The following is a 230686-nucleotide window of genomic DNA, read 5'->3' as shown; positions in this document are numbered from 1 at the left end:
ATCCTGAATCATCCGGGCAGTATCATTCAGCTCGGCCATAAATTCCTCTTTTGTTCCGCTCTCATTCATCAATATGGTTGCCTGCTGTTTATCAACTACCGCTGGTGCGAGGCGTTTTTCCGCGGGGATGTTTCGCTCAATGAGGCTGTTGACGGCAAACAACAGCAGATCCATATCTTTTTTCTCATACGGTGTTTGATTCAGCGTGTCAATTTGGAGCACCAGCAGGGCGAGATGCCGCCATTTTTGTTTTAAGCCGAGGCTTTCAAAGCGGTTATTGACCTCCTCATCCGTCAGCTTTCCAAGCATAAGCCTGACCATAAAATATTGCTGAAGATGAGTGGCCTGCTGCCTCATTGTTTCTTCAAGGTCGTCGTTTCTGTTTTTGAGCTGTTTGAAGCTTTGCTCAATTAATTCAAACTCGTTTTGATGAGGCTGTTTTTCTGGAAAGGCTCCGTGCCGCGCAAACGATTCATAAAGCAGCCGGATCGGCTTATAAAAATGACGGGAGCCCAGCCAAGAGAATAACAATGAAAGCGCTAACAAAATGAAACATACCGTAAAGGTGATCCAGCCGATCGACTTGGCTTCTTTTTTTAGTTCGGGCAGGGAAACGAGAGAAAAATAAGTCCACGTGTTATAGTCTGATTTTTGATAGGTCACTTTATAATGAATGCGGTCAATGACTGTTTCAAACTGGCCGCTTTTGGAGCTTTGCGCCAGCATTTTTTTGACAAAATCGTCGTTTTGAAGAGAATCGCCTATATCAGACATGTTGTTGTGAAGGATGATTCGGCCTTTTTCATCAATGATAAACACGCTGTTTGCGCTTGAATAATCAGGCATATTTTTAACGAGTGAACAGCTTGGGATGCTTGCGGCTGCCAGTCCCTTCGTGTTTGTGCTGTTCAGCGGGAGCTGCTTAATCAAATTGATATTATACCGGCAGCTTTCTGAAACGCCTTCCTTTGTGGAGATCAAACGGTTATTTTTTTCCAGCGTCCAATAGGACCGGCTCGCTTTGTTTTTCGAATACGCCTCGGCTGCTTCATGAAGGGAGTCCGTATTCATGCGGTACAAACCGGAATTGTTCATGTACCAGTTTTTCATATAGCTGACAAGCGTCATGTTGGACAAATCGGTATCAAAGCTTTGCAAATAGTTGAGCTCTTGGTTCACTTGGTCATAGATTTGAAATTGGTCAGAGTGCAAAGGCTCGGACAGTGTGCGGAGGAGAGGCGGCGAACTCACATAGTGGGTTAAAGAATGATCGACGGTTTTTAGGATGTGCTCGATGCTTAGCTGGGTCTGCTGGAGTGTGTCGAGTTTTTCCTCCGAAACGTTGGAGATGGCCGTTTTCTGAGAGTGCTCGTACGAAAACAAACCGACCAAAATGACGGGAATGGTGCTGAGTAAACAAAAAAACGTGATGAGTTTGTAATAAAACTTGTATTGGCTTCTTTTCATAAAACCCCCCATTTCATAACACCTTAATACAATTAATCCAAAGATTGATAGATATTGTCAATAATCATTTTCTAATATCGGTGTCTTTTTTTCAGATAGAGAGGCAAAACCCTTGATGACAAAGGGCTCAGGCAGAATGTGATCATATGATTGTAGACGGACTTTTGCACGCTGCGCTACAGTGAAAACAAGAACCCGTGAAAGGAGGCTTTGAAAAAGATGAAAACAGCAGAAGCGCAAGCGCCGGCTGTAGACGCAGTCATGTTTAAAAAAGAAAAAAGAAAGCGCTTACTAAATAAGCTGCTGCAGCAAAAGTTTTTGTACTTTATGATTTTGCCGGGATGTATTTATTTTTTGCTTTTTAAATATGTTCCAATGTGGGGAATCGTGATTGCGTTTCAGGATTATCAGCCGTTTCTCGGCATTTGGGGCAGCGAGTGGGTCGGGCTGAAGCATTTTATCAGGCTGTTTACAGAGCCTACATTTTTTGTCCTGTTAAAAAATACGCTCGTGCTCTTTGCCTTGAATCTGGCCATTTTTTTTCCGGTGCCGATTTTATTAGCGCTTCTTCTAAACGAAGTGCGGATCGCACTCTTTAAAAAATTCGTTCAGACGCTGATTTATATTCCGCACTTTATGTCCTGGGTCATTGTTGTATCGCTGTCATTTGTGCTTTTGACAGTAGACGGGGGCCTGATTAATGAACTGATTACGTTTTTTGGCGGTGAAAAAATCAATTTTCTGCTGAATGAAGAATGGTTCCGTCCGCTGTATATTCTGCAGGTCATCTGGAGAGAAGCGGGCTGGTCAACGATCATCTACCTGGCCGCAATGACGGCGGTTGATCCTCAGCTTTATGAAGCGGCGAAAATGGACGGAGCGGGACGGCTGCGGCAAATGTGGCATATTACGCTGCCGGCTATCAAAAGCGTCATCGTCGTTTTGCTGATTCTAAAAATTGGGGACACGCTGGAGCTTGGCTTTGAGCATGTATATTTGCTGTTAAACGCCACAAACAGGGAAGTCGCGGAAATTTTTGATACGTACGTTTATACTGCAGGGCTGAAACAGGGCCAATTCAGCTACAGTACAGCGGTCGGCGTATTTAAAGCGGCGGTCGGGCTGATTTTGGTCATGCTTGCGAATCGTTTGGCGAAGAAATTTGGCGAGGAAGGAATCTATTAAGAAAGGGATGGTATCAATGGATCAATCAATCGCTGTAAAGTCGCCTCTTACGTATGCGGAGGCATTGGCAGAAACGATTATGAACACGTATACAGTTGAAGAGCTGCCGCCTGCAAACCGCTGGCACTATCATCAGGGCGTTTTCTTATGCGGGGTTTTGCGTCTTTGGGAAGCAACCGGACAGAAACGGTACTTTGATTATGCGAAATCTTATGCGGATCTCCTAATTGATGATTACGGCAATCTATTATTTAAAAGAGACGAACTCGACGCGATTCAGGCGGGCCTTATTCTTTTTCCTTTATACGAAAAGACGAAGGATGAACGCTATGTAAAAGCGGCAACAAGGCTGCGGGGCTTATACGGAACGCTGAACCGAACGTCAGAGCAGGGGTTCTGGCATAAGGACGGCTATCCATATCAAATGTGGCTTGACGGTTTATATATGGGCGGGCCGTTTGCACTGAAATATGCCAATTTGAAGCACGAGCCGGAGCTGTTTGACATGGTTGTGCTTCAGGAAGGCCTGATGAGAAAGCATACGAAGGATCCAAAGACCGGACTCTTCTATCATGCGTGGGATGAAGCGAAAAAAATGCCTTGGGCCAGTCAAGAGACAGGCTGCTCTCCGGAGTTTTGGGCGCGTTCAATCGGCTGGTACGTCATGTCACTCGCAGACATGATTGAAGAGCTGCCTGAGAAGCACCCAACCCGTCATGTCTGGAAAAAAACACTGCAGGACATGCTCGAAAGCATCTGCCGCTGCCAAGACAAGGAAACAGGATTATGGTATCAGATCGTTGACAAGGGCGACAGATCTGACAACTGGCTGGAAAGCTCGGGATCGAGCCTGTATATGTATGCCATCGCTAAAGGAATCAATAAAGGATATCTCGACAGATCCTATAAAACGTCTTTGTTAAAAGCGTATCAAGGGCTGATTCAGCATAAAACTGAAACAACAAAAGACGGCGCGTTTCTCGTCAAAGACATATGTGTCGGAACGTCGGCAGGATTTTATGATTATTATGTCAGCCGGGAACGGAGCACAAACGACCTTCACGGGGCGGGAGCGTTTATTTTGGCGATGACAGAATTGGAAGCGCTTCTCGGGTCAGACGAAAAATGAAAAGATCTCTATGTGCGGCTGTATGTGTGATCGTCTCGTTGCTGTTTTTGGCTTCGTGCTCAAGCAGACCGGACGGCATTCATGTCATCCTGTTTTCAGATATGCAGGCAGGCGTACAGGATAACATAAAAGAGGCCGCTGAAAAGAAGGCAGGCAGGGCAGAAATTTTTCCCGCTTTGCCGGAAAAGCTGCTGACTGAAATTACGGCTCGCGAGGGTGACGTCTTTATCGTGCCTGAAGACTTGTTTGCAGCTTACGATGATCCGGAAAATTTTCAGCCGTTAGACGGATTGTCACTGAAACATTCATCGCCCTATACAGCCGTAAATCAAAAAACGGGAGAAAAAACAGTCTATGCCGTTCTGATTGAGAAAGGGGAAAAACAGCTGAACGGCTATTCTTTTCGGCTGAATCGAAATATGGCGGCGTTTATCCCTGTATACTCCGAAAAAACAGAGGAAGCGCTGCAGCTGATTTCCCAATTAACAGAAGTCCGATAGGGGTGGGGACCATTGAAAAGCATCGTCATTTGCGGATTAAGCAGCAGAGCCCTCAGCATGTTTATCAAACCGCTGCTCAAACTGTTTTCATCCACTTATGAAATTACGGGATTGCTGGATGCCGATCCGAAACGATTCGCCGTCTGCAAAGAGGCATTTCCGGAGCTTGCGCAAGTACCGGAGTATAAAGAAGAAGATTTTGACAATATGATGAGCGTTTCGAAGCCAGACATTGTGATTGTGACGGGAAGGGATGACACCCATGTTACCTATATATTGAGAAGCCTTCAGTGGGATACGGATGTCATAACGGAAAAACCGATGGTGACGACGGTGCAGGATGCAAAGCGGGTGCTTGAGGCAGAAGCGAAAAGCAAAGGGAAGGTTACTGTCGCGTTTAATTACCGCTACAGCCCGTATCATCGGAAAATCAAAGAAATGATTTTAGAAGGAAAAATAGGAAGGGTCACGTCTGTTGATTTGAATTGGTATATTGATACCTATCACGGCGCCAGCTATTTTAAACGCTGGAACCGATCCAGGCAATTTTCCGGCGGCCTTTCTGTCCATAAATCCACACATCATTTCGATCTGGTGAATTGGTGGCTCGGCCAAAACCCGGCGGAGGTATTTGCTTACGGCGAGTTGAATTACTACGGGCCGGACAGTGAGTGGAATCCGCTGCCGGAAGAAGACGGGCGTTTTTGCGGCACATGCCGGGTCAAAGAGAAATGCCATTACTATGCGAGATGGCACCCCCGTGCCTCTAAAGCTTCTGTAAAGGATGATCATCTCAAGGCGGATGCAGACCAGTCAAGCTTATATACCGCATATCGCCCTGACGCGTGCATTTTTGACGAGGAGATCGACATTGAGGATACGTATGTGGCGGCTGTCAAATATGACGGCGGTGCGCTTTTAAGCTACTCGATCACATTTTCCGCTCCGTACGAAGGCTACCGCCTTACGATAAACGGCACAAAAGGACGCATTGAATCAAATGAATTCCATGAGCCTTCCAGAATTCCGTTTGCTTTTCCCGAGCAGACGATTGAGTATTATCCGCTTTTTGAATCGAAGCAAACCATTCAAGTCGTCAAAAACGAGGGAGGACACGGCGGAGGTGATCCGCTTTTGCTTGCTGATCTATTTATAGGCAAAGATCCGCTGCGCCAGTATGACATTTTGGCCGGAGCCGAAGCCGGAGCCTATTCTATCGCGGTCGGTGAGGGAATATGGCGCTCCGTTGTTGAAAAAAAACCAATTGATATTAAACAGCTTTTTCATATGCAAAATGTATAAAAGCGAAGAGGAGGGGCTTTCGTGGAACATGACGGATCAATGGCACGGGTGCTGCGTTTTTGCGAGTGGATCATGAGGTTTGCATATACCAATTTGCTTTGGCTGCTTTTTACAATCCTCGGTCTCGGAGTGTTCGGTGTCATGCCCGCGACTGCCGCTTTATTCGCTGTTATGCGAAAATGGATTCAGGGTCAGGATCACGTTCCGGTGCTGCCGACATTTTGGCAGGAATACAAAGCTGAATTTCTCCGTTCCAATCTGATCGGTGCTGTACTGGTGTTAATCGGTTTGATCATTTATATCGATTTGGCCTTTATTTACCCAAGCCACTTTTTATTGCATATCCTGCGCTTTGCTATTATGATATTTGGCTTTCTGTTTGTATCAATGCTTTTTTATGTGTTTCCGCTGATCGTCCACTTTGATTGGAAAAAGCGCCTGTATTTTAAGTTTTCCCTCTTGCTGAGTGTGGCGTACTTACAATATACCCTCGTCATGCTTGCGCTGACGGTCGCGCTCTTTTTCCTGCTGGCTTATCTGCCGGGAATTGTCCCTTTTTTCAGCGTCAGTCTCATCAGCTACTGCCACATGAGGATCGCTTATGCCGTCCTGGTGAAGCTGGAGCAGCAGGACCATGAACCGGCAAAGAAACATCCTGCACCAGGAGCTATTTATCCGGAGACGAGGTAAACATTTTCTCTATCATATATTGATTCCAAACGGAATAGATTGATAGAGAAAGGAGAGCGGATAAATGCTGAAGGTGGCAGTGTTTGATGAAGAGCATGAAAAAGATTTGCAAACGGAGATCAATTCATTTTTAAAAGGAATATCGGAAGAGCAGCTGGTTGATATCAAATATACGGTTTCAGCGGCATGTGACCCTGAAGGCGAGCAGCTCTACTGTTTTTCCGCACTCATTTTATATCGAAAATAAAAAAAGATCTTTCCGCGGACTGCGGAAAGATCTTTTTTATGGTTAAGCCTTTTTCACTCTTGGGCTTCTTGGTTTCTGGAATTTCTCTGCTGCTCTAATTTCTTTTCGTTCTCTTGCCAATGCTTTATAAAGGGCAGCAATCATGAGCAGGATAACAATTGAAAATGGCAGTGCCGCCAGAATCGCTGTGTTTTGCAAAGCGGCAAGTCCGCCGGAATACAAGAGCGCAGCTGCCATAGCAGACTGAATGATGCCCCAGCTGAGTTTGACTGAGTTAGCCGGGTTTAATGAACCGTATGTCGTCTGCATACCAAGGACAAATGTCGCTGAATCAGCTGATGTAATAAAGAACACGGCGATCAGGATCAATGCCAGGATAGACGTGATCATTGTCAGCGGATAGTGATCCAGTGTTCCGAACAGCATCGTTTCGGAAGACTGCTTCGCCACATTAAAGATACCTTTTTGCTGAAGGTCCATCGCGGAAACACCGAAAATGGAGAACCATAGGAAAGCCAAAATACATGGTGCCACCAGGACGCCGATCAAAAATTCACGGATTGTCCGGCCTCGGGATACACGAGCGATGAAAATGCCGACAAATGGAGACCAGGAAATCCACCATGCCCAATAGAAAATCGTCCAGCCGTTGATCCATTCACGTTTGCCTGGATCGTTCGGCGCCAGTCTGAAGCTCATTTGAACAATGTTTTGAATATACTGCCCAATTGAATCTGTAAGTGAGTTCATGATCAAAACGGTAGGTCCGACAAACAGCATAAACAGCATCAGCAATCCGGCTAGCACCATATTTGTGTTGCTTAAATACTTAATGCCTTTTCCGAGTCCGCTCCAAGCCGATAGTAAAAAGAGCACTGTTACAATAACAATCAAAATCAATTGAACGATAAAATGATTCGGAATTCCGAATAGGTAATTCAATCCGCCGTTAATTTGAGTTGCGCCGATCCCCAGACTCGTTGCAACGCCGACAACTGTAGCGAAAACAGCAATACAGTCAATCAGTTTACCGATCGGGCCGTTTACTTTATCGCCGAGAATCGGAGTCAGTGTGCTGCTGATTAATCCAGGCGCGTCTTTGCGGAATTGAAAATATGCGATACATAATGCCACGACGGCATAAATGGCCCAAGCGTGCAGTCCCCAGTGGAAAAACGTGTACCGGAGCGCATCTCTGAAGGCTTGGGGGGTTTCTGTTTCACCTGATGGAGAGCTAATTGCGTAATGGCTGATCGGTTCAGCCGCACCATAGAATACTAAGCCGATTCCCATGCCTGCACTGAACAGCATGGCAAACCAAGATAATAACCCGAATTCCGGTTTTTCATCCGGTTTCCCCAGTTTAATTTTTCCAATCGGGCTGACAATTAAAAAGAGACAGAACCCGACAAACAAAGAGACAACTAATAGATAATACCAACCAAATGAATCTGTTATAAACGATTGTGCCGATTGAGACACGTTTTGCAGGCTGTCAGGAGAAATAACGCCCCACAAAACGGCTGCGGCTGTGATGACAATCACAATCCAAAATACACTAGATATATTCTTCAAACATTCTCACCCTCTGACTTTTTTGTGTACGCCTATATCTTCCTCGCAGGCTTAGTATGGTCGTACGATGGCAGATCATTCCTTCCTGTAAATTACCCCGCAATCAGGTGAAACAAAACAAATCTCACCCTAACATTTTTGCGGGAAATTTTCAAATGCCCGGCATGCTGTAAGAGTTTGAAAAGTCTAAGGTTTACGTACGGGAAAAGCGTCCGGCATTCAGTCCGGCGAGTCTGCCTGTGACGAGCGCAGATGTGATATTGTATCCGCCTGTATAACCGTGAATATCTAAGATTTCGCCGCAAAAATACAGGCCGTCCATTTTTTTAGACGCCATCTTTTTCGGGTCAATCTCCTTTACCGATACACCGCCTCCTGTGACAAACGCTTTGTCTAGAGACAGTGTGCCGTTTGCGAGAACGGTAAATTGCTTGCAGTCTTTGACAAATTGTCTGAAAGGCTCCTTCGGCAGCTCAGAAAATGATATGTTCGGTGAAATGCCGTTCTTTTCGAGCAGGAAAAGAAGGTAGCGCTCCTGCATCCAAGGCTTCAGCACATTTTTTAACGCTTTTTTCGGCGCGTCTTTCAGCTCCTTGTGCATCTTTTGGAATAGCGTTTCTTCATTGATATCCGGAAACAAATCAATTCTGACGGGCACTTCCGGCTGTTTTTTCAGCTCTTTCACGATAAACTGGCTGCACCTGAGTATGGCGGGGCCTGAGAGGCCGAAATGAGTAAACAGCATGTCCATCTTATGTGTGATAATGGCTTTGCCTTTTTTGTTTAATACACTGACGGCGACACCTCTGAGCGATAAACCCTGCAGTGTTTTTTTCTTAATAAACGGCTCGGCAGATGTGACGGGCACCTCTGTCGGGAACAGCTCTGTTATTGTGTGGCCTGCGGCTTCGGCCCATTCATAGCCATCACCCGTGCTGCCGGTATGGGGAACGCTTTTTCCGCCAACCGCGATAATGACTGCCTGACTATGAATCACTTCGCCATTATTCGTCACAATGCCTGCCGTATGTCCATCTTCATATGTAACAGATTTGATTTTTTCGTTCGTTCTGATCGTCACACACAGCTGTTTCAGCCTGTTTAACAGGGCGTCGACAACACTTTGCGCTTTGTCTGTCACTGGAAACATCCGGCCGTGATCCTCTTCCTTCAATTTGATCCCGAGATTTTCAAAAAACTTGATAATATCTTCATTATTAAATTCAGAAAACGCACTGTATAAAAAACGGCCGTTGCCGGGGATGTGCTTAATAATTTCTTCGACAGGAAGGCGGTTTGTCACATTGCAGCGGCCGCCTCCGGATATGGCAAGTTTACGGCCTAACTTATTTCCTTTATCTATTAACAAAACATCAGCACCCTGTTCTCCGGCTGCAATGGCAGCCATCAGACCTGAAGGGCCTCCGCCGATTACAATTACGTCATACTGCTTCATCTTTATCATCAACTTTCTTTTTACATTTCGTGTGCGGAACGCTGTCCGCAGTACTATTATAGCGAAAGACAGGTTCTGCTTAAACGTATTTTGCCGCAAACTTGCATTGTTCCTGAGATTGCTTTTGTATTTATTACCGTCTATATGCCCAGTTGTGTTAAAATAGAAAAGTTGAATCTTCGTAGAAAATGGTGATGAAGAAACATGTCAAGCAAACTGTTAAGAGGCACGTTTGTGTTAACGCTCGGTACATATATTTCACGGATACTGGGAATGGTTTATTTAATTCCTTTCAGCATCATGGTCGGAGCGACAGGCGGTGCGTTATTTCAATACGGATACAATCAATACACTTTATTTTTGAACATTGCCACAATGGGCTTTCCAGCCGCCGTTTCTAAATTTGTTTCCAAATATAATTCCAAAGGGGATTATGAAACAAGCAGAAAAATGCTGAAGGCGGGCATGTCGGTTATGCTTGTAACGGGAATGATTGCCTTTTTTATACTATATTTATCTGCTCCGTTTTTTGCGGAAATATCGCTTGGGGGCAAAGATAATAACGGTTTGACGATTGATCATGTCGTATATGTCATCCGCATGGTCAGCTTAGCGCTTTTAGTCGTGCCGATTATGAGTCTTGTGCGCGGATTTTTCCAAGGTCACCAAATGATGGGGCCGACGGCTGTCTCTCAAGTTGTTGAGCAGATTGTCCGCATCATCTTTTTATTGAGTGCGACCTTCTTGATTTTGAAAGTCTTAAACGGCGGCCTTGTGATCGCTGTCGGTTATGCAACCTTTGCAGCTCTGATCGGTGCCTTCGGCGGGCTGATCGTATTGTATATTTATTGGAACAAACGAAAAGGCAATCTGCTGGCGATGATGCCTAATACGGGGCCGACAGCAGATTTAAGCTACAAGAAAATGTTTTTCGAGCTCTTCAGCTATGCCGCTCCCTACGTGTTTGTCGGACTAGCTATCCCTTTGTATAACTATATTGATACAAATACGTTTAACAAAGCCATGATTGAAGCGGGGCATCAAGCTATCAGTCAGGATATGATGGCCATTCTGACACTTTACGTGCAGAAGCTCGTGATGATCCCGGTTTCTCTTGCGACGGCATTCGGACTGACCTTAATTCCGACGATCACAGAATCGTTTACAAGCAGAAACTACAAGCTGTTAAATCAGCAGATCAACCAGTCGATGCAGACGATCCTGTTTTTAATTATTCCGGCTGTTGTCGGTATATCGGTATTAGCAGGCCCTGTGTACACGTTCTTTTACGGATCAGAGAGCCTTCATCCTGAATTGGGGAAAGATATCCTGTTTTGGTATTCGCCAGTTGCGATCTTGTTCTCTTTGTTTACTGTCAACGCCGCCATATTGCAGGGCATCAATAAGCAAAAATTTGCGGTTGCCAGTCTGGTGATCGGTGTCGTGATCAAACTTGTGCTGAATGTCCCGCTGATTAAGCTGATGCAGGCTGACGGCGCTATTTTAGCTACGGCACTCGGGTATACTGCTTCACTTATATACGGATTTATCATGATCAAACGGCATGCCGGCTATTCGTATAAAATATTAGTGAAACGGGGCGTTCTAATGCTGCTCTTGTCAGCAGTGATGGCGATAGCCGTTAAAATCGTCCAGTGGGTGTTAAGCTTTTTCATCTCCTACGAGGATGGCCAGCTGCATGCTGCGATCGTCGTGCTGATTGCCGCTGTGGTCGGCGGAGCTGTCTACCTGTATTGCGCTTATCGTTTAGGGTTTTTACAGAAAATATTCGGCCGCCGTTTACCGGGGTTCTTAAAGAAAGGCAGACATGCCGCTGATTAACAGAATATGTTGAAACAGAGGGCTCGCTTGATGCGGGCTTTCTTTTATAGGAAGGAGAGATTGGCATGAGACTAGATAAGCTGCTTGCCAACAGCGGGTATGGTTCGAGAAAAGAGGTCAAATCGATTGTGAAAGCGGGAGCCGTCATGGTCGACGGAAAGCCGGCAAAAGATGTCAAGGCGCACGTGGACCCTGATGCGCAGGAGGTGACCGTTTATGGCGAGCCGATTGATTACCGCGAGTTTATTTATATCATGATGAATAAACCGCAGGGCGTGCTGTCAGCGACTGAGGACAGCCGGCAAAAGACAGTGGTCGATTTGCTGACGCCGGATGAACTTAGATTCGAGCCGTTTCCTGCCGGCCGGCTTGATAAGGATACAGAAGGATTTCTGCTGCTGACAAATGACGGTCAGCTCGCTCACCGGCTGCTATCGCCGAAAAAGCATGTTCCGAAAACGTATGAGGTCCACTTAAAGTCGCAAATTTCGCCAGAAGACATCAACAGCTTAGAGACTGGGGTATTTATTGAAGGCGGCTACAAAACAAAGCCGGCACAAGCAGAAATAAAGGCAAACGATAAAGGGCATACCGTGATATACCTGACGATAACAGAAGGGAAATATCATCAAGTCAAACAGATGGCAAATGCTGTCGGCAATGAAGTCATTTATCTGAAGCGGCTCTCAATGGGACGCGTATCCTTGGATCCTGCTTTGGAGCCGGGAGAATACCGTGAGCTTACAGAAGAAGAACTTGAATGGCTGAACGAGCCGCAAGCATGAAAAAATCCCGCATCACACATGCGGGATTTTTATTATATATATAAGCACACAAAAACAAGGCTAAGAACGCTCCTCGCCCTGTATCTATCAGGCCGCTCACAGGGCGGCCCTATGTAATTTTTAATGTTATGAGGTAATCTTTACTTTCTTTCTCGTTGTCTCCCATTTGCCACGGCTTGGACTATGAACAAGATCATTATATGCTAACACATTTAAGTCTCTTTGAATCGTTCTAGGTGTAATGCCGAATTCGTCAACCAGTTCCTGTGTTGTCACAAGGCCTTTCTCTTGAATAAACATGTAAACTGATTTGATTCGAGTTAGCATACGGTTTGTTGAAGGTTTCAAAAAACCACTCCCTATCATAAGATCGGATGGACTTGACTAACCACAACTCACGACTATCAACTGCGTACGAAATAGCAACTAAGGCAGACATCTGTAATATTTAAATAATTCGCCTTCATTATACACGATTTCGCAGCGGTGAATCTAGGAATAAGTATGATAAATTTTTTCCAATTTGAGTTTGGCCGCCATCCTTGTTGGATTACTATGTATTTCACCACAATATTATTATGGATAAAGAAACTTTTTTTATTCTGATTCGTATGTGATTTGGGGGGTGAGTGAGATTGAGAATGTTGTTGGAAGCATCGATAGAGCAAGCAGGGTATACAAGCCGAAAAAAAGTGCTCACCGATGTTTTATTGGAAGTCAGAGAAGGGGAGCTTGTCGGGTTGATTGGAGCGAACGGCGCTGGAAAAAGTACTGCCATCAAGGCGATACTCGGCCTCTCGCAAGACTTTAAAGGGACTATCGCTTGGAATGATTGCTCGTTTGCTTATATTCCGGAGCACCCGTCCTTTTATGAGGAATTAACGCTGTGGGAGCATCTCGACCTGATCAGCACTTTGCACGGCATTGGTCAGAGTGAATTCGAATACCGTGCCCAAAGTCTTCTTGAAACATTTTCGCTTGATCATGTCATGCATGAGCTGCCGGTGACGTTTTCGAAGGGCATGCAGCAAAAGCTGATGCTGATTCAGGCCTTTCTTTCTAAGCCTGATATGTATGTGATTGATGAACCGTTTATCGGCCTTGACCCGATATCGACAAAACGCTTTGTGGACATGCTGAAGGCTGAGAAAGATAGAGGAGCCGGCATTCTCATGTGCACACACGTACTTGATACCGCGGAAAAAATCTGCGACCGGTTTTACATGATTGATAAAGGTTCTTTGTTTCTTCAGGGAACGTTAAAAGATATTCAAGAGCAGACAGGGTTAGACGGGCAGTCATTGCTTGACTGTTTTTATACGGCGATTCAAGGAGGAAAGGCATGAACGGGCGCTCTCTCTTTTTTCGAAGGTGGCTGGATTTTTACCGATATCAGTTTAAGGTGCTGCATGCTGTCATTGATTGGACGGTTGCGCTCTACATTGTCCTGCCGGCGCTTGCTTTTGTGATTTATCAGTATGTGGAGTGGACGAATGGAAACGGCCTTCTTTACGAGTGGTCTGAGAGAGTCGAATGGAGATGGTTATACGCTGTCGGTATACTGATTGTTTGCACAGGCTCCATCCATACTTTTTTACTGGAAGCGGACCAGGTGTTTTTGCTGCAAAAGAAAGCGATCATTCGCCAGATGAAACAATACGCATTGGTGTATTCTTTATTGTTCACGTTCGCCAAATGGCTGTTGCTCTTTTTTCTTTTTCTTCCCTTTATCATTGATTCTGTTCGCGTCACTATTCCAGAAAGCGCTGCTCTATTGATCTATGCATTCGGTCTTCATACGCTCTTTTTATCCTTGAAGCAGGACAGGGTCAGAAAACCAAGATCTATTTGGAGACAGATTGCAGACTTTTTTCTCAAGGCTGTGCTTTTGGCGTGTTCTTTTCTCATGATTACCTTTACTGAGTGGCACTTGCTCTCGCTTGCCGGTGTTTTGTTTTTTATTTTTGCTTTCATACGCAGTTTGAAAAAGACGGCTTCATTTTCGGCTTTTGAGGCAGAGGTGCTTGAGGAGAAAAAAATCAGGCTCACTCTTGCAGGTCTTGTAATGATGACGAGCCAAGATGTGAGAATGCCGAGAGTAAAGGACAGGATGAGGAGAAAACCACTATTATTCCGGAATTCTAAAAGGATATTTAAGAAACGGACAATGTATACAATTTATAAAGAATTGTTTTTTAAAGTCATGCTGAGGAATGGGGAGTATGCGAGGCATCTGTATATGCTTTTGTCGGCTTTTACGGTTTTAACAGTCGTTTCCCCGATCGTTCTTAAGGTGATTGCGCTGCTGGTTTATACAGGTGTTTGCCGTTATGTGCTTTCGCTTATTTTTGACAAAGTGATGGATGCGCCGATCTTAATTGGGGCTGATAAGGAAAGTGATGAATATTACCGGGCCAGAAAAAGCTGTGTGAACACGCTGCACTATGCTTGTGTTGCCTGCTGCTTTTTGGCGGCTGCTATCTCTTTTTTGGTGAAATAAAAACCCAAACGGATGCCGTTTGGGTTTTCTGTATGTTATAGAATAAATAGCTGGATGAAAAACAGAACGGCAAATGCGAGGACGAGCGGATGAATGTCTCTCCATTTTCCCCGTGCTGCTTTCACAATCGGATACGAAATAAAGCCAAGCGCAATTCCTGTGGAAATGCTTGATGTAAGAGGCATGGTCAGAACAACGAGAAATGCCGGAAATGCCTCGTCCATCTCCTTCCAGTTAATATTCGACACCGAGCCCATCATCAGGCTGCCGACAATAATCAAAGCCGGTGAGGTGATGGCGGATATGCCGGATAAGGCGCTGACAAGCGGACTGAAAAACATCGAAGCTGCAAACAATACCGCGACAGTTAAAGACGTAAGACCTGTTCTTCCCCCGGCTGCGACGCCAGCTGAAGACTCGACAAACGCGGTTGTCGGACTTGTTCCGAAAACAGCACCGACTGTGGTCGCCGTTGAATCAGCAAGCAGCGCTTTTCGCGCGTTCGGGAGCTTGTTGTTTTTCATCAATCCGGCTTGCTCGGCCACACCGATCATCGTACCGGTCGTATCAAAAATCGTTACAAGCAGAAATGAAAAGACGACAGCGTACAGGCCGTGATGGATCACATCGCCAAAAGCGGAGAACGGATTTGAAATAATCAATCCCTCAGGCAAATGCGGAAAAGACATAAAGCCTTTAGGAAAATGCAGCTGGCCGGTAAAAAACGCGATCAAAGCGGTAGCTGCCATTCCGATAAATAACGCTCCGCTTACATTCAGCACCATCAGGATCACACTGATCAATAAGCCGATCAGCGTTAAGATAACCGCTGGCGAATGAAGGTTGCCGAGTGTGACCAGATTTGATTTATCAGCCGTAATAATTCCCGCCTGCCGTAAACCGATAAACGCAATAAAAAGCCCGATCCCTGTGGTGATCCCGTATTTTAAATTGTTTGGAATCGCTTCTATCAGTTGTTTTCTTAAAGGCGTTAACGATAGAATAATGAAGAGAACCCCTGCTGTGAATACTGCGCTGAAAGCTGTTGCGTACGTGATGCCGCCGCCGCTTGCGCCTACAACGTGATAGGCTAAGTAAGCGTTTAAGCCCATGCCGGGCGCAATGGCAATCGGATAATTTGCAGCCAGGGCCATCCACAGCGTTCCGACAATGGAGGCGATAATCGTTGCGGTAAAGACCTGGTCAAAAGGAACTCCGGCATTCGCTAAAATGACCGGATTCACCACTACAATATAGACCATTGTGAAAAAGGTCGTCAATCCAGCTATGATTTCTTGTTTAATCGATGTTTGCTGCTCTTTTAGATGAAACATAGTAACCTCCAATTACGAACGTTTTAACAAAACACCATTAATATTATTCGTTTTATTTAGTTTTTGCAAGTGATTTATTGCAGAAAGGGGATCATTATGAACTGGGAAGTCGAAGTGATCAGAAAAAAAGATGATTTGATTCGCGATACGCAGGAATTCTTGAGAATCAACAGTGTAATGGACGAAACAACAGCCGGGCCCGGCAAACCATTCGGAGAAGGGGTAAATGCCAGCTTGACCTCTTTGCTTGAGCTTGGAGAAAAAGAAGGATTTTCCGTAAAAAATCTTGACGGGTTCGCCGGTCATATCGAATGGGGCGAGGGTGAAGACATTGTCGGCGTTCTTTGCCATGTTGATGTTGTACCGCCCGGAGACGGCTGGACAAGTGATCCGTTTTCAGCGGACATCCGAAACGGACGGATTTATGCAAGGGGCGCCATTGACGACAAAGGTCCGACGATGGCGGCGTTCTACGCGCTGAAAATCGTCAAAGACATGAATCTGCCGCTTTCTAAACGTGTCAGAATCATTATCGGAACAGATGAAGAAAGTGATTGGAGATGTGTGGAGCATTATTTCAAGCACGAAGAAATGCCGACTCTCGGTTTTGCGCCAGATGCAGATTTCCCGATTATTAACGCGGAAAAAGGGATTATTGATGCTTCACTGCTCATCCCGCACCGCGCAAACGAAGCCGCTTCAGAAACAGTTCTTGCCTCGTTTACATCAGGTCTCCGTTTAAACATGGTGCCAGACGCTGCGGAAGCTGTTCTTGAAGGATCAAATATAGAAGAGGTTCTTGCCTCATTTAAAGACATGCTCCGCGCAACGGATCAAAAAGGTGAAGCTGAGATTGAGAATGGGCAGCTGATCTTGCGCATGCACGGACTTTCCTGCCATGCGATGGAACCGAACAATGGAGTGAATGCCGGCATCAAACTGGCAGAATTTTTGTGCCAGACTGAGCTGGATGAAGCCGGACAGCGTTTTGTTCAAGTCGTGACAGACAAATTTTCAGATGATACGAGAGGAAAGAAGCTGAATATTGACTGTGAGGATGACATTAGCGGAGAGCTGACATTAAATGTCGGAACACTGCGCTATACAGAAGGGCAAGGAGGCGAGCTCGGAATCAATATCCGCTATCCGGTAACGGCGGAAAGCAAAATGATTCGCGATGCGTTTGAAAGCGCCGCTGAATTTGAGCTTGAAGAATTTAAAGACAGCAAGCCGCATCACGTATCAGCAGACCATCCGCTAGTCAAAACACTGCAAAAGGTATATGAAGGCCAATTAGGCAAAAAAGCTGATTTAATTTCAATCGGCGGGGGAACTTACGCAAGATCTTTGAAAGCCGGCGTCGCATTCGGACCGCTGTTCCCCGGACGTCCCGATAGTGCGCACCAAAAGGATGAATATATTGAAATTGATGATCTCCTCAGAGCGACTGCTTTATATGCGCAGGCCATCTACGAACTTGCAAAATAAAAGGACCGGCTTCTTCTGAAGCCAGTCCTTTTTTTACACAAATGACCATAAATCAGTTGATAAATAACGTTCCCCGGTATCAGCTGTCATACAGACAACGACTTGATCAGGAGAGAGACGTTTGGCGGCTTCAATCGCCGCGAAGCAGGCAGCGCCTGAAGAAGGTCCGACGAGAATTCCTTCCTCCGCAGCAAGGCGTCTGGTTGTCGTATAAGCATCCTCATCAGTGATTTTGATAATTTCATCATATACATCTTGATTTAAAACTGGAGGAATGAAGCCTGGGCTTGTCCCAACCAGCTTATGCGCACCCGGTTTTCCGCCTGATAATACCGGAGACCCCGCAGGCTCGACAACATGAACCAAAATATCCGGGAAAAGTTCTTTTAGCGCTTCACCGGTGCCTGTAATGGTCCCGCCAGTACCGGAAGAAGCTACAAAAGCGCCTAGCGGTTTTCCGATTTCTTTTATTGCCCGGGCAATTTCCAGAGCAGTTGTTTTTCGATGCGCGTCAGGATTTGCGGTATTATCAAACTGCATCGGAATGAAGCTGTTCGGAATTTGTTCGGCGAGCTCTTTTGCTTTTTTAATGCTGCCGGGCATTCTTTCCGATCCGGGAGTTAACACAACCTCTGCACCATAGGCTTTGAGGAGGTTGATCCGCTCCTTCGTCATTGTATCCGGCATTACTAAAATCGCTTTATAGCCGCGGGCCGCCGCATTCATGGCGAGTCCGATTCCGGTATTTCCGCTGGTTGGCTCAATGATAACTGAGCCAGGCTTGAGTAAGCCGTTTTGTTCTGCTTCTATGATCATATTGTAAGCGGCTCTGTCTTTCACACTGCCGCTTGGATTGAAAAATTCAAGTTTTAAATAGACTTGTGCTGCGTTTTCCGGCTGAAGCCGATTCAATCTCACAAGCGGTGTATCTCCTATAAGATCAGAAGTGTTTTCAAAGATTTTCAACATTGTCATTCCTTTCTGAATAAAACAAGTGTCATATAATATCCTAACATAATAAACGGTTGCGCGAGAGTGTTTTCATATGCGGTTCCTCTATTCGCGCAGCCTCTTTATTGATAAAATAATAGCAGTCAAAGAAGGGAGTGTCAGACGGATGTCAGATATCCGGCCTCATTATTTCATCGGCGTGCCCATTCCGCCGGAAATTGCAAATCCGATTTACCAGGCTGCGAAAAGCGAGCCGGCGCTCACGTTTCAAAAATGGGTGCACCCGCTTGACTACCATATCACGTTAATTTTTCTCGGTGCGGCGGACGAAGCGCAAATCAAGCAGCTTGAAGGCTCGCTTGCCGAGATAGCTGTTGATGCCAATCCGTTTACAATTGAGTTTGACAAAATAGATGTGTTCGGAGACCGCAGGCAGCCGCGCGTGTTACATTTGGAGCCGAAGAAGAATACGGCGCTCGAAACACTGCGGGAGCATACAAAACAAGCTGTTCTTCAAGCAGGCTTTAAAGTGGAAAAGAGAGCGTATCATCCCCATATGACGCTGGCAAGAAAATGGACAGGCCAAAAGGGATTTCCGGCGCAGATCCCGTTTAAAAGCGGTGAGGTTTCAACGGCTATTGAACGATTTTCACTTTTTCAGACACACTTAAATCAATCACCAAAATATCAGGAAAAATACAAATTTTATTTAACTTAATTCATGCGGAGTGGAGAAACAAAATGGCACAAATCATCAAAATACATGATTATATATCGAGATATGAACTTGATCCGTACCATTATATGAATCAGTTTATACGGCTGAAAAAAGAGCGCTGGATTTCATTATTAGAAGCAGCGGAGCGCCAGCATGAAGAAAGACAAGCCAGTGCTGAACAGCCGGAACCGGTGCAGAAACGAAAAAAATTTTCATTGAAAAGAAGAAAAGAAGAGATAGAAGCCGATATACAAGAAGAGAGACACCAATGGTTTGAGGAAGAAGACGATCTGAACGTAAGGCTGCCGAAGAGCAGGATGGCGCTTGCTTCCTTTTATAAAAGACATTTATATGAATTTCAGCTCAAATGGGCAAGCTCTACTCTTTCCGAGATGTCAAATCTGTCAAACCAGGTGAAGCAGGACCGCATTTTGCATTTTCTGGCCCAGCAGCTTCCTGATTCTTATTTTATTATGTATAAGCCTGTGCTCAAAATTCAGCAGGCGGCAGTAGAATTAAGCATAGTGATCATTTCACCTCTTGACATTTTTTGCGTTTCTTTTATAGAGGCAGAGGAAGACAGTGTGTACATAGGATCTAAACATCGTTTTTGGGAGAAGAAAACAGGCTCTCAGACTGAATCGGTATTAAATCCGGCGTTGAGTCTGTTTCGGACGGGATCTGTTGTGTCGAAGATCGTAAAGGAAAAAGGCGCTGATATTCCAGTCTCGAAATTACTCCTGAGCAGAACGTCATACATTGATTACCCCGAACCGCCGTACGGTCTGGAAATAGTGGACAAACGGGGCTTGGCGGACTGGATGGAGAGGCAGAAGAAAAACACTGCTCCGATAAAACATCATCAATTAAAGGCTGCAAAAGCTTTGTTGTCTTATTGCCTGTCAGACTCCTATCGCAGACAAGAGTGGCTGGAGTAAAGCAGAACGATTTGAGCGGTTTTCTCATAACATAAGCAGGTGAGAAAGATGAGCCAATGGTTTTTTATTATTAATCCGGCAGCAGGGCATCGAAAAGGCCTGCGTGTTTGGAAGTCGATACAAAAGGAATTACTGAAACGAAAGATTGAGCACCGCTCATTTTTAACTGAACATCCGGGACACGCCGAGGTTCTCGCCCGGCAGATTTCAACGATTCAGGAACATAAGCTGAAACGCCTGATCGTTATCGGCGGAGACGGAACGATGCACGAAGTCGTCAACGGGCTGAAAGATGTTGACGATATCGAACTGAGTTTTGTGCCGGCTGGCGCGTACAATGATTTTTCCAGAGGATTCTCCATTAAGAAAATAGATCTGATTCAGGAAATCAGAAAGCTGAAGCGTCCGTTAACGCGAACGTTTCATTTAGGAAGCATTAATTTGCTTCAGGATAAATCGCAGGTTCTTTATTTTTTGAATCATATCGGAATCGGCTTTGACGCATACGTCAATAAGAAGGCGATGGAATTTCCATTAAAACGGGCGGTCCAGTTTCTGCGCCTCCGCTTTGTTGTCTATCCGCTTTCCCATTTGTACGCGTCGGCTACCTTTAAGCCGTTTTCGTTGGCTTGTACAATTGAAGGAGAGACACAGGAATTTCATCATGTCTGGTTTGCGGTCGTCTCCAATCATCCGTTTTACGGAGGCGGCATGAAGGCGGCCCCGCTTGCGAATCCGCGCGAACAGGCATTTGATATCATCATTGTTGAGAATCTGCCGTTTTTGAAAAAGTATTGGTTTTTATGCTTGATGACATTTGGAAAACACACCAAAATGGACGGCGTGACGATGTTTAAAGCGAAAGACCTTACGTTTTACACGAAGGACAAAATTCCGTTCCATGCTGACGGAGAAATCATGGGTACAACCCCATTCCGTCTGGCATCGAGTCCCTCACCCTTACGGATCAAAACATAAACGTTTTTGGAGGAGAGAGATTCTGATGGTCTGTATCCAACGCAGCTTTGAAGCGTATGCCGATGAAATGAATATCATTACGGTTCTGATTCCTGCTGATCAAAAAGATACCTTTACGCCGCCTTTTCAGCTTGAGACAGATACAGCGGAAATTCCTCTGACAGTCAGTCAGGAATGGCAAATAGAAGGGAAATACAAGTATGTATGTGTAGCTGAACAGCCGGTGGCTTTCGGAAAAACGCATCATGTCAAAGCATCTGGCGGCGGAAAAACGGATCTCCAAATCGGGGCGGTTGTCAGGACGGATGCGTTTGATGCTGCATTTTATTATGACGGAGAGCTCGGAGCTGTTTACGCTTCGGATTATACTGAATTTAAGGTATGGGCGCCTGCTGCGACGTCAGCTGCCGTCAAGCTGTCACATCCCGAAAAAAGCGGGCACACGCTTCAAATGACAAGAATGGAAAATGGAGTATACGCCGTTACAGCGGCTGGAGATCTGCACGGTTATGAGTATGTGTACCGGATTTGCAACAATTTAGAATGGACAGAAACGGTTGATCCGTATGCAAAAGCTGTGACGGTCAACGGAGAGAAGGGTGTCGTGCTGCGCCCTGATCAAGCAAATTCGGCTCCTTCGCTTACACCATTTTCAGACCCCGTTGAAGCCATTATTTATGAGATGCACATCCGAGACTTCTCCATTTATGAAAACAGCGGTATGAAGAACAAGGGGAAATATGCGGCGCTTGCTGAAACGGACACCAAAACGAAAAATGGCAGTTCTACAGGACTTTCTTATTTAAAAGAGCTTGGCGTTACGCATATAGAGCTTTTGCCGCTAAACGATTATGCCGGAGTTGATGAAGAAAACCCGCTTGCCGCCTACAATTGGGGCTATAATCCGCTTCATTTTTTCGCCCCGGAGGGAAGCTATTCCTCCAATCCTCACGACCCTCAGACAAGAAACACAGAAGTAAAACAAATGATTCACACCCTGCATCAGCATGGCCTGCGTGTCATTCTGGATGTTGTTTATAACCATGTATACCAAAGAGAGCACTCGCCCTTTGAAAAAACGGTGCCCGGTTATTTCTTCCGGCATGATCAATTCGGAATGCCTTCGAATGGCACCGGCGTAGGGAATGACATCGCCTCAGAAAGGCGGATGGCAAGGAAATTCATTACGGATTGCGTCATGTATTGGCTGAAGGAATACGATGTCGACGGCTTCCGCTTTGATCTGCTCGGCATTTTAGATATTGAAACGGTTCTTCATATGAAAGAAAAAGCATCTGAGGTAAAGTCCGGAATCCTTCTCTTTGGGGAAGGCTGGGATTTGGCAACACCGCTGCCGCCTGAACAGAAAGCGACATTGGCGAATGCATCGAAAATGCCGGGCGTCGGTTTTTTTAATGATTCGTTTCGTGACGCTGTTAAAGGGAATACCTTTCATATCGCGGCGGCGGGTTTTGCCCTTGGGAACGGCGAAAAAACGGAAACAGTCATGCACGGGATTGCCGGATCTTCCGGATGGAAAGAGACAGCCCCGCTTGTGTCTGCGCCGAGCCAGTCCATCAATTATGTCGAGTCGCATGACAACCACACATTTTGGGATAAAATGAGCCTCGCGCTTCCTCAAGAAAGTGAGAGCCGAAAAAGAAGCAGGCAAAAGCTGGCGTCTGCAATCATTCTGCTGGCCCAGGGAGTGCCGTTTATTCACAGCGGACAGGAATTTTTCCGGACGAAGCAGGGGGTGGAAAACAGCTATCAATCCAGTGACAGCATCAACCAGCTGGACTGGTCGCGGCGTGAAACATTCAAGCAGGATGTTGACTATGTCCGCAGGCTGATTTCGCTCAGAAAAGCGCATCCGGCATTCCGGCTTACGTCATCAGCCGATATTCAGCGCTGCCTTGAATGTCTGGCTCTCAAAGAGCACCTTATTGTATACCGGCTGTTTAACCTCGGCGCAATCGACGAATGGGAAGAAATCATTGTCATCCATCATGCCAGCCCCGATTCTGTTACATGGCAGCTGCCGAAAGATAAGGCTTACCGCCTTCTATGTGATACTGACGGGTTTCGTGCTGATCATGGAGAAATCAAGAAAGCGGTTGCTGTAAACGGCATCGGAACGGTTATCTTATATTTAGCACGAGATCTTACGAGTTTTGCTTGACGAAGTTTGTGCTATAGCGCTAAAATTTAAAAGACGGCTATTGATTAGCATATGAGACTCTCAATAGCTGTCTTTTTTATTTTTCATACGATTCGTACGAAAAAGGCATTCGCTGGATAGACTGAAGACGAATTGGCCTTTATTCTAAAATATTTTAAGAAATGATGGGTTGAACATTGATATGAACTGGTTGGGACAATTACTAGGTAGCGATTGGGAGATCTTCCCCGCCGGAGGAGCTACAGGAGATGCATATTATGCGAAACATAACGGGCAGCAGCTTTTTTTAAAACGTAATAGCTCACCTTTTTTAGCTGTTTTATCCGCCGAAGGCATTGTTCCTAAGCTGGTTTGGACAAAACGGATGGAGAATGGGGACGTCATAACGGCCCAGCACTGGATGACCGGCAGAGAGCTGAAGCCGAAAGACATGAGCGGACGGTCCGTTGCTGAATTGCTTCGTAAAATACACACATCAAAAGCCTTGCTGGACATGCTGAAGAGACTTGGAAAGGAACCGCTGAATCCAGGGACTCTGCTGTCTCAGCTTAAACAGGCTGTATTTGCTGTGCAGCAATCTTCGCCGCTGATTCAAGAAGGGATTAAGTATTTAGAAGATCATCTGCATGAAGTGCATTTCGGTGAGAAAGTCGTTTGCCATTGTGATGTCAATCATAATAACTGGTTATTGTCTGAAGACAACCAGCTGTATTTAATTGACTGGGACGGCGCCATGATCGCTGATCCGGCGATGGATCTGGGGCCATTGCTGTACCACTACGTCGAAAAGCCAGCTTGGGAGAGCTGGCTGGGCATGTACGGTATTGAGTTAACGGACGGCCTTCGGTTAAGAATGGCATGGTATGTGCTATCTGAAACAATCACTTTCATTGCCTGGCATAAATCCAAAGGAAACGATAAAGAATTCCATGATGCAATGGAAGAACTGCATATGCTGATGAAGCGAATTGTTTAATAATCAGGAATACGAATCCATTTCCTCTACCCATTGAGACAAGCTGCTCTGATGCTCTTGTATGTGTGAGTCGATAGATTTGGATGATATTCCTGATTGGCTGTATCGGTACACATCTTCCAGCACGTTTTTTAAGTGTGAATCGAGCTCGGTGTTTGCCATCAGCGATTTAATCACACGTTCAAGCTGTTCGTACTCTGCGACGGTTCCGCAGCAGTCTAATTGATGGTCAGTCAAAATGTCCTTCAATAGATCAACTTGATTCTCGTAATTTAAACCCATAAAACGGTACACATCCCTTCAGTATCTTACGGGTTAAATTGTTCAAAACAGTATGGTTTTATGCATGAGACACGAGTGTTCCGACAGATGGGAACCTCTTTTTTTATGTGATCTGCTCTAAAAAGGCACACCTTCAAAAACAAGCTTGCGGGTCTTTTTAATTCATGGTATGTTGTTAGTCGAAATAATAGATAGAGGTGTCAATCATATGAGAATGCGCCACAAGCCTTGGGCTGATGACTTTTTGGCTGAAAACGCAGATATTGCCATCAGCAATCCTGCTGATTATAAAGGAAAATGGAATACAGTGTTTGGCAACAGCAATCCGATCCATATCGAGGTCGGTACAGGAAAAGGGCAATTTATTTCCGGGATGGCCAAACAAAATCCTGACATTAATTATATTGGTATTGAGTTATTTAAAAGCGTAATTGTGACAGCTGTCCAGAAAGTAAAGGATAGCGAAGTGCCGAATGTAAAGCTTTTGAATATAGACGCGGACACGCTGACAGACGTGTTTGAGCCGGGTGAAGTCAAACGGGTGTACTTGAACTTTTCTGATCCTTGGCCGAAAAACCGCCACGAAAAACGCCGTCTGACGTATTCCCATTTTCTCAAGAAATATGAAGAAGTGATGGGGAAAGGCGGAGCAATTCATTTTAAAACAGACAACCGCGGCCTGTTTGAGTACTCGCTGAAAAGCTTCTCGGAATACGGTCTGCTGCTGACATATGTCAGTCTTGATCTGCATAACAGCGATATGGAAGATAACATCATGACAGAATATGAAGAAAAATTCTCAGCACTCGGCCAGCCGATCTATCGGGCTGAAGTTGAATGGAGAGCGTAAAACAGACTCTGACACAGGAGTCTGTTTTTTTTATGCGCTGTTTGCTACGATGATGACAGGGGGGATGAAAATGGAAACGATGAAAATTGGAAACACGACGTTAACTTGGCTTGACGGAGGGGTGACTCACATGGACGGAGGAGCCATGTTCGGTGTTGTTCCAAAGCCGTTATGGTCAAAAAAATACCCAGTCAATGAAAAAAACCAGATTGAACTAAGGACAGATCCAATTCTTATTCAAAAAGACGGGCTGAACGTGATCGTCGATGCCGGTATCGGGTCCGGAAAGCTGACTGAGAAACAAAAAAGAAACTACGGTGTGACCCAAGAATCCAATGTGAAAACATCATTAGCAGCGCTCGGGTTAACGGTTGAAGATATCCACGTGATCGCCATGACACACCTTCATTTTGACCATGCGTGCGGATTGACGGAATACGAAGGAGATAAACTGGTGCCAGTTTTTCCAAATGCCGTTATTTATACTTCATCTGTTGAATGGAATGAAATGCGCCATCCGAATATCAGATCGAAAAATACCTACTGGAAAGAAAACTGGGAGGCGGTTGCCGGCCAAGTGAAGACCTTTGAAGACACTTGCACGATAACAGGGGGGGTTACACTGCATCATACCGGGGGCCACAGTGCCGGCCACTGTGTTCTTGTATGTGAGGATGCGGGTGAAACCGCGGTACATATGGCGGATTTGATGCCGACACACGCCCACCGCAATCCATTATGGGTGCTGGCTTATGATGATTATCCGATGACCTCTATACCGCAAAAGCAAAAGTGGCAGGCGTATGCAGCGGAAAAAGACGCATGGTTTATTTTTTATCATGATGCCGTATATCGCGCACTAAAATGGGACGGGGACGAAAGAATGACAGAATCACTCAAACGAAAGAAACAATAGCATATTTTCATGTTTACCCTGCATGATTTCCGGCTAATAAAGCAAACCTAGTACTAATTATGCTCAGAAAGGAAGAGGCAGGGTGAAACAATTTGAAGTAACGAACGAAGGAGAAATTCAGACAACATTAAGAGGCCTTGAAGTACTCTCTGTTCCTTTTTTGAACAAAGGAGTAGCTTTTACAACAGAGGAAAGAAAAGCGCTCGGATTGAATGGCTTTTTGCCGCCGAAGGTATTGACCATTGATGAACAGGCAAAAAGAGCGTACGAACAGTTTTCCTCACAGCCTGACGATTTAAGTAAAAACGTTTATTTGACAGCGCTGCACGATCGAAATGAAACGCTGTTTTACCGTTTGTTAAATGACCACTTAGGGGAAATGCTCCCGATTGTATACACGCCGACAGTAGGTACGGCCATTCAGAGATACAGCCATGAATACAGGAAGCCGAGAGGGCTCTATCTGTCCATCGATGACCCGGAAGGCATGAGAGAGGCCTTTAAACAGTTTAAAGACAAAAGTGATGCCATCGATTTAATTGTCGCAACCGATGCTGAAGGGATTTTAGGAATCGGAGACTGGGGAGTCGGCGGTATCGCGATATCAATTGGCAAGCTTGCGGTATACACGGCCGCTGCCGGAATTGATCCGAGCAGAGTGCTGGCTGTCGTTTTGGATGCGGGCACAAATCAAGAGAGCCTCTTGAACGATCCGCTTTATGTCGGCAATCAGCATTCCAGAGTGCGCGGTGAACGCTATGACCAATTTATTGATGAATATGTCTCACTTGCAAGAGAGACATTCCCGAATGCATTGCTCCACTGGGAGGATTTCGGAGCGAAAAATGCACGCAGCATCTTGAAACGCTATAAAGATAAAATATGTACGTTTAATGATGATATACAAGGCACAGGCGCTGTTTCACTGGCGGCAGTTTTATCCTGTGCAAAAGCATCAAAAGTCCCGCTGAAGGATCACAGAGTCGTGATATTCGGAGCGGGGACGGCAGGAATCGGAATTGCTGAACAGCTGCGGGAAGCATTAGTGCGCGAGGGGCTGAGTGAGGAAGAATCATACCAGCGATTCTGGTGCATAGACCGAAACGGGCTGTTAACAGATGATATGGATCAGCTTCTCGATTTCCAAAAGCCTTATGCCCGTTCGGCTGATGAAGTGAAGGATTATCAGCGTAACGGAGAAGGAGGGGGCATTGATCTCCTTGAAGTGGTCCGGCAGGCGCAACCGACGATCCTGATCGGAACATCTACGGTTTCCGGTGCCTTTACTGAAGAAATTGTAAAAGAAATGGCGTCACACGTAAAACGTCCGGCGATTTTGCCGATGTCGAATCCGACGACTCTTTCCGAAGCAAAACCGCAAGATTTAATTGAATGGACGGAAGGCCGTGCGCTGATTACGACAGGAAGCCCGTTCCCGCCAGTGGAATATAACGGTGTAACGTACCATATTGGCCAAGCAAACAACGCGCTTGTTTTCCCTGGTCTCGGGCTTGGAACGATTGTCACCAAATCAAAATTAATAACCGATGGCATGTTTGAAGCATGTGCCCGCGCGATCGCAAGTATGGTCAATGTCGGAGTGCCTGGCGCGCCGATGCTTCCGAAGGTGGAGGATTTACGGACTGTATCGGCAACGGTTGCAGTTGAAGTCGCTAAAACCGCCATTAAGGAAGGCGTGGCCACTGAAGAGCCTGAGGATATCATTCAGGCTGTGCAGGACGCGATGTGGTATCCGGTATACAAACCAATTCGCGCGATATAATATAAAAAGAGCCGCTGCATGGGCAGCGGCTCCTATTTTACGCTTGTCCGGTGTTAAGACGCGATTGTATCGATGACATCTACAATTCTCCCCGTTTTCGCATCCACCATCACTTCATATTGCTCTAGTTCTCCGAAACCTGACCGTGTAACACCGGTCTTGTACACCTGCACGGTTTCTCCATTCACATTGTAGGGCTCCGGCTGGGTGTAGATCCATGATCCATCAATCGGCCCCCGCTGTTTAAAAGCGGATTTTACGATACGAAGCGCTCTTTCTGAAGAAATATAAGGCTTCATCACATATTGCTTCACAACAACAGCCGTACAAATTCCAAGTCCTGCTCCTAAAAGAAGATGACGCAATTTCAAAATAAAGCACCTCCTGATTGATCATACTTCCATTATACAGAAACCGCCAAATCTTGTTAAGCGATACGCGGCTCATTGAGCAGATTCAATCAGAGTGCTTGGAAAACAGAATTTTTTCTAATAAAATAAAAGAACTACATAGAAATGAGGGGAAAACATGAATCAAGAAACGAAAGCGCTTTTCCAAACACTGACGCAGCTTCCCGGAGCGCCGGGCAATGAGCATCAGGTCCGTGCGTTTATGAAGCAGGAGCTTGCCAAATATGCCGATGATATCGTTCAGGACAGACTGGGAAGTGTTTTCGGAGTCAGAAAAGGCGGAGAGGACGCGCCGAAAATCATGGTGGCTGGACATATGGATGAAGTCGGATTTATGGTGACATCCATTACAGATAACGGATTACTGAGGTTCCAAACGCTCGGCGGCTGGTGGAGTCAGGTGCTGCTGGCACAAAGAGTGGAAATTCAAACAGATAACGGCCCGGTTCCGGGAGTTATTTCAAGCATACCGCCGCATCTGTTAACAGATGCTCAGCGAAACCGTCCGATGGATATCAAAAACATGATGATTGATATCGGAGCGGATGATAAGGAAGACGCTATCAAAATCGGCATTAAACCGGGCCAGCAAATTGTCCCTGTATGCCCGTTTACCATTATGGCGAATGAAAAGAAAATATTATCAAAAGCGTGGGATAACCGGTACGGCTGCGGATTGAGCATTGAATTGCTGAAGGAATTGCAAGGTAAAGAACTGCCGAATACGCTTTACGCTGGCGCAACCGTTCAGGAAGAAGTCGGCTTAAGAGGCGCACAGACAGCGTCTCATATGATCAAACCGGATTTGTTCTTCGCGCTTGACGCCAGTCCGGCAAACGACATGAGCGGCGATAAACAGCAGTTTGGGCAGCTTGGAAAGGGCTTTTTGCTCCGCATTCTTGACAGAACAACAGTCATGCACCGCGGAATGAGAGAATTTGTTCTGGATATGGCTGAAACGCATCAGATTCCATATCAATACTTTGTTTCGGGCGGCGGAACAGATGCAGGCAGAGTGCATATTTCAAACAGCGGCGTTCCGTCAGCAGTTATCGGGATCTGCTCCCGCTACATTCATACAAATGCATCTATTATCCATATTGATGATTACGCTGCGGCTAAAGAAATGCTGATAAAGCTCGTAACTGCCTGTGACAAGCAGACAGTTGAAGCAATTAAAGAAAATATGTAAAACCTGGAGAAAAAGCTTGTTGAGCAAGGCTGTAAGCCATGTCGACAAGCTTTTTTCTTATTTTGTTTCAAATACATAGGAAAGTGCTTTAATGGCTTGGTTCACCGTTTCAACAGTCATATTCGCTTTGTTTGAAAGCTCTTTTAATGGGTGGTGGAGCGATTCAGGACGAATGATGATCAGGGGTTTGCCTTTTGCGATGGCATAGGAAGCATCCATTGCTGTGTTCCATTGTTTATACTTTTCGCCAAACAAGGCGATTACAAAGTCGGCTTTATTCATCAAGACGGCAGTTCTGAAGTTATTGATATCAGAAGCCTTGTCGTCCTTATAGACTGCGTTTGGCTGAGCGCCCATGATTTCTTCTCCGATATTGTCTGAACGGTCGTGATGCTCCATCGGGCCGACAAACGTAATCGGCAGCTTCAGTGACTTCGTTTTCTCCTTTATTTCCTCCCGCCAATTGCTGTGGATTTCTCCGGCTAAATAGACGATAAACTCCAAACTGGATCCCTCCTTATGTATGACCATTTGTCAATTTTACCCTCATGTAAAAGATGTTAAACGAAACGTGCTTGATAATGCAAATAAAATATGATAATGATAATGGGAAAGCTTATCTTACATATTCATTCGTTGCATATAAGTGGTTTTGCCGCAAGCAGTTTGGTATGATCCAAATGGACGAGTATCGATAAACTAACATGTAAGAACATAAACAACTGGAGGGATATTTGATGAAAAAAATCGAAACAACGCAAGAGCTGGAAAAAGCGGTAAAGGATGATTGGGCAGTATTTATGTTTTCTGCTGACTGGTGCCCGGACTGCCGTTTTGTAGAGCCTTTTCTTCCGGAATTGGAAGCAGACTTTCCTGAATTCACTTACTACTATGTAGACCGCGACAAATTTATTGATACATGCGCGGAGTGGGAGATTTACGGCATTCCAAGCTTTGTTGTGTTTAATGAAGGAAAAGAAGTGAATCGTTTTGTGAGCAAAGACCGCAAAACAAAAGAAGAAATTGAACAGTTTTTAACTGACTCTCTCGCAAAAGCGTAAAGGAGGATATCCGGTTTGAAATTGACCTCAAGGAAGCTGTCAGACATATTGAAACAGCGCCTTCAGCACGAGAATCGCTCCTTTTTATTTGACAGAGAAAAAGACACCCTCCGTGTTGAGGATGAAACAACTAAAAAAGGAATTACGCTCGACCTGCCGCCGATTATTGCAAAATGGGAACTGAAAAAAGACGAAGCCATTGACGAGATCGTTTACTATGTATCAGAAGCCATGACAGCTATGGAAGGGAAGTCGCAGGAAATAACCGGGAAGGAAAGCCGCATTTATCCGGTCATCCGCTCAACCTCTTTTCCGGACAAGTCCAGCGAAGAGATTCCGCTTATTTATGACGATCATACCGCAGAAACAAGAATTTACTACGCGCTTGATCTGGGCAAAACCTATCGTTTAATTGATCAGCGCATGCTGGAGAAAGAAAACTGGACAAGGGAGCGGATCAGAGAAACGGCTGCGTTTAACCTCCGCTCTCTGCCGACGGTTGTCAAAGAGGATACAGTTGCCGGTAATCTCTTTTACTTCTTCAGAGCAAACGACGGTTACGACGCCAGCCGGATTCTGAACGAAGCGATTTTAAATGAGTATAAACAAAATGCTAAAGGTGAGCTCGCGATCTCTGTTCCGCATCAGGACGTTCTGATACTTGCTGACATTCGGAATGAATCAGGGTATGATATTTTAGGACAAATGTCGATGAGCTTCTTTGCAGGCGGCACCGTTCCGGTTACGGCGCTTTCTTTCCTGTACAATGAAGGAAAGCTGGAGCCGGTGTTTATCTTGGCAAAAAGCCGTCCGAAAAAGGATTAGAAAGGATTTTTTACTTATGAACGCTTTTTATAATAAAGAAGGTGTGGGAGATACACTTCTGATCTCTCTAAAAGACGTAACGCGCGAGCAAGTAGGCTATGAAAAACACGGCGACGTCGTCAAAATTTTCAATGGCGAAACAAATGAAACGACGGGTTTTAACATCTTTAACGCGTCTTCATACTTAACCATTAATGAAAACGGCCCTGTTGCCCTTTCAGAAACATTCGTTCAAGATGTGAATGAAATGCTAAACAGAAACGGCATTGAAGAAACATTAGTCGTTGATTTATCGCCAAAGTTTGTTGTCGGATATGTTGAATCAAAAGAAAAACATCCAAATGCGGATAAATTAAGCGTATGTAAAGTCAACGTAGGAGATGAAACGCTTCAGATCGTTTGCGGCGCGCCTAATGTTGATCAAGGTCAAAAAGTTGTCGTTGCCAAAGTCGGCGCTGTGATGCCGAGCGGACTCGTCATTAAGGATGCTGAGCTTCGGGGCGTACCGTCGAGCGGAATGATCTGCTCCGCAAAAGAGCTTGCATTGCCTGACGCTCCGGCTGAAAAAGGAATCCTTGTATTAGAAGGAGACCATGAGGCTGGAGACGCATTTCAGTTTTAGACTCCCATAAACGCGCCGAAAAAATCGAATCATGTAAAAAAAGCCGCTAAGCCCTTGTTTAGCGGCTTTGTTTTGCTGAAAGCTTAATCTTTTCTGGGCCGACAAGCAGTGGTATACTAAAAATCGTCCCAGAAAACTATAAGGGAGTTAGAGATGAATTATGAGTTGGCTTCATAAATTTTTTGATTTGTTTTTAGGAGAGAGTGAAGAGGACGCTGAACGGGAGACAAAACCTGCTCAAATTCCGAAACAGCCAGAATCGCATCACTCCGAAGGACAATTAAAACGATTGGAAGATCCTAAAATATATTACGAATATCCTAAAGGCAAGTTCCGTTTTCCGGTTGTGCCTGACGGATACCAAAAAAATGATTTGAGAAGGCGCCGCCCGCCATCGGAGGAACCGCAAGCCGAGCCTCGTTCGAGCGCTGCTCAGCACAGAGACCGCACAAATAATGAAAAAGAGCATCATACATATGAAAAATCAGAGCCGGCCAAGAAACCTTTTAAACCGACAAATATACCTTCGCCTGTATATGGATTTAATCAAAAACCATCTGTGAAAAAGGACGTGCCGAAACAATCTGCGGAAAAAAAAGGTGTGCAAAAAAAGCCGGAACCTGTAGAAGAGAAGGTAACGCTGCTTTCAGAAGAAATCGAACGCGAACGCAGCTATCCAATGCCGGACCGGCCGCCGCAGCAACAGAAGAAGGAGCCTCTCTTTTCATATGACCGATTCGAAGAACAGCCTTCTGGCGTCCTAAAAAGTACGAATGAAACAATGGCAAAGCACTCAGCAGAGGAGCTGTCAGACAAAAAAGTAAACGCTGGAGACGAAATGGCTCCAAAAGCTGCTGAGATGCGGTCAGAAGAAACAGAACAAATGAAGCAGCAGGAAGAATCTTTCTTGCGCGAAGAAAAATCTTGGGAAGAGACTGTGACAGGTGCCGGAATGGAAGCAGAAAAGCTGTCAGGTAACGAAGGATATGCCCGCGAAGAAGCTGTTCCGGAAACTGCTGACACCGTCTCAACTCAAGCAGAACAAACGGAAAACCAAGAGCCTGAAAAGGAAGAGCATTTCTTACCCGATGAGCGATATGGGGAAGAGGCTGTGACAGGTGCTGAAACTGAGGCAGAAGAGCCGTCAGCCAACGAAGGAAACGTTCGTGAAAAAGCTGTTCCAGAAACTGCTGACACCTCAGCCCCAGCAGAAGAAATGGAATTCCATGAGCATGAAAAGCCTTTCTTGCATAATGAACGATACGAGGAAGAGACTGTGGCAGATGCCGGGCAAGAAGCAGAGGAACTGTCAGACAGCCATACAGCTGCTCACGAAGAAATCATTCCGGAAGCTGCATCAGCTCAAGTGATAGAGGAAAACAGCCAGCCTGAAGCAACCGCGGCCCAGATAAATGACTATCCAGAACCCGAACATAGCACAGAAGAGGATTCTCCATCCTATTCTGCGGCGGATGAAAGCCGGGAGGAAGAAGGTCCTGCGGGTGAAAGACGCACGGCCCCAGCAGAACAGCAGAACAGAACCGAGAAGTCGAGTAACAATCCTGAACGAAGTCCAGCACTTCAGAAGGGACCGTCTGTTCCTTTTAATGTTATGATGCTGAAAAGCGATACGCATAAACAGCAAAAAGCAGGGGAGCGCCGCGGAAGCTATGTGTTCCCAAATGTCTCACTGCTTGATGTGCCGCCAGCACAAGTTCAGGACGATACTGCGTGGATAGAAAACCAGCGTCAGCTGCTTGATTTAACTTTGAAAAACTTTAACGTTCGGGCCAATGTGGTTCATGTAACGCAAGGGCCGTCAGTCACAAGATTTGAAGTACACCCTGAACCGGGTGTAAAGGTGAATAAAATCACCAACCTGTCTGATGACATTAAACTCAGCCTGTCCGCCAGAGATATTCGAATAGAGGCGCCGATTCCGGGGAAAAACACGATCGGAATTGAAGTGCCGAACCGCACGAGCAAGGTGGTTGATTTGCGCCAAATGATTCGCAGCTCTGCTTTCAGGACGAGCACGTCACCGCTTACGGCAGCACTTGGATTGGATATTTCGGGGAATCCTGTTGTCATTGATCTGAAGAAAATGCCGCACGGTCTTATTGCCGGAGCTACAGGATCGGGAAAAAGCGTGTGCATCAATACGATTTTAGTGAGTCTGCTTTATAAAGCTGATCCGAGTGAAGTGAAGGTGCTGCTGATTGATCCGAAAATGGTAGAGCTTGCGCCTTACAACAAAATTCCTCATCTCGTCAGCCCTGTCATTACCGACGCCAAAGCGGCTACAGCTGCTTTAAAATGGGTCGTTGAGGAAATGGAGCGCCGCTATGAACTGTTTGCCCATTCCGGTGTTCGCGATATTGACCGTTTCAATCAATTAACTTCTGATCACCAAACGGGCGAAAAATTGCCGTATTTAGTTGTGGTCATTGACGAGCTTGCGGACTTGATGATGGTAGCTCCAAATGATGTAGAAGAAAGCATTGCCCGGATTGCTCAAAAAGCAAGAGCCTGCGGAATCCATTTGCTAGTCGCGACTCAGCGTCCGTCAGTCGATGTCATTACCGGTCTGATTAAAGCGAATATCCCGACTAGAATTGCGTTTTCTGTCTCCAGCCAGGTTGATTCCCGAACAATTATTGACATGGCTGGTGCGGAAAAACTTCTCGGCAAAGGAGATATGCTCTTTTTAGAGAACGGTTCTGGAAAACCGGTCCGTCTTCAAGGCAACTTTGTATCGGACCGAGAAATTGACCGTGTCGTTTCCCATGTCAGAAACCAGCTGCCGCCAGCTTATTTATTCGAACAGGAAGAATTGGTCAGACAAGGCTCTGCCTTAAAGGAAGAGGATGAGCTGTTTTATGAGGCGTGCGAATTTGTTGTTGAGCAAAACAGTGCAAGCACGTCAAGCCTGCAAAGAAGATTCAGAATCGGATATAATCGGGCTGCAAGGCTGATTGATATGATGGAAGCGGAAGGTATGATCTCTGAGGCGAAAGGAAGCAAGCCTCGAGAGGTGCTGATCACTGCAAGTGATTTAATAAACGAATAATATAGGTTCATTTTCACAGCAAACATGGTATGATAATGGATAGAGCATTTAACAGCTATGCCGCTTTACAGCAAATGGGCATAGAAATCGTGATATTCAGGTTTAATCGGAAAGAAATAACCGGATACTGAACATAACAAAAAATATAAGGATACGCCGTCAGGCGGCTTTTCAGCCGCCGCGGTCGCAAATTGAAATGAACGTCATATACTGGGGAACAGATAGACGTTTGTTGGAGGTACAATTATGACTGTTTATCATTTTGTTGGAATAAAAGGGACGGGTATGAGTCCGCTTGCCCAAATACTTCATGATAATGGATATACTGTCCAAGGATCGGATATCGAAAAATTCATTTTTACACAAACGGCGCTTGAAAAAAGAAACATCACTGTTCTTCCTTTTAGCGCGGATAACATCAAACCCGGCATGACAGTTATCGCTGGAAACGCATTCCCAGACACGCACCCTGAGATTGAAAAAGCGATGTCTGACGGAATTCCGGTGATTCGTTATCATAAGTTTTTAGGTGACTACATGAAAAAATTCACCAGTGTCGCGGTTACTGGTGCGCACGGTAAAACGTCGACTACGGGGCTGCTGGCTCACGTTATCCAAAACGCAAAACCGACGTCTTTCTTAATCGGGGACGGAACAGGCCAAGGAAATGAAAACAGCGAATACTTCGTATTTGAAGCGTGCGAATACCGCCGCCATTTCTTAAGCTATCAGCCTGACTACGCGATTATGACGAATATTGATTTTGATCACCCTGATTACTTCTCAAATATTGACGATGTGTTTGACGCTTTTCAGGAAATGGCTCTTCAAGTTAACAAAGGCATTATTGCCTGCGGTGATGATGAGTATCTGCCGAAAATCCATGCGAACGTGCCTGTCGTTTATTACGGCACAGGAGAAGAAAATGATTTTCAAGCGAGAAACATCGTAAAAAGCACAGAAGGGACAACTTTCGATGTCTTTGTCCGCAATACATTCTATGACACATTTTATATTCCTGCGTACGGCCATCATAATGTATTGAACTCATTGGCGGTCATCGCGTTGTGCCATTATGAAGAAATTGACGCCAGCGTTATTAAACATGGCCTCAAATCATTTGGCGGCGTCAAACGCAGATTCAATGAGAAACAGCTCGGAAACCAAGTGTTAATTGATGATTACGCTCATCATCCGACAGAAATAAAAGTGACGATTGAGGCGGCAAGACAGAAATATCCTGATCGTGAAATCGTTGCGGTATTCCAGCCTCATACATTTACGCGGACACAGCAATTCCTTGATGAATTTGCTGAAAGCCTGAGCGGGGCAGACTGTGTGTATTTATGCGACATCTTCGGGTCAGCCCGGGAAAACGCAGGAAAGCTGACGATCGGCGACCTGCAGGGAAAAATTAATAATGCCAAGCTGATTGCAGAAGATGATACATCTGTTTTAAAAGCTCATGATAAAGCCGTTCTCATCTTTATGGGAGCAGGAGATATCCAAAAATATATGAGAGCCTACGAAAACGTCATGGCATAATAAAAAGCAGTGATTTCACTGCTTTTTATTTATCTGAAGAGAAATCCTCTTAAAGGATTTTTCAAATGTAATGGAGAATAATATGTATACAGCCCAACAGATATGTTTATGATTTTACAAATCGGGTAAACAGCAGTATATCCTGCAGCAAGGAGGTTTAAGATGATTATCATTCTTTATTTAAGCGTTGCACTAATCGCAGTAGCATTTCTCGTCTTAGTGATCTATTTGTCTAAAACACTAAAGTCACTGCAGCTGACATTAAAACATGTTGCATCCACGCTCGAAGGGCTGGAGGGACAAATGAAAGGCATTACCACTGAAACTGCCGAGCTTTTACATAAGACCAACCGCTTGGCTGAAGATATTCAGGAAAAATCAGAAAAGCTGAACACGGTCGTTCATGCTGTTCAAGGGGTGGGAACCTCTGTGCAGCAGTTCAATACATCAATGAAGCAGGCGGCAGGGTCTGTATCGGCATCAGTGAGAGAAAACCAAGATAAAATCAATCAGGTTGTCACCTGGAGCCAAGCAGCAATGGAAATTTGGGAGAAGTGGAAGCGAAAGAAATCAGCTCTTTAAGAGAGAAAAACACTTTGAGGAGGAATAATGATGAGCAAAGATGGAATTAATAGTAAAGATTTTTTAATCGGTACTTTAATCGGAGGAATCATCGGAGCCACCACTGCGCTTTTCCTAGCACCTAAATCTGGGAAAGAACTACGCGACGATCTCGGAAATCAAGCTGTTGCTCTGCGGGATAAAACAGATAAAATGACGGCAGATGCAAAAGAAAAAGGCACACAATATGTCAGCATTGCAAAAGACAAAACATCTAACATCACACAGCTTGTCGCCGATCAGTCAGGACAGATCATGAACAAGGTCAAAGATTTAAGAGACCGTTCAAAATCTGCAAATACCGAGTCATCATCTGCTACGCAAGATATGAAAAATGAAGCAATGCAGGCGGCTGACGAAGCAAAAGATCAAGTCCTCCAAACGAAAGAAGACGTAAAAGACGAGCTGAAAGATGCACAAAAACAGGCCGAGCACATCAACCGCTGAGCCCGGAAGGAGCAGACTTGACTAATGGCAAAACAGCTAATTCAATCTGAGGAAGAGTTTAAGCGTATTGCAGAAAAGGAAGGCACTTTCTTGTTTTTTAAGCACAGCTTAACATGCCCGATCAGCCAAGCCGCATTTCAAGAATTTAATGCCTTTGCAAATCAGCATGAAGAAGTGCCGGCTTACTATCTGCAAGTACAAGAGGCACGGCCCCTGTCAAATTTCATCGCAGAAACATACGGAGTCAAGCACGAAAGCCCTCAAGTTTTCGTGATCCAAAACGGTGAAGTAAAGTGGCATACCTCACATTCACAAATTACAGAAGCGGCGATTGAGCAGCATCTGTCCTAGAAAAAAGCGTCCAGATATGATCTGGCGCTTTTTTTTTGAAAAAAACTATTGATCATTTTCTTCACATCATGTACGATAGCATCATACATTACTTTATCACTTAAAAGCGTTTGGGTAATAAAGTAGACTTTTTTAAAAATTTTGTATTTCAGTATTTCCATTTGGTTTTACTTATAGTAAGATGCATGTTAACTACAAAATAAAAATGAATGTGCAGGGAAAGGATGAAAAAAATGAGCAACACAGAATTAGAGCTTCTAAGGCAGCAGGCAGACGAATTAAACTTGCAAATTTTAAAATTAATCAACCAGCGCGGAAATGTTGTGAAAGAGATCGGTAAAGCGAAAGAAGCGCAAGGTGTCAATCGCTTTGATCCTGTCAGAGAACGCACAATGTTAAATAAAATCATTGAAAACAATGACGGACCATTCGAAAATTCTACTATCCAGCACATTTTTAAAGAAATCTTTAAAGCGGGTTTAGAGCTTCAGGAGGAAGATCACAGCAAAGCGCTGCTTGTTTCCCGTAAGAAAAAACCTGAAGATACAATCGTTGATATCAAAGGTGAAAAAGTCGGAGACGGCCAGCAAAGATTTATCGTCGGACCATGTGCGGTTGAGAGCTATGAGCAGGTGGCGGAAGTGGCTGCGGCTGCTAAAAAACAAGGGATTAAAATTCTCCGCGGAGGAGCCTTTAAGCCTCGTACGAGCCCATACGATTTCCAAGGCCTCGGTGTAGAAGGACTCCAAATCTTAAAACGTGTAGCGGATGAATTTGATCTGGCTGTTATCAGCGAAATCGTAACTCCGGCTCATATTGAAGAAGCGCTTGACTACATTGATGTAATTCAGATCGGTGCGCGTAATATGCAGAACTTTGAATTGCTGAAAGCTGCAGGTTCCGTGAAAAAGCCTGTGCTTCTGAAACGCGGACTTGCTGCAACGATCTCGGAATTCATCAATGCAGCTGAATACATTATGGCACAAGGCAATGATCAAATTATCCTTTGTGAGCGCGGTATCAGAACATACGAAACAGCAACAAGAAACACGCTCGATATTTCAGCTGTGCCAATTCTGAAACAGGAAACGCATTTGCCGGTCTTTGTTGATGTGACGCATTCAACAGGCCGCCGCGACCTCCTTCTTCCGACAGCTAAAGCCGCTTTAGCGATCGGTGCTGACGGCGTAATGGCAGAGGTTCATCCTGATCCATCAGTCGCACTTTCTGACTCTGCTCAGCAAATGGCGATCCCTGAATTCGAAAAATGGCTGAATGAACTGAAACCAATGGTGAAAGTCAACGCCTAATGGAATGAGATCAATACAAAAGGCCGCATATGCGGCCTTTTTTTGCGCTTTCTCGTTTATTTAATTATAAAACTCAAGTATACGTTTTCATCATCTATAAAAACGTGTATAATTTCATGAGAAGTATTTAAATTTGATGAATAATGAAAAATAATGTAGACTACTGACTTACGCTTACAAATCATAAACGACATAAATTCGGACATTATGACATTTCTCTACATAAAGTGTTTATGCTATAGATAAGGATAAGTGTATCCAGTAAAAGGAGTGGTTTTAGGATGAGCAATATTACGATCTACGACGTAGCGAGAGAAGCTAATGTAAGCATGGCAACCGTTTCCCGTGTCGTGAATGGAAACCCGAATGTAAAACCGACAACGAGAAAAAAGGTCTTGGAAGCCATTGACCGTCTCGGCTACCGTCCAAACGCGGTGGCAAGAGGGCTTGCAAGCAAAAAAACAACAACTGTAGGTGTCATCATTCCTGATATCTCAAGCATTTTCTATTCAGAGCTTGCGCGCGGAATTGAAGATATCGCGACAATGTATAAATATAACATCATTTTGAGCAACTCTGACCAAAACTTGGAGAAAGAGCTGCACTTATTAAACACAATGCTCGGCAAACAGGTCGACGGCATCGTATTTATGGGCGGAAACATTACGGACGAGCATGTAGCGGAATTTAAGCGTTCGCCAGTGCCGATCGTGCTTGCCGCTTCTGTTGAAGAGCAAGGTGAAACACCATCAGTCGCAATTGATTACGAGCAGGCGATTTATGACGCGGTGAAGCTTTTGGTTGATAAGGGGCACACTGATATCGCGTTTGTTTCCGGCCCGATGACAGAACCGATCAACCGCTCAAAGAAACTGCAAGGCTACAAACGGGCGCTTGAAGAGGCGAATCTTCCGTTTAATGAACAATTTGTCGCTGAAGGTGATTACACGTATGATTCCGGACTTGAGGCACTTCAGCATCTCATGAGCCTGGACAAAAAACCGACAGCGATTCTTTCCGCAACTGATGAAATGGCTCTCGGCATTATTCATGCCGCACAGGATCAAGGCCTTTCCATTCCTGAAGATCTCGACATTATCGGCTTTGATAATACGAGATTAAGCTTGATGGTTCGGCCGCAGCTTTCAACAGTAGTTCAGCCGACGTATGATATTGGCGCGGTTGCCATGAGACTGCTGACAAAGCTCATGAATAAAGAGCCGGTGGAAGAGCATATTGTCGAATTGCCGCATCGTATAGAGTTAAGACAGTCAACCAAGTCATAAGAAAAACAAGAAAGCAAGCTTCACCTCTAAGGTGGATTCTTGCTTTTTTCGTATGAGTGAGGAGAAATGATGAAACGTTTTGATTATCTTACACCTGTTGGTTTTGTGTTAGGAACGATTATTATTGTGATTGGAATTATTTCCGGATCGGGAGTAAGCGGTTTCCGCTCTTTTCTAGATCTGACTTCTTTCTTTATCGTAACAGGAGGGCTTTGCGCCGCTGTTTTTATCAGTTTTCCGCCGAGAGAGCTGAAAAAAACGCCCACTGTGTTAAAGCAGGCATTTATCCGCCAGGAAGACAATGTAAAAGATCTTGTGAAAACCTTCGTTTCCCTTTCCGATCATGCGCGCAAACATGGGCTTTTATCACTTGATGACCAGGCCAGAGAAATCAGAGATCCATTCTTGAAAAAGGGGCTGCTTCTGGCGGTTGACGGCTGGGATGAAGAAACGATTCGGCTTGTCATGGATTCAGAAATTGCAGCAATGGAGGAACGGCACCGCAAAGGCCGGCGTGTTTTGGAGAAGGCGGGGGAATTCGCTCCGGCATGGGGCATGATCGGGACACTGGTCGGGCTGGTGCTGATGCTCAAAAACTTAAATGACCCTGATATGCTCGGCCCGAATATGGCTGTTGCACTTTTGACGACTTTATACGGATCATTGCTGGCAAACATGGTATTTAACCCGATTGCGGCTAAGCTCGAAGAAAAAACAGAAAGTGAAATCTTCATCAAACAGGTAATGGTGGAAGGTATCATCGGGATACAATCCGGAAAAAATCCGCGCAATCTGGAAAGCCAGCTCGTCGTTTTCAGTTCTCGGGAAGAATGGCGGAAGCAGCATAATCAAGTAAAGACAAAAAAGGGATCTGTACATGAAGCTTAGAAGAGAGCGCTTTGAACGAAGGAATGGAAACGGGAAAAACAATCAATCATCCTCGGGCTGGATGGTCACCTTTACAGATCTGGTTACGCTGATCCTTGTGTTCTTTATTTTACTTTTTTCGATGTCGCAGATCGATCTGCAGAAATTTAAAGCAGCGGTGAACTCGATCCAAAAGGAAGGCAGCGGACTTCAGCCAGACCAAACAGCCATCGATCAAAAAGACACGCCGTCAGCCGATGCAAAGAAGCAAGAGAATCAGCAGGATCAACTGCTGCAAAAAGTGAATACATACATTCAAGAGCACCAGCTGAAGGCGAAAATGACAGCAAAGCGGGATGAACGCGGTGTCGTGCTCGTTCTTCAGGAAGCGGTGCTGTTTGATTCAGGCGAGGCTAAAGTGTTGGAAAATGCTGAAACGCTTCTTCACCAAATTGCAGTTCTTCTTCAGACTATTCCAAATGATATTCAGGTGGAGGGCCATACAGACAGCCGAAATATTTCAACGTACAGGTATCCGTCCAACTGGGAGCTATCCGCAGCACGGGCAAGCGGAGTGATTCAATATTTCACATCAAAAGAGAAACTCCCGTCGAAGCGATTTATCGCTGTTGGCTATGCGGATACAAAGCCTGTAAAGGATAACAAAACAAATGAACACATGAAGGAAAACAGACGTGTAGAAATCGTCATCAAAAAATCAAAAACGACCTCTTCGTGAAGGTCGTTTTTTTATTTTGTTTTTTCCTGACGCTCTGATCGTATCGCATATAACGCTTTACTGACGGTTTGGGCATTTTTTTCTGTAATTTCTGCCTTGCGTGGAATCGGCGGATATAAATCGGCGGGATCGCTCCAACTGGACGGAAGGGTGACTGGGCATTGCTTTTGCCATTTTGCGATCCATTCAGATGGAATGTCATGTCCCGGATCGATCCCTTTCATTTCAAGCCATACTCGGGCCCAGGCACGGGGCACCACACGCCAAATATCATATCCGCCTCCTCCGACGGCGATCCATCTTCCGCCGCAATATTGATGCGCTAAAGCGTGAGCAAGCCGCGGAATCTGTTCGTAAATGGCAATCGTTGCTGACAAATGCGTCAGCGGATCGTAGTAATGGGCATCAGCTCCATTTTGGCTGATAATCACATCTGGCTGAAAATAAGCGGCGATTTCTGAAGCTGCTGTCTGGTAAGCCTCAATAAATGAATCATCCTCCGTAAAAGCATCAAGCGGGATATTAAAGGAATATCCGTAGCCTTTTCCGCTGCCTTTTTCCTGAATCTGACCGGTTCCGGGGAATAAATATCGTCCCGTTTCATGAATGGACAGGGTGCATACGTTGGGATTATCATAAAACGCAAATTGCACACCGTCTCCGTGATGGGCGTCCGTATCAATATACAGCACCTTGGCTTGATATTTTTTCTGAATATACTGAATCGCTACAGCGCTGTCGTTGTATATGCAAAATCCAGAAGCCCTTCCGCGAAACCCGTGGTGCAGGCCTCCCCCAAGGTTGGCAGCATGCAGTGCTTGTCCAGACATGACATAATCCGCAGCTGTTAAGGTTCCGCCGACTAATAGTGAGGCAGCTTCATGCATGCCTGCAAAGACGGGTGTATCTTCAGTGCCGAGCCCGTAGCTTTCCCCTTCTTCGGGTGGAAGTTTTCCGGCGCCGGCAAGCTGTACTGCCTGAATATAATCGTCCGTATGCACAAGAGCCAGCTCATCTTCCGCCGCAAGCCGGGGACTGACGATATCCCCCTCGTCAAAGGCATCCATCGATTTGAGCAAATCATATGTCAGCAGAACACGCTGCTGATTAAAGGGGTGCTCCTGATGAAACATATAAGTCTGATAAGAGGGAGAATAAATAAATACACTGTCCCTCATAGCTGATCCCTGTGCTCTGACGGCCATACGATGAGATGCCCGTTTTTTTGCAATTCCTGCAAAAACGGCAGCGGATTCATCGTCTTGACACGGAATACAAGCACCTTTGCGCCGGAATCGTCATGGGGATAGACAAGAACGCTCAGTATTTTTACCTGAAGTCTTTGGCAGAGGCCGCTGATATCGGCGAGGCTTTTTGTGATGTCATTTACTTTTATCTCAACCTGCGATCCGGGCTGGTCAGCGCCTGTCAGCTTCACAAAAGTCCGCAGCAAATCGGTTTTTGTCAGAATGCCGATTAACTTGTGATGCTGCACGACTGGAAGGCAGCCGATGCCATGCTCGTAGAAAACTGCTGATATTTCTTCAACAAAATCAAGCGGATGGGCGCACACGACGTCTTTTTTCATAATGGATTCAACGCTTCGTGTGAGAAAACGGCTGCGTTTGCTTTCTTCAAAAATACTGGGGCTGGCCTGTTTCATATCTCTGTCTGTAATCATCCCAATCACATGGCGGTCTTCATTAATAACAGGCAAATGCCTGATATGAAATTCCTTCAGCTTGTGTATTGCCGTTTCAAGCGTATCCGTTTTCGTTAATGTGATGACATCCTTTTTCATGATTTGCTCAACAATCATTATCTTTTCCCCTTTGTCAGTGTCAGTTAATACATATAACGATGATAAAAACGGAGCCTGTCAAATCGTTCAATTGATTTCTGGCTGACGTTTTTTCCGATGCGCGCCATCAGGCAGTTCGCAGGATGGGAGCTGATCTCTGGCTCATCGGTGGCAAACCAGACCAATCCGCCTGCGTTCATCATTTTCTCCATGATCTTTCTGTACTCCCACACATCCTTTTTCATCCCTTTTAAATCCCAATGCCAGTAATATTCTGTCGTCATCACAATGTAGTTCTCCATTTGTTCGTCCATCATGCTGACGGTCAGAAGTGTTTTTCCGACAGAACATCCCCGGTATTCCGGCGCCACCTCAATGGCTCCGAGCTCAAGCAAATCCTCCATATTTCCTTCTGACCATCTTTCGAGCGGGTCAGGGTATAGATACGTCACATAGCCGACAATGGCCTGGCCGTCTCTGGCAATGATAATGCGTCCCTCAGGAAGGCCGGCGATATCGACTAATGCTTCATGCTGTTCCCGGGGCGGCCGAAATGCGGTCAAATCCTTATGAAACTCATAACCTGCCAAGTCTTCTGGAGAGACAGGCCCTTCTATCAGTAAGGAGCCGGTTGCTGTTTTGATGTTTGCAGAGTGATATGTTTTATGATGTTCCACTGATTCACCGTCCCATCAATTTCTATAAAAAATACATGCCTCCTTTAAGAATAACAAATTATAAAGCGTTTTCAACATGGTTTATATTTTAAAAATTGAGAAGAATATGAATATATACTATAATAAATGTGACAACTTCAGCAAAGGGGGATGTTTGGACATGAATTTGAAAGCGTTACCAGCTATAGAGGGGGATCATAACCTAGAAAACTACGATGAAACGTATCGGCAATTTGATTGGTCCGAAGCGGAGAAACATTTCTCTTGGCATAAGACAGGGAAATTGAACGCGGCTTATGAAACGATAGACCGCCACGCCGAATCTTTTCGGAAAAACAAAGTAGCGCTTTATTATAAGGACGCAAAACGGGATGAAAAATACACATTTAAAGAAATGAAAGAAGAAACAAACAGAGCCGGGAATGTACTGAGACGGTATGGAAATGTGGAAAAAGGGGACCGCGTTTTTATTTTTATGCCGAGATCACCCGAGCTTTATTTTATTATGCTAGGCGCTATCAAAATCGGCGCAATCGCCGGGCCGTTATTTGAAGCGTTTATGGAGGGGGCTGTTAAGGACCGGCTGCAAAACAGCGAGGCAAAGGTTGTCGTCACGACGCCTGAGCTTTTGGAAAGGATTCCTGTTGAAAAGCTGCCTGATTTACAGCATATATTCATAGTCGGCGGCCAGGCTGAAAAGAGAGGAACAAACATCATTCATTATGATGAAGTGGCTAAGCATGAGAGCACAAGACTGGACATTGAATGGATGGATAGGAAAGACGGCTATTTGCTTCACTATACATCAGGATCTACGGGTACGCCAAAGGGTGTGCTTCATGTCCATGAGGCGATGGTTCAGCAGTATCAGACAGGAAAATGGGTCCTTGATTTAAAGGAAGAGGACATTTATTGGTGCACGGCCGACCCAGGCTGGGTGACTGGAACGGTGTACGGGATTTTTGCGCCGTGGCTGAACGGAGCGACAAATGTTATTGTCGGCGGACGATTTAGCCCGGAAAGCTGGTATGGAACGATTGAGCAGCTTGGCGTAAACGTCTGGTACAGCGCGCCGACTGCCTTTCGAATGCTGATGGGAGCCGGAGATGAGATGGCTGCCAAATATGATCTGACTTCACTCCGCCATGTGCTGAGTGTCGGTGAACCTTTAAACCCGGAAGTGATCAGATGGGGGCATAAAGTTTTTAATAAACGGATTCATGATACATGGTGGATGACAGAGACGGGCGGACAGCTGATCTGCAACTATCCTTGCATGGATATTAAACCAGGCTCGATGGGAAAACCGATTCCCGGTGTAGAAGCAGCAATCGTTGACAATCAGGGGAACGAGCTTCCGCCGTATCGAATGGGGAACCTCGCCATTAAAAAGGGCTGGCCATCTATGATGCACACGATTTGGAACAACCCTGAAAAATACGAATCTTATTTTATGCCTGGCGGATGGTATGTGTCGGGTGATTCTGCCTACATGGATGATGAAGGGTATTTTTGGTTCCAAGGCAGAGTGGACGATGTCATCATGACCTCCGGTGAGCGTGTCGGACCTTTTGAAGTGGAAAGCAAGCTTGTCGAACATCCGGCAATTGCGGAGGCGGGGGTGATTGGAAAACCTGATCCGGTGCGCGGCGAAATCATCAAAGCCTTTATCGCTCTCAGAGAAGGGTTTGAGCCGTCTGATAAACTGAAGGAAGAAATCCGCCAATTTGTCAAACAAGGTCTTGCAGCCCATGCGGCTCCGCGTGAAATTGAATTTAAGGATAAGCTGCCAAAAACACGGAGCGGTAAAATCATGAGACGTGTGCTGAAGGCGTGGGAACTGAATCTTCCGGCCGGAGACCTGTCAACGATGGAGGATTAAAAGGCGCCGTTGACACGGGATTTTATTTATGTTAAAAATGATATAGCTTCATATGAAAAGGTAAAGATTGAGACAAGTAGAATATCCTTACGTTCCAGAGAGCTGATGGCCGGTGAAAATCAGCACAGACGGATATATCGAATACACTCATGAACCGCTTTTGCAAACAAAGTCGCTCAGGCTTTCAGTAGTGAAAGAACGGACCTGATCCGTTATCAGGCAAAGTGATAAGAGCGAAAAGCTGTATGTATGCTCTTATTAGTAGGGTGGTACCGCGATAATCAATCGTCCCTTCGTTTACACGAAGGGGCGTTTTTATTTTATTAAAAAAGGAGCTTTATCTCATGACAAACTTACTTGAAGACTTATCCTTCCGCGGATTGATTCAGCAAATGACGGATGAAGAAGGACTGAATAAACAGCTGAACGAAGAAAAAATCCGCCTGTACTCAGGCTTTGATCCGACAGCAGACAGCTTGCATATCGGGCACCTGCTGCCCATTTTAACACTCCGCCGTTTTCAGCTTGCGGGGCACCATCCGATTGCGCTTGTGGGCGGCGCGACGGGTTTAATCGGCGATCCGAGCGGAAAAAAAGCTGAGCGTACATTAAACACGGCTGATATCGTTGTCGAATGGTCGCAAAAAATCAAAAATCAGCTTTCAAGATTTCTTGATTTTGAATCAGCGGAAAACCCGGCTGTTATGGCAAATAACTACGACTGGATCGGAAACATGAATGTGATCGACTTCCTTCGTGACGTCGGCAAAAACTTCGGCATCAATTACATGCTGGCAAAAGATACAGTCAGCTCCAGAATCGAATCCGGCATCTCTTACACGGAATTCAGCTACATGATTCTTCAATCTTATGATTTCTTAAACCTGTACAGAGAGAAAAACTGTAAGCTGCAAATCGGCGGAAGCGATCAATGGGGCAACATTACAGCTGGCCTTGAGCTGATCAGAAAATCTGAAGAAGAAGGAGCAAAAGCATTCGGTCTTACCATTCCGCTTGTAACGAAAGCGGACGGCACAAAATTCGGAAAAACCGAAGGCGGCGCAATTTGGCTTGATAAAGAAAAAACGTCCCCATATGAGTTCTATCAATTCTGGATCAATACAGACGACCGTGATGTAGTGAAATATTTAAAATACTTCACGTTCCTTTCAAAGGAAGAAATCGAAGAATATGCTGAAAAAACTGAAACAGCACCTGAAAAGCGTGAAGCGCAAAAACGCCTGGCAGAAGAAGTGACAGCGCTCGTTCACGGACGCGAGGCACTGGAGCAAGCGATTAATATTTCCCAAGCATTGTTCAGCGGCAATATTAAAGAGCTTTCTGCCCAAGACGTAAAAATCGGTTTTAAAGATGTGCCTTCTCTAGAAAAAGACAGCGCTGAAGAACTGTCACTCGTAGGTGTGCTGGTTGAATCGAAACTGTCACCGTCTAAACGCCAAGCCCGTGAAGATATTAAAAACGGAGCCGTTTACATTAACGGTGAACGCCAGACAGAAATTGACTATATCTTATCTGCTGAAGACCGCATTGAAGATCAATTTACTGTTCTGCGCCGCGGGAAGAAAAAATACTTCCTTGTCACATATAAATAAGAAAAAACATCCTTTGCTTAATTGGCAAAGGATGTTTTGGTTTAGCGCATAGGAATTTGAGGGAAAGAGTATATTAGATAGGGCAAACACGACCATTCACCACCTTTTCAATAGGAGGGAGAGCTCACCGTGAATCTCATGTGTACGATCGCCAAAGAAAGATTACAGCGGGATTATTGGGAGCAGCAGACCAGAGAAAGTGTTGTCCAGCAGGAAACGGTAGAAGAATTAGACGAAAAAAAACCCCCGACCGCATAGCGGCAGGGGGTTTTTTAAACGATTAACGAGAGTAGAACTCAACGATAAGCGCTTCGTTAATTTCCGGAGCAAGTTCAGAACGCTCTGGAAGACGAGTGAATGTACCTTCAAGCTTTTCAGCGTCGAAAGTAAGGTATTCAGGAACGAAGTTGTTTACTTCAACAGATTCTTTGATGATAGAAAGGTTTCTTGATTTTTCGCGAACACCGATTGTTTGACCAGCTTTTACTTGGTAAGACGGGATGTCAACGCGGCTTCCGTCTACAGTAATGTGGCCGTGGTTAACCAATTGGCGAGCTTGACGGCGAGTACGCGCTAAACCTAGCTTGTACACAACGTTATCAAGACGAGAATCTAAAAGAATCATGAAGTTTTCGCCGTGTTTACCAGTCATTTTTGCAGCTTTGTCAAACAATGTACGGAATTGACGTTCGTTTACACCGTACATGTGACGAAGCTTTTGCTTTTCTTGCAATTGCAAACCGTATTCTGATAATTTTTTACGTTGTCCTGGGCCGTGTGGACCTGGAGCGTAAGGGCGTTTTTCTAATTCTTTTCCTGTTCCGCTAAGAGAGATTCCTAGACGGCGGGACAGTTTCCAAGATGGACCTGTATAGCGAGCCATAATGTGACTCCTCCTTTGGTTTTAATTTTGTGGAAAATAAAAACCGTCTGTTCTATTCGACCATGGACATTTTGTTTTCATGTATCCTCGCTCCAGCAGCAGAGAGTTACACGATACACCTTACTGATAAGGAACAAAATGAAAACATAGAAGCTGAACAAAAAGGCTGCAATATTTCACACAAAGGTCATTATATAATTTATTTGTTTTGAAGTCAACCATTCATCCATTATCGCTTTGCTGTTTATGATATAATAAACAAAAATTAGTGGTAAACTTTTTAGGTGATAAAACATGATAGAACAAACAAAAGATCAATTACCCGCCTTTCGTTATCATATGCTCGATTTTTTATTAACCAAATCTGTAAAGGTCTCATTCACCGACTCTCTTTTATGGCTGACATCGGCTATTCAAACATATTTTCCATCACTTTGCGTATCCCTTTTACCGTCTCCATCTTATCACATGGCACAAATGGCAGAGGATGAAGTGCATTTTTCTGCATCGAAAATAAATGCCTCATTTTATGTTATCGAGGATCATGTCTCCGGCAGGAGCTTTCATTTAACATGCAGGCAGGACGGAGTGTTTCCGGAAGAGCTTCCGGATTTGATTTCTTCTTTTTTGAATCAGTCAATGAAACAGGAAAGACTTTATATCAAAACAATCTATCAAAAAAAGATATACAAGATGACAGAACTGTTCCATTCGCTGCTCGACCAGACGGAAGTGTTGAAGAAGCTTCTTGAAAGCTTACACACCACGTTTCCCCTGTTTCAATTTTCTCTGTTTATTTCTCATGATCAGGACCAATGTATAGGTGTTCCTGCAAAGGAACTGTATATGGAAGGGGAAGATGCCGATTCCTTTGCGCTTAAAGTCTATCTATCCGGGAACATTTTGCGGAAAAATGAAACGGTCGCTTACATTCCAATTAAAGGGCAGCAGGGAACGTACGGCGTTCTGATGGCAGGTGGGGCGGGAGACAGTCCTCTTACCGACGTGTACCTTGATGAAATGTCACTGATAGCAAATGCGGCGGGAAAGGCGTTTGAAAATGCCCAGCTCTATGAACAATCCAAAACAAGTATTGCAAACTTGGAATTAATTAATGAAACATCGCGCCGTCTCAACCAGCGGCTGACGCTGACGGATACGATGAACGATCTTGCTGTGAGAATGGCTGAATCATTTCATGCTGAAGAAGTGGGTTTTTTCCATATTGACCATTTTGAACATCAGACACTGCTTCCCGGGAGCACAGCATTTTTTAAAGAAACGAAGTCGTCTGATATATATAATGAAATAAAAGAAAAACTGTACGAAGGAGAGAATGGCGTTTTTATCGGAAATGGACAGTCTGTGTTTGGAAAAGCCGGATACGGTTCACTTATGGCTGTTCCGATGATGGAGAATGACCAGCTCCTGGGATTTGCCGTTTTGCTGAAAAAGGAAATGTACGCTTTTACATTTGAAATGTACAAGCTGTTCCAAGCGCTGATTCATCACGCAACGTTGGCTGTGACCAATTCGATGCTTCGCGACCGCCTTGAGCATCTTGTGAAAACGGATCAGCTGACAGAGCTGTATTCAAGAGTCTATTTAGATGAAAAAATCCAATACAGCATGAAAATTCATCAAAAAGGCGTTTTTATTCTTGTTGATATTGATAATTTTAAAAATGTAAATGATACGTACGGACATCAGACAGGGGACGAGATTTTAATACAGGTCGCTTCCGTTATCAAAAGCAATATCCGAAAGCATGATGTCGGCGCCCGCTGGGGGGGCGAGGAGCTGGCGGTTTACCTTCCGAATGTGACGGTTGCTGTCGGGAAACGGATTACCGAAAGGCTTGTTTGTGCGGTGAGAAAAAGTACGAAGCCTGAGGTGACGATTTCATGCGGAATCTCCTGCTGGGACTCAGAATCGAAAAAATCCTTGAAGGAGCTTGTTCACGAGGCCGACGAAGCGCTTTACACCGCGAAACGCAGCGGGAAAAACCGTTTGATGATTCACGAGTCGATAAAATGAAAAAAGCCCAAAACGCTACATGTTTTGGGCTTTTGCTGTATGCTCTACACTAAAGCTTTTTCAAGGATTTCTGCAAATTGTGTAAGATACTTTTCATCGATCTCATCAAATCGGTTTTTGACAGGGCTGTCAATGTCCAAAACGCCGACTAGGTTTCCGTCTACATGAATCGGAAGCACAATTTCTGATTGAGATGCTGCATCACAGGCGATATGTCCCGGAAATGCGTTTACATCCGCAACTCGCTCTGCTTTTCCGTTTGCATATGCTGTTCCGCAAACGCCTTTGCCGAAAGGAATACGGACACATGCCGGCAGACCTTGAAATGGCCCTAACACAAGCTGTCCTTCCCCTTCTTTAGCAAAATAGAAACCGGCCCAGTTGACCTCAGGCAATGAATGATAAAGCAGTGCTGACGCATTTGCGTAGTTTGCAATTTGGTCTGTTTCGTCTTCTGTTATGGCTTCGAGCTGTTTGAGCAGAAGCTGATAGTCTTTTTCTTTATCTCCAGATTGTTGTTCGACATGAAACATGGAAAACCCTCACTTTTTCTATAATATAAAACAAAATCCCGGCTTTTCTGCCGGCATTTGTCGATAAGTTCTTACAGGAACAGCCGGTCTCCGCCTTGAATTTGTAACAAGAGGAAGGAGTGAGCCGGTATGAAAGTAAGCACCAAAGACAAAATTATTGAATCTGCTGTCATGCTCTTTAACCAAAAAGGATTTTCTGGCACATCTGTCCGTGAAATTGCAAAGTCAGCTGATGTAAATGTTGCGCACATCTCCTACTATTTTAAAGGCAAAGGAGGTTTGATGGAACACTTAGTTTCAGAGTTTTACGAAGGCTACAATAAAACACTTGAAACAGCGGCAGGCAACATCTCTTTTCAAAGCACGCAGGAACAGCTTCTCCAATTGGTTTTCGATATTTTATCCTATCAGCATAACAATCGTCAATTAACTCGGTTTGTCTACCGGGAAGTCACCATTGATTCGACTTTAATAAGGGAAATAATGTCGACGTACCTGATGAAGGAAAAGTATATCTTCCAGCTGATTATTGAGGAAGGAGAAAAACAGCGAGAACATTTAACGCTGCCGCTGCCTCATTTTATTCTTCAATTAAAATCTCTCTTGATGATGCCCTATCTCCAGCCTCAATATATTTCAGAAGTGCTCTATATGCAGCCGCACGAGCCGTACTTTTATAAAATGTATTTTGAAGAAATCAAGATTTGGATCAGAAGCGTATTCCGGACAGGAGACATGCGGTCACAAATTAGCGCAGTTCAGTAAATTTCTCATACGCGTATCCGACATCACCCGCTTGATGGGCATCAGACCCGAATACAAGCGGGATGTTTTTTTGCTTCGCCGCCTCAATCATCCAATCCTCCAGATAAATATCCCCCGCGTATGTTTTTCTCAGACCTGATGTATTAAAGTCGAGCTCCATTCCGTTTTCCTTGACAGCGTTCAGGCACTCAGAAGCAAGTCTGTGAATATGATCGGACATTTTATAAGGAAACAGCCTGATGAATTTTTTAACGAGTGTGATGTGACCGACTCTTTTTGGCTTATAGGCGCCGAGAGATGCTACAATAGAAGAATAAATGCTGCGGTAATACAGTTCATATACAGCTTCGATGCTTCCGCACTCTGAGATCAGCTTTTTAAATGTATGCTCATCATAGTCGAGGCACAGATAAGACGAGCCTGTGCGCAAAAAATGAACGGATAAGATGCTGTCATCTAAAAATGGGCCGTATGTATTCAGAAACGATTTGATTTCATCTTCGTATTCAGCAATATAATCGACCTCAAGCCCGGTCCGTATGTCAAGCTGTCCGCGATATTCTTTTTTTAATCCGGAAATTTCATTAATGTAGCGTTCCAAAGAGGCTTGCGCCATCGCGCTGTCTTTTTGCGGTGTCGGATCGGTAAAAGAGGGAGGCAAAGGAGCGTGCTCTGTAAACGTAATTGATTGAAAGCCTTTTTTTATCGCTTCCTCCGCATATTGTCTGAGTGTGTCTGTTGTGCCGTGAGGGCAAAATGGTGTGTGAATATGTCCGTCTCGCTTTAGCATTGGTGTCACCCCGTGAAAAAATAGTCAAATCCTGCCGATTTTGCACAAAAAGTTTTTGATTTCTGCTCAAAAAATGTTGGTTACATGGTATCATAATAACAATGAAAACGACAGTTTTTCTCAATACATATCCTGAAATCTTTCTGAATAAATAAAACACCCTGACAGATTAAGGTTAACAGCAAGGGGGCTCATTATGGAGTTTGTCATTGGATTATTAATTGTACTGCTCGCGCTGTTTGCGGCGGGCTACTTTTTCAGGAAAAAAATCTACACGGAAATTGATCGTTTGGAATCTTGGAAGATTGAAATTCTCAATCGATCGATAGTGGAAGAAATGTCCAAAATTAAACATTTGAAAATGACGGGGCAGACAGAAGAGTTCTTTGAGAAATGGCGTGAAGAATGGGATGAGATTGTCACTGCCCATATGCCGAAAGTTGAAGAGCTCCTTTATGATGCCGAAGAATGCGCGGACAAATACCGGTTTAAAAAAGCCAATCAAGTGCTCGTTCATATCGACGATCTCCTGACAGCGGCGGAATCGAACATTGAAAAGATACTCCGGGAAATCAGCAATCTCGTCACAAGTGAAGAAAAGAGCCGCGAAGAGATTGAACAGGTAAGAGAACGCTACTCAAAGTCCCGAAAAAACCTGCTGGCATACAGCCACCTTTACGGAGAGCTTTATGACAGCCTTGAAGCAGATCTTGACGAGATTTGGAGCGGGATCAAACAGTTTGAAGAAGAGACAGAGGGCGGGAACTATATTACTGCAAGAAAAGTTCTCCTTGAGCAGGACCGCAATCTAGAACGGCTTCAGTCGTACATAGATGATGTGCCGAAACTGTTAGCCGACTGCAAGCAGACGCTGCCGGGCCAGATTGCAAAGCTCAAAGACGGATATCGCGAAATGAAAGAGAAAGGGTATAAGCTTGAGCATATCCAGATTGATAAGGAGCTGGAAAATCTGTCAAATCAGCTGAAACGGGCAGAACATGTTTTGATGACTGAGCTGGATATTGATGAAGCATCTGCCATACTGCAGCTCATAGACGAAAATATTCAATCTGTTTACCAGCAGCTCGAGGGTGAAGTTGAAGCAGGCCAATCTGTGTTAAGCAAAATGCCTGAGCTGATCATTGCTTACGATAAGCTGAAAGAAGAGAAGGAGCAGACAAAGGCGGAAACTGAACTGGTGAAGGAAAGCTACAGACTGACAGCTGGTGAGCTAGGCAAACAGCAGGCCTTTGAAAAGCGCATTGATGAAGTCGGCAAGCTGCTTGCGTCAGTAAAAGATAAGCTGGATGCAGAGCATGTCGCCTACTCTCTTTTAGTTGAAGAGGTCGCATCAATTGAGAAGCAGATTGAAGAAGTGAAAAAAGACCATACGGATTACCGTGAAAAGCTGCAGGCTCTTAGAAAAGAAGAACTGCAGGCGAGAGAGACACTTGGCAATCTGAAAAAAACAATTTCTGAAACAGCAAGACTGCTGAAGACAAGCAACATCCCGGGCATCCCGAGTCATATTCAAGAGATGCTGGAAAACGCGCATCATCACATTCAAGAAACGGTCAATCAATTAAACGAAATTCCTTTAAATATGGAAGAGGCCGGAGCCCATCTGAAACAAGCGGAAGATATCGTGAACAGGGCAAGCCGGGAATCAGAGGAACTGGTAGAGCAGGTTATGCTGATTGAAAAAATCATTCAGTTCGGAAACCGATTCAGAAGCCAGAACCATATTTTATCTGAACAGCTGAAAGAAGCGGAAAGACGGTTTTACGCTTATGATTATGAAGAATCCTATGAAATTGCGGCTGCAGCTGTAGAGAAAGCTGCGCCAGGTGCTGTGAAAAAAATAAAAGCAGATTTATCCGCTTAAATTCAGATCGTAAAAAAGAGCCCGCAGTTTATGAGCGGGCTCTTTTTTATTAAAAAAACGCCTGCGCAGTAACGCAGGCGACCATAACATTAACTTATTTCTTTAAGCTGCTGTTTGGATGTACCGATGAAAAAGGTAAGAATATAGCCGATAATGGCGGCGATGATTCCAGGAATCACCCAGCCGATGCCAAGGCTGTATAGCGGCAGATTGTCATTTAAAAACGTATTTAGAGCTCCGAGCGAAAAGCCGGCTGCTTTTATTCCGTCTAAAATACTGAATAATCCTGTACCGATTAAGCATGCAATGTAAACTTCACGTCTTTCTTTAAAGAGCTTATCAATAAATGAAAGAACGATAATGACAATGGCAAGCGGATAAATAGCTGATAAAATAGGAACTGAAAAAGCGATAATTTGAGCAAGCCCGAAATTAGAAATCATCAGGCTGAATAAAGTGACGATGGTAACGACAACTTTATATGATAACGCAGGGATAAGCTTTGAAAAATATGTGCCGCAAGAAGTGACAAGCCCAACGCTTGTGGTTAAACACGCGACTGTGATAGCTGATCCAAGTACGATATTTCCTAATGAACCGAATAAATAATGGGACGATGCTGATAAAATTTTAGCTCCTTCACCAACAGGCCCGATTGCGTTTGTGCTTGTTGCACCTAGGTAGGCCAGAGAAACATAAATGAATGTGAGCCCTAATGCAGCAATTATTCCGGCTTTAATACAAGCTGCCGCAAGAGCTTTTGATTGTGTAACGCCTCTGCTTTTCACAGCATTTACAACGACAACACCAAATACGATTGAAGCAAGCGCGTCCATTGTTTTGTAGCCTTCCAAAAATCCTTTAAATACCGGTGTTCCTTTATATGCTTCCGTTACTGCACCTAAACCGCCCATTGGCGTGATAATCGCTTTGAGAACAATCACTAAAATAATTGTGAATTTAATTGGAGTGAGAATTTTTCCGATTCGATCCACGACTTTGGTTGGGTTTAGCGCTAAATAGTAAGTAATGCCGAAAAAGATGAGTGTAAAAATTAATAAAGACAGTCTTTCAGGAACGCCAGCCAGAAACGGAACTGCACCAATTTCATAAGAAACGGTTCCTGTTCTCGGGATGGCGAATAATGGTCCGATTGATAAATAAAGCACAACAGTAAATACTGTACCGAATGCAGGGTGAGCTTTATCAGCAAGTCCTTTAGCATCCTTGCCGGTTAATGCGATAGCGATAATTCCGAGAAGAGGCAGACCTACCCCGGTCAGTAAAAATCCGCCGATGGCTTTCCAGACATTGTGTCCGGCTGCTTGTCCAAGTTCCGGCGGATAAATCATATTTCCTGCTCCAAAGAATAGCGCAAATAGCATGAAACCAATAATAATGGTATCTTTGACAGGCAGTGAGTGTTTCATGAAAATCCTCCTAATAATTATGTTAAAATATTCTGTCAATTAATTGTCAGATAATATGACGAAACGAACAAATCTTATTATATGGTAAAAAATTTAGAAGTCAATACTAGCTTTTTGTAATTTTCTATTAAATTTTGTTATGGTAACATAAATATCATACCTTGTACCGCTTTCATAAAGGAGTAAAAAAAGATGATATATTTAGATAATAGTTCAACGACCAAACCTTATCATGAAGTCTTGAACGTTTATGAACAGACTAGCAGCCGATATTTTGGCAATCCTTCATCTTTGCACCGATATGGAGCCGAAACGGAACAGCTGCTTCAGGCAGCCAAAAATCAAATAAAAAGAGCCTTGGGCCTAAAGAATTATGATATTGTATTTACGTCAGGTGCTACAGAAGCTAATAATGTGGCTTTAAAAGGAGCCGCTTTGTCAAAGATAAAAACAGGCAAACATATCATTGCCACTTCTATCGAACATCCGTCCGTTACTGAATCTTTGGAGCAGCTGACAGAGCTATTCGGGTTTGAAGTAACTTATCTTTCAGTAAATGAAGATGGATTTGTGTCCATTAAGGAACTGAAAGATGCGATTCGGCCGGATACCGTGCTTGTCAGCATGATGCATGTGAACAATGAAGTTGGCTCCGTGCAGCCGATTGAAGAGGCTGGAGAAGTGCTGAAGCAGTATCCGAACATTCTGTTTCACGTCGATTATGTGCAAGGCATCTTTAAAGTTCCCTTGGCGATCGAGAATGCCGGCATTGATCTTTGTTCCATATCCGGCCATAAATTCCACGGACTGAAGGGGACAGGTGCACTTTTTGTAAAGGAAGGAACGCGTCTTATCCCGCTGATAACAGGCGGTACTCAGCAAAAAGGCATACGTGCAGGAACCGAGCATACAGCAGGTGCGGTTTCACTAGCCAAAGCCATCAATCTTGCGGCTGATGATTATCATCATCACCTTGAAAGAATGGTGGCCGCAAAGGAATTGTTTATGAAAAAGCTGAGTGATTCAGACGGTGTTGTCTTAAATACTCCTCAAAGCAATAGCGCCCCGCATATCATTAATTTTTCTGTGCCGGGCATAAAAGCGGAGGTGCTTTTGCACATGCTGGAGGAAAAGGATATATTCGTCTCAACGACATCAGCCTGCTCGGCAAAGGAACATAAACCGAGCAAAGTCCTGTTACAGATGGGCAAGGGAGAGCAGATCGCCGGAAGCAGCATCAGAATCAGCTTAAACTACAGCCAGACAAGCGATGTGACAGAGCCATTTATGAACGCGCTTGTGCCTGGCATCAAAAAACTAAAAAAAATGATGAGGTAGAACATGAATTACGATCATATATTAATTCGTTTTGGGGAGATATCAACCAAAGGAAAAAACAGAAAAAGCTTTATTGAACGTTTAAAGCAAAACGTCAGGCTTGTCCTGAAAGACTATCCGACATTAAAATACTTTTCTAATCGGGATCGTATGACAATAACATTAAATGGAGTGGATCCTGAGGCTCTTTTTCCTCACTTGAAACAGGTGTTTGGCATTCAAAGCTTCAGTCTGGCCATTAAGTGTGAGAGCCGCCTTGACGATATTAAGACAACTGCCCTGCAGGCGATCAAGGATCAATATCAGCCTGGTGATACGTTTAAAGTCGCGACAAAGAGAGCGTATAAACAGTTTGAATTAGATACGAATGAAATGAACGCTGAAATCGGCGGCCATATATTGCGAAATACAGAAGGGCTGACAGTTGATGTCCGCAATCCAGACATTCCGCTCAGAATTGAAATCAGGGAGGAAGCAACCTTTTTGACGATTCGCAATGAAAAAGGAGCCGGCGGACTTCCTGTCGGTTCAGCAGGGAAAGCGATGCTGATGCTTTCCGGCGGTTTTGACAGCCCGGTAGCCGGTTTTTACGCAATGAAAAGAGGACTGTCAGTAGAATCTGTCCATTTCTTCAGCCCGCCATACACAAGCGAACGTGCGAAACAAAAAGTGATGGACTTAGCGAAGTGTCTGTCTCGCTTCGGAGGAAGCATGACGCTTCATATCGTCCCGTTTACAAAGACGCAAGAGCTGATCCAAAAACAAATTCCTGAAAACTATACGATGACGGCAACCCGCCGCTTAATGCTTCAAATTGCCGACAGAATCAGAGAAAAAAGAAACGGGCTCGCGATTATTACGGGGGAAAGCCTCGGACAGGTAGCGAGCCAGACGCTTGAAAGCATGTACGCGATTAATGCGGTTACGTCTACACCGATTCTGCGTCCGTTAATCGCTATGGATAAAACAGAAATCATCGAAATATCACGGGAAATCGGCACATACGAAACAAGCATCCAGCCATTTGAAGATTGCTGCACGATCTTTACGCCGCCAAGCCCGAAAACACGCCCGAAAAAAGAAAAAATCGAACACTTTGAGAGCTTTGTGGATTTTGAACCGCTGATTCAAGAGGCGGTTGATCACATTGAAACAATGACATTATATAGCGAACAAGAAGCAAACGACAAATTCGCAGAACTCTTTTAACTAAGAGCCGGCTCCTGTATACAATTACCAAAGATTTTCTGTATGAAGCCATGTGTTTTAACACATTCTATACTCACAAGGAGGTGAGACACATGGCTAACAATAACTCAGGTAACAGCAACAACCTTTTAGTACCAGGAGCTGCTCAAGCTATCGACCAAATGAAATTGGAAATCGCTTCTGAATTCGGTGTAAACCTTGGAGCAGAAACAACTTCTCGCGCTAACGGTTCTGTTGGAGGAGAGATCACAAAACGTCTTGTATCTTTTGCTCAACAAAACATGGGCGGAGGACAATTCTAATTTACAATTTCACATAATGGCTTAGGAGTGGGGTTTTTCCCCACTCTTTTTCGTTTTTTTATAAAAAAGGACCAGCGGCCTATAAAAACCGATGTTTATGGAGCTTGTTTTTAGGCATATCCTTACGGAAACGGCATGTATTTATGTATAATGGGTGGAGAAAGTGAGGAGTTGTTCGTGTTGAAACGAGAAGATTTAATTGCCCCAATGGAATACAATTTAGTTAATGAAATCGAAAAGTTCAGTGCAACTGGACAAAAAACCGCCCTATTATGGGAGGATGAATCGGGCAAACAAAAATCATGGTCGTATGAAAAGCTTATGGAAGAAACAAATAAAATCGGTGCGGCTCTGGCTGATCTTGGATTTAAAAAGGGAGATAAACTGATTGTAATGGTGCCGCGTGTGCTCGAAGCCTATGCCGTTTATCTGGCTATCCTGAAATCGGGAATGGTCGTTATTCCTTGTTCTGAAATGCTTCGTGCGAAAGATCTTGAATACCGGATTGAACATGCCGAAGTGAAAGGCGCCATTGTTTATTCTGCTTTTATTGGCGCTTTCCGTGATGTCAGTACTGCAGACCGCCTGATTAAACTGTCGATTGGTGAAAATGATGCCGGATGGAAAAATCTATTAACGATTGATGCGGATGGAAGCCGTTTTCAAACTGCTGATACAACAAGAGAAGACATGGCGTTCTTGTCTTATACTTCCGGAACAACGGGACAGCCGAAAGGTGTTGTACATACACATGGATGGGCATTTGCTCATTTAAAAACATCTGCCGGTGCATGGCTTGATATTTCTGAACAGGATACCGTATGGGCGACTGCTGCGCCAGGCTGGCAAAAATGGGTGTGGAGTCCGCTATTGGCGGTACTCGGAAGCGGAGCAACAGGTTTTGTGTATCAAGGCAGATTCAAAGCTGAAAAATATTTAGAGCTTTTAAACCGCTACAAAATCAATGTTTTCTGCTGTACGCCGACGGAATACCGTTTAATGGCAAAGGTCGAAGGCTTAGATAGCTACGATCTTTCAGCCCTGCACAGCGCTGTTTCAGCCGGTGAGCCGCTCAACCGCGAAGTGATTGACGTGTTCCAAAAGCATTTCGGCGTCAAGGTCAGAGACGGATACGGCCAAACAGAAAGCACGCTTTTAGTCGGTGTCTTAAAGGATATGGACATTAAACCGGGAAGCATGGGAAAACCGACACCGGGAAATCAGGTGGAGATCATCAATGAAGACGGTGAAATCTGCAAAACTGGTGAGGTTGGTGATATCGCTGTTCACCTCAGCACCCCGGCGCTCTTTAAAGAATATTTTAAAGATCCGGACAGAATGAAAACACAAATTCGCGGCGATTATTTCCTAACAGGAGACAGAGCAAGAAAAGATGAGGATGGTTACTTCTGGTTTGAAAGCCGGAATGACGATATCATTATCAGCTCCGGCTACACGATCGGGCCATTCGAAGTGGAAGATGCGCTCGTGAAGCACCCTGAAGTCAAAGAATGTGCTGTTGTCGCAAGCCCTGATGAAATAAGAGGCTCCATCGTTAAAGCATACGTTGTCCTGCAAGATCACGAAAAACGCAGTGATGAGCTTGTCAAAGTTCTGCAAAATCATGTGAAGACCATTACGGCTCCATACAAATATCCAAGAGAGATTGAATTTGTCGAAAGCCTGCCGAAAACGGCTTCTGCAAAAATCAGACGAGTGGAATTAAGAAAACGTGAAGAACAGCTCAAAGCCAATAAAAAGGCGTAAAGAAAGAGAGTGAACGTGAATGAAGGCGATATGGCACGGCGGTTTCATTTATACGATGCTCGAAGAAGGCCACCAAACGGAGGCTGTTTATGTTGAGGATGGTGTCATAAAAGGCACCGGCAGCTATGAGAGTCTGAAGAAGAAATACAGTTCACCGGAAACAAAAGACATCAGTTTGAACGGAGCAGTCATGTTTCCAGGATTTGTGGACAGCCATTTGCATTTGATCGGGCACGGAGAAAAACAGCTCCAGCTTGATCTGTCTTCGTTTACATCTAAAGAAGCTGTGCTGCAGGCTGCGAAGGCAAGAGAAGAGAGCCTGTCTGAAGACGATTGGCTCATTGGAGAGGGCTGGAATGAAAATCAATTCCAGAAGCCGGCTTATTTGACGAAGCATGACCTTGATCCTTTATTCCCGGACAGGCCCGTCCTGCTCAAGCGGGTATGCAGGCATGCAATAGCGGTCAATTCTGCGGCGCTGCAAGCCGCGGGAATTTCAAAAGCCACTCCTGATCCCGATGGCGGAGTGATTGGCAGAGATGCAGATGGCGAGCCGACTGGGCTTCTGTTTGATAAGGCGCAGGATCTGGTCCTGCAAGCCGTTCCGCCTGTATCTCAGCACTATGTTGATCAGGCGCTTACAGCGGCCATTCAGGATTGCTGGACAAAAGGCCTGACAGGCGGCCATTCGGAAGATTTGTCTTATTATGGCGATGTGTCCGTTCCGATGAATGCTTATGAGACGGCTGCGGCAAGCGGAAAGTATCCGTTTCGCTGTCATTTGCTCGTTCATCATGAAGCGGTTGATCGGTGGGAGCAAATGAAGAAGCCGTCTGGCCCGTACGTTGAATTCGGTGCGATGAAACTATTTTCTGATGGAGCGCTTGGCGGGAGAACAGCTTTGTTAAAAGAACCGTATCATGACGATCCTTCCACAAACGGTGTTCAAGTCCATGATGATGAAACACTCAGCCGCCTCGTTCAAAAAGCGAGAGAGAAAGGAATGGAGGTTGCCGTTCATGCCATTGGCGACCTTGCCTTTGAAAAAGTGCTGCAGGCTGTCGAGCAGCATCCGCCAAAAAGCGGCCGGCATGATCGCTTGATCCATGCGCAGGTGCTGAATGATGAGCTGATTGAAAAAGCAGCACGCATGCCGATTGCTCTTGATCTTCAGCCTCATTTTGTCGCCAGTGATTTTCCATGGGTGATTGACCGTCTTGGAGAAGACCGTATGAAAACAGCTTTTGCTTGGAAAACACTGATCTCTAAAGGCATTTTATGTGCAGGGGGTTCTGATGCTCCGATTGAGCCTGTTGAGCCGCTTCTCGGCATCCAGTCTGCGGTGCTCCGGACAAGCATCCGCGAACAGAACGGTCCGAGCTATAACGAAAGCGAGTGTTTAACAGTATATGAAGCTATCAGGCTTTATACAGCAGGAAGTGCTGAGATCATTTACAAAGAGCAGACACGGGGGAAAATAGCCGAAGGGTATGACGCGGATTTTACCGTTCTCAGTGAAGATCCGTTTACAATTGACCCGAAACAGCTTCATCTTTTAAAGATAGAAAAAACCGTTATCAACGGTCAGATTGTATATGAGAATCAACAGTAAAAAGGACAGGCGAATAGCCTGTCCTTTTCTTTTTTCTATAAAAATGTCCGTTTTACTTTCTCCCAAAATGAATTGTCCTTTAGTTTCACGGTTTTTATTTTTTTATCAGACAGCTTGATTTCAATCGTTTTCACGTTTCTTGTGCTGAGTGCTTCATTGTCCAAACCGATAATCGGGTGTTCATTTCCGGCTTGCACCACACGAAGCGTCAGCTTTCGTTCAGAGCTGAGGACAAACGGAGAGCCTAGCGTGCGGTAGGTATTATTGTTAAGCGAAGCAAGCTCCGTCACCTGCATGCAGGGTAGCAGCGGATCAACGACAGCTCCGGCCACAGACTTATTATAAGCTGTGCTGCCTGTAGGCGTGGAAATAATCATCCCGTCTCCTCTGAACGTTTCGAAGTGCAGATCGTCAATCAGCACATCCATCACAAAGGTTTTAATTATGCTCGAACGAATGGAAACTTCGTTTAAACAATGAAAAGGACTGGTCTGATCCACTGTCACTTCAATCAGCGGATATTTTCTGACCTCAATTTGTTCAAACGTCATCGCATCCACCATTTTTTCATGCTCATCACTATTAAAATCACAGTATAAATGAGCTTTCCCCTTTTTGGTGATGCCGACGTATAAGCAGTCGTCACGGAAATTCGTCTTTCTGACCGCCTGCAAAAATGTACCGTCTCCGCCTACACTGGCAATAATATTGGCGTCAGAAGGCTGATTGACAACAGTAAATCCGTTCTCTTCAGCCAATTGTGTTAAGGAGCTGACTTGTTTGTTTGTTTCCTGGTCCTGTTTGTGAAAAAAATAAACATTACGGCGATGATCGGTCATATCCCATTTCCCCTTTGCTGTCATATTTAAGTTTTTCTGCCATCCAGTATTTGTGATAAAATACCTTTGGTCATAAGTGTACCACGTTTGCCGGCGGCCCGTTAAGCCGGAGCTTTCTCATCAATGAAACATTTTTTCATTTGAATCGTATAATGAGAGAGTTTGGGAAAAAGGAGGAGAAAAAATGAATGCAAAAAGATGGATCGCATTAGTGATCGCCCTTGGAATTTTTGGCGTGTCCATCATCGTCAGTATCTCAATGAGTTTCTTTGAAAGTGTCAAGGGTGCTCAAACAGACCTTACATCACTGACAGATGAATCCCAGGAAGTGACACTTGAAAACGGAAGCCTTTCCAGCAAAATCGCCGTTTTGGAGGTCAGCGGCACCATTCAGGATAATGGTGATTCAAGCAGTCTGCTCGGTTCAGACGGGTATAACCACCGAACATTCTTAAAAAATCTTGAGCAGGCAAAAGAGGATGATGCGGTTAAAGGGATCGTACTCAAGGTAAACTCTCCGGGAGGCGGAGTGTATGAAAGTGCCGAAATACATAAAAAACTGGAAGAAGTAAAAAAAGAATCAAAAAAACCAATCTATGTGTCAATGGGGTCGATGGCAGCTTCCGGAGGTTATTATATCTCAACAGCTGCCGATAAAATTTTTGCGACACCGGAAACCCTGACAGGATCTCTTGGGGTTATCATGGAGAGCGTGAATTACTCAAAGCTGGCTGATAAGCTCGGCATCTCTTTTGAGACCATTAAAAGCGGGGCTCACAAGGACATTATGTCTCCTTCCCGTGAGATGACAAAAGAAGAAAAAAATATCATGCAATCTATGGTTGATAACTCCTATGAAGGCTTTGTCGATGTCATTTCGGAAGGCCGCGGCATATCGAAAGCGGAAGTAAAGAAAATCGCGGACGGACGCGTGTATGACGGGCGGCAGGCGAAAAAACTGAATCTTGTGGATGAACTCGGATTTTATGATGATACAATTGCGGCCATGAAAAAGGATCATAAAAACTTGAAAAACGCTTCTGTCGTCTCTTACGAGGAAAGCTTCGGATTAGGCTCTCTGTTTACCATGGGAGCGAACAAAATGTTTAAAAGTGAAATTGATTTTCTGAATATGAGAGAAGTTCTTTCACAATCCGGTTCGCCGAGAATGATGTATCTCTATGCGAAGTAGGAGGGATCAATAATGGATGCGACATATGAAGAGTTAGAGCGCAGCGACATCGCAGGCCCGGATCAAGCGGAACAGCTCACACACGCATATGCGGGCTTTTGGGTCCGTTTTTGGGCTTTCCTGCTTGATTGGCTCGTTGTGTGGGGGTTAAACCATTTAATCGTTTCTCCCATCTTTACTTTACTGGATCTGCCGAAAACATCCGACATGTTCACCATCTCAGCGTACAGCATCACAACGCTTTTCGTTTATCTGGCATACTTTGCGCTGATGACCAAATACTTCAGACAAACGCTCGGAAAAATGGTGTTCGGCCTTAAAGTAATTTCTGTCAAGCAGGGCCATAAGCTGACATGGAGCACTGTGATTTTCCGTGAAGTGGTCGGGCGGTATATTGATAAAATTTGGATTTTATATATCATCGTCGCTTTTTCTCCTAAAAAACAGGGGATTCACGATTACATTGCTGATACAACTGTGGTGCACGAAAAATTATATCGTAAATAACAGCTAAACCCGGACCCTGTCCGGGTTTATTTTTTGCTGAATGGGCGATAATGCTTCCTAGAGGAAGTGAAAGAATATGGTATATGTGCTGTCAGCCATTCTTATTCTTATAGGTATCGTGCTGCTTCTCAGAATGAAAATTCATGTTGCCGCGGAGTATCTTCATGCTGAGGATAATGACAAAATAACTTTGAAAATTACAACGCTGTTTGGCCTGGTTCGGATTAAAAAAACAATTCCGGCGATTAAGGTGAACAAAGATGACGGAACAGTCGATATCAGACAGAACACAAAATCGAAAGTGAAAAAAAGCAGCAGCAAGAAAAAAATTACGTTTGATGATGTGCAGCAAAGCATCAATAAAATTGAAATGCTTCTGCATCATGTCACTAAGTTAAGGAAAATCAGCGCCTCTTTTATAGCGCATTTGCATATCACAAAACTCGAATGGATCACAGTTGTCGGGGTTCATGACGCAGCAGTGACAGGTGTGTTAACGGGTGCCGTATGGGGAGTCAAAGGCGGTATCGCAGCTATGCTTCATGACCATTTAGACTTTGTGAACAAGCCTGTTTATGAAGTGATTCCATCGTTTCAAGTCCCTGTTTCCAAGACCCATTTTCAGTGTATATTCTTTTTTCGCTTTGGACATGCTATGCTTGCAGCTTTCAAATTCGTCAAATACGGACGGGAGCTTTCTGTATTAAAGAAAAATCCGTCGGCTCGAATGACTTCAAAGAATGATTCATCAGTTTAAGGAGGAAGCGTATATGGCAGACCATCCCATCCAAGGTTTAATGAAAACCGCAATGGAAAACTTGAAGGAAATGATTGATGTTAACACAATCATCGGGGATCCGGTTGAAACACCGGATGGAAGCGTGATTTTAACCGTTTCTAAAGTCGGATTCGGATTCGCCGCAGGCGGCAGCGAGTTTGGCGGCAAGCCGGCTGAGAAAAAATCGGAAGACGATGAAACAAGAGAACAAAAACTGCCCTTCGGAGGCGGAAGCGGAGGCGGTGTGTCCATTACGCCGATCGCGTTTTTAATTGTCGGTTCGACTGGCATCAGAATGCTTCATTTAGATGAAAATACACATTTGATTGAGAAAATTCTAGACGCAGCCCCTCAAACACTGGAACGCATACAGCAAATGTTTAAGAAAAATAACAAGAATCAAAACCAAGGCCAAAATCAAAACCAAATGAACAATATGAATTATTAAAGAAGGGTTAACTGCGGCGGCCGCAGTTAACTTTTTTTGGCATAAACTTTGCAGTTTGCAAGAAACTTTACTATGATAGAAACATACATACGAAAGGGAGGAATTATAATGGCTGAAATTACATTTAAAGGCGGTCCGGTTACGCTTGTCGGACAAGAAGTGAAAGTAGGGGATCAAGCTCCTGATTTCACAGTGCTGACAAACAGCCTTGAAGAAAAATCGTTAGCTGACATGAAAGGAAAAGTAACGATTATTTCTGTTATCCCTTCAATTGACACAGGCGTTTGCGATGCACAAACCCGCCGCTTTAACGAAGAGGCTGCAAAGCTTGGAGATGTCAACATTTACACAATCAGTGCGGACCTTCCATTTGCACAGGCGCGCTGGTGCGGAGCAAACGGAATTGACAAAGTAGAAACTCTGTCAGACCACAAAGACATGTCATTTGGCGAAGCGTTCGGTGTATACATAAAAGAACTTCGTCTGCTTGCGCGTTCCGTATTTGTGCTTGATGAGAACGGAAAAGTTGTTTACGCTGAATATGTAAGCGAAGCAACGAACCACCCGAATTATGAAGAGCCGATTGAGGCTGCCAAGGCATTATTGAAGTAAGCAGGTGAAAAAAGCTCCAGGCTGCCGCCGGAGCTTTTTTCATGGCAAGGAGGAACACATTATGCAAAACGATCATGTAGGTGCGGTATACGGGCTGCTGGATGATGCCGCAATCATCATAAAAAATGAATTGCAGATTTCATATATAGAAGCGCTTGCCGAAGCGGGAGAAATGTATTTTCTTGAAAAAACGGATCAGCTGAAGCTGCCGAATGAGAAGGCTGAAAAGCTTCAAGCACTGCTTGAAAAAGCCGAATTTGACACATATGAGCACGAGTGGGTGCGCAAAGCATTCCAGCTTGCCGTCCTAAAGGGATTAAAGGATATATCCCATCCAAACAGACAAATGACACCAGACACAATCGGGCTTTTTATCAGTTATCTGGTAAATAAGTTTATGGCAGGAAAAAAGGAGTTAACGCTTCTTGATCCGGCTGTCGGAACGGGAAATCTTCTGTTCACCGTGTTAAACCAGCTGTCTGAAAATACGGCGAAAAGCTATGGCATAGAGATAGATGACGTGCTCTTGAAAATCGCCTATGACCAGGCGAACCTTCTGAAAAAAGAGCTGGAACTGTTCCACCAGGACAGCCTCGAGCCACTGTTTATCGATCCGGTTGACACAGTGATATGCGATCTGCCGGTTGGCTATTATCCGAATGACGAAGGGGCAAAAGCCTTTCAACTGAAAGCGGATGAAGGCCATTCCTTCGCCCATCATTTGTTTATTGAGCAAAGCGTCAAGCATACGAAACCGGGCGGCTACCTGTTCTTTATGATCCCGAATCATTTGTTTGAAAGCTCTCAAAGCGACAAGCTGAAGCAGTTTTTCAAGGACAAGGTTCATATCAATGCACTATTGCAGCTGCCGAAATCAATTTTTAAAGACGAAGCCCATGCCAAAAGTATCCTTGTGCTTCAGAAAACAGATGAAGAGACGAAAGCGCCGAACCAAATTCTGCTTGCGAATCTGCCGTCTTTCTCCAACCAGAAGGCGATGCTCGACATGATGGCGCAAATAGATGCGTGGTTTACTAAGGAAAAATAGAAAATGAAAAAACAGTTTGAGCGTCCGTCATATGAGGAAGCTTAAGCTGTTTTTTTGTATGAACATCTGGGGGCAGATAAACGAATTGAATAGGGTTTCAAAACACAAAATACGAAAGGAGAAACTGCAGAATGTAAGCGTTAATCAATGTTAAGCGCAAAGGTAATGTGTCTGAAAATAACGACTTCTTATTGTAAGCGTTATCAATACACAAGTTGACTTGAAAAGCCGACATGACAATGTTTAAATGGAAAAGTCAGATATTTTTCGGGAGAAAATGATGATTCACCCGGGAAAAAAGTACGAAAAACGAAGATGTTGATACAGAGTAAAAAGGAGCGTCAATCATGTCCAAAATTATTGCAATTAACGCAGGAAGCTCGTCTTTGAAATTTCAGCTTTTCGAAATGCCTTCAGAAACCGTTTTAACGAAGGGCTTAGTTGAACGAATCGGTATCGCCGACAGTGTGTTCACGATTTCTGTAAACGGCGAAAAAAATACAGAAGTAACTGATATACCTGATCATGCGGTAGCGGTTAAAATGCTGCTTAATAAGCTGACAGAATTCGGCATTATCAAAGATTTAAATGAAATTGACGGAATTGGACACCGCGTGGTACACGGCGGAGAAAAATTCAGCGATTCCGTTTTATTAACGGACGAAACAATTCAGGAGATTGAAGATATTTCTGAATTGGCGCCGCTGCACAACCCGGCAAATATCGTCGGAATTAAAGCCTTCAAAGAAGTGCTTCCAAATGTCCCTGCGGTTGCTGTTTTTGATACGGCATTCCATCAGACAATGCCTGAGCAGTCTTACCTGTACAGCCTGCCATACGAATACTATGAAAAATTCGGTATCCGTAAATACGGCTTCCACGGCACTTCTCATAAATATGTGACTGAGCGTGCGGCAGAGCTTCTCGGCCGTCCGTTGAAAGATTTACGCCTGATTTCCTGCCACCTTGGCAATGGCGCAAGTATTGCAGCTGTTGAAGGCGGAAAATCAATTGATACATCTATGGGCTTCACGCCGCTTGCCGGTGTTGCAATGGGTACACGCTCTGGAAACATCGACCCTGCCCTTATCCCATACATTATGGAGAAAACAGGCCAGACAGCTGACGAAGTACTGAATACATTAAACAAAAAAAGCGGACTGCTTGGCATCTCCGGTTTCTCAAGCGATCTTCGTGACATCGTTGAAGCAACGAAACAAGGAAATGAGCGCGCGGAAACTGCGCTTGAAGTCTTTGCGAGCCGCATCCACAAATACATCGGTTCTTACGCTGCCAGAATGAGCGGTGTGGATGCGATTATCTTTACTGCCGGTATCGGTGAAAACAGCGTAGAAGTCAGAGAACGCGTTCTTCGCGGCCTGGAATTTATGGGTGTATACTGGGATCCTGCGCTTAATAACGTACGCGGTGAGGAAGCGTTCATCAGCTACCCTCATTCTCCAGTAAAAGTTATGATCATTCCGACTGATGAGGAAGTCATGATTGCACGAGACGTTGTTCGTTTAGCTAAATAATGCAAAAAGCACATTCTCTTGAATGTGCTTTTTTGTTGAAGCATGATAAAGGTAGAAAAAAACAAAGAGGTGAGCCAATGAGCGTTCAAGAGCATAAACAAGAAGCACCCGATATTGTCCGGTGCAAAGTGATTACTGTCAGTGATACGAGAACGGAAGAAACGGATAAAAGCGGCAGGCTGATGATCTCATTTTTAGAAGAAGCAGGCCATCAGATCGCTGCATATGAAATTGTAAAAGACGAAAAGGATGCCCTGCAGCGGTCTGTCTTAGCGGGATGCATGGATGATCAGACGGACGCGGTCCTTTTAAACGGCGGGACGGGTATTGCAAAGAGGGACGTCACCATTGAAGCCATTACGCCGTTGTTTTCTAAAGAGCTGCCCGGCTTTGGAGAAATATTCAGGATGCTCAGTTATACAGAAGACATCGGCTCCAGTGCGATCATGTCGAGAGCCACAGCCGGCGTTATCCAACACACAGCCATTTTTTCAACGCCAGGCTCCAGCGGTGCGGTAAAGCTGGCGATGAATAAGCTGATTATTCCGGAGATCGCCCATGTGGTCAGAGAAATCAGAAAAGACAAGTAAATGAATAAATACTACGAAACTTCACCTGGAAAAATGGGTGAAGTTTTTTTAATAAAAGTCTTGAAAAAAAGGAACTTACTTGTTAAAGTGTATACATACAAAATGTATTTTTATTAAATATAATTTATTTTTATACAAAAGAAACAGGGTTGAGAGGAGATTTTTATCATGGCAGAACAGAAAAAAGTCGTATTAGCATACTCAGGGGGTCTCGATACTTCCGTCGCGATAAAATGGCTTCAAGAGCAAGGGTATAATGTCATCGCCTGCTGTCTGGATGTCGGCGAAGGCAAGGACCTGGCGTTTGTTCAGCAAAAAGCGCTTGAAGTCGGCGCAACAAATTCTTACGTGATCGATGCAAAAGAAGAATTCGCCCAGGATTACGCGCTGTTATCTTTGCAGGCTCACACGATGTATGAAGGGAAATATCCGCTCGTGTCCGCATTGTCTCGACCGCTTATTGCAAAAAAATTAGTCGAGATCGCAGAAAAAGAAGAGGCGCAGGCAATTGCGCACGGATGCACAGGGAAAGGAAATGACCAGGTGCGTTTTGAGGTATCAATTAAATCATTGAATCCTGACCTTGAAGTCATCGCTCCGGTTCGGGAATGGCAATGGTCTCGTGAAGAAGAAATTGAATATGCGGCAAGCCGCGGCATTCCGATTCCGATTAATCTTGACAGCCCATATTCCATTGATCAAAACCTTTGGGGACGCGCAAATGAGTGCGGCATTTTAGAAGATCCGTGGGCTGCTCCGCCAGAAGGAGCATACGACCTTACAGCGCCGCTGGAAAAAACACCGGATACACCGGAAGTGATAGAAATCGCATTTGAACAAGGCGTGCCTGTATCCATCGACGGCGTCTCTTACTCACTTTCTGAATTAATTTTAAAACTGAACGAAATTGCAGGCGCGCATGGTGTCGGACGTATCGACCACGTGGAAAACCGCCTTGTCGGCATTAAATCCCGTGAAGTATACGAATGTCCGGGTGCGATGACGCTTATCAAAGCACACAAAGAACTGGAAGATTTGACATTAGTGAAAGAGGTCGCGCACTTTAAACCGGCCATCGAACAAAAGCTGTCAGAAATCATTTACAACGGCTTATGGTTCTCACCTTTAAAAGACGCGCTGCACGCTTTCTTAAAAGAAACGCAAAAACACGTTACAGGCATCGTTCGCGTGAAGCTGTTTAAAGGCCATGCGATTGTAGAGGGGCGTAAATCAGAATACTCTCTATATGATGAAAAACTTGCAACATATACAAAAGACGATGCGTTTGATCACCATGCGGCAATCGGATTTATCGAGCTTTGGGGACTTCCGACAAAAGTGAACAGCATCGTGAAAAAGAAGGAGCAGATTAAAGCATGAAGAAGCTTTGGGGAGGCCGATTCCAAAAAACACCGGAAAAATGGGTCGACGAATTCGGCGCGTCCATATCATTTGACCAACATTTAGTGACCGAAGACATTACAGGGTCTCTCGCACATGCTGCCATGCTGAAAAAATGCGGTATCCTGACAGAAGAAGAAGAGCTGAAAATCCGTGAGGGACTGAATGCCCTTTTGCAAAAAGCAGAAGACGGGGCATTAGAGTTCTCAGTTGATTATGAAGATATTCATTTGAACATTGAGAAAATGCTGATTGACGAAATCGGCCCTGTCGGCGGCAAGCTGCATACCGGAAGAAGCCGGAATGACCAGGTGGCAACTGACATGCATTTATACCTGAAAAACCATGTCGCTCACATTATCGAGCTGCTAGAGGCATTCCAAGGCGCGCTTATTGATAAGGCAGAAGCAAATATTGAAACCATTCTGCCGGGCTACACTCATCTTCAGCGCGCCCAGCCGATTTCATTCGCTCACCATCTGCTTGCGTATTTCTGGATGCTGGAGCGCGACAAGGAACGTTTTCAGGATTCAATGAAGCGGATCAACAAATCTCCGCTCGGATGCGGAGCGCTCGCGGGTACCACCTTCCCGATCGATCGTGAGTATTCAGCAGAGCTGCTCGGCTTTGATTCCATTTATGAAAACAGCCTCGACGGCGTCAGCGACAGAGATTTCATTTTGGAATTTTTAAGCAACAGCAGCATGCTGATGATGCACCTTTCCCGTTTCTCTGAAGAAATCATTCTGTGGTGCTCGCAGGAGTTTAAATTCATTGAGCTAGACGATACGTACGCAACGGGAAGCAGCATGATGCCGCAGAAGAAAAATCCGGATATGGCTGAGCTGATCCGCGGCAAAACAGGGCGCGTGTACGGTGACATGATGGGGCTGTTTACGATCATGAAAGGCCTTCCGCTCGCTTATAACAAAGACCTGCAGGAAGACAAAGAAGGCATGTTTGACACGGTGAAAACGGTCGAAGGCAGCCTGCAAATCTTCACAGGCATGATTCAAACAATGACTGTTAACAAAGACGTCATGAAGCAAGCGACAAAACAAGATTTTTCAAATGCGACGGAACTGGCTGATTATTTAGCGAAGAAAGGAATGCCATTCAGAGAAGCGCACGAAGTGGTCGGAAAGCTTGTGTACACATGCATCGAAAAAGGAATCTATTTAAGCGACATGCCGTTTGACGATTTTCAGAAGGCGAGCGATCTCTTCGAAGAAGATATTTACACTGTTTTGGATCCTTATCATGCGGTCGAAAAAAGAATGAGCGCAGGAGGCACGGGCTTCAAACAGGTTGAGGAGGCGCTCGTAAAGGCGAAAGCTTGCGTGGCTGCCGGAGTTTGTTAAAATTTCCTTCATAAAATCCCGTCATTATAGCCAACCTACCCCTATAACGATGGGAGGCAGAAGGATGAAAAAAGAACCGGAACGCTATATTTATGATGAACAAGAAAGCCAGGAGACAACAAGGCTCATTTCCGAAGCATATCAAAGCGGTTATGTGGATATCCCGGATCAAGAGCCTTCATCTTCTGCGGAATAAGCTGTCTATTATAGGCAGCTTTTTTTGTATGGCAAAGTGTAAAAAGTGATATTGCCGGCCTTTTATAGTAAAGTAGAAGAAGAAACACTTTATTGAAAAGCGGCGACGTTGCTTTGGGAGGTATTCATGTGCGACATGCTTTAATTACTGCCGGTTCGAAGGGATTAGGCCGCAAAGTGACTGAAACATTGCTTGCAAAGGGGTATTCAGTAACAGTGAATTACAGGCAGGATGAAGAGGCAGTAAACCGCCTGAAGGAAGCCTGTCCTGATTACCTTGACCGGCTGCAATTTGTAAAAGGTGATGTCACCAAAAAAGAAGATTTGCTGCGCATCGCAGACGCTGCCTTGGACCGCTTCGGGAGAATCGACTTTTTGATTAACAACGCGGGGCCATACATATTTGAACGAAAAAAGTTAGCTGATTATACCGATGACGAATGGTACGGTATGCTGGAAGGGAATTTAAGCGCCGTCTTTCACTTATTCAAAGCAGTTATTCCGGTCATGAGAAAACAGCAATTCGGGCGTATCATCACGTACGGATTTCAAGGCGCGGCACACGCACCCGGCTGGCTTCACCGCTCCGCTTTCGGCGCCGCAAAAGTGGGATTGGCTTCTTTAACAAAAACAATTGCGATAGAAGAAGCTGAATCGGGCATAACCGCTAATATGGTTTGCCCGGGCGACATTGTCGGCGACATGAAGGAAGCGTCAATTGAGGAAGCCAGACAGCGTATCGGTAAAGAAAAAACGCCGATAGGAAGATCCGGCACCGGAGAAGATATCGCCAGAATCATTACCTTTTTGTGCGAAGAGAACTCAGACCTGGTGACAGGAACTGTAATTGAAGCAACCGGGGGCCTCAATGTGATTAACAAGAATCAATCCACATAAGTTTTTCAGCATCTTAAAAAGGGAAAATGAAAACATCAAAAACAAAGTGACGAGGTGAAGGAAATGAAAGTAACGTATCACGGACATTCTGTAGTTGCAGTAGAAACGAATGACCACCATATTTTATTTGACCCGTTTTTGACAGGAAATTCGTTAACCGACTTGAAGCCGGAGGATGCAAAAGCGGACGCTATCTTATTGACTCACGGCCACAATGACCACGTGGGCGACACTGAGCAAATCGCAAAGCAAAATAACGCGCTGGTTGTGGCACCGAATGAGCTGGCTGTATATTTGGGATGGAAAGGGTTAAATGTTCACCCTATGCACATCGGCGGCTCCCATCAGTTTGATTTTGGGAAAGTGAAGCTTACACAGGCCTTTCATGGATCTGCCATCACTGACGAAGAAAATAAAACGATCACCTACACAGGCATGCCATCCGGTATTCTGCTGACTGTTGAAGGCAAAACGATCTTCCACGCCGGCGATACGGCTCTTTTCTCTGACATGAAGCTGATCGGGGAGCTGAACCATATTGATCTTGCCTTCCTGCCGATCGGTGACAACTTTACGATGGGGCCTGAAGACGCCAAACTAGCTGCAGAATGGCTGCGGGCAAAACAAGTTGTACCGGTTCATTACAATACATTCCCGGTCATCGAGCAAGACCCGGAAGCATTTGCAGACAGCCTGCCGGGCGGAGTCGGAAAAGTCATGGCCGTCGGTGAATCGATTGAGCTTTAAACGCTGAAAGCATCTCCTGAAAATCAGGAGATGCTTTTTATTTTTCGTGCGGAATGACCGTTGTCATTTCTGCCATTTATAATTCGGAACTGACCGCAGCTTTCAGCTCTTGGCTGCGCTGATGGAAGCAGTTGTTAATTCGATCAATTAAGTCCTTTGTCGCGCTGTCAAAATGTTTTTCTTTTCTGTTTGTCAAAAGCCCTATAGGCGGTGATATGTCTAGATTGATAATGGGGATGACTTTTGTGCCTTTCAGCGGTTTAGAATGTGCCGTACTGGTGAAGATTGAAATACCAATGTTTTCTCGCACGTAATATTCATGTGCCATGCTACTTGTGAGCTCCATTTTCTTGTAATGATTACTAAATGCCTTATGCAAGTGCTGTTCAATTTGAATACGAATGGGGCAATTGGCAGGCGTAAATATAAAACATTCGCCTTCTAAATCAGATAAATGAACAGCTTTTTTCTCAGCGAGCCGATGACGATCAGATACAATTAAATTTAAAGTGTCATAAAAAAACGGTTTGTAATAATTTTCAAGAATCAGTTCCGGTTCGCCGCAGACTGCAAAGTCAATAGTGCCGTCTAAGAGCTTTTGGCTGCAGGTATTGGCGTCATCTACGTTTACATTAACCGTTATCTTTGGATAATCATTTAAGAAATCCCTCAGAATATCAGGAAATATGAAGCTTGCAGTCGGCTCTGAAATGCCTACATTGATAATGCCGGCATCCCCTTCCTTTAAGTCGGAAAGAGTGTGCGTAAGCGCCTCGTATTGAGTTAAAAGATCCCCTGTTTTTTCGAAAAAGAGTCTTCCGGCTTTTGTCAGCTGCAGGTGTTTTCCCCGTTCAAACAATTGCACGCCTAAATCCTGCTCTAATTGCTTCATGCGCATCGATATTGTCGGCTGTGAATAGTTTAATATTTCCGCAGCCTTATAGAAGCTTCCGAATGTAACAATCGTATGAAACGTTTTAATTGAGCGAAACTCCAATGTGCTTCTCCCCCTGTCTTTTCATCATTACATTTTCTGAACTCAAGGATTATTTTTTTTGATTAGTCAAACATGAAAGTATGCTTTATAGTATAAACAATAAAAGCTTAGTAAACAAATAGGAATTGTATATTTTGTGGAGGAGAGTGCTCAAAATGAGTGAGGATATTTTTCGATTGGCAACTGTTGAAGATGCACCGGAGTTTTTAAAACTGGTTAACAGCGCCTTTCAGCCAATTCGGCAGCTGGATATTGATTGGCCTTCCACAAGAGCTGACATACATATGGTGTCAGAAAATATCAAAAATCATTCAGCAGTTGTGCTGGAGCGGGACGGGAAGCTCATCTCAACAATTACCATCCGGTTTCCATGGGAGAATGAAGCGCCCCCTTCAAAATATCCATTTGTATGGTGGTTTGCAACGCTGCCGGAATATAAAGGGAAAGGCGTCGGCAGTAAGCTGCTGACGTATGTTGAGGAAAAAGTGCTGCGGGATATGCTGAAGGCACCGGCGCTGACGCTCGGCACCTCGGCGCGCAAGCATCCTTGGCTCGTCGATATGTACAGAAGGAGGGGGTATGAAGTGTATTTTGAGCAGGAGAAAGATGGGGATATAGGTGTCATGATGCATAAGGTTCTGATTCCGGAACGATTTGAGCCGTCGCTTTTAGGCACCCCCAGCTGGGCATAATGAGAGGCAGCCTATGAATAAGCGAATGAGAATAGCTTTTCTGCTGTCGGTGTTTGGATTACTGGCTGGATGCGGACAGGAAACAAACGGGAAAACGGATAGTCAGGCTCAAACGATTATTGTCGGCACTGGGACAGATTTTCCGAATATTGCATTTTTAAATGAAAAAGGCGATTTGACCGGGTACGACATTGAAGTGATGAAAGCCATCGATAAACAATTGCCTCAATATACCTTCGAATTTAAGACGATGGATTTCTCAAATCTTCTGACGAGTCTTGGAAATAAAAAAATTGATGTGATCGCCCACAATATGGCCAAAAACAAAGAGCGCGAAAAACGTTTTTTGTATCATAAAGTGCCGTATAACTATTCGCCGATGTATATCACCGTGAGAGAGGATAATAACAAGATTCATACATTAAAAGATTTACACGGAAAAACAGTCATTGTCGGTGCCACATCAAATGCAGCGGATTATATCACGTCGTACAATAAAGCTCACGGCAATCCGATTCATCTGAAATACGCGGGGCAGGGAAGCAATGACACGGCCAATCAAATTGAAACCGGCCGTGCCGACGCAACCATATCCACACCGTTTGCGGTCGACTTTCAAAATAAAACGCACGCTTTCCGTCAAAGGACAGTCGGTGATGTGTTATTGGATACTGAGGTATATTTCATGTTCAATAAAGGCAGTCAAACCTTAGCTGATGATACGGATCAAGCCATTAAAAAGCTGGAGAAAAACGGAACGTTAAAAAGGCTGAGTCAAAAATGGCTCGGCGCAGATTACTCAAAATCAAGTTTTAAAAATAAATGAAGCTGAAAATGAGGCGATAAGATGAGGACAACAGCAGCTGTCATGACAATATTGTTTGCCGTTACAACAGTCCTTTCGGCTTGCGGCGGCAGCCAAACAACGGGGGCTGGAGAAAAGAAGGTGCAGACGATTACGGTCGGAACCGGGACCCAATTTCCGAATATTTGCTTTATTAATGATGATGGCGATTTGACCGGTTATGATGTCGAGCTGGTCAAAGAGATTGATAAGCGTCTGCCGAATTATAAATTCACTTTCAAAACGATGGAATTTTCCAACCTGCTTGTCAGTCTCGGCCAGCATAAAGTCGATATCGTGGCACATCAAATGGAGAAAAGCGAAGAGCGTGAAAAAAAGTTTCTCTTTAACGAGGTCGCCTACAATCATTTCCCTTTAAAAATAACCGTCCTTCAAGATAACGATACCATTCACGGGATTGAAGATTTAAAAGGGAAACGGGTCATTACAAGCGCAACCTCAAACGGCGCGCTTGTGTTGAAAAAATGGAATGAGAAACATGGCGACCCATTCGAGATTGCCTATGCGGGCCAAGGTTCAAACGATGCCGCGAACCAGCTGCAGTCAGGCCGTGCCGACGCGACAATCTCAACGCCTTTTGCAGTGGATTTTCAAAACAAAACGAGCGCGATAAAAGAAAAAACGGTCGGTGATGCGCTCTCCAATGCCAAAGTGTATTTTATGTTTAACAAAAATGAACAAACGTTACGTAAAAACATTGACAAAGCATTACAGGAAATCATTGATGACGGAACACTGAAAGAGCTCAGTTTAAAATGGCTGAGCGACGATTATTCCAAGGAACAGTATTGAGTATAAAGAGAGGGAGCCGTGATGGAAAAAGCGTTTGATATCAGCATGATTGCAGATTTTGTACCGACCTTAATCGGCTATCTGCCGGTTACATTATACATTTTAACGCTGTCATTGCTATTCGGGTTTGTATTGGGGCTCTTTTTAGCGCTGCCCCGCATCTATAACTTTCCTATTGTAAATCAATTTGCAAGAGTGTATATCTCGTTTTTCAGAGGTACACCTGTTATGGTGCAGCTTTTTATCGTGTTTTATGGCATACCGGCGCTGACGGGGGTGATAGGGATTGATACATCAAAAATGGATCCGTTTTATGCCGCTGTTGCAACATACGCGTTAAGCAATGCCGCAGCAGCAGCTGAAATCATTCGAGCAGGGGCGGGCAGTGTTGATAAAGGCCAAACGGAAGCGGCGTACAGTATTGGTCTCAGCGGAAGGCAGGCTTTCAGGCGCATCGTTCTGCCTCAGGCCTTTGTGCAGGCTTTTCCGAATATGGGAAACATGGTGATCAGTTCTTTAAAAGATACGTCTCTTGCTTTTTCAATAGGTGTGATGGATATGTCGGGAAGGGGCCAAACACTGATTACCTCAAGCAATCATTCTCTTGAAGTGTACATTGCGCTATCCGTTGTTTATTATGCCGTAGCAGTTTTATTCGAAAGGTTCTTTACATTGGCCGAAAAACGAATCAAGAAGGATCAAAAACGACTTGTTACCGTTTTTGACATGAACATACATTGAAATATGTACGGGGACTAGGAGGGGAGAAGAGTGCAATTTGACTTTCCATTTATTGCTTCCGCCATGAAAGAAATGATAAAAACCATTCCGCTGACATTGATGATGGCTGTTTTGCCGATCATTCTCGGATTTCTTGCGGCACTTGGAAATATAATGGTCAGAATTTTTAGAATAAAGGGATTGGCGGCTTGTTCAAGGCTTTATGTGTCATTTTTTCGGAGTACACCTGCCATTCTCCATATTATGCTGATTTATTTAGGCGTGCCGCCGATTGTGGATCGTGTCAGCAGCTTTTTTCATCTCGGCTGGTCCGCCAATGAGATTCCGGTCGCCGTGTTTGTGGTCATGGCTTTGTCTTTAACTGCTGGTGCTTATTTAACAGAAATTATCCGGTCGGGCATCTTGGCAATGGATACCGGACAGGTCGAAGCGGCCTATTCAATCGGCCTGACGCACGGTCAAACCTTTCGTCGAGTGATATTGCCGCAGGCGCTGATGGTTTCAATCCCTAACTTCACAAATTTAGGCATCGGGTTTTTGCATACGACCTCTATTGCAGCTATAATGGCTGTTCCTGAAATAACAGGGACAGCGACTATCGTTGCTTCTGATAATTATGCATTTTTGGAAGCCTTTATCGGAGCGGCGATTATCTATTGGGTGCTGACTCTTATGATGGAAACCGTAAATGGAATATTTGAGAGGAAGGCATCCAGATTTCAAGGAGGCACTTTATGATTGAGATTAAAAATATTCATAAGCGTTTTGGCATGCACCAGGTATTAAGAGGAATAAATCTGACTGTGCACAAAGGAGAAGTTGTGACAATTATCGGTCCAAGCGGGTCAGGGAAAACCACCTTTTTACGCTGCCTTAATTTATTAGAAAGGCCGGACGAAGGGATCATCTCTTTACATGACAAAGTGATTAATTGCAGTTTTCCGACAAAAAAAGACACTCGCTGGCTCAGAAAACAGACAGCAATGGTATTTCAGCAATATCATTTGTTTACTCACAAAACGGTGATTGAAAATGTCATGGAGGGTTTGACGGTCGCCCGGAAAATGAGAAAACAAGACGCGTATGCCATAGCAGAGAACGAGCTGATAAAGGTTGGGCTTCAAGACAAATTGAACGCTTATCCGAGTCAATTATCGGGAGGGCAAAAACAAAGGGTTGGAATAGCGAGGGCGCTTGCCATTAATCCTGATGTGCTGCTGTTCGATGAGCCGACAGCTGCGCTTGACCCAGAGCTGGTCGGCGAAGTTCTTGAGGTCATGCTCGATATTGTGAGGACCGGAGCCACTATGATCATTGTTACACATGAAATGGAGTTTGCGAAAAGGGTTTCAGATCAAGTTGTTTTTATGGATGAGGGCGTCATTGTTGAACAAGGAACTCCGGATGAAGTCTTCCGCCATACGAAAAAAGAAAGAACAAAGCGGTTTCTCCGCCGTGTTTCGCCGGAGTATTTATATGAAATAAAAGAACACATAAAGGAGCCGGTGATATGATCCGCTTAAGTATATTAGACCAAAGTCTGGCAGGTGAAGGAGAAACCGCAGCCGATACATTACAGCATACGGTGAAGTTGGCGCAGATGGCTGAAGAGTATGGATATTACCGTTTTTGGGTCGCTGAACATCACAACAATAGTGATATTGCCGGCTCCGCTCCTGAAGTTCTTTTAGGGTATCTTGCCGCAAGCACAAAGACCATACGTTTAGCATCCGGCGGCGTGATGCTGCAGCATTATAGCCCATACAAAGTGGCGGAGCAGTTTCATCTATTGTCTGCATTAGCTCCCGGACGCATTGACCTTGGAGTAGGCAAAGCGCCCGGCGGTTTTCGGCTGTCGACAGACGCTCTGCAATATGAATATGTAAAACCGGCGCGCAAGTTTGAAGAAAAGCTGGAGGATCTCACTCATTTCATTCGGGATGATTTTCCAGATGCCCACTGTTTTGCGCAACTGCGGCCGGCACCGCAGGCTGAACACAGGCCGGGACTTTTTCTGCTGGGGGGAAGCACAGAGAGCGCAATTTCAGCTGCAAAACTGGGAATATCTTTTGTCTTTGCTTACTTTATTAACGGTGAAGAGAAAGTGCTAAAAGAAGCCCGCCGAGCCTTTGACACGCATCTGCCAGCAGGCTCTGAAGCGGAATTTCACCTTGCTCCCGCTGTTTTTGCGGCGCGTACAAAGGAAGAGGCACAAAAACATATTGAGTCGCGTGAATCGATAAAAGTGATTTTGCAAGATGGGAGGAGAGTGAATGTCGGTACCCGCGAACAAGCCGAAGCCTATCTTGAGAACGTCAGCCAGCCCTATGACATCATCGTCCAAAAAACCGGGGTGATTGCCGGAACGAAGGAAGAAGCGGCGGACGAATTAAAACGTTTATCAGACACATACAGAGTTAACGATTTTGTCATTTTTTCACCGATCAAAAATGCAGACGAAAAACGGCTGTCTTATCAGCTGCTGAGTGATGCAGTTCTAGCCGCAAAACAATAAGGGGGATAAAACATGAGCGATTTTGTCAACGTTGTGGTTTGGAGTAAGAAAGGCTGTACATATTGCGAAGAAGTCAAAAATTATTTACATGAAAAAGCAATAGCATTTCAAAATATCGATGTTTCGGAGAAGGAAGAGCTGAGAGACATTTTACAGGTGAAATACGGAGTACGCCACGTTCCTGTGGTAGAAGTTGGCGGCGGTAATCGTTATGAAGGGATTACTGAAATTGGTATTAAAAATCTTGAGCTTGCACTTGCCAATTACGCTCAGATAAAGGAGGAAAAAAGGTGACGCGAAGAAATGATATTCAGTTTGGAGCCATTATTCATGGGGTTGGGGGAACAACTGACGGCTGGCGTCACCCTGAAGTCGATCCTTCCGCAAGTACAAACGTGGAATTTTACAAGCAAAAGGCTCAAACAGCTGAAAAAGGCTTGTTCAGTTTCATTTTCATTGCAGACGGCTTATTTATTTCTGAAAAATCAATTCCCCATTTTTTAAATCGATTTGAACCCATCACCATATTATCGGCGCTTGCGTCCGTCACAAAAAACATTGGTTTAGTAGGTACGTTCTCTACTTCTTTTACTGAGCCATTTACGATTTCAAGGCAGTTAATGTCGCTGGACCACATCAGCGGGGGGAGGGCTGGCTGGAATCTGGTTACTTCTCCGCAGGAAGGAGCTGCACGCAATCATAGCAGAACCAGACTGCCAGAACACACCGAGCGTTACGTTATTGCTCAAGAGCATTTGGATGTTGTGCGTGGTTTGTGGAATTCCTGGGAGAAGGACGCATTTATACACAATAAAGAAACAGGGCAGTTTTTTGATCCGGCAAAGCTTCATCGTCTGAATCACAAAGGAGAATATTTTCAAGTAGAGGGGCCTTTAAATATCGGGCGCTCAAATCAGGGAGAGCCTGTCGTGTTTCAAGCGGGTTCTTCAGAAACAGGCCGTCAATTTGCGGCCAAAAATGCAGATGCGATTTTTACCCATTCCAATTCATTAGGCGAGACAATCGCATTTTATGCGGATATTAAAAAGCGGGCTGCCGCTCAAGGGCGCGACCCTTCCAGCGTGCTGATTTTTCCGGGAATCAGCCCGATTGTGGCAGATACGGAAGAAGAAGCAGAGAAGAAATACCGGGAATTTGCAAAATTGATTCCGATTGAGAATGCAGTTACTTATTTGGGGAGATTTTTTGATGATTACGATCTGAGTGTGTTCCCGCTTGATGAACCGTTTCCCGATATTGGCGAAGTTGGAAAGAATGCTTTTCAAAGCACAACAGATCGAATTAAGAGAGAAGCGAAAGCCAGAAACATGACACTACGGGAAGTGGCGCGGGAAATGGCTTTTCCAAGGACTCCATTCATCGGTACACCAGAGCAGGTCGCCTCCTTGCTTGAGACTTGGTTCAAAGCCGAAGCTGCTGACGGTTTTATCATCGGGTCGGATATCCCGGGAACACTTGATGCCTTTGTAGAAAAAGTGATTCCGATTCTTCAAGAAAGAGGGCTGTACCGCAGAGACTATAACGGCGGGACATTGCGGGAAAATCTTGGGCTTGATACTTCGGTTCATCATCCTTTTGTACATTCATCAAATCATTAATAGGAGAAGCGGGAGGAGGATGACTTTTTTGGCAATCATTGCAGGTACGGTTGTGAAAGGAAAACAGTTGGGCAGAAAATTAGGATTTCCCACAGCAAATATAGAAACCGAAATAAACGGGCTTCCTAACGGTGTTTACGGGGTTCTGGCGGCGATCAATCAGCAATTTTATTTAGGGGTTATGAATATCGGAGTGAAACCAACGATTGGTCCTAATCTGAAAAAAACCATTGAGATTTTTTTGATTCACTTTGATAGGGAGATCTACGGAGAACATATGGAATGCAGCATTCTCTTTAAAATAAGAGATGAAAGAAGGTTTTATTCTTTGGAGTCACTAAAAGAGCAAATCAAAAAGGATATTTCATACGCTTCCAAACGCTTTGAACGTATGGGAATTGCATCTCAAAATAAAGAAAGCCTGCTCTCACACCCTGAGTTAAATCTTCCGGACCTCAGCTTTTACAAGAAGTGTAACAGTTTATACGGGATCAACCGCGGTGTATACAATGTGATTGACAATTGGTTTTTTGAGTATGGTATTACACAAGTTGCATATCGGCGTATATATATTTTATCTTTTTTAAGCTTTTTGCAGGCAGAGAATGAGAACCCTCCCAGTAAGTGTGTAAAATTTGGGCCGGGCGGTCTTGCATTTAAATTGAGCCGTTTTATTACTGCTTATATTGAAGAGACTGGAGATCTTGTGATGTTAAAGGCAGATAGGTAAAGAGCTGAAAGGAGGAGAAAACATGCCTTTAGATTATTGGAGAAATATAGAAGGGGCATACCCATATCAGACAGCAAAAACAATTGAAGATGATAGCGAGCATAATCCATTGAATCTCTTATCGCTTGAAAAAGAGCTCATCGCAATACGCCGGCATCTGCACCAATACCCCGAGCTGTCAAAAGAAGAATTTGAAACAACCGATTTTATTGCAAAATGTCTTGGAGAAAAGGGCATACCAATTCGTCCTACATCATTAAAAACAGGTGTATTCGCAGATATAGCAGGGGAGTCAGAAGGTCCGGCCATTGCTTTGAGGGCTGATATTGACGCGCTGCCAATCGAAGAAAAAACAGGGTTGCCCTATGCATCTAAAAAGAAAGGAATCATGCACGCGTGCGGCCATGATTTTCACACGGCAGCGCTTCTTGGTGCGGCCTTTTTGCTAAAGGAAAATCAAGATAGCCTGAAAGGAAAGGTTCGTTTGTTATTCCAGCCGGCTGAGGAATCAGGCGCAGGCGCTGCAAAAGTGATAGCGGATGGCCAATTGGATGGCATTGAAGCAGTTATCGGTCTTCACAACAAACCCGATATACCGGTTGGCGCTGTAGGGTTAAAAACAGGCCCTCTTATGGCTGCTGTTGACCGATTTAAAGTAACGATACAAGGAAAAGGCGCTCATGCAGCATTGCCGCATAATGGTTTTGATCCTATTGTCGGCGCCTCTCAGATTATCGTCGCCCTGCAAACGATTGTAAGCAGAAATGTAAATCCGCTAAAAAGCGCGATTGTAACTGTAGCGAAAATCGAAGGCGGCAGCACATGGAACGTCATCCCCGATACAGCGGTGATCGAAGGTACTGTTCGAACATTTGATTCAGAGGTTCGGGAACAAGTGAAGCAGCGTTTTCTGTCTGTTGCAGAGCAGATTTCTTCTGCTTTTTCTTTGAAGGCGAATGTGAAGTGGATTTCCGGACCGCCGCCGCTTTGTAATGATACAGCAATAACTGAAATCGCAAAAGCTGCTGCTCATAAAGCACAGCTTCAGGTCATTTCACCCGACCCATCCACTGCCGGGGAGGATTTTGCTTACTATTTGGAGCATATTCCCGGATCCTTTGCTTTTTTTGGAACAGGCGGTGATCATGATTGGCATCACCCGGCATTTACAATTGATGAAACTGCCATTATAAAAGCCTCTTATTTTTTATATGAAAGCGCTAGAAGATTATTAGGATAATGAACGCAGGAATGAAGAGTCAGAGATGGTTTGCTTTGAGAAAATATTTGATTGATACAGACGAGGTGTGCTGATGAAGAAATTAATTGTTTTTGCATTTATAGGCTTGTTATCGCAGTTAATAGACGGTTCGTTAGGTATGGCTTATGGTGTTACCTCAACTTCGCTGTTATTAGCTTTCAGCATAACGCCTGCTGTTGCTTCGGCTTCTGTCCATTTAGCGGAAGTCGTCACGACTGCCGCATCAGGAGTGTCACATATTAAATTTGGAAATGTTGACAAACAAACTGTTTATCAGCTTGTCATTCCCGGTTCAATAGGGGCTTTTTTAGGCGCTGCATTTCTCAGCCATTTACCCGGAGATGTGGCGAAACCCTATATTTCTTTGTTTCTGCTCCTGCTGGGCGGATATGTATTGATAAGATTTTTATTTCAATACAAGCCTGCACTTGAGAAAAAACATGTGCCGTTAAGCAGAAAACAATCCATTCCCTTAGGGGTGATCGCCGGTTTTGCAGATGCCACAGGAGGAGGTGGCTGGGGCCCCGTCACCACGCCGATTTTATTATCCCGAAAAGGCCTGAGTCCGAGGAAAGTAGTAGGAACTGTAGATACTAGTGAGTTTGCCATCGCAGTATCTGCAACTGTCGGTTTTCTTGTTTCATTGGGATGGGAGGATGTCAATTGGTTATGGGTGTGTTCGTTAATGGCTGGCGGAATTATCGCGGCCCCTATCGCAGCATGGCTCGTACAGAAATTTCACCCGCAATTGATGGGTGTGCTTGTAGGAGGATTTATTATATTAGTAAATGCGAGAACATTGATAAATGAATGGATTGAAAACACAGCTGTTTATCCATTTATCTATACGGCGATAGGAGCAATATGGCTGTTTGCTGTTTTATTTGTTTTATCTAAAATAGGGAATAAAAAGATTGTAAAAGCAGCAGTTGACATCAATATAAAAGAAAAATAAAGACATTGTTTTTATAGATGTGAAAGGAATCACGAAGGCCAGGCGCTTGCGGGAAGTCTGAATGATGGATTCGTTCTTCAGCACCCAACAGAACACTGCGCTGTAAGAAGCCGGGCAGGCTTCCTTTTTATTTTCCTGCCTCATTGCGAATCAATCATCCGAGCCCTTATAATAAAAGCAGAAGACTGTCCCTTAGAGGTGAAAGGTTTGGCAACTAAGCATGAACAAATTTTAACATATATTGATTCGCTGCCTGTCGGTGAAAAAATTTCTGTGCGGAGAATCGCAAAGGAAATGAAAGTAAGTGAAGGCACGGCGTACAGAGCGATCAAGGAAGCAGAGAATAAAGGCTTTGTCAGTACGATTGAACGTGTCGGAACAATCAGAATTGAACAAAAGAAAAAAGAAAATATCGAAAAGCTTACATATGCAGAGGTTGTAAACGTCATAGACGGACAAGTGCTCGGAGGCCGGGCCGGACTCCATAAGACATTAAATAAATTTGTCATAGGCGCAATGGAGCTGGATGCGATGATGCGGTACACGGCAGCCGGAAATCTTTTGATTGTCGGAAATCGAATCAATGCACACAGACAGGCGCTTGAGGCAGGCGCCGCTGTACTTGTAACGGGCGGATTTAACACAGATGACAGCATCGTGCAGCTGGCAGACGAGCTTGAGCTGCCGATTTTATCCACGAGCTATGACACCTTTACAGTCGCCGCTATGATTAACCGGGCGATTTATGACCAGCTGATCAAAAAAGAAATCGTTCTGGTGGAGGACATTTTAACGCCCGCTGACCGTACGATATATCTTTCACCCAAGGATAAACTTGAAAAATGGTACGAGAAAAATTTTGAAACGGGCCATGGGCGCTTCCCGGTTGTCGACGAACAAATGAAAATCCACGGGATCTTGACTTCGAAAGATATCGCAGGTCACGACCGGAATGCACCCATTGAAAAAGTCATGACAAAAAATCCGGTTACGGTTATTGGAAAAACGTCTGTCGCCTCAGCGGCGCAAATGATGGTATGGGAAGGGATCGAAGTGCTTCCCGTCACTGACGGACACCAAAAACTGATTGGCATGATCAGCCGCCAAGACGTGCTGAAAGCTCTTCAAATGATTCAAAAGCAGCCTCAAGTCGGGGAAAAGCTTGATGATATCGTCTCAAGAGGATTTAAAGATGAGGATGAGGATAAACAGGATCAGACGGTTTATCAGTATGAAGTAACACCGCAAATGACAAATCAGCTGGGGACGATTTCTTATGGCGTGTTTACGACCATTTTGACGCAAGCAGCCAATCGGTTTTTGCGCTCGAAAAAACGCGGCGAACTAGTGATAGAAAGCATCACCATTTTCTTTTTGAAGCCTGTGCAGATGGAGTCGGTCATCGAAGTCAAGCCGCGCATTTTAGAGGCTGGAAGAAAGTTCGGAAAAATGGAAGTTGAAGTGCACAGCCAAGGCCATATCGTGTCTAAAGCAATGCTGATGGTTCAGCTGATGGAAAGAAGCTAAGGGACGTCTCAGGCGCCCCTTACGCGTGATCTCTTTCAGCTTCTTTGGCGTGAAGGGGATTGTAATGGCTGTAGGCTTTATAACCTGCCCATGCGCTTCCGGCTCCGATGACGATAAAGATGCCGCCGATTACTAACGTTAATACTGAATGGAATAATATCATTTGATTGAGTCCGTAAAACAGCACCAGCGATCCTAATGCCATGCTAGATTTTGCTGAAAAGATTTCTTTTTCCAAAGATTGCTTTGCCCGTACGCCTTTTACTTTATAGTACACATAAAAGCAGGCTGAAAGCCCAATCAAAAAAACAAGAACCAGCATAAATGAAATCCTCCATCGTAAAAGTTTACAAACCCATTCTATACAAAAACGGGCTTGGTTTTGACGTTATTTTTCTTTTCCGTCGGCAGAGAATGTGATTTAATGAAAAAAAAACAATAAAGGAGTATCAAATGAAAACTGAATTGATCAGAACCATATCATTATATGACACGATTATCTTACATAGACATGTGCGCCCTGACCCGGATGCCTACGGATCTCAGTGCGGACTTACGGAAATCCTGCGTGAAACGTATCCTGAAAAAAATATTTTTGCGGTCGGCACGCCAGAACCGTCCCTCTCTTTCTTATATACCCTCGATGAGGTGGACGATGAAACATATAAAGGCGCCCTTGTGATCGTCTGCGATACGGCAAATCAGGAAAGAATCGACGATCAGCGTTATTTATCAGGCGCCAAACTAATGAAAATCGACCACCATCCGAACGAAGATCCTTACGGCGATCTTCTGTGGGTCGATACGAATGCAAGCTCAGTAAGTGAAATGATTTACGAGCTGTATTTAGAAGGAAAAGAGCACGGCTGGAAGCTGAATACAAAAGCCGCAAAGCTGATCTATGCCGGCATTGTCAGTGATACCGGACGCTTCTTATTTCCCAATACAACGGAAAAAACATTAAAATATGCAGGCGAGCTTATTAAGTATCCGTTCTCTTCTTCAGAGCTGTTTAATCAATTGTATGAAACAAAACTGAATGTGGTGAAGCTTAACGGCTATATCTTTCAAAATGTGTCTTTGTCTGAAAATGGCGCTGCTTCTGTTTTCATCAAAAAGGATACTCTTGAAAGGTTCGGCACAACGGCTTCTGAAGCGTCGCAGCTTGTCGGGACGCTTGGAAATATCTCAGGTATTCGCGCATGGGTGTTTTTCATAGAAGAAGACGATCAAATCAGAGTCAGATTCCGTTCAAAGGGGCCTGTTATTAACGGACTCGCCCGGAAATATAACGGCGGAGGGCATCCTCTGGCTTCAGGCGCCTCCATTTACAGCTGGGATAAAGCGGAACAGATTTTAGCTGATCTGGAGACGTTATGTAAAGAACACAAGTAGAGGGGAGACCCTCTCTCTTAGTGTTCATCTGTGACGGGGATGAACCAGCAGCCGAACTCAGTAAGGTCCTCGTAGACTTGGAGATTGTGAGATTGAAGTTCTTTTTTGATGAGGGAAGCGAGTGAGTTTGTTTCGGCATATGCAGAAAAACCTTGTCTGAGTCGGGCTGCTTGATCTTTTGCTAACTGACGGTCACTGTAAACCTCCATTTCCCTTCCTCCTCCTTTCGCTATTAAGCCTCATTTATAGTTTATAAAAAAGAATGGGAAAAAGCGACAGGAGTTTGAAAAATTTAAAAAAATTCCATATTTACGTCGCGAATGATATTTCGATTTCTACCGAAAGCCTTGTGTAAATAATTAATTCCTTGACGGCTGCCTCATATTTTTTTTCATTGATCGTATAGACTTTATTTTCAATTGTCCGTTTTAAAAGCTCCTTCGTTTTATAGACGCTTTCTATATCCTTTGTAATGACCTCTGAAATATCATCCTTTACATGCTCCTCGAATTTTGTTTTATCAGGCTGCGAGATTTTATATTTTTCTCCATTCAGCAATTTGACATCGACGCTTTGAATAAGCAGTTTTCTTTTATTGTCTTCATTTAGTTTGTGGAGGTCTTCCTGATAGATGGAAATTTGGTCGTTCAAGTCTTTGACGTGCTCTTTTTGTTTTTCGATGAGGGAAACCTGCTCCTCCTGGAATGTTCCGTATGTAAACAGGAAAAAAAACCAGCTGATCACGGCTCCGCACATCATACCTGCAAAAAAACGCTGCCATCCCGGTTTCTTGTAATGCTGCGGCACTCTCATGAAGAAATATGCTCCTGCGTCAGCCATGAAATAATAAGCCAGCCGCTTTGCGCCCCGCCCATGGCCGAGATAATGAGAAGAATCTGCTTGAATAAATCTCTCGTATTGCCTTCAAGAATACCCCGTTCAAAGCTGTATACCGCATCGAATGTACCGCCGATAGCGGCGACCAGCGCCCATATTTTTAATCTGTTCGCAAGCTTTGTAATAACCGTAAGCGGGGCTTCGCCTGCCAAATATGCTCCAAGGCCTCCGATGAGTGCGCCTCCGATCAGCACCCCTAATGCTATAAAATAACTGTTGATAAAATTTACCATAAAACCAGCTTCCTGATCCATCTTGATCACCTCACCTTTTATATCATATTGAGCATTCGGGACAAGTATGATGACGACTCGAAAAAGAACGTTTGTTTCTTTTGAAAACCCGACTTATAATGAAGAAAGAAATGGATCGTAATGGAGAAAGAGGTGATAGCATGTCTTTTGTTCACCTGCAAGTGCATAGCGGGTACAGCCTGCTAAACAGCGCCGCGGCTGTGGAAGAGCTCGTCAGTGAAGCTGACAGGCTCGGATATGCGTCTTTGGCGCTGACAGATGATCATGTCATGTACGGAGCTATACAATTTTATAAAGCATGCAAGGCGAGGGGGATCAACCCGATTATCGGCTTGACGGCTTCTGTTTTCACAGATGATGACGAGCTCGAAGCCTACCCTCTCGTCCTGCTGGCAAAATCAAATACAGGCTATCAAAACCTGCTGAAAATCAGCAGCGTCCTGCAATCGAAATCAAAAAACGGCCTGAAGCCAAAATGGCTTAACAGCTATCGCGAAGGCATTATTGCGATCACCCCCGGCGAGAAGGGCTATATTGAAATGCTGCTTGAAGGAGGGCTGTTTGACCAGGCCGCTCAAGCCGCACTTCATTTTCAGTCTATATTCGGAAAAGGCGCTTTTTATTTATCCTTTCAGCTGTTTAAAGAAAATAAATTCTTATCTGAGCAAATCCTCCGGCTGTCTGAAGAAACGGGAATTCCGGTCACGGCGACAGGCGATGTTCATTATGTAAGGAAAGAAGATCAGGCTGCCTATCGCTGTTTGAAAGCGATAAAGTCAGGTGAAAAACTCACTGAGGCATCAAACGAAGAGATGCCGGATCTCGACTTGAAATCCATTGATGAAATGCGTGTTATATACCAAGAGTATCCTGAGGCATTGCAAGCATCTGTTGAGATTGCAGAACAATGCCGGGTTGACGTCAGTCTGGGACAGACCCGCCTGCCATCATTTCCGACTCCAGACGGTACATCCGCGGATGATTATTTGACGGATGTTTGTATGACAGGGCTTCGCAGCCGCTTCGATACACCAGATGAACAGTATATTCGACGTCTTCAATATGAACTTGATGTCATCAAGCGGATGAAGTTCAGCGATTATTTTCTGATCGTATGGGATTTTATGAAGCACGCCCATGAAAAAGGGATTGTGACAGGACCGGGAAGGGGTTCTGCGGCGGGATCGCTCGTGGCTTATGTCCTCTATATCACGGACGTTGATCCGATCAAGCATCACCTGCTGTTTGAAAGGTTTTTAAACCCTGAACGAATCAGTATGCCGGATATTGATATCGACTTTCCGGATACGAGAAGGGACGAGGTCATTCAATACGTTCAGCAGAAATACGGCGCAATGCACGTCGCCCAGATTATTACCTTCGGGACGCTGGCGGCAAAAGCGGCGCTTCGGGACGTCGGAAGGGTATTCGGTGTAAGCCCGAAGGAAGCGGATCAGCTTGCGAAGCTCATTCCTTCAAGGCCGGGCATGACCTTGGATGATGCGAGAAAGCAATCGCCGGAGCTGAATAAGCGACTCAGTGAGTCAAGTCTGCTTCAGCAAGTGTTTACGATTGCCAGAAAAATAGAAGGTCTTCCGAGACATACGTCAACCCACGCGGCCGGCGTTGTCTTAAGTGAGGAACCGTTAACTGATGTTGTCCCGCTTCAGGAAGGACATGAAGGGATCTATTTAACGCAATACGCGATGGATCACCTCGAAGATCTGGGCCTTTTGAAAATGGATTTCTTGGGCTTGCGCAACCTGACACTCATCGAGTCCATCACTTCAATGATTGAAAAAGAAAAAAATATTAAAATAGATCTTTCGAGTATTTCTTATCAAGACGAAAAAACATTCTCCCTGCTGTCAAAAGGGGATACGACAGGGATTTTTCAGCTTGAATCCTCAGGAATGAGAAGCGTTTTGAAAAGGCTTAAGCCTTCAGGATTAGAAGATATTGTCGCGGTAAACGCACTGTACCGGCCCGGCCCGATGGAAAATATTCCGTTATTTATCGACCGTAAACACGGGCGCGTGCCGGTTCATTATCCCCATGAAGATTTAAGAGGGATATTGGAAGACACGTATGGCGTCATCGTTTATCAGGAGCAAATTATGGTGATTGCTTCGCGTATGGCAGGATTTTCTTTAGGCGAGGCGGACCTGCTCAGACGTGCAGTCAGCAAAAAAAAGAAAGACATTCTTGACCGAGAGCGAAGCCATTTTGTTGAAGGGTGCTTAAAAAAGGAGTATTCTGTAGACACTGCAAATGAAGTCTACGATTTAATCGTCAAATTCGCAAACTATGGCTTCAACAGAAGCCATGCGGTGGCATACAGCATGATCGGCTGCCAGCTTGCGTATTTGAAGGCTCATTATCCTTTATATTTTATGTGCGGATTGCTTACAAGCGTCATTGGCAATGAGGATAAAATAGCTCAATATCTTTACGAAGCGAAGGGGAGCGGGATTCGTATCCTTCCTCCGTCAGTGAACAAAAGCAGCTATCCGTTTACAGTTGAAGACGGAGCTGTCAGGTACAGCCTCCGTGCGATAAAAAGTGTAGGCGTCTCAGCAGTCAAAGATATATATAAAGCAAGAAAAGAGAAACCATTTGAAGATCTTTTCGATTTCTGCTTTCGCGTGCCGTCAAAAAGCGTAAATCGCAAAACGCTTGAAGCACTCATATTTTCTGGTGCAATGGACGAATTCGATCAAAACCGGGCTACGCTGCTCGCATCGATTGACGTTGCGTTAGAGCATGCCGAGCTATTCGCCGCGGACGATGACCAAATGGGATTGTTTTTAGAAGAATCGTTTTCCATTAAACCGAAGTACGTGGAAACCGAGGAGCTTCCGCTTGTGGATATTCTTGCATTTGAAAAAGAAACGCTCGGTATTTATTTTTCAAATCATCCGCTCTCTGCCTTTCGAAACCAGCTGACAGCGCGAGGAGCGGTACCCATTCAGCAAGCTCAGCAGGCTGTTAAAAAGCAGGTTTCACTCGGTGTCCTGCTGTCGAAAATCAAAACGATTCGGACAAAAACAGGTCAAAACATGGCGTTTTTAACGTTAAGTGATGAGACCGGCGAAATGGAAGCCGTTGTGTTCCCTGAACAATTCAGACAGCTTTCTCCGGTTTTAAGAGAGGGCGCTCTATTGTTTACAGCAGGGAAATGTGAAATCAGGCAGGAAAAAGTCCAGTTTATTATGTCCAGAGCGGAATTGCTGGAAAATATGAATGCTGAAAAAGCGCCATCGGTTTATATGAAGATAGAAAGCAGTCAGCACAGTCAGGAGATCCTGACAAAGATCAAGCGCATTTTGCTGGAGCATAAGGGGGAAACCGGCGTTTATCTCTATTATGAAAGGCAAAAACAGACGATAAAGCTTCCTGAGGCGTTCCATATCGATGCGGATCACCAGGTGTTATACCGCTTAAAAGAGCTGTTAGGTCAAAAAAACGTCGTTTTAAAACAGTGGTAACCATTCGCTTTTTGTTATACAATTGGAGCAATTATGTTACTCTGTTTAAATATTCTGATAGATCAACTCCGCAGAATGCAGCAATCAATGCAGCAGCATACGAATCAAAAAATTCCATTAAGGAGTGTTTAGGAGAATGTCATTAAGAGAAGAAGCATTACATCTGCATAAAGTGAACCAGGGGAAGCTCGAATCCAAATCTAAAGTAGAGGTTAAAAATGCGAAAGATTTAAGCCTTGCTTATTCCCCGGGTGTAGCAGAACCATGTAAGGATATTCATGAAGACATTAATAAAGTATATGATTATACAATGAAGGGGAACATGGTAGCAGTTGTGACAGACGGTACAGCTGTGCTCGGCCTTGGAAATATCGGCCCTGAAGCCGCACTTCCTGTTATGGAAGGTAAAGCCGTTCTTTTCAAAAGCTTTGCCGGCGTAGACGCGTTCCCGATTGCTTTGGGCACAAATGATGTTGATAAAATCATTGAAACCGTTAAATTGCTTGAACCGACATTTGGCGGTGTCAACCTTGAAGATATCGCGGCGCCAAACTGCTTCATCATTGAAGAGCGTCTGAAAAAAGAAACGAACATCCCGGTTTTCCATGACGATCAGCACGGCACAGCGATTGTCACAGTAGCTGGTCTTGTAAACGCGCTGAAATTGTCTGGAAAATCCATGTCTTCCATTAAAGTTGTGGCTAACGGCGCCGGTGCTGCAGGTATTGCGATCATTAAGCTTCTTTACCATTTCGGCGTGCGCGACATCGTGATGTGCGATTCAAAAGGAGCCATTTATGAAGGGCGTCCGAACGGTATGAACGATGTTAAAAACGAAGTGGCGAAATTCACAAACCAAGACCGTAAAGACGGCTCTTTGGAGGATGTGATCGCTGGTGCTGACGTATTTATCGGTGTGTCTGTCGAAGGTGCGCTAACAAAAGAAATGGTACAAAGCATGGCGAAAGATCCGATCATTTTCGCAATGGCAAACCCGAATCCGGAAATTATGCCGGAAGATGCGCGTGAAGCTGGAGCAAGCGTTATCGGAACAGGCCGTTCAGATTTCCCGAACCAAGTAAACAATGTGCTTGCCTTCCCGGGAATTTTCCGTGGAGCGCTTGACGTGCGCGCTACTCACATTAACGAAGAAATGAAGATTGCAGCGGTTGAAGCCATTGCTTCACTAGTATCAGACGATGAGCTTAGCCCAGAGTACGTCATCCCTGCACCGTTTGATAAACGTGTTGCGCCTGCTGTGGCTAAGGCTGTGGCGAAAGCGGCGATGGAAACAGGTGTGGCAAGAATTACTGTAGATCCTGAAGAAGTTGCAGAAAAAACCAGAAAACTTACGATTATTGGCGAATAATTTTAATTCATTCCAAAAATGGCAGCGCGTTGGCGGAGACCGGCGCGCTGTTCTCAAGTTAAACTTGCGGCTGAAATTTTTTTGGGGTCAGGACTTAAAAAAATTTCAGCCGAGTTTAACATGAGTTTTGAATACGTTACCAACCTTGCTGGTTCAACGATTTATTAGGTTTATCATGAGTCTGTCCGCACGCGTCTGCGGATAAAAAGTTGTCGAATTGAGGATGACAGCGTTTGACAAAAAAAGTACAATAGTTTCGGTAAAGTTATTAGCAAGTCTATCTGTCTGGATGGCATGCGGTGAAGAGAACCCTTCACAAAAGGGAGGTAATCATTTGTTAAAGGATATATTCACTAAAAAGAAAAAGTATGCTTCCGTACCGTCAGATCAAGCGAAGCACGATGTTCCGGAAGGCATTATGACAAAATGTCCTAAGTGTAAAAAAATCATGCTCACTAAAGAGTTGGATAAAAATATGCGGGTATGCATGAACTGCGATTATCATTTCCCAATGAATGCAAAACAGCGTATCGAAAGCTTGATGGATGAACAGTCCTTTGAGGAATTCAATCAGGGGATGTTATCGGAAAACCCGCTCGGTTTCCCGGGATATCTGGAAAAGCTTGAAAAAGATCGCGAGAAAACATCCTTAAACGAGGCTGTTGTCACAGGCAAGGGCACCATCGGGGGATTTCCTGCTGTTGTCGCGGTAATGGATTCTTCATTCCGTATGGGCAGCATGGGCTCTGTCGTCGGCGAGAAAATCACGCTTGCGATTGAAAAAGCAAAAGCGGATAAAGTTCCGTTTATTATTTTTACTGCTTCCGGCGGTGCAAGGATGCAGGAAGGCATATTAAGCCTTATGCAAATGGCAAAGACAAGCTCTGCCTTAAAATTATTCAGTGAGGAACAGGGTCTCATTATCTCAGTCATGACGCATCCGACTACCGGCGGGGTATCGGCAAGCTTTGCTTCTCTTGGCGATTATAATTTTGCGGAGCCTGGCGCGCTGATCGGTTTTGCCGGAAGAAGGATTATCGAACAGACAATAGGCGAAAAACTGCCGGAGGATTTCCAAACGGCGGAATTCTTATTAAAACATGGACAGCTTGATGCGGTTATTCACCGCGACGACATGAAAAAAACGTTAGAGAATCTGCTGGATATGCATCAAACAGGAGGTGACATTGAGTGGCTGCAAGATTAGAATTTGAAAAACCGGTGATTGAACTGCAAACCAAAATCGCCGAATTGAAAAAATTCACCCAGGATTCGGAAATGGATCTGAGTGCAGAAATCGAACGGCTTGAAGACCGTCTAGCTAAGCTTCAGGATGATATTTATAAAAATCTGAAGCCTTGGGACCGTGTTCAAATCGCACGTCTGCCGGACCGTCCGACAACACTTGATTATATTCATTACCTGTTTACAGACTTTTTTGAATGTCACGGAGACAGAGCGTACGGAGACGATGAAGCCATTGTCGGCGGTATTGCCAAGTTCCACGGCCTGCCTGTGACAGTTATCGGACATCAGCGCGGAAAAGACACGAAGGAAAACCTGGTCCGCAACTTTGGAATGCCTCATCCTGAGGGCTATCGTAAAGCGCTTCGTCTGATGAAACAGGCTGATAAATTTAACAGACCGATTATCTGTTTTATTGACACGAAGGGGGCATACCCTGGACGAGCAGCTGAAGAAAGAGGACAAAGCGAAGCAATCGCCAAAAACCTGTTTGAAATGGCCGGCCTTAGAGTGCCTGTTGTTTGTATCGTCATCGGCGAAGGCGGAAGCGGCGGAGCTCTAGGTTTAGGTGTGGGCAACCACTTGCATATGCTGGAAAACTCTACTTATTCTGTTATTTCTCCGGAAGGTGCTGCGGCACTCTTATGGAAGGACTCCAGTCTTGCCAAAAAAGCGGCGGAAACAATGAAAATCACTGCGCCTGACTTAAAAGAATTAGGTATTATAGATCATATGATAAAAGAAGTAAAAGGCGGAGCGCACCACGATATTAAGCTGCAGGCAAGCTACATGGATGAAACCCTTAAACAATCGTTAAAGACTTTGCTGAAGCTGAATGAAGAAGAATTAATTCAGCAGCGCTATGAAAAATACAAAGCAATTGGGAAAGTATCGATTGAAGATCAATATATCGGGGTAAACTAAATAAACGTGAAGCCTTTGGCTCACGTTTATTTTTTGTGACATTCCTTAAATTTTATTTAAAAACAATTTATTTAATTGTATAATAGGTAAGGTTTCATAGGGAGGATGGAGATCCCTTTTCATTGTTTTTAGGGCAATGATCATGTTATGTTTTAATCATATATGTTTGCTGAGGTGAATGGAGAATGAAACGTATAGGGGTATTGACGAGCGGCGGGGATTCCCCGGGAATGAATGCAGCAGTTCGCGCAGTTGTCAGAAAAGCGATTTATCATGACGTTGAAGTTTACGGCATTTATAACGGATACTCAGGATTGATCAGCGGAAAGATTGAAAAGCTAGAGCTCGGTTCTGTAGGTGATATTATTCATCGCGGAGGAACAAAGCTTTATACAGCAAGATGTCCTGAATTCAAAACGGTTGAAGGCCGTGAAAAAGGGATCGAAAACTTGAAAAAGCTGGGTATCGAAGGGCTTGTCGTTATCGGCGGAGACGGCTCATACATGGGTGCGAAGAAATTAACGGAGCACGGGTTTCCATGTGTAGGTGTACCGGGTACAATTGATAATGACATTCCGGGTACTGATTTTACAATCGGTTTCGACACAGCTTTAAATACAGTAATTGACGCAATTGATAAGATTCGTGATACAGCGACTTCTCATGAACGTACATATGTAATCGAAGTGATGGGCCGCCACGCCGGCGATATTGCATTATGGGCCGGACTTGCAGGCGGTGCGGAATCAATCTTGATCCCTGAGGCTGATTACGACATGCACGAAATCATTGCCCGGCTAAAACGCGGTCATGAGCGCGGGAAGAAACACAGTATTATTATCGTTGCCGAAGGAGTAGGCAGCGGTGTTGAATTCGGGAAACGCATTGAAGAAGAAACAAATCTTGAAACTAGGGTATCTGTATTAGGCCATATCCAGCGCGGCGGTTCCCCAAGTGCTGCTGACCGTGTTCTGGCAAGCCGACTTGGCGCGTATGCGGTTGAACTGCTGCTTGAAGGAAAAGGCGGACGCTGTGTAGGTATACAAAACAATAAGCTTGTAGACCATGATATTATAGAAATACTGGATCAAAAACACACAGTTGAGCAAAACATGTATCAGCTTTCAAAAGAACTGTCTATTTAAGAATGCAGCAGAAGGCTGAAGATTTCAGAAGGAAGTGAACGAATTGAGAAAAACAAAAATTGTTTGTACCATCGGTCCGGCAAGTGAAAGTATTGAAATGCTTACGAAATTAATGGAGTCAGGAATGAATGTGGCTCGTTTAAATTTTTCTCACGGAGATTTTGAGGAGCACGGAGCACGTATTAAAAATATCCGCGAAGCGAGCAAAAAGCTCGGCAAAAACGTCGGAATCCTGCTTGATACAAAAGGCCCTGAAATCCGTACACATACTATGGAAAACGGTGCTATTGAGCTTGAAACAGGCAAAGAGCTTATCGTTTCAATGGACGAGGTAGTTGGAACAACTGATAAGATTTCAGTAACATATGAAGGTTTAGTAGAGGACGTTGAAAAAGGCTCAACGATTCTTTTAGATGACGGGCTTATCGGTCTTGAAGTCCTTGAAGTGAATGCCGCTAAACGCGAAATCAAAACGAAAGTACTAAACAACGGAACACTGAAAAACAAAAAAGGCGTTAACGTGCCGGGTGTCAGCGTCAACCTTCCTGGTATTACTGAGAAAGACGCGAGAGATATCGTTTTCGGTATTGAGCAAGGGGTAGATTTCATCGCTGCGTCTTTTGTACGCCGTTCTACTGACGTGCTTGAAATCCGTGAACTTCTTGAGGAGCATAATGCTCAGGATATTCAAATTATCCCTAAAATTGAAAACCAAGAAGGCGTAGACAACATTGATTCTATTCTCGAAGTGTCTGACGGCTTAATGGTTGCGCGCGGAGACTTAGGTGTGGAAATCCCGGCTGAAGAAGTGCCGCTCGTGCAAAAAGACCTGATTAAAAAATGCAACGCACTGGGCAAACCGGTTATTACAGCGACACAAATGCTTGACAGCATGCAGCGCAACCCGCGTCCGACTCGTGCGGAAGCGAGTGACGTCGCAAACGCAATTTTCGACGGCACAGATGCGATCATGCTTTCTGGTGAAACAGCTGCCGGAAACTACCCGGTTGAAGCGGTTCAAACGATGCACAACATCGCATCCCGTTCTGAAGAGGCGCTGAATTACAAAGAGATTCTTTCAAAGCGCAGAGACCAAGTAGGCATGACGATTACTGATGCAATCGGCCAATCTGTTGCACATACAGCCATTAACTTGAATGCTACTGCGATTGTAACGCCGACTGAAAGCGGCCATACAGCGCGTATGATTGCAAAATACCGCCCGCAGGCACCGATTGTCGCTGTGACTGTAAATGATTCTGTTTCCAGAAAACTTGCTCTTGTATCCGGCGTTTTCGCAGAAAGCGGTCAAAATGCAAGCTCAACTGATGAGATGCTGGAAGACGCTGTGCAAAAATCATTACACAGCGGAATTGTAAAAAATGGTGACCTGATCGTCATTACAGCAGGTACTGTCGGTGAGTCAGGAACAACGAATTTGATGAAAGTTCATACTGTCGGCAATATCATTGCTAAAGGCCAAGGTATCGGCCGCAAATCAGCTTACGGTCCGGTTGTCATTGCGCAAAACGCGAAAGAAGCCGAACAAAAAATGACTGACGGCGCGGTTTTGGTTACAACTAGCACTGACCGTGACATGATCGCGTCTCTTGAAAAAGCGTCTGCTCTTATTACAGAAGAGGGCGGCTTGACAAGCCATGCTGCAGTAGTCGGATTAAGCCTCGGCATTCCGGTTATTGTTGGTTTGGAAAATGCGACATCCATTTTGACAGAAGGCCAGGATATTACGGTTGACGCTTCTAGAGGGGCAGTCTACCAAGGCCGTGCAAGTGTACTTTAATCACATCTGAAAATGGGAAGGGAGCGTATTCCCTTCCTTTTCTCTATTTGTCACTATTTTTGAACGAAGGCGTTTTACACATGTGGGGGGCTGGAGATGAGGTTTTTATTTTTGCTTTTTATTGTGTTTCCGGCAATTGAAATCGGCATATTTCTATTTTCGGGCAAGCTGATCGGCATTCTTCCGACGGTCCTTTTGATGATTCTGACCGGAATCATTGGGGCAGCAGCTGCCAAAAAACAAGGAACTGAAGTTTACTTCAAGGTTCAGCGTGACCTTCAATACGGCAAGATGCCTGGTGAAGCGATTGCTGACGGCCTGTGCATCTTTATTGGCGGCCTTTTGCTGATGCTTCCAGGCTTTTTATCAGATCTGGCCGGCGCATGCCTGCTTATCCCATTCACCCGCAGCTGGTGTAAGCCGATCCTGTTCAAATGGCTGAGAGGCATGTCGAAGAACAAGCGGATCATTATAAAATAAAAACGGCAGCCTGCATTATGGGCTGCTGTTTTATTTTTGCTGGACAGTGATGTAGGACCATATTTCCTTTAAGGCACCTGTTGTAATAAAAGCCTGGATGACGACGAGAACGGCAGGACCGGCAATCAGTCCTAAAAAGCCGAACAATTTAAAGCCGGCAAAGAGGGCAATGAGTGTTGCCAGCGGATCGATTCCGATTGATTTACTTAATATTTTCGGCTCTGTCAGCTGCCGCTGAACGAGTACGACAAGGTACAGCACACCAATTCCAATTGCTTGAGGAAGCTGGCCTGTAATCGATAAATACAAAATCCACGGCACGAAGACGGATCCTGCTCCTAAATAAGGGAGAAGGTCGACTAGCCCGATTAAAAAAGCAATCGTTGCTGCATGCTCAACCTTTAAGAGAGAAAGACCGATGAATACAATGACCATCGTAAGGAATACAAGAACAGCCTGCGCTTTAATGAAACCGGTCATTGCTTTTTTTAACTCGCTGCTGATCGCCTTTCCGTTTGCTGTTATTCGATCCGGCAGCACTGAAACGAGCATCGCTTTCAGCTTGTGCCAATCCTTTGTCATGAAAAATGTAGCAAGAAGTGAAAATATCAAAACAGCCGCGGTATTCGGAAGCAGCGCGAAAAACTTCGGGATCATTTCAAGAATGTGAGACAGCAGCAGTCCTGCGTTTTTGGCAGCGGAATCTCCAAGTGTCTGAATGTGAGTGACGATGGAAGCCTGCTGGTTGGTCTCCAATTCATGAAATAAAACGGTCAGTTCGTGATAGAGCGGCTGGATATGAGTGGTAAACAGTTTTTCACAATAAGAGATAAATGTGCTGATATGCGGGGGAAGGGTTTTTGCAAGATATGCAGTCCCTGTTACGATTTCTGCTATCACAATGGTCAGCACACCGAACGCCGCGAGCAGAAAAAAGGCAAGCACGCCGATGACATTTAAAGTTCGCGGGAATCCGGTCACCTTGTCCAAGTAGTCTACAACAGGGTGAATCGCTGTTGAAAGAATAAGGGCAATGAGGAACGGATATGTTAACGGAAACGAATAATAAACAGCGGCTGCTGATCCGGCTGTAAGCGACACGACAAAGAGTGTTCGGAAAAAAATAGTGATATAGGATTGATTCACAAAAACGCTCCTCCTCTCGTCAGCATGTCCTATTGTTATGTTTATTCACGGTACGGCTGTATATGAATACATTCATCTTAAAGGAGGGATGACGCGTGTTTACACAAGCGAATTTATTTTTAATATTACTCTTGGCTATTGCACTTATCGCAAAAAATCAATCGCTGCTTTTTGCTGTATCCGTCCTTTTGATCATTAAAATCGTGGGACTTGACCAAAAATTTTTCCCGACTATCCAGTCAAAAGGCATCAACTGGGGCGTGACCGTCATCACAATTGCTGTTCTTGTTCCAATCGCCACAGGAGAGATTGGATTTAAACAGCTTGGTGAGGCAATGCGTTCTTCTTACGCATGGATTGCATTGGGGGCGGGAATTGCCGTTGCGCTGATTGCCAAAAATGGCCTGACCCTGTTGGAAAACGATCCTCACATCACCACTGCTCTTGTCATCGGTACCATTCTCGCTGTCGCGCTTTTCGGCGGAGTCGCAGTGGGTCCGCTGATCGGAGCGGGGATTGCTTATATTGCGATGCAGCTCGTAAAACTGTTCACTTCATGAAAAAAGCGGCTTGCTGCCGCTTTTTTTTAATGCCAAAAAACCGCAAATAAAGGCGTTTTTTCGGGAAAATCATAGAATGAAAAAAAAAATTATAGGTAAACATTTAACAAATGTCTGATTATTGTTTATAATAGGAATAGGCACAAACTTAAAAAAGCTTATAAGAATTTGTTATGTTCTTTCATAAGCAAAGGGTTTCAGCACCAGCAGGCAGTAAAATGTAAGCATTTTCTTTTGGGGGGAGAAATACTTACAACATGCTTTTTAAGTTAGCCTCATGTTTTTACAACACTCTTAAAGGGGAAATTTATTGAAAAGGAGATGTTATATATGACAGCGACACGCGGTCTTGAAGGGGTTGTAGCAACAACATCATCTGTTAGTTCGATTATTGATGATACCCTTACATATGTGGGGTATGATATCGATGATTTGACAGAGAATGCGAGCTTTGAAGAAATCATTTACTTGCTTTGGCACTTAAGGCTGCCAAACAAAAAAGAGCTTGATGAGTTAAAACAGCAGTTAGCAAAAGAAGCTGCCGTTCCGCAAGAAATTATTGAGCACTTCAAATCTTATTCCCTCGAAAATGTTCATCCCATGGCTGCTCTTCGGACAGCGATTTCTTTACTAGGCCTGCTTGACAGCGAGGCTGATACCATGAACCCGGAAGCCAACTACAGAAAGGCGATCCGCCTTCAGGCAAAGGTGCCTGGTCTGGTTGCAGCGTTTTCCAGAATCCGCAAAGGTCTTGAACCCGTTGAGCCAAGAGAAGACTACGGCATTGCCGAGAATTTTCTCTACACATTAAACGGTGAAGAGCCTTCGCCAATTGAGGTTGAGGCTTTCAACAAAGCGCTGATTTTACATGCTGACCATGAGCTGAACGCGTCAACGTTTACAGCAAGGGTCTGCGTCGCAACACTTTCTGATATCTATTCAGGCATTACTGCCGCAATCGGCGCACTGAAGGGCCCGCTTCACGGCGGTGCAAACGAAGGCGTCATGAAAATGCTGACAGAGATCGGCGAAGTGGAGAATGTCGAGCCTTTCGTTCGCGCCAAGATGGAAAAGAAAGAAAAAATAATGGGATTCGGCCATCGCGTTTATAAGCATGGCGATCCGCGCGCCAAACATTTAAAAGAAATGAGCAAACGTCTGACCAACCTGACCGGCGAAAGCAAATGGTATGACATGTCGATTCGCATCGAAGAAATCGTGACATCAGAAAAAAAGCTTCCGCCTAACGTTGATTTCTATTCCGCTTCTGTTTATCACAGCCTCGGAATAGACCATGACCTGTTCACACCGATTTTTGCTGTGAGCAGAATGTCCGGCTGGCTCGCTCATATCCTTGAGCAGTATGACAATAACCGCCTGATCCGCCCGCGTGCAGATTACACAGGCCCTGACAAACAAACTTTTGTTCCGATTGAAGAAAGAGCCTAAAGAACCATGGGAGGCTGGCTTATGTTAATGAAGTTAGCCTCTTGTTCAGAACATCAAAGATGGTTTACACTTTAGAATGTTAAGAAAAATCATTTTGTTTTCTATATAAGAAAAATAAAATGTTTTCTAAATATGAATTACATACTGGGAGGTTTTTATTGTGGCACAAGGTGAAAAAATTACAGTCTCTAACGGAGTATTAAACGTACCAAACAACCCGATTATCCCGTTTATTGAAGGAGACGGAACCGGTCCTGATATTTGGAATGCGGCTTCAAAAGTTTTGGAAGCCGCAGTAGAAAAAGCATATAAAGGTGAAAAGAAAATTACGTGGAAAGAAGTTTATGCCGGAGAAAAGGCTTATAATAAAACAGGTGAGTGGCTTCCTGCTGAAACATTAGATGTCATCCGCGAATATTTCATCGCGATTAAAGGCCCGTTAACGACACCTGTCGGCGGCGGTATCCGTTCTTTGAACGTAGCGCTCAGACAAGAGCTTGACCTATTCGTTTGCTTGAGACCGGTAAGATATTTTACTGGAGTGCCGTCACCGGTAAAACGCCCTGAGGATACTGACATGGTCATCTTCCGTGAAAATACAGAAGATATTTACGCAGGCATCGAGTACGCAAAAGGCTCTGAAGAAGTGCAAAAGCTTATCAGCTTCCTGCAAAATGAATTGAATGTCAACAAAATCCGTTTCCCTGAAACATCAGGTATCGGCATTAAGCCTGTTTCTGAAGAAGGAACAAGCCGTCTGGTCAGAGCGGCAATTGAATATGCGATTGAGCACGGCCGCAAGTCTGTAACGCTTGTACACAAAGGAAACATCATGAAGTTCACGGAAGGCGCCTTCAAAAATTGGGGCTATGAGCTTGCAGAGAGAGAATACGGCGAAAAAGTCTTCACATGGGCTGAATATGACCGCATTGCTGAAAAAGACGGAAAAGACGCCGCTAATAAAGCGCAAAGCGAAGCAGAAGCAGCAGGCAAAATCATTATCAAAGACAGCATTGCTGATATTTTCCTTCAGCAGATTCTGACACGTCCAAGCGAATTTGATGTTGTTGCAACAATGAACCTTAACGGAGACTATATTTCTGACGCTCTTGCGGCGCAAGTAGGCGGAATCGGTATTGCTCCTGGGGCGAACATCAACTACGAAACAGGACATGCGATTTTCGAGGCGACACACGGAACGGCTCCTAAATACGCCGGACTTGATAAAGTAAACCCATCTTCAGTTATTCTTTCAGGTGTGCTGCTGCTTGAGCATTTAGGATGGAATGAAGCGGCTGATTTAATCATTAAATCTATGGAAAAAACAATCGCTTCCAAAGTCGTAACTTACGATTTTGCCAGATTAATGGACGGCGCGACTGAAGTTAAATGTTCAGAGTTCGGAGAAGAACTGATTAAAAACATGGACTAAGCAAGGAAACAGCCTAAAATTAGCCATAAAGGAGAAGAGAGACATGGGAAATACTCGTAAAAAAGTTTCTGTTATCGGAGCAGGTTTTACCGGAGCGACAACAGCTTTCTTAACCGCTCAAAAAGAGCTGGCGGACGTTGTTCTCGTTGATATCCCGCAATTGGAGAACCCGACGAAAGGAAAAGCCCTTGATATGCTGGAAGCCAGCCCGGTTCAAGGCTTTGACGCGAAAATTACGGGTACATCTAATTATGAGGATACGGCTGGTTCTGACATTGTTGTCATTACAGCCGGTATTGCAAGAAAACCTGGTATGAGCAGGGATGATCTAGTCTCTACAAACGAAAAAATTATGAGAAGCGTCACACGAGAAATCGTGAAATATTCTCCTGACTCTATCATTGTGGTTTTGACAAACCCTGTTGATGCAATGACATACGCAGTATATAAAGAATCTGGCTTCCCGAAAGAGCGCGTGATCGGCCAATCAGGTGTGCTTGATACGGCAAGATTCAGAACGTTTGTGGCGGAGGAATTAAACTTGTCAGTGAAAGATGTGACTGGTTTTGTTCTCGGCGGACACGGTGACGATATGGTGCCGCTTGTACGTTATTCTTATGCTGGCGGTATCCCGCTTGAAACCCTCATTCCAAAAGACCGGATTGACGCGATTGTGGAGCGCACAAGAAAAGGCGGCGGCGAGATCGTGAATCTCTTAGGAAACGGAAGCGCGTATTATGCGCCTGCGGCTTCACTGACAGAAATGATCGAAGCAATCTTAAAAGATCAGCGCCGCGTCCTTCCTACAATTGCTTATCTTGAAGGAGAATACGGCTATGAAGGCATCTACCTTGGTGTTCCTACAATTGTCGGCGGAAACGGGCTTGAACAAATCATTGAGCTTGAATTGACAGAATACGAGAAAGAACAGCTGAATAAATCAGTTGAATCTGTCAAAAATGTGATGAAAGTATTATCCTAAAATAAAAAGAGAAAGGCTGGTTTAATCGAAGCCTTTCTCTTTTTATTACAAAATGAAAGCGCTTCCTCATATTCCTCAGCTGCCTCTTGTATTTTTCTTTTAAAATGATGTAAAAGGCGAATTGTCGGAATGTCTGGCTTTCGTTAAAATAAAATCATGAAACATGGTAAGATGACATAAAATAGAGAAATAGGATGTCGGGGAATTAAGATACTGGAGGCACAGCATGAACAAGAAAATTTTAGTTGTGGATGATGAAGAATCTATCGTTACACTTTTGCAGTACAATTTGGAGCGATCAGGCTATGAGGTTATTACTGCTTCGGATGGAGAAGAAGCACTCAAAAGGGCGGAAACAGAAAATCCTGATTTAATTGTGCTTGATGTGATGCTTCCAAAGCTGGATGGAATTGAAGTATGCAAGCAGCTGAGACAGCAAAAACTCATGTTTCCTATTTTGATGCTGACAGCGAAGGATGAAGAATTTGACAAAGTATTAGGGCTTGAGCTTGGTGCTGATGATTATATGACCAAGCCGTTCAGCCCTCGAGAAGTCAATGCAAGAGTAAAAGCTATTTTAAGGCGTTCTGAAATGGCTGCGCCCTCTAATGATATGAAAAACGAGGAAACAGAAGGACAAATTGTTATCGGCGATTTGAAGATTCTGCCCGATCATTATGAAGCTTATTTTAAAGAAAATCAGCTTGAGCTGACACCGAAAGAATTTGAGCTGCTTTTGTATTTAGGCAGACATAAAGGCAGAGTGCTGACGAGAGATTTGCTTTTAAGTGCTGTCTGGAACTACGATTTTGCCGGAGATACGAGAATTGTTGATGTGCATATCAGTCATCTTCGAGACAAAATTGAAACGAATACAAAAAAACCGATCTATATTAAAACCATTAGGGGATTGGGGTATAAATTGGAGGAGCCAAAAATGAATGATTAAATATCGTGTGCGCCTTTTTTCTGTGCTTGTTGTCTGTATGATTGTGGTGTTTAGTGTACTCGGGCTGTTTTTACAGCAGCTCTTTGAATCTTCTGATCAAAAAAAATCGGAGGAACACATTGAAAAGGAAGCCAAATACATGGCTTCGCTGCTTGATGCCGGCAATCTGAATGACCAGGCAAATGAGAAAGTCATTAAAGATGCAGGCAGTGCGCTTGATGTAGAAGCGTCCGTGATCGATACAGAAGGAAAGGTGCTGTACGGGTCTGACGGCAGCGCGGCGGATTCTTCACAGATTCAGGCGCTTGTCTCCGGTCATGAGGGAGTTCTCGCGAAAGAGGAGAACATGCTTTACTATGGGCTTTCGCTTAGGAGCAAAGGCGAAAAAACAGGGTATGTGCTGCTTACTTCCCGTGAAGAAAGCTCGGGTCTGAATGGCGAGATGTGGGGCATGCTGACGGCCAGTCTTTGTACCGCTTTTATTATTATTGTTTTCTTTTATTCTAATATGACCTCTCGCTACAAAAGATCTATTGAAGCAGCCACAAACATGGCAACAGAGCTGTCAAAGGGGAATTACGATGCCCGTACATACGGCGGTTATATCAGGCGTTCTGACAAGCTTGGCCGGGCCATGAACAGCCTTGCCGTTGATCTGATGGAAATGACGAGGACGCAGGAAATGCAGCGCGACCGCCTGCTGACTGTCATTGAAAACATCGGTTCCGGGCTGATTATGATTGATGGAAGAGGTTTTATCAATCTCGTCAACAGGTCTTACGCGAAGCAGTTTCATGTCAATCCGAATCAGATGCTGCGCCGTCTTTACCATGATGCATTTGAACATGAAGAAGTGATCCAGCTTGTCGAAGAGATTTTTATGACTGAGACGAAGAAATGCAAGCTATTAAGGCTTCCAATCAAAATTGAAAGGCGTTATTTTGAAGTGGACGGCGTTCCTATTATGGGGCCGGATGATGAATGGAAAGGGATTGTGCTCGTTTTTCATGACATGACAGAAACGAAAAAATTAGAGCAGATGAGAAAAGATTTTGTGGCCAATGTTTCCCACGAGCTGAAAACGCCGATTACATCGATCAAAGGGTTTACGGAAACGCTATTAGACGGGGCAATGGAGGACAAAGAGGCGCTTTCAGAATTTCTCTCGATTATTTTAAAGGAAAGCAAAAGGCTTCAGTCATTGGTGCAGGATTTGCTTGATCTTTCTAAGATTGAGCAGCAAAACTTTACGCTCAGCATCGAAACGTTCGATGCAGCGAAAATGCTGGCTGATATTGAAACGCTGCTTAAGCATAAAGCGACGGAGAGAGGTATCTCTTTACAGCTGAACGTTCCGAAAGACCCTCTCTATGTAGCGGGCGACCCGCACCGGCTGAAACAGGTGTTTTTGAATCTCGTAAACAATGCATTAACCTATACACCGGAGAAGGGTTCGGTAGCTATCAATGTCAAACCGGGAGAAACAGAGATTCAAATTGAAGTTTCCGATACCGGGATTGGCATCCAGAAAGAAGAAATTCCCCGCATCTTTGAACGGTTTTACCGCGTTGATAAAGACAGAAGCAGAAACTCAGGCGGGACCGGTCTCGGTCTTGCGATTGTAAAGCATTTAATAGAGGCTCATGAAGGCAAAATCGATGTGACAAGCGAGCCGGGCAGAGGCACTGTGTTTACAGTGACGCTGAAGCGGGCTGCTGAAAAGCCTGTTTAATGTTTACAAAGCTTTAACAATATCTTCATGCACTGTTAAACCTATGCTGGTAGGATGTAGTAGAACCCCTTCATCCAAGGAGCCAATTTTGACGGCGGGAACCTTTTTGTGTTCCCGTCCTTTTTTGTGTGTTCTCATCGGTTCGCGTATTTTCCTTTCAAATTGAACTTTGTTAAAATAAGAGAAGCTAAAGACTATTATTATGAGATGAATGGAAGCTGCTGCTTCTTAGGAGGATATTGAATGACGGAACGAAAAAAATTAGTGCTTGTAGACGGAAACAGTCTGGCTTACCGGGCGTTTTTCGCATTGCCGCTGTTAAGCAATGATAAAGGAATTCATACAAATGCGGTTTACGGTTTTGCGATGATTTTGATGAAAATGCTTGAGGATGAAAAGCCGACGCATATGCTGGTTGCGTTTGATGCCGGGAAAACGACGTTTCGTCACGGCACATTTAAAGAGTATAAAGGCGGAAGGCAGAAAACCCCGCCTGAGCTTTCAGAACAAATGCCGTTTATCCGCGAGCTGCTTGATGCCTATCAAATCAGCCGCTACGAACTGGAACAATACGAAGCTGACGACATTATCGGCACACTCGCCAAATCGGCTGAAAAAGACGGCTTTGAGGTAAAGGTTTTCTCGGGCGATAAGGATTTAACACAGCTTGCAACAGATCAGACGACGGTTGCCATTACGAGAAAAGGAATTACCGATGTTGAGTTTTACACACCAGAGCACGTCCAGGAGAAATACGGACTCACGCCCGACCAAATTATTGATATGAAGGGTTTAATGGGGGATTCTTCTGACAACATCCCGGGTGTGCCTGGTGTCGGGGAAAAAACCGCGATTAAGCTGTTAAAACAATTCCATTCTGTTGAAAAGCTGCTCGAATCAATTGATGAGGTAAGCGGAAAAAAACTCAAGGAAAAGCTGGAAGAATTTAAGGATCAGGCCTTGATGAGCAAGGAATTGGCGACGATTATGACCGATGCGCCGATTGATGTGTCCGTTTCGGGTCTGGAATATCAAGGCTTTAATCGTGAACAGGTCATTGCCATCTTTAAGGACCTTGGGTTCAATACGCTTCTTGAACGGCTCGGGGAAGACGGTGTAGAGGCGGAGCAGGATCAGTCGTTAGAAGAAATTGATGTCAAAACAGTCACCGACGTGACTAGCGATATATTGGTTTCTCCATCTGCATTTGTCGTTGAACAGATTGGCGATAATTATCATGAAGTGCCGGTTCTCGGTTTTTCGATAGTTAACGAAACGGGATCCTACTTTATTCCAAAAGACGCTGCTGTCGAGTCTGCTGTGTTTAAAGAATGGGTGGAAAATGACGATCAGAAAAAATGGGTCTTTGACAGCAAGCGGGCTGTCGTGGCTTTGCGCTGGCAGGGCATTGAGCTGAAAGGTGCGGAGTTTGATACGCTTCTTGCCGCTTATATCATTAATCCGGGCAATTCGTATGACGACGTTGCCAGTGTGGCTAAGGATTACGGCTTGCATATCGTTTCAAGCGATGAATCAGTTTACGGCAAGGGAGCAAAACGCGCAGTGCCGGCAGAAGGCGAACTGTCTGAGCATCTCGTCAGAAAGGCTTTAGCCATTCAAAGCCTCCGGGAAAAGCTCGTTCAGGAGCTGGAGAACAACGATCAGCTTGAATTGTTTGAGGAGCTGGAAATGCCGCTGGCGCTTATTCTCGGAGAAATGGAGTCAACAGGCGTAAAGGTTGATGTTGACCGCTTAAAACGAATGGGAGAAGAACTGAGCGCCAAGCTGAAGGAATATGAAGAAAAAATTCATGATATTGCGGGAGAGTCGTTTAATATCAATTCTCCTAAACAGCTCGGCGTCATCCTGTTTGAAAAGATCGGCCTGCCAGTTGTGAAGAAAACGAAAACAGGCTATTCAACGTCTGCTGATGTGCTTGAAAAGCTGGCTGACAAACATGATATTGTTGACTATATTTTGCAGTACAGACAAATCGGCAAGCTGCAATCGACATACATCGAAGGGCTTTTAAAGGTGACAAGAAAAGATACACACAAGGTGCATACGCGCTTTAACCAAGCCTTAACGCAAACAGGGCGCCTCAGCTCGACCGATCCGAACCTGCAAAACATACCGATCAGGCTTGAGGAAGGGCGCAAGATCCGCCAGGCCTTTGTTCCGTCTGAAAAAGACTGGCTCATTTTTGCGGCTGATTACTCGCAAATCGAGCTGCGGGTGCTTGCCCACATTTCAAAGGATGAAAATTTGATCGAAGCCTTTACAAACGACATGGATATTCATACAAAAACAGCAATGGATGTGTTCCATGTCGCTGAGGATGAAGTGACATCGGCGATGAGACGCCAGGCGAAAGCGGTCAACTTCGGAATCGTATACGGCATCAGTGATTACGGGCTTTCACAGAATCTCGGCATTACGCGGAAAGAAGCCGGGGCATTCATCGACCAATATTTGGAAAGTTTCCAGGGCGTCAAAGCGTATATGGAGGACTCGGTGCAGGACGCGAAGCAAAAAGGCTACGTAACCACGCTGCTGCATCGCCGCCGCTACATCCCTGAATTGACGAGCCGAAACTTTAATATCCGCAGCTTTGCGGAGCGGACGGCAATGAATACGCCGATTCAAGGAAGTGCCGCGGATATTATTAAAAAAGCCATGATTGATATGGCAGCCAAGCTGAAAGAAAAGCAGCTGAAGACTAGATTGCTGCTTCAAGTGCACGATGAATTGATTTTTGAAGCGCCGAAGGAAGAAATTGAAATACTTGAAAAGCTTGTTCCAGAAGTGATGGAGCATGCGCTTGCATTAGATGTGCCGTTAAAGGTGGACTTTGCTTCAGGCCCATCCTGGTACGATGCGAAATAAACAGAGATAAAGGAAGTGATAGATGTGCCGGAATTACCAGAGGTTGAAACCGTCCGGCGCACTCTGACCGGGCTTGTAAGAGGAAAAACAATCAAATCGGTAGAGATCAGATGGCCGAATATCATCAAACGGCCTGCCGAACCGGAGGAATTTGCGCGAAACTTAGCAGGAGAAACCATCCAGTCCATCGGAAGACGGGGAAAGTTTTTACTGTTTAACTTGGATCATTATGTCATGGTCTCCCACCTTCGTATGGAAGGAAAGTACGGGCTTCACCAAGAGGAGGAGCCGGACGATAAACACGTGCATGTCATATTTACGATGACGGACGGAACCCAGCTGCGTTACAGGGACGTTCGGAAATTCGGAACCATGCATTTATTTAAACCGGGAGAGGAAGCAGGAGAGCTGCCGCTTTCTCAGCTCGGACCCGAACCGGATGCAGAAGAATTTACGAGTGCGTATTTGAAAGCACGGCTCGCGAAAACAAACCGAGCTGTCAAAACCGCTCTTCTGGATCAGAAAACGGTCGTCGGACTTGGGAACATTTATGTGGACGAGGCTCTGTTCAGAGCGGGCGTCCATCCCGAGACAAAGGCAAACCAGCTGTCAGATAAAAAAATCAAAAAACTTCATGCTGAAATTAAAAATACCCTTCAGGAAGCGATTGATGCCGGTGGAAGCACTGTCCGGTCGTATATCAATTCCCAAGGAGAAATCGGAATGTTTCAGCTGCAGCATTTTGTGTACGGGAAAAAAGATGAGCCCTGCAAAAATTGCGGCACCATGATTACCAAAATTGTCGTCGGAGGCAGAGGCACACATTTTTGCGCCAAGTGCCAGAAAAAATAGAGGAATGCTTCATCGTCCAAGCTGTCGGTGCATATATCAGTAACTCTGTAATAGAGGAAGTGCCGTTTTTCGGAAACACGGATTTTTCACTTTTCCATATACATGATTGTGATGAATCTCCGGGCATTTAACATCTGATACAAGAGCACCAACAGAAAGGAAGAAACGGATATGCAAATGGTTTCTATACTGCTGCTGGCGTTAGCTGTCAGCTTGGACAGTTTTTCAGTCGGATTTACGTATGGATTGCGTAAAATGAAGATACCGCTAAAAGCCATAATTGTCATTGCCTTCTGTTCCGGCACTGTTATGTTTATATCCATGCTGATCGGAAGCTTTCTCACCAAGTTTTTTCCCGTGTATGTGACTGAGAAGCTCGGCGGGTTAATATTGGTTGGAATCGGCGTGTGGGTTTTATATCAATTTTTCAGGCCGGCAAAAGACAAAGACTACTTATTGCATGAAAAAACGCTGCTTAATTTAGAGGTTCGGTCATTGGGCATTGTGATCCACATTTTGAGAAAACCGATGAGTGCGGATATCGACAAATCTGGTGTGATTAATGGGATTGAAGCGGTGTTATTGGGATTTGCCCTGTCGATTGATGCCTTCGGAGCAGGTATGGGAGCAGCCATTCTCGGTTTTTCTCCCATTGCGATGAGCATAACCGTCGCGATTATGAGTTCGCTGTTTGTGTCAGTCGGCATCAATGCCGGCCATATTCTGTCTAAATGGAGATGGATCGATAAAATGGCGTTTTTGCCGGGGCTTCTGCTGATCACGATCGGGCTCTGGAAATTGTAAAAAGGAGTGGATCTCTTGACCTTAGTCATTGGTTTAACGGGAGGAATAGCAAGCGGCAAAAGTACGGTTGCCAATATGCTGATAGATAAAGGAATCACTGTCATAGATGCGGATATCATTGCAAAACAAGCGGTAGAAAAAGGGATGCCGGCCTACCGGCAGATCATTGACGAATTTGGTGAAGACATTCTGCTCGAAAATGGTGATATAGACAGAAGAAAGCTTGGGGCGCTGGTCTTTACAAATGAACAGAAGCGTCTTGCTTTGAATTCAATTGTTCATCCTGCGGTCAGAGAGGAAATGCTCAAGCGGCGTGATGAGTCCATTGCAAATCAGGAGACATTTGTAGTATTAGATATCCCGCTTTTGTTCGAAAGCAAATTGGAGTCTTTAGTGGATAAAATTATTGTGGTCAGTGTGACAAAAGAGCTTCAGCTTGAACGCCTGACCAAGCGCAACCAATTAACGGAGGAAGAAGCGCTTAGCCGGATCCGCTCCCAAATTCCATTAGAGGAAAAAGTGTCAAGAGCGGATAACGTAATAGACAATAGCGGCACACTCGAAGAGACAAAACAGCAGCTTGAGGAAATTCTCAGCTGCTGGGCATAACAAAACACCGTTCATTATGAACGGTGTTTTTGTGATTAAAAATCAAAATTGTCCGGATCAGGACCGACGCGCAGATTTTCATTTAACGCATCAATTCGGTTCATGTCATCCTGTGATAATTCAAAATTAAATATGTTCGCGTTCGCTTTAATTCGATGTTCCTTTGTTGATTTAGGAATGGTGATGACACCGTGCTGTAAATCCCAGCGTAAAATGATTTGCGCGACTGATTTGTTATATGATTTTGCAATGTCTGTCAGTTCGGGATGATCAAGCAATTGTCCCTGCATTAAAGGTGACCATGCTTCCATTTGAATGCCTTGCTTCTTGCAATAAGCCATCAGCTCTTTTTGCGTGAGGCGCGGGTGGAATTCCACTTGGTTGATCATAGGCTTCATTTCAGCACCCTTCAGCAGATCCTCCAGGTGGTGGATTTGGAAATTGCTCACACCGATCGCTTTGACACGGCCTTCTTTATACAATGTTTCAAGTGCTCTCCAAGCTTCTTTATATTTGCCTTCCACAGGCCAGTGAATGAGGTATAGATCTAAATATTCCAAACCGAGTTTTGACAGGCTTGTTTCAAATGCCGCCAATGTTTCCTCATACCCTAAATCCGCATTCCACACTTTTGATGTGACAAATAGATCCTCTCTGGAGATGCCGGCTTCTTCAATTCCTTGCCGCAAGCCTTCCCCGACTCCCGCTTCATTTCCGTAGATAGCGGCCGTATCAATACTGCGGTAACCGTGAACAATGGCGGTTTTCACAGCATTGACGAGTTCCGATCCTTCTTCCACTTGGAATACACCGAGGCCGAACCACGGCATTTTCACCCCGTTATGAAGTGTTGCTGCTGCTTGTAAATGTGTGGTCATATTTGTTTCCTCCTTATTGAAATGTTAGGCTGCCTGCCGATCCTGTTTTTCCAGAAGACGGCTCCAGCCTGTTAAGATGACGGCTCCTGCTACCATTAAAGCTCCAATCCACGCGGTATGAATCAGCCCGATGGAATCGGTAATCACGCCGCCCAAAAAAGATCCTAGGGCAATTCCTGCGTTAAATGCTGCAATATTAATCGCGGATGCTACATCTACTGCGCTCGGTACAAAACGTTCAGCCAGCATGACGACATATACTTGCAGGCCTGGCACATTCATAAAGGCCAGCAAGCCCATAAAGAGAATCGTAATGAGGCCAGCAATTTTATAAGGAGCCGTAAATGTTAACGTAAACAGGACGAGCGCCTGTACGATAAACATATAAAACAGCGCGGCGATCGGATTTCGATTGGACAGTTTTCCGCCAATCATATTTCCGATAGCAATGGCAATTCCGTATACGAGCAGGATAATGGCTACAGTGCCGGCCTTAAAGCCCGTCACTTCCTGAAGCAGGGGAGACAGGTAAGTGAACACAACAAATGTTCCTCCGTATCCTAAAGCTGTTATGACAAATAAAAGCAGTAAACGGCCGTTTGTCACAAGCTTCAATTGATCCCGCATCGTTGTTTTCGTCCCTTTTCGTAAATTGGAAGGGACAAGAATGCCATTTGCAATGACAGCGATAATGCCGACGGCGATAATAACCATAAAGGCAAACCGCCAGCCGAGCTGCTGGCCGATAAACGTGCCGAAAGGAACTCCGGTTACTGTTGCGACGGTGAGTCCTGTAAACATAATGGAAATCGCACTCGCCCTTTTATTTTCAGGGACAAGATCAGCTGCGATCGTCGAGCCGATCGACATAAACACACCGTGTGAAAAAGCGGATATCACACGTGCTGCTAAAAGAATCCCGATGCTTGAGGCTGACGCGGCCATCGTATTCCCGGCGATAAAAATGATCATGATCCAAAGCAATAGCGTCTTTCGTGACATGCTTGAGGTTAATGACGTTAAAATAGGCGCGCCGAACGTAACACCCAGTGCGTATAGCGAAACGGTCAATCCTGCTGTTGTTACAGGAATGTGTAAATCATCAGATATTAACGGCAAAAGGCCGACGCTGATAAATTCAGTTGTCCCTATCGCGAATGCACTAATGGCGAGAGCCAGAAGTGCAGGAATGCTGCTTTTATTGGCTGAAGTCATTCAAGTTCCTCCTTTTCTGTTATGTGTTGTATGATTGAAATTCTGCCGAACAAGCTATATAAATAAAAGAGCAGATTCAATTCAGCCGGCAAATGTGATTATGAAAGATATCATCAAAAAAGAAAAGTACGTACTTTTAAGTGCTATAGTCACTTTTTGGTGCCTGTAAGGAGAGTGAACCGCATGGAGAAGAAAAAATATAACATTTCAGTTGAAGCGACTCTTGAAGTAATAGGCGGGAAATGGAAATGCGTGATTTTATGCCACCTGACACACGGAAAAAAACGAACAAGTGAGTTAAAGCGTTTAATGCCGAATATCACTCAAAAAATGCTGACCCAGCAGCTGCGTGAGCTGGAAGCTGACGGTGTCATTAACCGTATCGTGTACAATCAGGTTCCTCCTAAAGTGGAATACGAACTGAGTGAATACGGCCGCAGCTTAGAAGGCATTTTAGATATGCTCTGCGATTGGGGAGCAAATCATATAAACAAGGTATACGGCGATACTTTCTCTGTATTAGAAGAAAGTGTGCTCAATGATAAATTGAAACAGGAATCATAAGAAAATAAAGCAGGCAGTGCGCAGCGCTGGCTGCTTTTTTGATTCTTTATCCTCATATTGTGTGCAAGAAAACGTATGATACATCATAAATTAGCGTTATAATCGTTGATTTTTATCAATATGTACTGACGAATTCTTTTTAATGTGTTATACTAATTTCAGATGACAACAATTTAGAATGACATAATTGATGAGGGGTGACCAACGTGAAGGTAAAAGTAGCGATAAACGGGTTTGGAAGAATCGGAAGAATGGTCTTTAGAAAAGCAATGTTAGACGATCAAATTCAAGTAGTGGCTATTAACGCCAGCTATTCGGCTGAAACGCTGGCTCATTTAATAAAGTATGACACAAATCACGGACGGTACGACAAAGAGGTTGAGGCTGGAGAAGACAGTCTGATTGTGAATGGAAAAAAAGTACTCTTGTTAAACAGCCGTGATCCGCAACAGCTGCCTTGGCGGGAATATGATATTGACATTGTCGTTGAAGCAACAGGGAAGTTTAATTCAAAAGAAAAAGCGATGGGACATATTGAAGCGGGCGCGAAAAAAGTCATTCTGACCGCTCCGGGGAAAAATGAAGACGTTACCATTGTGATGGGTGTTAATGAAGACCAATTTGATGCTGAACGCCACGTCATTATTTCAAATGCGTCATGCACGACAAATTGCCTTGCACCGGTTGTGAAAGTGCTAGATGATGAATTTGGCATTGAGAGCGGTCTAATGACGACAGTGCACGCTTATACGAATGATCAAAAAAATATTGATAATCCGCACAAAGATTTGCGCCGCGCCCGGGCATGCGGTGAATCCATCATTCCGACGACAACAGGAGCGGCAAAGGCGCTTTCGCTTGTTCTGCCTCACCTGAAAGGAAAGCTTCACGGTCTCGCATTGCGTGTGCCTGTACCGAACGTCTCATTAGTTGATCTTGTTGTCGACTTGAAAACGGATGTAACGGCAGAAGAGGTAAACGAAGCATTCAAACAGGCTGCCAAAACGTCAATGTACGGAGTGCTTGATTATTCGGATGAACCGCTCGTGTCGACAGATTATAATACGAATCCGAATTCAGCGGTTATTGACGGGCTTACGACAATGGTGATGGAAGACAGGAAAGTAAAGGTTCTCGCATGGTATGACAATGAATGGGGCTACTCATGCAGAGTAGTTGATCTCATCCGCCATGTGGCGGCACGAATGAAACATCCATCTGCTGTATAGAATAAGGTCATGGACACAATTTAAGAAAAAACCCTTAACAGCATATTTCTGAAAAAACGCTTCTTGCAAATTAGACTTAAACACAGTATACTATTTTTCGTGAACTTCTTGCTTGAGACTGTTTCGGGATTACTTAAAGGGTTAGGACCTCTCCGGACTAACTTTCCCCCGTGGTAAATAGCCGACCCAGTTGTTGGAACTTCACTTTTTAATTCTTGTTAAGGGGGGTCCATGACTATGGAAACAATGGGGCGTCACGTTATCTCCGAGCTATGGGGATGCGATTTTGATAAGCTGAATGACATGGATTTTATTGAAAAAACGTTTGTAAATGCTGCTTTAAAATCAGGAGCTGAGGTGCGCGAGGTTGCATTTCACAAATTTGCACCGCAAGGCGTAAGCGGAGTCGTTATTATTTCCGAATCACATTTAACGATTCACAGTTTTCCTGAGCACGGATATGCAAGCATTGATGTTTATACTTGTGGAGACTTAGATCCTAATGTCGCTGCTGACTACATTGCAGAGGCATTACATGCTGATACAAGAGAAAACATTGAAATACCAAGAGGAATGGGGCCTGTGCAGATTAAACAGGCGCAAGCGAAAGTACTATAGAGCAAACACGAACACAAAGGGAGCTGGAGCTAGAAAGCGTTACGCGCTTTTTAGCTTATGCTCCTTTTATTTTTATGAACAAACAGGGGCGGCTAGCTTTTTCTTTTTCCGTTTTTTTTGTAAAATAAGAAAGAGATATGTCATAAACCGCCTGATGCTGTTAGACACAGCCTAAACAACGGCTCTCCCGACAGATGCCTGTCACATCACTTATAGCCGGAGGCTGCCGAATATACATTGCAGGGAACGAAATAGTTGGGAGCTGATTTTATTGAAATGTCCTTCATGCCAGCATAACGGAACGCGAGTCCTCGATTCACGGCCTGTGGATGACGGAAAATCCATTCGCAGAAGACGGGAATGCGAAGCCTGCCATTACCGTTTTACTACCTTTGAGAAAGTGGAGGAAACCCCGCTCATCGTTGTCAAAAAAGAAGGCGTGCGAGAGGAATTCAGCAGGGAAAAAATGCTGCGCGGCCTTATTAAAGCATGTGAAAAAAGGCCTGTTTCACTCAAAACGCTGGAAGATATGTGTTTTGACATTGAAAAAGAACTGCGCAATCAAGGCTGTTCCGAAGTGAAAAGCGAGTTCGTCGGAGAAATGGTCATGGATCGCCTGGCTAAGGTTGATGAAGTCGCATACGTGCGGTTCGCGTCCGTCTATAGGCAGTTTAAAGATATTAATGTCTTTATCGATGAATTAAAAGATTTAATAAAGAAAGAGCGTTAAAGAGCTAAAAGGATTCTTCTAGCTCTTTTCTCATGTGCAAAATTGGCATTTGATAGATATTCGAAACGGTGTAAAATGAGAGGTAGAAACATAATCGGAAGGTTTGAGAATGTATGGCTGACTACTGGAAAGATGTACTGCCTGTAGACCCTTATGTGGTGAAAAGCAAATCAATGCTGCAGGATATTGACAGACAAATTATTACACAACTGTACCAGCCCTTAATCGGCCCTGTTGCATTCTCTCTTTATATGACATTGTGGGGAGAACTTGAACAAAACCGTCTGTGGGGCGGAGAATCCACACATAGACAGCTGATGGGAATGACCCAGTCCAATTTGAAAACGATCCATCAGGAACAGGGAAAGCTCGAGGGCATCGGATTGCTAAAAGTATATATGAAAGAATCCGAGCGGCAGGAGCGCCTCTTTATATATGAACTGCTGGCGCCGCTGCGGCCGAATGAATTTTTCGAAGACGGCATGCTGAACGTTTTTCTGTATAACAGAGTCGGAAAAACAAAATATCAGCAGTTAAAACAATTTTTTACGCATCCGGCGATTTCAGAAGACGCCAAAGAAATTACAAGGCCGTTTAATCATGCGTTTGAATCACTGCAGCCGAGTGAATGGAAGCTCACATCCGATATGGAGGAAACGGTGAGACTTGCGACGGGAAGGGAGTATACAACTGTCGGACAGGCTCCGTCCTATACCGTTACAGAGGATGTGTTCGATTTTGATTTGTTTTTAGCGGGGCTTTCGGAGACGATGATTCCAAGAAAAGCAATGACACAGCAGGTGCGGGAAACGATTAAAAAGCTTTCTTATTTGTACGGCATTGATCCTTTGCAGATGCAAAATGTCGTCATGAGCGCGATCGATGAGCATGAAGTGATTACCACCGAAGCTTTAAGAAAAGCAGCAAGTGACTGGTACCAAATCGAGAGGAACGGACAGCTGCCGAACTTAGTGGAGAAAACACAGCCGGTACATCTGCGTGAAGGCGGAAAAGCGGCAGAAGAGGATTCGCTGGATAGTGAGCTGATCGCATTGCTGGAGGTCATCTCACCGAAAAAGCTTCTTCAGGATATCGCGGACGGAACCGAACCGTCAAAAGCAGATCTAAAAATTATAGAAGAAATTATGTTTGAACAGAAGCTGGAGCCAGGCGTCACAAATGTATTGATTTATTACGTCATGCTGAAAACCGACATGAAGCTGTCGAAAAATTATATACAAAAAATTGCCTCCCATTGGGCGCGCAAAAAAGTCAAAACGGTCAGAGAAGCGATGAAGCTTGCCATAGAAGAAAACCGCCAGTATCTCGAATGGGCTGAAGGGAAAACGAGCCAATCTTCTAAACGAAATCAAAAAGTGATTCGCGAAGAAAAACTTCCTGACTGGATGAAAGAAAAGAAAACGGCTTCCGATTCTGAAACCGGACAGCAAATGCTGCATGAACAGGACTTGGAAGAACAGAAGAAAAAGATGATGGAAGAAATGAAAAAACTGAAAAAATACTCTGCCTATTAAGAGCAGAGATGCGGGGTGAAGTAATACATGGAACCAATCAGCCGTTCCCTGCAGGGCGTAACCGGCAGACCGGATTTCCAAAAGCGTCTTGAACAAATGAAGGAAAAAGTGATGAAGGATCAAGACGTTCAGGCATTTCTAAAGGAAAATGAAGACGTCATCGATCAAAAAATGATTGAAAGAAGCTTAAATAAGCTTTATGAATATATTGGACAGAGCAAGCACTGCTCTTATTGTTCAGAAGACGAAAACAGCAATAATCTGTTGGAGGGCTACCATCCGAAGCTTGTGATGACCGGCCGCTCTATTGATATCGAGTATTACGAATGTCCGGTCAAACGAAAGCTCGATCAGCAGAAAAAACAGAAGTCTCTCATGAAAAGCATGTATATTCAGCAGGATCTTCTCGGAGCGACGTTCCAGCAGGTTGATATTAATGATCCGAGCAGACTTGCAATGTTCCAGCATGTCACAGATTTTCTGAAAAGCTATAATGAGACGGGAAAAGGGAAAGGATTATATTTGTACGGCAAGTTCGGTGTAGGAAAAACCTTTATGCTCGCCGCTATTGCCAATGAGCTGGCGGAAAAAGAGTATTCCTCCATGATCGTCTATGTGCCCGAATTTGTCAGAGAGCTGAAAAATTCGCTTCAAGATCATTCGTTGGAAGAAAAGCTGAACATGGTAAAAACCACGCCTGTATTGATGCTCGACGACATCGGAGCAGAATCGATGACGAGCTGGGTCAGGGATGAAGTTATCGGGACAGTGCTTCAGCACAGAATGTCCCAGCAGCTGCCGACTTTCTTCTCTTCTAATTTCTCGCCTGATGAGCTGAAACATCATTTTACGTATTCTCAAAGGGGAGAAAAGGAAGAAGTGAAAGCGGCAAGATTAATGGAGCGGATTTTATATCTGGCTGCTCCTATCCGTCTTGACGGAGAAAACCGCCGCCATTAATAACCGCTGCGGTTCAAAGGGGAAGGAACTGAGGGTATGAAACTTAAAACGGCTGTTAAATGGCTGGCAGTGCTTGCGGGAGCAGGCTTGATTTTTTGGGCAAATAAAAGGTATTTAAATCTATCTCCGAAAGAAATCCGGATATGGGTTTTATCATTCGGCATCTTTGCGCCGCTTATCTTTATCGGGATATCGATCGTCAGGCCGCTTGTATTATTTCCGGTATCAGTTATTTCTATTGCGGGCGGACTGGCCTTTGGCCCGATTCTCGGCACGCTCTACACACTATTTGGGTCGATGTGCGCTTCGGCTGTCTCATTTTTTGCAGCGGGCCTGTTTGCTGCAAAAACGAACAGCCATCATGAAAGGCTGGAAAACATCCAGAAACAGATGGAGGAAAACGGTTTTTTCTATATCTTTCTTCTGCGGATTCTTCCGATTAATTTTGACTTCGTCAGCTATGCGGCAGGGCTTTCTAATGTCAAGCCGCTCCCATATTTTGCGGCGACGGCTGCGGGAATCATCCCTGGGACCGTTGCGCTGAACGTGCTGGGAGCAAGCTTTTTTACGGGCAATTTGCCCGCCTTCTTTCTCGTCCTCGGATTTTATATCATTTTTATGACGCTGCCATTTATCTTCAGAAAGAAAATGCAAAGCTTGTTTCAAGAATCAAATTAAGATTTGCCGGTGACCTTTACGTCTATTTTAAAAACATCCCCCATATACTTGTAACAGATGCCGTAAGGGGGGACAAACATGCTTGAAATAATCTTTGAAGATGACCATGATACCGCCGCTTTTTTACATCTCATTCAGCATTCGGACGATCGGAAAAACATCATTGTCCGTGAAGGCATACGAAAAATCGGGATTGAAAAAGCTGAGCCGGCTTTCTCTATTCAGGGTTTTATGGAGCCGATTCTGGTCAAGTTTTTTTTAGATTGCAAAGAAGACGAGCATATGCTGTCGTTGATTGAAGAGACGTATTGTTTCACGGACCAGGATGAGCAGCAGCAAATCCTTCAGCTCGCACACAGTATTATAGAAGGAGAAGCTGATGTTCTTCCGTTTGAACCGATGAAGCCGCCGCGTAAGCAGTGTATTTTAGATGAGCTCCAAACGATTTGTTTAGAGAACGGGGTATTTTCAATTCGTTCCTTTCAAACCTTTCGCCTCGGAAAGTACTACGAACAGCTTAGAGAAACTGTGGAAGCGGCAATAGACGAATATAGGATGGAGCAGGAGTACCAAAACTTTATTCAGACACTCAGAGATTATGTAATGGCTAAACCGCCGCGAATTAAAAAGGTGCACATTGTCCATGATGGTTCATTTACACTGTGGGAGATGCGCTATGTGCCGGAACGGGAAAAAATGAAATACATAGACAGGCGATTTGTCCGGGATCATCCCATGTACATTGACTCCCATTTGCTTGCGCCGCTGATCTCCATCGCGCCTGATGAGGTGATTCTCTATACAGACCAGCCCGAGCATATGATGGTAAGGACGATTCAAAACGTATTTCAAGAGCGTGTGCAAATGCTTCCGCTTCACGCGTTTTCAAACGCTGAAACACCGGTCAAGCACTCAGAGGGATAAGTGCCGGCAGCCTGTAAACTTAAGGCTGCCGCTTGAAAAAAAGGAAATACAATCGTGTTGATTTTTTGGAACGAACAATTTATAATACATAGGAGATTAAGATTGACACACGTACTGATAAGGACATGAAGGAATGATACCGGCTTAAAGAGAGGGAAGTCACGGCTGCAAGCTTCCCAGCTAAGGACCATTCGCTTTACCGCCTTTGAACCTCAGCTGTGAACCCCCTTTATAAGGAACAGTAATAGCTGACGGGAACTCCCGTTACAGAGTTTAGAGCCGCAGATGCCGGTGTATTGGCTTGCGGAAAAAAGGGTGGAACCACGATTCCGTTTATTCAACCTCGTCCCTTTCATAGGGGGCGGGGTTTTTATATGCAAAAAAAGGAGTGACAATGATGTCAGATATGGTAAAAATCACATTTCCTGATGGAGCAGTCAAGGAGTTTGCGAAAGGAACAACAACAGAAGATATCGCGGCATCCATCAGTCCGGGATTAAAAAAGAAATCATTAGCCGGAAAACTGAACGGAAAAGAAATCGATTTGAAAACGCCGATCAACGAAGACGGCACTGTGGAAATCATTACTGAAGGATCAGAAGAGGGTCTTGAGATTATGCGCCACAGTACGGCTCACTTGCTGGCACAAGCGATTAAACGCATTTACAAAGACGTGAAATTCGGTGTCGGTCCGGTTATCGAAAACGGTTTTTACTATGATGTAGAAATGGAAGAAGCGATTACGCCGGAGGATCTGCCGAAAATCGAGAAAGAAATGAAAAAAATCGTCAATGCGAACCTTCCGATCGTTCGAAAAGAAGTCAGCCGTGAAGAAGCGAAAGCCCGCTTTGCGGAAATCGGCGATGACCTGAAGCTTGAACTACTGGATGCGATTCCTGAGGGAGAAACCGTATCGATTTACGAGCAGGGCGAATTTTTTGACCTGTGCCGCGGCGTACACGTTCCATCAACAGGAAAAATTAAAGAGTTTAAGCTGTTAAGCCTTGCAGGTGCATATTGGCGCGGTGACAGCAATAATCAAATGCTTCAGCGTGTATACGGAACAGCTTTCTTCAAAAAAGCTGATCTTGACGAGCATCTTCGCATGCTTGAAGAAGCAAAAGAGCGTGACCACAGAAAACTTGGCAAAGAATTAAAGCTGTTTGCGAATTCTCAAAAAGTCGGACAAGGTCTGCCGCTTTGGCTGCCAAAAGGCGCGACAATCCGCCGCACGATCGAGCGCTACATTGTCGATAAAGAAATCAGCCTCGGCTATGAACACGTCTATACACCAGTGCTTGGAAGCAAAGAGCTGTATGAAACATCAGGACACTGGGATCATTATCAAGAAGGCATGTTCCCTCCGATGGAAATGGATAATGAAACACTTGTGCTCCGTCCGATGAACTGCCCGCACCATATGATGATTTATAAAAACGATATTCACAGCTACCGTGAGCTTCCGATTCGTATCGCTGAACTCGGCACAATGCACCGCTACGAAATGTCAGGTGCGCTGTCAGGTCTTCAGCGGGTGCGCGGCATGACACTGAATGATGCCCACATCTTTGTCCGCCCGGATCAGATTAAGGATGAGTTTATCCGGACAGTTCGTTTGATTCAGGACGTATATGAAGATTTCGGCTTGCACGATTACACATTCCGTCTGTCTTATCGTGATCCGGAAGACACAGAGAAATACTTTGATGACGATGAAATGTGGAACAAAGCGCAATCTATGCTGAAAGCGGCAATGGACGAGATTGGCCATGACTATTACGAAGCAGAAGGCGAAGCTGCATTCTACGGCCCTAAACTTGATGTTCAGGTGAAAACAGCGATCGGCAAGGAAGAAACATTGTCTACTGTTCAGCTGGACTTCTTGCTGCCTGAACGCTTTGATCTGACATATATCGGTGAAGACGGCAAGCAGCATCGTCCGGTTGTTATTCACAGAGGTGTGGTATCAACAATGGAACGCTTTGTTGCATTCCTAATCGAAGAGCATAAAGGCGCACTTCCAACATGGCTTGCACCGGTTCAGTTCCAAGTCATCCCGGTTTCTCCGGCTGTGCATTTGGATTATGCGAAGCAAGTACAAGAACGCCTGCAGCGTGAAGGCCTGCGTGTAGAAGTCGACAGCCGTGATGAAAAAATCGGCTACAAAATCCGCGAAGCGCAAATGCAAAAAATTCCGTACATGCTTGTGGTCGGTGACCAAGAAGCAGAAAACGGTGCGGTAAACGTCCGTAAATACGGAGAGCAGAAGTCTGAAACCATTTCACTTGATGATTTTGTGAAAAAGGCTGTAGCTGAAGCGAAGAAATAATACAAAAAAGCATGATCTCATGTAAGAGATCATGCTTTTTTATTTATGTTCTAAAATAGGAAACAAATCATGAAGGCTGCTGATGATGTGATCAGGCGTCACTTCTGTTTCATTTTTCTTATCCGTCCGGTTGATCCATACGGTTTTGATACCGGCTCTGGAAGCGCCTAAAATGTCTGTATTCAGGTTATCGCCGATCATGATGGCATCCTCTTTCTGGATCTTCATCAGCTGCAGGCAATGCTCGAAAATAGAAGCATCAGGTTTCCCTTTGCCAAAAGCGCCTGAGATGACAATTTCATTGAAATAAGGGGCGAGCTCAGGCACGCCGGCGAGCTTCTCCTTTTGCAGACTCGGATCGCCGTTAGTCAAAAGCAACAACTCGTACTTTCCTTTTAATTGATCAAGCACATCAAATGTTTCATCGTAAACAAACGGGCGTTTTCGGCGTTCCGCTGCAAAAAACTCTCCCAAATATTCACCATATGCCGGATCGTCGACACCAAGCGCTTTCAGGCCGTTTGTCCATGCATTTTGTCTGTACTCCGGCACAATCTTATTCAGCTTCTGAAATCCTTCACTGATCGGCTCGGAGAAATTTGACCACAGCCCTTCAAACGGGTTAATGCCGATCATCACCGTATAAGGGTATGTCTCGTAAGACATGTACAATTCTCTCGCCGCTTCCCGAACAGCTGCTTCGAATTCCTCAGGGTCAAGACCATATTTTTTCTCGGCCTGTAAACATGTTTCTGCAAATGTTGTTCTGACGCTTTTCTCATCCCAAAGTAGTGTATCGTCTAAATCAAAAAATACGGCTTTCATGATCTTCTCCTCTGCTTCAGATTCAATTCTTTCTGCCAAAAGGCTCATGTTTATTCTACAATAGATAAAAGTCTTGTGAAATATGTTTTCAGACGATTTTAAAAAAACAGTCAGCCATGAAACGGTTTGCCGAAAAAATGATAAAATGAAATGGGAAAGAACAGGTGACACAGATGATTCAATTAATGATCATGATGCTGGAAAGGGTAGGGATTATCGTTATATTGGGATTTATTCTGGCCCACACTAAACTTTTCAGACAGGCTCTTCAAAATCCGGAGGGCTACAAAGGAAAAGTCGTATTGATTTCTATTTTTTCTCTTTTCAGCATCATCAGCAATTATACCGGCATCGAAATTCAAAAACATATGATTGTGAATAATGATTGGGTGTTTACAATAGATCCGTCGGGCTCTATTGCCAATACCCGTATTTTGGGCGTTGAAATAGGCGGGCTTTTGGGCGGGCCGTTTGTAGGAGCGGGAATCGGTTTATTAGCAGGCCTTCACCGTTTTTCGCTCGGCGGCAGCACGGCTTTAAGCTGTGCGGTCTCATCCGTTTTAGCAGGGTTTCTTGCGGGATGGATCGGCAGGTATTTTACGAAGCGCTATCGAATGCCGACACCGCGTATCGCAGCCCTCGTCGGGATCGGTATGGAGACCTTGCAAATGGTCATTATTTTGCTGATGGCAAAGCCGTTCATTGATGCTTGGGAGCTTGTCAGCATGATCGGGATTCCGATGATCCTCATTAACGGAACAGGCAGCTTTATTTTCCTGTCGATTATTCAAGCCATTATTCGCAAGGAAGAACAGGCAAGGGCGCTTGAAACGCACAGGGTGCTGACCATTGCCGATCAGACGCTTCCTTTTTTCCGTCAAGGGTTAAATGAAAGCTCTTGTAAAAGTGTAGCAGCCATCATCCATAATATGACCGGAACGGATGCGGTATCTCTGACGGACAATGAGAAAATACTTGCGCATGTCGGCGCGGGAATGGACCATCATATCCCATCTAAAAGCCTGATCACAGGCCTGTCTAAAAAGGTAATTAAAACAGGGCGTATCATGAAGGCTACTTCACAGGAAGAGATTGAATGCACCCATTCGGAATGCCCTTTGCACGCGGCGATTGTACTGCCTTTGACATCAAACGGCAACACAATCGGAACGTTAAAAATGTATTTTAAAAGCCCGGCCGGCCTCAGTCAGGTAGAGGAGGAGCTTGCCGAGGGGCTGGCCATGCTGTTTTCGACACAGCTTGAGCTCGGTGAAGCCGAGCTGCAAAGCAAGCTTCTGAAGGATGCGGAAATCAAAGCGCTTCAAGCACAGGTTAACCCGCATTTTTTATTTAATGCCATTAATACGATTTCTGCTTTATGCCGGACAGATGTTGAAAAAACCCGTAAGCTTTTGCTGCAGCTTAGCGTGTACTTTCGTTCTAATCTCCAGGGAGCAAGACAGCTGCTGATCCCGCTTTCAAAGGAGCTGAACCATCTTCAAGCCTATCTGTCATTAGAACAGGCGCGTTTTCCCGGGAAATATAAGATTGAGCTTGATATTGACAGCAGGCTGGAACAAATTGAGATTCCTCCGTTTGTCTTGCAGGTGCTTGTTGAAAACGCATTACGGCACGCATTTCCAAAAAAACAAGACATGTGCAAGGTAACGGTTTGTGTCTTATCTGACGAGTCATCCGTCTATATGAAGGTCACGGACAATGGGCGCGGAATTCCGCCGGACGTCTTGCCGGAATTGGGGAATAAACCGCTGCCTTCTAAGGAAGGAACAGGGACTGCGCTTTATAATCTGAATCAGCGGCTGATCGGTTTATTCGGGCAGCAGGCTGCATTACATATCAAGAGTGAGGTACATAAAGGGACAGAGGTTTCCTTTCAAGTACCTATGCAACAAATGAAAGAGGGAGAAGAACATGCTCAGGGTGTTAATAGTTGATGATGAGATTCTGGCAAGAGATGAACTGGCTTATTTACTCAAAAGGACAAATGAGGAATTAGAAATCAATGAAGCGGAAAATATTGAATCAGCGTTTGACCAAATGATGGATCAAAAGCCTGATTTGCTGTTTTTAGACGTTGACTTATCCGGAGAGAATGGTTTTGATATCGCAAAACGATTGAAGAATATGAAGAACCCCCCGGCTATTGTGTTTGCGACGGCCTATGACCAGTATGCACTTAAAGCTTTTGAAGTGGACGCTCTTGATTACTTAACCAAACCTTTCGATGAAGAAAGGGTTCGGCAAACAATGAAAAAGTATAAAAAGGTAAAGCGGGAGATTGATGAACCAGAACAGATCAGCCATGCCAGCCAGCATAAATTAGCCTTATCTGTCGGTGAATCGATTGTGATTGTGGATACGAAGGATATAATCTTTGCGGGAACCGAAGACGGCCATGTCCATGTTAAAACCTTTGATGTATCTTATTCAGTCAATGATACGCTCGTTGTCATTGAAAAAAAGCTGCCGGAAACTGATTTTCTCCGCGTCCATCGAAGCTTTGTCGTTAATACTGAGTACATCAAAGAGATACAGCCATGGTTTAATTCCACCTATAATCTGATCATGAAAGACGGATCGAAAATACCGGTCAGCCGGACATATGCCAAGGAATTAAAAAAGCTGCTCCATATATGACGGGGCGGCTTTTTGTATTTCATCCTTTTTATGCTGCAACTCATCTTTAATATTCGGCAAGTTATCATGTAAGCGCTTAATAGAGAGGGATTCTTATTTATAATGAGGGTACAAAAGAGAAAGAGGTGAAGAAAATGAGTGCTAAAAAAGTGTACGGATTTTTAACACAAGCATTTATTTTTGCCGTCATTATGCTGGTTTCCAATATGATTGCCGTTTTTGTCCCAATCCCTATACCGGCGTCAGTTGTAGGTTTGGTCTTATTATTTCTCCTATTATGTTTGAAAGTGATTAAATTGGAACAAGTAGAAACGCTCGGAGCGTCTTTAACCTCATTGATCGGATTTTTATTTGTTCCATCAGGTATATCTGTTATGAATTCTCTTGGTGTAATGCAGCAATACGGCCTGCAAATCGTCCTTGTCATTCTTCTCGCAACGATTATTTTATTGGGGGCAACAGGATTGTTTTCTCAGCTTATTCTTACATTGAGCGGAAAACGCAAGACTGCCGATGACATAAAAGCAAAAACAGTACAGCCCCCGCAGAAGAAAAACGAACTTGTTCATCATTAAGAGAAACAGGAGGTTCATGATATGGAAAGCACAATGAGTCCTTATTTCGGAATTGTCGTATCACTGGCCGCTTTCGGCATTGGCACCTTTTTATTTAAAAAAACAAAAGGGTTCTTCCTTTTCACTCCATTGTTTGTTGCGATGGTGCTAGGGATTGCATTTTTGAAAATCGGCGGTTTCTCTTACGCTGACTATAATAACGGGGGAGAAATCATTAAGTTTTTCTTGGAACCCGCGACGATTGCCTTTGCCATTCCATTGTACAAACAAAGAGATAAACTGAAAAAATACTGGTGGCAAATTATGTCCTCCATTATCGCAGGCTCTATCTGCTCTGTCACGATTGTCTATTTGCTTGCAAAAGGGATTCACCTTGATGAGGCTGTTATGAAAAGTATGCTTCCGCAGGCGGCAACAACGGCGATTGCGCTTCCTTTATCAAAAGATATTGGCGGCATCAGCGATATCACAGCTTTTGCTGTTATCTTTAACGCCGTCATTGTGTATGCGCTCGGCGCTTTGTTCTTAAAAGTATTTAAAGTGAAGAATCCCATTTCGAAAGGGTTGGCTCTCGGAACGTCCGGACACGCACTCGGTGTAGCTGTCGGGATCGAGATGGGTGAAGTCGAAGCCGCGATGGCAAGTATCGCTGTTGTCGTTGTCGGGGTCGTAACGGTTCTGGTTATTCCTGTGTTCGTGCAGCTGATCGGAGGATAAGCCAAGGCTGAACCCTTGGCTTTTTCTATTTTATGGTGCGTCTTCCGGATCGATATATCCTTGTTTAATGCCCCATTCCACTTGATCGTCATGCCACTTTTTTCGTTCTTCATAACCATAGCCGTCGTCATCAGGAAGCTCTGAAGCCGGCGGTTGAATGGCATCATCTGTCTGGCTCGGGGAAGATGGCGCATTTTGGCTGTTAGATGAGGAAGCCTCATTCTGCTGACGCTGTGCCTGCGCTTGCCGTTCTTTTTTGGCGTCCGCTTCCTGCTGTTTTTGGAGTGCTGCCTGACGCTGCCTTTCAAGCTCAGCTTGCCTTTCTGCTTCCGCTAATCGCTGTCTCCCTGCTGCAGCCTGTGCCAATCGTTGCTGTTCCGCTTCTTCCTCCTGTTGTTTCTTTCGTTTCGCTCTCTGCTCTTTTTCACGTTTTTTCGCTGCAGCGATTTGCCTTTGTTTCTCTGCTTCTTCCTTCGCCTTCACCTTTTCTAATTCAGTTGCGAGCGGATTCACCATTTTCAATGAAACGGGTTTTAGGTTTTTCAGCTCTTTCTCCAGCTTGTTTTCATGAAACGCTGCGGCTGTGATAACAGTCTCTTCTTTTGGCTCTGAAGATATGCTGTTGCTATTGGAGCAGCCGGTTACTATCAATGTCAAAAATAGAGTAAGCTGAATCGGTTTGTTCATGTGTCGGACTCCCTTCTGGTTCTTATATCGGCTTTTTTAGTATGAGGTTCACTTTGTTTAGCGTTTTTTCCTATATGTGGTTTTTGATAAACTGCGAAATAAGGAGAAGGATGGGGTAGTATATTGATCTTCATATAACAGAATCTGGTGCAGAGCATCCGCAACTTCTGATTTTTATTTATGGCGGGGGTGTCAGCGGCTGGATGCGGGAAGATCAAATCAGCTATTTTCAACATTTGTGGCGCCGTTTTGATCTTTTCCAGACTCAGACAAAATGCTTTATCTTCATGCCAGCCGATTCGAAACATACTATAAAGTAAGCAGTCAAATGAGTGCAGGTGCGCTTTATCAAATACTAATATGACATGCACGATACCCGATTCGTTAAGACAAACCAGTGCCAGCCTGCTGGTGACGGTCGGGAAAAAGAAAGAAAAGTGATGAATGCATCGGCAGCTGAAATCGCAAAGATGAATGAAAGTTCGAGAACGCTATGTTTCCAGGGATCTTCCATGGAGCGTCGCTGGCTCAGCCGATGCTGTTTAACAAAATCCTGCATGATTGGCTGGAGGGTTCAGAACCTTGCATTCTGGATAAGAATAAAAGATTTTCTTTTTCTCTCTTGCACTCATAAATAACCCATGTTACAATGAGAAAGTTGTTCCGGATAAGTCATCCTTGACTAAACATCCGGCATTGTGTAGAATAGTTATTGAATTGAATATAAATCACAAGCAGAAGCACCCGCTTCTCACCTGATTGACACATTCATGTAGTTGGCAGGTTGACCGTACATTTTTATTGATACAGATGTTCGTAGTGTGGGTGTTTTATAATGCCCGCACTTTTTGTTTGCCTGCAGAATGCAGTCAAAAGAGTTGTGAATCAATTCGAAGAAACTATGGAGGTGGCTCATTATTAGCAAAGATCAATTGGTTAATGAGGGTATCCGTGCACGTGAGGTCCGCTTAATCGGACAAAATGGCGACCAGCTTGGAATCAAGTCCCGTCAGGAAGCACTTGAAATAGCCGGCCGCGCAAATCTTGACCTTGTGTTAGTTGCAGCAAATGCAAAACCGCCTGTCTGCCGCATCATGGACTACGGAAAGTTCAGATTCGAGCAGCAGAAAAAGGACAAAGAAGCACGCAAAAATCAAAAAATCATTAACTTAAAAGAAGTTAGATTAAGCCCGACAATCGATGAGCACGACTTTAACACGAAGTTGCGCAATGCGATTAAATTCCTTGAAAAAGGCGATAAAGTGAAAGCTTCTATCCGCTTTAAAGGACGCGCAATCACTCATAAAGAAATCGGCCAGCGTGTACTAGACCGTTTTTCTGAAGCATGTGCTGAGGTTGCGACAGTCGAAACAAAACCAAAAATGGACGGCCGCAGCATGTTCTTAATGCTCGCGCCGAAAAACGAAAAGCAATAAGGAGGAAATCCCATGCCAAAAATGAAAACTCACCGCGGATCTGCTAAACGTTTTAAAAAGACAGGTTCTGGGAAGTTAAAACGTTCTCATGCATACACAAGTCACTTATTCGCCAACAAATCTCAAAAGCAAAAGCGTAAGCTTCGCAAGAGTGCTGTTGTAAGTGCAGGAGACTTCAAACGTATCAAACAAATGCTTGCTAACATCAAGTAATCGGACAAGGAACAATTAGGAGGGAAATTTAATGCCAAGAGTAAAAGGCGGAACTGTTACACGTAAGCGTCGTAAAAAGGTTCTTAAATTAGCAAAAGGTTATTTCGGTTCAAAACATACATTATACAAAGTAGCTAACCAGCAGGTCATGAAATCTGGAAACTATGCTTTCCGTGACCGTCGTCAGAAAAAACGTGATTTCCGTAAGCTTTGGATCACTCGTATCAACGCAGCTGCTCGCATGAACGGTCTTTCTTACAGCCGTTTAATGCACGGTCTTAAGCTTTCTGGTATCGAAGTAAACCGTAAAATGCTTGCTGATCTTGCTGTAAACGATCTTACTGCATTCAATCAGCTTGCTGATGCTGCTAAAGCTCAATTAAACAAATAATGATATAGAGCCGCTCTTAGAGAGCGGCTTTTTTATATAAAGGATGAGGCAACATGATAATTGCTGTATATCTAGTTCTGATCAATCTGTGCGGTTTTTGGGTGATGGGCGCAGATAAACGAAGAGCGCAGCGCCACAAATGGAGAATTTCTGAAAACCGGCTGTGGCTGATCGCCATCGTGTTTGGAGCGCTTGGTGTCTGGCTCGGCATGCAGACCTTCAGACATAAAACGAAGCACGCATCATTTCAATACGGTGTGCCGTTTCTTTTGGTGATTGAAGCGGTGTTGATCGGCATCTATTACAGTCCGTTTGATTTATAAAAAAGCAGAAAAGCGTTTACCGCTCTTCTGCTTTTTTTGCAAGTTTAATGGGCAGATCCCAGTCAATTTTACAATCCGGATATCGTTCCAGTACTTTTTCTTCAATATTCTCAAAATCTTTTGCGGAAAAGTTTTTTAGCTTCTCAGGAGACTCCGTCCATACAAAGATGGTGTGGATGAACAATGGATGATCCTTGGAAGGAATATGCTTTTCTCCTTCAAAAAGCACGCCTTTATACGTCAATTGAAAGTTCTTTCGGGTATTGTTCTGTTCATCGATAATATAAAAAAGTTCTTTTGATTGGGCCAGCTTCAGTCTTCTCTTTGGATTTGCGACATATTTGACCAAGGCATAAATACAGTAAGCAAATAGAGCAAGCAATAAAATCCGGAGAACCATGATAAACATTGTGTGAAGGCACCTCCCTCATTGTGATGATCTGATGTAATACGTAGAGCATAGAAAAAGGTTTCACTTTTTCTAAAAGAAGTTTGTTAAAAAAGATATACCCGCTTTTTAAGTGAAATAGTCGTATGGTTGCCGTCAGGTTTTGTATAATAATAATGCAGGACAGATGAAGGAGGTTTTTGGAATCATGGCAAAATTGGATGAAACGTTAACCATGCTGAAGGAATTAACTGATGCAAAAGGCATTCCGGGAAATGAAAGAGAAGTCAGGCAAGTGATGAAATCATACATAGAACCATTTGCTGATGAAGTGACAACTGACCGGCTTGGCAGTTTAATTGCAAAAAAAACAGGTGCGGAAAACGGTCCGAAAATTATGATTGCCGGGCATTTGGACGAAGTCGGCTTTATGGTGACACAAATCACCGATAAAGGCTTTATCCGTTTTCAAACTGTCGGCGGCTGGTGGTCTCAAGTCATGCTGGCTCAGCGTGTCACCATCGTGACGAAAAAGGGAGAGGTCACAGGTGTTATCGGATCTAAGCCACCGCACATTTTATCTGCTGAAGCGAGAAAAAAACCGGTCGATATCAAAGAGATGTTCGTTGATATTGGGGCTTCAAGCCGTGAGGAAGCATTGGAATGGGGCGTACTCCCAGGTGATATGATCGTTCCGCATTTTGAATTCACGGTCATGAACAATGAAAAATTTCTTTTAGCAAAGGCGTGGGACAACCGTATAGGCTGTGCGATCGCCATTGATGTTTTGAGGAATTTAAAAGACACAGATCATCCAAACGTTGTGTATGGCGTTGGAACTGTACAGGAAGAAGTTGGCCTAAGAGGAGCGAAGACCTCTGCGCACACGATACAGCCTGATATTGCTTTCGGTGTTGATGTAGGAATAGCCGGAGATACGCCAGGGATTTCTGAGAAGGAAGCGCAAAGCAAAATGGGAGAAGGGCCGCAGATTATTCTGTACGATGCATCTATGGTCTCCCACAAAGGACTTCGTGACTTAGTTGTCAATACAGCAGAAGAAGCAGGCATTCCATATCAATTTGATGCGATCGCCGGCGGAGGAACTGATTCCGGGTCCATTCATTTGACGGCAAACGGTGTTCCGGCGCTGTCCATTACCATTGCAACACGATACATTCATACGCACGCTGCCATGCTGCATCGTGACGATTATGAAAATGCGGTAAAATTAATCACCGAAGTCATTAAGAAGTTAGACCGGCAAACGGTTGACGATATTACGTACCAATAAAGATACGGAAGAATCCGCCTTGTGAGGCGGATTCTATTTTTTTGTCTGTACAAATTTTGGCGGAGTGACTACAATAAAGGAGATACCGAAAAATTCCTGAATCTGATCACGTACGAGATGCAGCTCATTTGTAAGGAAAGGAGGATTCAATTTCACAATTTGTAAGCGCTTTCTAAAATAAGGGAGGTTTGAAAAAATTGAAAAAGAAAAAAGCATGGAAACGGTTCTTTCACTTTTCGAGTGCTGCTCTGACGGCGGGTTTGTTATTGACTTCCGCTTCTCCGGCATCCGCTGCATTTTGGGGAGCATCTAATGAATTGCTTCATGATCCAACGATGATCAAAGAGGGAAGCTCGTGGTACGCGTTTGGAACAGGCCTTACGGAAGAAAGGGGGCTGCGGGTTCTCAAATCGTCGGATGCTAAAAATTGGACCGTGCAAAAATCGATTTTCAGCACACCTTTATCATGGTGGTCCACTTATGTGCCGAATTACGGCCAAAACCAGTGGGCACCGGACATTCAATATTATAACGGAAAGTACTGGCTGTATTATTCAGTTTCTTCTTTCGGAAAAAATGTCTCTGCCATAGGCCTTGCTTCTTCAACAAGCATCAGCTCGGGAAGCTGGAAAGACGAAGGCCTGGTGATCCGGTCGACGAGCTCCGATAATTATAACGCCATCGACCCGGAACTCACCTTTGACAAGGATGGCAATCCGTGGCTTGCGTTCGGCTCATTTTGGAGCGGAATCAAGCTGACCAAGCTGGATAAGAACACGATGAAGCCTACCGGATCGCTTTATTCCATTGCGTCGAGACCGAGTAATAGCGGAGCGCTGGAGGCTCCTACCCTCACGTATCAAAATGGTTACTACTATTTAATGGTTTCATTTGATAAATGCTGTGACGGGGTAAATAGTACGTACAAAATTGCTTATGGGAGATCTAAAAGCATAACAGGGCCTTATCTTGATAAAAGCGGAAAAAGCATGCTGGAAGGAGGGGGCACCATCTTAGATTCCGGCAATGATCAATGGAAAGGGCCTGGAGGTCAGGATATTGTAAATGGAAACATACTTGTGCGCCATGCCTATGACGCGAAAGATAACGGCATTCCCAAGCTACTAATCAATGATTTGAATTGGAGTTCGGGCTGGCCGTCCTATTAAACTGATAAGCCGGGTGAATACCTGGCTTTTTTTAAAAAGAAAAGATTGACAGTATCCTACTGAATTACTATAATGAAGTTGTTCGTACAAATTAATGATAATTCACTAGTTTTTGTTTATTAGTACGTATCTATCAATTTAGAATTGGAAGCGTTTTATTTTATAAGAAAGGGGCAGTTAACATGCTTCAGACAAGAGATTATGAATTCTGGTTTGTAACAGGAAGCCAGCATCTATACGGAGAAGAAACGCTGCAGCTGGTAGACCAGCATGCAAAAAGCATTTGTGAGGGGCTTAGCGGCATTTCTTCCAGATATAAAATTAAGCATAAACCTGTTGTAACTTCCTCGGAAACCATCAGACAGCTGTTAAGAGAAGCGGAGTACAGTGAGACATGCGCCGGTATTATTACATGGATGCACACATTTTCTCCTGCAAAAATGTGGATAGAAGGCCTTTCCTCTTATCAAAAACCGCTTATGCATCTGCATACTCAATATAATCGCGATATTCCATGGGGTACGATTGACATGGATTTTATGAACAGCAACCAATCCGCACATGGCGACCGCGAGTACGGGTACATCAATTCTCGTATGGGGCTGAGTCGTAAAGTTGTCGCGGGCTATTGGGATGATGAAGAGGTAAAGAAAGAAATTTCTCAGTGGATGAATACGGCGGCTGCGTTAAATGAAAGCAGACATATCAAGGTTGCCAGATTCGGAGATAACATGCGCCATGTTGCAGTAACGGACGGAGACAAGGTGGGAGCGCATATCCAGTTCGGCTGGCAGGTTGACGGCTATGGCATCGGGGATCTTGTCGAAGTGATGAATGGAATTTCTGACGATGAGGTCGAAACACTTTATGCAGAGTATGACAAGCTTTATGTCATCAGCGAGGAAACGAAACGAGACGAAGCAAAGATAGCGTCCATTAAAGAACAGGCGAAAATTGAACTTGGTCTAACCGCTTTTCTTGAACAAGGCGGATACACGGCTTTTACGACTTCATTTGAAGTGCTGCACGGAATGAAACAGCTGCCTGGGCTGGCCGTTCAGAGGCTGATGGAAAAAGGCTACGGGTTCGCCGGAGAAGGTGATTGGAAGACGGCTGCTCTCGTCCGGATGATGAAAATCATGGCTGAAGGTAAAAGAACGTCCTTCATGGAAGACTATACGTACCATTTTGAACCTGGAAATGAAATGATTCTTGGCTCACACATGCTTGAGGTGTGCCCGACAGTTGCTTTGGATCAGCCGAAAATTGAAGTACATCCGCTGTCTATCGGAGGCAAGGATGACCCGGCGCGGTTTGTATTCAATGGCATCAGCGGATCAGCCATTCAAGCGAGTCTGGTTGATATCGGAGGGCGTTTCCGTCTCGTGCTCAATGAGGTAAACGGACAGGAAATCGAGAAAGATATGCCGAATCTGCCTGTCGCCCGCGTTCTCTGGAAGCCTGAGCCTTCATTAAAAACAGCGGCAGAGGCATGGATTTTAGCCGGCGGTGCACACCATACCTGCTTGTCTTACGAATTGACAGCGGAGCAATTGATGGATTGGGCGGAAATGGCGGGGGTTGAAAGTATCTTGATTTCTCGCGATACATCGATTCACAAGCTGAAACATGAATTGAAATGGAACGAGGCGCTTTACAGGCTTCAAAAGTAGAGAGGAGGATGTCACTTGGCTTACACAATAGGTGTTGATTTCGGAACATTATCAGGAAGAGCGGTGCTCGTTCACGTCAAAACTGGAGAAGAGCTGGCGGCGGCTGTCAAAGAATATCCACACGCCGTCATTGATACCGTCCTTCCCAAAACGGGTCAAAAGCTGCCGCGGGACTGGGCGCTTCAGCATCCGGCAGATTATCTGGAAGTCTTGGAAACAACGATTCCATCATTACTTGAACAGACTGGTGTTGATCCAAAAGAGATCATCGGGATCGGAATTGATTTTACGGCATGTACGATCTTGCCTGTCGACAGTGAAGGACAGCCATTATGTATGCTGCCGGAATTTGAAGAGGAGCCGCACAGCTATGTGAAGCTTTGGAAGCATCACGCCGCCCAAAAACATGCTGATCGGCTCAATCAAATCGCCGAAGAAGAAGGAGAAGCTTTTTTACAGCGCTACGGAGGAAAAATTTCATCAGAATGGATGATTCCGAAGGTGATGCAGATTGCCGAAGAGGCGCCGCACATTTATGAAGCAGCTGATCGGATGATCGAAGCAGCTGACTGGATCGTGTATCAGCTGTGCGGCTCGCTGAAGCGAAGCAACTGCACAGCCGGTTATAAAGCGATTTGGAGTGAAAAAACGGGATATCCTTCAGAGAATTTTTTTGAAAAACTTCACCCTGCAATGAAAACGATTACAAAAGATAAGTTAGCGGGATCGATTCACTCAGTAGGGGAAAAAGCAGGCGGGCTGACGGAAAAAATGGCACAGCTGACGGGTCTCCTTCCGGGCACAGCAGTTGCTGTTGCGAATGTTGACGCTCATGTTTCTGTTCCGGCTGTCGGTATCACAGAACCAGGAAAAATGCTGATGATTATGGGAACCTCAACATGCCACGTTCTCTTAGGAGACGAGGTAAACATTGTGCCCGGCATGTGCGGGGTTGTGGACAACGGCATTCTTCCGGGATTTGCGGGGTATGAAGCCGGACAGTCCTGTGTGGGCGATCATTTTGAATGGTTCGTGAAAACGTGTGTCCCGCAAGCCTATAAAGACGAAGCGGAGAAAAAAAATGTCAGCATTCACGAGCTGCTGAGCGAGAAGGCAAACATGCAAGCACCGGGGGAGAGCGGCCTCCTTGCCCTGGATTGGTGGAATGGAAACCGTTCAATCCTTGTTGATGCTGATCTAACGGGGATGCTGCTTGGCATGACGCTGCTGACGACACCCGAAGAGCTTTACCGTGCGTTAGTTGAAGCAACAGCATACGGCACAAGGATGATTATTGAAACATTTAGAGAAAGCGGAGTGCCAATTGAAGAACTTTACGCAGCTGGCGGTATTGCTGAGAAAAACCCGTTTGTCATGCAGATTTATGCGGATGTCACAAACATGGATATTAAAATCTCAGGTTCACCGCAAGCCCCTGCCTTAGGATCTGCCATTTTCGGCGCGCTTGCGGCCGGTAAAGAAAACGGCGGCTATGATGATGTCACAGAGGCAGCGGCGTACATGGGGAAACTGAAAGATATTTCATATACGCCAAATGCTGAGCATGCCGCCGTATATGAAAAGCTATACGCTGAATATAAAGAGCTTGTTCAATATTTCGGAAAAGAGAATCATGTCATGAAGCGTCTGAAAACGATAAAAAATCTTCAATTTTCATCTGCCGCACAAAAGAATTCATAAAGGGTGATGAGCATGCTTGAAACGTTAAAAAAAGAGGTGCTGGCTGCCAACCTGAAGCTTCAAGAGCATCAGCTGGTGACCTTTACGTGGGGAAATGTGAGCGGTATTGACCGTGAAAAAGAGTTAATCGTCATTAAACCGAGCGGAGTCGAATACAGCGAGCTGACAGCCGATGACTTGGTTGTTTTGAATTTGGAAGGCGAGGTCGTAGAAGGCTCGCTCAAACCTTCTTCTGATACACCCACTCATGTTTATTTGTATAACGCGTTTCCAAATATCGGCGGGATTGTCCATACCCATTCTCAATGGGCGACAAGCTGGGCGCAAGCCGGAAGGGACATACCCCCTTTAGGCACGACACATGCCGATTATTTCGACAGTGCGATTCCGTGTACACGTGAAATGTACGATGAAGAAATCATTCATGACTACGAACTGAATACAGGCAAAGTGATCGCGGAGACCTTTCAGCATCATAAATACGAGCAGGTGCCGGGCGTGCTCGTTAATAACCACGGCCCGTTCTGCTGGGGCACAGATGCCTTAAACGCCATTCATAACGCGGTGGTGTTAGAAACGGTTGCGGAAATGGCGTATCACTCTATGATGCTGAACAAGAATGTCAACCCGATCAATACTGTTCTCCACGAAAAGCACTTTTATCGAAAACACGGAGCAAATGCGTATTATGGCCAGTCATAATCCCGCAGTATCACCGGCCGGTTTTCTGATTGACTTGGACGGTACCGTATTCAGAGGAAACGAACTGATCGATGGAGCAAGAGAAGCCATCAGTACACTTCGAAATATGGGAAAGAAAATCGTCTTTTTGAGCAACCGGGGAAATATCTCCCGTGCCATGTGCAGAAAAAAACTGCTTGGTGCCGGAATAGATGCAGATGTAAACGAAATTGTCCTGTCATCAAGTGTGACAGCAGCCTTTTTAAAAAGGAACTATCGTTTTTCAAAGGTATGGGTGCTTGGAGAACAGGGCTTGATTGACGAACTGAGGCTGGCAGGCGTCCAGACAGCAGATGAACCGAAGGAGGCGGATTGGCTTGTCATCTCGCTTCATGAAACACTCACCTACGAAGACTTGAATCAAGCCTTTAAAGCGGCCGCCGCAGGCGCTCGTATAATTGCCACGAACAAAGACCGCTATTTTCCTAATGAGGAGGGGAATGCCATCGACGTCGCCGGAATGATAGGGGCGATAGAAGCTTCTGCTCAGGCGAAGACGGAGCTTGTCGTCGGAAAGCCATCGTGGCTGATGGCGGAGGCTGCCTGTACTGCGCTGGGGCTTTCTGCACATGAATGTATGATTATAGGGGACAGCATTGAATCGGATATCGCAATGGGAAAGCTGTATGGCATGAAGAGCGCTTTAGTGCTGACTGGTTCAGCGAAACCGGGAGAACAGCGTTTGTATACGCCGGATTATGTACTGGAGTCCATTAAGGATGTAACCAAACTGGCTGAGGAGGGGATTCTGCTATGAATCATATCGCAGCTGACGTTCAGCGTGCTTTTGAACACGCGGGGGAGATGACATTTCCTGTAGAAGTAGAAGAAATTGTTCTAGAAAAACAAGCAGCCGATCGGTTGTTGGATTATGTAAAAAGAAAGAATGATCAGCGTATCGTCCTTGTCTGTGATCGGAATACGCACCGCATAGCGGGGATCGAGTTAGAAGACCGCTTGATAAAGGAAGGGCTTCAGGCGGAGTGTCTGATCATTCCGGAAAATGAAGCGGGAGATGTGGCGGCAGATGAACGGTCACTCATTCATGTGCTGGTCCATACGAAAAAATCAACAGATATCATGATCGCAGTCGGTTCGGGGACTATCCATGATATCGTGCGTTTTGCCGCCTTCCAGAGGGGGCTGCCGTTTATTTCTTATCCGACCGCCCCATCCGTTGACGGATTTACATCAGCCGGTGCGCCCATTATTTTATACGGTACGAAAACCACCATCCAAACGAAGGCCCCGTCCGCGCTGTTCGCTGATCTTGACATCTTAAAATCGGCGCCGCAGCCTATGGTGGCGGCTGGATTTGGGGATATGCTAGGCAAAATGACGTCTCTGGCTGATTGGAACATTTCTCATCATCTCGCTGGTGAGCCATATTCATCAACAGGCGCAAAGCTCGTACAAGAAGCACTTGATGCCTGTATCGAACATGCTGAAGACATTGCGATGAAAACGGAAACGGGCATCCGGGTCCTGATGGAGTCCTTGATTGTATCAGGACTTGTCATGCTGGCTTTGGATCATTCCCGTCCTGCTTCAGGAGGGGAGCATCATATTTCCCATTGGATTGAGATGGAATTAATGGAGAAAAAACGGCCTCAGATTCTCCATGGGGCAAAAGTGGGCTGTGCGGCCGTTTTATTGACTGACACGTACAGAAAGCTGATCCAAGCCGAAGGGCTGAACGAATTTTCTCCGCGTCAGCGGGAAGTCATTCAATCGGCTTATGAAACGCTGCCGGAAGGAAAAAAGCTGGCCGGCTGGCTGAAATCTGCCGGAGGCCCTGCGTATTTTGACGAAATCGGTGTCGGGCAGGATTCCGTCAAAAATGCCTTCAGACACGCACACACCTTAAGAGACCGCTGCACCGGATTAAGACTCATCAATGAAAACAAAACGCTTGTCAATCATGGTCTTTATGAATAGCCCGCACCTCGAATGGAAGGGGTAACATAGATGAAAAAGATGACTGTCTGTTTTCTTGCGCTCATGATGGTTTTGACATTATTTATCGCTGGGTGTTCAGCGGAACGGTCATCCGGTAAACCGGGTGAAACGGAGCTGACTTTTTGGACATTTAACGGACTTCATGAGCAGTTTTATGTGGAAATGGTGAAAGAGTGGAACAAGAAATATCCTGACCGTCAAATTAAACTGAATACGGTCGTCTATCCGTATGGCCAAATGCACGATAATCTGTCGATTTCCTTAATCGCCGGGGAAGGCGTGCCTGACATTGCAGATGTAGAATTGGCGCGGTTTTCAAACTTTCTGAAGGGCACCGATGTGCCGCTTGCCGATTTGTCCCCGCTTATTGAAAAGGACCGGGATAAATTCGTAGAGGCGCGTCTTACGCTTTACAGCAAAAACGGCAAGCTATACGGGCTGGATACTCATGTAGGAACGACAGTTATGTTCTATAACATGGATATTATGAAAAAAGCCGGCATCAACCCGGAAGCTGATATTAAAACATGGGATGATTACCGCAAAGCCGGACAGAAAGTGCGCAAAGCGACCGGAAAGCCAATGGGAACGGTGGAAACAAATGATTCAGCAACATTTTTATCAATGATTTCACAGCAAAACTCAGGGTATTTTGATAAAAATGGAAAGCTGATCCTGAATAATGACACCAACGTAAAAACGCTTCAGTATTTAAAAGACATGATTAATGATAAAACAATGATCGCTGCACCAGGCGGCGGGCATCACAGTGAAGAATATTACGGTTTTATGAACCAAGGCGGAGCGGCTTCTGTTCTGATGCCGATTTGGTATATGGGAAGATTCATAGATTATATGCCTGATCTGAAAGGGAAGATTGCCATTCGGCCGCTTCCGGCATGGAAAGAAGGAGGCGACCGTTCAGCAGGTTTGGGCGGCACAGCCACCGTTGTGCCAAAGCAGGCCAAACATGTCGAATTAGCGAAAGAGTTTCTCGCCTTTGCGAAGGGTTCTGAAGAAGGAAACAAAAAGCTTTGGAGTGTGCTCGGGTTCGATCCGCTTCGCTGGGATGTCTGGAGCTCCAAGGAATTGAAAGAGAAAAACCAATACACGGATTACTTCCAAAACGGAACAGGCATTTTTTCTGTGCTGCTCGATATCAAGGATGAAATCAATCCGATTTATTTACATGAGGATTTTGCCAAGGCTTCAGACCTTGTCAACAGAAGCGTATTATTCGACGCGCTCAAATCTCAGCAAAAGACGCCAAAACAAGCCTTGGACAGAGCGGCAGGTGAACTGAAACAGAAATAGAATCCCATTCAAAAAGTGAAAGCGGGGAGGTTCTCATGAAACCTGTGAAAACGGGAACGGCTCATCCCGTTCCTTCGGCTGCGAAAGAATCAGGCTGGCGAGGTATTTTTTATTCGAAAAAAGCGGCGCCTTATCTGTTTACAGCGCCATTTGTTTTATCCTTTCTTGTTTTTTTTCTATACCCCATCATTAGTGTCTTCATCATGAGCTTTCAAAGAATATTGCCTGGAGAGGTGACGTTTGTCGGGTTATCCAATTACACCGCTCTTAACAACCCGACGTTTTATACCGCCCTTTTTAATACGCTGGAATATACGTTTTGGACGCTGATTGTGCTGATTCCAGTTCCATTGCTGTTAGCCATATTCTTGAATTCGAAACTGGTCAAATTCAGAAACATTTTCAAATCAGCGTTATTTATACCTGCACTGACTTCTACCATTGTGGCTGGTATCATTTTCAGGCTGATCTTTGGAGAGATGGAAACATCTTTAGCCAATTCGATTTTATTGAAACTCGGCTTTTCACCGCAGAACTGGATGAACAATGAACATACCGGCATGTTTTTGATGGTGCTGCTTGCTTCGTGGAGATGGATGGGAATTAACATCCTTTACTTTTTGGCCGGACTGCAAAATGTGCCGAAAGAGCTGTACGAAGCCGCTGATATTGACGGAGCAAATACGATGAAAAAATTTATGCACATTACGCTGCCGTTTCTAAAGCCTGTATCCGTCTATGTTTTAACCATCAGCATCATTGGCGGGTTCAGGATGTTTGAGGAAAGCTACGTCCTTTGGCAAAATAATTCCCCGGGTAATATCGGCCTGACGCTTGTCGGATATTTATATCAGCAGGGCCTTGCTTACAATGAAATGGGATACGGGGCGGCCATCGGCATTGTCCTTTTGATTGTCATACTTGTTGTCAGCCTGATTTCATTAAAACTGTCAGGCTCGTTTAAGGGGGAGGGGTAAATGTTGCAGCACAGTCCTCAGTTTCGGGTGTACAGAATCGCGCTTACTCTATTTTTTATCATGCTGAGCCTGTTGTATATTTTCCCGATTTTCTGTCTGCTTTTAGGATCATTAAAGCCGTCATCTGAGCTTTTGCGGGTGGGGCTGAATGTTGACATTGATCCAAAAGTGATGAGTCTTGATAACTATACATTTTTGTTTAACGGCGGCAGCATTTATTTTAAATGGTTTTTTAACAGCCTTGTGCTCGGTCTATTAACGACAGTGCTTACTCTGTTTTTCTCGTCGATGATCGGATACGGGCTAGCGGTTTATGAATTTAAAGGCAGAAATATCATCTTTGTTCTTGTGCTGATTATTATGATGGTTCCGCTGGAAGTGATGATGCTCCCGTTGTTTAAGCTTACAGTCGGACTGCATTTGATCGATTCGTATACGGGTGTCATTTTGCCGTTTATCGTTTCGCCGGTAGCTGTTTTCTTTTTCCGGCAATATGCACTTGGCCTTCCGAAAGACCTGCTGGATTCAGCAAGGATGGACGGATGTACGGAATTCGGCATCTTTTTCAGGATTATGGCGCCTCTGATGAAACCGGCATTCGGAGCGATGATTATTCTCCAGTCTTTAAACAGCTGGAACAATTTCTTATGGCCCTTGATTGTGCTTCGGTCGAAAGAAATGTTTACGCTTCCAATCGGGCTGTCCAGCTTGCTTAGCCCTTACGGAAACAACTATGACATGCTCATATCCGGCTCAGTATTTGCCATTTTGCCGGTGATTATCATTTTCTTGTTTTTCCAAAAGTACTTTATCTCCGGCCTGACAGTAGGCGGAGTCAAAGGATAATGAAGGAGGAAACGTGTAATGAAAAAAGCGAGAGTGATTGTGGACAAAGAATATAAAATTGGTGAAGTCGACAAACGGATTTACGGGTCGTTCATCGAGCACATGGGGCGTGCTGTATACGAAGGCATATATGAACCTGATCATCCTCAGGCTGATGAAAACGGGTTTCGCAAGGATGTTCAGGCGTTAATCAAGGAATTGCAGGTTCCGATCATCCGCTATCCGGGCGGAAACTTTTTATCAGGGTATAATTGGGAGGATGGCGTCGGACCTGTCGAGAACCGCCCGAGACGCCTTGACTTGGCATGGCAAACGACAGAAACCAATGAAGTGGGAACGAATGAATTTTTAACTTGGGCAAAAAAGGTGAACACAGAAGTCAATATGGCTGTTAACCTCGGCACGAGAGGGATAGATGCTGCCCGCAATCTCGTAGAATACTGCAACCATCCGAAAGGCTCTTACTGGAGTGATTTGAGAAGATCGCATGGCTATGAGCAGCCGTACGGCATCAAAACGTGGTGCCTGGGTAACGAAATGGATGGCCCGTGGCAGATCGGCCACAAAACAGCTGACGAATACGGACGGCTTGCCGCGGAGACGGCAAAGGTCATGAAATGGGTTGACCCATCAATTGAACTTGTTGCCTGCGGCAGCTCAAACAGCGGCATGCCGACCTTTATCGATTGGGAAGCAAAGGTGCTGGAGCATACGTACGAGCATGTCGACTATATTTCTCTCCATACGTATTACGGAAACCGGGATAACAATCTGCCAAACTATCTGGCTCGTTCAATGGATCTCGATCATTTTATTAAATCTGTTGCTGCAACCTGTGACTATGTAAAAGCAAAAACACGCAGCAAGAAAACAATCAATCTCTCTCTGGACGAATGGAATGTATGGTATCACTCAAATGAAGCTGATAAAAAAGTAGAACCGTGGATTACTGCGCGGCCTATTTTAGAAGATATTTATAACTTTGAAGATGCCTTATTGGTGGGCTCATTGCTCATTACGATGCTGCAGCACGCAGACCGTGTGAAAATCGCGTGTCTTGCACAGCTTGTAAATGTCATCGCGCCAATCATGACGGAAAAAGGCGGAGAAGCATGGAGACAGCCGATTTTCTATCCGTACATGCATGCTTCTGTCTACGGCCGAGGAGAGTCGCTGCAACCGCTTATTTCTTCACCGAAGTATGACTGCGCTGATTTTACTGATGTGCCGTATGTTGATGCCGCTGTTGTGTACTCCGAAGAGGAAGAAACACTCACCATTTTTGCGGTAAACAAAGCTGAGGATCAGATGGAGACGGAGATTTCGCTCAGAGGCTTTGAATCGTATCAAATCGCAGAGCACATCGTACTTGAGCATCAGGACATCAAAGCGACAAACCAGCATAACAGAAAAAATGTCGTCCCGCATTCCAACGGAACATCGTCTGTCAGCGAAAACGGTTTAACCGCACATTTCACGCCGCTTTCATGGAATGTGATCCGTTTGCAAAAACAATCATAATAGCAACATGAGCCGGAGATCTGTCTCCGGTTTTTTATTTTTTCTTAGTAAATATGATTCAGTACCTTGTAATGTTCAGTAGTGGATGTTACCATGTGAGGGATGGTGGAAAATATAAACAAAATTACGGGCCGCAGGGAGGATTTGATCATGAATGCTCAATTTAAAAAGGGAGCATTAGAGTTATGTGTGCTTGTATGTATTGCTGAAAAAGACCAATACGGATATGAGCTGTCTCAAAACATTTCCCGGTATATGGCTATTGCTGAAGGCACCTTATATCCTCTTCTAAGAAGACTGACGAAAGAGGAGTATTTAGAAACATATATGGCTCCGTCTTCTGAAGGGCCTGCCAGAAAATATTACACGTTGTCAAAGCTTGGTGTCATGCGAATGAAATTGCTGCTGGCAGAATGGGATCAGTTCACAGCATCCGTCAACCAAATCATTGATGCGGCAAGGGGAGGAGAACGATGAATCAAGAACAGTTTTTACAGGAGTTAAGCAAAGCGTTACAGCCGCTTTCTGAAGAAGAGCGGAATGAGATCTTATTTGATTTTGAGGAATATATTACCGAAGGGATGAAAGAAGGCAGGCCGGAAGCGAACATTATCAGGGAACTCGGCTCCCCAAAACAAATTGCAAAGGAATTGGTGCCAGATGTGACGGAAACTGCTCCAGCAGTGCAGCGCCCTAAGAAGAACCTCTTCCAGATGGCATGTTCAGCAGCAGCGATAAGCATCTTGAATTTGATTTTTGTGCTGGGACCAGCTATTGGCATTTTTGGAGTGTACGTAGGTTTCTGCGGGGCAGCGCTTGCACTCTCTGTATCACCAATTATGTTTGTCGGCATGGTGATGTTTCAAATGAATACGCACATGATGCTGGAGTTCTTTTTATCACTCATGTTTGGCAGTCTGGGACTGCTATCTTGTATAGGGCTGTGGCATATAGGAAAGCTGCTGTATAGCGTGAGTTTACGATATATCAGATATAATTTAAAGCTGGTGACGGGGGCGCAGACATGAAAAAAATCATAATAGGATTGATCGCAGTATTTGCAGTCGGGGTAATCGGAGCTGTCATCTCTGCAGCTGCCTCGGATTTTACAAAAGAAGAGGTGAAAGCTGCCGAAACTTATGATCCTGCAGATATTAAAAAAATTGAGGTAGCAACGAGCTCGATGAATGCAGAGGTCAAAAGCGGGCAAACGGATGATATTCAGGTAGCTGCTGAAGGACAAGTCAGTGATAAAAGCAAAAAGCTGTTCGATGTGGCCCAAGATGGCAAATCATTAACAATCAATCAAATAGCACGCGAGAATATCATCTCTTTTATACCGTGGGGCAGCGAAAAGGATATGAAAATCACAATCACGATTCCGAAAAAGAAGTATGATGAGATAACCGTAACGACAACCTCTGGCGATATTCTGATAGAAAATGCGCAAACGGATCAATCAGCTGCTGACTCTACATCAGGAAATATTGAGCTGAAGCATACACGCATCGAAAACGAGCTGACGCTAAAAACAACGAGCGGAGATGTTCAAGCTGATCAAAATTCATTCGGCCAAGGTGAGGTAAAGACAACAAGCGGATCAATAAAAAGCAGCCACACAACAGCTGAAAAGGTGAACTATAAGACAACTTCCGGGGATATTGATCTTCTTCAGGATCATCAGAACGAAGAGGTCGACATCGTCACTACGAGCGGAAGTGTGTCAGTAGGGTATCAGAAAGAACCTGCATCTTTGGCAGTGGATTTTCAGGCTGACTCAGGTGATGCTGCGGTCAATCTCGACCACATCCTGTATAAAGAAAAGACAGAGCACCGTGTTGTAGGTTATGTAGGTGATAGCCCCTCTAACCGTTTAAAAGTTCGTACAACCTCTGGAGACATTGAACTAAACTAACTGCCTCAAGCCGGCCCATTCCAGCCGGCTTTTTTGAATAGGAAAAAATGACCGCTTTTTGCTCTGAAATTATGATATATTTATGAAAAACAGCAAAGGGGTTGGGGAGAAATGAATGCGGTTACAATTGTGATAGCGTCAATGTGTATATTGGCTATCGCCTATCGTTTATACGGAACATTTATGATGGTGAAGGTTCTCAAAGTGAATGATGATAAGCCAACGCCTGCACATGCGCTTGAGGATGGAAAAGACTATGTGCCTACAAATAAATGGGTCTCATTCGGTCATCATTTCGCGGCCATTGCGGCGGCCGGGCCGCTGGTCGGACCGATTCTCGCGGCGCAGTTCGGTTATTTGCCGGGATTATTATGGCTGTTAATCGGGGCGGTGATAGGGGGAGCTGTCCATGATATTGTTGTGCTGTTCGCGTCAATGCGTCAAAACGGAAAGTCGCTGTCGGAAGTGGCGAAGGATGAGCTTGGTCCTGTTGCCGGCTTTTGTACGGGACTGTCCATGCTGTTTATTATTACCATTACGATGGCAGGCCTGTCGATGGTTGTGCTGCACGCGCTTGAACGGAATCCGTGGGGGACATTTGCTGTAGGGATTACGATTCCGATTGCGATGGGTGTCGGCTTGTTTTATAAGAAAACAGGGAATTTAAAGCTGGCGTCTTCTATCGGTTTTCTATTTTTAATGGCCGGAGTGTTTATCGGGCCTTGGGTGCAGACTACCGCATTTGGTGATCTGTTAACCCTTGATACGAAAACGCTTGCAATCGCGTTGCCGATTTACGCTTTTTTTGCAGCAGCACTGCCGGTCTGGCTGCTGCTCGCACCGCGCGATTATTTAAGCAGTTTTATGAAAATCGGTGTGTTTATCGCTTTAATTGCGGGTGTGTTTGTCGTGAATCCGTCCATTCCATTTCCGGCTTTTACGGAGTTTATAAAAGGCGGCGGGCCTGTGCTTGCGGGTCCTGTCTGGCCATTCATCTCGATTACAATAGCCTGCGGCGCGATCTCGGGGTTCCATGCCTTTGTCGGTTCCGGCACCACGCCGAAAATGCTTAATAAATGGAGTGATATGAAGCCGGTTGCTTTCGGTGCAATGCTTGTTGAGTGCCTTGTCGGCATTATGGCGCTGATTGCGGCGACTGCTTTGCAGCCTGCAGATTACTTTGCGATCAACAGCACGCCTGAGGTTTTCCGTACGCTCGGCATGGATGTTGTGCATTTGCCTGAACTGAGCAGGGAAATCGGTTTGGACTTAGAAGGCAGAACAGGGGGAGCCGTCACGCTTGCGGTAGGAATGACTTATATTTTTACCGGAATTCCGTTTTTCAGCCATCTGGCCTCATACTTTTTCCAATTTGTCATTATGTTTGAAGCGGTGTTTATTTTAACGGCGATCGACGCCGGCACGCGTGTGGCACGCTATTTGATTCAGGACTTCTTCGGAGAGGCGTATAAGCCGCTGAAGAAAACGGACTGGATTCCCGGATCTGTATTTGCCAGTGCGCTTGCCTGCTTTATGTGGGGCTATTTGCTTTACTCAGGTGATATCGGATCCATTTGGGCGCTGTTTGGCGTTTCCAATCAGCTGATGGCTTCAGTGGGTCTGATTATCGGAGCAACCATTGTGCTGAAAATCGCCGACAAACGCCGTTACATCCTCACCTGCCTCATTCCGCTCGCCTATTTATATGTGACTGTGAATTACGCAGGCTATTGGATGGTGCGCTATGTGTATCTCAATCCAGACGCTGCGGGTTACAGTGTCCTGAATGGCGTTTTGTCTATCATCATGCTGCTGTTAGGCTTCATCATTATCGTGGCGGCAGTGAAAAAATGGGCGCAGATGTGGAGAGATCCCAGCTTAAGAATGGAAGCCTCTATACCGGGATAAAAGGAAAAATGGAAACCTTAAGGAGGAAAAGAAATGAATTTATCAATGAAGTATATCATCCTGTATGTATCGGACAGCCAGCGCTCGATTCATTTTTATCAGCATATTTTGGGGCTGCCGATCCGCGCGGAACACGGCACATATGTAGAGTTTGATACCGGCTCCACCATTTTGGCGCTCAATACACGAGAAAGTGTCAAGGAAATGACGCCGTTAGATATACCGGAAACACCCGTTTCTTCACAAACATTTGAAATCGGGTTTGTCACTGAAAGTGTAGAAGCGGTCATCAAAAAAGTAAGAGAACACGGCATAACCATTATCGGGGAGCCTAAAGTGAAGCCATGGGGACAGACGGTCGCTTATATCGCCGATCCTGATGGACATTATATTGAAATTTGCAGTCCGATGGAATAAAGCACAAAGCCCAAAACAGAAATTGTTTTGGGCTTTCTTATGATGTTAGCGATCCGGCGGCTTCTAATAGCAAATCAGCAAGGTGAACAGCTCGGACCCTATCGTTTAATCCCTCTCGTTCAATGCCGAGCTTCATCTGCAAAAGACATCCTGGATTGGCTGTTACAATGACCGCTGCTTCAGTTGCTTTGACAGCAGCCATTTTACTGTCCAGTATTTTCATTGACATGTCTGCTTCAACAATATTGTAAATTCCCGCTGATCCGCAGCAGCTGTCCGCTTTATCCATTTCTCTGAATTCAGCTCCCTTGATGCTTTGAAGAAGCTTTCGGGGCTCCGAAGATGTATGCATTACATTTCTCAAGTGGCATGAATCTTGATAGGTAATCAGCTTCGGTGTTTCAAGCTCCAAGTCTTTTTGGTGAAAATCAAGCTCAATCAAAACCGATGAAAAATCTTTTAGCTTCTGCACAAATGAAACAGCCCGCTCCGACCACTCGGGATCATCCTTCAGCAAATGGCCGTATTCAGTGAGGAAGGCTCCGCACCCGCCCGCGTTTGTAATGACAGCATCTACGTCTAGCGCTTCAAACGCAGCGATGTTTTGTTTCGCAAGCTCTTTTCCTGCATTTTTTTCGCCGCTGTGTCCATGCAGTGCGCCGCAGCATGCCTGCTCAGGCGGGATGACAATTTCACAGCCTGCCAGCTGCAGCACTTTCAGCGTGGCATTGTTTGTCGGCAAAAACATCGTATCCATTAAACAGCCTGAAAAAAAGGCAACCCTTTTTTTAGCTGGGCCGGCCGCCGGCAGTAAACGCGGCCGATGCTTCATTTCTTCACGTTTAGGCACATCCGGAAGAACGGCTTCCATCGTGCGCAAATGCTCAGGCAGAATGCGGAGCATGCCGGTTTTTCGCACAGCCGTCTGCAGCCCTGACCGCTGGTACAACCCAATGAGACTCACAGCCGAACGCATGCGGTTTTGATGCGGAAAGAGCTCCTGAAAAGCCGCTTTTCTCATAACACGCGCGCTGAGCGAGTGTTTTTTATTTTGGTGGATAATATCTCTTGCTTCCTCCAGCAGCTGTCCGTATTTAACGCCTGATGGGCATACCGGTTCACACGCGCGGCAGCCGAGGCAAAGAGACAGTGAACGCTCGACATCTTCATCCGGTTCAATCACACCGTCGGCGACTGCTTTCATTAAGGCGATTCGCCCGCGCGGCGAGTGAGATTCCTGAAAACCGGATTCGATATAGGTCGGGCAAGAAGGCAGACAGAAACCGCAGCGCATACAATTCAAAAGTTCGCTTTCATCCATACGCTCTTTAAACTCATGTTGGATCTGTTTCATTTCTTTTTCTGTTGTCATCTTTCCGTCACCACACGTTTTCTGGCATCTTTCGCAAACACTTTGCCCGGGTTTAAGATATTTTTTGGATCAAATGCCGCTTTCATTGCTTTCATCGCGGCGATGCCTTCTTTTTTCAGCTTCATTTCCAAGTAAGGCGCTTTCATGGCCCCGACTCCGTGCTCCCCGGTAATCGTGCCGCCAAGCTCAATCGCTTTTTCAAAAATCTCGGCAAAAGCCTGTTCGACTCGCTCCATTTCATCCTTATTTCTTATGTCTGTCGTGCATGTCGGATGAAGGTTTCCATCCCCGGCATGGCCAAAGGTGCAGATCGAAATATCGTATTTCGCGGCAATGTCATTAATGGCTTTTACCATATTCGCGATTTCTGAACGCGGTACAGTCGCATCCTCCAAAATGGTGGTCGGCTTTAAGCGGGCAAGTGCAGAAAGCGCTGAACGCCGGGCTTCAGTAAGGGCGAATGCTTCCTCATCTGTTTGCGCAGTTTGAACGGAGACGGCAGCGCCTTTTTTGCAAATTGCCTCAATGTTCTCCATGTCACGAGCCACGGTCTCAGCTGTCCCGTCCTGTTCGATCAAAAGAACCGCTTTCGCATTTGTCGGAAGGCCGATCTTGGCATAATCCTCAATCACCAAAAGGGTAGGCTGATCGAGAAATTCAAGTGTAGCCGGTATAATTTTTTCGGCAATAATGGCTGACACTGTTTGAGCAGCGGCATCAATATTTTCATAAAGGGCGAGCAGCGTCTTCTTTGTTTCTGGCTTCGGCACGAGTTTGAGAATCGCTTCTGTCACAATGCCGAGTGTCCCTTCTGAGCCGACAAAAAGGCGCGTGAGATCATACCCGGCTACATCCTTTGCAAGTTTTCCACCAGTGCGGATCATATCTCCGTTTGCCAAAACAACCTCCAGCCCGATGACGTAGTCACGGGTGACGCCGTATTTTAAGCCGCGGAGACCGCCGGAATTTTCGTTGATGTTTCCTCCGATGGTTGATATTTTCATAGAACTCGGATCAGGCGGATAGAACAACCCCTTGCTTTCAACCGCACGAATTATATCCAAGGTAATAACGCCAGGCTGGACTGTGGCCGTCAAATTCTCTTCATCAATCTCAAGAATCTGATTCATATGCTTAAAGAGAAGAACAAGCCCGCCTTCAGTAGGGCACGTGCCCCCGCACAGGTTTGTCCCCGATCCTCTCGGAACAATCGGTACACGGTGCTCACTGCAAATGTTTAAAATACGTGATACTTCATGTGTATCTCTCGGCGCAATCACTGCATCCGGCATAGACTGAAATTGCGGTGTCGCGTCATATGAATACACGAGACGGCCGGCTTTCGAGTCATCATAGTTTTCCGGTCCGACGATTTGGATCAGCTGTTCTTTTACATCTTTGGTGATCATGTTCACCCATCCCCCTATCAAAAAACGCTTTCAATCTATTGTAAAAGAAAAAAAGCAAAGCTTTCCATGTAGGGACATACAAAAAATGAAACTGAAACTCTCTCTAATTTGTATCTTGACCTAAAAAGTAAAGCGCGACATACATCGTGACGATGTCCTCTGTACGCTGAAAACTTAAACCCGTCAGCTGTTCAGCCTTTGACAGGCGATAGCGGAGCGTATTGATATGAATATGCATCTCTTCAGCCGTTTTTTTCAGGGACAAATCGTAATGGAAGAGAGTTCGTATCGTATTCATAAGCTCTTCGTTTCGGAGCGCTTCCTGAAACACTCTTTGCGGAAATTCATGTCGTGTACCCGGGCTGATCTCAGTCAGGCACATATCAAGCTTCAGGTCTTCCTCGCATACGGCGGTTTTGCGTTTAAGGCTGACGGCTAGCGCTTTTTCTGCCTGTTCGTATGACTGCGGCAGGCCGGAGCCGCTGACAGCCCTCCCAACGCCGGCAGCTGCGCGGCTGTTTCCGAGGCGTTCAGCCAATGAACAAATAAGCTGAATTTGCCGCAAAAGCTGCTCCTTTTGTTCATGTTTCGGCACTTCGTGATTAATCAGAATACGTTCATTTCCCCATCTGATGAATAGATCGGATGGAAACACTGATTTCCAGGCGCGTGTCATTTGATCAATATCGCCGGGTGACCATTCGTGCCCTTGAATGAGGATCATCTGGCGGAGGGAGGTAAGGTCAACGCCAAGAAGCTGCGCTTTTTCGAGAAAACCCGGAGACCATTCTTTTAATTGCAGCCAGTCGATCATAAAGGATTCCAGCATTCTCTCGCGCCACTGGGTCTGCTCCAGATGCCACGATTCTTTAATGAACAGCTCTGTCATTTTTCTGAGCAGCTCCCCGTACGGCTGAATCTCAGCAGGTTCTCCCGTCAGTCCGAACACGGCGATGACATCACGCTCAGAAAATACGGGGAGGTTTAACCCCGCCTTTACCCCTTCGAGTCTCTTTTCATCTTCTTTTGTAATGATCACATTGCGTTTCTCTTTCGCGCAGATGAGCGCTCCTTCATGAAATAGCCCGACTCGCTCATCATTTGTGCTTGCGATAATAAGGCCGTCTGTGCTGACAATAATGACTTCACGTTCGTACATTTTTTTCACTTCGGCAATGATTTTTTTCGCTAACAGCGGTTGTAAAAACATGGCGGCGATCCCCCTCATGTTTTTATTATATAAGAAAAAAACCGGGCGCTGTCACCCGGTTTTGATGTGCTATTGGGCAGGTTTTAATCCGCCTTCCAGCGTCTTTAACATTTCTTGTTTCTCACTCTCAGATGCGTGCTGCCAAATGACTTCAAACAAAACGCCGAGTCCCGGAAGCATTTTTTCTTCACCGCTTTGAATCGCGTCCACAATTGTGTGCTCAAGCTGCTCCTGATCATTGCCGGTTACATTGGCAATGACGGCATGACGTAAATTAAGATCCATATGAAGCGCTCCTTTTTTTCTAAAATGTAATACGTATATTCTAACCCTGCACCCGGTTTATTATGTGCTGTTCTTGCGATATAATAACATCATGTTAAAAAAAGGAGAGCCACACAGACAGTGAAACAAATAGAATCGGCAAAAAACCAAAAAGTGAAGGATTGGAAAAAACTTCACACAAAAAAAGAACGAACAAAAACGAATACCTATTTGATTGAAGGAGAACATCTTGTTGAAGAAGCCTTGAAGAGCCCGGGCGCGGTGAAAGAAATTCTTGTCAAGGATGAAGCGGACATCCCGCCGAATCTTGATATGGGCATCCAGTGCTACGTTCTGAGCGAAGACGCGTTTTCAGCTGTTACAGAAACGGAAACACCGCAGCGGATCGCCGCTGTTTGCCATATGCCGGAAGAACATCTCGCGTCGCCTAAACGTGTGCTGCTGATTGACGCTGTTCAAGATCCGGGGAATCTCGGCACGATGATTCGCACGGCGGACGCAGCCGGTTTGGATGCGGTTGTGCTCGGTGACGGCACGGCGGATGCGTTTAACGGAAAAACGCTGCGATCCGCGCAAGGCTCCCATTTTCACATTCCTGTTGTGAGAAGAAATTTACAATCATACGTGGATGAATTAAAAGCAGAGGGCGTAAAAGTGTACGGCACAGCACTGCAAAACGGGGCGCCTTACCAGGACATTTCACCATCCGGTTCATTTGCTTTAATCGTCGGCAATGAAGGGGCAGGGGTGGATGCCGGATTGCTGGAAAAAACAGATTTAAACCTGTACGTCCCGCTGTACGGGCAGGCTGAATCACTGAACGTTGCTATTGCGGCGGCTATTCTGGTGTACCACTTGCGAGGATAGTGTTGCGCCGAGCGGAGTATTTCACTATAATAGAACATAATATTTGAAAAACCGTGACAGAGGATCTCGATTTCTGATCAACTGCCTTCCAGGGAGAAAATGCCGCAGACTGAGAGCATTTTTAAAGCAGCCGGAAATTGGTTTCACCTCTCGAGTTGTCACCGGGACCGCGCACCTTGCGCGTAAAGGTGAACCGGAATCTGATTCCGTTATGTCAATGAAGCTGACGACAGCATCAGTCTGTCTGAAATAAGGGTGGTACCGCGGCCACAACTCGTCCCTTGTCCTATAAGGGGCGGGTTTTTTTGTTTTCTAAAGACATATAACGGTTTGTTTACATAAAAGGAGGATGCAAAATGGAAGAAAAGCTAAAACAGCTGGAACAAGAAGCTTTAGATCAAGTAGAAGCGGCAAGCTCATTGAAGGTTGTCAATGATATTCGGGTTCAATATCTCGGAAAAAAAGGGCCGATCACAGAAGTGCTGCGCGGAATGGGCAAGCTTTCTGCGGAGGAGCGTCCGAAAATGGGCGCTCTTGCCAATGAGGTAAGAGAACGAATCGCCAATGCGATTGCAGCTAAAAACGAAAAGCTTGAGGAAGAAGAAATGAAACAGAAGCTTGCGGGACAGACAATTGACGTCACACTCCCGGGTAATCCTGTCGCAATCGGCGGACGCCATCCGCTCACTGTTGTCATTGAAGAAATTGAAGATCTATTTATCGGCATGGGCTATACCGTTGAAGAAGGCCCTGAGGTCGAGACGGACTACTACAACTTCGAAGCGCTCAACCTGCCGAAAGAACACCCTGCCCGCGATATGCAGGACAGCTTTTACATCACAGAGGAAATGCTGATGAGAACGCAAACCTCTCCTGTTCAGACGCGGACGATGGAAAAGCACAAAGGCAAAGGGCCTGTTAAAATCATTTGTCCCGGAAAAGTATACCGCCGCGATAATGATGACGCGACGCACTCTCACCAATTTATGCAGATTGAAGGGCTTGTTGTTGATAAAAACATCAGCATGAGTGATTTAAAAGGAACCCTTGAACTGGTTGCGAAAAAAATGTTCGGGCAAGACCGTGAAATCAGACTTCGCCCAAGCTTCTTCCCGTTTACCGAGCCTTCAGTGGAAGTAGACGTAACGTGCTTTAAGTGCGGAGGAAACGGCTGCTCTGTATGTAAAGGAACAGGCTGGATTGAAATCCTCGGCGCCGGCATGGTTCACCCGAATGTGCTGGAAATGGCCGGTTTTGATCCGAAGGAATATCAGGGCTTTGCGTTCGGAATGGGTGTTGAGCGCATCGCGATGCTGAAATACGGTATCGATGATATCCGCCACTTCTATACAAACGATGTCAGATTTATTTCGCAGTTTAAACAGGCGTAAGAGGAGGATGCTAGAATGTTTGTTTCTTATAAATGGTTAGAGGATTATGTTGATTTAAAAGGCATGGATCCGGCTGTTCTTGCTGAGAAAATAACAAGAGCCGGTATTGAAGTTGAAGGAATTGAGTATAAAGGAGAAGGCATTAAAGGCGTTGTCATCGGCCATGTGCTGGAGCGCGAACAGCATCCAAACGCCGATAAGCTGAATAAGTGCCTTGTAGATATCGGAGCTGAGGCACCCGTCCAAATCATTTGCGGCGCGCCAAACGTGGATAAAGGGCAAAAAGTTGCAGTCGCTACAGTCGGAGCGGTGCTGCCGGGCAATTTCAAAATCAAAAAAGCCAAGCTTCGCGGTGAAGAATCAAACGGCATGATTTGTTCTTTACAAGAGCTCGGTATTGAGAGCAAGCTTGTGGCGAAGGAATATGCGGAAGGCATTTTCGTTTTCCCAAATGATGTTGAAGCAGGAAGTGATGCGTTAGCTGCTTTACAGCTTGACGATGCTGTATTAGAGCTCGGTTTAACACCGAACCGCGCCGATGCGATGAACATGCTTGGTGTTGCTTATGAGGTTGCAGCGATTTTAGACACAGAGGTAAAGCTTCCGCAAACGGATTACCCAGTCGCTTCAGAACAAGCGTCAGACTACATTTCTGTCAAAGTTGAAGACCAGGAAGCAAATCCGCTGTATGCAGCAAAAATCATTAAAAACGTAAAAATTGCTCCGTCACCGCTTTGGATGCAGACGAAACTGATGAATGCAGGCATTCGACCGCATAACAACGTCGTGGATATCACAAACTTTGTTTTATTGGAGTACGGACAGCCGCTTCACGCGTTTGATTATGACAGATTTGGCTCTAAGGAAGTCGTAGTCAGAAAAGCTGTTGAAAATGAAACAATCTTAACACTCGACGATCAGGAACGAAAACTGTCTGCTGATCACCTTGTCATTACAAACGGGTCGAAAGCACAAGCCGTTGCTGGTGTTATGGGAGGAGCAGAATCAGAAGTTCGGGAAGACACAACAACGATTTTGCTTGAAGCTGCGTTCTTCAACGGGCAGACGGTTCGCAAGGCTTCAAAAGATCTTGGTTTGAGAAGTGAATCGAGTGCAAGATTCGAAAAAGGCATTGATCCTGCGCGTGTTCGTCTTGCGGCAGAACGAGCGGCACAGCTGATCCACCTGTATGCCGGCGGTGAAGTGCTTGCCGGAACTGTTGAAGAAGACCATCTCACAATCGAAGCGAATAACGTTCATGTATCGGCTGACAAGGTGAACAGCGTTCTCGGCATGACGATCAGCAAAGAAGAACTGATCAGCATTTATAAGCGTCTTGGCTTTACTGTCGGAGAAGCAAATGACTTACTCGTTGTGACTGTTCCGTCACGCCGCGGTGACATTCGCATCGAAGAGGATTTGATTGAAGAAGCAGCAAGATTGTACGGCTACGACAACATTCCGTCCACACTTCCTGAAACAGCGGGAACAACAGGCGGATTGACGCCTTACCAGGCAAAACGCCGTAAAGTCAGACGTTTCCTTGAAGGAGCCTGCTTGTCACAAGCGATTACCTACTCATTAACAAACGAGAAAAAAGCGGCGGCATTTGCGATTGAAAAATCATTTAACACTGTCCTTGCGCTTCCGATGAGTGAAGAAAGAAGCATTCTCAGACACAGCCTTGTTCCGAATCTGCTTGAATCCGTTTCTTACAACCTGGCAAGACAAACTGATTCGGTTGCATTGTACGAAGTCGGTTCCGTTTTCCTGACGAAGGAAGAGGATACAAAACCTGTTGAAACGGAGCGCGTGGCAGGAGCGGTAACCGGTTTATGGCGCAAGCATCTGTGGCAGGGCGAGAAAAAACCGGTCGATTTCTTTGTCGCAAAAGGAATTGTTGAAGGGCTGTTAGATAAACTGAACGTCCTGGGCAGCATTGAATTTGTGCAATCAGAAAGAAAACAGCTGCACCCGGGCAGAACTGCGAACATTCTTTTAAACGGCTCTCTTATCGGCTTTATTGGCCAAGTCCATCCTTCACTGGAAAAAGAACTGGATATTAAAGAAACGTACGTGTTCGAACTTGATCTTCACACGCTGCTTACAGCAGACACGGCGCCGCTCGTGTACACGGCGATTCCGAAATATCCGTCTGTGACACGTGATATCGCGCTGGTGACGGATAAATCAGTGACAAGCGGCCAGCTCGAGAGCGTCATCAAAGAGGCGGGCGGCAAGTTTCTGAAAGAAGTAACCGTCTTTGACGTCTACGAAGGAGAGCATATGGAGGAAGGCAAAAAGTCAGTCGCTTTCTCACTCCAATATGTAAATCCGGAGCAAACGCTGACTGAAGAAGAAGTGACAAAAGCGCACGACAAAGTCCTGAAAGCGTTGGAAAACACTTATCAGGCCGTATTGAGAGGCTAATAAAAAAGCTTGCAGATAGGGACTGACCCCCGTTTTTGAGACAGGGATCAAAACACCTTTTATACAGCCAATTGCCGATAGCTTATCGGTGATTGGCTGTTTAGTTTCGTTTGAATACGAATGTTGTTATAATAATAAATGTATTCTTTGACAGTGCGTTCTACGATGGCGGTCGTGGTTCGATTAATGCTGTTAAGATAGAACGTTTCAGACTTTAGTGAGGAATGAAACGATTCGATGGAGGCATTATCAGCGGGCGTCCCTTTGCGGGACATGCTCATGGTAATGCCTTTTGTTTTAACAGCTTTCTGATACTCATAAGATGTATACACAGATCCTTGGTCACTATGTAACACGCAGTTCTGAGGCAGTGTTGGCAGCTGATCAAGTGTGTTTAAGACAAAGTCTGTGTCCTGCTTATCTCCAATCGTGAAAGCAATTACTTCTCCATTGTATACATCCAATATACTGGAAAGGTACAATTGTTTCTGTCCATAAGGCAAATATGTGATATCCGTTACTAGTTTTTCAAGAGGATGATCGGACTGAAAGTTCCGATCTAATATATTATCAACCACGGCATATGGCTGCCCATTCTTCTTGCGCTTTTTCACCTTAACCCGGCACTGCCACTGATTTTTCTGCATGATACGCTGAACCGTTTTATGGTTAATACGCATTTCCTTTTTTAATATAGCTGTAATTTTTCGATATCCATATCGATACTTGTGCTCTCGGCACAACGTGCCGATTTGTTTTTCCAAATGGCACTTGGGATGATCTTTCATCAGGTTCTTCTTCCAACGATAATAAGACGCTCGTGAGATACCTAAATGAACACAGATATTCTGTACGGTCATTGTGCCGTGCAATCCTTCTACAAGTTCGACTGACGTTTGGCTATCAACTTCCTTTCCAATTCGTTGTACTTTTTTAAAACTTCATTTTGTTGTCTCAGATAACGGTTCTCTGCCTGCAGTTTCTCTAATTCGGAAGAATACTCCGGACCTTTTCCGTAAGTGTATTGCTTACCAACAGGCTGTTCAAATCGATGTGTATCCCCAGCCTTATGCCATCTAGCCCATGTCTGAACCTGCGTCTTATTCTTGATATTCAATTCCTGCATGATCTCTTTCATAGGCACGCCTGCCAATCTCATTTCTACAGCCTTCTGTTTGACTTCAATTGGATAACTCACTCTTGTTCCCATACAAAAAACACCTCCAAGTCTTATTTCGGATAACAACGATCCGTTTTCAAACTTGAAGGTGTTTTTTATTTGTCTCATCTTATGGGGTCAGTCCCATATTCTCTGCAAGCTTTTTTCTATGAACGTTTTTTATCCGCCAGGCGCTGCGCTTTCTGCGTATTGGCAAAATGGAGTTTTGTAAAGGTTCGGAGAGCGGATAACCCTTTTTTGAGAATCAGTTTGGCGGCCGCTTCATCTACATGAGGGCCGGCCCCTTTCGGCAGTGTCATTCCCGCCTCGCGCGAAAGCTTATCCATTTCCATTAAAAAGGAATATCTCGCAATAATCGATGCAGCAGCCACTGACAGGTGAATGCCTTCGGCTTTTGTGCTGAAATAGGTGCGCTCCTGTACAATGTCTCTTCCCTTTAAATGGTTGTAGTAGACGCCGGGCTCGGCGAATTGGTCGATCAGAATCGCCTCAGGTTTTACTCCGTCCATTTTTCGCAAAAGATGGGTTATGGCCTGATTATGCAAGAGAGCTTTCATTTTTCCCTGACTCATGCCTCGTTCCTGCATGCTGTTGTACTTTTCGTTTTTTAAAACGAGCAGGCTGTACGGAATGGTTTTGATCAGGCTTCGGGCGATCTCAATGATTTGCGGGTCCTTTAGGTGTTTAGAATCCTTCACACCGAGTTCCTTCATTAAAGAAAGCTTTGTTTTGTCAACGTATGCGCAGACAACCGTCATTGGGCCAAAGTAATCTCCGGTTCCAACCTCATCAGAGCCGATGACAGACATGCCTGCGATGTCTGTTGGAGGGGCGTAGCGTGAATCAGCCGGCTTTTTTGCCGTTTTTTTCTTTTCCTGCGGCTCAGCAGTTCCCCAGCGGGCAGATTCTGCCTCTGCGTTTTTGCCCTGAAACAATACCTTCCCTGACTTATAAGCTGTAATGGTACAGCCTGCCGGTTTTGCCTGGAAAATGGCACCCTGCGGCACAGATGTAGTAAGTGAACTGTTATACGCTGTTTTCATTTGGTCAATAGCAGACATTGGTACTTTTATCACAGAATGGGACACGTAATAATCTCCTTTTTTTACACGATTCACTGTATCTACCAGTGTATCATAACAGCGGGAGGCTCGTCTTTCCATTCATTTAATAAACGTGTTATGATAGGAAATAGGATTCTCACGGAATGGAGGAGAAACGTTGTCTGACGGCAAAAAAACGAAAACAACCGTTGACATTTACGGCCAGCACTTCACTATGATCGGTGAAGAAAGCAGAGCCCATATGAGATATGTGGCCGGAATTGTTGATGATAAAATGAGAGAAATTAATCAAAAAAATCCATATCTTGATATAAATAAACTTGCAGTGCTGACAGCGGTAAATGTGGTGCATGACTATGTGAAATTAAAAGAGCAATATGAAAAACTGGAGCGTCAGCTTAAAGAAAAGGATTGAACAACTATGCTAGATATCATCATCTTAATCTTGCTCCTGATGGGGACTTTACTGGGATTAAAACGCGGTTTTATCCTCCAGTTTATCCGCTTGACGAGCTTTATTCTTTCGATCGCGTTTGCGTCTTTATTCTATAAAAATGTCGCACCGCATTTGAAGTGGATTCCCGCGCCCGATTTTTCAGCGGGACAGCCGGCGTTTTCTTTTTTCTCGGGAAATTTGGAAGCAGCCTACTATAATGCGATTGCGTTTGTCGTTCTATTTATTATCGCTAAAATCTTACTGAGAATCATCGGCTCATTCCTAAGTATTGTAGCGGGCATTCCTGTGATTAAACAAATCAACCAAATGCTCGGTGCCGTTCTGGGTTTTCTGGAAGTCTATTTATTTACATTTGTGCTGCTGTATGTTGCTTCCGTACTTCCGATAGACGGCTTACAGCAAATGATGGGGCAATCGTCTCTCGCAAATGTCATGATCAACCATACACCGTATTTGTCAGGGCTTTTACAGGAGCTTTGGACGCAATACGGAGGATAAAAAACTTCTCTTGTCCGGAGAAGTTTTTTTCAAGTATGATGGAAACATATGTGAACGTCTGGGGGTTATTCTATGCATAAAAAAGATATTATCCGGCTGCTGGAAACCATTGCAGTCTACATGGAACTGAAAGGGGACAACCCGTTTAAAGTTTCCGCATTCCGAAAAGCAGCGGCAGCCCTGGAACAGGACGACCGCAGTTTATCAGAAATGGACGACATGATGTCGCTGTCCGGTATCGGGAAAGGCACGTACAGCGTCATAAAAGAATATATAGATGAAGGAAAGTCAAGTACGCTTGAATCTCTGCAGCAGGAGGTGCCGGAAGGGCTGGTGCCTTTATTGAAGCTGCCGGGGCTCGGCGGCAAAAAAATCGCAAAGCTGTATAAAGAGCTCGGCGTACATGATGCAGAATCATTGAAGGAAGCCTGCGAACAGCAGAAAGTCCAAGGGCTTGCGGGATTCGGCAAGAAATCAGAAGAAAAAATATTGCAGGCGCTCGGGGAAGCCGGAAAACAGCCTGAACGTTTTCCGATTGGCTATGCGCTCCGGGTCGCGCGGGAAATTGAAGAGCATCTTTCTCGATTGACAGATATCATCAAATATTCCCGTGCCGGAAGTCTCCGAAGAGCACGCGAAACCGTCAAAGATCTGGATTATATTATTGCGACGGATCATCCCGCTGAAGTAAGAGAGCAGCTGCTTGCGCTGCCAAACATCAAAAGCGTCATTGCCAGCGGAGACACGAAGGTATCCGTCATTCTTTCCTTTGAATATGAAACCAGTGTCGATTTCCGTCTCGTGACGGAAGAACAATTCCCGACAACTCTTCATCATTTTACGGGATCGAAGGACCACAATATCAAAATGCGTCAAATAGCAAAAGAACGCGGCGAACGGATCAGTGAGTACGGTGTCGAGACGGTTGAAACAGGAGAAATCAAAACCTTCCCGAGCGAACGGGAATTTTACGCACACTTCGGCTTGCCCCTGATTCCGCCGGAACTCCGTGAAAGCGGACAAGAGGTGGAAACCTACAATGACAGCATTGAACTCATTGAGCACGAGCAAATCAAAGGCGATCTCCACATGCACTCCACATGGAGCGATGGTGCCTTTTCGATCAGGGAAATGGCTGAAGCATGCATGAAAAAAGGCTATCAGTACATGGCCATCACTGATCACTCCCAATATTTAAAGGTCGCCAACGGGCTGACTGCTGAAAGGCTCAAGCAGCAGGCGAAAGAAATTGACGCGCTGAATGCTGAGTTTGAGAACTTCCGTATTTTTAAAGGCGTTGAGATGGATATTCTTCCTGACGGCACACTTGATTATGATGACGATGTGCTGGCGGAAATGGATCTTGTCATTGCATCCATCCATTCAAGCTTTAATCAGCCGGAGCACGTCATTATGAAGCGGCTTGAGACGGCACTGACCAACAAGCATGTCGACATTATCGCACATCCGACCGGACGCCTCATCGGCAGACGTGCCGGTTACGAAATCGATATCGACAAACTGATTGAGCTCGCGAAGAAAACAAATACGGCGCTTGAACTCAACTCTAACCCTGCGCGTCTTGACCTGCGGACAGAGCATTTAATCAAAGCAAATGAACAAGGGGTTACATTGGTCATTAATACCGATGCCCATAACATCGAGATGTTAAACGATATGAAAACCGGCGTCACTGCCGCGCGCAAAGGCTGGACGGAAACGAAAAACGTCCTGAATGCCCGGTCGCTTGAAGACGTACAGGCATTCCTGAAGCGCAACGATTAAGTAAGGAGGCTCACACAACCGTGCAGCAAAAAGTATTATCATCTCTTGAATTCCATAAAGTGAAAGAACAGGTAATCGAGCACGCCGCTTCATCGCTCGGAAAAGAAATGCTTCTCCAGCTAAAGCCTTCTGCTTCGATTAATGACATCAAAAAACAGCTGGAAGAGGTAGATGAAGCCTCTGCGATCATCCGGCTGCGAGGCCAGGCACCGTTTGGCGGCCTTACCGATATCAGAGGGGCATTAAGACGGGCGGAAATCGGCAGCGTTCTCAGTCCCTCGGAATTCACTGAAATATCAGGACTGCTTTACGCAGTCAAACAAATGAAACACTTTCTCGGACAAATGGCTGAAGACGGAGTCGACATTCCGCTGATGCAGCAATATACTGAACAGCTCATTACACTGCCCGATTTAGAACGAGAAATTAATTCCTGCATAGATGATCACGGCGAAGTGCTTGATCACGCGTCAGAAACGTTAAGAGGAATCCGCACGCAGCTCAGAACGCTCGAATCGAGAATCAGAGACCGGTTAGAGTCCATTCTGCGTTCCTCCTCTGCTTCGAAAATGCTGTCTGATACGATTGTTACAATCCGAAATGACCGCTTTGTTATCCCGGTCAAACAAGAGTACAGATCAAGCTACGGAGGCATTGTGCATGACACCTCTTCTTCTGGCGCGACTCTGTTCATTGAACCGCAGGCGATTGTAGATATGAACAACTCGCTTCAGCAGGCGAAAGTGAAAGAAAAGCAAGAAATTGAACGGATTTTACGCGTGCTGACAGAGCATACGGCGGAGCACACAGAGGAGCTTTTTCAAGATTTGCAAGTCCTGCAGACGCTTGACTTCATTTTTGCAAAAGCGAAATACGCAAAAGCGGTCAAAGCTACAAAACCGACCATGAATGACAGCGGATTTGTCCGTCTGAAAAAAGCGCGCCATCCATTGCTTCCGCCTGATCAGGTGGTCGCCAATGACATCGAGCTGGGCGGCGATTTTTCAACCATCGTGATTACAGGACCGAATACCGGGGGGAAAACAGTTACTTTAAAAACACTGGGGCTGTTGACCTTAATGGCGCAATCGGGTCTTCATATTCCGGCAGATGAAGGATCGGAAGCCGCTGTATTTGAGCATGTGTTCGCTGATATCGGCGATGAACAGTCGATCGAGCAAAGCTTAAGTACATTTTCTTCCCATATGGTGAACATTGTCGGCATTTTAAAACAAGTCAACGAAAACAGCCTTGTGCTCTTTGATGAACTGGGCGCGGGTACAGACCCGCAAGAAGGCGCGGCACTCGCCATGAGCATCTTGGATGAAGTCCACCGCACCAATGCCAGAGTATTAGCGACGACGCATTATCCTGAGTTAAAGGCGTATGGCTATAACAGAGAAGGCGTCATGAACGCCAGTGTCGAATTTGACATTGAGACCCTTTCACCAACCTATAAGCTCTTAATCGGTGTGCCGGGCCGAAGCAACGCCTTTGAAATTTCTAAACGGCTCGGGCTTCCGGACCATATTATCGGGCAGGCGAAATCAGAAATGACGGCCGAGCATAATGAGGTCGATACGATGATTGCGTCTCTTGAACGAAGCAAAAAACGGGCGGAAGAAGAGCTTTCTGAAACAGAGGCGTTCAGAAAAGAAGCCGAAAAGCTGCATAAAGAGCTGCAGCAGCAAATCATCGAACTCAACAGTAAAAAAGACAAATTGATGGAAGAGGCCGAACAGCAGGCGGCTGAAAAAGTTAAAGCGGCCACAAAAGAAGCTGAAGACATCATTCACGAATTACGCTCGATTAAAAAAGAACACAAGTCCTTCAAGGATCACGAGCTGATTAACGCGAAGAAACGGTTAGAAGGCGCTATGCCGACCTTTGAAAAGTCCAAAAAACCGGAAAAACCGAAAACGCAAAAACGCGTCTTGAAGCCGGGGGATGAAGTAAAAGTCCTTACTTTCGGGCAGAAAGGAACATTGCTTGAAAAAACCGGCGGCAATGAATGGAATGTTCAAATCGGCATTTTAAAAATGAAAGTGAAAGAAAAAGACCTTGAATTTATCAAATCGGCTCCGGAACCAAAAAAAGAAAAACTCATTACGGCGGTTAAGGGCAAAGATTACCACGTATCGCTTGAACTTGATCTTCGCGGCGAGCGCTATGAAAATGCCCTCAGCCGTGTTGAAAAATACTTGGATGACGCGGTGTTAGCGGGATATCCAAGAGTGTCCATTATCCACGGCAAAGGTACCGGCGCTTTAAGAAAAGGCGTGCAGGATCTCCTGAAAAATCACCGCAGCGTTAAAAACTCCCGTTTCGGTGAAGCTGGTGAGGGAGGATCAGGCGTTACAATTGTTGAACTAAAATAAAAGGGAGTATGGCCATGAGTGATTTTTGGGAAAACGAGCTTGTGGAAATCGCGGCGTATTACAGTGTCGCGGTTCTCTGCCTCGTCCTCTTTTTGACTGTGTTTGAGCTGGTGACAGCTTATAAAAACTGGGAAGAGATTCAAAATGGAAATCTCGCTGTGGCAATGGCAACAGGCGGGAAAATTTTAGGGATAGCAAATGTGTTCCAGCACTCCATCTCTCAGCACAATTCTCTGCTGCAAATGATCGGCTGGGGTGTGTACGGATTTGTTATGCTTTTGATCAGCTACTTCATTTTTGAGTTTTTGACACCGCGGTTTAAAATTGATCAAGAAATTGAAAATGATAACCGGGCTGTCGGCTTTATTTCATTTGTCATTTCTGTCGGGCTCTCATTTGTTGTGGCAGCCGGAATATAAGGGGACGGAGAATAGATGGAAAAGCTTGCAAAAATACTGCTCGCCGCGGCGGGAATCTTTTTGTTGATTGGTTTTATTTATCTGTTCGTATGATGAGAAAAAGAAAGATTTTCCTTTCTTTTTCTTTTTTTTGCCGTCCATCTGCTATAATAATAGGGTGAACTCTAAAATCGAAAGGGGAGGTTTTATGCAGTCTCAAAAGCCGTGGCTTGCTGAGTATCCCGACGAAATCCCGCATGAGCTTCCGTTGCCGAACCAAACCCTGCAATCCATCCTGACAGACTCCGCCGCAAGATTCCCTGACAATACAGCCGTATCTTTTTTCGGAAAGAAACTCACCTTTCATGACATTTTGACAGATGCTCTTAAACTCGCAGCTTTTCTGCAGCAACATGGCCTGCAAAAAGGAGACAGAGTGGCTGTCATGCTGCCCAACTGTCCGCAATCCATCATTTCCTATTATGGGGTGCTGTTTGCCGGCGGTATCGTGGTGCAGACAAACCCGCTCTACACCGAGCATGAGCTCGAATATCAGCTGAGAGACGCAGAGGCCAGTGTGATCATCACCTTGGATTTGCTTTTCCCGAAGGCAATAAAAATGAAAACGTTATCAATCGTGGATCAGATATTGGTAACGAGTATAAAAGACTATTTGCCATTTCCAAAAAATATTCTCTATCCGCTTACGCAAAAACAAAAAGTGCACATTGATTATGATGAAAACGACAATATTCATACCTTTGTTTCAAGCATGAAGCGGGAAAAAACAGAGCTGATCACAATTCCGGACATTGACCCTGAACATGATATTGCCGTTCTGCAATACACTGGGGGTACGACGGGAGCGCCCAAAGGAGTCATGCTCACGCACAGAAATATTTTAGCCAATACCGAAATGTGTGCGGCTTGGATGTACAACGTAAAGGAAGGCGATGAAAAAGTGCTTGGCATTGTCCCATTTTTTCACGTCTATGGGCTGACGGCAGTGATGAATTATACGATTAAACTAGGATTTGAAATGATCCTGCTTCCCAAGTTCGATCCGCTGCAAACGCTCAAAATCATCGATAAACAAAAACCGACACTGTTTCCCGGCGCGCCGACGATTTACATTGGCCTCTTGCATCATCCCCAATTACAGCAATACGATCTGTCATCCATTAAAAGCTGCCTCAGCGGATCAGCCGCTCTCCCTGTCGAGGTGAAGCAGCAATTTGAAAAGCTGACTGGCGGAAAGCTTGTGGAGGGATATGGTTTATCCGAGGCATCTCCGGTGACACACGCTAATTTTATCTGGGGAAAAAACAAACCCGGCAGTATCGGCTGTCCCTGGCCTAATACAGACGCAGCCATTTACTCTGAAGAGACTGGCCAATTTGCCGCTCCGTATGAGCATGGTGAGATTGTCGTAAAAGGCCCGCAGGTCATGAAGGGGTACTGGAACAAGCCGGAGGAAACGGCTGCTGTCTTAAGGGACGGGTGGCTTTTTACCGGAGACATGGGCTATATGGATGAAGATGGATTTTTCTATATTGCCGACCGGAAGAAGGACATCATTATCGCAGGCGGCTATAATATTTACCCGCGGGAAGTTGAAGAAGCGCTGTACGAACATGAAGCGATTCAGGAAATTGTCGTTGCAGGCGTGCCTGATTCGTACAGAGGGGAAACGGTAAAAGCGTTTGTCGTGTTAAAGAAAGGCGCACAAGCCGACGCAGCAGAACTGGACGCTTTCGCCAGAGCCCGTCTCGCACCCTATAAAGTGCCGAAAGCCTATGAATTCAGAAAAGAGCTTCCGAAAACAGCGGTTGGGAAAATTTTAAGAAGGCGTTTACTTGAAGAAGAAACCGAAAATCATCATATCAAGTAACAAATAGAGCCAGAAAAAGAGAACATTTATGAATAAACTTGACAAACCGGAAAATCCTTCTTATCATAAAATTATGAATGAATAGTCATTCATTTCTATAGGAAGGAACGATGAAAATTGAAGCAAAAACGGCCAAAGTATATGCAGATTATTGATGCAGCAGTTGAAGTCATTGCGGAAAACGGCTACCACCAGTCACAGGTATCTAAAATCGCCAAACAAGCCGGAGTAGCGGACGGCACCATCTATCTTTATTTTAAAAATAAAGAAGACATTTTAATTTCTCTGTTTAAAGAAAAAATGGGCCAATTCATTGAGCGGATGGAAGAGGACATAAAAGAAAAGGCAACAGCAAAAGAGAAATTGGCGCTCGTGATTTCAAAACATTTCTCACTTTTGGCGGGCGACCATAACCTCGCCATTGTCACTCAGCTTGAGCTCCGCCAATCCAATTTGGAGCTGCGGCAGAAAATTAATGAAATATTAAAAGGCTACTTAAATATTTTAGACGGCATTCTGACGGAAGGAATACAATCAGGTGAGTTAAAAGAAGGCCTCGATGTCCGCCTCGCCCGGCAAATGATTTTTGGAACGATTGACGAAACCGTGACGACCTGGGTGATGAATGATCAAAAGTATGATCTGGCTGCTTTGTCAGACAGTGTTTTAGAATTACTGGTATCCGGAATTCACAATAAGTAAAGGAGTTCTGTCCTATGAATGCAATATCACTCGCAGTTGATCAATTTGTTGCAGTTATGACGATTCACAATCCGCCGGCAAACGCGCTTTCCAGCCGGATATTAGAAGAGCTGTCCTCTTGTCTTGATCAGTGTGAGACAGATGCCGGCGTGCGGTGCATTATTATTCACGGCGAGGGTAGGTTTTTCTCCGCCGGCGCTGATATCAAAGAATTTACATCACTGAGAAACAGTGAGGATTCCTCAATGCTGGCTGAACGCGGCCAGCAGCTGATGGAGAGAATGGAGAGCTTTCCAAAACCGATTATCGCAGCGATTCACGGAGCTGCCCTCGGCGGCGGGCTGGAGCTTGCAATGGCCTGCCATATCAGAATTGCGGCAGAAGATGCCAAACTGGGGCTTCCTGAGCTTAACCTCGGTATTATTCCCGGTTTTGCAGGTACACAGCGGCTCCCGCGATACGTTGGTACAGCAAAAGCATTGGAGCTCATTGGATCAGGAGAACCGATATCGGGAAAAGAAGCGCTTGACCTCGGACTTGTGACAATTGGAGCAAAAGATGAAGCAGAAGTGCTTGAAAAAGCGAAAACGCTTGCCGCCAAATTTGCAGAAAAAAGCCCGCAAACGATGGCGTCTCTGCTTGAGCTTCTCTATACAAATAAGGTGTATTCCTATGAAGGCAGCTTAAAGCTTGAAGCAAAGCGTTTTGGAGAAGCGTTTGAGTCGGAGGACGCCAAGGAAGGCATTCAGGCATTTCTCGAAAAAAGAAAGCCTCAGTTCAAAGGCGAATAAAAGGGGATATGATCATGAATCTATTTGTACTGATGAAACGGACGTTTGACACAGAAGAAAAAATCGTCATTGACGCAGGAAAGATTCAGGATGACGGGGCTGAATGGATTATCAATCCGTACGATGAGTACGCGATTGAAGAAGCCATTCAGCTGAAGGAAAAACACGGCGGCACCATCACCGTTGTTACTGTCGGCGGCGAAGAAGCGGAAAAGGAGCTGCGTACAGCGCTTGCCATGGGATGTGACCAAGCCGTTTTAATCAACATAGAAGATGATCTCGAAGAACCCGACCAGTATTCCATTTCTCAAGTTTTATACCACTATATGAAGGATCAGGAGTTTGACCTTATTCTCGGAGGAAATGTCGCGATCGATGGAGGCTCAGGACAAGTGGCGCCTCGCCTGGCAGAGCTTTTGGACATTCCGTGCATCACGACGATCACCAAACTTGACATCAATGGAAGTGACGCAGAAGCGGAAAGGGACGTTGAAGGGGATGTTGAAAAAATCAAAACGACTCTTCCTTTGCTGGTCACAGCTCAGCAAGGCTTAAATGAACCGCGCTACCCATCGCTTCCGGGGATCATGAAAGCCAAGAAAAAACCGCTTGAAGAGCTTGAGCTGGATGATCTGGACTTGGATGAAGAAGATGCTGAACCAAAAATGAAAACAATTGAACGTTTTCTGCCGCCGAAAAAAGAAGCCGGAAAGCTTCTGCAGGGTGAGCCTGCCGAACAGGCAAAAGAGCTCGTATCATTGCTCCGCAGCGAGGCGAAAGTCATTTAGCGCTTGCACATTCAAAGAAACAGGGGGATGTTAGGATGGGAAAAAAAGTGATCGTACTCGGAGAAATTCGTGACGGAGAACTGCGAAATGTCACCTTTGAAGCGATCTCCGCTGGAAGAACCATTTCAGGTGATGGAGAAGTGATCGGTGTTCTTATAGGAGAAAACGTATCACAGCATGCAGAGGAGCTTATCCACTACGGTGCAGACAAAGTTCTCACAGCTGAGGACCCAAAGCTCAAGGCATATACGGCAGACGGATACAGCCAAGTGATGCGAACCATTATTGAAAAGGAGAAACCTGATGCGGTCGTATGCGGACACACTGCAATGGGGAAGGATCTGTCGCCGAAGCTTGCAGCCCGGCTCCAAACGGGATTGATTTCTGACGCTACAGATGTAAGCGTTACCGGAGAGAACGTTGTTTTCACAAGACCGATTTACTCAGGGAAGGCATTTGAACGTGTCATTTCAACGGATCCGATGACGCTTGTGACGATTCGTCCAAACAACATTCAAGCGTTAGAAAAAGACGCCAGCCGGGCAGGCAGCATTGAAAGCATCGAAGTTTCCCTTACGGATCTCCGTACCGTCATACAAGAGATCGTCAAAAAAACAGCGGACGGCGTTGATCTCTCTGAAGCGAAAATCATTGTTGCGGGCGGCCGCGGTGTAAAAAGCAAGGAAGGCTTTCAGCCGCTGCAGGAGCTTGCCGAGGTGCTGGGCGCAGCAGTCGGCGCTTCACGCGGGGCGTGTGACGCTGATTATTGTGACTATGCTCTTCAAATCGGACAGACCGGAAAAGTTGTCACTCCTGATTTGTATATCGCCTGCGGAATTTCCGGTGCCATTCAGCATTTGGCGGGTATGTCCAACAGCAAGGTAATTGTCGCCATCAATAAAGATCCTGAAGCCGATATTTTTAAAATAGCTGATTACGGTATTGTAGGAGATTTATTTGAAGTGGTCCCATTACTGACTGAAGAATTCAAACAGCTGAATATTCACTCATAAAGGGAAGCCCCGGACTGCAAAAGTTCGGGGTTTTTGAATACATACGTACAAATATTTAGTAATAAAAAAAATCGTTGACATGTACGGACATATATAATAAGGTTACTTTAAAAGCGCTTACATTCATGCTGGCTCCTCAGGCAAAACACAGATCCTATATTTGACTGTGGTGCTTTTCATATTTGTATGAAAGGAATGATCAAGCATGTCTGAACATACAGCAGTAATTCAAACGGATATTGTAAAAGGAACGATCAACAAAAATATATACGGTCATTTTGCTGAGCATTTAGGAAGAGGGATTTATGAAGGGATTTGGGTCGGAACGGAATCAAGCATTCCTCATATAAATGGTATAAGAAAAGATGTGTTAGAAGCGCTGAAACAGCTGCGTATTCCTGTCCTCCGATGGCCGGGGGGCTGCTTTGCGGATGAATATCATTGGGCTAATGGTGTGGGTGACCGAAAGACGATGCTCAATACTCACTGGGGCGGCACAGTTGAATCGAATGAATTCGGGACACATGAATTTATGATGCTGTGCGAGCTGCTTGAGTGCGAACCTTACATTTGCGGCAATGTAGGAAGCGGAACAGTTCAGGAAATGGCGGAATGGATCGAATATATGACCTTTAAAGAAGGCACGCCAATGTCGGATTGGAGAAAACAAAACGGAAAAGAAGAGCCTTGGAAGCTGAAATACTTTGGGGTGGGCAATGAAAATTGGGGCTGCGGCGGCAACATGCATCCAGAGTACTATGCCGATCTATACCGCCGTTTTCAAACGTATGTCCGCAATTACAGCGGCAATGAAATTTATAAAATTGCCGGCGGTGCAAACGTCGATGATTTTAATTGGACGGACGTGCTCATGAAAAAAGCCGCTGGCCTGATGGATGGGCTAAGCCTTCATTACTACACGATTCCGGGAGATTTCTGGAAGGGCAAAGGATCGGCCACAGAATTTACAGAGGACGAATGGTTCATCACGATGAAAAAGGCCAAGTACATTGATGAATTGATTGAAAAACACGGCACAATTATGGACCGGTATGATCCGGAACAGCGGGTCGGACTGATTATTGACGAATGGGGCACATGGTTTGACCCTGAGCCAGGAACAAACCCAGGCTTTTTATATCAGCAAAACACGATTCGTGACGCGCTGGTCGCAGCTTCTCACTTTCACATTTTCCATCAGCATTGCCGCCGGGTGCAAATGACCAACATCGCACAGACGGTAAACGTGCTTCAAGCTATGATTCTGACTGAGGGAGAACGGATGCTATTAACGCCGACATACCATGTGTTTGATATGTTTAAGGTACATCAGGATGCCTCTCTTTTAGATACTGAAACAACGTCCGCTGACTATGAATGGAAGGGAGAAACGCTGCCTCAAATCAGTGTGTCAGCATCAAGAAATGCTGAGGGCGATATAAACGTCAGCATCTGTAACATTGATCATCAAAATAAAGCAGAGGTGGAGATCGAGCTGAGAGGTCTTGACAAGACTGTGGATCATTCCGGCGTTATCCTGACTGCTGAGAAGATGAACGCCCATAACACGTTTGATGATCCGGAGCACGTAAAACCTGAATCGTTCAGCCGTTATTCTGTAAATAAAAACAAATTGAAAGCAAAGCTGCCGCCAATGGCAGTTGTCTTACTCACATTACGGACTGATTCTTAACCAAAAAAAGGAGCGCCGATCCACTAGAGGACAGCGCTCTTTTTTGTTTTGAAACAGGTCCAAAAGGGCATGGTAAAGTATATGACGGTTATAGAAGGGATGTTGTCCTATGCTTCGTACAATTTTAATGATCATCGGCGCAATCGTGGTGATCGGAGCGATTATCAGATTCGTGTTTTAATGCCCCATTCTATGAGTAAACCGATTGTGATCAGGAAAAAATAATTTATAAGCATTTAAATAGCGTGAACGAATGGGAGATGCTATACTAAAAATCATCATTTCACAATTGGAGGAATTCAATAATGGCTATCGTAAAAGCAACTGATCAATCTTTCTCAGCTGAAACAAGCGAAGGCGTCGTACTGGCTGATTTCTGGGCCCCTTGGTGCGGACCTTGTAAAATGATTGCACCTGTTCTTGAAGAATTGGATCAAGAAATGGGCGACAAACTGAAAATCGTAAAAATCGATGTAGATGAGAACCAAGAAACAGCAGGCAAATACGGCGTTATGAGCATCCCGACACTTCTTGTTTTAAAAGATGGAGAAGTTGTTGAAACATCTGTAGGCTTCAAACCGAAAGAAGCGCTTCAAGAGCTTGTAAACAAACATCTTTAATGTTCGGCTGCTTACATGCCAGAGCGATTCCAATTGAGGGATCGCTTTTTTTATTCGCCAATCGTGAACCATGGAGAAAAACACCTGTTCGTGTTAAACTGGAAACAAAGGACTAACTATAAGGAAGGGTAACATATGAACAAACAACTGAAAGAAAAACTCGCCCTCCTTCCCGATCAGCCCGGGTGTTATTTAATGAAGGACCGTCAGCAGACAGTGATCTACGTAGGAAAAGCAAAAGTGCTGAAAAACAGAGTGCGCTCCTACTTTACCGGGTCTCATGACGCAAAAACACAGAGGCTTGTGACGGAAATCGAGGATTTTGAATACATCGTGACGTCCTCAAATCTTGAAGCGCTTATTTTAGAAATGAACTTGATCAAAAAGCATGATCCGAAATATAACGTCATGCTGAAAGACGATAAAACCTATCCTTTTATAAAACTCACCCATGAACGCCACCCAAGGCTGATTGTCACCCGCAATGTCAAAAAAGACAAAGGGCGCTATTTCGGACCGTATCCGAATGTTCAGGCCGCAAGGGAGACGAAAAAGCTGCTCGACCGTCTCTATCCTCTCAGAAAATGCTCAAAGCTCCCCGACAGAGTGTGTCTTTATTATCACCTCGGACAATGTCTTGCTCCGTGTGTAAAGGACATTTCTGAAGAGACAAACAGAGAGCTGGTTGAGAATATTACCCGTTTCTTAAAGGGCGGCTATAACGACGTTAAAAAAGAGCTTGAAGAGAAAATGCTTGAGGCGGCTGAGAACCTTGAATTTGAACGGGCAAAGGAGCTTCGTGACCAAATTGCCCATATCGAATCAACGATGGAAAAACAAAAAATGACGATGAACGACTTAGTCGACCGTGACGTATTCGCTTACGCTTATGATAAAGGCTGGATGTGCGTACAGGTCTTTTTTGTACGGCAAGGAAAGCTCATCGAACGTGACGTCAGCATGTTTCCGCTTTATCAGGAAGCAGATGAAGAGTTCCTTACCTTCATCGGGCAGTTTTATTCAAAAAACAACCATTTTCTGCCGAAGGAGATTTTAGTGCCGGACAGCGTCGATCAATCGATGATTGAGCAGCTGTTGGAAACAAACGTCCATCAGCCGAAAAAAGGGTCGAAGAAAGAATTGCTTATGCTGGCACATAAAAACGCAAAAATCGCGCTTAAAGAAAAATTCTCTTTAATCGAACGTGATGAGGAGCGTTCAATCGGTGCTGTGCAGAAACTCGGAGACGCCTTAAATATTTATACCCCGCACAGAATCGAAGCGTTCGATAACTCGAATATACAAGGGACAAACCCGGTTTCGGCGATGATTGTGTTCATCGACGGCAAACCATACAAAAAGGAATACCGCAAATACAAAATCAAAACTGTCACAGGGCCTGATGATTACGGCTCAATGAGAGAGGTTGTCAGACGAAGATATACAAGAGTGCTTCGCGAAAACCTCCCGCTCCCTGACCTGATCATTATAGACGGAGGGAAAGGCCAGATCAACGCGGCCCGTGACGTCATAGAAAACGAACTGGGCTTGGATATCCCGATTGCAGGCTTGGCGAAGGATGATAAACACAGAACCTCCAATTTATTAATCGGCGATCCGCTGGAGACGGTTTATCTTGAACGAAACAGCCAGGAATTTTACCTGCTTCAGCGCATTCAGGATGAGGTGCACCGGTTTGCGATCAGCTTCCACAGGCAAATCCGCGGGAAAAGCGCGTTCCAGTCTGTGCTAGACGATATACCCGGAATCGGAGAAAAAAGAAAGAAAATGCTGTTAAAGCATTTCGGTTCCGTCAAAAAAATGAAGGAAGCAAGCCTCGAGGACATCAAAAAAGCGGGTGTACCCGCAGCGGCGGCACAGCTGCTTTATGATAAATTGCAAAAATAATGTTGTCCTTTTGAAAAAGTTCTGATAAAATGTGAACTAATTTCATAATTAGATCGTGTAATATGGTGAAGATAGAGGTGCGAACTTCAAGAGTAAGCCTTTGGAGAAAGATGGATTCTGAGAAAAAGGCTGAAAGGGGAGCGTCGCCGAAGCAAATAAAACCCCATCGGTATTATTTGCTGGCCGTGCATTGAATAAATGTAAGGCTGTCAAGAAATCATTTTCTTGGAGGGCTATCTCGTTGTTCATAATCATCTTGATGATTAATTGATAAGCAATGAGAGCAATTCCTCTCATTGCTTTTTTTATTGTGGACAAAGCGCTCTTTCTTCTCACCCGCACGAACCAAAATGTAAAGGGTGGTTATACATGGGTCTCATTGTACAAAAATTCGGTGGTACTTCCGTCGGCTCAGTCGAAAAAATTCAAAATGCAGCAAACCGCGTCATTGCGGAAAAACAGAAAGGCCATCAAGTCGTTGTTGTCGTATCAGCTATGGGGAAATCCACTGACGCATTGGTCAGCCTTGCAAAAGACATCACTGATCAGCCGAGCAAACGTGAAATGGATATGCTGCTGGCAACAGGCGAGCAGGTCACCATTTCCTTGCTTTCCATGGCGCTGCAGGAAAAAGGCTATGACGCCGTTTCCTATACAGGATGGCAGGCGGGGATCCGCACGGAGGCCGTCCATGGCAACGCCAGAATTACGGATATGAACACATCCGTCTTAGAAGGCCAGCTTCAGGAAGGAAAAGTCGTTGTTGTGGCAGGGTTTCAAGGCATGACAGACGACAGTGAAATCACGACATTGGGCAGAGGCGGTTCAGACACAACAGCAGTGGCTTTGGCTGCCGCATTAAAAGCGGATAAATGTGATATTTATACAGATGTGCCCGGCGTGTTTACAACCGATCCGCGCTACGTGAAATCAGCGAGAAAGCTTGCCGGCATCTCTTACGATGAAATGCTGGAGCTTGCCAATTTAGGCGCTGGAGTTCTTCATCCGAGAGCGGTTGAATTTGCGAAAAATCACCAAGTGCCGTTAGAAGTGCGTTCAAGTACAGAAACAGAAGCGGGAACATTAATTGAGGAGGAATCATCCATGGAGCAGAATCTTATCGTCAGAGGCATCGCGTTCGAAGATCAAATCACAAGGGTAACCATCTACGGGCTGACAAGCGGCCTGACCACTTTGTCTACTATTTTTACAACTCTTGCAAAAAGAAACATTAACGTGGATATCATTATTCAAACGCAGGCGGGAGACCATGAGACCGGAATTTCCTTCTCTGTTAAATCCGAAGACGCGGACCAGACTGTTGCCGTACTTGAAGAGTACAAAGATGCGCTGGAATTCGAAAAAATCGAGACAGAAAGCAAATTGGCCAAAGTATCCATTGTCGGATCAGGCATGGTATCAAACCCTGGTGTAGCGGCTGAAATGTTTGCTGTACTGGCGGAAAAAAACATATTAATCAAAATGGTCAGCACATCTGAAATCAAAGTTTCAACAGTAGTGAGCGAAAATGACATGGTAAAAGCGGTGGAAGCACTGCACGATGCATTCGAGCTCTCGAAACATCCTTCAGCTGTGTCATGACAACCAAAAAGGCGGGACTCATGCAGTCACCGCCTTTTTCATTAAACAGGGTCTTTCATATCCCATTTAACAGTCAGAACCACTTTATCGGCTCTCTTTTTTACTTGTTCGTATGATTCGGCAATCTGATCATTCATCAATTGAATTTGCTCGGCGATGAAGCCAGCTTCCAGCTGAAAGCAAGGTTCTTTCTGATATTTTAGCCGATTGGAAATGATCTGCCCTTCAAGCTCGAATTCTAGCTCCTGTTTCTTTGCGCTAACGTTTGTGAGGGTTCCCCAGCCTGCTTCTTCAAAGAAAGCCGGAAATTCTTCCCATGATTCAAGAGGAAACTTTCGGGCGAGATGTTTCCCTGCCCAATACATCATGGAAGAGTAATCTTGGCCAAGCATGTCTGGGAGAACAATCTCTCGTATCAGTTCATAGGCATAGGCGTTCATTTCAATTTCTTTTAGATTATGTATTGATGCTTCATATTTAGACTTCATATCTGTCTCCCCTCTCTCCTTCGTATATTATAGCCCAAACAGGGGGGAGGATTACAGAATGATCCTGTAATTCTCATGAAAAATTAAGAAAGAATTATATATTGATAAAATAAAATTTTTGAATCAACTAATCAATTCGGAAAATTAGAATTTATGTACGCGTTTTCTTGACGCCCTTTTGTGGTAGGAGTAAAATGAAATTGTCAATAAATCTTAATAAAGTGCTTACAATTGAAAGAAGTGGGGGAAGAGATTTAGCACATTTCGCACTTATCAAACAGGGGGTAAAGTAATGTCTGGGAACAGAGAGTTTTATTTTCGAAGATTGCATTCCTTGCTTGGCGTCATACCGGTCGGCATCTTTTTGATTCAGCATTTGGTCGTCAACCAGTTTGCCGCAAGGGGCGCGGAAGCATTCAATAATGCTGCTCATTTTATGGATAGTCTGCCTTTCAGGTATGCTCTGGAAATCTTTATTATCTTCTTACCTTTAATTTATCATGCAGTTTATGGTGTGTACATAGCGTTTACTGCGAAAAATAACGCAGGACAATATAGCTATATGCGAAACTGGCTCTTCGTCCTGCAGCGTGTAACCGGTATCATCACTCTCATTTTTGTGAGCTGGCATGTGTGGGAAACCCGCATTGCTGCACAGATGGGCGCTGAGGTCAATTTCGACATGATGGCGAATATCTTGAGCTCGCCGGCTATGCTGGGCTTTTACATTGTAGGTGTTTTATCGACAATTTTCCACTTCTCGAACGGTTTATGGTCTTTTGCTGTCACGTGGGGCATCACTGTAACGCCACGTTCTCAAAGAATTTCGACGTACGTTACGCTGATTATCTTTGTTGCACTGTCATACGTAGGCTTAAAAGCGATTTTTGCATTTGTATAAGAGTACTAGATTACTAGAGGGAGAGGGGCTATCATGAGTCAAACAAGCATTATTGTAGTCGGCGGGGGTCTTGCCGGCCTCATGGCGACAATCAAAGCAGCGGAATCAGGAATGGCGGTTAAGCTGTTTTCCATCGTTCCTGTGAAACGTTCTCATTCGGTTTGTGCCCAAGGCGGCATCAACGGAGCAGTCAATACAAAAGGGGAAGGCGACTCTCCGTGGGAACATTTTGACGATACTGTATACGGGGGAGACTTTCTTGCCAATCAGCCGCCGGTTAAGGCGATGTGTGAAGCGGCGCCATCAATCATCCACTTATTAGACCGGATGGGCGTCATGTTTAACCGGACGCCTGAGGGGCTGCTTGATTTCCGCCGATTTGGGGGTACACAGCACCACAGAACAGCTTATGCAGGTGCGACGACTGGCCAGCAGCTGCTTTATGCTTTGGACGAGCAAGTGCGCAGATACGAGGTTGCCGGTCTGGTCACAAAATACGAAGGCTGGGAATTCCTTGGCGCTATATTAGATGATGACAGAACCTGCCGCGGAATTGTCGCGCAAAACCTGACAAACATGCAAATTGAATCCTTCCGTTCTGACGCTGTCATTATGGCGACAGGCGGACCGGGAATCATTTTCGGTAAATCCACAAACTCCATGATTAATACAGGGTCTGCTGCATCGATCGTTTATCAGCAGGGAGCGTATTATGCAAATGGAGAATTCATTCAAATCCACCCGACAGCTATACCGGGGGATGATAAATTAAGGCTGATGAGTGAATCGGCGCGCGGTGAAGGCGGACGTGTGTGGACATACAAAGACGGTAAGCCGTGGTATTTCCTTGAGGAAAAATATCCCGCATATGGAAACTTGGTGCCGCGTGATATTGCAACACGCGAAATATTTGATGTGTGTGTGAATCAGAAACTCGGCATCAACGGCGAGAACATGGTGTATCTCGATCTGTCTCATAAAGATCCAAAAGAGCTTGATATTAAGCTCGGCGGCATCATTGAAATTTATGAGAAGTTTATGGGAGACGACCCGCGTAAACTTCCGATGAAAATCTTCCCTGCGGTTCATTATTCAATGGGCGGCTTATGGGTAGATTACGATCAAATGACAAATATCCCGGGACTGTTTGCCGCTGGAGAATGTGATTACTCCATGCACGGCGGCAACCGCTTGGGAGCAAACTCCCTGCTCTCCGCGATTTACGGAGGAATGGTAGCCGGACCGAATGCGGTTAAATATGTAAACGGCTTAGAATCTTCTGCAGAGGATATGTCTTCATCGATATTCGATGCCCACGTGAAAAAAGAAGAAGAAAAATGGGCTGAGATCATGAATATGGACGGAAACGAAAATGCGTACGTCCTCCATAGAGAGCTCGGGGAATGGATGACGGCGAATGTGACGGTTGTCCGCCATAACGACAAGCTGTTGAAAACAGATGACAAAATTCAGGAGCTAATGGAGCGGTATAAAAAGATTAACATCAATGACACGACAAAATGGAGCAACCAGGGAGCTATGTTTACACGCCAGCTTTCAAACATGCTTCAGCTTGCCAGGGTGATTACACTGGGTGCTTACAACCGTAATGAAAGCAGGGGCGCCCATTATAAACCGGATTTCCCTGAGCGTAATGACGATGAATGGCTCAAAACAACAATGGCTAAACATGTAAGCCCGTATGAAGCGCCTGAGTTTGAGTATCAGGATGTCGACGTATCACTGATAACGCCTCGGAAACGGGATTACTCGAAGAAGAAGGTGGCGAAATAATCATGAGTGAGAAAAAGACCATACGATTTATTATCACACGTCAAGATACACCCGACAGCACGCCTTACGATGAAGAATTTGAAATACCATACCGCCCGAACCTGAACGTCATTTCCGCTTTAATGGAAATCCGCCGGAATCCGGTTAACGTGAAAGGTGAAAAGACAACTCCTGTCACATGGGATATGAACTGTCTTGAAGAAGTATGCGGCGCATGTTCAATGGTTATAAACGGAAAGCCCCGCCAGTCTTGTACGGCGCTTGTTGACCAGCTTGAACAGCCGATCCGCTTAAAACCGATGAAAACATTCCCGGTCGTGCGTGATCTGCAGGTTGACCGCAGCAGAATGTTTAATTCTCTGAAAAAAGTAAAAGCGTGGATACCGATCGACGGCACGTACGATTTAGGACCGGGACCGAGAATGCCGGAAAAACGCCGCCAGTGGGCATATGAATTATCAAAATGCATGACGTGCGGTGTCTGCCTGGAAGCCTGCCCGAATGTAAACAGCAAATCGAAATTCATGGGTCCGGCTCCAATGTCTCAGGTCCGTCTGTTTAACGCCCATCCGACAGGAGCCATGAACAAATCCGACCGGCTGGAAGCGCTGATGGATGAAGGAGGCCTTGCAGATTGCGGCAACTCGCAAAACTGCGTTCAATCCTGTCCGAAAGGCATTCCGCTTACCACTTCTATCGCTGCCTTAAACAGGGATACAAACTTACAAGCATTCCGCAATTTCTTCGGAAGCGACAGAGTATAAGATGAAAAAAACCTCTTCCGCATGGGAGAGGTTTTTTTAACAATAAGGAGATGAGTGAAATGAAGCTTCCTGCTTACATTGACATGCCGTTTCAAAAATGGAAAGAATCCTTTTCTTTTTTTAATGAAGTATCTGTACGATTTTCTGAAACAGATATGTTTGGGCATATGAATAATGTAATCCCTTTCATCTATTTTGAAGAAGCGAGGATATCTTATTTTAAAAATCTGAATATGATGAAACAACATAAGCAAACCATGACAGTCGTCGCCAGTCAGCAATGTGATTATCTGCGCCAAGTTATGCCTTATGAAGACTTGCGTATTTATGTGAAAACAAGCGCTGTCGGCAGTTCATCCCTCACCTTGCATTACCTCGGAGAAAATAGCGTAGGGGAGCCTTGCTTCACCGGAGCCGTTGTCATGGTTCAAGTGTCAAAGGAAAGCGGAAAGGCTGTCAGCTGGACAAATGAGGAGAAAGAAAAGCTTCTCCATACACCATAAACTAATTCTTCTGTAAACGTCACCTCCTGCGCCCTCCTGACATATGATATCTTGACTATATCAAAACCCATTCGTTTCAGATTCGCTCTCACCTTAGCAAGGAGGGTTACAATACTTGAAGGAGAAAGAATTTCAATCGAAGCCGCTGCTAACGAAAAGAGAAAGAGAAGTGTTCGAATTGCTCGTTCAAGATAAGACAACAAAGGAGATTGCAAGCGAGCTATTTATCAGTGAGAAAACCGTTCGAAACCATATTTCAAATGCCATGCAGAAATTAGGTGTGAAAGGGCGTTCGCAAGCCGTTGTTGAGCTTCTTAGAATGGGTGAGCTAGAGCTTTAATCCTTGCCGGTATTCCTTCTTTTCAGGAGGGAGCCGGTTATTGCTGTTTGTTTGAAAAGTTCCAAATTCCTATATTAAACTTTAATGATACGATATAAAACGAGATTTTCAATTTGCTTTCATTTGCCTAATGTCCCTCTATTTCTCGTCCCGCGAGTCTTGCATTTTCTTTAAAAAAGAAGGAAAATAGACACGGAACGCTTTTGTGCGTAAGAGATCCTTGAGTGAGGGATGGACAAATGACATCAAAACCTTTGGAGCATGTTGCGGACATTGAAAAGTCGCTCCGCCACATTGCCGCGATCATTAAACAAAAAGGAAGAGAAATCCTAAACCAATACGCGATCACGCCGCCGCAATTTGTCGGTCTGCAATGGCTTTATGAATTAGGAGACATGACAATCGGCGAACTATCGGGGAAAATGTATCTGGCATGCAGCACGACGACGGATCTCATCGACCGTATGCAAAAAAATGAGCTTGTCGAGCGGGTAAAGGATCCGGCGGACAGACGTGTCGTCAGGATACACCTTCTGCCTGAAGGAGAACGCATTATCCAAGAGGTCATTACAAAAAGGCAGGAATACCTGCGTGATATGTTCGAAACGTTTACAGATGAAGAAATAGCCATCTTCGAAAAATCATTGATGAAACTGCAGCATGAAATGAAGAGAAAATGAGGCGATTTTGTTGGAACAACCAATAGGAGTCATTGATTCCGGGGTTGGCGGGTTAACCGTTGCAAAGGAAATCATGAGACAGCTACCAAAAGAAAATATAATCTACGTAGGAGATACAAAACGGTGTCCGTACGGGCCGCGTCCTGAAGAAGAAGTGCTTCAATACACGCGGGAGCTGACAAATTATTTGTTGAAAAACCACCACATTAAGATGCTGGTGATCGCCTGCAACACCGCGACAGCAATTGCACTGGAAGACATCCAGCGCGACGTTGATATTCCGGTGGTCGGGGTGATCCAGCCTGGTGCGCGGGCAGCGATAAAAGTGACAGAAAATCAGCATATCGGTGTAATCGGCACAGAAAACACCATTAAGAGCAATGCTTATGAAGAAGCCCTTCTGGCATTAAATGCCGAACTGAAGGTCGAAAATCTTGCCTGTCCGCTGCTTGTGCCGTTTGTGGAAAGCGGAAAGTTTCTGGACAAAACAGCAGACGAGATTGTCAAAACATCATTATCTCCATTAAAAGATACATCGATTGACTCGCTGATTTTAGGCTGCACCCATTATCCTATTTTAAAAGACGCAATTCAAAGATATATGGGAGAGCATGTGAATATTATTTCGTCAGGCGATGAAACAGCCCGGGAAGTGAGTACGATTCTATCGTATAAAGGACTGCTGAATCAATCTCCGTTTACCCCAGATCATCAATTCCTGACTACAGGAGAACGGGATCAGTTTGCGAAAATAGCAGATGACTGGTTTGGCCATGAAGTAGGTCACGTAGAATGCATCTCTTTGCGAGAACCAATTAGAAGATAGTTTTGCCCCGCAACGGCGTGTTGCGGGTTTTTTCTGTTTTTAATGGAATTCATCGGTCTATTTCCCGCAGAGGCTCGTATACATAGTAGTACAAACAGCCTTAGGAGGGAAAAGTATGCTGAAAAAAGGACCTGCAGTCATTGGTGCCACTTGTCTCACCTCTGCCTTGCTTTTATCCGGGTGCGGTTTATTTCAATCCGATAAGACAGCTGAGGAAATCGATCCGCCTCAAGACGTTACATACGTAAATGATGAAGCGGGGACCGATTCAAATACAACAGCAGCCGAAAAAACAAAAAATGAAAAAAGTGATACCGAAAAAGCGAATCAGGACTCTTCTACAGTGATGAGGGAGCTTTATCTCATTGATAAAAACGGTTATGTCGTTGCGCAAACGATGCCTCTTCCGAAAAGTGAAGGAACGGCTAAGCAGGCGCTTGAATACCTTGTGCAGGGCGGGCCTGTGTCAGAGATTCTGCCGAATGGCTTCAGAGCCGTTTTGCCGGCTGACACAACTGTTAACGTAGACATCAAAAAAGATGGCACTGCTATAGCGGACTTCTCGAAAGAATTTAAAAACTATAAGAAGGAAGATGAACAGAAAATCGTCCAATCGGTGACGTGGACGCTGACTCAATTCAGTTCAATTGATAAAGTGAAGCTGAGAATCAACGGCCATGAACTGAAGGAGATGCCTGTAGGCGGCACGCCGATCTCAGACGATTTAAGCCGTAAGGACGGGATTAATTTGGAAACTGCCGGCGTCAATGATCTCACAGCTACACATCCGCTGACAGTCTATTATTTAGCGGAAAACGATGACAGTGAATATTACGTGCCGGTAACGAAACGAATTGACAATTCCAAAACAGACGACATTACAGCGGCTATTAATGAACTGGCTGAGGGCCCGAGCAAGGCGAGCGGCCTGTTGACGGATTTCAGCGAAGATGTGAAGCTGGTCAGTAAGCCGAAAATCAAAGATGGACGTGTAACGTTAGATTTTAATCAATCGATTTTCGGAAGCGCCGATGAAAAAACGAAAATGATTTCTTCAGAAGTGCTCAACAGCATTGTGCTGACTTTAACAGAGCAGCCGGATGTAAAAAGCGTATCTGTTAAAGTGAACGGAAAAGCCGAGCTTGTGAACGAAAAAGGCGAAAAACTTTCAGAAGCGGTATCCAGACCATCTCAAGTGAATACAGGTAGTTTTTAAATTGGGATTTTTGATATACTAGAAAGAAAGAGGTTAGCGTTCCGGCTGCCTCTTTCTTTATTCAATTCCGGGACAAAAATGGTTTATGTACATACAATCGGAGGTAAAACATGAGACATGACGGAAGACAACATGATGAGCTGCGTCCAATCACATTTGATTTGGACTTTATCAGCCATCCGGAAGGGTCTGTTCTAATAACAGCGGGGAATACAAAAGTAATCTGCAACGCATCTGTAGAGGATCGCGTACCGCCGTTTTTGCGGGGCGGAGGCAAAGGGTGGATTACAGCTGAGTACAGCATGCTGCCGCGGGCAACAAACCAAAGAACAATCAGAGAATCTTCCAAAGGGAAAATTTCCGGCAGAACAATGGAAATTCAGCGTTTGATCGGCCGCGCGCTTCGGGCAGTCGTTGATTTAGAGAAACTGGGCGAACGTACGATTTGGATTGACTGTGATGTCATTCAGGCGGACGGAGGAACAAGAACGGCTTCCATTACCGGAGCATTTCTTGCCATGGCGATTGCGGTTGGCAAGCTTCTCAAAGCAGGAACGCTTAAAACAAACCCGCTCACTGATTACCTGGCAGCGATCTCTGTCGGAATTGATAAAGAGCAGGGAATTTTGTTAGATTTAAATTATGAAGAAGATTCTGCTGCTGAAGTTGATATGAATGTCATCATGACAGGCAGCGGCCGCTTTGTGGAGCTTCAGGGAACAGGGGAAGAGGCAACCTTTTCACGTGAGGATCTGAATGGGCTTCTCGGTCTTGCAGAAAAAGGCATTCAGGAACTGATTGACAAGCAAAAAGAAGTACTGGGCGATTCTCTTCCAGAACTGAAATAATGACAGAAAGGCTTGATCATCATGAAAGAAGCAATTATTGCAACTCACAATCCGGGAAAAGTGAAGGAATTTAAAGAAATCCTTGAGCCGAAAGGGTACGAGGTAAAATCATTAGCTGAAATCGGGTTTACAGATGAAATTGAAGAGACAGGCCATACGTTTGAAGAAAATGCGATTCTAAAAGCGGAAGCGGTGGCGAAAGCAGTGAACAAAATGGTGATTGCAGACGACTCCGGCTTGTCCGTTGATAATTTAGGAGGCCGTCCCGGCGTCTATTCAGCACGTTATGCAGGGGAACAGAAAGATGACCAGGCGAATATCGATAAAGTGCTGAGTGAGCTGAAAGGCATCGAAAAAGAGCAGCGTACGGCCCGTTTTCGCTGCGCGCTTGCCGTGAGTATTCCGGGAGAGGAAACAAAAACTGTTGAGGGGCATGTTGAAGGGTATATTGCCGAGGAGCCGAAAGGTGAATACGGCTTTGGCTATGACCCGATCTTTATCGTCAAAGATAAAGATAAGACAATGGCAGAGCTGACAAGTGATGAAAAAAATAAAATCAGCCACAGGGCTGACGCACTTAAAAAGCTGTCGAAGCTGTTGGAGGCATAAGGGGGAGCGTATATATGAACGTGCTGATTATCAGTGACAGCCATGGGCTTGAAGAAGAACTCCAAACCATCGCGAAACGTCATGAAGCGGATGTTGATCTCATGATTCATTGCGGAGACTCTGAGCTTGAAACCGGCCATCCGGCGTTAGAGCCTTATTCCGTTGTAAAAGGCAATTGTGATTTTATCGGCGATTTTAAGGACGAGCTCCTGCTGACGGCCGGTTCCAAAAAAATATTGGTTACGCACGGACACCTTCATGGTATTAAACAGACCTTATTAAACGTATACTATCGTGCAGAGGAGCTCGGAGCGGATATCATTTGCTTCGGGCATTCACACATCGCAGGAAGCGAAATGCTGCGCGGAAAACTGCTGATTAATCCCGGCAGCATCCGCCTTCCAAGAGTGCGCAGCACAGAAAGCTATGCTATACTGTCTTTAGAAAATGATACAGCAACAGTGCGTTTTTATAACCAAGCAGGCGATGAAATCATTGATTTGCAACACCGGGTAACCCTATGAAATATCACATGAGGAAGAAAATTTTCTTCCTCATGAAAAAAATTCTAAAAAACCGTTGACTTATCATTGCAACCCATATATAATAAATCTTGTCGCTGATAGTTAAAGCGAAAACAAAAAAACAAAACGTGTCCCAGTAGCTCAGCTGGATAGAGCAACGGCCTTCTAAGCCGTCGGTCGGGAGTTCGAATCTCTCCTGGGACGTACCAAGAAAAAACCTCAAATCTTAAAGGATTTGAGGTTTTTGTTTATGATGATTTTTATTTGTTATTTAACGTATCATCATCCAGATCGCGGACATTTCCTTCTTTATTCAGTCGCGGTTCTTCTTTTTTCACAGTTTCGGAAATATGTTCGTTTTCTTCGACAGTCCGTTTTCCGACAACCACTTCATCCGTAACAACTGGTTTTTTTGTCACTTCGAGCTTTTCCTCAACGATAGGAACTCTGACCGTTTCTGAGTCATTTACGGGAGAAGCGTCTGCCGTGTTTTCATCCACCGGACGGCGTTCAACGTAAATTTCATCATGTCTTACCGGAATGTCGATATCTCTTTGTTCTGTTTTGACTTCTTTTCCGATTTCCACTTCTCCGGTTTGGATATCTTCTTTATCCACTTTCAGCTGTTCTTCTCGAAGCGGCAGGGTCTTTTCTTCTTTTGTTGTATAATCCACTGTCTCATTTGCATTTGCAAAGCCGCCTGAAAGGGCATTGCCGTTATCAATAGGCGTATCTAAGTCTGCGTCTGTATCAACGGCTACGAGAAGCTTTCCGTCATCCAGGTCCTCTTGGTACTTGTCTATTTCGTCATTTGAGATATCCAGATCTGATAATGCTTTGCTGTGTGCGCCTGTATCATCCATTGTGAAATAATCTTTCAGTTTATCGAAAAAGGATTCAGAATCACTATCATTTGCTTCAAGGGCTTGATTTACTTCTGTCCCTGTACGAGATTCGAGATAATCGGTATCCCGGCGATTTGTGACAACAGAAATATCGTCAGAATCATACCCCTTTGTTAGTAAGCCTTCAATCACTGCAATGGTTTCTTGTGGAGTTTCGTATACACCAACTACACTTTTTGTCATATTAATCTCCTCCTTTATGAATTTGCATTATATCGTTCATGTCGTTTGTAATTCCCGCTGCTCTTTAAAATAAACAAGATTGAAAACATCCGAGTTTTTTAGAGTAAACTCGGATTATAATTTCCTGAAAAATGAATATACAGGAAAAGATATGAAAAAATTCGTAGTCTTGCCGATATTTGTTATGTGAAACAATTAAATAAAGGAGTGTTTTCTTTTGAAAAAATGGTTCGTTGTTTGTTTCTTATTCGTGATTACGCTGTTTCAATCGCTCCAAACAGTTAGCGCGGAAACAGTTGAATGGAAAGAAAGAGCAGATTTGCCTGAGCCGCGTGTCGGCGCAAGCAGCGGTGTAGTAGATGGAAAGATATATGTGATAGGTGGCGGAACAGTAAAATCAGGTACTTATGGAAATCAAACGTTTGTCTACGATCCTAAAACAAATGAATGGACAAAAAAAGCAGACATGCCCACGGAGAGGGGAGGAGCTGCGACTGTTACAGTTGACGGTAAAATTTATGTCATGGGTGGAAGGTCAAACGATGGAGTTGTCAAGACAGTAGAAGTATATGATCCAAAAAAAGATACGTGGGAAAAATCGGATGATCTCCCCTTTGAAAATAAGGTTTCACCTTATAGGATTTATGCAGAAGCTATTGGAAAGAAAATATATGTTGTAGCCTATGAGAATTCTCGCTATGCAACGACTTACAGTTATGATCTCGAAACCAAAAAATGGGATAAGAAACAGAAGTTAAATTATGAAGTAGTAACTGGGGGTTCTACAGCAGTAATTGATAATAAACTATATATCCTTGGCGGCACGCATTACATTCCCCAAATCGTTTATGTTTATGATCCAGAAAAAGACACATGGGCAGAAAATGGTAAAGGATTCAAAGCAGGATATTATTCTGCGCTTGCTTATAAAGGAAAAATTCTGATGACTGGAGGTGTAAGCCGAATTAGAGTGTACGATCCTAAAAGTCAATCAGTTACAGCAGTGACAAATCCGAAAGCATTATACAGAATGGCGCATTCTTCTGCCATTATTGATGATACGCTTTACGTAATTGGTGGAAGAGAAGAAAACTCCAGTTTTGGTGGGAGTTTTGGTGATAATGCAAATTCTAACATTAAATCAGTTATATCTATTTCGTTAAAAGATTTAAACATACCATCCGATTCAGAGGAAACTCCGAGAGATAAGGATGAAGGATCAACAACAACACCTTCTGAGGATAATTCAGCAGAAGACGGAGACGCCCTCCTTGTTGTCACCATGGTAAACGGTTTGCAAAAAGAGTACCAGCTGTCCATGAAAGAAGTGAACGGTTTCCTCAAATGGTATAAGCAGCGTGATGCTGGAGAGGGACCGGGCTTTTATGAAATTGATGAGCATGACAACAACAAAGGGCCTTTTGAAAGTAAAAAGGATTATGTTGTGTTTAAAAATATTTTGATGTATGAAGTGAATAAATATAAATAATAATTCAATCATCCAGTACAATGCTGGATGGTTTTTTTGTGTGATAAGCAATCGAGAAAGTTGTCTGCAGAAGGAAAAAACGTAGCAGATTGCTAATGTAAAATGCTGCCTAGATAGCAGAAGGTGAATTGTAACCACAAAAAAAGATAGATAAGACAGAAACATAATCCCGCACTTATCTATCCTTTATATTTCACAATTCCTTTGTCATAAACACGCTGTTCGGATCTTCTATATAGTCTGCAAACGGCTGGCAATACCGAAAACCGAAGCTTTCATAAAGTTTTCTTGCCGGCTCGAAAGAAGTCATTGACCCCGTTTCCAAACTCAATCGCTGATAGCCGCGCCGCTTGGCTTCTACTATAAGGTGCTGAAGAACCTTGCTGGCAACGCCCTTTCTTAAATGGGAAGAAGAGGTTCGCATCGACTTAATTTCTCCATGCCGGCTGTCCAGTTCCTTAAGTGCTCCGCAGCCGGCTAATTCATTGTCGTCCCAAGCGCTCCAAAATGTAATCTCAGGTTTTTTCAGCCTTTCTATGTCCAGGGCATGAATACTTTCAGCCGGAGACATGAGAGTCATGCTATGTAAATGCTCACTCACTAATTCGATCACTTGATGTCCGGTCAAATCATCTACTTTAATATGCAAAATGAATTCCTCCTCAAAAACCGTAACTCTGAACATACTTATCATTTATCTTAAAATATATCCTTTTTGCTTCCAAATAGTAAGATAGGAAACCTCACAGTCTATTAACTTTATTAAAGATGAATAAATTAACAAGTGCCGAACATAGATGTTCGGCACCTCATGATATTTTAATATCGAAATCCTCCGTGTACTCCAGATGCTCCGCCGAATCCTCCGGCGTGCGTTGCGGGAATACTGAAACCGCCGCCATGGCCGCTATAGCCGGCACCTGAAAATTGCTGCCCGTAAAATCCTGAAGCATATGGAAATGAGGAGTACATAGCAGAGGGGGTGCTTAGCGGGCTGTATGCCTGGCTGTACGGCTGTCCGTATCCAAAGCCTCCAAATGGCTGATGGCCTTGCTGATAAAAGCTGGGAGCTGCCGGATAAAATGGCTGGGGAAAGTTTGGAAAACCCCCGGGAAATCCTTGGATGTCTGCAAATGATTTATTCATCGTATCACCTTTTCTTTGCAAGATAACACCAGTGTATGACGAAAAATAATGAAAGAGCCTATCCGAACTGAAATCGTTTTTTTGCGAGAAGATCTTTCATATAGACGTTTCATCGAAACAATAACACGTCATATTATGTGACATATTTATATGAAATTGAAAAATTCGAGTGTAAACTTGATAGATTAATAAAAAAATTACAAAAACTTTTATCTTTTGAAATTCCTTATATACCAATAATGAAAGCGTATACAGTATAGTTTGATTAATCTAAATTGTCTAATAATTTTAAAAAATGCTGTTGACACTGCGTCCAAAGCGGCGTAATATGAGTTCAACAAAAGATAAACGCAAGTTTCACAAGCACAAATGATTGCAATATGATTCTGAAAAATAAAAAACAAACGATCTTCTTGGACGGCAGAATAGATGTTCAAGAGACTGAATATGAAAAGCGCAGATGAGGATAAGTAGCCTTGAAAAAGCTTTCCACAGAGAACCGGATTAGCTGAGAACCGGCGAAGCTTTACAAGGTGAACTCGCCTCAGAGTGCCAGTCTGAAATCACAGTAGGACTTGGCCGGGTGAACGATGATGTTTACTCGTTATTAAAACGGATAGGAATATCCATGAGACGGCCGCATGAAAGGCCGTAAACAAGGGTGGTACCGCGGAAAGAAGAGCCTTTTCGCCCCTTTTGGCTATCGCATTCAATGCGCGGCTGATTGTGGGCGGAAGGGCTTTTTTTATTGAATAATCAGCTATAAAGCTAATAAATGATGATCTTTAGAGGATGAAAATCCAAAAGGAGGAACTAAAAATGGGGACTAATGTACAGGTGGATTCAGCATCTGCCAAATGTACACAGACGATGAGCGGAGCGTTAATGCTGATTGAATCATTAAAGAAAGAAAAAGTAGAAATGATATTCGGCTATCCGGGCGGAGCTGTACTTCCGATCTACGATAAGCTGTACAATTCGGGAATGGTACATATCCTTCCCCGGCACGAGCAAGGCGCCATTCATGCAGCAGAAGGATACGCGAGAGTTTCTGGAAAACCAGGGGTCGTTATTGCGACATCAGGCCCGGGAGCGACAAACCTTGTTACTGGACTTGCGGATGCCATGATTGATTCACTGCCTTTAGTCGTCTTTACAGGGCAGGTGGCAACCTCCGTTATCGGCAGCGATGCTTTTCAGGAAGCGGACATTTTGGGAATTACAATGCCGGTTACAAAACACAGCTATCAGGTCCGCCAGCCGGAAGATCTGCCGCGCATCATTAAAGAAGCATTCCATATTGCGACAACGGGAAGACCGGGACCTGTACTAATCGATATTCCGAAAGATGTTGCAACAATTGAAGGAGAATTCAGTTATGATCACGAGATGAATCTCCCGGGATATCAGCCGACAACGGAGCCGAATTATTTGCAGATCCGCAAGCTTGTGGAAGCCGTAAGCAGCGCAAAGAAACCGGTTATCCTAGCGGGTGCGGGCGTATTGCACGGAAAAGCGTCAGAAGAATTAAAAAATTATGCCGAGCAGCAGCAAATTCCAGTTGTGCACACGCTTTTAGGACTTGGGGGTTTCCCGGCAGACCATCCGCTTTTCTTGGGGATGGCGGGTATGCACGGCACTTATACAGCGAACATGGCCCTTCATGACTGTGATCTTTTAATCAGTATCGGCGCCCGTTTTGATGACCGCGTCACAGGAAACCTGAAACATTTTGCGAGAAACGCAAAGATTGCCCACATTGATATTGATCCGGCTGAAATCGGAAAAATCATGAAAACACAGATTCCGGTTGTCGGCGACAGCAAAGTTGTCCTGCAAGAGCTGATCAAACAAAACGGCAAACAAGGCGATTCAAGCGAATGGAAAAAACAGCTTGCCGAGTGGAAAGAAGAGTATCCGCTCTGGTATGTAGACAATGAAGAAGAAGGCTTTAAACCTCAAAAACTGATTGAATACATTCATCAATTTACAAAAGGGGAAGCCATTGTCGCAACGGATGTCGGCCAGCATCAAATGTGGTCAGCGCAATTTTATCCGTTTCAAAAGGCAGATAAATGGGTGACATCAGGCGGTCTTGGAACAATGGGTTTCGGCCTTCCGGCAGCGATCGGCGCACAGCTGGCCGATAAAGATGCAACCGTGGTGGCGGTGCTTGGAGACGGCGGTTTTCAAATGACGCTACAGGAACTTGATGTTATTCGCGAATTGAATCTGCCGGTTAAAGTTGTGATCTTAAATAACGCTTGTCTCGGAATGGTAAGACAGTGGCAGGAGATTTTCTATGAAGAGCGTTATTCAGAGTCTAAATTCGCTTCACAGCCGGACTTTGTCAAATTGTCAGAAGCATACGGCATTAAAGGCATCAGAATCTCCTCTGATGCAGAAGCGAAGGAAAAGCTGGAAGAGGCATTGACATCAAAAGAACCGGTTGTCATTGACGTTCGGGTCGCCAGCGAAGAAAAAGTATTCCCGATGGTGGCTCCGGGGAAAGGGCTGCATGAAATGGTGGGGGTGAAACCTTGAAAAGAATTATCACATTGACTGTGGTGAACCGCTCCGGCGTGTTAAACCGGATCACCGGTCTATTTACAAAAAGACACTACAACATTGAAAGCATTACAGTTGGACACACAGAAACAAGCGGTGTTTCCAGAATTACCTTTGTCGTTCACGTTGAAGGAGAAAATGATGTTGAACAGCTGACAAAACAGCTTAACAAACAAATTGATGTACTGAAAGTCACTGACATCACAAATCAATCAATTGTCCAAAGGGAGCTGGCCTTAATCAAGGTCGTTTCCGCACCGTCAACGAGGACAGAGATTCACGGAATGATAGAGCCGTTCAGAGCTTCTGTCGTTGATGTCAGTAGAGACAGCATCGTTGTACAGGTGACTGGCGAATCTAACAAAATTGAAGCGCTGATTGAATTACTAAAACCGTATGGAATCAAAGAAATTGCGAGAACAGGTACAACGGCTTTTGCGAGGGGCACTCAGCAAAAGTCGTCATCCAATAAAACAATATCTATTGTATAAAACAAAACAAGGGAGAGATTGAAATGGTAAAAGTATATTATAACGGTGATATCAAAGAGAACGTATTGGCTGGAAAAACAGTAGCGATTATCGGTTATGGCTCACAAGGGCATGCACACGCGCTGAACCTGAAAGAAAGCGGAATTGACGTGATTGTCGGTGTCAGACAAGGAAAATCTTTCACTCAGGCGCAAGAAGACGGACATCGAGTATTTTCAGTAAAAGAAGCTGCGGCTCAAGCTGAGATCATTATGGTTCTTCTTCCGGATGAACAGCAGCAAAAAGTATATGAAGCTGAAATCAAAGATGAGCTGACTGCAGGCAAATCATTGGTCTTCGCTCACGGATTTAACGTTCATTTCCACCAAATTGTTCCACCGGCAGATGTTGACGTATTTTTGGTAGCGCCTAAAGGTCCTGGACATTTGGTTAGAAGAACATATGAGCAAGGAGCAGGCGTACCGGCCTTGTTCGCGATCTATCAAGATGTGACAGGTGAAGCGAAAGATAAAGCTTTGGCATACGCAAAAGGAATCGGCGGAGCAAGAGCAGGCGTTTTGGAAACGACATTTAAAGAAGAAACAGAAACGGATCTGTTCGGTGAGCAAGCTGTACTTTGCGGAGGATTAACTTCCCTTGTAAAAGCTGGATTTGAAACATTAACTGAAGCTGGTTATCAGCCGGAACTTGCATACTTTGAATGTCTTCATGAGCTGAAATTGATCGTTGACCTTATGTATGAAGAAGGCTTGGAAGGCATGAGATACTCTATTTCTGATACTGCTCAATGGGGAGATTTCGTATCCGGGCCGCGTGTTGTAGACGCAAAAGTAAAAGAATCAATGAAAGAAGTCTTAAAAGACATCCAAGACGGAACATTTGCAAAAGAATGGATCGTAGAAAACCAAGTAAACCGTCCTCGTTTCAACGCAATCAATACGAGCGAAAACGAACATCAAATCGAAGTGGTGGGAAGAAAGCTTCGTGAAATGATGCCGTTTGTCAAACAAGGCAAGAAGAAGGAAGCGGTGGTCTCCGTTGCGCAAAATTAATTTTTTCGATACGACGCTTCGTGATGGTGAACAATCCCCTGGAGTAAACTTAAATACACAGGAGAAACTTGCCATAGCAAAGCAGCTCGAAAGACTCGGGGCAGATATCATTGAAGCGGGATTTCCCGCTTCGTCCCGAGGTGACTTTTTAGCTGTGCAGGAAATCGCAAGAACCATAAAAAATTGTTCTGTGACAGGTCTTGCCCGCTGTGTAAAAGGTGATATTGATGCGGCCTGGGAAGCGTTAAAAGACGGTGCTCAGCCAAGAATTCACGTATTCATTGCCACATCGGACATTCATTTAAAACACAAGCTGAAAATGACGCGTGAACAGGTCATCGAAAGAGCCGTTGAAATGGTGAAATACGCAAAAGAGCGTTTCCCGATTGTTCAATGGTCTGCTGAAGATGCCTGCCGAACTGAACTGCCGTTTTTAGCGGAAATCGTAGAAAAAGTGATTGACGCAGGGGCTAGTGTTATCAACCTTCCGGATACAGTCGGCTATTTGGCTCCGGCAGAATACGGGAATATCTTTAAATATATGAAAGAGAACGTTCCAAACATTCATCAAGCGAAGCTGTCAGCCCATTGCCACGATGATTTGGGAATGGCGGTCGCCAATTCTCTCTCAGCGATCGAAAATGGCGCTGATCAAATTGAATGTGCGATTAACGGAATAGGTGAAAGAGCCGGAAATGCTGCATTAGAGGAAATTGCAGTTGCCCTTCATATCAGAAAAGATTTCTATCAAGTCGAAACAGGCATTACGCTAAATGAAATAAAACGCACTAGTGATTTAGTAAGCAAGTTCACAGGTATGGCTGTTCCGCGAAATAAAGCGGTAGTGGGCGACAACGCATTTGCTCATGAATCAGGCATCCACCAGGACGGCTTCTTAAAGGAAAAATCAACATATGAAATTATTTCACCAGAGCTTGTCGGTGTAACGGCAGATGCGCTTGTCCTAGGCAAGCATTCAGGACGCCATGCATTTAAAGACCGGCTGACTGCATTGGGATTCCAATTTGATAGTGAAGAGATTAATAAGTTCTTTACGATGTTTAAAGAGTTAACTGAGAAGAAAAAAGAAATCACTGATGAGGATCTTGTCTCTCTTATTTTAGAAGAAAAAGTAACAGACCGCAAGATTGGGTATGAATTTCTTTCTCTGCAAGTCCATTATGGAACATCTCAGGTCCCTACGGCTACGGTTTCTTTGAAAAATCAAGAAAACGCCCAGCTTATTCAGGAAGCGGCAACAGGAGCCGGAAGCGTGGAAGCGATATACAATACCCTTGAACGCTGTATTGATAAAGATGTGGAGCTCTTAGACTACCGCATTCAGTCCAATAGAAAAGGCGAAGACGCATTTGCCCAGGTTTATGTAAGAGTAGTAGTAAACGGAAAAGAATCAGCAGGGCGGGGCATAGCGCAAGACGTATTAGAAGCTTCGGCGAAAGCCTATCTGAACGCAGTCAACCGTCAATTGGTTTTCCAGTCTAATATGAACGGACTGCAAAACCATACAGCTGTCGGATCATAAAAGAAAGGAGAACGGTTAATTTGAAGAAACGGATTGCTCTATTGCCCGGAGACGGGATCGGCCCCGAAGTATTAGAATCAGCGACAGACGTGCTGAAAAGTGTTGCCGAACGCTTCAGCCATGAATTTGAATTTGAATACGGCCTTATTGGAGGAGCGGCAATTGACGAACACAACGACCCTCTCCCAGAGGAAACCATTGCGATTTGTAAAAAGGCTGATGCTATTTTGCTTGGTGCTGTCGGCGGCCCGAAATGGGATCAAAACCCTTCGGAGCTGAGACCCGAAAAAGGTCTGCTCAGCATTAGAAAACAGCTTGACCTGTTTGCGAATTTACGGCCTGTGAAAGTGTTTGAAAGCCTTTCTGACGCTTCGCCTTTGAAAAAAGAATATATTGATAACGTTGATTTCGTTATCGTTCGTGAACTGACAGGCGGTTTGTATTTCGGCCAGCCGAGCAAACGCTATGTAAACAGTGAAGGTGAGCAAGAAGCGGTAGACACACTGTTTTATAAGAGGGAAGAAATTGAACGCGTGATCAGAGAGGGCTTTAAAATGGCGGCTGCCAGAAAAGGCAAGGTTACCTCTGTTGATAAAGCGAACGTTCTTGAATCAAGCAGGCTGTGGCGGGAAGTGGCTGAAGACGTCGCAAAAGACTATCCTGATGTGAAACTTGAGCATATGCTCGTTGATAACGCGGCTATGCAGCTGATTTATGCACCGAATCAATTTGATGTCGTGGTGACTGAAAATATGTTTGGTGACATTTTAAGCGACGAAGCGTCCATGCTAACAGGTTCTCTCGGAATGCTTCCGTCAGCCAGCTTATCAAGCTCAGGACTCCATCTGTTCGAGCCTGTACACGGCTCAGCACCTGACATAGCAGGGAAAGGGATGGCAAATCCATTCGCGGCTATATTATCAGCGGCAATGCTTTTGAGAACATCTTTCGGGCTTGAAGAAGAAGCGAAAGCTGTAGAAGATGCAGTCAATCAGGTTCTTACTTCCGGAAAAAGAACAAGAGACTTGGCAAGAGGCGAAGAATACAGCAGCACTCAGGCCATTACAGAGGAAGTAAAGACGGCATTGATGAGTGAAAATACAATTTCTAACGTGTGACAGCTTATGGTGTAAGCGGTCTTAGTTCATAGGTAGAGGGAGGAAATAAAGATGATGCCTCGAACGATCATCGAAAAGATTTGGGATCAGCATATTGTAAAACATGGTGAGGGAAAACCGGATCTTCTCTATATTGATTTGCATCTCATCCATGAAGTGACATCCCCTCAGGCATTTGAAGGGTTGAGACAAAAGGGAAGAAAGGTCAGAAGACCGCAAAATACATTCGCAACGATGGATCACAACATTCCAACCGTCAATCGCTTTGAGATAACGGACGAAGTTGCGAAACGCCAAGTGACAGCGCTTGAGCGGAACTGCGAAGAGTTTGGCGTACGCCTTGCCGATCTTCACAGCGTAGATCAGGGGATTGTCCATGTAGTCGGGCCCGAGCTTGGCTTAACGCTTCCGGGAAAAACGATCGTATGCGGCGACAGCCATACTTCCACTCACGGTGCATTCGGCGCCCTGGCATTTGGAATCGGAACGAGTGAGGTTGAGCATGTTCTTTCTACACAGACACTCTGGCAGCAGCGTCCGAAAACGCTTGAGGTGCGTGTAGACGGGACACTGCAAAAAGGGGTAACGGCAAAGGATGTCATTCTTGCTGTTATCGGTAAATACGGCGTGAAATTCGGCACCGGTTACGTTATTGAATACACTGGGGAAGTATTCAGAAACATGACGATGGATGAGCGGATGACCGTTTGCAACATGTCAATTGAAGCCGGAGCAAGAGCAGGTTTGATTGCGCCTGACGAAGTGACATTTGAATATTGCAAAAACCGCAAGTATACGCCAAAAGGAGAAGAATTTGATAAAGCCGTAGCAGAATGGAAAGCACTTCGCACTGATCCAGGCGCTGTTTACGATAAATCAATTGTGCTTGACGGCAATGAAATTTCTCCTATGGTGACATGGGGTATCAACCCGGGAATGGTTCTTCCTATCGATTCTGAAGTTCCGGCGCCGGAAAGCTTTTCAGCGGAAGATGACAAAAAAGAAGCGATTCGCGCTTATGAATATATGGGGCTGACTCCTCATCAGAAAATTGAAGACATCAAAGTGGAGCACGTATTTATCGGTTCCTGTACAAATTCACGCATGACTGACCTCCGCCAGGCTGCCGATATGATCAAAGGAAAAAAGGTGGCTGAAAGTGTTAGAGCAATCGTCGTGCCTGGATCTCAGAGCGTAAAACTTCAGGCTGAAAAGGAAGGGCTTCATCAGATCTTCTTAGACGCTGGATTTGAGTGGAGAGAATCAGGCTGCAGCATGTGTTTGAGCATGAATAATGACGTTGTTCCTGAAGGAGAGCGCTGTGCGTCAACCTCTAACCGCAACTTTGAGGGCAGACAAGGAAAAGGCGCGAAAACACATCTCGTCAGCCCTGCGATGGCTGCGATGGCCGCCATTCACGGCCATTTCGTGGATGTCAGAAAGTTTTATCAGGAAAAAACAGTTGTGTAAGGAGTGCACGAGATGGAACCTTTGAAAACACATACGGGGAAAGCGGCCGTATTAAATCGTATTAATGTCGATACAGACCAGATCATTCCGAAACAATTTCTAAAGAGAATTGAAAGAACGGGCTACGGCCGTTTTGCATTCTTTGACTGGAGATACGATGCGAATGGCGAACCAAACCCGGAATTTGAATTAAACCAGCCGGCTTATGAAGGGGCGTCCATTTTAATAGCGGGAGAAAACTTCGGCTGCGGGTCATCGCGTGAACACGCTCCGTGGGCGCTTGATGACTACGGCTTTAAAATCATTATCGCACCGTCATTTGCTGATATTTTCCACCAAAACTGCTTTAAAAACGGTATGCTGCCGATTCGCATGCCGTATGACAATTGGAAAAAGCTTGTCGGACAATACGAAAATCAGTCACTGCAAATGACAGTCGATCTTGAAAATCAGCTTATTCACGACAGCGAAAGCAATCAGATCTCATTCGAAGTCGATCCGCATTGGAAAGAAATGCTGATCAACGGCTATGATGAAATTTCATTAACGCTTTTACTTGAAGATGAAATTAAGCAATTTGAGTCGCAGAGAAGCTCTTGGCTTCAAGCTTAAAAAAAGCTGCCCGGCAATTTGTCCGGCAGCTTTTTTTGCCTGGCAGAACCTTTCCTTTCTTGTTTTTGTGTACGGGTGTTGATACACTTGAACAAAATAAATGCCTGAAAGGAATATAGGTATGACGCATGACAAGAAAAACGCAAAAATTATTCCTTTTCCTCATTTGAAAGACCGTCTGGTGGAAAAAGGAATGTCCTCGCTGAAGGAGAAAAAGTATCAAGAGGCGCTGGAACTGTTTTCAGAAGCAATGAAATATGATGATACTGAATCAGATCTTCACTTGGGCATGGCCATTTGCTTTTTGGAGCTGGGCGAATTGGAAGAGGCAAAACGTGTATGCGAAAAGATGCTGAAAGAAGGATACGGCCAGTATTTTACAGTTTTACAAGTATACATGACGATCTTAATTCAGCTTAAGAAATACGAAGAAGTCAAAAGCACGATTGAGGCCGTCCTGGAGGAAAATCAGCTGCCCGCGGAAAGCGCCGAGCAATTTTATAAACTGCTTGATTTCAGCCGCAAAATGACCGACCCAGAGCGAGAAGACGAGGCTTGGGCCGAAGAGTATGAAGATGTGATTGACACGGAGAAAGTGTTAGCCAGCCCAGAGGAACAAATGAATTTAATCCATTCATTGAAAGACCGCAATGTAGCGAAGTATACGGGGCTGTTAAAAACAATTCTTGAAGATCCCGCTGCTCACCCGATTATCAAGACGATGATCGTGATGTTAATGGCGGAACACGACTACAGCAAACCGGTCCACATTACAAAATTCGGCGACTCCATGACAATCGAGCCGAGCGAGACTGTCCCGCCTGACGCCTCCCCGATTTTGCACCGCGTTCTCCGTGTGCTGGATGAAACGCTTGGGAATGAAAATCCGACCCTGTATGCTGCGGTAGAAGAACTGTGGAGAAGACATTTGTATGTTTTATATCCATTTCAGCCAAAACTGCTGTCTGCCGATCTTTGGGCGGCGGCCCTGCATAAAGTCGGCTATGAAATGCATGGGATTGAGATTGAAAGAGAAGAGCTGCATATGATGTATGAGTTTACCGACAGAGAACTTGATGAAGCGTGCACAATGATTAAAGATATTGAAGAAATTTCTTATTTGTAAATCACGCCATATAGTTGAAAGCGGTATGTGTTATGTTATAATATAATGGTTGTATTTGTGTATAACGGGTTATAAGAAATACGGTTGGACAGGCTTTGCAGTTCATTATTAAAATGTATACATAATGATTCTGATCTTTGGCAGCTTCGTTTTTGATGGACGAAGCCGAATGATTGCTTTAGAATGGAAGACCGACACAACCTGAATAGATTTTTGGAGGGAAACACATGTCTGTAAAATGGGAAAAACAAGAAGGCAACGAAGGCGTTTTAACGGTTGAAGTTGATGCTGAAACATTTAAAACGGCACTTGATGATGCATTTAAAAAAGTAGTTAAGCAAGTTTCAATTCCTGGATTCCGTAAAGGGAAAATTCCTCGCGGTTTATTCGAACAGCGCTTTGGCGTAGAAGCTCTTTACCAAGATGCTTTGGATATTCTTCTTCCTGTAGAATACCCTAAAGCGGTTGAAGAAGCTGGAATCGAGCCTGTGGACCGTCCTGAAATCGATGTTGAAAAAATCGAAAAAGGCGAAAGCTTAATCTTCACTGCAAAAGTAACAGTGAAACCTGAAGTGAAGCTTGGCGAATACAAAGGCTTAGGCGTCGAAAAAGACGACACAGCTGTAACTGACGAAGATGTTCAAAACGAACTAAAAGGGCTTCAAGAGCGTCAAGCTGAGCTTGTTGTAAAAGAAGAAGGCGCTGTTGAAGAAGGAAACACAGTTGTTCTTGACTTCGAAGGATTCGTTGACGGCGAAGCATTCGAAGGCGGAAAAGCTGAAAACTATTCACTTGAAGTGGGTTCAGGTTCATTCATCCCTGGCTTCGAAGATCAGTTAGTCGGCCTTGAAGCAGGTGCTGAGAAGGATGTTGAAGTAACATTCCCTGAAGAGTACCACGCTGAAGATCTTGCCGGCAAACCAGCTGTCTTCAAAGTGAAAATTCACGAAATCAAAGCGAAAGAGCTTCCTGAGCTTGACGATGAATTCGCAAAAGATATCGATGAAGAAGTGGAAACACTTGCTGAATTGACTGAAAAAACGAAGAAACGCTTAGAAGAAGCTAAAGAAAACGAAGCTGACGCTAAATTGCGTGAAGAGCTTGTTCTGAAAGCTTCTGAAAACGCTGAAATCGATGTTCCTCAAGCGATGATCGACACTGAGCTTGACCGCATGCTGAAAGAATTCGAACAGCGTCTTCAAATGCAAGGCATGAACCTTGAGCTTTACACTCAATTCTCAGGCCAAGACGAAGCTGCGTTAAAAGAGCAAATGAAAGAAGATGCTGCAAAACGCGTAAAATCTAACCTGACTCTTGAGGCGATTGCGAAAGCGGAAAACCTTGAAGTAACAGATGAGGAAGTTGATGCTGAGCTTTCTAAAATGGCTGAAGCATACAACATGCCTGTTGAAAATATCAAACAAGCCATCGGTTCTACTGACGCGATGAAAGAAGATTTAAAAGTTCGCAAAGCAATTGATTTTCTTGTAGAAAACCGTTAATATGGTGCATAATAATAGTAATAATAAAACAGGGCGCGAATGATTCGTGCCTTGTTTTGTACAATTATGATATATCTCTTTTTCTTGGGGCAATATAGTTAATGCAGGCTGTTTTTTTGTCATACATATAGAATGTGCAAGTCAGAAACACAATGTTACCGTCTTTTTGGAAAGTATGGTAAAATGCAATACATACTCGTTTCGTTTCAAGAATCATTTTCTTTTGCTCTGCCGGTAAAAGAAAAAGTGAGACAAGATTAAGGGGTGAAAGAATGTTTAAATTCAACGAGGAAAAAGGACAATTAAAATGCTCGTTCTGTGGAAAAACACAAGATCAGGTTCGTAAGCTTGTAGCTGGACCTGGTGTATATATATGTGACGAATGTATCGAACTCTGCACTGAAATTGTGGAGGAAGAACTCGGAACAGAAGAAGAAGTAGAATTTAAAGATGTGCCGAAGCCGCAGGAAATTCGTGAAATTCTGAATGAATATGTAATCGGTCAGGATCAGGCGAAGAAATCACTAGCTGTTGCGGTGTATAACCACTACAAACGCATCAACTCCAACAGCAAAGTGGACGATGTCGAGCTTTCGAAAAGTAACATTTCATTAATCGGCCCGACAGGAAGCGGTAAAACCCTTCTTGCGCAAACTTTAGCCCGTATTTTAAATGTGCCGTTTGCGATTGCTGACGCTACGTCCCTGACAGAAGCTGGATATGTAGGTGAAGATGTAGAGAATATTCTCTTGAAACTCATCCAAGCTGCTGACTATGACGTGGAAAAAGCGGAAAAAGGCATTATTTATATTGATGAAATCGATAAAGTGGCAAGAAAGTCTGAAAACCCGTCTATTACACGTGATGTGTCAGGTGAAGGCGTGCAGCAGGCATTGCTAAAAATTCTTGAAGGAACTGTGGCGAGCGTGCCGCCTCAAGGTGGACGTAAGCACCCTCATCAAGAGTTTATTCAAATTGATACAACAAACATTTTGTTCATTTGCGGCGGTGCCTTCGATGGTATCGAACAAATCATCAAACGCCGTTTAGGACAAAAAGTGATTGGCTTCGGTTCAGATAATAAGGCTGCAGATCTGGAGAAAGAAGACCTTCTTTCAAAAGTGCTTCCAGAAGACTTGCTCCGTTTCGGATTAATTCCGGAATTCATCGGACGTCTTCCGGTTATTGCAAGCCTTGAAAAGCTTGACGAAGAAGCGTTGGTTGCGATCTTAACGAAACCGAAAAACGCTCTTGTGAAGCAATTCAAGAAAATGCTTGAGCTTGATAATGTTGAGCTTGAGTTTGAAGAAGAAGCGCTGTCTGAAATTGCCAAAAAAGCAATTGAGCGTAAGACAGGAGCACGCGGACTCCGTTCCATCATTGAAGGCATTATGCTTGATGTGATGTTTGACCTCCCTTCCCGTGATGACATTGAAAAATGTGTGATTACTGGGGCGACTGTAACGCATGGAGAACCGCCTCGCCTTTTGTTAAAGGACGGTACTGAGGTTAGCCAAGATAAAACGTCTGCTTAAAAATGAAAATGAATCTCCTGAGTGGTAACATTCAGGAGGTTTTTTTGTTGTGTAAACTCTTCCGGAAAACGTTTATTCCCCTCTTTTGTGGGAGATACTAGCAATCAGAGGAATGAATTGGATACATAAATTGTTTTTCAGGAGGGACCACCATGAGTTGGACAGGGATCGCTTTATTTATTCAGCTGTTTTTTGGGATTATCATTGGTTTGTATTTTTGGAATTTGCTTAAAAATCAAAGGACACAAAAAGTCACGATAGATAAGGAATCAAAGAAGGAAATGGAGCAGCTTCGCAAAATGCGGGCTATCAGCCTGTCCGAACCGTTATCTGAAAAGGTGCGCCCTAAAAGCTTTCAAGATATCGTCGGTCAGGAAGACGGGATTAAAGCGTTAAAAGCTGCGTTGTGCGGACCGAATCCCCAGCACGTCATTGTCTATGGACCGCCGGGAGTCGGAAAAACAGCTGCTGCAAGGCTTGTGTTAGAGGAAGCCAAAAAACATAAGCAATCACCTTTTAAAGAGCAGGCTGTTTTTGTGGAACTCGATGCGACAACGGCTCGATTTGATGAAAGAGGAATTGCCGATCCGCTCATTGGTTCTGTACATGATCCGATATACCAAGGGGCCGGAGCGATGGGACAGGCGGGTATTCCGCAGCCGAAGCAGGGGGCTGTCACGCATGCCCACGGCGGTGTATTGTTTATTGATGAAATTGGGGAGCTGCATCCTATTCAAATGAATAAAATGCTGAAGGTGCTTGAGGACCGGAAAGTCTTTTTAGACAGCGCTTATTACAGCGAAGAAAATACACAAATACCGAACCATATTCACGACATTTTTCAAAATGGGCTTCCAGCTGATTTTCGTTTGATCGGTGCGACAACAAGAATGCCTAATGAAATCCCTCCGGCAATCCGATCCCGCTGTTTAGAGGTATTTTTCCGCGAGCTTGAGAAAGATGAGCTGAAATCAGTCGCCAAAACAGCAGTGGATAAGATTGAAAAGAATATTTCTGAAGAGGGGCTTGATTTGCTGACCAGCTATACGCGGAACGGCCGGGAAGCCGTCAATATGATTCAAATCGCGGCGGGAATGGCGGTGACCGAAGATCGGAAGGACATCACCATTGAGGATATAGAATGGGTGATTCATTCCAGCCAGCTTACCCCTAAGCACGAGCAGAAAATCGGCACTGCACCGCAAATCGGCATTGTAAACGGACTCGCAGTGTATGGCCCTAACAGCGGTTCGCTGCTGGAAATCGAAGTGAACGTAACACCGGCTCAGGATAAAGGGTCAATTAACATTACCGGAATAGCAGAAGAAGAAAGCATCGGCAGCCAATCAAAATCAATTCGCCGGAAAAGCATGGCAAAGGGCTCGGTTGAGAATGTGCTAACCGTACTGCGTACAATGGGAATGAAGCCTTCAGACTATGATATCCACATTAATTTTCCCGGCGGCATTCCGATTGACGGGCCGTCGGCAGGTATTGCCATGGCGGCGGGAATTTTTTCAGCCGTTCATAAAATTCCGATCGACAACACGGTTGCCATGACAGGCGAGATCAGTCTAAACGGACTTGTAAAACCGATTGGAGGCGTGATCCCGAAAATTAAAGCGGCAAAACAGTCCGGTGCCAAAAAAGTTATTATCCCGCATGAAAATCAGCAATCGATCTTAAAACAGATTGAAGGGATCAAAATTGTGGCGGTGAAAACGTTCCAGGAAGTGCTTGATGAAATTTTAGTGAACCCGCCTACTGAACAAAAACCGTTTAACATGCAAATGAATAAAGAATCGGTCTGACCCTATTTTAAAAATAGGGTTTTTTTCATGAAGGACATCTTTTCCTTTTTCAGATCAGAAAGAAAGGGTATACTACGAGGAGACTGTGTTATAGAAAATGAAACCATGCCGTTTATTGTACAAGGATGAAAAAGTTGTATTATAATGGTTCATACTAAAGTCACGGAGGTGTCAGTCACATGGCAGAAGAATTAAAACGCAGCATCCCGCTCCTCCCTTTAAGAGGTTTATTAGTGTACCCGACAATGGTTTTGCACTTAGATGTAGGACGTGACAAGTCGGTTCAGGCCCTTGAACAGGCAATGATGCATGATCATATGATATTTTTAGCTACTCAGCAGGATATTTCGATAGACGAACCGGGTGAAGACGAAATTTTTACTGTCGGCACCTATACGAAAATTAAACAAATGCTGAAGCTTCCGAACGGTACGATTCGTGTGCTGGTGGAGGGCATACAGCGCGCCCAGATCATTGAATACAATGAGCATGAAGATTATACATCAGTAGACATTCAGCTGATCCATGAAGATGATTCAAAAGATACAGAAGACGAAGCGCTGATGCGGACTTTGTTGGACCACTTTGATCAGTACATAAAAATTTCTAAAAAAATCTCAGCCGAAACGTACGCCGCGGTTACTGATATCGAAGAGCCGGGCAGAATGGCAGACATTGTTGCTTCTCACCTGCCTCTTAAACTAAAGGATAAGCAGGATATATTAGAAACGGCTGATGTCAAAGACAGACTGAACAAGGTCATTGATTTTATCAACAATGAAAAAGAAGTGCTTGAGATCGAGAAAAAAATCGGCCAGCGCGTCAAACGTTCAATGGAGCGTACGCAAAAGGAATACTATTTGCGCGAACAGATGAAGGCGATCCAAAAAGAGCTTGGCGATAAAGAAGGCAAAACAGGTGAAGTTCAAACGCTGACCGAAAAAATCGAAGAAGCGGGCATGCCTGACCATGTGAAGGAAACGGCTCTTAAGGAATTAAACAGATATGAAAAAATTCCGTCCAGTTCTGCCGAAAGTTCTGTTATCCGCAATTATATTGACTGGCTGGTCGCTCTCCCATGGACGGATGAGACAGAAGATAAGCTTGATTTAAAAGAGGCTGAACATCTTTTGGACAAAGAACATCACGGACTTGAAAAAGTGAAAGAGCGTATTTTAGAGTATTTGGCTGTTCAGAAGCTGACAAAATCCTTAAAAGGTCCGATTCTCTGTTTGGCTGGACCTCCAGGGGTCGGAAAAACGTCCTTGGCCAAATCGATTGCTAAAAGTATGGATCGGAAATTTGTCAGAATTTCACTTGGCGGGGTGCGCGACGAATCAGAAATTCGCGGGCACAGACGGACATATGTCGGGGCAATGCCGGGACGTATTATTCAAGGCATGAAAAAAGCCGGCAAGCTGAATCCGGTCTTCTTACTAGACGAAATTGACAAAATGTCTTCTGATTTCAGAGGCGATCCGTCATCCGCAATGCTTGAAGTGCTTGATCCGGAGCAAAACAGTACCTTCAGCGACCACTACATTGAGGAGACTTTTGATCTGTCAAAAGTGCTCTTTATCGCTACGGCTAACAATTTAGCGACAATCCCGGGACCGCTTAGAGACAGAATGGAAATCATTAATATTGCGGGCTACACGGAAGTGGAAAAACTTGAAATTGTGAAAGATCACCTTCTTCCGAAGCAGATCAAGGAGCATGGGCTCAAAAAGAGCAACCTGCAGCTGCGTGATCAGGCCATTCTTGATATTATTCGCTATTATACGAGAGAAGCAGGTGTGAGAAACCTCGAACGCCAGCTTGCTGCCATCTGCCGCAAGGCCGCAAAAGCCATTGTTTCTGAAGATAGAAAACGGATTACAGTTACGGAGAAAAATCTTCATGACTTTATCGGAAAACGAATTTTCAGATATGGACAAGCAGAAACGGAAGATCAGGTGGGCGTCGTCACGGGGCTGGCTTATACAACTGTCGGCGGAGATACGCTGTCGATCGAAGTATCGCTTTCTCCAGGGAAAGGAAAATTGATCCTGACGGGTAAGCTTGGCGATGTCATGAGAGAGTCTGCTCAGGCGGCTTTCAGCTACGTGCGTTCAAAAACAGAAGAACTTGGCATTGAACCTGACTTTCATGAGAAGTATGATATTCATATACATGTTCCTGAGGGTGCGGTGCCTAAAGATGGTCCGTCTGCCGGTATCACAATGGCGACTGCGCTTGTTTCTGCTTTAACAGGACGGGCTGTATCGCGTAAAGTCGGAATGACTGGCGAAATTACGCTTCGCGGACGCGTGCTTCCGATCGGCGGACTGAAAGAAAAAGCACTCGGGGCACATAGAGCGGGATTGACGACCATTATTGCGCCTAAAGATAATGAAAAAGATATAGAGGATATTCCAGAAAGCGTCAGAGAGGGGCTTACCTTTATATTGGCATCCCACTTAGACGAAGTTTTGGAACATGCCTTAGTAGGAGAGAAGAAATGAAAGTCACAAAGTCAGAAATCGTAATCAGTGCAGTTAAACCTGAACAGTACCCTGAAGGGGGGCTTCCGGAGATTGCACTGGCCGGAAGATCGAACGTTGGAAAGTCATCTTTTATCAATTCATTGATTAATCGTAAAAATCTTGCGAGAACATCATCAAAACCGGGAAAAACACAAACATTAAATTTCTACATTATTAATGACGAATTGCATTTTGTTGATGTACCGGGTTACGGTTTTGCCAAAGTGTCAAAATCCGAGCGTGAAGCTTGGGGCAGAATGATTGAAACCTACATCACGACACGCGAGGAATTGAAAGCAGTGGTGCAGATCGTTGATTTGCGGCATGCACCGTCTAATGATGATGTGCAGATGTATGAATTCTTAAAGTATTACGGCATTCCTGTTATTGTTATCGCTACAAAAGCCGATAAGATCCCGAAAGGAAAATGGGACAAACACGCGAAGGTTGTAAGACAGACATTAAATATTGATCCGGAAGACGAGCTGATTCTCTTCTCCTCAGAAACGAAAAAGGGGAAAGACGAAGCTTGGGGAGTGATCAAAAAAATGATAAACCGGTAGAGAATACTCTCTGCCGGTTTTATTTATCGTATAGATTTTTTTCGTTTTATCAATAATAACAATAAACTGATTCCGATAAATACAAATGGCCAATACTCTTTCAGCAGGGCCGTGGGAACATGCGCAGACTCGAGCCATGCCATAATCTGTTTGAAAAAGTAAAGAAACAGGGAAAAACAAATCATCGAAACAGCTTCATATACATATTCTTTTTTCTGAACGGTTGAAACGAGCAGTGAGAAGCCGACCATGAAGAGTAGCATTTCAAAATCATCCGGCCACCATGTCCACTTTGGCTTAGCGAAAAAGTGCAAACCGATTCCGAAGAGAAGCAAGCCGATAAAGAAATGGGGGGAGACAGCTTCTTTTTTTCCTTGGTATATAAAGGATGCGCCTAACAGCATAAGAAGAACAGGCCATTGATCCTGTCCTGAAAACAGTTCGGCTTGGCCGCTTTCAAGCCATGCGTAAACGGATGCGGCGAGCAGCAGACAAGGAAATAAAATTGATTTTTGTTTCATGCATATCACCTTCTTGTTTTCTAGAGCTGATTTTGAGTAATTTTCTGCTGTTTTTGGTATTGTCAATAGGAACATATTTTGTTCGTGAAGCTTTTTCTAATATAGCACAAGATTTTTGAAATCTGTTCACAATTTGCGAAAGAAACTATGTTATAATTATTATAAATAATGAATTCTATGTTAGAATGATTATAAATTAAAGTTTGGGTGTTGGGGGTGTAAGGAAAGCTATGCATATACTTGTTGTGGGAGTAGATTATAAATCCGCCCCTATTGAGATACGTGAAAAAGTAAGTTTTCAGCCGAATGAGCTTGCAGAAGCGATGGTGCAGCTAAAAGCAGAGAAAAGCATTCTCGAAAATATCATCGTATCTACCTGCAACCGCACTGAAATTTATGCGGTAGTCGACCAGCTCCATACCGGCCGTTATTATATAAAAAAATTTTTAGCTGACTGGTTTCACTTAAGCAAAGAAGACCTGTCGCCGTTTTTAAGATTTTATGAAAGCGATGCGGCTGTTGAGCATTTGTTCCGTGTAGCCTGCGGATTGGATTCTATGGTGATCGGTGAAACGCAAATTCTCGGTCAGGTGCGCGACAGCTTCAAAACAGCTCAGCAAGAAAAAACGATCGGCACGATTTTTAATGAGTTGTTTAAGCAGGCGGTTACAGTGGGTAAACGGACTCATGCCGAAACAGACATTGGCTCTAATGCAGTGTCTGTTAGCTATGCGGCCGTTGAGCTTGCGAAAAAAATCTTCGGAAACCTTTCAAGCAAGCATATATTGATCCTTGGTGCAGGAAAGATGGGCGAGCTTGCAGCCGAAAATCTGCATGGACAGGGAATCGGAAAAGTGACCGTCATTAACAGAACATACTTGAAAGCGAAAGAACTTGCAGACCGTTTCTCCGGTGAAGCGCGAAGCTTAAATCAGCTTGAAAGCGCGCTTGCAGAAGCCGATATTTTAATCAGCTCTACCGGTGCGAGTGATTTTGTTGTGTCTAAAGAAATGATGGAAAACGCGAATAAGCTTCGCAAGGGCCGTCCTTTATTTATGGTGGACATCGCCGTGCCAAGAGACTTGGATCCCGCTTTAAACGATCTAGAAGGCGTCTTCCTTTATGATATAGACGATCTTGAAGGGATCGTAGAAGCGAACCTGAAAGAGCGGAGAGAAACCGCTGAGAAGGTTGAACTGTTAATCGAAGAAACCATTGTGGAGTTTAAACAATGGCTGAATACACTCGGTGTAGTGCCCGTCATTTCCGCATTGCGTGAAAAAGCGCTGGCAATCCAGTCTGAAACGATGGACAGCATTGAACGGAAGCTGCCTCATTTGACGACAAGAGAGAAAAAACTTTTGAATAAACATACGAAAAGTATCATTAATCAAATGCTCCGCGACCCGATATTAAAGGTGAAAGAACTTGCGGCAGAGGCTGATTCTGAAGAAAAGCTGGCTTTGTTTAAGCAGATTTTTGATATAGAAGAAGCTGCGGGCCGGCAAATGATCAAAAGCGTTGAAGGCAGCCAAAAGGTCCATTCTTATAACAAGGCTGAATCAAGAGCGGGGTTTGCCCCACTTGTAAGTGAGTGAAAGCTGAATGATTGATACTGCAATGGCAAGACTTAATGAAGGGACAATCGTCATTTACGCATTAAGTGTACTCTTTTATTTTATAGATTTTCTTCAACACAACCGGAAGGCTGGGAAAATGGCCTTCTGGTTGCTTTCTATTGTCTGGACTCTGCAAACCGTGTATTTAGCCTACTTTATGTGGGTGACGGGGCGGTTTCCGGTATTAAATGTGACGGAGGCCCTTTATTTTTATGCTTGGGTGCTTGTCACACTGTCACTTGTACTGACAAAGCTGCTGCGTGTTGATTTTATTGTGTTTTTTACAAATGTAATAGGGTTTGCTATGATCGCCATTCATACATTTTCACCGACGGAGCAGCAGTCAGCGGCTTTTTCGGGTCAGCTCGTATCGGAGCTGTTAGTGATTCATATTACAATGGCGATTCTTTCTTACGGTGCTTTTTCCCTTTCTTTTGTATTTTCTGTGCTCTATTTGTTTCAATATCATCTGTTAAAAAAGAAAAAATGGGGAAAGTGGCTGTTGAGAATAGAAGATTTGTCTAAGCTTGATTATATGGCGTATGTTCTGAATGTCATCGGAGTTCCGATGCTTTTGCTGAGTTTAATTCTTGGCGTCATTTGGGCGTATGTGTCTCTAGAAACGCTGTATTGGTTCGACGCCAAAGTGCTTGGTTCGTTTGTCGTCCTGCTTCTGTACAGCTATTATCTTTATATCAGGCTGATTAAAGAGCTTCAGGGGAAGGTCGCCGCACTGTGGAATACGGCTTGTTTTCTCGTGCTGATGATCAATTATTTCCTGCTCGGAAGCCTGTCTCAATTCCATTGGTTCAGTTAAATAATGTGCCCAAGCAGATTCGGGAGGAAAGAAAAAATGAGAACGATAAAAGTAGGTTCCAGACGGAGCAAACTCGCTATGACCCAAACAAAATGGGTGATTCGCAAACTGAAGGAAATCAATCCTTCTTTTGCTTTTGACATAAAAGAAATCGTCACAAAGGGTGACCGGATCGTTGATGTTACCCTGTCAAAAGTGGGAGGGAAAGGGCTGTTTGTCAAAGAAATCGAACAAGCGCTTTTAAACGAAGACATTGATATGGCGGTTCACAGCATGAAGGATATGCCTGCCGTTTTGCCTGAAGGCCTTGTGATCGGCTGTATTCCTGAACGGGAAGATCCTCGTGACGCTCTTATTTCAAAGAATCGTGTAAAGCTTTCTGAATTGAAGGAAGGTGCTGTAATCGGCACAAGCAGTTTAAGAAGAAGCGCGCAGCTTTTGATTGAGCGCCCTGACATTACAATTAAATGGATTAGAGGTAATATAGATACGAGACTTCAAAAGCTGGAAAACGAAGATTATGACGCAATTATTTTAGCTGCAGCAGGGCTTTCCAGAATGGGCTGGAAGCAGGATGTCGTAACTGAATTTCTTGAGCCTGAGCGCTGTCTTCCGGCTGTTGGCCAAGGCGCTCTTGCAATTGAGTGCCGCGAATCCGATCGAGAGCTTTTAACGTTATTTTCTCAGTTTACGGATGAGTATACAAAACGGACTGTACTGGCAGAACGTGCCTACTTAAACGCGATGGAGGGCGGCTGTCAGGTGCCGATCGCCGGCTACTCGGTGATAAACGGCCAGGATGAAATTGAACTGACAGGGCTTGTGGCTTCGCCTGATGGAAAAATCATTTTCAAAGAAACCGTCACCGGAAACAATCCGGAGGAAGTCGGTAAGCGCTGTGCGGCTCTCATGACTGATAAAGGCGCTAAAGATTTAATCGATCGCGTAAAACGGGAGCTTGATGAGGATGGTAAATGATTTTCCTTTGAAAGGAAAAACAGTGCTTGTCACCCGAAATAAGACGCAGGCAAAATCGTTTCGGCAGAAAGTGGAGCAGCTTGGCGGAAAAGCGGTATTGGCCTCATTGATCACGTTTCGCCGAGCTCTGCCGAATGATCTGGCGGAACAGGTGCGAACAGATCTAACCATACCGGGCTGGCTTGTGTTTACGAGTGTAAATGGAGCGGATTTCTTTTTTTCTTATCTGAAAGAAAATCAGCTTATTGTTCCCGGTCATAAAAAAATTGCGGCTGTTGGTGAAAAAACCGCACGCCGTTTAGAATCGTACAACGTATCGGTTGATGTAATGCCTCATGACTATATTGCAGAACAATTGGCGGACGCTCTTAAGCAGCATGCCGAACCGTCAGAACGGATTTCAGTCATAAAAGGCAATTTATCTCGCGATGTGATAAAAAAAGAGCTTACGCCTCTTGGCTTTGAGGTGAAGGAATGGGTCGTATATGAAACTGTTCCTGATGAAGATGGCATCGAGGAATTAAAAAATGCCGCGAATCAGTATTCATTTGATTATGTGACATTTACAAGCTCATCAACCGTACATACATTTATGCATGTTCTGGGAGAAGGAATAAAAAAATGGCCGGTGCACCAGACGGACTGCATCAGCATCGGACCGCTAACGAGGGACGCTCTGCTGTCGTACGGAATCACGTCGTATATGCCTGATACATTTACAATTGACGGCATGCTTGATTTAATGTGCCGCATGTCTAGAAAGGAAGATAGAATATGAGTCAATCATTTAACAGACACCGCCGTTTGCGGTCATCAAAAGCAATGAGAGAGATGGTGAAAGAAACTCGTCTGCATCCATCTGATTTTATTTATCCGATCTTTGTCGTTGAAGGTTTAGAAGGAAAAAAAGCTGTTCCTTCAATGCCTGATGTTTATCATGTATCTTTAGATCTATTAAAGGATGAAGTGGCTGAGCTGGTCAGTCTCGGAATTCAATCCGTCATTGTTTTCGGCATACCTGAAGAAAAAGATGATTGCGGAACGCAAGCTTACCATGACCACGGTATTGTGCAAGAAGCAATTGCCGAAATTAAAAAGCACTTCCCTGAGATGGTTGTCGTTGCTGATACATGCCTATGTGAATATACAGATCACGGACATTGCGGTCTCGTCAAAGACGGACAGATCCTGAATGATGAATCCTTGGAGCTATTGGCACAGACAGCTGTCAGCCAAGCAAAAGCCGGAGCGGATATCATTGCGCCTTCTAACATGATGGACGGATTTGTGACGGTTATCAGAGAAGCGTTAGATAAAGAAGGCTTCATCAATATTCCGATCATGTCTTACGCCGTGAAATATTCAAGTGAGTTTTACGGTCCGTTCCGTGATGCAGCAAACAGCACGCCTCAATTTGGCGACCGCAAAACGTATCAAATGGACCCTGCCAACCGTCTGGAAGCACTCCGTGAAGCCCAATCAGATGTTGAGGAAGGCGCGGACTTCCTGATTGTGAAACCTTCACTTTCTTATATGGATATCATGCGGGATGTAAAAAATGAGTTTACATTGCCGCTTGTGGCTTATAATGTAAGCGGAGAGTATTCTATGGTGAAGGCTGCAGCTCAGAACGGCTGGATCAAGGAAAAAGAGATTGTCTTAGAAATTTTGACAAGCATGAAGCGTGCGGGTGCCGACCTGATTATTACGTATCATGCAAAAGACGCAGCAAAATGGCTTGCGGAGTAATTTTATTCAGTTGACAGGAGTTGAGGCAGATGAGAAGCTATGAAAAATCAAAAGCGGCTTTTAAAGAAGCGCAAAAACTCATGCCGGGCGGTGTAAACAGCCCCGTTCGCGCCTTTAAATCGGTAGACATGGACCCGATTTTTATGGAGCGCGGAAATGGCTCTAAAATCTATGATATTGATGGAAATGAGTATATTGATTACGTATTGTCATGGGGGCCTTTAATTTTAGGACACACAAATGACCGCGTTGTAGAGAGCCTCAAAAAAGTGGCTGAATACGGGACAAGCTTCGGGGCTCCGACTGAGGTGGAAAATGAATTGGCGAAGCTCGTCATTGACCGAGTGCCGTCAGTAGAAATTGTACGGATGGTCAGCTCAGGAACCGAGGCGACCATGAGCGCGCTTCGTTTGGCAAGAGGATATACAGGCCGCAATAAGATTTTAAAATTTGAGGGCTGCTACCATGGACACGGAGATTCTCTGCTGATTAAAGCGGGTTCAGGAGTGGCAACACTCGGTCTGCCTGACAGCCCGGGCGTACCTGAAGGAATAGCGAAAAACACCATCACCGTTCCGTACAATGATTTAGAAAGTGTAAAGCTTGCATTCCAACAGTTCGGTGAAGATATTGCAGGCGTCATCGTAGAACCGGTTGCCGGAAACATGGGAGTAGTTCCGCCGCAAGAAGGCTTCCTGCAAGGATTGCGTGATATTACTGAACAGTACGGCACGCTGCTGATTTTTGATGAAGTCATGACTGGCTTCCGGGTCGATTACAAATGCGCTCAAGGCTATTTCGGCGTAACGCCTGATCTGACTTGCTTAGGAAAAGTGATCGGGGGCGGACTGCCTGTCGGCGCTTATGGCGGTAAAGCCGAAATTATGGAGCGGATTGCTCCGAGCGGTCCGATTTATCAGGCAGGTACGCTGTCAGGCAACCCGCTTGCGATGACGGCTGGACTCGAAACATTAATGCAGCTCACGCCTGAATCATACAAGATCTTTATGAAAAAAGGTGACAGGCTGGAAGAAGGCATTTCAAAAGCGGCAGAGGCGCACGGTATTCCGCATACCTTTAACCGCGCAGGTTCAATGATCGGTTTCTTCTTTACAAATGAACCTGTCATCAATTATGAAACAGCCAAAGCATCGGATTTGAAGCTGTTTGCCAAGTATTATAAAGGAATGGCAAACGAAGGTGTGTTCCTTCCGCCGTCTCAATTTGAAGGGCTTTTCCTCTCGACGGCTCATACTGATGAAGATATTGAAAAAACAATTCAGGCAGCTGAGAACGTATTCGCTGAGATCAGCCGCGGATAAGTACGATAAAAACCGGTATCAAGGACATCCTTGTACCGGTTTTTCTATGCTTCCCCATTCATATTTTCTCCATTTCATACATACACCTTTAGTGACATCTAATTTTAAGGATTAGATGAAAGGAGGATATGAACTTGCCGCAAAATCATCGATTGCAATTTTCTGTAGAAGAATCGATCTGTTTCCAAAAAGGACAGGAAGTTTCTGAACTGCTTTCCATTTCATTAGATCCTGATATTAGGGTTCAGGAAGTAAATGATTACGTTTCAATCAGAGGATCGCTTGAACTTACAGGTGAGTACAACATAGATCAGAGCAAAAATACTGAAGAGTTTTATACCGATAAGCGATTTGTCGAAGAGGTCAGAACGAGAGAGGATGGAACTGCGGAACTGACTCATTGTTTCCCTGTCGATATAACCATCCCGAAAAATAAAGTCAGTCATTTACATGAAGTTTTTGTGTTTATTGATGCATTTGACTATCAACTAACAGACTCGCGCATCCTGACGATCCAGGCTGATTTAGCAATAGAAGGCCTTCTTGATGACACAGCAGACAGAGAGCAAGACATTCCTCTCTATGAAGCTCCTGATGAAGGTTTTTCTGAGCCGCCAGAGCTATTTGCTTTAGAAGCAGAGGACAGCGAAGAAGAAGCGCCAGCCGAGCCGCCGGAGCTTCTAGTCTCGGAAGCAGGGCTTCGTGAAGAGCAGGAAAATGAAGAGGAAGAAGCTGAGCGGTCAGAGCCATTGGCTTTGAAATCAGAGGACAGCGAAGATACAAAGGCGGAAGAAGCGCCAGCTGAGCCGCCGGAGCTTCTAGTCTCGGAAGCGAGGCTTCGTGAAGAGCAGGAAAATGAAGAGGAAGAAGCTGAGCGGTCAGAGCCATTGGCTTTAAAAGCAGAGGACAGCGAAGGTATAAAGGCGGAAGAAGCGCCAGCTGAGCCGCCAGAGCTTGTTGTCTCGGAAGCGAGGCTTCGTGAAGAGCAGGAAAATGAAGAGGAAGAAGCTGAGCGGTCAGAGCCATTGGCTTTAAAATCAGAGGACAGCGAAGGTATAAAAGCGGAAGAAGCGCCAGCTGAGCCGCCGGAGCTTGTTGTCTCGGAAGCGAGGCTTCGTGAAGAGCAGGAAAATGAAGAGGAAGAAGCTGAGCGGTCAGAGCCATTGGCTTTGAAATCAGAGGACAGCGAAGACATAAAGGCGGAAAAAGCGCCAGCTGAGCCGCCGGAGCTTCTAGTCTCGGAAGCGAGGCTTCGTGAAGAACAGGAAAATGAAGAGGAAGAAGCTGAGCGATCAGAGCCATTGGCTTTAAAAGCAGAGGACAGCGGCGGTATAAAAGCGGAAGAAGCGCCAGCCGAGCCGCCAGAGCTTGTTGTCTCGGAAGCGAGGCTTCGTGAAGAACAGGAAAATGAAAAGAAAGAAGCTGAGCGATCAGAATCAGCTGCTTTAAAAGCAGAGGGCAGCAAAGATATAAATGCAGAAGAAGCGAAGCCGCCGGAGCTCATTCTTTCAGAGGCAGGGCTTCGTGAGGAAGCGGAAACAGTAGAAGCAGATTCCCCAAAGGCTGCTTCAGTAATAGAGCTCCGCGAAAAAGCAGAGACGGAAGAAGAGCAGGCTGAACTGTCAGAACTGTCAGAACCGCTTGTTTCGGCGGCGGAAATATCACCTGCTGTAGAAGCTGAGCTTCAGCAAGAGGCTGAGCGTGGTGAAGAAAAAACAGAAAAACCAGATTCTTCTATTCTTGAGCATGCTCTGCGTCAAGAATCCCAAAAAACAGAATCGGAGCTATCGGATCACATAGAGCCTGCACCTCGACAGGATGCAGAACAACTGAAGGAAGTCCAGGAAACTATACATGAAGACGTTGTTTCTTTAGAAGGAAGCAGAGAGCAGGAAGAAGCGCCAGCTGCACTTTTAAAGGAAGAAGCAGCAGCTCCAACCCTGCATTTTAATCAAAAGATAAGTGCTGAAGGGGAATCTCAGGAAGAAGAGCTTACGCCGGCCTACCGTACCTTCCTGCCGGAACAAGATTCAGAAGAGCATTCCTTTTATTCAGCGCCTAAGCTGCTGGAGGAAGAAGAGCAGAAGAAAGAAAGCTTTGAAATTGAAGTGAGAAAAACACCTACACCTGAAGAATCTGAGGAAGAGGCGTCTTTTCATTCTTACCAGCTGCCAGACACTTCCGAACCTGAAAGGAAGGAAACAGATGCTATTGCTGGGGCTGTTCCTGCTGCTCAAACAAAGGGAACTGAAACAAAGGAAAATCATAATTCTCTTTATTTAACAAAACTCTTTACGAGAGAAGAAGATGAGTTTTCTAGAATGAAAATCTGTATTGTTCAGCAGGAAGATACCATTGAACGTTTATGCGAACGGTACGACATTACCTCCCAGCAGCTGATCAGGATGAATTCTTTGGCGCTGGATGATGAATTGAAAGCAGGGCAGATTCTTTATATCCCTCAATACAACAGCAGCCATGCGTAAGCCGTAAGCGATCGGAAAATGTGGTGAATGGAATGGAAGATGTCCAATCGGTTCTTCAGGAATACGGACTGACGGCTCAATTTATTGAGCCAGTCAGTTCTCGTGTGTGGAAAGTGTATTCAGATTATGGGGTATTTGCGCTGAAAAAAATGAAATCGGTTCGCGGCAAACATTTTACAGATCAAATGGTGGCAATTGAGGAAAAAGGCTTTCATTCCTTTGTTCCCATTTACAGAACAAATGGGGGAGATTTTTTCTCCGGGGGCGTACAAACTGGAGACTCCTATTACTTAATGCCTTGGCTCCAATTTGACCAAGAGGAAGAGCGGGATCAGAAACATGCCTATCTATTTAGAGAAACAGCCCGCCTTCACGAGAGAACTGCGCAGGAAATCAAGGTCAGGCGTGAAGACATTGAACGCCACTATGAACAAACGAGAAAAAAGTGGGAAAATGAAAAGGTCATTTATGAACAGTTTGTAGACAGAGCTGAGAAAGAATGGTACCTTTCCCCCTTTGAATTGCAGGCTGTAACCTATTATTCAGAAACCATTTCCGCCGTAAACTTTGCGCTTGAGCGGATTAAGGACTGGTATGAAGCGGCAAAAGAAAAAGGCTCCTCAAGGGTTGTCATTACCCACGGCAGCCTGTCTATTCACCATTTTCTGTATAATGATGCAGGGACCGGATACTTTACGAATTTTGAGAGAGCGTCTGTGGGGCCGCCGCATAACGACTTGCTCGGCTTTTACACACGAATGTTCAGCGGTTTTCCAAAAGCTTGTCCGGAGTGTGTCGATTGGTTTTATGCATATACGAAAGCATTTCCTCTGCATGAGGCTGAAATCAGTCTTTTTCTCAGTTACATGGCTTATCCGGCAACGGTGTACAAAGTGCTGAACCGCTATCAGACCGGGAAAAGACGGCGTGAAAAAGATGAATGTACACACTTATTAAAGGCATACTGGCAAATGAAAAATATTGAGCCGTTTGTGATGAAAATCCATCAAATTGAACAAGAGAAAAAATTTCAGGCGGAAAACGAGTCCACGTCTTAATTGGCGCGGACTTGTTTGTTTATATCCATTCCAAATGAAGCGCACAGGCTAACAGAATCAATATTGCGAGCAGCAAGACATCAAAGGTTGTCGGAAAGAAAATGGTTCTGATACCTTGAAAAATCGTAATCGGGATAATCACTTGCGCGGATACAAGCCGAATTTGCCTGACCCACGGCGGCAGGGAATAAGAGCTGAAACGTTTCTTCACGGTGCATCCTCCTCAACGCATTTACAAGCATCATATGTATACTTGGTCAATAGGTGCCTGCCCATCTTGTATAGGACGCAGTATTTTTGGAAAAGATGATTGACGAATCAAAAACACTTTTACTATAATAAAGAACATAAATAAAGTATATAATGAGCTGATAGATACACCTGCTTAGAACGGGAAGAGTACAAGAAAGACGCATGCAGAGAGAGAAGCCGCTTGCTGAAAGGCTTCTTATGTTGTCTGATTGGAAGGTCGCCCGGGAGCATAATTTCTTGAAAGAAGAGTAGAGAAATTCGGGAAACCCCCGTTATCCGTTGAAGCGCATGAACTGACAAAGTTCATGAAAAAAGGTGGTACCGCGAAAGAGCTTTTTCGTCCTTTTCCCAAGGATGAAGGGCTCTTTTTTCGTTCTCAGCCATTTTAAACATGCTGGAGGGTTATGATGGAAACGAATGAACAAACAATGCCGACGAAATACGATCCGGCTGCGGTTGAAAAAGACCGATATGATTTTTGGCTAAAAGGTAAGTTTTTTGAAGCAGGCAGCGATCAGACAAAAGAGCCGTACTCTGTCGTTATTCCGCCGCCAAACGTAACAGGAAGGCTTCACCTTGGCCACGCTTGGGATACCACGCTGCAAGACATTGTAACAAGAATGAAACGCATGCAGGGGTATGATGTACTGTGGCTTCCGGGTATGGACCACGCCGGTATCGCGACACAGGCTAAAGTTGAAGCGAAACTTCGTGAAGAAGGCACAAGCCGTTACGATTTAGGCCGTGAGAAATTCCTTGAAGAAACGTGGAAGTGGAAGGAAGAGTATGCTGATTTCATCCGCAGCCAGTGGGCGAAATTAGGGCTTGGCCTTGATTATTCCCGTGAACGCTTTACGCTTGATGAAGGCTTAAACAGAGCGGTTCGCGAAGTGTTCGTCAAACTTTATGAAAAAGGCTTGATCTACAGAGGCGAATACATCATAAATTGGGACCCTGCAACAAAAACAGCTTTATCAGACATTGAGGTCATTTACAAGGATGTTCAAGGCGCGTTTTATCACATGAGCTATCCGCTTGCTGACGGATCAGGTTCAATTGAAATCGCGACGACACGTCCAGAAACGATGCTTGGTGATTCGGCCGTTGCGGTTCACCCTGAAGATGAGCGCTACAAGCACCTTATCGGAAAAACGGTTATTCTGCCTATCACAAATCGTGAAATACCGATTGTCGGCGATGACTATGTTGATATGGAATTTGGTTCAGGTGCGGTGAAAATTACGCCTGCCCACGATCCGAACGACTTCGAACTTGGCAACCGTCATAACTTAGAGCGCATTCTTGTCATGAATGAAGACGGCACGATGAATGAAAATGCGCTGCAATATCAAGGCATGGATCGCTTTGAATGCCGTAAAAAGCTCGTTAAAGATTTACAGGAGGCAGGCGTTCTCTTCAAAATCGAGGACCATCTGCACTCTGTCGGACATAGTGAACGAAGCGGAGCGGTTGTTGAGCCTTATCTTTCTACCCAATGGTTTGTGCGCATGCAGCCGCTTGCTGATGCAGCAATTGAATTGCAGGAGAAAGAAGAAAAAGTCAACTTTGTTCCTGACCGCTTCGAAAAAACGTATTTGCATTGGATGGAAAATATCCGCGACTGGTGTATTTCCCGTCAATTATGGTGGGGCCACCGCATTCCTGCCTGGTATCATAAAGAAACAGGCGAGTTATATGTCGGTCTTGAAGCGCCGGAGGACAGCGAAAATTGGGAGCAGGATACAGACGTGCTGGATACATGGTTCAGTTCTGCGCTCTGGCCTTTCTCCACTATGGGCTGGCCTGATTTGACAGCTGAAGACTTTAAACGCTATTATCCGACTGACGTTCTCGTTACAGGCTACGACATCATTTTCTTCTGGGTGTCACGCATGATTTTCCAAGGGATTGAATTTACTGGCGAACGTCCGTTTAAAGATGTTTTAATCCATGGCTTAATCCGTGATGAGCAAGGCAGAAAAATGAGTAAATCTCTTGGCAACGGTGTCGATCCGATGGACGTGATTGACAAGTACGGAGCCGATTCCCTTCGCTATTTCCTGGCGACTGGAAGCTCTCCTGGCCAAGATCTTCGCTTCAGCTATGAAAAAGTGGAATCGACTTGGAATTTTGCCAATAAAATTTGGAACGCTTCTCGTTTCGCATTAATGAACATGGATGGCATGACATATGATGAGCTTGATCTTTCAGGTGAGAAATCAGTAGCTGACAAGTGGATTTTAACGCGTTTAAACGAAACGATCGAAAGTGTGACACAGCTAGCTGATAAATATGAATTTGGTGAAGTCGGCCGCCATTTATATAACTTTATTTGGGACGATTTCTGTGATTGGTATATTGAAATGGCGAAGCTTCCTCTATACGGAGAAGACGAAGCGGCTAAGAAAACAACCCGTTCCATTCTTGCTTATGTTCTGGATCAAACGATGCGCCTGCTCCATCCGTTTATGCCATTCTTAACGGAGGAAATTTGGCAGCACCTGCCTCACCAAGGAGAATCCATTACTGTAAGCAAATGGCCTGCTGTTGTGCCTGAGCATACAGACACTGAAGCTGCTGCTGACATGAAGCTTCTCGTTGAACTGATCCGTTCTGTGCGTAATATCCGCAGCGAAGTAAACACACCGATGAGCAAGCAAGTTGAATTGTACATTAAAGCGAGCACGGACGAGGTCGCAGCCCGTCTCGAAGCAAACCGTTCTTATGTGGAACGCTTTACAAATCCGAGCGCGCTGAAAATCGGTACAGATATCGAAGCTGTTGATAAAGCAATGACGGCAGTTGTCACAGGAGCAGAGGTCATACTTCCGCTTGAAGGTTTAATTAATATCGATGAAGAAATCGCCCGTCTGCAAAAAGAATTCGATAAGCTGACGAAAGAAGTCGAGCGTGTCCAAAAGAAACTTGGAAACGAAGGATTTATAAAAAAAGCGCCTGCGCACGTAATTGATGAAGAACGTGAGAAAGAGAAAGATTATGTGGCAAAGCGTGACGCTGTTCAAAAACGAATGGCTGAGCTGAAGGGCTAATGAAAAGCCGAGGCGGTTTCTTGAGAAACCGCCTTGTCTTATAAAAGAGGGGATTATCATTGTTTACTGCATATGAAGAAGCGCGCAGCTGGATTCACAGCCGTCTAAAATTCGGAGTGAAGCCCGGTCTTGATCGAATGAAGCAGCTGATGGCGCGATTGGACCATCCTGAAAAGAAAATCCGCGCGCTCCACGTGGCGGGAACAAACGGCAAAGGCTCAACTGTCGCTTTTATCCGTTCTATGCTGCAAGAAGCGGGATACACTGTCGGTACGTTTACATCGCCTTATATCATCACATTTAATGAGCGCATCAGCGTAAACGGCACACCTATTACAGATGAGGAGTGGGTCACACTCGTTAATCAGGTGAAACCGATCGTTGAAGCGCTTGATCAAACTGAACACGGTCAGCCGACAGAATTTGAAATTATGACGGCTTGTGCATTTTTATATTTTGCTGCGTATCATCAGGTCGATTTTGTTATTTTTGAAACAGGTCTGGGCGGAAGGTACGATTCTACTAATGTTGTCGAACCGCTTTTAACCGTCATCACAAGCATCGGACACGACCATATGAACATTTTAGGAAACACCATTGAAGAAATCGCAGGCGAAAAAGCCGGGATTATAAAAGAAGGCATTCCGATCGTGACAGCCGTTACCCAGCCGGAAGCCTTACAGGTAATCCGGCATGAAGCTGAGCGAAAATCTGCTCCTTTTCAGTCATTGCATGATACAAGCAGGATTTATAATGAAAAGGCTCTCCCTGCAGGAGAACAGTTTTCTTTAAAAACCGGAGAAACGTGTTATGAAGATATGCGAACATCTCTCATCGGTACGCATCAAAGACAAAATGCAGCATTGTCCATTTTGGCTGCCGAATGGCTTAACAGGGAAAACATTGCTGAAATTAGTGGTGCTGCGTTAAGAAGCGGACTCGTAAAGGCTGCTTGGCCGGGCAGATTAGAGTTGGTTCAGGAACATCCGTCGGTATATTTAGACGGCGCCCATAATGAAGAAGGGATCGATAAGCTGACTGAAACGATGAAGCAGCGTTTCCCGGATTCCGATATTTGTGTGGTGTTCAGTGCGTTAAAGGACAAGCCGTATCATGACATGATTAAGAAACTGGAAACGATCGCGCACTCGATTCATTTTGCTTCTTTTGATTTTCCGCGTGCTTCTCTTGCGAAAGATCTGTATGATGCTAGTGAAATCAGCAGCAAAAGCTGGAATGAAGATCCGGAGCATGTGATCAAATTAATAGAAAGCAAAAAAGGCTCAAATGATATCGTGCTCATTACGGGATCACTTTATTTTATTTCTGACATTCGAAAAAGAATGCTGTAATGACTTTGGCCCGGCAGAATCAATAATGATATTCTGCCGGGATTTTTTCTGTCAAAATCTAAAATTGCTTATTATAGATCAATATGCTTGCTGTGCTACAATCCATAGCATAATCTAAAGAGAGTAAAGGTGTGTTGTCTATGATTCCGATTCTTTTTGTCCTCGGCCTTATCCTCGGTTCATTTTATTATACGGTTGGATGCCGTATCCCCTTGCACATATCCATCATAAGTCCGCGTTCGGCATGTTCCTTTTGCCGTCGAACCCTAACCCCGACGGAATTAATCCCTGTTTTATCTTTTATTCTGCAAAAAGGCAATTGCAAAAGCTGCGGCCAAAAGCTCTCTCTTATGTACCCGGCGGCAGAGCTCTCGACAGCGAGTTTATTTGCAGCCGCGGGATTTCGTTTCGGTTTGTCTTGGGAACTGATTGTTGCGTTGGTGTTTCTATCTCTTCTAATTATTGTTTCTGTGACAGATATTCACTTTATGCTGATTCCAAATCGCATATTGCTATTCTTTCTTCCCTTTCTGGCGGCTGGCAGAATCATTTCTCCGCTTCTTTCTTGGTATGAAGGCTTTATAGGCGCGGCTGCCGGTTTTCTTTTACTGGCCTTTATTGCCGTCATCACTCATGGAGGAATAGGGGGAGGGGATGTTAAATTATTTGTCGTTATCGGCCTTGTGCTTGGTGTAAAAATGCTTGCTGCCGCCTTTTTCTTTTCAGTTTTTATAGGCGCATTGTACGGAGCTGCCGCTGTACTGTTCGGAAGGCTGGCCAGAAAACAGCCGATTCCCTTTGCCCCGGCAATTGCGGCTGGAAGTATTTTCGCTTATTTATACGGTGACTCTATCATTTCCTTTTATGTCAAAACGGCGTTAGGCTGACTGATGAAAAATTTGACGAACGTTTTTTGGACAAGACGACAAAAGTCTTGTTCTTTTTTTTTTCGCCTGTGCTAAAGTGTGTAGCATGAAAAGCCACAAGAACGGTCACACAAATGAAGGGAGGAAGCAGAATTGAAAAAAAGGAAGCAAAAAAAAATCAGTAAAGCGGAAGAAAAAGCCCTTAAGGTGACGATTAATGGAAAAGAAGAAACAGTTTATGAACAAGAGACACCGGAGACAGAGCAAGAAAAAAACATGACGTTTTCAAATTGGGAGGAAAAGAGAAAGGCGGAGCAGGAGGTTGCGGCATCCCATGAACATCCTGATGAAGATGAATTCAACTGGGATTCAGACGAGGATAAGGTGTTTAAAGATGACCCCAAAGTTGTTCCGCCTTATCAAAAGAAGAAATCGAAGCTCTATTCAAAAGGAAAGTCAGGGTCGGCCAAGCCGGTAAAAAGAGTGGCGGCGACAATTGCCTTTGCTGCGGTTTTAGGCACAGGCTTAGGGCTATTCGCATTGAATATATCAGGCAATAAAGAAGCGTCGGCGCCAGCCTCCTTAGACGATTCTTTAGGCAGCCAGACGGCAAAAGCAGGAGATACATCTGCGGAGAAACAAAGCACCGGCGGTGAAAAACAAGCGGCACAAACGGAAGGTACATATAAAACATATGCAGTTCAAGCAGGAAAGTTTTCAAATGAAAAGGGTGCTGAGACGTTAACTGAACAGCTGACTGAAAAAGGATATTCCGCCGTCTCCCTGTCAAAGGATGACGGGTACACGTATGTCATCGCGGGTCTGGCAAATGATAAGGCTGTATCACAGCAGTTAGGGCAGCTTTTGATCGACAGCGATTTTGAAGCTTGGGGAGGCAAGGAATTATCCTTATCAATAGAGTCGGATATGACAGATTCTTTCAAGAAAACAGCAGAGCTCTCTGCGAAGGCGATTCTCGGAGAAGATATCACAAAAGCAAGTGTTAAAAAAATAGAAAAGTCGCTCGGTGAATCAGAAGCGGCTGAAACGGGAGAGAAAAAAGCAGTTTTGCAGGCGTTAAAGGAATTAGAGGACCCAAGTGCTGAAGCCGGATGGAAGGCTCAGCAGCAGCTTTTAGCCGTAATTAAATAATAGAAAGTGCCTGAGCCTTCGTCCTTAGTGACAGGCTTTTTTTATTTTGTCATGAAAAAGTTATTTTTCTGAAATTGTGGCGAGCCTCATGATTTGGTAGGATAAATGAGTATCTTTTTTTCTTAAGCAAACCCTGAAAGGATGACGAACATGGCTAAGCCGCTTATACTTGCATCACAATCTCCGCGAAGAAAAGAACTCCTCGATCTGCTTCAGATCCCCTACACCATTATTGTCAGTGAAGTAGAGGAAAAATTAAATCGAAACTTTTCACCTGAAGAAAACGTCCAATGGTTGGCAAAACAAAAAGCTAAGGCTGTGGCCGATCTCAATCCGGGCGCAATCGTAATCGGTGCTGATACAATGGTATGTCTTGACGGTGAGTGCCTAGGCAAACCGCAAGATCAAGAAGAAGCCGCTGCTATGCTCCGCAGGCTTTCCGGCCGTAGTCATTCAGTGATAACCGCTGTCAGTATTCAAGCTGCAAATCACAGCGAAACGTTCTATGATAAGACTGAGGTTGTGTTTTGGCCCCTCAGTGAAGAAGATATTTGGACTTATATTGAAACGAAAGAACCGATGGATAAAGCAGGTGCTTACGGCATCCAAGGAAAAGGCGCACTTTTTGTAAAAAAAATAGACGGAGATTATTATTCAGTCGTAGGGCTCCCTATATCAAAAACAATGAGAGTTCTGAAGGATTTTGATGTAGAAGCCTGACGATTTTTATAAACGGGAAGGGAAAGAAAAGGAGGGCTTGATCATACACGATCTGCCATTAAAACTCAGAGATTTCCCAAAGAAAGAAAAACCTAGAGAACGGCTGCTGAAAGTCGGAGCCGAGAACTTAGCAAACAACGAACTTTTGGCTATTTTATTGCGGACAGGCACAAAGAACGAATCTGTTATGAACCTTTCAAACAGGCTTCTGCGCTCGTTTGACGGGCTGCGTCTGCTGAAAGAAGCTTCCGTTGAGGAGCTGTCCAGCATCCCGGGAATCGGTCTGGTGAAGGCTGTGCAAATACTGGCAGCAGTTGAACTGGGAAGCCGTATTCATAAACTAGCCAATGAAGAACATTTTGTAATCCGCTCCCCGGAAGACGGCGCAAACCTGGTCATGGAGGATATGCGCTTTTTAACCCAGGAGCATTTTGTCTGTTTATATTTAAATACAAAAAACCAAGTCATCCATAAACGCACTGTTTTTATCGGAAGTCTGAATTCATCTATTGTCCACCCCCGGGAGGTATTTAAAGAAGCGTTCAAACGATCTGCCGCTTCCTTTATTTGTATCCACAATCATCCTTCGGGGGATCCGACGCCGAGCAGGGAAGATATTGAAGTGACAAGACGGCTGTTTGAATGCGGAAACCTGATTGGCATCGAGCTGCTTGACCATTTGGTGATTGGCGACAAAAAATTTGTGAGTTTAAAGGAAAAAGGATATTTGTAACACTTTTTTTTTCGTCGAATTAAGCTATAATAGAGTTTATGAGTTTTTCCCTTTAGGGTATTTTTGCTTTAAGAAAGGAAGATACATACATATGTTTGGAATTGGTACAAGAGACCTTGGTATAGATCTTGGAACTGCGAATACGCTTGTTTTTGTGAAAGGTAAAGGAATTGTTGTGAGAGAGCCGTCAGTCGTTGCTCTGCAAACGGATACGAAATCGATTGTTGCTGTCGGAAATGATGCGAAAAATATGATCGGACGGACTCCTGGAAACGTAGTAGCTCTTCGCCCGATGAAAGACGGCGTTATCGCTGATTATGAAACGACGGCTACCATGATGAAATATTACATCAATCAGGCCATTAAAAATAAAGGCATGTTTGCCAGAAAACCTTATGTGATGGTTTGTGTGCCATCCGGCATTACTGCGGTTGAAGAGCGTGCTGTTATCGATGCGACAAGACAAGCAGGAGCGCGTGACGCGTATCCGATCGAAGAACCGTTTGCTGCGGCTATCGGCGCCAATCTGCCGGTTTGGGAACCGACTGGAAGCATGGTTGTTGATATCGGTGGCGGAACGACAGAAGTTGCGATTATTTCCCTCGGAGGTATTGTAACATCTCAATCCATCCGCGTTGCCGGTGATGAAATGGACGATGCGATTATCAACTACATCAGAAAAACATACAACCTGATGATCGGGGACCGCACTGCTGAAGCGATTAAAATGGATATCGGCTCTGCTGAATCCGCAGAAGAATCCGATAAAATGGAAATCCGCGGCCGTGACTTGCTGACAGGTCTGCCGAAAACGATCGAAATTACTGGAAAAGAAATTTCTAATGCTTTGCGTGACACTGTGTCAACTATTGTAGAGGCAGTGAAAAGCACACTTGAAAAAACACCGCCTGAGCTTGCCGCAGATATCATGGACAGAGGTATTGTGTTAACCGGCGGCGGAGCGCTTCTTCGTAATCTGGACAAAGTCATCAGCGAAGAAACAAAAATGCCGGTCCTTATCGCTGAAGACCCGCTTGATTGTGTAGCGATCGGTACAGGAAAAGCACTGGAGCACATCCATCTTTTCAAAGGAAAAACTAGATAATCGGGAGTTCAATAGAAGAGGTGTAACACGATGCCGAATAAACGGTTAATGCTATTACTTCTGTGTATTATCATATTGGTGGCTATGATTGGATTTTCGCTGAAGGACGGCCGTAATACCACCTGGCCTGAGAAACTGATCGGTGATACGACGGGAGTATTTCAAAACATTTTTCATACGCCTGCCGAATTTTTTGCAGGGATATTTGAGAACATTAGTGATTTAAAAAACACATACGAAGAAAACGAGCGTCTGAGAGAAAAGCTTGACGGACAGACAAAATATGAAGCCAAGCTCCAAGAACTTGAAGACGAAAACAAATCCTTGCGTGACGAACTCGGCCATGTGAAATCAATAAAAGATTACAAGCCGATTTTGGCGACAGTCATTGCCAGAAGTCCTGATAACTGGGCGAAGCAGGTGACCCTTAACAAAGGGACTCAGCAAAACGTAGCGAAAGATATGGCTGTAACGAACGAAAAAGGCGCATTAATCGGGAAGATTAAAAGCTCCGGCCTTAATAACTTTACGTCTACGGTCCAGCTTT

219 protein-coding genes, 1 tRNA gene, 1 pseudogene, 1 riboswitch and 4 other annotated features (2 of these 226 only partly in view) are annotated in these 230686 nt (G+C 44.8%); of the genes and pseudogenes, 180 read left to right on the top strand and 41 right to left on the bottom strand.

The window, feature by feature from the left end; translation table 11 throughout:
* A protein-coding gene (locus tag NSS75_RS16190; RefSeq protein WP_339233892.1) for a helix-turn-helix domain-containing protein crosses the window boundary here: on the bottom strand, positions 1-1479 show its 5' portion. The gene continues 837 nt to the left of window position 1, outside the view; only the first 1479 of its 2316 coding nucleotides appear in the window; its start codon is at positions 1477-1479; the stop codon falls past the left edge of the window.
* 207 nt (positions 1480-1686) lie between these two features.
* Between NSS75_RS16190 and rmgP the strand changes: the two genes are divergently transcribed.
* The 6 genes from rmgP (at position 1687) to NSS75_RS16160 (ending at position 6520) form a co-directional block, all read left to right on the top strand.
* Positions 1687-2652 carry a polygalacturonan/rhamnogalacturonan ABC transporter permease gene (gene rmgP, locus NSS75_RS16185; protein WP_024122546.1) on the top strand — a complete coding sequence of 322 codons (966 nt, stop codon included), beginning with the start codon at positions 1687-1689 and terminating at the stop codon, positions 2650-2652.
* Between the two features lie 7 nt (positions 2653-2659).
* A complete protein-coding gene (locus NSS75_RS16180; RefSeq protein ID WP_142367329.1) occupies positions 2660-3781 on the top strand; it encodes a glycoside hydrolase family 105 protein in 1122 nt (373 codons plus the stop codon).
* Positions 3778-4281, top strand: a complete 504-nt coding sequence (locus NSS75_RS16175) for a lipoprotein YteS (RefSeq protein ID WP_095714544.1) — start codon at positions 3778-3780, stop codon at positions 4279-4281. Before NSS75_RS16180 ends, NSS75_RS16175 begins: the two co-directional genes overlap by 4 nt.
* Before the next feature lie 12 nt (positions 4282-4293).
* Complete coding sequence (locus NSS75_RS16170) at positions 4294-5583, top strand: Gfo/Idh/MocA family oxidoreductase (protein WP_213417843.1); 1290 nt, start codon at positions 4294-4296, stop codon at positions 5581-5583.
* A gap of 21 nt (positions 5584-5604) precedes the next feature.
* Positions 5605-6273 carry a YesL family protein gene (locus NSS75_RS16165; protein WP_339233885.1) on the top strand — a complete coding sequence of 223 codons (669 nt, stop codon included), beginning with the start codon at positions 5605-5607 and terminating at the stop codon, positions 6271-6273.
* Positions 6274-6337: 64 nt separating this feature from the next.
* Entirely contained in the window at positions 6338-6520 is a 183-nt protein-coding gene (locus tag NSS75_RS16160; protein ID WP_003325003.1) for a sporulation protein Cse60, read from the top strand.
* Positions 6521-6562: 42 nt separating this feature from the next.
* On the opposite strand, the gene NSS75_RS16155 is transcribed toward NSS75_RS16160, so the two are convergent.
* On the bottom strand, positions 6563-8095 hold the full coding sequence (locus tag NSS75_RS16155) for a BCCT family transporter (protein WP_339233882.1): 1533 nt from the start codon (positions 8093-8095) through the stop codon (positions 6563-6565).
* 193 nt (positions 8096-8288) lie between these two features.
* On the bottom strand, positions 8289-9551 hold the full coding sequence (locus NSS75_RS16150) for an NAD(P)/FAD-dependent oxidoreductase (protein WP_339237653.1): 1263 nt from the start codon (positions 9549-9551) through the stop codon (positions 8289-8291).
* A gap of 204 nt (positions 9552-9755) precedes the next feature.
* Between NSS75_RS16150 and murJ the strand changes: the two genes are divergently transcribed.
* Together murJ and NSS75_RS16140 are read left to right on the top strand one after the other, a co-directional pair.
* Entirely contained in the window at positions 9756-11393 is a 1638-nt protein-coding gene (gene murJ / locus NSS75_RS16145; protein ID WP_024122540.1) for a lipid II flippase MurJ, read from the top strand.
* A 65-nt stretch (positions 11394-11458) separates the two neighbouring features.
* A complete protein-coding gene (locus NSS75_RS16140; RefSeq protein ID WP_024122539.1) occupies positions 11459-12178 on the top strand; it encodes a pseudouridine synthase in 720 nt (239 codons plus the stop codon).
* A 126-nt stretch (positions 12179-12304) separates the two neighbouring features.
* Here NSS75_RS16140 and NSS75_RS16135 read toward each other — a convergent pair whose 3' ends face one another.
* The gene (locus NSS75_RS16135; protein ID WP_003152337.1) at positions 12305-12526 is read right to left on the bottom strand and encodes a DeoR family transcriptional regulator; all 222 of its coding nucleotides are present in this window, start codon (positions 12524-12526) and stop codon (positions 12305-12307) included.
* Positions 12527-12813: 287 nt separating this feature from the next.
* Here NSS75_RS16135 and NSS75_RS16130 point away from each other — a divergent pair, with 287 nt between their 5' ends.
* The gene (locus tag NSS75_RS16130) at positions 12814-13524 is read left to right on the top strand and encodes an ABC transporter ATP-binding protein (protein ID WP_024122538.1); all 711 of its coding nucleotides are present in this window, start codon (positions 12814-12816) and stop codon (positions 13522-13524) included.
* On the top strand, positions 13521-14678 hold the full coding sequence (locus tag NSS75_RS16125; protein WP_101860106.1) for an ABC transporter permease: 1158 nt from the start codon (positions 13521-13523) through the stop codon (positions 14676-14678). The genes NSS75_RS16130 and NSS75_RS16125 overlap by 4 nt, the downstream gene beginning before the upstream one ends.
* Positions 14679-14713: 35 nt before the next feature.
* On the opposite strand, the gene pbuO is transcribed toward NSS75_RS16125, so the two are convergent.
* Positions 14714-16012, bottom strand: a complete 1299-nt coding sequence (gene pbuO / locus NSS75_RS16120) for a hypoxanthine/guanine permease PbuO (RefSeq protein WP_024122536.1) — start codon at positions 16010-16012, stop codon at positions 14714-14716.
* A 96-nt stretch (positions 16013-16108) separates the two neighbouring features.
* Between pbuO and pepV the strand changes: the two genes are divergently transcribed.
* The gene (gene pepV, locus NSS75_RS16115; protein WP_101860107.1) at positions 16109-17500 is read left to right on the top strand and encodes a dipeptidase PepV; all 1392 of its coding nucleotides are present in this window, start codon (positions 16109-16111) and stop codon (positions 17498-17500) included.
* 33 nt (positions 17501-17533) lie between these two features.
* Here pepV and cysK read toward each other — a convergent pair whose 3' ends face one another.
* A complete protein-coding gene (gene cysK / locus NSS75_RS16110; RefSeq protein ID WP_038954259.1) occupies positions 17534-18469 on the bottom strand; it encodes a cysteine synthase A in 936 nt (311 codons plus the stop codon).
* Between the two features lie 148 nt (positions 18470-18617).
* Here cysK and thpR point away from each other — a divergent pair, with 148 nt between their 5' ends.
* From thpR to NSS75_RS16085, 5 genes are all read left to right on the top strand, one after another.
* Positions 18618-19169, top strand: coding sequence for an RNA 2',3'-cyclic phosphodiesterase (gene thpR, locus NSS75_RS16105; protein WP_339233871.1), 552 nt, complete (start codon positions 18618-18620; stop codon positions 19167-19169).
* A gap of 23 nt (positions 19170-19192) precedes the next feature.
* Positions 19193-20107, top strand: coding sequence for a hypothetical protein (locus NSS75_RS16100; RefSeq protein ID WP_101860109.1), 915 nt, complete (start codon positions 19193-19195; stop codon positions 20105-20107).
* A gap of 48 nt (positions 20108-20155) precedes the next feature.
* Entirely contained in the window at positions 20156-21085 is a 930-nt protein-coding gene (locus NSS75_RS16095; protein WP_024122531.1) for a YegS/Rv2252/BmrU family lipid kinase, read from the top strand.
* Between the two features lie 25 nt (positions 21086-21110).
* Positions 21111-23267 carry a type I pullulanase gene (gene pulA, locus NSS75_RS16090; RefSeq protein WP_339233867.1) on the top strand — a complete coding sequence of 719 codons (2157 nt, stop codon included), beginning with the start codon at positions 21111-21113 and terminating at the stop codon, positions 23265-23267.
* Between the two features lie 181 nt (positions 23268-23448).
* The gene (locus tag NSS75_RS16085; protein ID WP_038954258.1) at positions 23449-24243 is read left to right on the top strand and encodes a phosphotransferase family protein; all 795 of its coding nucleotides are present in this window, start codon (positions 23449-23451) and stop codon (positions 24241-24243) included.
* Positions 24244-24246: 3 nt separating this feature from the next.
* Here NSS75_RS16085 and NSS75_RS16080 read toward each other — a convergent pair whose 3' ends face one another.
* Positions 24247-24525 (bottom strand): YtzH-like family protein, encoded by a 279-nt coding sequence (locus NSS75_RS16080; protein ID WP_024122528.1) that lies wholly within the window; start codon positions 24523-24525, stop codon positions 24247-24249.
* A gap of 208 nt (positions 24526-24733) precedes the next feature.
* On the opposite strand from NSS75_RS16080, the gene trmB reads away from it, so the two are divergent.
* The 3 genes from trmB (at position 24734) to NSS75_RS16065 (ending at position 28074) form a co-directional block, all read left to right on the top strand.
* Positions 24734-25375, top strand: coding sequence for a tRNA (guanosine(46)-N7)-methyltransferase TrmB (gene trmB / locus NSS75_RS16075; protein ID WP_038954257.1), 642 nt, complete (start codon positions 24734-24736; stop codon positions 25373-25375).
* A 70-nt stretch (positions 25376-25445) separates the two neighbouring features.
* On the top strand, positions 25446-26291 hold the full coding sequence (locus NSS75_RS16070; RefSeq protein ID WP_263463117.1) for an MBL fold metallo-hydrolase: 846 nt from the start codon (positions 25446-25448) through the stop codon (positions 26289-26291).
* 82 nt (positions 26292-26373) lie between these two features.
* Complete coding sequence (locus NSS75_RS16065; protein WP_024122526.1) at positions 26374-28074, top strand: NAD-dependent malic enzyme; 1701 nt, start codon at positions 26374-26376, stop codon at positions 28072-28074.
* 53 nt (positions 28075-28127) lie between these two features.
* Here the strand turns inward: NSS75_RS16065 and NSS75_RS16060 are convergent, their stop codons facing one another.
* Positions 28128-28445, bottom strand: coding sequence for a PepSY domain-containing protein (locus NSS75_RS16060; RefSeq protein WP_024122525.1), 318 nt, complete (start codon positions 28443-28445; stop codon positions 28128-28130).
* 157 nt (positions 28446-28602) lie between these two features.
* On the opposite strand from NSS75_RS16060, the gene NSS75_RS16055 reads away from it, so the two are divergent.
* Complete coding sequence (locus NSS75_RS16055) at positions 28603-29676, top strand: M42 family metallopeptidase (protein WP_024122524.1); 1074 nt, start codon at positions 28603-28605, stop codon at positions 29674-29676.
* A 57-nt stretch (positions 29677-29733) separates the two neighbouring features.
* On the opposite strand, the gene NSS75_RS16050 is transcribed toward NSS75_RS16055, so the two are convergent.
* Complete coding sequence (locus NSS75_RS16050) at positions 29734-30180, bottom strand: YtoQ family protein (protein ID WP_024122523.1); 447 nt, start codon at positions 30178-30180, stop codon at positions 29734-29736.
* Positions 30181-30257: 77 nt separating this feature from the next.
* On the opposite strand from NSS75_RS16050, the gene NSS75_RS16045 reads away from it, so the two are divergent.
* From NSS75_RS16045 to motS, 13 genes are all read left to right on the top strand, one after another.
* Positions 30258-30374, top strand: a complete 117-nt coding sequence (locus NSS75_RS16045; protein ID WP_125825412.1) for a hypothetical protein — start codon at positions 30258-30260, stop codon at positions 30372-30374.
* A 39-nt stretch (positions 30375-30413) separates the two neighbouring features.
* Positions 30414-30737: a thioredoxin family protein gene (locus NSS75_RS16040; protein ID WP_010331513.1), complete on the top strand. Its 324-nt coding sequence runs from the start codon at positions 30414-30416 to the stop codon at positions 30735-30737.
* 15 nt (positions 30738-30752) lie between these two features.
* Positions 30753-31562: a DUF1444 domain-containing protein gene (locus tag NSS75_RS16035; RefSeq protein WP_339233858.1), complete on the top strand. Its 810-nt coding sequence runs from the start codon at positions 30753-30755 to the stop codon at positions 31560-31562.
* Positions 31563-31578: 16 nt separating this feature from the next.
* Positions 31579-32184, top strand: coding sequence for a YtpR family tRNA-binding protein (gene ytpR, locus NSS75_RS16030; RefSeq protein ID WP_339233855.1), 606 nt, complete (start codon positions 31579-31581; stop codon positions 32182-32184).
* Positions 32185-32344: 160 nt separating this feature from the next.
* Positions 32345-35254, top strand: a complete 2910-nt coding sequence (locus NSS75_RS16025; protein WP_339233852.1) for a DNA translocase FtsK — start codon at positions 32345-32347, stop codon at positions 35252-35254.
* Between the two features lie 246 nt (positions 35255-35500).
* Positions 35501-36799: a UDP-N-acetylmuramate--L-alanine ligase gene (murC, locus tag NSS75_RS16020; protein ID WP_024122519.1), complete on the top strand. Its 1299-nt coding sequence runs from the start codon at positions 35501-35503 to the stop codon at positions 36797-36799.
* A 162-nt stretch (positions 36800-36961) separates the two neighbouring features.
* Positions 36962-37381: a DUF948 domain-containing protein gene (locus NSS75_RS16015; protein WP_024122518.1), complete on the top strand. Its 420-nt coding sequence runs from the start codon at positions 36962-36964 to the stop codon at positions 37379-37381.
* A gap of 30 nt (positions 37382-37411) precedes the next feature.
* Positions 37412-37867 (top strand): YtxH domain-containing protein, encoded by a 456-nt coding sequence (locus tag NSS75_RS16010; protein ID WP_024122517.1) that lies wholly within the window; start codon positions 37412-37414, stop codon positions 37865-37867.
* A 24-nt stretch (positions 37868-37891) separates the two neighbouring features.
* A complete protein-coding gene (ytxJ, locus tag NSS75_RS16005; protein ID WP_024122516.1) occupies positions 37892-38218 on the top strand; it encodes a bacillithiol system redox-active protein YtxJ in 327 nt (108 codons plus the stop codon).
* A 233-nt stretch (positions 38219-38451) separates the two neighbouring features.
* Positions 38452-39528 (top strand): bifunctional 3-deoxy-7-phosphoheptulonate synthase/chorismate mutase, encoded by a 1077-nt coding sequence (locus NSS75_RS16000; protein ID WP_024122514.1) that lies wholly within the window; start codon positions 38452-38454, stop codon positions 39526-39528.
* Between the two features lie 281 nt (positions 39529-39809).
* On the top strand, positions 39810-40814 hold the full coding sequence (gene ccpA, locus NSS75_RS15995) for a catabolite control protein A (RefSeq protein WP_024122513.1): 1005 nt from the start codon (positions 39810-39812) through the stop codon (positions 40812-40814).
* 69 nt (positions 40815-40883) lie between these two features.
* Entirely contained in the window at positions 40884-41702 is an 819-nt protein-coding gene (gene motP, locus NSS75_RS15990) for a flagellar motor protein MotP (protein WP_024122512.1), read from the top strand.
* Positions 41692-42420 carry a flagellar motor protein MotS gene (gene motS / locus NSS75_RS15985; RefSeq protein ID WP_024122511.1) on the top strand — a complete coding sequence of 243 codons (729 nt, stop codon included), beginning with the start codon at positions 41692-41694 and terminating at the stop codon, positions 42418-42420. Before motP ends, motS begins: the two co-directional genes overlap by 11 nt.
* 11 nt (positions 42421-42431) lie before the next feature.
* Here motS and NSS75_RS15980 read toward each other — a convergent pair whose 3' ends face one another.
* From NSS75_RS15980 to acuA, 3 genes are read right to left on the bottom strand one after another with little or no spacing between them, the layout of a single operon-like run.
* Positions 42432-43598, bottom strand: coding sequence for an acetoin utilization protein AcuC (locus NSS75_RS15980; RefSeq protein WP_024122510.1), 1167 nt, complete (start codon positions 43596-43598; stop codon positions 42432-42434).
* Positions 43595-44239: an acetoin utilization AcuB family protein gene (locus tag NSS75_RS15975; protein WP_095714527.1), complete on the bottom strand. Its 645-nt coding sequence runs from the start codon at positions 44237-44239 to the stop codon at positions 43595-43597. The genes NSS75_RS15980 and NSS75_RS15975 overlap by 4 nt, the downstream gene beginning before the upstream one ends.
* A 26-nt stretch (positions 44240-44265) precedes the next feature.
* A complete protein-coding gene (acuA, locus tag NSS75_RS15970; protein WP_213417835.1) occupies positions 44266-44898 on the bottom strand; it encodes an acetoin utilization protein acetyltransferase AcuA in 633 nt (210 codons plus the stop codon).
* 160 nt (positions 44899-45058) lie between these two features.
* Here acuA and acsA point away from each other — a divergent pair, with 160 nt between their 5' ends.
* From acsA to NSS75_RS15955, 3 genes are all read left to right on the top strand, one after another.
* Complete coding sequence (gene acsA / locus NSS75_RS15965; RefSeq protein ID WP_024122507.1) at positions 45059-46780, top strand: acetate--CoA ligase; 1722 nt, start codon at positions 45059-45061, stop codon at positions 46778-46780.
* A gap of 54 nt (positions 46781-46834) precedes the next feature.
* Positions 46835-47076 (top strand) — a binding site (T-box leader).
* A 48-nt stretch (positions 47077-47124) separates the two neighbouring features.
* Positions 47125-48393: a tyrosine--tRNA ligase gene (tyrS, locus tag NSS75_RS15960; RefSeq protein ID WP_339233835.1), complete on the top strand. Its 1269-nt coding sequence runs from the start codon at positions 47125-47127 to the stop codon at positions 48391-48393.
* Between the two features lie 129 nt (positions 48394-48522).
* Positions 48523-48651 (top strand): hypothetical protein, encoded by a 129-nt coding sequence (locus NSS75_RS15955; protein ID WP_339233832.1) that lies wholly within the window; start codon positions 48523-48525, stop codon positions 48649-48651.
* A 22-nt stretch (positions 48652-48673) separates the two neighbouring features.
* Here NSS75_RS15955 and rpsD read toward each other — a convergent pair whose 3' ends face one another.
* A complete protein-coding gene (gene rpsD, locus NSS75_RS15950; RefSeq protein WP_024122504.1) occupies positions 48674-49276 on the bottom strand; it encodes a 30S ribosomal protein S4 in 603 nt (200 codons plus the stop codon).
* A gap of 294 nt (positions 49277-49570) precedes the next feature.
* Here rpsD and NSS75_RS15945 point away from each other — a divergent pair, with 294 nt between their 5' ends.
* Complete coding sequence (locus NSS75_RS15945; RefSeq protein ID WP_339233828.1) at positions 49571-51313, top strand: diguanylate cyclase; 1743 nt, start codon at positions 49571-49573, stop codon at positions 51311-51313.
* A gap of 44 nt (positions 51314-51357) precedes the next feature.
* Here NSS75_RS15945 and NSS75_RS15940 read toward each other — a convergent pair whose 3' ends face one another.
* Entirely contained in the window at positions 51358-51846 is a 489-nt protein-coding gene (locus NSS75_RS15940; protein WP_024122502.1) for a GAF domain-containing protein, read from the bottom strand.
* A 129-nt stretch (positions 51847-51975) separates the two neighbouring features.
* Between NSS75_RS15940 and refZ the strand changes: the two genes are divergently transcribed.
* On the top strand, positions 51976-52611 hold the full coding sequence (gene refZ, locus NSS75_RS15935) for a transcriptional regulator RefZ (protein WP_010335311.1): 636 nt from the start codon (positions 51976-51978) through the stop codon (positions 52609-52611).
* Here the strand turns inward: refZ and hisJ are convergent.
* Complete coding sequence (gene hisJ, locus NSS75_RS15930) at positions 52595-53401, bottom strand: histidinol-phosphatase HisJ (RefSeq protein ID WP_213417832.1); 807 nt, start codon at positions 53399-53401, stop codon at positions 52595-52597. The two genes, refZ and hisJ, sit on opposite strands and share 17 nt — an antisense overlap.
* Positions 53402-53597: 196 nt before the next feature.
* Between hisJ and ezrA the strand changes: the two genes are divergently transcribed.
* Entirely contained in the window at positions 53598-55286 is a 1689-nt protein-coding gene (gene ezrA / locus NSS75_RS15925; protein WP_044153843.1) for a septation ring formation regulator EzrA, read from the top strand.
* An 89-nt stretch (positions 55287-55375) separates the two neighbouring features.
* Here ezrA and brnQ read toward each other — a convergent pair whose 3' ends face one another.
* Positions 55376-56716 (bottom strand): branched-chain amino acid transport system II carrier protein, encoded by a 1341-nt coding sequence (gene brnQ / locus NSS75_RS15920; RefSeq protein ID WP_095714206.1) that lies wholly within the window; start codon positions 56714-56716, stop codon positions 55376-55378.
* Between the two features lie 192 nt (positions 56717-56908).
* Between brnQ and NSS75_RS15915 the strand changes: the two genes are divergently transcribed.
* The 5 genes from NSS75_RS15915 to NSS75_RS15895 all read left to right on the top strand — a co-directional run bounded on the left by NSS75_RS15915 (position 56909) and on the right by NSS75_RS15895 (position 62944).
* Positions 56909-58054, top strand: a complete 1146-nt coding sequence (locus tag NSS75_RS15915; protein ID WP_229146490.1) for a cysteine desulfurase family protein — start codon at positions 56909-56911, stop codon at positions 58052-58054.
* A gap of 3 nt (positions 58055-58057) precedes the next feature.
* On the top strand, positions 58058-59263 hold the full coding sequence (gene thiI / locus NSS75_RS15910) for a tRNA uracil 4-sulfurtransferase ThiI (RefSeq protein WP_339233819.1): 1206 nt from the start codon (positions 58058-58060) through the stop codon (positions 59261-59263).
* Between the two features lie 92 nt (positions 59264-59355).
* Positions 59356-59565: an alpha type acid-soluble spore protein SspA gene (sspA, locus tag NSS75_RS15905; protein WP_014114778.1), complete on the top strand. Its 210-nt coding sequence runs from the start codon at positions 59356-59358 to the stop codon at positions 59563-59565.
* A 177-nt stretch (positions 59566-59742) separates the two neighbouring features.
* Positions 59743-61332: an acyl--CoA ligase gene (locus tag NSS75_RS15900; protein WP_105990208.1), complete on the top strand. Its 1590-nt coding sequence runs from the start codon at positions 59743-59745 to the stop codon at positions 61330-61332.
* Positions 61333-61351: 19 nt separating this feature from the next.
* On the top strand, positions 61352-62944 hold the full coding sequence (locus tag NSS75_RS15895) for an amidohydrolase (RefSeq protein ID WP_339233813.1): 1593 nt from the start codon (positions 61352-61354) through the stop codon (positions 62942-62944).
* A gap of 35 nt (positions 62945-62979) precedes the next feature.
* On the opposite strand, the gene NSS75_RS15890 is transcribed toward NSS75_RS15895, so the two are convergent.
* Entirely contained in the window at positions 62980-63783 is an 804-nt protein-coding gene (locus NSS75_RS15890; protein WP_024122495.1) for an NAD kinase, read from the bottom strand.
* 184 nt (positions 63784-63967) lie between these two features.
* Between NSS75_RS15890 and sppA the strand changes: the two genes are divergently transcribed.
* The 13 genes from sppA to NSS75_RS15825 all read left to right on the top strand — a co-directional run bounded on the left by sppA (position 63968) and on the right by NSS75_RS15825 (position 75094).
* Positions 63968-64975, top strand: a complete 1008-nt coding sequence (gene sppA / locus NSS75_RS15885) for a signal peptide peptidase SppA (protein WP_095714210.1) — start codon at positions 63968-63970, stop codon at positions 64973-64975.
* Positions 64976-64987: 12 nt separating this feature from the next.
* The gene (locus NSS75_RS15880; protein ID WP_268497904.1) at positions 64988-65482 is read left to right on the top strand and encodes an RDD family protein; all 495 of its coding nucleotides are present in this window, start codon (positions 64988-64990) and stop codon (positions 65480-65482) included.
* Between the two features lie 76 nt (positions 65483-65558).
* Entirely contained in the window at positions 65559-66239 is a 681-nt protein-coding gene (locus NSS75_RS15875) for a DUF2953 domain-containing protein (protein ID WP_024122492.1), read from the top strand.
* Positions 66240-66252: 13 nt separating this feature from the next.
* Positions 66253-66708, top strand: coding sequence for a GerW family sporulation protein (gene ytfJ, locus NSS75_RS15870; protein ID WP_024122491.1), 456 nt, complete (start codon positions 66253-66255; stop codon positions 66706-66708).
* 108 nt (positions 66709-66816) lie between these two features.
* Positions 66817-67320 (top strand): thiol peroxidase, encoded by a 504-nt coding sequence (gene tpx, locus NSS75_RS15865; protein ID WP_024122490.1) that lies wholly within the window; start codon positions 66817-66819, stop codon positions 67318-67320.
* Between the two features lie 61 nt (positions 67321-67381).
* A complete protein-coding gene (locus NSS75_RS15860; protein WP_198098538.1) occupies positions 67382-68368 on the top strand; it encodes a class I SAM-dependent methyltransferase in 987 nt (328 codons plus the stop codon).
* Between the two features lie 347 nt (positions 68369-68715).
* Entirely contained in the window at positions 68716-69903 is a 1188-nt protein-coding gene (locus tag NSS75_RS15855; RefSeq protein ID WP_024122488.1) for an acetate kinase, read from the top strand.
* A 77-nt stretch (positions 69904-69980) separates the two neighbouring features.
* Positions 69981-70493, top strand: coding sequence for a molybdenum cofactor biosynthesis protein B (locus tag NSS75_RS15850; protein WP_198098537.1), 513 nt, complete (start codon positions 69981-69983; stop codon positions 70491-70493).
* Between the two features lie 168 nt (positions 70494-70661).
* Positions 70662-71873 (top strand): argininosuccinate synthase, encoded by a 1212-nt coding sequence (locus tag NSS75_RS15845; protein WP_024122485.1) that lies wholly within the window; start codon positions 70662-70664, stop codon positions 71871-71873.
* Entirely contained in the window at positions 71870-73255 is a 1386-nt protein-coding gene (gene argH / locus NSS75_RS15840) for an argininosuccinate lyase (RefSeq protein ID WP_095714214.1), read from the top strand. Before NSS75_RS15845 ends, argH begins: the two co-directional genes overlap by 4 nt.
* A 64-nt stretch (positions 73256-73319) precedes the next feature.
* Positions 73320-73451 carry a hypothetical protein gene (locus tag NSS75_RS15835; RefSeq protein WP_010335290.1) on the top strand — a complete coding sequence of 44 codons (132 nt, stop codon included), beginning with the start codon at positions 73320-73322 and terminating at the stop codon, positions 73449-73451.
* A gap of 128 nt (positions 73452-73579) precedes the next feature.
* Positions 73580-74347 (top strand): SDR family oxidoreductase, encoded by a 768-nt coding sequence (locus tag NSS75_RS15830; protein WP_339233804.1) that lies wholly within the window; start codon positions 73580-73582, stop codon positions 74345-74347.
* A 63-nt stretch (positions 74348-74410) separates the two neighbouring features.
* The gene (locus NSS75_RS15825; RefSeq protein WP_024122482.1) at positions 74411-75094 is read left to right on the top strand and encodes a metal-dependent hydrolase; all 684 of its coding nucleotides are present in this window, start codon (positions 74411-74413) and stop codon (positions 75092-75094) included.
* Positions 75095-75170: 76 nt separating this feature from the next.
* On the opposite strand, the gene NSS75_RS15820 is transcribed toward NSS75_RS15825, so the two are convergent.
* Complete coding sequence (locus tag NSS75_RS15820; protein ID WP_185848720.1) at positions 75171-76091, bottom strand: LysR family transcriptional regulator; 921 nt, start codon at positions 76089-76091, stop codon at positions 75171-75173.
* Between the two features lie 155 nt (positions 76092-76246).
* Here NSS75_RS15820 and NSS75_RS15815 point away from each other — a divergent pair, with 155 nt between their 5' ends.
* The 13 genes from NSS75_RS15815 (at position 76247) to NSS75_RS15755 (ending at position 87788) form a co-directional block, all read left to right on the top strand.
* The gene (locus NSS75_RS15815; protein WP_024122480.1) at positions 76247-76783 is read left to right on the top strand and encodes a GNAT family N-acetyltransferase; all 537 of its coding nucleotides are present in this window, start codon (positions 76247-76249) and stop codon (positions 76781-76783) included.
* 13 nt (positions 76784-76796) lie between these two features.
* Entirely contained in the window at positions 76797-77609 is an 813-nt protein-coding gene (locus NSS75_RS15810; protein ID WP_268497914.1) for an amino acid ABC transporter substrate-binding protein, read from the top strand.
* 21 nt (positions 77610-77630) lie between these two features.
* Positions 77631-78440 carry an amino acid ABC transporter substrate-binding protein gene (locus tag NSS75_RS15805; protein WP_339233797.1) on the top strand — a complete coding sequence of 270 codons (810 nt, stop codon included), beginning with the start codon at positions 77631-77633 and terminating at the stop codon, positions 78438-78440.
* Positions 78441-78461: 21 nt separating this feature from the next.
* Complete coding sequence (locus NSS75_RS15800; protein ID WP_024122477.1) at positions 78462-79181, top strand: amino acid ABC transporter permease; 720 nt, start codon at positions 78462-78464, stop codon at positions 79179-79181.
* Between the two features lie 30 nt (positions 79182-79211).
* Entirely contained in the window at positions 79212-79919 is a 708-nt protein-coding gene (locus tag NSS75_RS15795) for an amino acid ABC transporter permease (RefSeq protein ID WP_339233794.1), read from the top strand.
* Positions 79916-80695, top strand: a complete 780-nt coding sequence (locus NSS75_RS15790) for an amino acid ABC transporter ATP-binding protein (RefSeq protein WP_024122475.1) — start codon at positions 79916-79918, stop codon at positions 80693-80695. The genes NSS75_RS15795 and NSS75_RS15790 overlap by 4 nt, the downstream gene beginning before the upstream one ends.
* Positions 80692-81696, top strand: coding sequence for an LLM class flavin-dependent oxidoreductase (locus NSS75_RS15785; RefSeq protein WP_339233790.1), 1005 nt, complete (start codon positions 80692-80694; stop codon positions 81694-81696). The genes NSS75_RS15790 and NSS75_RS15785 overlap by 4 nt, the downstream gene beginning before the upstream one ends.
* A gap of 12 nt (positions 81697-81708) precedes the next feature.
* Positions 81709-81990 carry a glutaredoxin family protein gene (locus NSS75_RS15780; RefSeq protein ID WP_339233787.1) on the top strand — a complete coding sequence of 94 codons (282 nt, stop codon included), beginning with the start codon at positions 81709-81711 and terminating at the stop codon, positions 81988-81990.
* Positions 81987-83315, top strand: a complete 1329-nt coding sequence (locus tag NSS75_RS15775; protein WP_339233784.1) for an LLM class flavin-dependent oxidoreductase — start codon at positions 81987-81989, stop codon at positions 83313-83315. Before NSS75_RS15780 ends, NSS75_RS15775 begins: the two co-directional genes overlap by 4 nt.
* 28 nt (positions 83316-83343) lie before the next feature.
* Complete coding sequence (locus tag NSS75_RS15770) at positions 83344-84045, top strand: riboflavin kinase (RefSeq protein WP_101863489.1); 702 nt, start codon at positions 83344-83346, stop codon at positions 84043-84045.
* A 22-nt stretch (positions 84046-84067) separates the two neighbouring features.
* Complete coding sequence (locus NSS75_RS15765; protein ID WP_339233780.1) at positions 84068-85285, top strand: amidohydrolase; 1218 nt, start codon at positions 84068-84070, stop codon at positions 85283-85285.
* Between the two features lie 73 nt (positions 85286-85358).
* Positions 85359-86261, top strand: coding sequence for a sulfite exporter TauE/SafE family protein (locus tag NSS75_RS15760; protein WP_024122469.1), 903 nt, complete (start codon positions 85359-85361; stop codon positions 86259-86261).
* Positions 86262-86468: 207 nt separating this feature from the next.
* Complete coding sequence (locus NSS75_RS15755; protein WP_044153858.1) at positions 86469-87788, top strand: CBS domain-containing protein; 1320 nt, start codon at positions 86469-86471, stop codon at positions 87786-87788.
* 19 nt (positions 87789-87807) lie between these two features.
* Here NSS75_RS15755 and NSS75_RS15750 read toward each other — a convergent pair whose 3' ends face one another.
* Positions 87808-88110, bottom strand: a complete 303-nt coding sequence (locus NSS75_RS15750; RefSeq protein WP_024122467.1) for a YtpI family protein — start codon at positions 88108-88110, stop codon at positions 87808-87810.
* A 131-nt stretch (positions 88111-88241) separates the two neighbouring features.
* Between NSS75_RS15750 and nrnA the strand changes: the two genes are divergently transcribed.
* Positions 88242-89183 carry a bifunctional oligoribonuclease/PAP phosphatase NrnA gene (gene nrnA, locus NSS75_RS15745; RefSeq protein ID WP_024122466.1) on the top strand — a complete coding sequence of 314 codons (942 nt, stop codon included), beginning with the start codon at positions 88242-88244 and terminating at the stop codon, positions 89181-89183.
* Positions 89184-89200: 17 nt separating this feature from the next.
* Here the strand turns inward: nrnA and NSS75_RS15740 are convergent, their stop codons facing one another.
* From NSS75_RS15740 to ytrH, 3 genes are all read right to left on the bottom strand, one after another.
* Complete coding sequence (locus NSS75_RS15740; RefSeq protein WP_010335284.1) at positions 89201-89392, bottom strand: hypothetical protein; 192 nt, start codon at positions 89390-89392, stop codon at positions 89201-89203.
* Between the two features lie 100 nt (positions 89393-89492).
* Positions 89493-89996 carry a sporulation membrane protein YtrI gene (ytrI, locus tag NSS75_RS15735; protein WP_024122465.1) on the bottom strand — a complete coding sequence of 168 codons (504 nt, stop codon included), beginning with the start codon at positions 89994-89996 and terminating at the stop codon, positions 89493-89495.
* Positions 89993-90334 (bottom strand): sporulation membrane protein YtrH, encoded by a 342-nt coding sequence (ytrH, locus tag NSS75_RS15730; RefSeq protein WP_024122464.1) that lies wholly within the window; start codon positions 90332-90334, stop codon positions 89993-89995. Before ytrH ends, ytrI begins: the two co-directional genes overlap by 4 nt.
* A 140-nt stretch (positions 90335-90474) precedes the next feature.
* Here ytrH and dnaE point away from each other — a divergent pair, with 140 nt between their 5' ends.
* From dnaE to NSS75_RS15695, 7 genes are all read left to right on the top strand, one after another.
* On the top strand, positions 90475-93822 hold the full coding sequence (gene dnaE / locus NSS75_RS15725; RefSeq protein WP_339233776.1) for a DNA polymerase III subunit alpha: 3348 nt from the start codon (positions 90475-90477) through the stop codon (positions 93820-93822).
* Positions 93823-93958: 136 nt separating this feature from the next.
* Positions 93959-95191: an NADP-dependent malic enzyme gene (maeB, locus tag NSS75_RS15720; RefSeq protein WP_095714225.1), complete on the top strand. Its 1233-nt coding sequence runs from the start codon at positions 93959-93961 to the stop codon at positions 95189-95191.
* 334 nt (positions 95192-95525) lie between these two features.
* Positions 95526-96398, top strand: a complete 873-nt coding sequence (accD, locus tag NSS75_RS15715) for an acetyl-CoA carboxylase, carboxyltransferase subunit beta (protein ID WP_044153863.1) — start codon at positions 95526-95528, stop codon at positions 96396-96398.
* Positions 96383-97360 carry an acetyl-CoA carboxylase carboxyl transferase subunit alpha gene (gene accA / locus NSS75_RS15710; RefSeq protein ID WP_024122460.1) on the top strand — a complete coding sequence of 326 codons (978 nt, stop codon included), beginning with the start codon at positions 96383-96385 and terminating at the stop codon, positions 97358-97360. Before accD ends, accA begins: the two co-directional genes overlap by 16 nt.
* A gap of 185 nt (positions 97361-97545) precedes the next feature.
* Positions 97546-98505, top strand: coding sequence for a 6-phosphofructokinase (gene pfkA, locus NSS75_RS15705; protein WP_024122459.1), 960 nt, complete (start codon positions 97546-97548; stop codon positions 98503-98505).
* 43 nt (positions 98506-98548) lie between these two features.
* Positions 98549-100306: a pyruvate kinase gene (gene pyk, locus NSS75_RS15700; protein WP_024122458.1), complete on the top strand. Its 1758-nt coding sequence runs from the start codon at positions 98549-98551 to the stop codon at positions 100304-100306.
* Positions 100307-100402: 96 nt separating this feature from the next.
* Positions 100403-100786 (top strand): FxsA family protein, encoded by a 384-nt coding sequence (locus NSS75_RS15695; protein ID WP_024122457.1) that lies wholly within the window; start codon positions 100403-100405, stop codon positions 100784-100786.
* Positions 100787-100816: 30 nt separating this feature from the next.
* Here the strand turns inward: NSS75_RS15695 and ytvI are convergent, their stop codons facing one another.
* On the bottom strand, positions 100817-101932 hold the full coding sequence (gene ytvI / locus NSS75_RS15690) for a sporulation integral membrane protein YtvI (protein WP_024122456.1): 1116 nt from the start codon (positions 101930-101932) through the stop codon (positions 100817-100819).
* Positions 101933-102027: 95 nt separating this feature from the next.
* On the opposite strand from ytvI, the gene NSS75_RS15685 reads away from it, so the two are divergent.
* The 10 genes and pseudogenes from NSS75_RS15685 to coaE all read left to right on the top strand — a co-directional run bounded on the left by NSS75_RS15685 (position 102028) and on the right by coaE (position 114187).
* Positions 102028-102492 (top strand): DUF441 domain-containing protein, encoded by a 465-nt coding sequence (locus tag NSS75_RS15685; protein WP_010335274.1) that lies wholly within the window; start codon positions 102028-102030, stop codon positions 102490-102492.
* A 330-nt stretch (positions 102493-102822) separates the two neighbouring features.
* Entirely contained in the window at positions 102823-103941 is a 1119-nt protein-coding gene (gene citZ, locus NSS75_RS15680; protein ID WP_010335272.1) for a citrate synthase, read from the top strand.
* A 160-nt stretch (positions 103942-104101) separates the two neighbouring features.
* On the top strand, positions 104102-105373 hold the full coding sequence (gene icd / locus NSS75_RS15675) for an NADP-dependent isocitrate dehydrogenase (protein ID WP_024122455.1): 1272 nt from the start codon (positions 104102-104104) through the stop codon (positions 105371-105373).
* Between the two features lie 43 nt (positions 105374-105416).
* Complete coding sequence (mdh, locus tag NSS75_RS15670) at positions 105417-106355, top strand: malate dehydrogenase (protein ID WP_010335270.1); 939 nt, start codon at positions 105417-105419, stop codon at positions 106353-106355.
* Between the two features lie 226 nt (positions 106356-106581).
* The gene (gene phoP / locus NSS75_RS15665) at positions 106582-107304 is read left to right on the top strand and encodes a two-component system response regulator PhoP (protein WP_010335269.1); all 723 of its coding nucleotides are present in this window, start codon (positions 106582-106584) and stop codon (positions 107302-107304) included.
* Entirely contained in the window at positions 107297-109036 is a 1740-nt protein-coding gene (locus tag NSS75_RS15660; protein WP_103671701.1) for an ATP-binding protein, read from the top strand. Before phoP ends, NSS75_RS15660 begins: the two co-directional genes overlap by 8 nt.
* Before the next feature lie 243 nt (positions 109037-109279).
* Positions 109280-111922 carry a DNA polymerase I gene (gene polA, locus NSS75_RS15655; RefSeq protein ID WP_339233764.1) on the top strand — a complete coding sequence of 881 codons (2643 nt, stop codon included), beginning with the start codon at positions 109280-109282 and terminating at the stop codon, positions 111920-111922.
* Positions 111923-111946: 24 nt separating this feature from the next.
* On the top strand, positions 111947-112774 hold the full coding sequence (gene mutM / locus NSS75_RS15650; RefSeq protein ID WP_024122451.1) for a DNA-formamidopyrimidine glycosylase: 828 nt from the start codon (positions 111947-111949) through the stop codon (positions 112772-112774).
* 153 nt (positions 112775-112927) lie between these two features.
* Positions 112928-113578, top strand: a pseudogene (gene ytaF / locus NSS75_RS15645) (sporulation membrane protein YtaF); the annotation flags it as partial.
* Between the two features lie 15 nt (positions 113579-113593).
* Positions 113594-114187 (top strand): dephospho-CoA kinase, encoded by a 594-nt coding sequence (gene coaE, locus NSS75_RS15640; RefSeq protein ID WP_095714231.1) that lies wholly within the window; start codon positions 113594-113596, stop codon positions 114185-114187.
* A gap of 35 nt (positions 114188-114222) precedes the next feature.
* Here coaE and NSS75_RS15635 read toward each other — a convergent pair whose 3' ends face one another.
* Both NSS75_RS15635 and NSS75_RS15630 read right to left on the bottom strand, forming a co-directional pair.
* The gene (locus NSS75_RS15635) at positions 114223-115065 is read right to left on the bottom strand and encodes an aldo/keto reductase (protein WP_339233760.1); all 843 of its coding nucleotides are present in this window, start codon (positions 115063-115065) and stop codon (positions 114223-114225) included.
* Between the two features lie 24 nt (positions 115066-115089).
* Positions 115090-116280: an MFS transporter gene (locus NSS75_RS15630; protein ID WP_044153909.1), complete on the bottom strand. Its 1191-nt coding sequence runs from the start codon at positions 116278-116280 to the stop codon at positions 115090-115092.
* Positions 116281-116463: 183 nt separating this feature from the next.
* On the opposite strand from NSS75_RS15630, the gene NSS75_RS15625 reads away from it, so the two are divergent.
* From NSS75_RS15625 to thrS, 9 genes are all read left to right on the top strand, one after another.
* Complete coding sequence (locus NSS75_RS15625) at positions 116464-116844, top strand: winged helix-turn-helix transcriptional regulator (RefSeq protein WP_024122445.1); 381 nt, start codon at positions 116464-116466, stop codon at positions 116842-116844.
* 206 nt (positions 116845-117050) lie between these two features.
* On the top strand, positions 117051-118073 hold the full coding sequence (locus NSS75_RS15620) for a glyceraldehyde-3-phosphate dehydrogenase (protein WP_024122444.1): 1023 nt from the start codon (positions 117051-117053) through the stop codon (positions 118071-118073).
* A gap of 237 nt (positions 118074-118310) precedes the next feature.
* A complete protein-coding gene (gene speD / locus NSS75_RS15615) occupies positions 118311-118691 on the top strand; it encodes an adenosylmethionine decarboxylase (protein ID WP_003223584.1) in 381 nt (126 codons plus the stop codon).
* Between the two features lie 271 nt (positions 118692-118962).
* Positions 118963-119421: a transcriptional regulator NrdR gene (gene nrdR, locus NSS75_RS15610; protein ID WP_010335260.1), complete on the top strand. Its 459-nt coding sequence runs from the start codon at positions 118963-118965 to the stop codon at positions 119419-119421.
* A 113-nt stretch (positions 119422-119534) separates the two neighbouring features.
* Positions 119535-120956 (top strand): replication initiation membrane attachment protein DnaB, encoded by a 1422-nt coding sequence (dnaB, locus tag NSS75_RS15605; protein WP_339233753.1) that lies wholly within the window; start codon positions 119535-119537, stop codon positions 120954-120956.
* A gap of 27 nt (positions 120957-120983) precedes the next feature.
* Positions 120984-121916 (top strand): primosomal protein DnaI, encoded by a 933-nt coding sequence (gene dnaI / locus NSS75_RS15600; protein ID WP_024122442.1) that lies wholly within the window; start codon positions 120984-120986, stop codon positions 121914-121916.
* A 36-nt stretch (positions 121917-121952) separates the two neighbouring features.
* The gene (locus NSS75_RS15595) at positions 121953-122594 is read left to right on the top strand and encodes a TVP38/TMEM64 family protein (RefSeq protein WP_103671707.1); all 642 of its coding nucleotides are present in this window, start codon (positions 121953-121955) and stop codon (positions 122592-122594) included.
* Between the two features lie 78 nt (positions 122595-122672).
* The gene (ytxC, locus tag NSS75_RS15590; RefSeq protein WP_103671708.1) at positions 122673-123518 is read left to right on the top strand and encodes a putative sporulation protein YtxC; all 846 of its coding nucleotides are present in this window, start codon (positions 122673-122675) and stop codon (positions 123516-123518) included.
* 397 nt (positions 123519-123915) lie between these two features.
* The gene (thrS, locus tag NSS75_RS15585) at positions 123916-125847 is read left to right on the top strand and encodes a threonine--tRNA ligase (RefSeq protein WP_010335257.1); all 1932 of its coding nucleotides are present in this window, start codon (positions 123916-123918) and stop codon (positions 125845-125847) included.
* A 39-nt stretch (positions 125848-125886) separates the two neighbouring features.
* On the opposite strand, the gene NSS75_RS15580 is transcribed toward thrS, so the two are convergent.
* On the bottom strand, positions 125887-126672 hold the full coding sequence (locus tag NSS75_RS15580) for an HAD family hydrolase (RefSeq protein WP_339233746.1): 786 nt from the start codon (positions 126670-126672) through the stop codon (positions 125887-125889).
* A 173-nt stretch (positions 126673-126845) separates the two neighbouring features.
* Between NSS75_RS15580 and lytS the strand changes: the two genes are divergently transcribed.
* From lytS to lrgB, 4 genes are all read left to right on the top strand, one after another.
* Positions 126846-128627, top strand: coding sequence for a two-component system sensor histidine kinase LytS (lytS, locus tag NSS75_RS15575; protein WP_024122439.1), 1782 nt, complete (start codon positions 126846-126848; stop codon positions 128625-128627).
* Complete coding sequence (locus NSS75_RS15570; RefSeq protein WP_024122438.1) at positions 128605-129330, top strand: LytTR family DNA-binding domain-containing protein; 726 nt, start codon at positions 128605-128607, stop codon at positions 129328-129330. Before lytS ends, NSS75_RS15570 begins: the two co-directional genes overlap by 23 nt.
* A 134-nt stretch (positions 129331-129464) precedes the next feature.
* On the top strand, positions 129465-129905 hold the full coding sequence (gene lrgA, locus NSS75_RS15565) for an antiholin-like murein hydrolase modulator LrgA (protein WP_024122437.1): 441 nt from the start codon (positions 129465-129467) through the stop codon (positions 129903-129905).
* Positions 129906-129926: 21 nt separating this feature from the next.
* Entirely contained in the window at positions 129927-130622 is a 696-nt protein-coding gene (gene lrgB / locus NSS75_RS15560; RefSeq protein WP_339233740.1) for an antiholin-like protein LrgB, read from the top strand.
* A gap of 30 nt (positions 130623-130652) precedes the next feature.
* Here lrgB and NSS75_RS15555 read toward each other — a convergent pair whose 3' ends face one another.
* Complete coding sequence (locus NSS75_RS15555) at positions 130653-131309, bottom strand: hypothetical protein (protein WP_101860145.1); 657 nt, start codon at positions 131307-131309, stop codon at positions 130653-130655.
* A gap of 726 nt (positions 131310-132035) precedes the next feature.
* Positions 132036-132166, top strand: a sequence feature (ribosomal protein L20 leader region).
* A gap of 57 nt (positions 132167-132223) precedes the next feature.
* On the opposite strand from NSS75_RS15555, the gene infC reads away from it, so the two are divergent.
* From infC to NSS75_RS15535, 4 genes are read left to right on the top strand one after another with little or no spacing between them, the layout of a single operon-like run.
* Positions 132224-132745, top strand: a complete 522-nt coding sequence (gene infC / locus NSS75_RS15550) for a translation initiation factor IF-3 (RefSeq protein ID WP_071543361.1) — start codon at positions 132224-132226, stop codon at positions 132743-132745.
* A gap of 12 nt (positions 132746-132757) precedes the next feature.
* A complete protein-coding gene (rpmI, locus tag NSS75_RS15545; protein ID WP_003222418.1) occupies positions 132758-132958 on the top strand; it encodes a 50S ribosomal protein L35 in 201 nt (66 codons plus the stop codon).
* A 31-nt stretch (positions 132959-132989) separates the two neighbouring features.
* Positions 132990-133349, top strand: coding sequence for a 50S ribosomal protein L20 (gene rplT, locus NSS75_RS15540; RefSeq protein ID WP_003222420.1), 360 nt, complete (start codon positions 132990-132992; stop codon positions 133347-133349).
* Positions 133350-133402: 53 nt separating this feature from the next.
* Positions 133403-133672 carry a DUF1294 domain-containing protein gene (locus tag NSS75_RS15535; RefSeq protein WP_024122433.1) on the top strand — a complete coding sequence of 90 codons (270 nt, stop codon included), beginning with the start codon at positions 133403-133405 and terminating at the stop codon, positions 133670-133672.
* A gap of 16 nt (positions 133673-133688) precedes the next feature.
* Here NSS75_RS15535 and ysdB read toward each other — a convergent pair whose 3' ends face one another.
* Positions 133689-134081: a sigma W pathway protein YsdB gene (ysdB, locus tag NSS75_RS15530; protein ID WP_024122432.1), complete on the bottom strand. Its 393-nt coding sequence runs from the start codon at positions 134079-134081 to the stop codon at positions 133689-133691.
* Between the two features lie 187 nt (positions 134082-134268).
* Here ysdB and NSS75_RS15525 point away from each other — a divergent pair, with 187 nt between their 5' ends.
* From NSS75_RS15525 to NSS75_RS15450, 16 genes are all read left to right on the top strand, one after another.
* Positions 134269-135354 (top strand): M42 family metallopeptidase, encoded by a 1086-nt coding sequence (locus tag NSS75_RS15525; protein ID WP_024122431.1) that lies wholly within the window; start codon positions 134269-134271, stop codon positions 135352-135354.
* 197 nt (positions 135355-135551) lie between these two features.
* On the top strand, positions 135552-136523 hold the full coding sequence (abnA, locus tag NSS75_RS15520) for an arabinan endo-1,5-alpha-L-arabinosidase AbnA (protein WP_101860147.1): 972 nt from the start codon (positions 135552-135554) through the stop codon (positions 136521-136523).
* Positions 136524-136705: 182 nt separating this feature from the next.
* Entirely contained in the window at positions 136706-138196 is a 1491-nt protein-coding gene (gene araA / locus NSS75_RS15515) for an L-arabinose isomerase (protein WP_024122429.1), read from the top strand.
* Positions 138197-138211: 15 nt separating this feature from the next.
* Positions 138212-139897 (top strand): ribulokinase, encoded by a 1686-nt coding sequence (gene araB, locus NSS75_RS15510; RefSeq protein ID WP_339233733.1) that lies wholly within the window; start codon positions 138212-138214, stop codon positions 139895-139897.
* A gap of 12 nt (positions 139898-139909) precedes the next feature.
* Positions 139910-140599 carry an L-ribulose-5-phosphate 4-epimerase gene (araD, locus tag NSS75_RS15505; RefSeq protein WP_024122427.1) on the top strand — a complete coding sequence of 230 codons (690 nt, stop codon included), beginning with the start codon at positions 139910-139912 and terminating at the stop codon, positions 140597-140599.
* The gene (locus tag NSS75_RS15500; protein WP_339233729.1) at positions 140577-141395 is read left to right on the top strand and encodes an HAD-IIA family hydrolase; all 819 of its coding nucleotides are present in this window, start codon (positions 140577-140579) and stop codon (positions 141393-141395) included. The genes araD and NSS75_RS15500 overlap by 23 nt, the downstream gene beginning before the upstream one ends.
* Positions 141392-142576 (top strand): sn-glycerol-1-phosphate dehydrogenase, encoded by a 1185-nt coding sequence (gene egsA / locus NSS75_RS15495; RefSeq protein ID WP_103671715.1) that lies wholly within the window; start codon positions 141392-141394, stop codon positions 142574-142576. The genes NSS75_RS15500 and egsA overlap by 4 nt, the downstream gene beginning before the upstream one ends.
* 30 nt (positions 142577-142606) lie before the next feature.
* Positions 142607-143911 carry an ABC transporter substrate-binding protein gene (locus NSS75_RS15490; protein ID WP_339233725.1) on the top strand — a complete coding sequence of 435 codons (1305 nt, stop codon included), beginning with the start codon at positions 142607-142609 and terminating at the stop codon, positions 143909-143911.
* 35 nt (positions 143912-143946) lie between these two features.
* Positions 143947-144888, top strand: coding sequence for a sugar ABC transporter permease (locus NSS75_RS15485; RefSeq protein ID WP_010335239.1), 942 nt, complete (start codon positions 143947-143949; stop codon positions 144886-144888).
* Positions 144889-145734 carry an arabinose ABC transporter permease AraQ gene (araQ, locus tag NSS75_RS15480; protein WP_044153972.1) on the top strand — a complete coding sequence of 282 codons (846 nt, stop codon included), beginning with the start codon at positions 144889-144891 and terminating at the stop codon, positions 145732-145734.
* An 18-nt stretch (positions 145735-145752) separates the two neighbouring features.
* Entirely contained in the window at positions 145753-147255 is a 1503-nt protein-coding gene (gene abfA, locus NSS75_RS15475) for an alpha-L-arabinofuranosidase AbfA (protein WP_127696668.1), read from the top strand.
* Between the two features lie 150 nt (positions 147256-147405).
* The gene (locus NSS75_RS15470) at positions 147406-147732 is read left to right on the top strand and encodes a PadR family transcriptional regulator (protein ID WP_024122421.1); all 327 of its coding nucleotides are present in this window, start codon (positions 147406-147408) and stop codon (positions 147730-147732) included.
* Complete coding sequence (locus NSS75_RS15465) at positions 147729-148283, top strand: DUF1700 domain-containing protein (protein WP_339233718.1); 555 nt, start codon at positions 147729-147731, stop codon at positions 148281-148283. Before NSS75_RS15470 ends, NSS75_RS15465 begins: the two co-directional genes overlap by 4 nt.
* On the top strand, positions 148280-149170 hold the full coding sequence (locus NSS75_RS15460; protein WP_339233716.1) for a DUF4097 family beta strand repeat-containing protein: 891 nt from the start codon (positions 148280-148282) through the stop codon (positions 149168-149170). Before NSS75_RS15465 ends, NSS75_RS15460 begins: the two co-directional genes overlap by 4 nt.
* A gap of 111 nt (positions 149171-149281) precedes the next feature.
* Entirely contained in the window at positions 149282-151078 is a 1797-nt protein-coding gene (cstA, locus tag NSS75_RS15455; RefSeq protein WP_185848732.1) for a carbon starvation protein CstA, read from the top strand.
* Between the two features lie 33 nt (positions 151079-151111).
* On the top strand, positions 151112-151495 hold the full coding sequence (locus NSS75_RS15450; protein ID WP_044153993.1) for a VOC family protein: 384 nt from the start codon (positions 151112-151114) through the stop codon (positions 151493-151495).
* 37 nt (positions 151496-151532) lie between these two features.
* Here NSS75_RS15450 and NSS75_RS15445 read toward each other — a convergent pair whose 3' ends face one another.
* From NSS75_RS15445 to sspI, 4 genes are all read right to left on the bottom strand, one after another.
* The gene (locus NSS75_RS15445) at positions 151533-152867 is read right to left on the bottom strand and encodes a (Fe-S)-binding protein (RefSeq protein ID WP_339233709.1); all 1335 of its coding nucleotides are present in this window, start codon (positions 152865-152867) and stop codon (positions 151533-151535) included.
* Positions 152864-154276: a glycolate oxidase subunit GlcD gene (gene glcD, locus NSS75_RS15440; RefSeq protein ID WP_185848734.1), complete on the bottom strand. Its 1413-nt coding sequence runs from the start codon at positions 154274-154276 to the stop codon at positions 152864-152866. Before glcD ends, NSS75_RS15445 begins: the two co-directional genes overlap by 4 nt.
* Positions 154277-154379: 103 nt before the next feature.
* The gene (locus NSS75_RS15435) at positions 154380-155486 is read right to left on the bottom strand and encodes a sugar diacid recognition domain-containing protein (RefSeq protein ID WP_339233706.1); all 1107 of its coding nucleotides are present in this window, start codon (positions 155484-155486) and stop codon (positions 154380-154382) included.
* Positions 155487-155555: 69 nt separating this feature from the next.
* Positions 155556-155771, bottom strand: a complete 216-nt coding sequence (gene sspI, locus NSS75_RS15430) for a small acid-soluble spore protein SspI (RefSeq protein ID WP_010335228.1) — start codon at positions 155769-155771, stop codon at positions 155556-155558.
* Positions 155772-155891: 120 nt separating this feature from the next.
* Between sspI and NSS75_RS15425 the strand changes: the two genes are divergently transcribed.
* The gene (locus NSS75_RS15425) at positions 155892-156638 is read left to right on the top strand and encodes an RNA methyltransferase (RefSeq protein ID WP_024122413.1); all 747 of its coding nucleotides are present in this window, start codon (positions 155892-155894) and stop codon (positions 156636-156638) included.
* Between the two features lie 24 nt (positions 156639-156662).
* On the opposite strand, the gene NSS75_RS15420 is transcribed toward NSS75_RS15425, so the two are convergent.
* On the bottom strand, positions 156663-156911 hold the full coding sequence (locus NSS75_RS15420; protein WP_081638352.1) for a hypothetical protein: 249 nt from the start codon (positions 156909-156911) through the stop codon (positions 156663-156665).
* Between the two features lie 83 nt (positions 156912-156994).
* Between NSS75_RS15420 and pheS the strand changes: the two genes are divergently transcribed.
* Positions 156995-158029: a phenylalanine--tRNA ligase subunit alpha gene (gene pheS / locus NSS75_RS15415; RefSeq protein ID WP_059335559.1), complete on the top strand. Its 1035-nt coding sequence runs from the start codon at positions 156995-156997 to the stop codon at positions 158027-158029.
* Positions 158030-158044: 15 nt separating this feature from the next.
* A complete protein-coding gene (pheT, locus tag NSS75_RS15410) occupies positions 158045-160459 on the top strand; it encodes a phenylalanine--tRNA ligase subunit beta (RefSeq protein ID WP_339233702.1) in 2415 nt (804 codons plus the stop codon).
* Between the two features lie 59 nt (positions 160460-160518).
* Here the strand turns inward: pheT and NSS75_RS15405 are convergent.
* Together NSS75_RS15405 and rnhC are read right to left on the bottom strand one after the other, a co-directional pair.
* A protein-coding gene (locus NSS75_RS15405; protein ID WP_213418079.1) for an IS3 family transposase occupies positions 160519-161669 on the bottom strand; the annotation gives its coding sequence in 2 pieces (ribosomal slippage) (positions 160519-161396 and positions 161396-161669; 1152 coding nt in all).
* A 116-nt stretch (positions 161670-161785) separates the two neighbouring features.
* Positions 161786-162727 carry a ribonuclease HIII gene (gene rnhC / locus NSS75_RS15400; RefSeq protein WP_339233695.1) on the bottom strand — a complete coding sequence of 314 codons (942 nt, stop codon included), beginning with the start codon at positions 162725-162727 and terminating at the stop codon, positions 161786-161788.
* Positions 162728-162860: 133 nt separating this feature from the next.
* Here rnhC and zapA point away from each other — a divergent pair, with 133 nt between their 5' ends.
* From zapA to NSS75_RS15330, 14 genes are all read left to right on the top strand, one after another.
* The gene (gene zapA, locus NSS75_RS15395; RefSeq protein ID WP_024122410.1) at positions 162861-163118 is read left to right on the top strand and encodes a cell division protein ZapA; all 258 of its coding nucleotides are present in this window, start codon (positions 162861-162863) and stop codon (positions 163116-163118) included.
* A gap of 6 nt (positions 163119-163124) precedes the next feature.
* On the top strand, positions 163125-163658 hold the full coding sequence (locus NSS75_RS15390) for a CvpA family protein (RefSeq protein WP_024122409.1): 534 nt from the start codon (positions 163125-163127) through the stop codon (positions 163656-163658).
* Positions 163659-163730: 72 nt separating this feature from the next.
* Positions 163731-165443 carry a DNA polymerase/3'-5' exonuclease PolX gene (polX, locus tag NSS75_RS15385; protein WP_103671721.1) on the top strand — a complete coding sequence of 571 codons (1713 nt, stop codon included), beginning with the start codon at positions 163731-163733 and terminating at the stop codon, positions 165441-165443.
* 20 nt (positions 165444-165463) lie between these two features.
* A complete protein-coding gene (locus NSS75_RS15380; protein WP_339233690.1) occupies positions 165464-167821 on the top strand; it encodes an endonuclease MutS2 in 2358 nt (785 codons plus the stop codon).
* A gap of 14 nt (positions 167822-167835) precedes the next feature.
* A complete protein-coding gene (locus NSS75_RS15375; RefSeq protein WP_010335217.1) occupies positions 167836-168240 on the top strand; it encodes a DUF350 domain-containing protein in 405 nt (134 codons plus the stop codon).
* Positions 168241-168427: 187 nt separating this feature from the next.
* The gene (locus NSS75_RS15370; protein ID WP_024122406.1) at positions 168428-170110 is read left to right on the top strand and encodes an AMP-binding protein; all 1683 of its coding nucleotides are present in this window, start codon (positions 168428-168430) and stop codon (positions 170108-170110) included.
* A 117-nt stretch (positions 170111-170227) separates the two neighbouring features.
* A complete protein-coding gene (gene fadR / locus NSS75_RS15365) occupies positions 170228-170812 on the top strand; it encodes a fatty acid metabolism transcriptional regulator FadR (protein WP_014477593.1) in 585 nt (194 codons plus the stop codon).
* Between the two features lie 14 nt (positions 170813-170826).
* On the top strand, positions 170827-171603 hold the full coding sequence (locus NSS75_RS15360) for an enoyl-CoA hydratase (protein ID WP_101861329.1): 777 nt from the start codon (positions 170827-170829) through the stop codon (positions 171601-171603).
* A gap of 14 nt (positions 171604-171617) precedes the next feature.
* A complete protein-coding gene (gene etfB, locus NSS75_RS15355) occupies positions 171618-172391 on the top strand; it encodes an electron transfer flavoprotein subunit beta (RefSeq protein ID WP_024122404.1) in 774 nt (257 codons plus the stop codon).
* Between the two features lie 35 nt (positions 172392-172426).
* Positions 172427-173404: an electron transfer flavoprotein subunit alpha/FixB family protein gene (locus NSS75_RS15350; protein WP_024122403.1), complete on the top strand. Its 978-nt coding sequence runs from the start codon at positions 172427-172429 to the stop codon at positions 173402-173404.
* A gap of 205 nt (positions 173405-173609) precedes the next feature.
* Entirely contained in the window at positions 173610-175097 is a 1488-nt protein-coding gene (locus NSS75_RS15345; protein WP_101861328.1) for an alpha-N-arabinofuranosidase, read from the top strand.
* Between the two features lie 305 nt (positions 175098-175402).
* On the top strand, positions 175403-175717 hold the full coding sequence (trxA, locus tag NSS75_RS15340) for a thioredoxin (RefSeq protein WP_003222500.1): 315 nt from the start codon (positions 175403-175405) through the stop codon (positions 175715-175717).
* Positions 175718-175852: 135 nt separating this feature from the next.
* Positions 175853-177625 (top strand): excinuclease ABC subunit UvrC, encoded by a 1773-nt coding sequence (gene uvrC, locus NSS75_RS15335; protein ID WP_024122401.1) that lies wholly within the window; start codon positions 175853-175855, stop codon positions 177623-177625.
* A 64-nt stretch (positions 177626-177689) separates the two neighbouring features.
* Positions 177690-177869: riboswitch (Lysine riboswitch) on the top strand.
* 125 nt (positions 177870-177994) lie between these two features.
* Positions 177995-179227: an aspartate kinase gene (locus NSS75_RS15330; RefSeq protein ID WP_339233683.1), complete on the top strand. Its 1233-nt coding sequence runs from the start codon at positions 177995-177997 to the stop codon at positions 179225-179227.
* Between the two features lie 41 nt (positions 179228-179268).
* Here the strand turns inward: NSS75_RS15330 and NSS75_RS15325 are convergent, their stop codons facing one another.
* Complete coding sequence (locus NSS75_RS15325) at positions 179269-179715, bottom strand: YslB family protein (protein ID WP_010335208.1); 447 nt, start codon at positions 179713-179715, stop codon at positions 179269-179271.
* A gap of 292 nt (positions 179716-180007) precedes the next feature.
* Here NSS75_RS15325 and sdhC point away from each other — a divergent pair, with 292 nt between their 5' ends.
* From sdhC to NSS75_RS15265, 12 genes are all read left to right on the top strand, one after another.
* Positions 180008-180616 (top strand): succinate dehydrogenase cytochrome B558, encoded by a 609-nt coding sequence (sdhC, locus tag NSS75_RS15320; protein WP_003237652.1) that lies wholly within the window; start codon positions 180008-180010, stop codon positions 180614-180616.
* A 33-nt stretch (positions 180617-180649) separates the two neighbouring features.
* Entirely contained in the window at positions 180650-182410 is a 1761-nt protein-coding gene (sdhA, locus tag NSS75_RS15315) for a succinate dehydrogenase flavoprotein subunit (RefSeq protein ID WP_024122398.1), read from the top strand.
* A 2-nt stretch (positions 182411-182412) separates the two neighbouring features.
* Complete coding sequence (sdhB, locus tag NSS75_RS15310) at positions 182413-183174, top strand: succinate dehydrogenase iron-sulfur subunit (RefSeq protein ID WP_024122397.1); 762 nt, start codon at positions 182413-182415, stop codon at positions 183172-183174.
* 59 nt (positions 183175-183233) lie between these two features.
* The gene (locus tag NSS75_RS15305; protein ID WP_103671725.1) at positions 183234-183677 is read left to right on the top strand and encodes a thioesterase family protein; all 444 of its coding nucleotides are present in this window, start codon (positions 183234-183236) and stop codon (positions 183675-183677) included.
* Positions 183678-183792: 115 nt separating this feature from the next.
* A complete protein-coding gene (gene gerE, locus NSS75_RS15300) occupies positions 183793-184017 on the top strand; it encodes a spore germination transcription factor GerE (RefSeq protein WP_003184172.1) in 225 nt (74 codons plus the stop codon).
* Between the two features lie 239 nt (positions 184018-184256).
* Complete coding sequence (locus NSS75_RS15295) at positions 184257-184697, top strand: MarR family transcriptional regulator (RefSeq protein WP_003222521.1); 441 nt, start codon at positions 184257-184259, stop codon at positions 184695-184697.
* A 7-nt stretch (positions 184698-184704) separates the two neighbouring features.
* Positions 184705-185523, top strand: a complete 819-nt coding sequence (gene racE / locus NSS75_RS15290; protein ID WP_081638350.1) for a glutamate racemase — start codon at positions 184705-184707, stop codon at positions 185521-185523.
* A 115-nt stretch (positions 185524-185638) separates the two neighbouring features.
* Positions 185639-186739 (top strand): spore germination protein GerM, encoded by a 1101-nt coding sequence (gene gerM / locus NSS75_RS15285; RefSeq protein ID WP_029441379.1) that lies wholly within the window; start codon positions 185639-185641, stop codon positions 186737-186739.
* 110 nt (positions 186740-186849) lie between these two features.
* The gene (gene rph / locus NSS75_RS15280) at positions 186850-187587 is read left to right on the top strand and encodes a ribonuclease PH (RefSeq protein ID WP_216394368.1); all 738 of its coding nucleotides are present in this window, start codon (positions 186850-186852) and stop codon (positions 187585-187587) included.
* Between the two features lie 12 nt (positions 187588-187599).
* Positions 187600-188196, top strand: coding sequence for an XTP/dITP diphosphatase (locus tag NSS75_RS15275; protein WP_101861323.1), 597 nt, complete (start codon positions 187600-187602; stop codon positions 188194-188196).
* 14 nt (positions 188197-188210) lie between these two features.
* Positions 188211-188720, top strand: a complete 510-nt coding sequence (locus NSS75_RS15270) for a YfcE family phosphodiesterase (protein WP_024122391.1) — start codon at positions 188211-188213, stop codon at positions 188718-188720.
* Positions 188721-188850: 130 nt separating this feature from the next.
* Positions 188851-188924 (top strand) — tRNA-Arg (locus NSS75_RS15265).
* Between the two features lie 56 nt (positions 188925-188980).
* Here NSS75_RS15265 and NSS75_RS15260 read toward each other — a convergent pair.
* Entirely contained in the window at positions 188981-189808 is an 828-nt protein-coding gene (locus NSS75_RS15260; RefSeq protein ID WP_213417802.1) for a YsnF/AvaK domain-containing protein, read from the bottom strand.
* A 217-nt stretch (positions 189809-190025) separates the two neighbouring features.
* On the opposite strand from NSS75_RS15260, the gene NSS75_RS15255 reads away from it, so the two are divergent.
* Positions 190026-191297 carry a DUF1668 domain-containing protein gene (locus NSS75_RS15255; RefSeq protein WP_284559466.1) on the top strand — a complete coding sequence of 424 codons (1272 nt, stop codon included), beginning with the start codon at positions 190026-190028 and terminating at the stop codon, positions 191295-191297.
* A gap of 193 nt (positions 191298-191490) precedes the next feature.
* Here NSS75_RS15255 and NSS75_RS15250 read toward each other — a convergent pair whose 3' ends face one another.
* A complete protein-coding gene (locus NSS75_RS15250; RefSeq protein ID WP_339233668.1) occupies positions 191491-191946 on the bottom strand; it encodes a GNAT family N-acetyltransferase in 456 nt (151 codons plus the stop codon).
* A gap of 170 nt (positions 191947-192116) precedes the next feature.
* Positions 192117-192443, bottom strand: a complete 327-nt coding sequence (gene cotQ, locus NSS75_RS15245) for an inner spore coat protein CotQ (RefSeq protein ID WP_024122387.1) — start codon at positions 192441-192443, stop codon at positions 192117-192119.
* A 448-nt stretch (positions 192444-192891) separates the two neighbouring features.
* Positions 192892-193141 (top strand) — a binding site (T-box leader).
* Between the two features lie 121 nt (positions 193142-193262).
* On the opposite strand from cotQ, the gene ilvB reads away from it, so the two are divergent.
* From ilvB to yihA, 13 genes are all read left to right on the top strand, one after another.
* Entirely contained in the window at positions 193263-194987 is a 1725-nt protein-coding gene (ilvB, locus tag NSS75_RS15240; RefSeq protein WP_101861318.1) for an acetolactate synthase large subunit, read from the top strand.
* Positions 194984-195502, top strand: a complete 519-nt coding sequence (ilvN, locus tag NSS75_RS15235; protein ID WP_024122385.1) for an acetolactate synthase small subunit — start codon at positions 194984-194986, stop codon at positions 195500-195502. The genes ilvB and ilvN overlap by 4 nt, the downstream gene beginning before the upstream one ends.
* A 23-nt stretch (positions 195503-195525) precedes the next feature.
* Positions 195526-196554, top strand: coding sequence for a ketol-acid reductoisomerase (gene ilvC, locus NSS75_RS15230; protein WP_024122384.1), 1029 nt, complete (start codon positions 195526-195528; stop codon positions 196552-196554).
* A complete protein-coding gene (locus NSS75_RS15225) occupies positions 196541-198097 on the top strand; it encodes a 2-isopropylmalate synthase (protein WP_024122383.1) in 1557 nt (518 codons plus the stop codon). The genes ilvC and NSS75_RS15225 overlap by 14 nt, the downstream gene beginning before the upstream one ends.
* A 20-nt stretch (positions 198098-198117) precedes the next feature.
* Entirely contained in the window at positions 198118-199215 is a 1098-nt protein-coding gene (gene leuB / locus NSS75_RS15220) for a 3-isopropylmalate dehydrogenase (RefSeq protein WP_024122382.1), read from the top strand.
* A gap of 51 nt (positions 199216-199266) precedes the next feature.
* Positions 199267-200685 carry a 3-isopropylmalate dehydratase large subunit gene (gene leuC / locus NSS75_RS15215; RefSeq protein WP_095714280.1) on the top strand — a complete coding sequence of 473 codons (1419 nt, stop codon included), beginning with the start codon at positions 199267-199269 and terminating at the stop codon, positions 200683-200685.
* A gap of 12 nt (positions 200686-200697) precedes the next feature.
* Entirely contained in the window at positions 200698-201297 is a 600-nt protein-coding gene (gene leuD / locus NSS75_RS15210) for a 3-isopropylmalate dehydratase small subunit (protein WP_101861315.1), read from the top strand.
* A gap of 121 nt (positions 201298-201418) precedes the next feature.
* Entirely contained in the window at positions 201419-202423 is a 1005-nt protein-coding gene (gene ddcA / locus NSS75_RS15205) for a DNA damage checkpoint antagonist DdcA (protein WP_024122379.1), read from the top strand.
* 227 nt (positions 202424-202650) lie between these two features.
* Positions 202651-203925 (top strand): trigger factor, encoded by a 1275-nt coding sequence (tig, locus tag NSS75_RS15200; protein ID WP_024122378.1) that lies wholly within the window; start codon positions 202651-202653, stop codon positions 203923-203925.
* Between the two features lie 272 nt (positions 203926-204197).
* On the top strand, positions 204198-205460 hold the full coding sequence (gene clpX, locus NSS75_RS15195) for an ATP-dependent protease ATP-binding subunit ClpX (protein WP_024122377.1): 1263 nt from the start codon (positions 204198-204200) through the stop codon (positions 205458-205460).
* Positions 205461-205612: 152 nt separating this feature from the next.
* Entirely contained in the window at positions 205613-207271 is a 1659-nt protein-coding gene (gene lonB / locus NSS75_RS15190) for an ATP-dependent protease LonB (protein ID WP_024122376.1), read from the top strand.
* Positions 207272-207450: 179 nt separating this feature from the next.
* Positions 207451-209775 carry an endopeptidase La gene (gene lon / locus NSS75_RS15185; protein ID WP_024122375.1) on the top strand — a complete coding sequence of 775 codons (2325 nt, stop codon included), beginning with the start codon at positions 207451-207453 and terminating at the stop codon, positions 209773-209775.
* Entirely contained in the window at positions 209772-210359 is a 588-nt protein-coding gene (gene yihA, locus NSS75_RS15180; RefSeq protein ID WP_101861314.1) for a ribosome biogenesis GTP-binding protein YihA/YsxC, read from the top strand. Before lon ends, yihA begins: the two co-directional genes overlap by 4 nt.
* A 23-nt stretch (positions 210360-210382) precedes the next feature.
* Here yihA and NSS75_RS15175 read toward each other — a convergent pair whose 3' ends face one another.
* Entirely contained in the window at positions 210383-210880 is a 498-nt protein-coding gene (locus tag NSS75_RS15175) for a hypothetical protein (protein ID WP_101861313.1), read from the bottom strand.
* A 230-nt stretch (positions 210881-211110) separates the two neighbouring features.
* On the opposite strand from NSS75_RS15175, the gene hemA reads away from it, so the two are divergent.
* The 8 genes from hemA (at position 211111) to cotN (ending at position 220909) form a co-directional block, all read left to right on the top strand.
* Complete coding sequence (gene hemA, locus NSS75_RS15170) at positions 211111-212478, top strand: glutamyl-tRNA reductase (RefSeq protein ID WP_024122372.1); 1368 nt, start codon at positions 211111-211113, stop codon at positions 212476-212478.
* Positions 212479-212485: 7 nt separating this feature from the next.
* Positions 212486-213316, top strand: a complete 831-nt coding sequence (locus NSS75_RS15165; RefSeq protein WP_010335178.1) for a cytochrome c biogenesis protein — start codon at positions 212486-212488, stop codon at positions 213314-213316.
* 36 nt (positions 213317-213352) lie between these two features.
* Positions 213353-214294 carry a hydroxymethylbilane synthase gene (gene hemC / locus NSS75_RS15160; protein WP_103671732.1) on the top strand — a complete coding sequence of 314 codons (942 nt, stop codon included), beginning with the start codon at positions 213353-213355 and terminating at the stop codon, positions 214292-214294.
* Positions 214284-215072: a uroporphyrinogen-III synthase gene (gene hemD / locus NSS75_RS15155; protein ID WP_198098506.1), complete on the top strand. Its 789-nt coding sequence runs from the start codon at positions 214284-214286 to the stop codon at positions 215070-215072. Before hemC ends, hemD begins: the two co-directional genes overlap by 11 nt.
* Positions 215069-216043, top strand: a complete 975-nt coding sequence (gene hemB, locus NSS75_RS15150) for a porphobilinogen synthase (RefSeq protein ID WP_024122369.1) — start codon at positions 215069-215071, stop codon at positions 216041-216043. The genes hemD and hemB overlap by 4 nt, the downstream gene beginning before the upstream one ends.
* A gap of 29 nt (positions 216044-216072) precedes the next feature.
* The gene (gene hemL / locus NSS75_RS15145) at positions 216073-217365 is read left to right on the top strand and encodes a glutamate-1-semialdehyde 2,1-aminomutase (RefSeq protein ID WP_185848748.1); all 1293 of its coding nucleotides are present in this window, start codon (positions 216073-216075) and stop codon (positions 217363-217365) included.
* Positions 217366-217499: 134 nt separating this feature from the next.
* Positions 217500-219851: a LysM peptidoglycan-binding domain-containing protein gene (locus NSS75_RS15140; RefSeq protein ID WP_339233644.1), complete on the top strand. Its 2352-nt coding sequence runs from the start codon at positions 217500-217502 to the stop codon at positions 219849-219851.
* A 32-nt stretch (positions 219852-219883) separates the two neighbouring features.
* On the top strand, positions 219884-220909 hold the full coding sequence (gene cotN, locus NSS75_RS15135) for a spore coat protein CotN (protein WP_339233641.1): 1026 nt from the start codon (positions 219884-219886) through the stop codon (positions 220907-220909).
* A gap of 19 nt (positions 220910-220928) precedes the next feature.
* Here cotN and NSS75_RS15130 read toward each other — a convergent pair whose 3' ends face one another.
* A complete protein-coding gene (locus NSS75_RS15130) occupies positions 220929-221120 on the bottom strand; it encodes a hypothetical protein (protein WP_024122364.1) in 192 nt (63 codons plus the stop codon).
* Between the two features lie 166 nt (positions 221121-221286).
* Positions 221287-221509, top strand: a binding site (T-box leader).
* A gap of 59 nt (positions 221510-221568) precedes the next feature.
* Between NSS75_RS15130 and valS the strand changes: the two genes are divergently transcribed.
* From valS to mreC, 8 genes are all read left to right on the top strand, one after another.
* Positions 221569-224211, top strand: a complete 2643-nt coding sequence (gene valS / locus NSS75_RS15125) for a valine--tRNA ligase (protein WP_339233638.1) — start codon at positions 221569-221571, stop codon at positions 224209-224211.
* A 59-nt stretch (positions 224212-224270) separates the two neighbouring features.
* Entirely contained in the window at positions 224271-225563 is a 1293-nt protein-coding gene (locus NSS75_RS15120) for a folylpolyglutamate synthase/dihydrofolate synthase family protein (protein WP_268496916.1), read from the top strand.
* A gap of 140 nt (positions 225564-225703) precedes the next feature.
* Positions 225704-226450, top strand: coding sequence for an A24 family peptidase (locus NSS75_RS15115; RefSeq protein ID WP_103672516.1), 747 nt, complete (start codon positions 225704-225706; stop codon positions 226448-226450).
* 132 nt (positions 226451-226582) lie between these two features.
* Positions 226583-227581 (top strand): SPOR domain-containing protein, encoded by a 999-nt coding sequence (locus NSS75_RS15110; RefSeq protein ID WP_024122359.1) that lies wholly within the window; start codon positions 226583-226585, stop codon positions 227579-227581.
* A 150-nt stretch (positions 227582-227731) separates the two neighbouring features.
* A complete protein-coding gene (locus NSS75_RS15105; protein WP_024122358.1) occupies positions 227732-228301 on the top strand; it encodes a Maf family nucleotide pyrophosphatase in 570 nt (189 codons plus the stop codon).
* Positions 228302-228338: 37 nt separating this feature from the next.
* Positions 228339-229034, top strand: coding sequence for a DNA repair protein RadC (gene radC / locus NSS75_RS15100; RefSeq protein ID WP_024122357.1), 696 nt, complete (start codon positions 228339-228341; stop codon positions 229032-229034).
* 91 nt (positions 229035-229125) lie between these two features.
* On the top strand, positions 229126-230139 hold the full coding sequence (mreB, locus tag NSS75_RS15095; protein ID WP_010335164.1) for a cell shape-determining protein MreB: 1014 nt from the start codon (positions 229126-229128) through the stop codon (positions 230137-230139).
* Positions 230140-230169: 30 nt separating this feature from the next.
* Positions 230170-230686, top strand: the 5' portion of a protein-coding gene (gene mreC, locus NSS75_RS15090; RefSeq protein WP_103672518.1) for a rod shape-determining protein MreC. 356 nt of this gene lie beyond the right edge of the window; the window shows 517 of its 873 coding nt (coding positions 1-517); its start codon is at positions 230170-230172; its stop codon lies beyond the right edge, outside the window.

Origin of the sequence: Bacillus sp. FSL K6-1012 (genome assembly GCF_037964915.1) — a bacterium.
GTDB lineage: Bacteria > Bacillota > Bacilli > Bacillales > Bacillaceae > Bacillus > Bacillus halotolerans.
The sequence above is the reverse complement of the archived record's forward strand: the minus strand, read 5'-3'. Positions and strand labels throughout refer to the sequence as shown.

Excerpts from the sequence above, each read along its gene's own strand:
- rmgP (WP_024122546.1), top strand. The coding sequence starts at position 1,687 with ATGAAAACAGCAGAAGCGCAAGCGCCGGCTGTAGACGCAGTCATGTTT.
- NSS75_RS16180 (WP_142367329.1), top strand. The coding sequence starts at position 2,660 with ATGGTATCAATGGATCAATCAATCGCTGTAAAGTCGCCTCTTACGTAT.
- NSS75_RS16175 (WP_095714544.1), top strand. The coding sequence starts at position 3,778 with ATGAAAAGATCTCTATGTGCGGCTGTATGTGTGATCGTCTCGTTGCTG.
- NSS75_RS16160 (WP_003325003.1), top strand. The coding sequence starts at position 6,338 with ATGCTGAAGGTGGCAGTGTTTGATGAAGAGCATGAAAAAGATTTGCAA.
- NSS75_RS16150 (WP_339237653.1), bottom strand. The coding sequence starts at position 9,551 with ATGAAGCAGTATGACGTAATTGTAATCGGCGGAGGCCCTTCAGGTCTG.
- murJ (WP_024122540.1), top strand. The coding sequence starts at position 9,756 with ATGTCAAGCAAACTGTTAAGAGGCACGTTTGTGTTAACGCTCGGTACA.
- NSS75_RS16140 (WP_024122539.1), top strand. The coding sequence starts at position 11,459 with ATGAGACTAGATAAGCTGCTTGCCAACAGCGGGTATGGTTCGAGAAAA.
- NSS75_RS16125 (WP_101860106.1), top strand. The coding sequence starts at position 13,521 with ATGAACGGGCGCTCTCTCTTTTTTCGAAGGTGGCTGGATTTTTACCGA.
- pbuO (WP_024122536.1), bottom strand. The coding sequence starts at position 16,012 with ATGTTTCATCTAAAAGAGCAGCAAACATCGATTAAACAAGAAATCATA.
- pepV (WP_101860107.1), top strand. The coding sequence starts at position 16,109 with ATGAACTGGGAAGTCGAAGTGATCAGAAAAAAAGATGATTTGATTCGC.
- cysK (WP_038954259.1), bottom strand. The coding sequence starts at position 18,469 with ATGTTGAAAATCTTTGAAAACACTTCTGATCTTATAGGAGATACACCG.
- thpR (WP_339233871.1), top strand. The coding sequence starts at position 18,618 with ATGTCAGATATCCGGCCTCATTATTTCATCGGCGTGCCCATTCCGCCG.
- NSS75_RS16100 (WP_101860109.1), top strand. The coding sequence starts at position 19,193 with ATGGCACAAATCATCAAAATACATGATTATATATCGAGATATGAACTT.
- NSS75_RS16095 (WP_024122531.1), top strand. The coding sequence starts at position 20,156 with ATGAGCCAATGGTTTTTTATTATTAATCCGGCAGCAGGGCATCGAAAA.
- pulA (WP_339233867.1), top strand. The coding sequence starts at position 21,111 with ATGGTCTGTATCCAACGCAGCTTTGAAGCGTATGCCGATGAAATGAAT.
- NSS75_RS16085 (WP_038954258.1), top strand. The coding sequence starts at position 23,449 with ATGAACTGGTTGGGACAATTACTAGGTAGCGATTGGGAGATCTTCCCC.
- NSS75_RS16080 (WP_024122528.1), bottom strand. The coding sequence starts at position 24,525 with ATGGGTTTAAATTACGAGAATCAAGTTGATCTATTGAAGGACATTTTG.
- trmB (WP_038954257.1), top strand. The coding sequence starts at position 24,734 with ATGAGAATGCGCCACAAGCCTTGGGCTGATGACTTTTTGGCTGAAAAC.
- NSS75_RS16070 (WP_263463117.1), top strand. The coding sequence starts at position 25,446 with ATGGAAACGATGAAAATTGGAAACACGACGTTAACTTGGCTTGACGGA.
- NSS75_RS16055 (WP_024122524.1), top strand. The coding sequence starts at position 28,603 with ATGAATCAAGAAACGAAAGCGCTTTTCCAAACACTGACGCAGCTTCCC.
- NSS75_RS16045 (WP_125825412.1), top strand. The coding sequence starts at position 30,258 with ATGCAAATAAAATATGATAATGATAATGGGAAAGCTTATCTTACATAT.
- NSS75_RS16040 (WP_010331513.1), top strand. The coding sequence starts at position 30,414 with ATGAAAAAAATCGAAACAACGCAAGAGCTGGAAAAAGCGGTAAAGGAT.
- ytpR (WP_339233855.1), top strand. The coding sequence starts at position 31,579 with ATGAACGCTTTTTATAATAAAGAAGGTGTGGGAGATACACTTCTGATC.
- NSS75_RS16025 (WP_339233852.1), top strand. The coding sequence starts at position 32,345 with ATGAGTTGGCTTCATAAATTTTTTGATTTGTTTTTAGGAGAGAGTGAA.
- murC (WP_024122519.1), top strand. The coding sequence starts at position 35,501 with ATGACTGTTTATCATTTTGTTGGAATAAAAGGGACGGGTATGAGTCCG.
- NSS75_RS16015 (WP_024122518.1), top strand. The coding sequence starts at position 36,962 with ATGATTATCATTCTTTATTTAAGCGTTGCACTAATCGCAGTAGCATTT.
- NSS75_RS16010 (WP_024122517.1), top strand. The coding sequence starts at position 37,412 with ATGAGCAAAGATGGAATTAATAGTAAAGATTTTTTAATCGGTACTTTA.
- ytxJ (WP_024122516.1), top strand. The coding sequence starts at position 37,892 with ATGGCAAAACAGCTAATTCAATCTGAGGAAGAGTTTAAGCGTATTGCA.
- NSS75_RS16000 (WP_024122514.1), top strand. The coding sequence starts at position 38,452 with ATGAGCAACACAGAATTAGAGCTTCTAAGGCAGCAGGCAGACGAATTA.
- ccpA (WP_024122513.1), top strand. The coding sequence starts at position 39,810 with ATGAGCAATATTACGATCTACGACGTAGCGAGAGAAGCTAATGTAAGC.
- motP (WP_024122512.1), top strand. The coding sequence starts at position 40,884 with ATGAAACGTTTTGATTATCTTACACCTGTTGGTTTTGTGTTAGGAACG.
- motS (WP_024122511.1), top strand. The coding sequence starts at position 41,692 with ATGAAGCTTAGAAGAGAGCGCTTTGAACGAAGGAATGGAAACGGGAAA.
- NSS75_RS15980 (WP_024122510.1), bottom strand. The coding sequence starts at position 43,598 with ATGAGGGACAGTGTATTTATTTATTCTCCCTCTTATCAGACTTATATG.
- NSS75_RS15975 (WP_095714527.1), bottom strand. The coding sequence starts at position 44,239 with ATGATTGTTGAGCAAATCATGAAAAAGGATGTCATCACATTAACGAAA.
- acsA (WP_024122507.1), top strand. The coding sequence starts at position 45,059 with ATGAATTTGAAAGCGTTACCAGCTATAGAGGGGGATCATAACCTAGAA.
- tyrS (WP_339233835.1), top strand. The coding sequence starts at position 47,125 with ATGACAAACTTACTTGAAGACTTATCCTTCCGCGGATTGATTCAGCAA.
- rpsD (WP_024122504.1), bottom strand. The coding sequence starts at position 49,276 with ATGGCTCGCTATACAGGTCCATCTTGGAAACTGTCCCGCCGTCTAGGA.
- NSS75_RS15945 (WP_339233828.1), top strand. The coding sequence starts at position 49,571 with ATGATAGAACAAACAAAAGATCAATTACCCGCCTTTCGTTATCATATG.
- NSS75_RS15940 (WP_024122502.1), bottom strand. The coding sequence starts at position 51,846 with ATGTTTCATGTCGAACAACAATCTGGAGATAAAGAAAAAGACTATCAG.
- refZ (WP_010335311.1), top strand. The coding sequence starts at position 51,976 with ATGAAAGTAAGCACCAAAGACAAAATTATTGAATCTGCTGTCATGCTC.
- hisJ (WP_213417832.1), bottom strand. The coding sequence starts at position 53,401 with ATGCTAAAGCGAGACGGACATATTCACACACCATTTTGCCCTCACGGC.
- ezrA (WP_044153843.1), top strand. The coding sequence starts at position 53,598 with ATGGAGTTTGTCATTGGATTATTAATTGTACTGCTCGCGCTGTTTGCG.
- brnQ (WP_095714206.1), bottom strand. The coding sequence starts at position 56,716 with ATGAAACACTCACTGCCTGTCAAAGATACCATTATTATTGGTTTCATG.
- NSS75_RS15915 (WP_229146490.1), top strand. The coding sequence starts at position 56,909 with ATGATATATTTAGATAATAGTTCAACGACCAAACCTTATCATGAAGTC.
- thiI (WP_339233819.1), top strand. The coding sequence starts at position 58,058 with ATGAATTACGATCATATATTAATTCGTTTTGGGGAGATATCAACCAAA.
- sspA (WP_014114778.1), top strand. The coding sequence starts at position 59,356 with ATGGCTAACAATAACTCAGGTAACAGCAACAACCTTTTAGTACCAGGA.
- NSS75_RS15895 (WP_339233813.1), top strand. The coding sequence starts at position 61,352 with ATGAAGGCGATATGGCACGGCGGTTTCATTTATACGATGCTCGAAGAA.
- NSS75_RS15890 (WP_024122495.1), bottom strand. The coding sequence starts at position 63,783 with ATGACCGATCATCGCCGTAATGTTTATTTTTTTCACAAACAGGACCAG.
- sppA (WP_095714210.1), top strand. The coding sequence starts at position 63,968 with ATGAATGCAAAAAGATGGATCGCATTAGTGATCGCCCTTGGAATTTTT.
- NSS75_RS15880 (WP_268497904.1), top strand. The coding sequence starts at position 64,988 with ATGGATGCGACATATGAAGAGTTAGAGCGCAGCGACATCGCAGGCCCG.
- NSS75_RS15875 (WP_024122492.1), top strand. The coding sequence starts at position 65,559 with ATGGTATATGTGCTGTCAGCCATTCTTATTCTTATAGGTATCGTGCTG.
- ytfJ (WP_024122491.1), top strand. The coding sequence starts at position 66,253 with ATGGCAGACCATCCCATCCAAGGTTTAATGAAAACCGCAATGGAAAAC.
- tpx (WP_024122490.1), top strand. The coding sequence starts at position 66,817 with ATGGCTGAAATTACATTTAAAGGCGGTCCGGTTACGCTTGTCGGACAA.
- NSS75_RS15860 (WP_198098538.1), top strand. The coding sequence starts at position 67,382 with ATGCAAAACGATCATGTAGGTGCGGTATACGGGCTGCTGGATGATGCC.
- NSS75_RS15855 (WP_024122488.1), top strand. The coding sequence starts at position 68,716 with ATGTCCAAAATTATTGCAATTAACGCAGGAAGCTCGTCTTTGAAATTT.
- NSS75_RS15850 (WP_198098537.1), top strand. The coding sequence starts at position 69,981 with ATGAGCGTTCAAGAGCATAAACAAGAAGCACCCGATATTGTCCGGTGC.
- NSS75_RS15845 (WP_024122485.1), top strand. The coding sequence starts at position 70,662 with ATGGCAGAACAGAAAAAAGTCGTATTAGCATACTCAGGGGGTCTCGAT.
- argH (WP_095714214.1), top strand. The coding sequence starts at position 71,870 with ATGAAGAAGCTTTGGGGAGGCCGATTCCAAAAAACACCGGAAAAATGG.
- NSS75_RS15835 (WP_010335290.1), top strand. The coding sequence starts at position 73,320 with ATGAAAAAAGAACCGGAACGCTATATTTATGATGAACAAGAAAGCCAG.
- NSS75_RS15825 (WP_024122482.1), top strand. The coding sequence starts at position 74,411 with ATGAAAGTAACGTATCACGGACATTCTGTAGTTGCAGTAGAAACGAAT.
- NSS75_RS15815 (WP_024122480.1), top strand. The coding sequence starts at position 76,247 with ATGAGTGAGGATATTTTTCGATTGGCAACTGTTGAAGATGCACCGGAG.
- NSS75_RS15810 (WP_268497914.1), top strand. The coding sequence starts at position 76,797 with ATGAATAAGCGAATGAGAATAGCTTTTCTGCTGTCGGTGTTTGGATTA.
- NSS75_RS15805 (WP_339233797.1), top strand. The coding sequence starts at position 77,631 with ATGAGGACAACAGCAGCTGTCATGACAATATTGTTTGCCGTTACAACA.
- NSS75_RS15800 (WP_024122477.1), top strand. The coding sequence starts at position 78,462 with ATGGAAAAAGCGTTTGATATCAGCATGATTGCAGATTTTGTACCGACC.
- NSS75_RS15790 (WP_024122475.1), top strand. The coding sequence starts at position 79,916 with ATGATTGAGATTAAAAATATTCATAAGCGTTTTGGCATGCACCAGGTA.
- NSS75_RS15785 (WP_339233790.1), top strand. The coding sequence starts at position 80,692 with ATGATCCGCTTAAGTATATTAGACCAAAGTCTGGCAGGTGAAGGAGAA.
- NSS75_RS15780 (WP_339233787.1), top strand. The coding sequence starts at position 81,709 with ATGAGCGATTTTGTCAACGTTGTGGTTTGGAGTAAGAAAGGCTGTACA.
- NSS75_RS15765 (WP_339233780.1), top strand. The coding sequence starts at position 84,068 with ATGCCTTTAGATTATTGGAGAAATATAGAAGGGGCATACCCATATCAG.
- NSS75_RS15760 (WP_024122469.1), top strand. The coding sequence starts at position 85,359 with ATGAAGAAATTAATTGTTTTTGCATTTATAGGCTTGTTATCGCAGTTA.
- NSS75_RS15750 (WP_024122467.1), bottom strand. The coding sequence starts at position 88,110 with ATGCTGGTTCTTGTTTTTTTGATTGGGCTTTCAGCCTGCTTTTATGTG.
- nrnA (WP_024122466.1), top strand. The coding sequence starts at position 88,242 with ATGAAAACTGAATTGATCAGAACCATATCATTATATGACACGATTATC.
- NSS75_RS15740 (WP_010335284.1), bottom strand. The coding sequence starts at position 89,392 with ATGGAGGTTTACAGTGACCGTCAGTTAGCAAAAGATCAAGCAGCCCGA.
- ytrI (WP_024122465.1), bottom strand. The coding sequence starts at position 89,996 with ATGAGAGTGCCGCAGCATTACAAGAAACCGGGATGGCAGCGTTTTTTT.
- ytrH (WP_024122464.1), bottom strand. The coding sequence starts at position 90,334 with ATGGATCAGGAAGCTGGTTTTATGGTAAATTTTATCAACAGTTATTTT.
- dnaE (WP_339233776.1), top strand. The coding sequence starts at position 90,475 with ATGTCTTTTGTTCACCTGCAAGTGCATAGCGGGTACAGCCTGCTAAAC.
- maeB (WP_095714225.1), top strand. The coding sequence starts at position 93,959 with ATGTCATTAAGAGAAGAAGCATTACATCTGCATAAAGTGAACCAGGGG.
- pfkA (WP_024122459.1), top strand. The coding sequence starts at position 97,546 with ATGAAACGTATAGGGGTATTGACGAGCGGCGGGGATTCCCCGGGAATG.
- NSS75_RS15695 (WP_024122457.1), top strand. The coding sequence starts at position 100,403 with ATGAGGTTTTTATTTTTGCTTTTTATTGTGTTTCCGGCAATTGAAATC.
- citZ (WP_010335272.1), top strand. The coding sequence starts at position 102,823 with ATGACAGCGACACGCGGTCTTGAAGGGGTTGTAGCAACAACATCATCT.
- mdh (WP_010335270.1), top strand. The coding sequence starts at position 105,417 with ATGGGAAATACTCGTAAAAAAGTTTCTGTTATCGGAGCAGGTTTTACC.
- phoP (WP_010335269.1), top strand. The coding sequence starts at position 106,582 with ATGAACAAGAAAATTTTAGTTGTGGATGATGAAGAATCTATCGTTACA.
- NSS75_RS15660 (WP_103671701.1), top strand. The coding sequence starts at position 107,297 with ATGATTAAATATCGTGTGCGCCTTTTTTCTGTGCTTGTTGTCTGTATG.
- polA (WP_339233764.1), top strand. The coding sequence starts at position 109,280 with ATGACGGAACGAAAAAAATTAGTGCTTGTAGACGGAAACAGTCTGGCT.
- NSS75_RS15635 (WP_339233760.1), bottom strand. The coding sequence starts at position 115,065 with ATGACCACACATTTACAAGCAGCAGCAACACTTCATAACGGGGTGAAA.
- NSS75_RS15630 (WP_044153909.1), bottom strand. The coding sequence starts at position 116,280 with ATGACTTCAGCCAATAAAAGCAGCATTCCTGCACTTCTGGCTCTCGCC.
- NSS75_RS15625 (WP_024122445.1), top strand. The coding sequence starts at position 116,464 with ATGGAGAAGAAAAAATATAACATTTCAGTTGAAGCGACTCTTGAAGTA.
- speD (WP_003223584.1), top strand. The coding sequence starts at position 118,311 with ATGGAAACAATGGGGCGTCACGTTATCTCCGAGCTATGGGGATGCGAT.
- dnaB (WP_339233753.1), top strand. The coding sequence starts at position 119,535 with ATGGCTGACTACTGGAAAGATGTACTGCCTGTAGACCCTTATGTGGTG.
- dnaI (WP_024122442.1), top strand. The coding sequence starts at position 120,984 with ATGGAACCAATCAGCCGTTCCCTGCAGGGCGTAACCGGCAGACCGGAT.
- NSS75_RS15595 (WP_103671707.1), top strand. The coding sequence starts at position 121,953 with ATGAAACTTAAAACGGCTGTTAAATGGCTGGCAGTGCTTGCGGGAGCA.
- ytxC (WP_103671708.1), top strand. The coding sequence starts at position 122,673 with ATGCTTGAAATAATCTTTGAAGATGACCATGATACCGCCGCTTTTTTA.
- thrS (WP_010335257.1), top strand. The coding sequence starts at position 123,916 with ATGTCAGATATGGTAAAAATCACATTTCCTGATGGAGCAGTCAAGGAG.
- NSS75_RS15580 (WP_339233746.1), bottom strand. The coding sequence starts at position 126,672 with ATGAAAGCCGTATTTTTTGATTTAGACGATACACTACTTTGGGATGAG.
- lytS (WP_024122439.1), top strand. The coding sequence starts at position 126,846 with ATGATTCAATTAATGATCATGATGCTGGAAAGGGTAGGGATTATCGTT.
- NSS75_RS15570 (WP_024122438.1), top strand. The coding sequence starts at position 128,605 with ATGCTCAGGGTGTTAATAGTTGATGATGAGATTCTGGCAAGAGATGAA.
- lrgA (WP_024122437.1), top strand. The coding sequence starts at position 129,465 with ATGAGTGCTAAAAAAGTGTACGGATTTTTAACACAAGCATTTATTTTT.
- lrgB (WP_339233740.1), top strand. The coding sequence starts at position 129,927 with ATGGAAAGCACAATGAGTCCTTATTTCGGAATTGTCGTATCACTGGCC.
- NSS75_RS15555 (WP_101860145.1), bottom strand. The coding sequence starts at position 131,309 with ATGAACAAACCGATTCAGCTTACTCTATTTTTGACATTGATAGTAACC.
- rpmI (WP_003222418.1), top strand. The coding sequence starts at position 132,758 with ATGCCAAAAATGAAAACTCACCGCGGATCTGCTAAACGTTTTAAAAAG.
- rplT (WP_003222420.1), top strand. The coding sequence starts at position 132,990 with ATGCCAAGAGTAAAAGGCGGAACTGTTACACGTAAGCGTCGTAAAAAG.
- NSS75_RS15535 (WP_024122433.1), top strand. The coding sequence starts at position 133,403 with ATGATAATTGCTGTATATCTAGTTCTGATCAATCTGTGCGGTTTTTGG.
- ysdB (WP_024122432.1), bottom strand. The coding sequence starts at position 134,081 with ATGTTTATCATGGTTCTCCGGATTTTATTGCTTGCTCTATTTGCTTAC.
- NSS75_RS15525 (WP_024122431.1), top strand. The coding sequence starts at position 134,269 with ATGGCAAAATTGGATGAAACGTTAACCATGCTGAAGGAATTAACTGAT.
- araA (WP_024122429.1), top strand. The coding sequence starts at position 136,706 with ATGCTTCAGACAAGAGATTATGAATTCTGGTTTGTAACAGGAAGCCAG.
- araD (WP_024122427.1), top strand. The coding sequence starts at position 139,910 with ATGCTTGAAACGTTAAAAAAAGAGGTGCTGGCTGCCAACCTGAAGCTT.
- NSS75_RS15500 (WP_339233729.1), top strand. The coding sequence starts at position 140,577 with ATGCGTATTATGGCCAGTCATAATCCCGCAGTATCACCGGCCGGTTTT.
- egsA (WP_103671715.1), top strand. The coding sequence starts at position 141,392 with ATGAATCATATCGCAGCTGACGTTCAGCGTGCTTTTGAACACGCGGGG.
- NSS75_RS15490 (WP_339233725.1), top strand. The coding sequence starts at position 142,607 with ATGAAAAAGATGACTGTCTGTTTTCTTGCGCTCATGATGGTTTTGACA.
- NSS75_RS15485 (WP_010335239.1), top strand. The coding sequence starts at position 143,947 with ATGAAACCTGTGAAAACGGGAACGGCTCATCCCGTTCCTTCGGCTGCG.
- araQ (WP_044153972.1), top strand. The coding sequence starts at position 144,889 with ATGTTGCAGCACAGTCCTCAGTTTCGGGTGTACAGAATCGCGCTTACT.
- abfA (WP_127696668.1), top strand. The coding sequence starts at position 145,753 with ATGAAAAAAGCGAGAGTGATTGTGGACAAAGAATATAAAATTGGTGAA.
- NSS75_RS15470 (WP_024122421.1), top strand. The coding sequence starts at position 147,406 with ATGAATGCTCAATTTAAAAAGGGAGCATTAGAGTTATGTGTGCTTGTA.
- NSS75_RS15465 (WP_339233718.1), top strand. The coding sequence starts at position 147,729 with ATGAATCAAGAACAGTTTTTACAGGAGTTAAGCAAAGCGTTACAGCCG.
- NSS75_RS15460 (WP_339233716.1), top strand. The coding sequence starts at position 148,280 with ATGAAAAAAATCATAATAGGATTGATCGCAGTATTTGCAGTCGGGGTA.
- cstA (WP_185848732.1), top strand. The coding sequence starts at position 149,282 with ATGAATGCGGTTACAATTGTGATAGCGTCAATGTGTATATTGGCTATC.
- NSS75_RS15450 (WP_044153993.1), top strand. The coding sequence starts at position 151,112 with ATGAATTTATCAATGAAGTATATCATCCTGTATGTATCGGACAGCCAG.
- NSS75_RS15445 (WP_339233709.1), bottom strand. The coding sequence starts at position 152,867 with ATGACAACAGAAAAAGAAATGAAACAGATCCAACATGAGTTTAAAGAG.
- glcD (WP_185848734.1), bottom strand. The coding sequence starts at position 154,276 with ATGATCACCAAAGATGTAAAAGAACAGCTGATCCAAATCGTCGGACCG.
- NSS75_RS15435 (WP_339233706.1), bottom strand. The coding sequence starts at position 155,486 with ATGTTTTTACAACCGCTGTTAGCGAAAAAAATCATTGCCGAAGTGAAA.
- sspI (WP_010335228.1), bottom strand. The coding sequence starts at position 155,771 with ATGGATCTTAATTTACGTCATGCCGTCATTGCCAATGTAACCGGCAAT.
- pheS (WP_059335559.1), top strand. The coding sequence starts at position 156,995 with ATGGAAGAAAAGCTAAAACAGCTGGAACAAGAAGCTTTAGATCAAGTA.
- pheT (WP_339233702.1), top strand. The coding sequence starts at position 158,045 with ATGTTTGTTTCTTATAAATGGTTAGAGGATTATGTTGATTTAAAAGGC.
- NSS75_RS15390 (WP_024122409.1), top strand. The coding sequence starts at position 163,125 with ATGCTAGATATCATCATCTTAATCTTGCTCCTGATGGGGACTTTACTG.
- polX (WP_103671721.1), top strand. The coding sequence starts at position 163,731 with ATGCATAAAAAAGATATTATCCGGCTGCTGGAAACCATTGCAGTCTAC.
- NSS75_RS15375 (WP_010335217.1), top strand. The coding sequence starts at position 167,836 with ATGAGTGATTTTTGGGAAAACGAGCTTGTGGAAATCGCGGCGTATTAC.
- NSS75_RS15370 (WP_024122406.1), top strand. The coding sequence starts at position 168,428 with ATGCAGTCTCAAAAGCCGTGGCTTGCTGAGTATCCCGACGAAATCCCG.
- NSS75_RS15360 (WP_101861329.1), top strand. The coding sequence starts at position 170,827 with ATGAATGCAATATCACTCGCAGTTGATCAATTTGTTGCAGTTATGACG.
- etfB (WP_024122404.1), top strand. The coding sequence starts at position 171,618 with ATGAATCTATTTGTACTGATGAAACGGACGTTTGACACAGAAGAAAAA.
- NSS75_RS15350 (WP_024122403.1), top strand. The coding sequence starts at position 172,427 with ATGGGAAAAAAAGTGATCGTACTCGGAGAAATTCGTGACGGAGAACTG.
- NSS75_RS15345 (WP_101861328.1), top strand. The coding sequence starts at position 173,610 with ATGTCTGAACATACAGCAGTAATTCAAACGGATATTGTAAAAGGAACG.
- trxA (WP_003222500.1), top strand. The coding sequence starts at position 175,403 with ATGGCTATCGTAAAAGCAACTGATCAATCTTTCTCAGCTGAAACAAGC.
- uvrC (WP_024122401.1), top strand. The coding sequence starts at position 175,853 with ATGAACAAACAACTGAAAGAAAAACTCGCCCTCCTTCCCGATCAGCCC.
- NSS75_RS15330 (WP_339233683.1), top strand. The coding sequence starts at position 177,995 with ATGGGTCTCATTGTACAAAAATTCGGTGGTACTTCCGTCGGCTCAGTC.
- NSS75_RS15325 (WP_010335208.1), bottom strand. The coding sequence starts at position 179,715 with ATGAAGTCTAAATATGAAGCATCAATACATAATCTAAAAGAAATTGAA.
- sdhC (WP_003237652.1), top strand. The coding sequence starts at position 180,008 with ATGTCTGGGAACAGAGAGTTTTATTTTCGAAGATTGCATTCCTTGCTT.
- sdhA (WP_024122398.1), top strand. The coding sequence starts at position 180,650 with ATGAGTCAAACAAGCATTATTGTAGTCGGCGGGGGTCTTGCCGGCCTC.
- sdhB (WP_024122397.1), top strand. The coding sequence starts at position 182,413 with ATGAGTGAGAAAAAGACCATACGATTTATTATCACACGTCAAGATACA.
- NSS75_RS15305 (WP_103671725.1), top strand. The coding sequence starts at position 183,234 with ATGAAGCTTCCTGCTTACATTGACATGCCGTTTCAAAAATGGAAAGAA.
- NSS75_RS15295 (WP_003222521.1), top strand. The coding sequence starts at position 184,257 with ATGACATCAAAACCTTTGGAGCATGTTGCGGACATTGAAAAGTCGCTC.
- gerM (WP_029441379.1), top strand. The coding sequence starts at position 185,639 with ATGCTGAAAAAAGGACCTGCAGTCATTGGTGCCACTTGTCTCACCTCT.
- rph (WP_216394368.1), top strand. The coding sequence starts at position 186,850 with ATGAGACATGACGGAAGACAACATGATGAGCTGCGTCCAATCACATTT.
- NSS75_RS15270 (WP_024122391.1), top strand. The coding sequence starts at position 188,211 with ATGAACGTGCTGATTATCAGTGACAGCCATGGGCTTGAAGAAGAACTC.
- NSS75_RS15260 (WP_213417802.1), bottom strand. The coding sequence starts at position 189,808 with ATGACAAAAAGTGTAGTTGGTGTATACGAAACTCCACAAGAAACCATT.
- cotQ (WP_024122387.1), bottom strand. The coding sequence starts at position 192,443 with ATGAATAAATCATTTGCAGACATCCAAGGATTTCCCGGGGGTTTTCCA.
- ilvB (WP_101861318.1), top strand. The coding sequence starts at position 193,263 with ATGGGGACTAATGTACAGGTGGATTCAGCATCTGCCAAATGTACACAG.
- ilvC (WP_024122384.1), top strand. The coding sequence starts at position 195,526 with ATGGTAAAAGTATATTATAACGGTGATATCAAAGAGAACGTATTGGCT.
- leuC (WP_095714280.1), top strand. The coding sequence starts at position 199,267 with ATGATGCCTCGAACGATCATCGAAAAGATTTGGGATCAGCATATTGTA.
- leuD (WP_101861315.1), top strand. The coding sequence starts at position 200,698 with ATGGAACCTTTGAAAACACATACGGGGAAAGCGGCCGTATTAAATCGT.
- ddcA (WP_024122379.1), top strand. The coding sequence starts at position 201,419 with ATGACGCATGACAAGAAAAACGCAAAAATTATTCCTTTTCCTCATTTG.
- tig (WP_024122378.1), top strand. The coding sequence starts at position 202,651 with ATGTCTGTAAAATGGGAAAAACAAGAAGGCAACGAAGGCGTTTTAACG.
- clpX (WP_024122377.1), top strand. The coding sequence starts at position 204,198 with ATGTTTAAATTCAACGAGGAAAAAGGACAATTAAAATGCTCGTTCTGT.
- lonB (WP_024122376.1), top strand. The coding sequence starts at position 205,613 with ATGAGTTGGACAGGGATCGCTTTATTTATTCAGCTGTTTTTTGGGATT.
- lon (WP_024122375.1), top strand. The coding sequence starts at position 207,451 with ATGGCAGAAGAATTAAAACGCAGCATCCCGCTCCTCCCTTTAAGAGGT.
- yihA (WP_101861314.1), top strand. The coding sequence starts at position 209,772 with ATGAAAGTCACAAAGTCAGAAATCGTAATCAGTGCAGTTAAACCTGAA.
- NSS75_RS15175 (WP_101861313.1), bottom strand. The coding sequence starts at position 210,880 with ATGAAACAAAAATCAATTTTATTTCCTTGTCTGCTGCTCGCCGCATCC.
- hemA (WP_024122372.1), top strand. The coding sequence starts at position 211,111 with ATGCATATACTTGTTGTGGGAGTAGATTATAAATCCGCCCCTATTGAG.
- NSS75_RS15165 (WP_010335178.1), top strand. The coding sequence starts at position 212,486 with ATGATTGATACTGCAATGGCAAGACTTAATGAAGGGACAATCGTCATT.
- hemC (WP_103671732.1), top strand. The coding sequence starts at position 213,353 with ATGAGAACGATAAAAGTAGGTTCCAGACGGAGCAAACTCGCTATGACC.
- hemD (WP_198098506.1), top strand. The coding sequence starts at position 214,284 with ATGGTAAATGATTTTCCTTTGAAAGGAAAAACAGTGCTTGTCACCCGA.
- hemB (WP_024122369.1), top strand. The coding sequence starts at position 215,069 with ATGAGTCAATCATTTAACAGACACCGCCGTTTGCGGTCATCAAAAGCA.
- hemL (WP_185848748.1), top strand. The coding sequence starts at position 216,073 with ATGAGAAGCTATGAAAAATCAAAAGCGGCTTTTAAAGAAGCGCAAAAA.
- cotN (WP_339233641.1), top strand. The coding sequence starts at position 219,884 with ATGGAAGATGTCCAATCGGTTCTTCAGGAATACGGACTGACGGCTCAA.
- valS (WP_339233638.1), top strand. The coding sequence starts at position 221,569 with ATGGAAACGAATGAACAAACAATGCCGACGAAATACGATCCGGCTGCG.
- NSS75_RS15115 (WP_103672516.1), top strand. The coding sequence starts at position 225,704 with ATGATTCCGATTCTTTTTGTCCTCGGCCTTATCCTCGGTTCATTTTAT.
- NSS75_RS15105 (WP_024122358.1), top strand. The coding sequence starts at position 227,732 with ATGGCTAAGCCGCTTATACTTGCATCACAATCTCCGCGAAGAAAAGAA.
- mreB (WP_010335164.1), top strand. The coding sequence starts at position 229,126 with ATGTTTGGAATTGGTACAAGAGACCTTGGTATAGATCTTGGAACTGCG.